At 67.5% G+C, this 224,743-nt stretch carries 206 protein-coding genes, 2 tRNA genes and 2 pseudogenes (1 of these 210 running past the window's edge); 102 read left to right on the plus strand and 108 right to left on the minus strand.

Annotated elements, in window-relative coordinates:
* Positions 1-238 carry the beginning of a MipA/OmpV family protein gene (locus STARVERO_RS08530; RefSeq protein ID WP_244616674.1) on the minus strand. 542 nt of this gene lie to the left of the window's left edge, so 238 of the gene's 780 nt are visible here — the first part of the coding sequence; it begins with the start codon at positions 236-238; its stop codon lies off the left edge, out of view.
* Between the two features lie 273 nt (positions 239-511).
* On the opposite strand from STARVERO_RS08530, the gene STARVERO_RS08535 reads away from it, so the two are divergent.
* From STARVERO_RS08535 to STARVERO_RS08545, 3 genes are read left to right on the plus strand one after another with little or no spacing between them, the layout of a single operon-like run.
* Entirely contained in the window at positions 512-1,030 is a 519-nt protein-coding gene (locus tag STARVERO_RS08535) for a SixA phosphatase family protein (RefSeq protein WP_159598541.1), read from the plus strand.
* 2 nt (positions 1,031-1,032) lie between these two features.
* Positions 1,033-2,496: a YcjX family GTP-binding protein gene (locus STARVERO_RS08540; RefSeq protein ID WP_159598542.1), complete on the plus strand. Its 1,464-nt coding sequence runs from the start codon at positions 1,033-1,035 to the stop codon at positions 2,494-2,496.
* Positions 2,497-2,502: 6 nt separating this feature from the next.
* Positions 2,503-3,525 (plus strand): YcjF family protein, encoded by a 1,023-nt coding sequence (locus STARVERO_RS08545; protein ID WP_159598543.1) that lies wholly within the window; start codon positions 2,503-2,505, stop codon positions 3,523-3,525.
* 9 nt (positions 3,526-3,534) lie between these two features.
* Here STARVERO_RS08545 and STARVERO_RS08550 read toward each other — a convergent pair whose 3' ends face one another.
* Positions 3,535-3,855, minus strand: coding sequence for a 2Fe-2S iron-sulfur cluster-binding protein (locus tag STARVERO_RS08550; RefSeq protein WP_144342413.1), 321 nt, complete (start codon positions 3,853-3,855; stop codon positions 3,535-3,537).
* 396 nt (positions 3,856-4,251) lie between these two features.
* Between STARVERO_RS08550 and STARVERO_RS08555 the strand changes: the two genes are divergently transcribed.
* A complete protein-coding gene (locus tag STARVERO_RS08555; RefSeq protein WP_159598544.1) occupies positions 4,252-10,461 on the plus strand; it encodes an apolipoprotein A-IV repeat region-like domain-containing protein in 6,210 nt (2,069 codons plus the stop codon).
* A gap of 575 nt (positions 10,462-11,036) precedes the next feature.
* Here the strand turns inward: STARVERO_RS08555 and STARVERO_RS08560 are convergent.
* From STARVERO_RS08560 to pncB, 7 genes are all read right to left on the minus strand, one after another.
* The gene (locus STARVERO_RS08560; protein WP_159598545.1) at positions 11,037-14,210 is read right to left on the minus strand and encodes an efflux RND transporter permease subunit; all 3,174 of its coding nucleotides are present in this window, start codon (positions 14,208-14,210) and stop codon (positions 11,037-11,039) included.
* A 16-nt stretch (positions 14,211-14,226) separates the two neighbouring features.
* Positions 14,227-15,480 (minus strand): efflux RND transporter periplasmic adaptor subunit, encoded by a 1,254-nt coding sequence (locus STARVERO_RS08565; protein ID WP_159598546.1) that lies wholly within the window; start codon positions 15,478-15,480, stop codon positions 14,227-14,229.
* A gap of 153 nt (positions 15,481-15,633) precedes the next feature.
* Positions 15,634-17,169, minus strand: coding sequence for a murein biosynthesis integral membrane protein MurJ (gene murJ, locus STARVERO_RS08570; protein WP_159598547.1), 1,536 nt, complete (start codon positions 17,167-17,169; stop codon positions 15,634-15,636).
* Between the two features lie 102 nt (positions 17,170-17,271).
* Positions 17,272-18,426 (minus strand): DegT/DnrJ/EryC1/StrS family aminotransferase, encoded by a 1,155-nt coding sequence (locus tag STARVERO_RS08575; RefSeq protein ID WP_159598548.1) that lies wholly within the window; start codon positions 18,424-18,426, stop codon positions 17,272-17,274.
* Between the two features lie 10 nt (positions 18,427-18,436).
* Positions 18,437-19,429, minus strand: a complete 993-nt coding sequence (locus STARVERO_RS08580; protein WP_159598549.1) for a Gfo/Idh/MocA family protein — start codon at positions 19,427-19,429, stop codon at positions 18,437-18,439.
* Between the two features lie 125 nt (positions 19,430-19,554).
* Entirely contained in the window at positions 19,555-20,865 is a 1,311-nt protein-coding gene (locus STARVERO_RS08585) for an SH3 domain-containing protein (protein WP_159598550.1), read from the minus strand.
* A gap of 391 nt (positions 20,866-21,256) precedes the next feature.
* On the minus strand, positions 21,257-22,549 hold the full coding sequence (gene pncB, locus STARVERO_RS08590; protein WP_144342406.1) for a nicotinate phosphoribosyltransferase: 1,293 nt from the start codon (positions 22,547-22,549) through the stop codon (positions 21,257-21,259).
* A gap of 238 nt (positions 22,550-22,787) precedes the next feature.
* Here pncB and STARVERO_RS08595 point away from each other — a divergent pair, with 238 nt between their 5' ends.
* Positions 22,788-23,885, plus strand: coding sequence for an alkene reductase (locus STARVERO_RS08595; RefSeq protein WP_159598551.1), 1,098 nt, complete (start codon positions 22,788-22,790; stop codon positions 23,883-23,885).
* A 12-nt stretch (positions 23,886-23,897) separates the two neighbouring features.
* On the opposite strand, the gene STARVERO_RS08600 is transcribed toward STARVERO_RS08595, so the two are convergent.
* From STARVERO_RS08600 to STARVERO_RS08635, 8 genes are all read right to left on the minus strand, one after another.
* A complete protein-coding gene (locus tag STARVERO_RS08600; protein WP_244616676.1) occupies positions 23,898-24,377 on the minus strand; it encodes an HXXEE domain-containing protein in 480 nt (159 codons plus the stop codon).
* Positions 24,378-24,426: 49 nt separating this feature from the next.
* The gene (locus STARVERO_RS08605) at positions 24,427-25,320 is read right to left on the minus strand and encodes a transglutaminase family protein (protein ID WP_144342404.1); all 894 of its coding nucleotides are present in this window, start codon (positions 25,318-25,320) and stop codon (positions 24,427-24,429) included.
* A gap of 75 nt (positions 25,321-25,395) precedes the next feature.
* Positions 25,396-25,686: a hypothetical protein gene (locus STARVERO_RS08610; protein WP_159598552.1), complete on the minus strand. Its 291-nt coding sequence runs from the start codon at positions 25,684-25,686 to the stop codon at positions 25,396-25,398.
* 79 nt (positions 25,687-25,765) lie between these two features.
* Positions 25,766-25,993 carry a hypothetical protein gene (locus tag STARVERO_RS08615; RefSeq protein ID WP_244616677.1) on the minus strand — a complete coding sequence of 76 codons (228 nt, stop codon included), beginning with the start codon at positions 25,991-25,993 and terminating at the stop codon, positions 25,766-25,768.
* A 124-nt stretch (positions 25,994-26,117) separates the two neighbouring features.
* Positions 26,118-26,193, minus strand: a tRNA-Lys gene (locus tag STARVERO_RS08620).
* A gap of 91 nt (positions 26,194-26,284) precedes the next feature.
* Positions 26,285-27,784, minus strand: coding sequence for a tripartite tricarboxylate transporter permease (locus tag STARVERO_RS08625; RefSeq protein WP_159598553.1), 1,500 nt, complete (start codon positions 27,782-27,784; stop codon positions 26,285-26,287).
* 15 nt (positions 27,785-27,799) lie between these two features.
* Positions 27,800-28,282 (minus strand): tripartite tricarboxylate transporter TctB family protein, encoded by a 483-nt coding sequence (locus tag STARVERO_RS08630; RefSeq protein ID WP_159598554.1) that lies wholly within the window; start codon positions 28,280-28,282, stop codon positions 27,800-27,802.
* Between the two features lie 90 nt (positions 28,283-28,372).
* A complete protein-coding gene (locus STARVERO_RS08635; protein ID WP_159598555.1) occupies positions 28,373-29,359 on the minus strand; it encodes a tripartite tricarboxylate transporter substrate binding protein BugD in 987 nt (328 codons plus the stop codon).
* Positions 29,360-29,586: 227 nt separating this feature from the next.
* Between STARVERO_RS08635 and pabB the strand changes: the two genes are divergently transcribed.
* From pabB to STARVERO_RS08655, 4 genes are all read left to right on the plus strand, one after another.
* The gene (gene pabB / locus STARVERO_RS08640; RefSeq protein WP_159598556.1) at positions 29,587-31,017 is read left to right on the plus strand and encodes an aminodeoxychorismate synthase component I; all 1,431 of its coding nucleotides are present in this window, start codon (positions 29,587-29,589) and stop codon (positions 31,015-31,017) included.
* Positions 31,014-31,598 carry an anthranilate synthase component II gene (locus tag STARVERO_RS08645; protein WP_159598557.1) on the plus strand — a complete coding sequence of 195 codons (585 nt, stop codon included), beginning with the start codon at positions 31,014-31,016 and terminating at the stop codon, positions 31,596-31,598. Before pabB ends, STARVERO_RS08645 begins: the two co-directional genes overlap by 4 nt.
* The gene (locus STARVERO_RS08650) at positions 31,595-32,392 is read left to right on the plus strand and encodes an aminotransferase class IV (protein ID WP_159598558.1); all 798 of its coding nucleotides are present in this window, start codon (positions 31,595-31,597) and stop codon (positions 32,390-32,392) included. The genes STARVERO_RS08645 and STARVERO_RS08650 overlap by 4 nt, the downstream gene beginning before the upstream one ends.
* Positions 32,393-32,585: 193 nt before the next feature.
* Positions 32,586-34,421, plus strand: a complete 1,836-nt coding sequence (locus STARVERO_RS08655; RefSeq protein WP_159598559.1) for a DUF6600 domain-containing protein — start codon at positions 32,586-32,588, stop codon at positions 34,419-34,421.
* A gap of 66 nt (positions 34,422-34,487) precedes the next feature.
* Here the strand turns inward: STARVERO_RS08655 and STARVERO_RS08660 are convergent, their stop codons facing one another.
* From STARVERO_RS08660 to STARVERO_RS08670, 3 genes are all read right to left on the minus strand, one after another.
* Positions 34,488-36,041, minus strand: coding sequence for a 2-isopropylmalate synthase (locus STARVERO_RS08660; RefSeq protein WP_159598560.1), 1,554 nt, complete (start codon positions 36,039-36,041; stop codon positions 34,488-34,490).
* A 342-nt stretch (positions 36,042-36,383) separates the two neighbouring features.
* Positions 36,384-37,955 carry a DHA2 family efflux MFS transporter permease subunit gene (locus tag STARVERO_RS08665; protein ID WP_144342395.1) on the minus strand — a complete coding sequence of 524 codons (1,572 nt, stop codon included), beginning with the start codon at positions 37,953-37,955 and terminating at the stop codon, positions 36,384-36,386.
* 15 nt (positions 37,956-37,970) lie between these two features.
* Complete coding sequence (locus STARVERO_RS08670; protein ID WP_159598561.1) at positions 37,971-39,143, minus strand: HlyD family secretion protein; 1,173 nt, start codon at positions 39,141-39,143, stop codon at positions 37,971-37,973.
* A 129-nt stretch (positions 39,144-39,272) separates the two neighbouring features.
* On the opposite strand from STARVERO_RS08670, the gene STARVERO_RS08675 reads away from it, so the two are divergent.
* Positions 39,273-39,926 (plus strand): TetR/AcrR family transcriptional regulator, encoded by a 654-nt coding sequence (locus STARVERO_RS08675; protein WP_144342393.1) that lies wholly within the window; start codon positions 39,273-39,275, stop codon positions 39,924-39,926.
* A gap of 30 nt (positions 39,927-39,956) precedes the next feature.
* On the opposite strand, the gene STARVERO_RS08680 is transcribed toward STARVERO_RS08675, so the two are convergent.
* The 3 genes from STARVERO_RS08680 to STARVERO_RS08690 form a co-directional block, all read right to left on the minus strand.
* Positions 39,957-41,174 carry an SAM-dependent methyltransferase gene (locus STARVERO_RS08680; protein WP_159598562.1) on the minus strand — a complete coding sequence of 406 codons (1,218 nt, stop codon included), beginning with the start codon at positions 41,172-41,174 and terminating at the stop codon, positions 39,957-39,959.
* Between the two features lie 101 nt (positions 41,175-41,275).
* A complete protein-coding gene (locus STARVERO_RS08685; protein ID WP_159598563.1) occupies positions 41,276-42,658 on the minus strand; it encodes a malonyl-CoA decarboxylase in 1,383 nt (460 codons plus the stop codon).
* Between the two features lie 93 nt (positions 42,659-42,751).
* Complete coding sequence (locus tag STARVERO_RS08690) at positions 42,752-44,092, minus strand: Nramp family divalent metal transporter (protein ID WP_159598564.1); 1,341 nt, start codon at positions 44,090-44,092, stop codon at positions 42,752-42,754.
* Between the two features lie 156 nt (positions 44,093-44,248).
* On the opposite strand from STARVERO_RS08690, the gene STARVERO_RS08695 reads away from it, so the two are divergent.
* From STARVERO_RS08695 to STARVERO_RS08705, 3 genes are all read left to right on the plus strand, one after another.
* Positions 44,249-45,001, plus strand: a complete 753-nt coding sequence (locus tag STARVERO_RS08695; RefSeq protein WP_159598565.1) for a DUF3750 domain-containing protein — start codon at positions 44,249-44,251, stop codon at positions 44,999-45,001.
* Positions 45,002-45,099: 98 nt separating this feature from the next.
* Entirely contained in the window at positions 45,100-45,921 is an 822-nt protein-coding gene (locus STARVERO_RS08700) for a lytic murein transglycosylase (protein ID WP_159598566.1), read from the plus strand.
* 109 nt (positions 45,922-46,030) lie between these two features.
* The gene (locus STARVERO_RS08705; RefSeq protein WP_159598567.1) at positions 46,031-47,647 is read left to right on the plus strand and encodes a GMC family oxidoreductase; all 1,617 of its coding nucleotides are present in this window, start codon (positions 46,031-46,033) and stop codon (positions 47,645-47,647) included.
* A gap of 36 nt (positions 47,648-47,683) precedes the next feature.
* On the opposite strand, the gene mepA is transcribed toward STARVERO_RS08705, so the two are convergent.
* Positions 47,684-48,580 carry a penicillin-insensitive murein endopeptidase gene (gene mepA, locus STARVERO_RS08710; RefSeq protein WP_159598568.1) on the minus strand — a complete coding sequence of 299 codons (897 nt, stop codon included), beginning with the start codon at positions 48,578-48,580 and terminating at the stop codon, positions 47,684-47,686.
* 22 nt (positions 48,581-48,602) lie between these two features.
* The gene (locus tag STARVERO_RS08715; RefSeq protein ID WP_159598569.1) at positions 48,603-49,631 is read right to left on the minus strand and encodes a L,D-transpeptidase; all 1,029 of its coding nucleotides are present in this window, start codon (positions 49,629-49,631) and stop codon (positions 48,603-48,605) included.
* 221 nt (positions 49,632-49,852) lie between these two features.
* On the opposite strand from STARVERO_RS08715, the gene STARVERO_RS08720 reads away from it, so the two are divergent.
* Positions 49,853-50,236, plus strand: a complete 384-nt coding sequence (locus STARVERO_RS08720) for a PRC-barrel domain-containing protein (RefSeq protein ID WP_144342384.1) — start codon at positions 49,853-49,855, stop codon at positions 50,234-50,236.
* Between the two features lie 78 nt (positions 50,237-50,314).
* Here STARVERO_RS08720 and STARVERO_RS08725 read toward each other — a convergent pair whose 3' ends face one another.
* Together STARVERO_RS08725 and lepA are read right to left on the minus strand one after the other, a co-directional pair.
* Entirely contained in the window at positions 50,315-50,512 is a 198-nt protein-coding gene (locus tag STARVERO_RS08725; RefSeq protein WP_144342383.1) for a YegP family protein, read from the minus strand.
* Positions 50,513-50,631: 119 nt separating this feature from the next.
* On the minus strand, positions 50,632-52,437 hold the full coding sequence (gene lepA / locus STARVERO_RS08730; RefSeq protein ID WP_144342382.1) for a translation elongation factor 4: 1,806 nt from the start codon (positions 52,435-52,437) through the stop codon (positions 50,632-50,634).
* Positions 52,438-52,550: 113 nt separating this feature from the next.
* On the opposite strand from lepA, the gene STARVERO_RS08735 reads away from it, so the two are divergent.
* Entirely contained in the window at positions 52,551-53,186 is a 636-nt protein-coding gene (locus STARVERO_RS08735) for an MBL fold metallo-hydrolase (RefSeq protein WP_159598570.1), read from the plus strand.
* A gap of 108 nt (positions 53,187-53,294) precedes the next feature.
* Positions 53,295-54,131 carry an MBL fold metallo-hydrolase gene (locus STARVERO_RS08740; RefSeq protein ID WP_159598571.1) on the plus strand — a complete coding sequence of 279 codons (837 nt, stop codon included), beginning with the start codon at positions 53,295-53,297 and terminating at the stop codon, positions 54,129-54,131.
* Positions 54,132-54,143: 12 nt separating this feature from the next.
* Here the strand turns inward: STARVERO_RS08740 and STARVERO_RS08745 are convergent, their stop codons facing one another.
* The 9 genes from STARVERO_RS08745 to STARVERO_RS08785 all read right to left on the minus strand — a co-directional run bounded on the left by STARVERO_RS08745 (position 54,144) and on the right by STARVERO_RS08785 (position 63,222).
* The gene (locus STARVERO_RS08745; RefSeq protein WP_159598572.1) at positions 54,144-55,439 is read right to left on the minus strand and encodes an amidohydrolase family protein; all 1,296 of its coding nucleotides are present in this window, start codon (positions 55,437-55,439) and stop codon (positions 54,144-54,146) included.
* A 13-nt stretch (positions 55,440-55,452) separates the two neighbouring features.
* On the minus strand, positions 55,453-56,397 hold the full coding sequence (locus STARVERO_RS08750; protein ID WP_144342378.1) for an ABC transporter permease: 945 nt from the start codon (positions 56,395-56,397) through the stop codon (positions 55,453-55,455).
* Positions 56,397-57,464, minus strand: a complete 1,068-nt coding sequence (locus tag STARVERO_RS08755; protein WP_159598573.1) for an ABC transporter permease — start codon at positions 57,462-57,464, stop codon at positions 56,397-56,399. Before STARVERO_RS08755 ends, STARVERO_RS08750 begins: the two co-directional genes overlap by 1 nt.
* Positions 57,461-59,008: an ABC transporter ATP-binding protein gene (locus STARVERO_RS08760; RefSeq protein ID WP_159598574.1), complete on the minus strand. Its 1,548-nt coding sequence runs from the start codon at positions 59,006-59,008 to the stop codon at positions 57,461-57,463. The genes STARVERO_RS08755 and STARVERO_RS08760 overlap by 4 nt, the downstream gene beginning before the upstream one ends.
* 126 nt (positions 59,009-59,134) lie before the next feature.
* The gene (locus tag STARVERO_RS08765; protein ID WP_144342375.1) at positions 59,135-60,172 is read right to left on the minus strand and encodes a BMP family protein; all 1,038 of its coding nucleotides are present in this window, start codon (positions 60,170-60,172) and stop codon (positions 59,135-59,137) included.
* Between the two features lie 107 nt (positions 60,173-60,279).
* Positions 60,280-61,014 (minus strand): NUDIX hydrolase, encoded by a 735-nt coding sequence (locus STARVERO_RS08770; RefSeq protein ID WP_244616679.1) that lies wholly within the window; start codon positions 61,012-61,014, stop codon positions 60,280-60,282.
* Between the two features lie 52 nt (positions 61,015-61,066).
* A complete protein-coding gene (locus tag STARVERO_RS08775) occupies positions 61,067-61,963 on the minus strand; it encodes a PhzF family phenazine biosynthesis protein (protein WP_159598575.1) in 897 nt (298 codons plus the stop codon).
* 5 nt (positions 61,964-61,968) lie between these two features.
* Positions 61,969-62,817: a pyridoxal kinase PdxY gene (pdxY, locus tag STARVERO_RS08780; RefSeq protein WP_144342373.1), complete on the minus strand. Its 849-nt coding sequence runs from the start codon at positions 62,815-62,817 to the stop codon at positions 61,969-61,971.
* Positions 62,818-63,012: 195 nt separating this feature from the next.
* Positions 63,013-63,222: a hypothetical protein gene (locus tag STARVERO_RS08785; protein ID WP_159598576.1), complete on the minus strand. Its 210-nt coding sequence runs from the start codon at positions 63,220-63,222 to the stop codon at positions 63,013-63,015.
* Between the two features lie 164 nt (positions 63,223-63,386).
* Between STARVERO_RS08785 and STARVERO_RS08790 the strand changes: the two genes are divergently transcribed.
* Together STARVERO_RS08790 and STARVERO_RS08795 are read left to right on the plus strand one after the other, a co-directional pair.
* Positions 63,387-64,670 carry an amidase gene (locus STARVERO_RS08790; RefSeq protein ID WP_159598577.1) on the plus strand — a complete coding sequence of 428 codons (1,284 nt, stop codon included), beginning with the start codon at positions 63,387-63,389 and terminating at the stop codon, positions 64,668-64,670.
* 79 nt (positions 64,671-64,749) lie between these two features.
* Positions 64,750-65,754 (plus strand): aliphatic sulfonate ABC transporter substrate-binding protein, encoded by a 1,005-nt coding sequence (locus STARVERO_RS08795; protein WP_159598578.1) that lies wholly within the window; start codon positions 64,750-64,752, stop codon positions 65,752-65,754.
* Between the two features lie 52 nt (positions 65,755-65,806).
* Here STARVERO_RS08795 and STARVERO_RS08800 read toward each other — a convergent pair whose 3' ends face one another.
* The 5 genes and pseudogenes from STARVERO_RS08800 to STARVERO_RS08820 form a co-directional block, all read right to left on the minus strand.
* A complete protein-coding gene (locus STARVERO_RS08800) occupies positions 65,807-66,616 on the minus strand; it encodes an LssY C-terminal domain-containing protein (RefSeq protein ID WP_159598579.1) in 810 nt (269 codons plus the stop codon).
* A 5-nt stretch (positions 66,617-66,621) separates the two neighbouring features.
* Positions 66,622-70,356, minus strand: coding sequence for a methionine synthase (gene metH / locus STARVERO_RS08805; protein WP_159598580.1), 3,735 nt, complete (start codon positions 70,354-70,356; stop codon positions 66,622-66,624).
* 10 nt (positions 70,357-70,366) lie between these two features.
* Positions 70,367-70,737: pseudogene (locus STARVERO_RS08810) on the minus strand (endonuclease domain-containing protein).
* A gap of 65 nt (positions 70,738-70,802) precedes the next feature.
* Positions 70,803-71,732 carry a methylenetetrahydrofolate reductase [NAD(P)H] gene (gene metF, locus STARVERO_RS08815; RefSeq protein ID WP_159598581.1) on the minus strand — a complete coding sequence of 310 codons (930 nt, stop codon included), beginning with the start codon at positions 71,730-71,732 and terminating at the stop codon, positions 70,803-70,805.
* The gene (locus tag STARVERO_RS08820) at positions 71,732-72,730 is read right to left on the minus strand and encodes an ArsR/SmtB family transcription factor (RefSeq protein WP_159598582.1); all 999 of its coding nucleotides are present in this window, start codon (positions 72,728-72,730) and stop codon (positions 71,732-71,734) included. The genes metF and STARVERO_RS08820 overlap by 1 nt, the downstream gene beginning before the upstream one ends.
* A gap of 114 nt (positions 72,731-72,844) precedes the next feature.
* Between STARVERO_RS08820 and tsaA the strand changes: the two genes are divergently transcribed.
* The gene (gene tsaA, locus STARVERO_RS08825; protein ID WP_159598583.1) at positions 72,845-73,381 is read left to right on the plus strand and encodes a tRNA (N6-threonylcarbamoyladenosine(37)-N6)-methyltransferase TrmO; all 537 of its coding nucleotides are present in this window, start codon (positions 72,845-72,847) and stop codon (positions 73,379-73,381) included.
* Between the two features lie 185 nt (positions 73,382-73,566).
* A complete protein-coding gene (locus STARVERO_RS08830; RefSeq protein ID WP_159598584.1) occupies positions 73,567-74,712 on the plus strand; it encodes a L,D-transpeptidase in 1,146 nt (381 codons plus the stop codon).
* 10 nt (positions 74,713-74,722) lie between these two features.
* On the opposite strand, the gene STARVERO_RS08835 is transcribed toward STARVERO_RS08830, so the two are convergent.
* Positions 74,723-75,346, minus strand: a complete 624-nt coding sequence (locus tag STARVERO_RS08835; protein WP_159598585.1) for an MOSC domain-containing protein — start codon at positions 75,344-75,346, stop codon at positions 74,723-74,725.
* 161 nt (positions 75,347-75,507) lie between these two features.
* Here STARVERO_RS08835 and STARVERO_RS08840 point away from each other — a divergent pair, with 161 nt between their 5' ends.
* From STARVERO_RS08840 to STARVERO_RS08860, 5 genes are all read left to right on the plus strand, one after another.
* Positions 75,508-76,086, plus strand: a complete 579-nt coding sequence (locus STARVERO_RS08840; RefSeq protein WP_159598586.1) for an HdeD family acid-resistance protein — start codon at positions 75,508-75,510, stop codon at positions 76,084-76,086.
* A gap of 10 nt (positions 76,087-76,096) precedes the next feature.
* Positions 76,097-77,350 carry an OpgC family protein gene (locus STARVERO_RS08845; RefSeq protein WP_200837734.1) on the plus strand — a complete coding sequence of 418 codons (1,254 nt, stop codon included), beginning with the start codon at positions 76,097-76,099 and terminating at the stop codon, positions 77,348-77,350.
* 2 nt (positions 77,351-77,352) lie between these two features.
* Positions 77,353-78,129 (plus strand): SGNH/GDSL hydrolase family protein, encoded by a 777-nt coding sequence (locus tag STARVERO_RS08850; RefSeq protein WP_244616681.1) that lies wholly within the window; start codon positions 77,353-77,355, stop codon positions 78,127-78,129.
* Between the two features lies 1 nt (position 78,130).
* A complete protein-coding gene (locus STARVERO_RS08855; protein WP_159598587.1) occupies positions 78,131-79,015 on the plus strand; it encodes an SGNH/GDSL hydrolase family protein in 885 nt (294 codons plus the stop codon).
* 229 nt (positions 79,016-79,244) lie between these two features.
* Positions 79,245-79,628 carry a pore-forming ESAT-6 family protein gene (locus tag STARVERO_RS08860; RefSeq protein WP_200837736.1) on the plus strand — a complete coding sequence of 128 codons (384 nt, stop codon included), beginning with the start codon at positions 79,245-79,247 and terminating at the stop codon, positions 79,626-79,628.
* Between the two features lie 191 nt (positions 79,629-79,819).
* Here STARVERO_RS08860 and STARVERO_RS08865 read toward each other — a convergent pair whose 3' ends face one another.
* The gene (locus tag STARVERO_RS08865) at positions 79,820-80,104 is read right to left on the minus strand and encodes a hypothetical protein (protein ID WP_144342362.1); all 285 of its coding nucleotides are present in this window, start codon (positions 80,102-80,104) and stop codon (positions 79,820-79,822) included.
* 132 nt (positions 80,105-80,236) lie between these two features.
* On the opposite strand from STARVERO_RS08865, the gene prmB reads away from it, so the two are divergent.
* A complete protein-coding gene (prmB, locus tag STARVERO_RS08870; RefSeq protein WP_159598588.1) occupies positions 80,237-81,211 on the plus strand; it encodes a 50S ribosomal protein L3 N(5)-glutamine methyltransferase in 975 nt (324 codons plus the stop codon).
* A 34-nt stretch (positions 81,212-81,245) separates the two neighbouring features.
* Here the strand turns inward: prmB and STARVERO_RS08875 are convergent, their stop codons facing one another.
* The gene (locus tag STARVERO_RS08875; RefSeq protein WP_422802135.1) at positions 81,246-82,460 is read right to left on the minus strand and encodes a lytic murein transglycosylase; all 1,215 of its coding nucleotides are present in this window, start codon (positions 82,458-82,460) and stop codon (positions 81,246-81,248) included.
* A gap of 150 nt (positions 82,461-82,610) precedes the next feature.
* On the opposite strand from STARVERO_RS08875, the gene STARVERO_RS08880 reads away from it, so the two are divergent.
* Entirely contained in the window at positions 82,611-83,678 is a 1,068-nt protein-coding gene (locus tag STARVERO_RS08880) for a patatin-like phospholipase family protein (protein WP_159598590.1), read from the plus strand.
* Between the two features lie 7 nt (positions 83,679-83,685).
* Here STARVERO_RS08880 and tam read toward each other — a convergent pair whose 3' ends face one another.
* Both tam and ettA read right to left on the minus strand, forming a co-directional pair.
* Positions 83,686-84,462 (minus strand): trans-aconitate 2-methyltransferase, encoded by a 777-nt coding sequence (gene tam / locus STARVERO_RS08885; RefSeq protein ID WP_159598591.1) that lies wholly within the window; start codon positions 84,460-84,462, stop codon positions 83,686-83,688.
* Positions 84,463-84,626: 164 nt separating this feature from the next.
* Positions 84,627-86,282, minus strand: coding sequence for an energy-dependent translational throttle protein EttA (gene ettA, locus STARVERO_RS08890; RefSeq protein WP_159598592.1), 1,656 nt, complete (start codon positions 86,280-86,282; stop codon positions 84,627-84,629).
* A gap of 291 nt (positions 86,283-86,573) precedes the next feature.
* On the opposite strand from ettA, the gene STARVERO_RS08895 reads away from it, so the two are divergent.
* The 4 genes from STARVERO_RS08895 to STARVERO_RS08910 all read left to right on the plus strand — a co-directional run bounded on the left by STARVERO_RS08895 (position 86,574) and on the right by STARVERO_RS08910 (position 91,693).
* Complete coding sequence (locus STARVERO_RS08895; RefSeq protein WP_159598593.1) at positions 86,574-87,563, plus strand: GGDEF domain-containing protein; 990 nt, start codon at positions 86,574-86,576, stop codon at positions 87,561-87,563.
* A 184-nt stretch (positions 87,564-87,747) separates the two neighbouring features.
* The gene (otsB, locus tag STARVERO_RS08900; protein ID WP_159598594.1) at positions 87,748-88,494 is read left to right on the plus strand and encodes a trehalose-phosphatase; all 747 of its coding nucleotides are present in this window, start codon (positions 87,748-87,750) and stop codon (positions 88,492-88,494) included.
* Entirely contained in the window at positions 88,491-90,287 is a 1,797-nt protein-coding gene (locus STARVERO_RS08905) for a glycoside hydrolase family 15 protein (RefSeq protein WP_144342354.1), read from the plus strand. The genes otsB and STARVERO_RS08905 overlap by 4 nt, the downstream gene beginning before the upstream one ends.
* Positions 90,272-91,693 carry an alpha,alpha-trehalose-phosphate synthase (UDP-forming) gene (locus STARVERO_RS08910; protein WP_159601683.1) on the plus strand — a complete coding sequence of 474 codons (1,422 nt, stop codon included), beginning with the start codon at positions 90,272-90,274 and terminating at the stop codon, positions 91,691-91,693. Before STARVERO_RS08905 ends, STARVERO_RS08910 begins: the two co-directional genes overlap by 16 nt.
* A gap of 15 nt (positions 91,694-91,708) precedes the next feature.
* Here the strand turns inward: STARVERO_RS08910 and STARVERO_RS08915 are convergent, their stop codons facing one another.
* Positions 91,709-92,581 carry an aldose 1-epimerase family protein gene (locus tag STARVERO_RS08915; protein WP_244616683.1) on the minus strand — a complete coding sequence of 291 codons (873 nt, stop codon included), beginning with the start codon at positions 92,579-92,581 and terminating at the stop codon, positions 91,709-91,711.
* Between the two features lie 125 nt (positions 92,582-92,706).
* Between STARVERO_RS08915 and STARVERO_RS08920 the strand changes: the two genes are divergently transcribed.
* Both STARVERO_RS08920 and STARVERO_RS08925 read left to right on the plus strand, forming a co-directional pair.
* Positions 92,707-94,095: an MFS transporter gene (locus STARVERO_RS08920; RefSeq protein WP_159598595.1), complete on the plus strand. Its 1,389-nt coding sequence runs from the start codon at positions 92,707-92,709 to the stop codon at positions 94,093-94,095.
* 53 nt (positions 94,096-94,148) lie between these two features.
* Positions 94,149-94,328, plus strand: coding sequence for a DUF1328 family protein (locus STARVERO_RS08925; protein ID WP_159598596.1), 180 nt, complete (start codon positions 94,149-94,151; stop codon positions 94,326-94,328).
* A 10-nt stretch (positions 94,329-94,338) separates the two neighbouring features.
* Here STARVERO_RS08925 and STARVERO_RS08930 read toward each other — a convergent pair whose 3' ends face one another.
* Positions 94,339-95,016, minus strand: coding sequence for a superoxide dismutase (locus tag STARVERO_RS08930; RefSeq protein WP_159598597.1), 678 nt, complete (start codon positions 95,014-95,016; stop codon positions 94,339-94,341).
* Positions 95,017-95,160: 144 nt separating this feature from the next.
* On the opposite strand from STARVERO_RS08930, the gene STARVERO_RS23670 reads away from it, so the two are divergent.
* Positions 95,161-95,292: a hypothetical protein gene (locus tag STARVERO_RS23670; protein WP_272482968.1), complete on the plus strand. Its 132-nt coding sequence runs from the start codon at positions 95,161-95,163 to the stop codon at positions 95,290-95,292.
* A 99-nt stretch (positions 95,293-95,391) separates the two neighbouring features.
* On the opposite strand, the gene rpoD is transcribed toward STARVERO_RS23670, so the two are convergent.
* From rpoD to STARVERO_RS08955, 5 genes are all read right to left on the minus strand, one after another.
* Positions 95,392-97,389: an RNA polymerase sigma factor RpoD gene (gene rpoD, locus STARVERO_RS08935; RefSeq protein ID WP_144342349.1), complete on the minus strand. Its 1,998-nt coding sequence runs from the start codon at positions 97,387-97,389 to the stop codon at positions 95,392-95,394.
* Positions 97,390-97,564: 175 nt separating this feature from the next.
* On the minus strand, positions 97,565-99,493 hold the full coding sequence (dnaG, locus tag STARVERO_RS08940; protein WP_159598598.1) for a DNA primase: 1,929 nt from the start codon (positions 99,491-99,493) through the stop codon (positions 97,565-97,567).
* A gap of 135 nt (positions 99,494-99,628) precedes the next feature.
* Complete coding sequence (locus tag STARVERO_RS08945) at positions 99,629-99,931, minus strand: AzlD family protein (RefSeq protein WP_159598599.1); 303 nt, start codon at positions 99,929-99,931, stop codon at positions 99,629-99,631.
* Positions 99,928-100,653, minus strand: coding sequence for an AzlC family ABC transporter permease (locus STARVERO_RS08950; protein WP_159598600.1), 726 nt, complete (start codon positions 100,651-100,653; stop codon positions 99,928-99,930). Before STARVERO_RS08950 ends, STARVERO_RS08945 begins: the two co-directional genes overlap by 4 nt.
* 82 nt (positions 100,654-100,735) lie before the next feature.
* Positions 100,736-101,194, minus strand: coding sequence for a GatB/YqeY domain-containing protein (locus STARVERO_RS08955; RefSeq protein ID WP_144342345.1), 459 nt, complete (start codon positions 101,192-101,194; stop codon positions 100,736-100,738).
* A 222-nt stretch (positions 101,195-101,416) separates the two neighbouring features.
* On the opposite strand from STARVERO_RS08955, the gene carA reads away from it, so the two are divergent.
* The 4 genes from carA (at position 101,417) to STARVERO_RS08975 (ending at position 107,970) form a co-directional block, all read left to right on the plus strand.
* Complete coding sequence (gene carA / locus STARVERO_RS08960; RefSeq protein WP_159598601.1) at positions 101,417-102,619, plus strand: glutamine-hydrolyzing carbamoyl-phosphate synthase small subunit; 1,203 nt, start codon at positions 101,417-101,419, stop codon at positions 102,617-102,619.
* A gap of 306 nt (positions 102,620-102,925) precedes the next feature.
* On the plus strand, positions 102,926-106,261 hold the full coding sequence (gene carB, locus STARVERO_RS08965) for a carbamoyl-phosphate synthase large subunit (protein ID WP_159598602.1): 3,336 nt from the start codon (positions 102,926-102,928) through the stop codon (positions 106,259-106,261).
* Between the two features lie 136 nt (positions 106,262-106,397).
* Entirely contained in the window at positions 106,398-106,871 is a 474-nt protein-coding gene (gene greA / locus STARVERO_RS08970) for a transcription elongation factor GreA (protein WP_144342342.1), read from the plus strand.
* A gap of 22 nt (positions 106,872-106,893) precedes the next feature.
* Positions 106,894-107,970 (plus strand): glycosyltransferase family 4 protein, encoded by a 1,077-nt coding sequence (locus tag STARVERO_RS08975; protein ID WP_159598603.1) that lies wholly within the window; start codon positions 106,894-106,896, stop codon positions 107,968-107,970.
* On the opposite strand, the gene STARVERO_RS08980 is transcribed toward STARVERO_RS08975, so the two are convergent.
* Genes STARVERO_RS08980 through STARVERO_RS08995 form a run of 4 tightly spaced genes read right to left on the minus strand, consistent with a single transcriptional unit; the run spans position 107,943 to position 111,033 of the window.
* On the minus strand, positions 107,943-109,025 hold the full coding sequence (locus STARVERO_RS08980) for an ELM1/GtrOC1 family putative glycosyltransferase (RefSeq protein ID WP_159598604.1): 1,083 nt from the start codon (positions 109,023-109,025) through the stop codon (positions 107,943-107,945). The genes STARVERO_RS08975 and STARVERO_RS08980 overlap by 28 nt on opposite strands.
* Entirely contained in the window at positions 109,022-109,660 is a 639-nt protein-coding gene (locus STARVERO_RS08985; protein ID WP_159598605.1) for a methyltransferase domain-containing protein, read from the minus strand. Before STARVERO_RS08985 ends, STARVERO_RS08980 begins: the two co-directional genes overlap by 4 nt.
* A 3-nt stretch (positions 109,661-109,663) precedes the next feature.
* The gene (locus STARVERO_RS08990) at positions 109,664-110,560 is read right to left on the minus strand and encodes a glycosyltransferase family 8 protein (RefSeq protein ID WP_159598606.1); all 897 of its coding nucleotides are present in this window, start codon (positions 110,558-110,560) and stop codon (positions 109,664-109,666) included.
* Positions 110,557-111,033 (minus strand): Lrp/AsnC family transcriptional regulator, encoded by a 477-nt coding sequence (locus tag STARVERO_RS08995; RefSeq protein ID WP_144342337.1) that lies wholly within the window; start codon positions 111,031-111,033, stop codon positions 110,557-110,559. Before STARVERO_RS08995 ends, STARVERO_RS08990 begins: the two co-directional genes overlap by 4 nt.
* Positions 111,034-111,293: 260 nt before the next feature.
* Here STARVERO_RS08995 and trxB point away from each other — a divergent pair, with 260 nt between their 5' ends.
* Positions 111,294-112,277 carry a thioredoxin-disulfide reductase gene (gene trxB / locus STARVERO_RS09000; protein ID WP_144342336.1) on the plus strand — a complete coding sequence of 328 codons (984 nt, stop codon included), beginning with the start codon at positions 111,294-111,296 and terminating at the stop codon, positions 112,275-112,277.
* Positions 112,278-112,337: 60 nt separating this feature from the next.
* Positions 112,338-113,231, plus strand: coding sequence for a LysR family transcriptional regulator (locus STARVERO_RS09005; protein ID WP_200837753.1), 894 nt, complete (start codon positions 112,338-112,340; stop codon positions 113,229-113,231).
* Between the two features lie 6 nt (positions 113,232-113,237).
* On the opposite strand, the gene STARVERO_RS09010 is transcribed toward STARVERO_RS09005, so the two are convergent.
* From STARVERO_RS09010 to STARVERO_RS09025, 4 genes are all read right to left on the minus strand, one after another.
* A complete protein-coding gene (locus STARVERO_RS09010; RefSeq protein ID WP_159598608.1) occupies positions 113,238-113,747 on the minus strand; it encodes a DUF2380 domain-containing protein in 510 nt (169 codons plus the stop codon).
* Positions 113,748-114,116: 369 nt separating this feature from the next.
* A complete protein-coding gene (gene msrP, locus STARVERO_RS09015) occupies positions 114,117-115,100 on the minus strand; it encodes a protein-methionine-sulfoxide reductase catalytic subunit MsrP (RefSeq protein WP_159598609.1) in 984 nt (327 codons plus the stop codon).
* A gap of 162 nt (positions 115,101-115,262) precedes the next feature.
* Positions 115,263-115,754, minus strand: coding sequence for a DUF992 domain-containing protein (locus STARVERO_RS09020; RefSeq protein ID WP_244616685.1), 492 nt, complete (start codon positions 115,752-115,754; stop codon positions 115,263-115,265).
* Between the two features lie 110 nt (positions 115,755-115,864).
* On the minus strand, positions 115,865-117,067 hold the full coding sequence (locus STARVERO_RS09025) for a pyridoxal phosphate-dependent aminotransferase (protein ID WP_159598610.1): 1,203 nt from the start codon (positions 117,065-117,067) through the stop codon (positions 115,865-115,867).
* Positions 117,068-117,212: 145 nt separating this feature from the next.
* Here STARVERO_RS09025 and STARVERO_RS09030 point away from each other — a divergent pair, with 145 nt between their 5' ends.
* The 3 genes from STARVERO_RS09030 (at position 117,213) to STARVERO_RS09040 (ending at position 119,562) form a co-directional block, all read left to right on the plus strand.
* Positions 117,213-117,854: a glutathione S-transferase family protein gene (locus STARVERO_RS09030; protein ID WP_159598611.1), complete on the plus strand. Its 642-nt coding sequence runs from the start codon at positions 117,213-117,215 to the stop codon at positions 117,852-117,854.
* A gap of 127 nt (positions 117,855-117,981) precedes the next feature.
* Positions 117,982-118,293: a hypothetical protein gene (locus STARVERO_RS09035; protein ID WP_159598612.1), complete on the plus strand. Its 312-nt coding sequence runs from the start codon at positions 117,982-117,984 to the stop codon at positions 118,291-118,293.
* Between the two features lie 81 nt (positions 118,294-118,374).
* A complete protein-coding gene (locus tag STARVERO_RS09040; protein WP_159598613.1) occupies positions 118,375-119,562 on the plus strand; it encodes a PQQ-dependent sugar dehydrogenase in 1,188 nt (395 codons plus the stop codon).
* On the opposite strand, the gene STARVERO_RS09045 is transcribed toward STARVERO_RS09040, so the two are convergent.
* From STARVERO_RS09045 to STARVERO_RS09055, 3 genes are all read right to left on the minus strand, one after another.
* Positions 119,563-119,925, minus strand: coding sequence for a DMT family protein (locus STARVERO_RS09045; RefSeq protein WP_144342328.1), 363 nt, complete (start codon positions 119,923-119,925; stop codon positions 119,563-119,565).
* 109 nt (positions 119,926-120,034) lie between these two features.
* On the minus strand, positions 120,035-120,718 hold the full coding sequence (locus tag STARVERO_RS09050; RefSeq protein WP_144342327.1) for a Fe2+-dependent dioxygenase: 684 nt from the start codon (positions 120,716-120,718) through the stop codon (positions 120,035-120,037).
* An 88-nt stretch (positions 120,719-120,806) separates the two neighbouring features.
* Positions 120,807-123,050 (minus strand): TonB-dependent receptor, encoded by a 2,244-nt coding sequence (locus STARVERO_RS09055; protein WP_244616687.1) that lies wholly within the window; start codon positions 123,048-123,050, stop codon positions 120,807-120,809.
* 367 nt (positions 123,051-123,417) lie between these two features.
* On the opposite strand from STARVERO_RS09055, the gene STARVERO_RS09060 reads away from it, so the two are divergent.
* Positions 123,418-124,380, plus strand: coding sequence for a tetratricopeptide repeat protein (locus STARVERO_RS09060; RefSeq protein WP_244616689.1), 963 nt, complete (start codon positions 123,418-123,420; stop codon positions 124,378-124,380).
* A 34-nt stretch (positions 124,381-124,414) separates the two neighbouring features.
* Here STARVERO_RS09060 and STARVERO_RS09065 read toward each other — a convergent pair whose 3' ends face one another.
* Positions 124,415-124,789, minus strand: coding sequence for a hypothetical protein (locus tag STARVERO_RS09065; protein ID WP_244616692.1), 375 nt, complete (start codon positions 124,787-124,789; stop codon positions 124,415-124,417).
* A 201-nt stretch (positions 124,790-124,990) separates the two neighbouring features.
* Here STARVERO_RS09065 and STARVERO_RS09070 point away from each other — a divergent pair, with 201 nt between their 5' ends.
* Positions 124,991-125,953 carry a diacylglycerol/lipid kinase family protein gene (locus STARVERO_RS09070; protein ID WP_159598614.1) on the plus strand — a complete coding sequence of 321 codons (963 nt, stop codon included), beginning with the start codon at positions 124,991-124,993 and terminating at the stop codon, positions 125,951-125,953.
* Here the strand turns inward: STARVERO_RS09070 and STARVERO_RS09075 are convergent.
* Positions 125,928-126,653, minus strand: a complete 726-nt coding sequence (locus STARVERO_RS09075) for an SIMPL domain-containing protein (RefSeq protein ID WP_159598615.1) — start codon at positions 126,651-126,653, stop codon at positions 125,928-125,930. The two genes, STARVERO_RS09070 and STARVERO_RS09075, sit on opposite strands and share 26 nt — an antisense overlap.
* A gap of 187 nt (positions 126,654-126,840) precedes the next feature.
* Here STARVERO_RS09075 and STARVERO_RS09080 point away from each other — a divergent pair.
* A tRNA-Ile gene (locus tag STARVERO_RS09080) sits at positions 126,841-126,916 on the plus strand.
* A gap of 200 nt (positions 126,917-127,116) precedes the next feature.
* Here the strand turns inward: STARVERO_RS09080 and STARVERO_RS23835 are convergent.
* From STARVERO_RS23835 to drt3a, 5 genes and pseudogenes are all read right to left on the minus strand, one after another.
* Positions 127,117-128,061, minus strand: a pseudogene (locus STARVERO_RS23835) (site-specific integrase); the annotation flags it as partial.
* Positions 128,062-128,732: 671 nt separating this feature from the next.
* Positions 128,733-128,960: a hypothetical protein gene (locus STARVERO_RS09090; protein WP_159598616.1), complete on the minus strand. Its 228-nt coding sequence runs from the start codon at positions 128,958-128,960 to the stop codon at positions 128,733-128,735.
* Entirely contained in the window at positions 128,957-129,394 is a 438-nt protein-coding gene (locus STARVERO_RS09095; RefSeq protein WP_159598617.1) for a hypothetical protein, read from the minus strand. Before STARVERO_RS09095 ends, STARVERO_RS09090 begins: the two co-directional genes overlap by 4 nt.
* Positions 129,395-129,888: 494 nt before the next feature.
* Entirely contained in the window at positions 129,889-131,961 is a 2,073-nt protein-coding gene (gene drt3b, locus STARVERO_RS09100; protein ID WP_159598618.1) for an antiviral reverse transcriptase Drt3b, read from the minus strand.
* Positions 131,948-133,288: an antiviral reverse transcriptase Drt3a gene (gene drt3a, locus STARVERO_RS09105; RefSeq protein WP_159598619.1), complete on the minus strand. Its 1,341-nt coding sequence runs from the start codon at positions 133,286-133,288 to the stop codon at positions 131,948-131,950. The genes drt3b and drt3a overlap by 14 nt, the downstream gene beginning before the upstream one ends.
* 223 nt (positions 133,289-133,511) lie before the next feature.
* Here drt3a and STARVERO_RS09110 point away from each other — a divergent pair, with 223 nt between their 5' ends.
* Positions 133,512-134,372, plus strand: coding sequence for a DUF4238 domain-containing protein (locus STARVERO_RS09110; RefSeq protein ID WP_159598620.1), 861 nt, complete (start codon positions 133,512-133,514; stop codon positions 134,370-134,372).
* A gap of 95 nt (positions 134,373-134,467) precedes the next feature.
* Here STARVERO_RS09110 and STARVERO_RS09115 read toward each other — a convergent pair whose 3' ends face one another.
* The 13 genes from STARVERO_RS09115 to STARVERO_RS09175 all read right to left on the minus strand — a co-directional run bounded on the left by STARVERO_RS09115 (position 134,468) and on the right by STARVERO_RS09175 (position 143,834).
* Positions 134,468-134,827, minus strand: a complete 360-nt coding sequence (locus STARVERO_RS09115) for a hypothetical protein (RefSeq protein ID WP_159598621.1) — start codon at positions 134,825-134,827, stop codon at positions 134,468-134,470.
* The gene (locus tag STARVERO_RS09120; protein WP_159598622.1) at positions 134,824-135,780 is read right to left on the minus strand and encodes a hypothetical protein; all 957 of its coding nucleotides are present in this window, start codon (positions 135,778-135,780) and stop codon (positions 134,824-134,826) included. The genes STARVERO_RS09115 and STARVERO_RS09120 overlap by 4 nt, the downstream gene beginning before the upstream one ends.
* Positions 135,780-137,381, minus strand: coding sequence for a terminase large subunit (locus tag STARVERO_RS09125; RefSeq protein WP_159598623.1), 1,602 nt, complete (start codon positions 137,379-137,381; stop codon positions 135,780-135,782). The genes STARVERO_RS09120 and STARVERO_RS09125 overlap by 1 nt, the downstream gene beginning before the upstream one ends.
* 2 nt (positions 137,382-137,383) lie before the next feature.
* The gene (locus STARVERO_RS09130; protein ID WP_244616695.1) at positions 137,384-137,770 is read right to left on the minus strand and encodes a phage terminase small subunit P27 family; all 387 of its coding nucleotides are present in this window, start codon (positions 137,768-137,770) and stop codon (positions 137,384-137,386) included.
* A gap of 23 nt (positions 137,771-137,793) precedes the next feature.
* Positions 137,794-138,069 (minus strand): HNH endonuclease signature motif containing protein, encoded by a 276-nt coding sequence (locus STARVERO_RS09135; RefSeq protein WP_308677215.1) that lies wholly within the window; start codon positions 138,067-138,069, stop codon positions 137,794-137,796.
* An 84-nt stretch (positions 138,070-138,153) separates the two neighbouring features.
* A complete protein-coding gene (locus tag STARVERO_RS09140) occupies positions 138,154-138,759 on the minus strand; it encodes a head-tail connector protein (protein WP_159598626.1) in 606 nt (201 codons plus the stop codon).
* Positions 138,760-138,960: 201 nt separating this feature from the next.
* Positions 138,961-139,389 (minus strand): hypothetical protein, encoded by a 429-nt coding sequence (locus tag STARVERO_RS09145; RefSeq protein WP_159598627.1) that lies wholly within the window; start codon positions 139,387-139,389, stop codon positions 138,961-138,963.
* A gap of 42 nt (positions 139,390-139,431) precedes the next feature.
* Positions 139,432-140,640 (minus strand): phage major capsid protein, encoded by a 1,209-nt coding sequence (locus STARVERO_RS09150; RefSeq protein ID WP_159598628.1) that lies wholly within the window; start codon positions 140,638-140,640, stop codon positions 139,432-139,434.
* A gap of 2 nt (positions 140,641-140,642) precedes the next feature.
* On the minus strand, positions 140,643-141,146 hold the full coding sequence (locus tag STARVERO_RS09155; RefSeq protein WP_159598629.1) for an HK97 family phage prohead protease: 504 nt from the start codon (positions 141,144-141,146) through the stop codon (positions 140,643-140,645).
* Positions 141,146-141,379 carry a hypothetical protein gene (locus STARVERO_RS09160; protein WP_159598630.1) on the minus strand — a complete coding sequence of 78 codons (234 nt, stop codon included), beginning with the start codon at positions 141,377-141,379 and terminating at the stop codon, positions 141,146-141,148. Before STARVERO_RS09160 ends, STARVERO_RS09155 begins: the two co-directional genes overlap by 1 nt.
* Entirely contained in the window at positions 141,379-142,560 is a 1,182-nt protein-coding gene (locus tag STARVERO_RS09165; RefSeq protein ID WP_159598631.1) for a phage portal protein, read from the minus strand. Before STARVERO_RS09165 ends, STARVERO_RS09160 begins: the two co-directional genes overlap by 1 nt.
* A 117-nt stretch (positions 142,561-142,677) precedes the next feature.
* A complete protein-coding gene (locus STARVERO_RS09170) occupies positions 142,678-143,007 on the minus strand; it encodes a hypothetical protein (protein WP_159598632.1) in 330 nt (109 codons plus the stop codon).
* Positions 143,008-143,057: 50 nt separating this feature from the next.
* A complete protein-coding gene (locus tag STARVERO_RS09175) occupies positions 143,058-143,834 on the minus strand; it encodes a hypothetical protein (protein WP_159598633.1) in 777 nt (258 codons plus the stop codon).
* A gap of 439 nt (positions 143,835-144,273) precedes the next feature.
* Here STARVERO_RS09175 and STARVERO_RS09180 point away from each other — a divergent pair, with 439 nt between their 5' ends.
* From STARVERO_RS09180 to STARVERO_RS09210, 7 genes are all read left to right on the plus strand, one after another.
* Positions 144,274-144,564, plus strand: coding sequence for a hypothetical protein (locus STARVERO_RS09180; RefSeq protein WP_159598634.1), 291 nt, complete (start codon positions 144,274-144,276; stop codon positions 144,562-144,564).
* A 135-nt stretch (positions 144,565-144,699) separates the two neighbouring features.
* On the plus strand, positions 144,700-145,320 hold the full coding sequence (locus tag STARVERO_RS09185) for a LemA family protein (RefSeq protein WP_159598635.1): 621 nt from the start codon (positions 144,700-144,702) through the stop codon (positions 145,318-145,320).
* Between the two features lie 19 nt (positions 145,321-145,339).
* Positions 145,340-146,194 carry a TPM domain-containing protein gene (locus STARVERO_RS09190; RefSeq protein WP_159598636.1) on the plus strand — a complete coding sequence of 285 codons (855 nt, stop codon included), beginning with the start codon at positions 145,340-145,342 and terminating at the stop codon, positions 146,192-146,194.
* Positions 146,194-146,823 carry a TPM domain-containing protein gene (locus STARVERO_RS09195; RefSeq protein WP_159598637.1) on the plus strand — a complete coding sequence of 210 codons (630 nt, stop codon included), beginning with the start codon at positions 146,194-146,196 and terminating at the stop codon, positions 146,821-146,823. The genes STARVERO_RS09190 and STARVERO_RS09195 overlap by 1 nt, the downstream gene beginning before the upstream one ends.
* 77 nt (positions 146,824-146,900) lie before the next feature.
* Positions 146,901-148,733 carry a dihydroxy-acid dehydratase gene (ilvD, locus tag STARVERO_RS09200; RefSeq protein WP_159598638.1) on the plus strand — a complete coding sequence of 611 codons (1,833 nt, stop codon included), beginning with the start codon at positions 146,901-146,903 and terminating at the stop codon, positions 148,731-148,733.
* A 79-nt stretch (positions 148,734-148,812) separates the two neighbouring features.
* Positions 148,813-149,115: an alkylphosphonate utilization protein gene (locus tag STARVERO_RS09205; RefSeq protein ID WP_144342316.1), complete on the plus strand. Its 303-nt coding sequence runs from the start codon at positions 148,813-148,815 to the stop codon at positions 149,113-149,115.
* Between the two features lie 211 nt (positions 149,116-149,326).
* The gene (locus STARVERO_RS09210; protein WP_159598639.1) at positions 149,327-151,399 is read left to right on the plus strand and encodes an ATP-dependent helicase; all 2,073 of its coding nucleotides are present in this window, start codon (positions 149,327-149,329) and stop codon (positions 151,397-151,399) included.
* Positions 151,400-151,423: 24 nt separating this feature from the next.
* Here the strand turns inward: STARVERO_RS09210 and STARVERO_RS09215 are convergent, their stop codons facing one another.
* Entirely contained in the window at positions 151,424-151,651 is a 228-nt protein-coding gene (locus STARVERO_RS09215) for a helix-turn-helix domain-containing protein (RefSeq protein WP_144342314.1), read from the minus strand.
* Between the two features lie 95 nt (positions 151,652-151,746).
* On the opposite strand from STARVERO_RS09215, the gene STARVERO_RS09220 reads away from it, so the two are divergent.
* From STARVERO_RS09220 to mnhG, 6 genes are read left to right on the plus strand one after another with little or no spacing between them, the layout of a single operon-like run.
* Positions 151,747-154,656, plus strand: coding sequence for a monovalent cation/H+ antiporter subunit A (locus tag STARVERO_RS09220; protein WP_144342313.1), 2,910 nt, complete (start codon positions 151,747-151,749; stop codon positions 154,654-154,656).
* Positions 154,656-154,997, plus strand: coding sequence for a Na+/H+ antiporter subunit C (locus tag STARVERO_RS09225; protein WP_144342806.1), 342 nt, complete (start codon positions 154,656-154,658; stop codon positions 154,995-154,997). Before STARVERO_RS09220 ends, STARVERO_RS09225 begins: the two co-directional genes overlap by 1 nt.
* Positions 154,998-154,999: 2 nt before the next feature.
* On the plus strand, positions 155,000-156,643 hold the full coding sequence (locus tag STARVERO_RS09230; protein ID WP_418655048.1) for a monovalent cation/H+ antiporter subunit D: 1,644 nt from the start codon (positions 155,000-155,002) through the stop codon (positions 156,641-156,643).
* Complete coding sequence (locus tag STARVERO_RS09235; protein ID WP_144342311.1) at positions 156,640-157,137, plus strand: Na+/H+ antiporter subunit E; 498 nt, start codon at positions 156,640-156,642, stop codon at positions 157,135-157,137. Before STARVERO_RS09230 ends, STARVERO_RS09235 begins: the two co-directional genes overlap by 4 nt.
* Positions 157,134-157,415 (plus strand): K+/H+ antiporter subunit F, encoded by a 282-nt coding sequence (locus tag STARVERO_RS09240; RefSeq protein WP_159598640.1) that lies wholly within the window; start codon positions 157,134-157,136, stop codon positions 157,413-157,415. The genes STARVERO_RS09235 and STARVERO_RS09240 overlap by 4 nt, the downstream gene beginning before the upstream one ends.
* A complete protein-coding gene (mnhG, locus tag STARVERO_RS09245) occupies positions 157,412-157,774 on the plus strand; it encodes a monovalent cation/H(+) antiporter subunit G (protein ID WP_144342309.1) in 363 nt (120 codons plus the stop codon). The genes STARVERO_RS09240 and mnhG overlap by 4 nt, the downstream gene beginning before the upstream one ends.
* Positions 157,775-157,873: 99 nt before the next feature.
* Here the strand turns inward: mnhG and STARVERO_RS09250 are convergent, their stop codons facing one another.
* Positions 157,874-159,721 carry a sigma-54-dependent Fis family transcriptional regulator gene (locus STARVERO_RS09250; RefSeq protein WP_144342308.1) on the minus strand — a complete coding sequence of 616 codons (1,848 nt, stop codon included), beginning with the start codon at positions 159,719-159,721 and terminating at the stop codon, positions 157,874-157,876.
* A 238-nt stretch (positions 159,722-159,959) separates the two neighbouring features.
* Here STARVERO_RS09250 and adh point away from each other — a divergent pair, with 238 nt between their 5' ends.
* The 3 genes from adh (at position 159,960) to STARVERO_RS09265 (ending at position 163,193) form a co-directional block, all read left to right on the plus strand.
* Entirely contained in the window at positions 159,960-161,477 is a 1,518-nt protein-coding gene (adh, locus tag STARVERO_RS09255; RefSeq protein WP_144342307.1) for an aldehyde dehydrogenase, read from the plus strand.
* A gap of 114 nt (positions 161,478-161,591) precedes the next feature.
* The gene (adhP, locus tag STARVERO_RS09260) at positions 161,592-162,620 is read left to right on the plus strand and encodes an alcohol dehydrogenase AdhP (RefSeq protein WP_159598641.1); all 1,029 of its coding nucleotides are present in this window, start codon (positions 161,592-161,594) and stop codon (positions 162,618-162,620) included.
* Positions 162,621-162,773: 153 nt separating this feature from the next.
* Complete coding sequence (locus STARVERO_RS09265; protein WP_159598642.1) at positions 162,774-163,193, plus strand: DUF779 domain-containing protein; 420 nt, start codon at positions 162,774-162,776, stop codon at positions 163,191-163,193.
* Positions 163,194-163,277: 84 nt separating this feature from the next.
* Here STARVERO_RS09265 and STARVERO_RS09270 read toward each other — a convergent pair whose 3' ends face one another.
* From STARVERO_RS09270 to STARVERO_RS09280, 3 genes are all read right to left on the minus strand, one after another.
* On the minus strand, positions 163,278-163,613 hold the full coding sequence (locus tag STARVERO_RS09270) for a hypothetical protein (protein WP_144342304.1): 336 nt from the start codon (positions 163,611-163,613) through the stop codon (positions 163,278-163,280).
* Between the two features lie 249 nt (positions 163,614-163,862).
* The gene (locus tag STARVERO_RS09275; protein WP_144342303.1) at positions 163,863-164,792 is read right to left on the minus strand and encodes a response regulator transcription factor; all 930 of its coding nucleotides are present in this window, start codon (positions 164,790-164,792) and stop codon (positions 163,863-163,865) included.
* Positions 164,782-168,171, minus strand: a complete 3,390-nt coding sequence (locus STARVERO_RS09280) for a hybrid sensor histidine kinase/response regulator (RefSeq protein WP_159598643.1) — start codon at positions 168,169-168,171, stop codon at positions 164,782-164,784. The genes STARVERO_RS09275 and STARVERO_RS09280 overlap by 11 nt, the downstream gene beginning before the upstream one ends.
* A 487-nt stretch (positions 168,172-168,658) precedes the next feature.
* Here STARVERO_RS09280 and urtA point away from each other — a divergent pair, with 487 nt between their 5' ends.
* The 7 genes from urtA (at position 168,659) to STARVERO_RS09315 (ending at position 175,507) form a co-directional block, all read left to right on the plus strand.
* Entirely contained in the window at positions 168,659-169,939 is a 1,281-nt protein-coding gene (gene urtA / locus STARVERO_RS09285; protein WP_144342301.1) for an urea ABC transporter substrate-binding protein, read from the plus strand.
* A gap of 97 nt (positions 169,940-170,036) precedes the next feature.
* Positions 170,037-170,963, plus strand: coding sequence for an urea ABC transporter permease subunit UrtB (gene urtB, locus STARVERO_RS09290; RefSeq protein ID WP_144342300.1), 927 nt, complete (start codon positions 170,037-170,039; stop codon positions 170,961-170,963).
* 10 nt (positions 170,964-170,973) lie between these two features.
* The gene (urtC, locus tag STARVERO_RS09295; protein ID WP_159598644.1) at positions 170,974-172,182 is read left to right on the plus strand and encodes an urea ABC transporter permease subunit UrtC; all 1,209 of its coding nucleotides are present in this window, start codon (positions 170,974-170,976) and stop codon (positions 172,180-172,182) included.
* Positions 172,183-172,196: 14 nt separating this feature from the next.
* Complete coding sequence (gene urtD / locus STARVERO_RS09300) at positions 172,197-172,964, plus strand: urea ABC transporter ATP-binding protein UrtD (protein WP_144342298.1); 768 nt, start codon at positions 172,197-172,199, stop codon at positions 172,962-172,964.
* Positions 172,965-172,974: 10 nt separating this feature from the next.
* Complete coding sequence (gene urtE, locus STARVERO_RS09305) at positions 172,975-173,664, plus strand: urea ABC transporter ATP-binding subunit UrtE (RefSeq protein WP_144342297.1); 690 nt, start codon at positions 172,975-172,977, stop codon at positions 173,662-173,664.
* A 71-nt stretch (positions 173,665-173,735) separates the two neighbouring features.
* Positions 173,736-174,974 carry a formamidase gene (fmdA, locus tag STARVERO_RS09310; protein WP_159598645.1) on the plus strand — a complete coding sequence of 413 codons (1,239 nt, stop codon included), beginning with the start codon at positions 173,736-173,738 and terminating at the stop codon, positions 174,972-174,974.
* A 167-nt stretch (positions 174,975-175,141) separates the two neighbouring features.
* Entirely contained in the window at positions 175,142-175,507 is a 366-nt protein-coding gene (locus STARVERO_RS09315) for an FmdB family zinc ribbon protein (RefSeq protein WP_144342295.1), read from the plus strand.
* A 42-nt stretch (positions 175,508-175,549) separates the two neighbouring features.
* Here the strand turns inward: STARVERO_RS09315 and ggt are convergent, their stop codons facing one another.
* Entirely contained in the window at positions 175,550-177,289 is a 1,740-nt protein-coding gene (ggt, locus tag STARVERO_RS09320) for a gamma-glutamyltransferase (RefSeq protein WP_159601691.1), read from the minus strand.
* A gap of 405 nt (positions 177,290-177,694) precedes the next feature.
* On the opposite strand from ggt, the gene STARVERO_RS09325 reads away from it, so the two are divergent.
* Together STARVERO_RS09325 and STARVERO_RS09330 are read left to right on the plus strand one after the other, a co-directional pair.
* A complete protein-coding gene (locus tag STARVERO_RS09325) occupies positions 177,695-178,168 on the plus strand; it encodes a YaiI/YqxD family protein (RefSeq protein WP_159598646.1) in 474 nt (157 codons plus the stop codon).
* 25 nt (positions 178,169-178,193) lie between these two features.
* Positions 178,194-178,952 carry a 3-keto-5-aminohexanoate cleavage protein gene (locus STARVERO_RS09330; RefSeq protein ID WP_159598647.1) on the plus strand — a complete coding sequence of 253 codons (759 nt, stop codon included), beginning with the start codon at positions 178,194-178,196 and terminating at the stop codon, positions 178,950-178,952.
* 41 nt (positions 178,953-178,993) lie between these two features.
* Here the strand turns inward: STARVERO_RS09330 and STARVERO_RS09335 are convergent, their stop codons facing one another.
* Both STARVERO_RS09335 and ppc read right to left on the minus strand, forming a co-directional pair.
* Positions 178,994-179,626, minus strand: coding sequence for an FMN-binding negative transcriptional regulator (locus STARVERO_RS09335; RefSeq protein WP_159598648.1), 633 nt, complete (start codon positions 179,624-179,626; stop codon positions 178,994-178,996).
* A 513-nt stretch (positions 179,627-180,139) separates the two neighbouring features.
* Complete coding sequence (gene ppc / locus STARVERO_RS09340; protein ID WP_144342291.1) at positions 180,140-182,932, minus strand: phosphoenolpyruvate carboxylase; 2,793 nt, start codon at positions 182,930-182,932, stop codon at positions 180,140-180,142.
* A 377-nt stretch (positions 182,933-183,309) separates the two neighbouring features.
* On the opposite strand from ppc, the gene STARVERO_RS09345 reads away from it, so the two are divergent.
* Together STARVERO_RS09345 and STARVERO_RS09350 are read left to right on the plus strand one after the other, a co-directional pair.
* Positions 183,310-183,495: a hypothetical protein gene (locus STARVERO_RS09345; RefSeq protein WP_159598649.1), complete on the plus strand. Its 186-nt coding sequence runs from the start codon at positions 183,310-183,312 to the stop codon at positions 183,493-183,495.
* 242 nt (positions 183,496-183,737) lie between these two features.
* Positions 183,738-184,748, plus strand: coding sequence for a Tim44 domain-containing protein (locus STARVERO_RS09350; RefSeq protein ID WP_144342289.1), 1,011 nt, complete (start codon positions 183,738-183,740; stop codon positions 184,746-184,748).
* A 55-nt stretch (positions 184,749-184,803) separates the two neighbouring features.
* Here the strand turns inward: STARVERO_RS09350 and STARVERO_RS09355 are convergent, their stop codons facing one another.
* Complete coding sequence (locus STARVERO_RS09355; protein ID WP_144342288.1) at positions 184,804-185,193, minus strand: DUF805 domain-containing protein; 390 nt, start codon at positions 185,191-185,193, stop codon at positions 184,804-184,806.
* 108 nt (positions 185,194-185,301) lie between these two features.
* Positions 185,302-187,893 carry an excinuclease ABC subunit UvrB gene (uvrB, locus tag STARVERO_RS09360; protein WP_159598650.1) on the minus strand — a complete coding sequence of 864 codons (2,592 nt, stop codon included), beginning with the start codon at positions 187,891-187,893 and terminating at the stop codon, positions 185,302-185,304.
* A 271-nt stretch (positions 187,894-188,164) separates the two neighbouring features.
* Between uvrB and STARVERO_RS09365 the strand changes: the two genes are divergently transcribed.
* From STARVERO_RS09365 to STARVERO_RS09395, 7 genes are all read left to right on the plus strand, one after another.
* Positions 188,165-188,668 carry a peptidoglycan-binding domain-containing protein gene (locus STARVERO_RS09365; protein WP_144342286.1) on the plus strand — a complete coding sequence of 168 codons (504 nt, stop codon included), beginning with the start codon at positions 188,165-188,167 and terminating at the stop codon, positions 188,666-188,668.
* Positions 188,669-188,736: 68 nt separating this feature from the next.
* Complete coding sequence (locus STARVERO_RS09370; protein ID WP_144342285.1) at positions 188,737-189,090, plus strand: cupin domain-containing protein; 354 nt, start codon at positions 188,737-188,739, stop codon at positions 189,088-189,090.
* Between the two features lie 105 nt (positions 189,091-189,195).
* A complete protein-coding gene (locus STARVERO_RS09375; RefSeq protein WP_144342284.1) occupies positions 189,196-189,753 on the plus strand; it encodes a hypothetical protein in 558 nt (185 codons plus the stop codon).
* Positions 189,750-190,433 (plus strand): ribonuclease T2 family protein, encoded by a 684-nt coding sequence (locus STARVERO_RS09380; protein WP_244616696.1) that lies wholly within the window; start codon positions 189,750-189,752, stop codon positions 190,431-190,433. The genes STARVERO_RS09375 and STARVERO_RS09380 overlap by 4 nt, the downstream gene beginning before the upstream one ends.
* A 7-nt stretch (positions 190,434-190,440) precedes the next feature.
* Entirely contained in the window at positions 190,441-191,316 is an 876-nt protein-coding gene (locus tag STARVERO_RS09385; protein ID WP_159598652.1) for a 23S rRNA (adenine(2030)-N(6))-methyltransferase RlmJ, read from the plus strand.
* Between the two features lie 100 nt (positions 191,317-191,416).
* Positions 191,417-191,632 (plus strand): cold-shock protein, encoded by a 216-nt coding sequence (locus STARVERO_RS09390; protein WP_144342281.1) that lies wholly within the window; start codon positions 191,417-191,419, stop codon positions 191,630-191,632.
* 100 nt (positions 191,633-191,732) lie between these two features.
* A complete protein-coding gene (locus STARVERO_RS09395; protein WP_159598653.1) occupies positions 191,733-192,341 on the plus strand; it encodes a glutathione S-transferase family protein in 609 nt (202 codons plus the stop codon).
* Positions 192,342-192,453: 112 nt separating this feature from the next.
* Here STARVERO_RS09395 and STARVERO_RS09400 read toward each other — a convergent pair whose 3' ends face one another.
* Together STARVERO_RS09400 and STARVERO_RS09405 are read right to left on the minus strand one after the other, a co-directional pair.
* On the minus strand, positions 192,454-193,098 hold the full coding sequence (locus STARVERO_RS09400) for an outer membrane protein (protein WP_144342279.1): 645 nt from the start codon (positions 193,096-193,098) through the stop codon (positions 192,454-192,456).
* Between the two features lie 411 nt (positions 193,099-193,509).
* Positions 193,510-194,124 (minus strand): outer membrane protein, encoded by a 615-nt coding sequence (locus STARVERO_RS09405; RefSeq protein ID WP_144342278.1) that lies wholly within the window; start codon positions 194,122-194,124, stop codon positions 193,510-193,512.
* Positions 194,125-194,457: 333 nt separating this feature from the next.
* Here STARVERO_RS09405 and STARVERO_RS09410 point away from each other — a divergent pair, with 333 nt between their 5' ends.
* Positions 194,458-195,297, plus strand: a complete 840-nt coding sequence (locus STARVERO_RS09410; RefSeq protein WP_244616698.1) for an SDR family oxidoreductase — start codon at positions 194,458-194,460, stop codon at positions 195,295-195,297.
* Here STARVERO_RS09410 and STARVERO_RS09415 read toward each other — a convergent pair.
* Together STARVERO_RS09415 and STARVERO_RS09420 are read right to left on the minus strand one after the other, a co-directional pair.
* Positions 195,294-196,232, minus strand: a complete 939-nt coding sequence (locus STARVERO_RS09415) for a DMT family transporter (protein WP_159598654.1) — start codon at positions 196,230-196,232, stop codon at positions 195,294-195,296. The two genes, STARVERO_RS09410 and STARVERO_RS09415, sit on opposite strands and share 4 nt — an antisense overlap.
* A 109-nt stretch (positions 196,233-196,341) precedes the next feature.
* Positions 196,342-197,169 carry an FkbM family methyltransferase gene (locus STARVERO_RS09420; RefSeq protein ID WP_159598655.1) on the minus strand — a complete coding sequence of 276 codons (828 nt, stop codon included), beginning with the start codon at positions 197,167-197,169 and terminating at the stop codon, positions 196,342-196,344.
* A gap of 119 nt (positions 197,170-197,288) precedes the next feature.
* Here STARVERO_RS09420 and uvrC point away from each other — a divergent pair, with 119 nt between their 5' ends.
* The 4 genes from uvrC (at position 197,289) to STARVERO_RS09440 (ending at position 201,002) form a co-directional block, all read left to right on the plus strand.
* Positions 197,289-199,496, plus strand: coding sequence for an excinuclease ABC subunit UvrC (gene uvrC, locus STARVERO_RS09425; protein WP_159598656.1), 2,208 nt, complete (start codon positions 197,289-197,291; stop codon positions 199,494-199,496).
* Positions 199,497-199,639: 143 nt separating this feature from the next.
* Positions 199,640-200,281, plus strand: coding sequence for a CDP-diacylglycerol--glycerol-3-phosphate 3-phosphatidyltransferase (pgsA, locus tag STARVERO_RS09430; protein ID WP_418655044.1), 642 nt, complete (start codon positions 199,640-199,642; stop codon positions 200,279-200,281).
* Positions 200,278-200,529, plus strand: coding sequence for a molybdopterin converting factor subunit 1 (gene moaD, locus STARVERO_RS09435; protein WP_144342274.1), 252 nt, complete (start codon positions 200,278-200,280; stop codon positions 200,527-200,529). Before pgsA ends, moaD begins: the two co-directional genes overlap by 4 nt.
* Positions 200,530-200,543: 14 nt before the next feature.
* Positions 200,544-201,002, plus strand: a complete 459-nt coding sequence (locus tag STARVERO_RS09440) for a molybdenum cofactor biosynthesis protein MoaE (protein WP_159598657.1) — start codon at positions 200,544-200,546, stop codon at positions 201,000-201,002.
* Between the two features lie 192 nt (positions 201,003-201,194).
* Here the strand turns inward: STARVERO_RS09440 and STARVERO_RS09445 are convergent, their stop codons facing one another.
* The gene (locus STARVERO_RS09445; protein WP_159598658.1) at positions 201,195-202,085 is read right to left on the minus strand and encodes a branched-chain amino acid aminotransferase; all 891 of its coding nucleotides are present in this window, start codon (positions 202,083-202,085) and stop codon (positions 201,195-201,197) included.
* A gap of 248 nt (positions 202,086-202,333) precedes the next feature.
* Between STARVERO_RS09445 and STARVERO_RS09450 the strand changes: the two genes are divergently transcribed.
* The 3 genes from STARVERO_RS09450 to STARVERO_RS09460 all read left to right on the plus strand — a co-directional run bounded on the left by STARVERO_RS09450 (position 202,334) and on the right by STARVERO_RS09460 (position 205,084).
* Positions 202,334-202,930 carry a MarR family winged helix-turn-helix transcriptional regulator gene (locus STARVERO_RS09450; RefSeq protein ID WP_159598659.1) on the plus strand — a complete coding sequence of 199 codons (597 nt, stop codon included), beginning with the start codon at positions 202,334-202,336 and terminating at the stop codon, positions 202,928-202,930.
* A 64-nt stretch (positions 202,931-202,994) separates the two neighbouring features.
* Positions 202,995-203,684 carry a response regulator gene (locus tag STARVERO_RS09455; RefSeq protein WP_418655043.1) on the plus strand — a complete coding sequence of 230 codons (690 nt, stop codon included), beginning with the start codon at positions 202,995-202,997 and terminating at the stop codon, positions 203,682-203,684.
* On the plus strand, positions 203,681-205,084 hold the full coding sequence (locus STARVERO_RS09460) for an ATP-binding protein (RefSeq protein WP_144342269.1): 1,404 nt from the start codon (positions 203,681-203,683) through the stop codon (positions 205,082-205,084). The genes STARVERO_RS09455 and STARVERO_RS09460 overlap by 4 nt, the downstream gene beginning before the upstream one ends.
* 67 nt (positions 205,085-205,151) lie before the next feature.
* Here STARVERO_RS09460 and STARVERO_RS09465 read toward each other — a convergent pair whose 3' ends face one another.
* The 5 genes from STARVERO_RS09465 to STARVERO_RS09485 all read right to left on the minus strand — a co-directional run bounded on the left by STARVERO_RS09465 (position 205,152) and on the right by STARVERO_RS09485 (position 208,423).
* Complete coding sequence (locus STARVERO_RS09465) at positions 205,152-205,505, minus strand: tRNA-binding protein (protein WP_144342268.1); 354 nt, start codon at positions 205,503-205,505, stop codon at positions 205,152-205,154.
* A 15-nt stretch (positions 205,506-205,520) separates the two neighbouring features.
* On the minus strand, positions 205,521-206,228 hold the full coding sequence (locus tag STARVERO_RS09470; protein WP_244616700.1) for a TetR/AcrR family transcriptional regulator: 708 nt from the start codon (positions 206,226-206,228) through the stop codon (positions 205,521-205,523).
* A gap of 142 nt (positions 206,229-206,370) precedes the next feature.
* Positions 206,371-207,195 (minus strand): pyrroline-5-carboxylate reductase, encoded by an 825-nt coding sequence (gene proC / locus STARVERO_RS09475; RefSeq protein ID WP_159598660.1) that lies wholly within the window; start codon positions 207,193-207,195, stop codon positions 206,371-206,373.
* Between the two features lie 194 nt (positions 207,196-207,389).
* Positions 207,390-207,887 carry a type III secretion system chaperone family protein gene (locus tag STARVERO_RS09480; protein WP_144342266.1) on the minus strand — a complete coding sequence of 166 codons (498 nt, stop codon included), beginning with the start codon at positions 207,885-207,887 and terminating at the stop codon, positions 207,390-207,392.
* Positions 207,888-208,135: 248 nt separating this feature from the next.
* Positions 208,136-208,423, minus strand: coding sequence for an accessory factor UbiK family protein (locus STARVERO_RS09485; RefSeq protein ID WP_144342265.1), 288 nt, complete (start codon positions 208,421-208,423; stop codon positions 208,136-208,138).
* Between the two features lie 351 nt (positions 208,424-208,774).
* On the opposite strand from STARVERO_RS09485, the gene lgt reads away from it, so the two are divergent.
* The 11 genes from lgt to STARVERO_RS09540 all read left to right on the plus strand — a co-directional run bounded on the left by lgt (position 208,775) and on the right by STARVERO_RS09540 (position 218,487).
* Positions 208,775-209,626: a prolipoprotein diacylglyceryl transferase gene (lgt, locus tag STARVERO_RS09490; protein WP_159598661.1), complete on the plus strand. Its 852-nt coding sequence runs from the start codon at positions 208,775-208,777 to the stop codon at positions 209,624-209,626.
* A 10-nt stretch (positions 209,627-209,636) separates the two neighbouring features.
* Positions 209,637-210,764, plus strand: coding sequence for a class I SAM-dependent methyltransferase (locus tag STARVERO_RS09495; protein WP_159598662.1), 1,128 nt, complete (start codon positions 209,637-209,639; stop codon positions 210,762-210,764).
* A complete protein-coding gene (gene pgeF / locus STARVERO_RS09500) occupies positions 210,761-211,522 on the plus strand; it encodes a peptidoglycan editing factor PgeF (RefSeq protein ID WP_159598663.1) in 762 nt (253 codons plus the stop codon). Before STARVERO_RS09495 ends, pgeF begins: the two co-directional genes overlap by 4 nt.
* A gap of 199 nt (positions 211,523-211,721) precedes the next feature.
* On the plus strand, positions 211,722-212,438 hold the full coding sequence (locus STARVERO_RS09505; RefSeq protein ID WP_159598664.1) for a hypothetical protein: 717 nt from the start codon (positions 211,722-211,724) through the stop codon (positions 212,436-212,438).
* Positions 212,439-212,620: 182 nt separating this feature from the next.
* Positions 212,621-213,574, plus strand: coding sequence for a ribose-phosphate pyrophosphokinase (locus STARVERO_RS09510; protein WP_144342260.1), 954 nt, complete (start codon positions 212,621-212,623; stop codon positions 213,572-213,574).
* A 134-nt stretch (positions 213,575-213,708) separates the two neighbouring features.
* Entirely contained in the window at positions 213,709-214,554 is an 846-nt protein-coding gene (locus STARVERO_RS09515) for a hypothetical protein (RefSeq protein ID WP_159598665.1), read from the plus strand.
* Between the two features lie 171 nt (positions 214,555-214,725).
* Positions 214,726-215,364, plus strand: a complete 639-nt coding sequence (locus STARVERO_RS09520) for a 50S ribosomal protein L25/general stress protein Ctc (RefSeq protein ID WP_144342258.1) — start codon at positions 214,726-214,728, stop codon at positions 215,362-215,364.
* A gap of 162 nt (positions 215,365-215,526) precedes the next feature.
* Positions 215,527-216,156, plus strand: a complete 630-nt coding sequence (gene pth, locus STARVERO_RS09525) for an aminoacyl-tRNA hydrolase (RefSeq protein WP_159598666.1) — start codon at positions 215,527-215,529, stop codon at positions 216,154-216,156.
* An 82-nt stretch (positions 216,157-216,238) separates the two neighbouring features.
* Complete coding sequence (gene ychF / locus STARVERO_RS09530) at positions 216,239-217,336, plus strand: redox-regulated ATPase YchF (RefSeq protein WP_159601695.1); 1,098 nt, start codon at positions 216,239-216,241, stop codon at positions 217,334-217,336.
* 206 nt (positions 217,337-217,542) lie between these two features.
* Complete coding sequence (locus STARVERO_RS09535) at positions 217,543-218,001, plus strand: MaoC family dehydratase (RefSeq protein WP_144342256.1); 459 nt, start codon at positions 217,543-217,545, stop codon at positions 217,999-218,001.
* Between the two features lie 9 nt (positions 218,002-218,010).
* On the plus strand, positions 218,011-218,487 hold the full coding sequence (locus STARVERO_RS09540; RefSeq protein ID WP_144342255.1) for a MaoC family dehydratase: 477 nt from the start codon (positions 218,011-218,013) through the stop codon (positions 218,485-218,487).
* Positions 218,488-218,568: 81 nt separating this feature from the next.
* On the opposite strand, the gene STARVERO_RS23770 is transcribed toward STARVERO_RS09540, so the two are convergent.
* The 3 genes from STARVERO_RS23770 to petA are packed head-to-tail and all read right to left on the minus strand — an operon-like array spanning position 218,569 to position 221,316.
* Positions 218,569-219,420: a cytochrome c1 gene (locus STARVERO_RS23770; protein WP_144342253.1), complete on the minus strand. Its 852-nt coding sequence runs from the start codon at positions 219,418-219,420 to the stop codon at positions 218,569-218,571.
* Between the two features lie 10 nt (positions 219,421-219,430).
* Entirely contained in the window at positions 219,431-220,705 is a 1,275-nt protein-coding gene (locus STARVERO_RS23775) for a cytochrome b (protein ID WP_144342252.1), read from the minus strand.
* A 23-nt stretch (positions 220,706-220,728) separates the two neighbouring features.
* The gene (petA, locus tag STARVERO_RS09555) at positions 220,729-221,316 is read right to left on the minus strand and encodes a ubiquinol-cytochrome c reductase iron-sulfur subunit (RefSeq protein ID WP_186291878.1); all 588 of its coding nucleotides are present in this window, start codon (positions 221,314-221,316) and stop codon (positions 220,729-220,731) included.
* A gap of 261 nt (positions 221,317-221,577) precedes the next feature.
* On the opposite strand from petA, the gene STARVERO_RS09560 reads away from it, so the two are divergent.
* The gene (locus STARVERO_RS09560; protein ID WP_159598667.1) at positions 221,578-222,039 is read left to right on the plus strand and encodes a tRNA (cytidine(34)-2'-O)-methyltransferase; all 462 of its coding nucleotides are present in this window, start codon (positions 221,578-221,580) and stop codon (positions 222,037-222,039) included.
* Positions 222,040-222,042: 3 nt separating this feature from the next.
* Here STARVERO_RS09560 and STARVERO_RS09565 read toward each other — a convergent pair whose 3' ends face one another.
* Positions 222,043-223,902, minus strand: coding sequence for an ABC transporter ATP-binding protein (locus tag STARVERO_RS09565; protein ID WP_159598668.1), 1,860 nt, complete (start codon positions 223,900-223,902; stop codon positions 222,043-222,045).
* A 72-nt stretch (positions 223,903-223,974) separates the two neighbouring features.
* Here STARVERO_RS09565 and STARVERO_RS09570 point away from each other — a divergent pair, with 72 nt between their 5' ends.
* On the plus strand, positions 223,975-224,670 hold the full coding sequence (locus STARVERO_RS09570) for a VIT1/CCC1 transporter family protein (protein WP_159598669.1): 696 nt from the start codon (positions 223,975-223,977) through the stop codon (positions 224,668-224,670).
* Positions 224,671-224,743 lie beyond the last annotated feature (73 nt).

Genomic DNA, 224,743 nt, shown 5'->3' on the forward strand with positions numbered 1-224,743 from the left:
TGCCGACGACGCCCGCCTCGAACACGCCGGTATCGAACAGCGCGATGCTGGGATTGTCGTTGAAGCTGGTGAAGCGGCTGAGCTGGTCGGCGCGGCTGATGCTGATCAGCGGCCGGAAGCCGAACTCGTAATCGTCCGAACCCGCCCATTCCGGCTGGGCCAGCACATAGCCGCCGAGCGTCAGGGTCCACTGGCGATCAGCCGCCTCGGCCTTCGCGTAGGAGGGGTCGGTATACACGTCGGCTGCCTGAGCCAACGAGGCCGAAAGCCCCATCGCGCCCGCGACAACCACAACACCCGCCCAGCCGATCGCTCGCATCGCCACTATCCCGTGAGTTACGCTACTTCCTTACAGCACCATAAGACGCCTGTGGTTGCTGAAAAGTCACTTAACGTCAAACGAGTCACATAGACGGCTTATCGTGCCCAGCACGCGACACGCCACCGGCTCGCGTCCCCAGCCATCGTACCTATATGCTCGGGACCACAGCCACCGGACCCGCCGCACGCCATGCTCCGCCTGCTCCTGCTCCGCCACGCCAAATCCGCCTGGCCCGATGGCGTGCCAGACATCGAACGCCCCCTCGCCCCGCGTGGCATTCGCGGCGCGAAGGCCATCGGCGCCTATATGGCCGAACAGGGCCTGCTTCCCGCGCGGGCGCTCGTCTCGCCGGCGCGGCGAACGATTGAGACCTGGGAGATCGCCACCGGCGCCTGGCCGGTGACGATTCCTCCCGTCTATGAGCACGGGATCTACGAAGCGCCGGCCGAACGGCTGATGCAGATCGTGCGGGCGGAGGAAAACGCCTCGCCGCTGATGCTGGTGGGGCACAATCCCGGCATGGAGGAATTCGCCGCGCAGCTTCTCAAGCGCGACCAGCGCGCCAAGGTGCTGCCGAAATACCCCACGGGCACGCTCGCGGTGATCGACGTTCCCGTCGAGCGCTGGGCGGATCTGCGCGCCGGCAAGGGCACGCTGGAACGCTTCGTCACCCCGCGCGCCCTCGGGGTGGAGAAGGACAAGGAGTAGCCGTGGCGTCCCGCTTCGACTGGCTGATCGACGAGGCGCGCCTGACCGCGCAGACGCTGCTCGACCGCGCCGAGGAACTCGCCAGCCCGACGCTGCGGCTCGGCATCACCGGCCTGTCGCGCGCCGGCAAGACGGTTTTCACCACCGCCCTGATCCACGCGCTGATGCGCGGCGGGCGGCTGCCGGTCTTCCGCGCCATGCATGAGGGGCGGATCGCCGGGGCGCGGCTGGAACCCCAGCCGGACGACGGCGTGCCGCGCTTCGACTATGAAAGCCATGTCGCGACGCTGGTCGACGACCGCCGCTGGCCGGAATCCACCCGGCGCATCAGCGAGCTGCGCCTCGCCGTCGACTACGCCCCCGCGCGCGGGGGCCGGCGGACCCTCACCCTCGACATCGTCGACTATCCCGGCGAATGGCTGCTCGACCTGCCGCTGCTGGACCAGACCTATGCGGAATTCTCCGCGAAGAGCCTGTCCCTCGCCCGCGCACCGGCACGCCGGCCGCTGGCCGGCCCGTTTCTGGCGGCGCTGGAAGCCTCGAACCCGGCGGGCACGGCGGACGAGCCGGAAGCCCGGCGGATCGCCGCCCTGTTCACCGATTATCTCGCCGCCTGCCGCGCCGAGACCGTGTCGATGAGCCTGCTGCCGCCCGGCCGCTTCCTGATGCCGGGCGACCTCGAAGGCTCGCCCGCGCTCACCTTCGCGCCGCTCGACCTGCCCGAGGGAGCGGAAGCACCGTCCGGCTCGCTGCACGCCATGATGGAGCGGCGCTTCGAGGCGTATAAGGAGCGGGTCGTCCGCCCCTTCTTCCGCGACCACTTCGCCCGGCTCGACCGGCAGATCGTGCTGATCGACGTGCTCTCTGCCCTCAATGCTGGCCCGGCGGCGCTGGCCGATCTGGAAGCCGCGCTCGACGGCATCCTCACCGCCTTCCGCATCGGCCGGAACTCATGGCTTTCCGCCCTGTTCCGCCACCGCATCGGCAAGGTGCTGTTCGCCGCCACCAAGGCCGACCATCTCCACCACACCAGCCACGACCCGCTGGAGGCGATCCTGCGCCGCCTCGTCGAGCGGGCGCTGGCGCGGGCGGAGGGCGCGGGGGCCGAGATCGACGTGGTGGCCCTGGCCGCCGTGCGGGCGACGCGCGAGGCGATGGTGAAGCGCGGGCGGGCGCATCTGCCGGCCATCGTCGGCGTGCCGGAGGCCGGCCAGCACGACGCCGACGAATTCGACGGGCTGGCGGAGGCCGCCGTCTTCCCCGGCGACCTGCCGGAGAACCCGTCGGCGCTGTTCGATCCGGCGCTCGGCTTCAACGGCCTGTCGGATGCTTCGGGCGGCGATTTCCGCTTCCTGCGCTTCCGTCCCCCGGTGGTGGAGCGTAACGCGGAGGGTCTCGCTTTGCCCATGCCCCATATACGTCTCGATCGCGCGCTGGAATTTCTCCTCGGCGACCGGTTGAAATAGGACACCATGAGCGACCGCACCCCTCGCCGCCCGCAGGCCTTCCGTCTCGACGACCCCAGCGTCGTCGTGGCCGGAGAGGATCGCCCCGCACCGCGCGGTGCGGTCGTGGTGACGCCGGCCCCGCCGTCCGAGGCGGTCGAGGACGTCGTGGTGCTGCCGCCCGCCCCGCCGAAGACCTCGCGCTGGGGCACGCTGTTCTGGACCGGCCTCGGCGGACTGGTGAGCCTCGGCGTCGGGCTGGCCGTCACCCGGCTGATCGAGGACCTGTTCACCCGCGCCGACTGGCTCGGCTATGTCGGCCTCGCCTTCGCCGCCGCGCTGGCGCTGGCCTGCCTTGCCATCCTCGCCCGCGAGGTGTTCGGCTTGATGCGGCTGCGCACGCTCAACCATCTGCGCGAGCAGGCGGCCACGGCACTGGCGAAGGACGACCGCCGGCTCGCCGAGACGGTGACGAAGGAACTGCTCGCCATTGCCGACGCATCGCCCCGCCTGTTCCGAGCCCGCACCGAGCTTGCCGGCCATCTCGACGCGATCATCGACGGCGCCGACCTGATCAGGCTCACCGAGCGCCAGCTCATGGCGCCGCTCGACGCGGAGGCGACGCAGCTCGTCTCCGATGCCGCCAAGCGGGTGTCGGTCGTCACCGCGGTCTCGCCGCGCGCGGCGGTCGACCTGATCTTCGTGCTGCTGACCGCGCTCGGCCTCGTGCGCCGGCTCGCCCTGCTCTATGGCGGGCGGCCCGGCACGCTGGGCATGGTGCGGCTGTTCCGGCAAGTGCTGGCGCATCTCGCCGTCACCGGCGGCATGGCGGCCGGTGACTCGCTGATCCAGCAGGTGGTGGGACAGGGGCTGGCCGCCCGCCTCTCCGCCCGGCTGGGCGAAGGCGTGGTGAACGGGCTGCTCACCGCCCGGCTGGGCCTCGCCGCCATCGAGGTGACGCGCCCGCTGCCCTTCGCCGCCCTGCCCGCGCCGGCGCTGAAGGACGTGGCCTCCGGCCTCATCGGCCGCGACGAGACGAAGGAGCCCTGAGCGGCCCGCTCAGCCCTGATGCTCGGGCGTGCGCACGATCAGCCCGTCGAGCGCCTCGGTGATCTTGATCTGGCACGACAGGCGCGAATTGGGCTGCACGTCGGACGCGAAGTCGAGCATGTCCTCTTCCATCGGTCCCGGCTCTCCCGTCGCAGCCTGCCATGCTTCGTCCACATAGACGTGACAAGTCGCACAGGCACAGGCGCCGCCGCACTCGGCATCGATTCCCGGCACGCCGTTGCGGATGGCGGCTTCCATCACGGTGGAGCCGACCGGAGCTTCCACGGCGCGCTCGGTGCCGGTGGGGTCTATGAAGGTGATCTTGGGCATGGATGCGGTTTCGACGGTCTTGAAGGATTACAAGGAGGGCCGCTCTAGATAGCCCTCGCCGCCATGGAATGCCAGCGGTGCCGGCACCCCCCGGCGGAAAGGAATCAACCGGGCCGGCGGCCGCTCCCGGACAGACAGATGCGGGATTGCAATGTCCTATGTGAATCAAACGTTTCCGAGCATGGTGAACAGGCCGTTAACGATAACTGCAACACCGCCATTAACCCCAGTTCCATTTTTATTGGTCAAGAGCGTAGGATAAAGGTGCGGGGAACTGGCATTCCTCTCGTCAAGTGCCATGCTTTTCACGGCAGACGGGAGTGTCAGAACTCCGCGAAACCCCGGCCCGACGGCGTAAGCCGGTCGGAGTAGCGTACGGACCGGAGGCAGGCGCCTATGTCGACGAATACGAAGAAGGTTCATCAGGATCCCGCGGAGGTCGCACTGTCGGCCATCGAGGAGGCACTGAACCTCGACCTGACGACGGACGACGGGCACGCCGCGCCAGACGACACATCGCACGCAGAGGACGGACTGCCGCCGCCCCGCGAGCCGGAAGGCCCCCGCATCGAGAGCCGCGGCGGCGCCGGGGAGGAAGGCGAGAGCGACGTCTCCCTGTATCTCAGCGAACTCGACCTTCTCGACGACGACCACGCCCCGGCCGCAAGCCCCGAGGAAACGGCGACGCTTGCCGACGACTTCGATCTCTCCACCGCCGACTATGAAGAGGCATCCGAGCTTTCCGGGACGGGTGTCGAGCCGACCTTCGAGCTGACCCCGGAAGAGCTGTCCACGCAGGATTTCGCCGTGGAAACCGCCGACGATGGTTTCTCGACGCCGGAGGAGCTTCCCGCGAGCGAATTCGCGCCGGAGGAATTCGCCGCCGGCGCCTCCGAGGCGCAGGCTCCGGAAACCGAAGTGGACGCGTACGCGCCGCGCGCATCGGCGACGCCGGAATTCTCCGTGCGGGATTTCGCCGCGCATGACGACTTCGCCGCGCGCGACGACGAGCCGGCGGAGATCGCCGCCCCCGCCATCGAGCCGGTCCTGGTCGCCACTGCGGCTGGAGCCGCGGCGACGGCGGCCCTGCCGCGCGTCGACGCCCCGCGTGCCGACATCTCCACGACCGAGGGCCCCTCGGGCCGCCGCGCCGCCAATGACGACCGGCAGAGCATCGGACAGCTTCTCTCGGCGCTGCAGCGCCGTCCCTCCAATGCGCCCTACATCGTGGCCGGCCTCGCCTCGCTCGCCTGGCTCGGCGCTGGCGCCGCCCTGCTCTATTCGCAGTTCGGCGGCGCGGAAGGCGGCCTGAACGCGCTGCTGGCCTCGCCGACCTTCCTTGCCAGCGCCGCGGCGCTTGTCATTCCCCCGGTCTTCTTCTTCGTGCTGGCCGCCATGGTGCGCCGCATGCAGGAGATGCGCATCGTCGCCCGCTCCATGGCGCAGGTCGCCATCCGCCTCGCCGAACCGGCTCCGGCGCCGGTCGTCGTGCAGGCGCCCGCCCCGGCCCCGGTGGCCCCCGCCGCGCCCGTGCCGCTTTCCGGTGAGGCGCTGGCGCAGCTTGCCGATTTCGAGCAGTCGGTAACCCGCGCGAGCGAGACCGAAGCCTTCGTGCGCAGCGAGATCGCCGCGCTCGCGCAGGCCTATGACGACAACAACCGGCGCATGCATCAGCTGGTGGAGCGCCTGCAGGTCGAGCGCGAGGCGATCCTCACGCAAACCGAGCACATCCGCGAGACCATCGCCGCCTCCCACTACGCCTTCGCGCAGGAAGTGAGCGGCGTCAGCGACCGCCTCAGCGAGAACGTGATGTTCGCCGCCGACCGGGTGGCGACGACGCTTTCCGACCGTGGCGAGCACATCACCCTGGCGCTCGGCCGCGTCGGCGACACCATCATCGAGGCGCTGTCCGAGAAGGGCGGCGACCTGATCAACCGCCTCCAGGCCACCGGCTCCGAGGTGAACACCAACCTTTCCGACGCCAGCGAGCACCTGATTTCCACGCTGTCGGCGCAGACCGACGACATCAGCCAGCGCCTGTCCGGCGTCACCTCGAACCTGACCGACACGCTCGCGACCCGCACGGACGAGATCAGCCGCCAGCTCACCGGCGCCACCGAGAACCTCACCGACACGCTCACCTCGCGTACGGAAGAGATCAGCCAGCGCCTATCCGGCGTCACCTCGAACCTGAGCGACACGCTCACGGTCCGCACGGACGAGATCAGCCGCCAGCTCACCGGCGTCACCGAGAACCTCACCGACACGCTGGCCAACCGTACCGACGAGATCGGCGACCGGCTGCTGCGCACCGCCTCCGAGCTCTCGCAGGTGGTCAACCAGCGCACCGAGGAGATGGGCGAAAAGCTCGCCGCCACCACCTACAACCTCAGCTCAACGCTGGCGGCACGCTCCGACGAGATCACCGACGCGCTGGTCAACACCGGCACCCGTCTGGCCGACGAGATCGCCATCCGCGCCAGCGAGGTGAACCAGACCCTCAAGAGCACTGGCGACGCGCTGGTGCTCGACCTCTCGGTGCGCGGCGGCGACGTCGTGCGCAAGCTGGAGGAGACCGGCAGCCGGGTCGCCGACACCATCACCGTGCGCGGCGACGACCTCGCCGACCGCATCGCCGATACCGGCAACCGCATCTACGACGCCGTCGCCGTACGCGGCGCCGAGCTGGAGCGCCTGCTGGGCGAGACCGGCCAGCGTGTCGTACACGAGCTGTCGCAGGCCGGCACCGGCATCCACGACGCCCTCGCCGACGCGGCCAGCCGCGTGGCGCAGGACATCGACTATCGCGGCCACACCCTCTCCCAGCAGCTCGTGCAGGTCGGTTCCGAGACCGCGCAGAACCTGGTGGCGAACGGCACCCGCGTGACCGATCAGTTCCGCGCCGCCGCCGACCTTCTCGCCACCGACCTCGTCTCGCGCGGCGACAGTTTCCGCGAGCAGCTCGAGCAGCAGATGCGCGGCATCGAGGATCTCGTCAGCGTGCGCGGCGGCGAGATCGCCGACCGCATCGCCGGCGACAGCGCCGTGCTCGGACGCCAGATCATGGACGGCGTGCGCCAGTTCGACAGCGTGCTGCAAACGCACGGCGTCGACATGGTCCAGCGCATCGCCGACCGCGTCGAGGCGGTCACCCGCGCCATCGACACCAACCTGTCCGGCTTCGACGAGCAGGTTTCGGCCAAGGCCGAGCAGGTCGCGGCCTCGCTCGACATGCGCATCGCCAACATCGAGGGCGTCCTCGACCGCGGCGTGGAAGGGATCAACGAGACGCTCGGCGGGCGCACCGTCGAGTTCGCGCAGACCCTGTCGGAGGGCGCGCGTCAGGCCAACGAGGCGATGAGCCACTCGCTGGAGATGCTCAGCGGCTTCTTCGACGAGCGCGCCGGCGCCGTCACCGAGCAGCTCTCCCAGCACATCGAGCAGGCCGACCGCACCATCGCCGCCCGGGCGCAGGAGATCGCCACCACGCTCGACGACCGCGTGGGTCGCTTCGAGGAGACGATCGTCAGCCGCATCGACAACGTGGCGACCTCCGTCGAGGTGCGCGGCGCCGCCATGGCCGACCTGCTCGGCCAGCGCATCGGTGCCGTTGCCGGCCAGCTCCGCAACGACGCGAGCGAGATCGAGGGCAGCCTCACCACGCTCGTCGACAATGTCAGCCGGGCACTGGTGGACCGCGCCAGCGAGGTCACCTCGCTGTTCGACACCCGCACCGAGGAGATCACCCGCCTCGTCTCCGAGCGCGGCAACGGCCTGCTCTCGGCGCTCGAGGACCGCAGCATCGGCATCACGAGCGAGATCGCCCGCGCCAGCACCGAGCTGCTCTCGGCCATCGACGACCATCGCGACAGCCTCGTGCAGGCGCTCGACACCACCCGCAGCGGCGCGGTGACCGACATCATGCGCGCCAGCGAGGACCTGCTGACCACGCTGGAATCGCGCTCGGAAGCCATCGTCTCGGCCTTCGAGACCGCGACCTCCGGCCGCGCCGACCAACTCATGCAGATGAGCGGCGAAGTCGTCAGCTCGCTGCAGACCATCAGCAACGAGGTCACCTCCTCGCTCCAGGCCATCGGCGGCGAGGTCACGACCTCCCTGCACGCGGTCGGCGGCGACGTGAACTCCTCGCTGCAGCAGATCACCAGCGAGGTGTCGTCCTCGCTGCAGGCCATCGGCGGACAGGTCACGCAGGAGATCGCCCGCGCCGGCGACACGCTGCTCACCGAGTTCGACGGCCGCGGCGCCCAGCTCGTCGACAGCGCCCGCCAGGCCACCGAACTGGCGGCGACCGAGCTGTCGCGCATCGTCGAGGAATTCGACGGTCGCGGCTCCCGGATCGTCGAGACCGCCCGCGAGGCCACTGGCATCGCCGCCGGCGAAATGTCCCGCCTCGTCGAGGAGTTCGACGGGCGCGGTGCGCAGCTCGTCGAGAGCGCCCGTCAGGCTACCGGCATCGCCGCCAGCGAGATCGCCCGCCTCGCCGAGGAATTCGACGGACGCGGCGCCCAGCTCGTCGACAGCGCCCGCCAGGCCACCGGCGTCGCTTCCGAGGAGATCGCGCGTCTCACCGAGGAGTTCGACGGCCGTGGCGTCCAGCTCGTCGAGAGCGCCCGTCAGGCCACCGGCGTCGCCGCCGAGGAGATCGCGCGTCTCGCCGAGGAATTCGACGGACGCGGCGCCCAGCTCGTCGACAGCGCCCGTCAAGCTACCGGCATCGCGGCCAGCGAGCTGTCCCGCCTCGCCGAGGAATTCGACGGTCGCGGCGCCCAGCTCGTCGACAGCGCCCGCCAGGCCACCGGCGTCGCGACGAACGAGTTCGCCCGCCTCGCCGACGAGTTCACGGCGGCTCTGGAAGGCGGCGGCAGCGGCCTGATCACCGCGATCGCGCAGAGTGGCCGTTCGGCCGTGGCCGAGATCGCCGCGACCAACGAAGCCCTGCAGGGCGACGTGGCGGGCCTGCTGGAACGGCTGGGCGACGTCAACGTCCAGCTGCAGGACGTGCTCGCCAGCTCGGTCACCAACCTCTCGGCCATCGAGAGCACGATCTCCGAGCGCCTCGACCTCTTCCGCACCACCGTTACCAATGTGGAAGAAGCCAGCCAGCACGCCTCCACCCGCATGGACGAGCAGATCCGCGACCTGCGCTCGGTCTCGACCGAGGTTCTGCAGGACGTGGCCAAGCTCAGCCAGGCGTTCGGCGAACAGGCCGGCATCATCACCAACGTCGCGACCGCCCTCGGCTCCGCGCATGAGAACCTCGACGACACCCTGGGTGGCCGTCACGAGGCGCTGATCGCGCTCGCCGAGCAGGTGAACACGCGCACCGCCGACCTCGACACCCGGCTCGCGCAGTACACCAGCACGCTGGAGGGCACCTTCAGCCGCGCCGAGAAGCGCGTCGCGGAGATCTCCAAGTCGATCCTCGACACGGCGAGCAACTCGACCGAGACCGTGCTGCGCCAGCAGGAGGAGATCCGCACCAAGACCGAACGCGAGCGCGAGCGCACCACGGCGTCGCTGCACGAGACCTACGAGCAGGCCGTGCGCGAGGTGGAGACCCTCATGCGGCAGGCCAATCAGGGCTTCGCCGGCGCGGCGCAGGCGCTGCGCTCCTCCGTCACCGACATCCAGCGCCTGCTGGAGACGACGCGCGAGGAACTCAAGCGCGGCATCATGGAGCTGCCGGAGGAGACGGAGGCCAACGCCTCGGCCATGCGCCGCACCGTCGCCGAGCAGATCAAGGCCCTGGCCGAGCTCAACGAGATCGTCTCGCGCCACGGTCGCACGCTCGACGTCGACACCGGCACGCGGATGCGGACGGCGACCCCGATCGCGGCGGCTCCTGCCGCCGTCGCGGCCGCTCCGATTGCGCCGACCGCCCCGGCCCCGGTTCCCCGCGCCGCGGCTCCCCGCAGCGAGCCGAGCCGGCCGGTGTCCACCGGCAGCGCCAAGGCTTACAACGAGCCCCAGCGCTCCAGCGGCAATGGCGGCAACGGCAATGGCGGCACCCCTGCCCCGCGTCGTCCCCAGCCGCCCGCGCCCGAGCGCGGCGCCGCTGGCAATGCGGCCGGTGCCGCCGGCGGCGCCGGCGCGGAAAAGGGCGGCTGGCTCTCCGAGCTGCTGGCCCGCGCTTCCGACGGCGATACCCCGCCGACCGGCGCGCCCGCGAACCCGCCCCTGCGCAACGCCCAGCCGCGTGGCTACGACAACCGCGCGAGCCAGCCGGAGCGCCCGGTGCACCACACCATCGAGTCGCTCGACTCGCTCTCGGTCGACATCGCCCGCATGATCGACCACGAGGCGGCCGTGGACCTGTGGGAGCGCTACAAGAAGGGTGAGCGCAACGTCTTCACCCGGCGCCTGTACACCATGCAGGGTCAGCAGACCTTCGAGGAAATCCGCCGCAAGTACCGGCGCGACCTTGAGTTCCGCGACACGGTGGATCGCTACATCGCCGAGTTCGAGCGGCTGCTGGAACAGGTCTCCCGCGACGATCGCGGACAGGCGATGACCAAGACCTATCTGACCTCGGATACGGGCAAGGTCTACACCCTCCTTGCCCACGCCGCCGGCCGCTTCGACTGAGCGGCGCGGCAAGCCTCGGAGCAAGCTCCGAAAATCGAAAGCCCCCGCCTCGCGCGGGGGCTTTTGTTTTGGGTGGAGATGGCCGGGCCTCGGCTGCGGAAGTCGTCGCGGCGCCCGCCTTGCCCCTACGGCAGAGCCTCATCCCGAGATCCCCGCGAAGCCGGGGCTCAAAGACTCTTCGTGCGGGCCCGTACCTGGAGGCTGGCTCACCGTCGCAGGGAAAGCGACCAAACTCCCTCTCTCCGGCGGGGGAAGAGAGTTGGGGTTGGGGTTGGATGAAGGGTCTCGTCCACTCTGCATCCTGTCTCCCCACGGACCCGCGAAGCCCTCCTCGGTCTCGTGCGCAGGCCACCTCTCCTTCTTCCGGGAGGGTAATGGCGGCACTTCATCCCGGTGCGCGGAGAGAGGGGTACCTTGGAGCTCCTCTGGTTCACGTCCCGGGATCCCACCTGAGGGTGAAGATGCGCCATGGCCGGAGCGGCGGAATCGCCCCCCAAGCCGACTGCAGACCGCCCAAAGAAAAACCCCGCCGGAACGCGGCGGGGTTGATCCAGTCTCGAAACGGCGGACGCGCCTCAGTGCGAAGCTGCGGCGGCCTCTTCCTTGCGGGCCCGGCGGCGCTCGCCGAAGCCGGCGAGCCAACGGCAGACCACGTAGAAGGTCGGCGTGAACAGCAGACCGAAGAAGGTCACGCCGATCATGCCCGAGAACACCGCCGTGCCGAGCGCCTGACGCAGCTCCGCGCCGGCGCCGCGCGCGATCACCAGCGGCACGACGCCGAGGATGAAGGCGAGCGAAGTCATGATGATCGGCCGCAGGCGCAGCTGGGCGGCGTGGGTCGCGGCGGTGAAGCGATCCTCGCCGCGGTCCTCCAGCTGCTTGGCGAACTCCACGATCAGGATCGCGTTCTTGGCCGCGAGGCCGATGAGCACGATGAAGCCGACCTGACTGAGGATGTTGTTGTCCTGCCCGCGTAGCTGGATGCCGAACACCGCCGCGATCAGACACATCGGAACGATGAGGATGACCGCCAGCGGCAGCGTCAGGCTTTCATACTGCGCCGCCAGCACCAGGAACACGAACACCACGCCGAGCGCGAAGGCGAAGATCGCCGTGTTGCCCGCCCGAACCTGCTGGTAGGCCAGCGCCGTCCATTCATAGGCGAAGCCGTCCGGCAGCGTCTCGGCGGCGAGCTGCTGCAGCTTCTGGATCGCCTGCCCCTGCGAGGTGCCGGGCATGGTGTCGCCGTCGAGTTCCGCCGCCGGATACAGGTTGTAGCGCGGCACGCGGTAGGGGCCGGAAATGTCCCGCACCGTGGTGAAGGAACCGAGCGGCACCGTCTGGCCGGCAGCGTTCTTCACCCGCAGCCGCAACAGGTCCTCCGGCGTCAGGCGATAGGGCGCGTCGGCCTGCGCCTGCACGCGGTAGGTACGGCCGAACAGGTTGAAGTCGTTGACGTAGGACGAGCCGATGAAGGTCTGCAGCGTCGCGAAGACATCGGCCATGTTGACGCCGAGCAGCTGCGCCTTGGTCCGGTCGATGTCGAGGAAGAGCTGCGGCGTCGAGGTCTCGAACAGCGAATAGACCTGCTTGAGACCCGGCGTCTGGTTGGCGCGCCCCATCATCGCGTAGACCGCGCCCTGCAAGGCGCCATAGCCGCGTCCGCCGCGATCCTCGATCATCATGCGGTAACCGCCCGCATTGCCGATGCCGTTCACGGGCGGCGGCATGACGACGATCATCTGCGCTTCCTCGATACCCGCGAGCTTGCCGAACAGCTTGCCCTGGATGGCCGCCGCCGACTGGTCCGGGAATTTGGCACGCTCGGCAGCGGGGCCGAGAATGACGAACATGGCGCCAGCGTTCGGCGCGTTGGTGAAGGTCGCGCCGGAGAAGCCGACGATGTTCACCACATGGGCGACACCCGGCGTCGCCAGCACTTCCTTCGCCGCCTTGGTCATCACCGCGTTGGTGCGCGCCAGCGAGGCGCCACCCGGCAGCTGCGAGGCGACGATGAGGTAGCCACGGTCCTGCGCCGGGATGAAGCCCTGCGGGGTCGTGCGGAACAGCTGGAAGCCGCCGGCGAGGATGGCGACATAGACCAGCAGCACCACCACGGCGATACGCACCAGCCGGCCGGTCAGCCAGCCATAGCCGCGCGAGACACCGTCGAAGCCCTTGTTGAAATAATGGAAGAAGCCGGTGATCGGCCGGGCGTACCACGCCGGCTTGTAATCCTCGCCCTTGTGCGGCCTCAGCAGCAGCGCGCACATGGCGGGCGACAGCGTCAGCGACACCAGCAGCGAGATCAGCGTCGAGCCGGCGATCGTCAGCGCGAACTGGCGGTAGAACTCGCCGGAGATGCCGGTGATGAAGGCCGAGGGAATGAACACCGAGGCCAGCACCAGCGAGATCGCCACCAGCGCGCCACCCACCTCGTCCATGGTCTTGTAGGCCGCGTCACGCGGGCTGAGGCCGGTGGAGATGTTGTGCTCCACGCTCTCCACCACGACGATGGCGTCGTCCACCACGATGCCGATGGCCAGCACGAGGCCGAACAGCGACAGGTTGTTCAGCGAGAAGCCGAACAGGCTCATGATGAAGAAGGTGCCGATCAGCGAGACCGGGATGGCGAGAATGGGGATGATCGCCGCCCGCCAGGTCTGGAGGAACAGGATCACCACGATCACGACGAGGATGATGGCCTCGATGATCGTGTCCTCCACCGCGCGCACCGACTCGGCGATGAACTGGGTGGGGTTGTAGGCGGTGGAATAGGCGATGCCAGCAGGGAAACCCTTGGCGATCTCGCGGATCTCGCGCTCGATCGCCTCGCCCGTCGCCAGCGCGTTGGAGCCCGGAAGCTGGAAGATGCCGAGCGCCACCGAAGGCTTGGAGTCGAAATAGGAGATCGAGGAGTTGTCCTGTCCCTCGATGTCGATGCGCGCGACATCGCGCAGGCGCACCACGGCGTTGCCGGTCTCGCGCACGACGATGTTGCCGAATTCCTCCGGCGTCGAGAGACGGCCGAGGGTACGCACCGCCACCTGGAAGGCCAGCTGGTCCGGCACCGGCGGCGCGTTCAGCACGCCGGAGGCGACCTGAAGGTTCTGCGCCTGCAGCGCGGCGGTGACGTCCGTCGCTGTCAGGTTCAGCGCCTGCAGCTTCATCGGGTCGAGCCACACCTGCATGGCGTAGTCGCGCGAGCCGAACACGGTGATCGAGCCCACGCCCGGAACGCGCTGGAGCTGATCCTTGATCTGCAGGTTGGCGTAGTTGGAGATGAACAGCGAGTCGCGCGTGTCATCCGGCGAGAACAGGCTCACCACCATCAGGATGTCGGGCGAGGACTTCGCCACCGTCACGCCGATCTGCTGCACTTCCTGCGGCAGGCGCGGCGTCGCCGTGGCGACGCGGTTCTGCACCTGCACCTGGGCGATATCGAGATTGGTGCCGATGTCGAAGGTGACGGCGATGGAGAAACGTCCGTCCGCCGTCGAGTTGGAGGAGATATAGAGCATCCCCTCCACGCCGTTGATCTGCTGCTCGATGGGCGCGACCACGGTGTCGGCGACCGTCTCGGCGCTGGCGCCGGGATATTGGCCGGTGACGTTGACCACCGGCGGAGCGATCTCGGGATACTGCGCGACCGGCAGCGAGATATAGGCGACCGCGCCAAGGATCATCACCACGATGGAAACCACCGAGGCAAAGATGGGGCGATCGATGAAGAAGTGAGAGAACCTCATGATGCCGGCTCCCTGCTCAGTTGGCCGGGGTCTTGGCGGGTGCGGTCTTCTCGTCCGGGGCCTTCTCGGCCGCTCCTGCAGCGGGCGCTGTGGCCGCGCCGGCCGGCGGAGCCTGTTCGAGCTTCGCCACCACCTGCGCGCCCGGGCGGATGCGCATCAGCCCGTTGATCACCACGAGATCGTCCTTGCCGAGGCCGCTGGCGATGACCCGCTGGCCGTCATAGACGCGCCCCAGCGTGACGTACTTCATCTTCGGCGCCTGCGGCTGGTCGCCGGGCTCCATCACATAGACGAACTTGCGGGTCTGTTCCGTGCCTATGGCGACGTCGGGAACCAGCAGCGTCTCGTAGGGAGCCGAGGACGGCACCTCGATGCGGCCGAACATGCCGGGCGTGAACACGCCGTCGGGATTGGCGAACGAGGCACGACCACGGATCGTGCCGGTCTCCTCGCTGATGCGGTTGTCCACGAAGTCCAGGGAGCCTTCGTGCGGGAAGCCCTTCTCGTCGATGAGCTCCAGACGGACCGGAATGGACTCGTCCTTGTCGCCCATCGCCTTGGCCAGACGCACATAGCGCAGATAGGACGCCTCGTCGTAGGTGAACTCGAAATAGATTGGGTCCAGCGAGACGATGGTGGCGAGCAGCGTGTTGGTGTTGGCACCGCCCGCGCCGCCGGTGACGAGGTTGCCCACCGACACCTTGCGGTCGCCGATGCGCCCGGTCACCGGGGAACGCAGATCGGTGAATTCGAGATCGAGCTGGGCCGAATGCAGCGCCGCCTCGGCGGCGGCGACGCTCGCCCGCGCGGTGCGTTCGACCTGCAAGCGCTGGTCGAAGGTCTGCTTGGAAATGGCCGTCGAGGTCTTGTCCTCGATCAGGGTCTGGGCGCGCTGCAGATCCGACTGGGCAAAATCGAGCTCCGCCTGGGCGCGCTCAAGATTCGCCTTCGCCTGGTCGACCGCCACCTGGAAGGGGCGCTTGTCGACCGTGAACAGCAGGTCGCCCTGCTTCACCAGCTGGCCGTCGGTGAAGGCCACCTTCTCCAGATAGCCGGAAACGCGGGCATAGACGTTGACCAGATCGACCGCGGCAAAGCGGCCGACATATTCGTCATGGTCGGTGATCATGCGCGTGGTCGGCTTGGCGACCGTGACGCTCGGCGGCGGCGGAGCCGCCTGCTGGCCCTGATTCTGGTCGGAGCAGCCAGCCAGGGTAAGTGCAGCGAGCGTGAACGCGGCAATGGAAAGACGCGGGAACGCGTTATTCATGCATCCGTCTCCGAGTAGGCCTCAACGGCTTCAGGTCTTCCGCCCAAAGTCATGCGACACGGCCCGGCCCGCCTCGGGATCGCTGGCGCCCAAGGCCACTAGCACAATTTTGTTGCACTGCGTAAGCGATAAAAAATTTCGGAACGTTGCCTTTCAGGGCCGTCCGCGCAGCAGGCTGCGCAGATAGCGCGGCCCCAGCAGAACGAGGACGAGGCCGGCATAAACCGCCCCGCCCGCCACCACGCACAAGGCCAGCAGCGCCTCGTCGCGGCCATGCGCGAAGCTCGCGACGAGCGGGGTGCCGAAGACGGCGCTCATCCACAGCACGGCCGCGAGCGCGGCGCAGATGAGGGCCAGCTTGGGCAGGCTGCGCAGGAGCTGCGCGTCCCCGCATTCATAGCCCCGCCACCGCGCCAGCACGGCCAGCACGATCACCGTGATCCAGCCGCCGACCGAGGTCGCGAAGGCAAGGCCGACCTGCGCGAACTGGTCCATCAGCAGGATCTTGAGCAGGATGTTGATGACCGCCGCACCCAGCGTCGCCATCACCGGCGTGCGGGTGTCGCCGCGCGCGTAGAAGGGTGACATGAAGGCCCGCGTCACCACGAAGGGAGCCAGCCCGATGCCGTAAGCGGCGAGCGTCGCTCCCGCCGCCGCCGCCGCCTCGCCGGTGAAGGCGCCGCGCAGGAACAGCCCGCGCATGATGATCTCGGGAATCACCAGCGCCGCAGCGAGGAAGGGCAGCACCAGCAGGAGGGTCAGCTCGATCGCCCGCGACTGCGCATGGCGCGCGCCGTCGAAATCCTCCGCGGCGATGCGTCGCGACATTTCCGGCAGCAGCACGATGCCGGCGGCGATCCCCACCACCCCGATCGGCAACTGGTTGATTCGATCGGCGTAGAACAGCGCCGCCACCGCTCCCTGCGGCAGGAAGGAAGCGATGATGGTGTCGGCGAAGATAGCGAGCTGCACGCCCGCCGAACCGATGATCGCCGGGCCGAGGGCAATGAGGAAGGCCCGCATCTCCGGATCGAGCTTCGGTCGTCCGAAGCGCAGGCCGAGTCCGTGGCGCTCCGCATCGAAGACCAGTAGGCCGAGCTGCAGGAAGCCGGAGATCAGCACGCCCCACGCCGCCGCGTGCCCGGCGGTGGGAAACAGGCCGGCGACGCTGAGCGTGCCCACCATCGCCACGTTGAGCAGGATCGAGGCGGCGGCGGCGGCCCAGAAGCGGTCATTGGCGTTCAGCACGCCGCCGACCAGCGTCACCACGGCGATGAGGCCGAGATAGGGGAAGGTGATGCGAGTGAAATCGACGGTCAGCCCGAAGCGCTCGGGATCGTCGGAAAGCCCCGGCGCCAGCGTCGCCACCACCCAGTCCGTCGCCATGAGCGCGAGTGCCAGTATGGCGAGCTGCACCAGCACGACGGCGGTGAGGATGCCGTCGGCGAAGCGCTTGGCGCGCGCGTCGCCCTCCACCGTCTTCACCCGCGCATAGGCGGGAATGAAGGCGGTGTTGAACGCGCCTTCCGCGAAGATGGAACGGAAATGATTGGGCAGCCGGAAGGCGATGTAGAAGGCATCCGCCAGCGGTCCGGCGCCGAGCACCGCCGCCATCACGATGTCGCGCACGAAGCCCGTCAGGCGCGAGAGCAGCGTCCAGCCGCCGACGGTGAAGATGCTGCGTATCATGAGATCGCCAAGGCCGCGGACACGGTGAGCGGAATCAGGCTCGGGCAGGAAGGCTAGCCTCCCTGCCCCCGCCTCGCCAGTCCGGTGCGACGGTCGCGGCCGTCAGGCCCCGAGCGCCCGCCGCACCGCCGCGATGACGCGGTCCTGGCTCGCCTCGTCGAGATAGGCGTGCATGGGCAGGCTGATGACCTCGCCCGCAAGGCGCTCGCAGACCGGCAGGCCATTGCCGGCACTCGGATATTCGGCGTAGGCGGGCTGGCGGTGCATCGGGATGCGGTAATAGACGGCGGTCGGCACGCCTTCCTTCTGGAGGGCGGCGGCGAGGCCGTCGCGCACGCCGTGCGGCAGGCGGATCGTGTACTGCGCCCAGACGGAGGTCGCACGCGGATCGAGCGTCGGCACGATGCAGACGTCCTTCAGCGCGGCGTTGTAACGCTCGGCCGCGCGCTGGCGGGCAGCGATCTCGTCCTCGAAAATCGTGATTTTTTCCAGAAGGATAGCCGCCTGCATGGTATCGAGGCGACCGGTCATGCCGATGCGCACATTCTCGTACTTGTCGACGCCCTGGCCATGCTCGCGCACGCTCTTGAGCACCGGCACGAGGTCATCGTCATCCGTGAACACCGCACCGCCATCGCCGAAGCAGCCGAGGGGCTTCGCCGGGAAAAAGCTCGTGGCGGTCGCGTCGCCGAAGGAGCCGGTACGCCTGCCGTTCCAGGTCGCGCCGAAGCCCTGGGCGGTGTCGCACAGCACCTTGAGGCCGTTCGCCGTCGCGATCGCGCCAATGGCGTCCATATCGGCCGGCTGGCCGAAGAGATCGACCGGGATGACGACCTTCGGCGTCAGCCCCTTCGCCTTCGCCACCTTGATCCCGGCTTCAAGGCTCGCCGGATCGATGTTGAAGGTGTCCTCGAGCACGTCGACGAAAACCGGCGTCGCACCGACCCACGGCACCACCTCGGCGGTGGCGCAGAAGGTGAAGGCCGGACAGAACACCGCATCGCCCGGCTTCACGCCCCAGGCCATGAGGATCATGGCGAGCGCGTCGGTGCCGCTGGCGCAGGCCACCGCATGCTTCGCACCAGCAAAGGCCGCCAGCTTCTGCTCCAGCTCGACGACCTCGGGGCCGTTGACGAAGCGGCAGTGATCGAGCACCCGCTTCACCGCCTCGTCGATGCGCGTACCGAGCCGGGCACGCTGCGCCGCGACGTCGATGAAGGGGATCGGCGCCAGGTCGGTCTTCACATGCGAGTTCATCGTGTTCCTCTCAGCCGGCGGCGCGGGCGCGCAGCGGCGCCGGCACGGCGGACGATGTTTCAAGGCTTTCCAGGCAGCGCATCGCAGTGGCGATGGCCGCCACGCCGTCCTCGCCGGTGACGGCGGGCACGGCGCCCCGCACGGCTTCGAGGAAGCGCGTCAGTTCGAGACGCAGCGGCTCCGCGTAGGCGACCGGCAGATGGCGCATCGAGTAGCTGCCATCCGGCTTGTAGTCGAAATACTCGGTGACCTGCCGGGTCAGCAGATCGCCGATGACGTACTTCTTGCCCGTCGCGACGTGCACGGTGCGCGCCTTGAACGGGGTGAGCCAGTTCGTGTTGATATGCGCGAGCACGCCATTGGCGGTACGGAACTGCAGCAGCGCGATATCCTCGCGCTCGGCCACCGCCGCCTTCACCTGCGGCTGCACCTCGGTGATGTGCGAGCCGGTGAAATGGCAGATCAGGTCGATGTCGTGCACGGCGAGGTCGATCACCACGCCGACATTCGACATGCGCGGGGGGAACGGCCCGACGCGGGTGATGCCGATGGAGAGGATCTCCTCGCCGCGGATCGCGGCCTTCACCGATTCAACCGCCGGATTGAAGCGTTCGACATGGCCGACCATCAGCGCCACGCCCTTGGCCTTGGCGGCGGCGACGATGGCCTCGGCCTCGGCAACGCTCGGCGCGATCGGCTTTTCCACCAGCACGTGCTTGCCAGCGGCAATCGCCGCGAGGGAGATGTCATGGTGCAGATGGGTCGGTGCCGCGATCACCACAGCGTCCACGCCGCGCTCGACCAGTTCGTCGAGGCTGGCGAAGGCAGCGCAGCCGAGCAGCGCGGCGACCTTCTCACGCTGGCTCTGGGAGGGATCGGCAATACCGACCAGCTCGGCGCCGGGAAGATCGGTGAGCACGCGGGCATGGTTGTAACCCATGATGCCGACGCCGACGACGCCGACGCGAACGGGCGTGTCCGCCCCGCTCGGGCCCAGAACCATTCGTATGTTCCTTCAGTCCAAATCGTTGGCGCGGGTCTAACACGCGCCCCAAAGCGTGGCGAGACGAGGGGAATCGCAAAGCCGCTGCAAGAGCTTCAACAATTGCTTCAACGTATTACCGCCCCCTAGGGCGTGGCCGCGTCCGCATCGCCCGGCTTGTTCGCCCGCGCCGAGGTGCCGGCATCGACGAAACGCTTGTAGATGAAGCCGCGCTTGCCCTCGGCGATGACCTCGCACCAGCCGTGGCAGGCGACGAGCTGCACCTTCTGCCCGGCGGTGAGGTTGCCGACCGCAGCCGCGCCGTTCCGGGGGGCCGCGCGCATCGTCACCGCCGTGCGAATCGTGGCGCCGCCGACCGGCTGGCCGCCGAATCCCGGCTGTGATTCGGCCTCGTCCGCCGCTTCTTCCGTGTCCGCCGCAGCCGGCTCGGGCTCGGTCGAGGCGAGCACCGGACGCGCCGGGGCGCGAGGCGGCAGCGGCGCCTCCTTCGGCATCGCGACCGCCTGGGCAGGAGCTGCATCGGCGGGCGCGGGATCGGCAGCCTGGAAGCCTGAGGCCGCGACCGGCGCCGCAAAGGCGGTCACCCCGGCCAGCGGAGGCGTGGCGGTGGCATCGAAGGGCGGCGCGGTATCGCGCAGCACCGGGGGCAGCGCATCGGCGACCGAGGTCGGCGCGACATCGGCCGGCCGATCGGCACCCGCCTCGGGCGTCGCGGCCGCGTGGGCCGGTTCGGGAGACGGAACAGCGGCGACGGCGACGGGCATGGCGGTCGATGGCGCGACGCTGGCGATAGCGGCGTTGCCGATCACTTCCGGCGCGACGCTCGCCTCCTCGCGGGCGGCGAGCGATTGCAACACCACCGCACCACCGCCGACCACCGCCATGAAGACGGCCAGCACGCCCAGGCGCTGCCAGGTAATAACGTCGGTGGAGGCACTGCGCTTGCGTTTCGGCTCGGGCTCACCGGTGGCACGGGCCGAAGTGCCGAAGCCCCGCCGACGCGGCTTGCCGGCATCCGCCGAGGCCGCACCGTCGGATTTCGACGCCGGCGTCGCCGGCGCGCGCTTGGCGAGCATGTCGCTGACGTCGCCCAGGGAGGCCAGCCGCTCGCGCACTTCCTCATAGGAACGCGGAGCCGGCGTTTCACCGGCGGGCCGCAGCGGGGCGCCGGGAGCCGAGCGCGCGGAAGCCGAAGAGACGGATGCCACCGGGGAACCGGCCGGCGCGGCCGGCGCGTCAGCCGCCGGGCTCGGCGTCGCCGCCACTACCGCCGGGATGGGCCTCGGGCCCGAGACGGCCGGACGCACGGAAGGCAGCGGCGCAGCGTCGTCACGCGCCGCCTTCTCCTGCTCAAGGGAGTTGAGGATCGCCCGGAAGTCGCTGACGAGCGATGAGGAGAGCCCGGTTCCGCGCGGCTCTTGCGATGACGATGACATGGCGCGGGAGACTCTAGGCTACGGGACGGAAACAACGAACCGGCGAGAGAGTCACCGGGAAAGCGTCGGCATCGGCTCGGGACGTACACCGGCAGCATCCGGAGATACTGGCGGCCGGGACGTTGGCGCGGTGCTCAACACTTCGCATGCGTTGCTTCCAGTCCGTTCGGGCCACCATCCCCCGAAAGGAACGTGCGGCCGAGTTCCGTAACCCGTCTTCGAATGCGACGGGCGACACACTACCGACACTTAGCCACTTGATGCAAGAAAGTCACAGGCCGGAAGAATCCTTATGAACAAGGATTGCGGCAACTCTTGGCCACGGGGTGCGACAGGTTGTGCCGATTTAACGGAGTACCTACAAGGACTTGGCCCCAAACCCCGCCGAACGTCAGACGAGGACGGGCCGCGCCGGCTGCTCGGCAGTATCAAAAATTCTTCGATAACGAGCGATTTCCTCGGGCGGTCCCATCGCCTTGGTGGGGTTATCGGAGAGTTTCACCGTCGGCCGCCCGTCCGCCGAGATGACCTTGCAGACGATGGAGATGGGATCGAGTCGGCCTTCCCACGCGAAGCCGCGGAAATCGTTGGTAAGCAGCGTTCCCCAGCCGAAGCCCATCCGCATGCGGCCGCGGAAGTGGCGGTAGATGCGCTCGATGGCCTCCACGTCCAGCGCGTCGGAGAAGATGGCGAGCTTCTGCGTGGGGTCCTGCCCGCGCGAGCGCCACCAGCGGATAGCCTCCTCGCCGCCTTCGATCGGGTCCTTGCTGTCGATGCGGATGCCGGTCCAGCCGGCCACCCAGTCCGGCGCGCGATCGAGGAAGCTGGTGGTGCCGAAGGTGTCGGGCAGAAGCACGAGCAGATTGCCCTCATAGTCCTTCTGCCAGTCGGCGAGCACCTGATAGGGAGATTCCGCCAGCTCCGCGTCCGTATCGGCCAGCGCCGCGTAGACCATGGGCAGCTCATGGGCGTTGGTGCCGGTGGCCTCCACCTCCCGGCGCATCGCGATGAGGCAGTTGGAGGTGCCGAGGAAACGCTCGCCCAGCCCTTCCATCACCGCCTGCACGCACCAGTCCTGCCAGAGGAAACCATGCCGGCGGCGGGTGCCGAAATCGGCGACGCTGGCGCCGCCCAGCGCCTTGAGCCGCTCCACCTTCTCCCACACCCGCGTCATGGCACGAGCATAGAGAACCTGAAGCTCGAAGCGCCCCATGGAGCGCAGCACCGCGCGCGAGCGCAGCTCGTTGATGATGGCGAGCGCCGGGATCTCCCACATGGTGGTCTCGATCCACGGCCCCTCGAAGGTCAGCTCGTACTGACCCTCGCGCTTTTCGAGGTGGTAGGCGGGGAAGCGGAAATTCTCGAACCAGGCGATGAAGTCCGGCGAGAACATCTGGCGCTTGCCATAGAACATGTTGCCGCGCAGCCAGGTGGACTCGCCGCGCGTGAGCGAGAGCGTACGCACATGGTCGAGCTGCTCGCGCAGTTCCCCCTCGTCGACGAAATCGGCGATGCGCACGCTCTGGGTGCGGTTGATGATGCCGAAGGTCACGCGGGTATGGAAATGCCGGCGATAGATCGTCTGCGCCATCAGGAGTTTGTAGAAGTCCGTGTCCAGCACGGAGCGCACGATCGGGTCGATCTTCCAAGTGTGATTGTAGACGCGCGTCGCGATGTCGATCATGCGGAAGGCCCCGTTTGCCGGCCTCCCCTTCTAGCGAATGAGGTACGCGCTTCCTAGCGCCGGGCCTGCCGCCGCCGGCGCGCAGGGCGACGGGATGTATCTTTTTCATATGTAAGCAAATGAATATTCATGCAGCTGTTGCAGGGCTGCCACGCCACGCCCGCATCTCTCAATACCGCAGGGGCAATGCTTAAGTGACCAACGAAGACATCCCTCCTTTCATGGACAGGACATTCCAATGACCACCACGCCGTCCCTGTTCGACAGCTACCGCCTCGGCGACGTCACGCTGTCGAACCGCATCGTCATGGCGCCGCTGACCCGCAACCGCGCGAGCGCCGGCCTCGTCCCCTCCCCGCTCGCCGTCGACTATTACGGCCAGCGCGCCTCCGCCGGCCTGATCATCACCGAGGCGACGCAGATCTCCGCCACCGCCCAGGGCTACCAGGATACGCCGGGCCTCTTCACCGAGGCGCAGGTCGAGGGCTGGAAGCGCGTCACCGACGCCGTCCACGCCAAGGGTGGGCATATCTTCGTGCAGCTCTGGCATGTCGGCCGCGTGTCGCACCGCTCGCTGCAGCCCGGCGGCGCGGCGCCCCTCGCTCCCTCGGCGGTGCGGGCCAACACCAAGACCTACGTCAATAACGGCTTCGCCGATGTCGACGAGCCCCGCGCGCTGACGCTGGAGGAAATCCCCGGCATCGTCGACGACTTCCGCAAGGCGGCGGCGAACGCGGTCCGCGCCGGCTTCGATGGCGTGGAGATCCACGGCGCCAACGGCTACCTCGTCGACCAGTTCCTGCGCGACGGCGCCAACAAGCGCACCGACGCCTATGGCGGCTCGATCGAGAACCGCACGCGCTTCCTGAAGGAGGTGCTGGGGGCCACCGTCGGCGAGATCGGGGCCAAGCGCACCGGAATCCGGCTGTCGCCGGTCACGCCCGCCAACGACCTGGCGGACAGCGATCCGCAGCCGCTGTTCAACCATGTTCTGGACGTGGTGGAGAGCCTGCACCCGGTCTATGTCCACATGATCGAGGGTGCCACGGGCGGTCCGCGCGACATCGCCCCGGACTTCGACTTCGAGGCGCTGCGCAAGCGCTTCAGCGGCACCTGGATGGTCAATAACGGCTACGACAAGGCGATGGCCGAGCAGGTGGTCGCCAGCGGCAAGGCGGACCTCGTCGCCTTCGGCAAGGCGTTCATCTCCTCGCCGGACGCGGTGGAGCGCCTGCGCCGGGGCGTCGCCTTCAACGAGCTCGACCGCGACCACCTCTATGGTGGCGGCGCCAAGGGCTACACCGACTACCCGACGCTGGAGAGCGTCGGCGCCTGACCGGTACCGACCTCAGGGGGCCTGCCGGAAATACGGCCGCCCCCTGAGGCGCAGCATCGCGACCGGATAGGCCATCAACAGCGCGCCGCCGACGAGGGAGCCGAGCAGCATGCCAGTGGTGAGCAGCCCCTCGGCGGCGGCGGCGCAATAGGTGCCGATCGCCACCGGGTAGAACAGCACGACGGCGGTGAAGGTGCCGGGCGAGAAGCGTCCGCGCGTGAAGATCATCGGCAGCGCGTGGAAGAAGGTCGCGTTGATCAGCATCAGCGCGGCGAAGACCAGCGGCGCGATGGGGAGCAGCCGTGCCATCTCGGCCTGCGCGAAGCCGAGCACGATCACCGCCGCGTTGGTGACGTAGAAATCAGCCCATTCGACCGGAAGGCCGATGACGGCGCGCGCCCAGTCGCGCCAGTCGAAGGAGAACTCTTCCATGATGTGCAGCGTGTAGGCGAGCAGGCCAAGCCACGCCCACGTCTCGAAACCGATCGACATCGCACCCTTCCCCCTGAAGCCCGGCGGAAAGATGCTAGATCGGGCACCGCTAGGCCGCCAGCGGCGCGGGCGCGACGGCACGCACCGATACTTCCACGGTCATGCCGAGATAATCGCCGACATTGCCGGTGAAGCCGCCGGCGACCGGCACCGCCTGGCTCGGATCGCGCGTCACCGCCACACGGATGAGATTGTCGGCCGCGATGGTGCCGTTGGTCGGGTCGAACTCGATCCAGCCGGCACCCGGCAGATAGATATCGGCCCAGGCATGGGTGGCGCCGGCGCCGACGACGGACTGAGCATCGCCGTCCAGTGCCGGGTCGTAGAGATAGCCGGTGACGAAGCGGGCTCCGAAGCCGAGCGCACGCGCCGCCTCGATCAGCAGCAGGGCGAAGTCGCGGCAGGAGCCGGTGCCGAGCTTCAGCGTCTCCAGCGGAGCCTGCGTCCCCTCCTCGTGCCGAAGATTGTAGGCGAAGCCGCGATGAATGCCGTTGTTGAGGTCCGTCAGCAGCGCCATCGTGTCGGTCGGCCGCGAGGCCACGAAGCCCTTGGCCCACGCTTCCAGCTCGCCGTTCGCATCGGGATAGTGGCAGTCCAGCATGCGGCCCAGATCGATCCTGTCGTCGGAGGAATAGACGAACGGATATTCCTTGGCGCTCTCCTCGAGTTCGAAATTGAGCCCGCCGAGGCCGTAGCGTTCGAGGGTCAGCACGCTCTCGATCTTCAGCTCGTTCGACGGCTCGACGAAATCCACCACGGTGACGGAATTGCCGAACACATCGTGCAGCCAGCGCACATTGCCGTGCGGCCAGAGCGAGAGCTCGGCGCTGACCAGCCGCAGATCATGGCTGTCGCGCGGGCGCAGCATCAGCCGGTGGGGCTGGAAGACGACGGGATTGGCATAGTTGTACTGAGTGACGTGGCGGACGGTCAGAGTCGGCATGAGGCGGTTCCAGAAGCGGCCATGGGGACGGTCGGGGAGACCGGGATTCGTCGCGACGCCGCCCGGACCGGAACGTCAGCGGGCGCAGAGCCGGCCGAGGACGAAGCCCAGCATGCCGACAGTGACGAGCGCGCGGAAGGAATATTTGCGCTCGAGTCGAACAAGGCCCTCGTCGACGAGAGCGGAGCCGAGAGAAGCCCGCACCGCCGCGCCACCACTCGCGCGCGCCGGACGCGAGACGACCCGCCCCATCCGCTTCACCGGGTTCCGGGAGGGGCCGGCGGCCGTCCTTGGAGCGGATGCGCGCTCGGTCGATGCCGGTTCTTCGCCGGGGCTGCCGTCGATTCCGTTGCCGTTCTTAGCCATCGCTGCGCCTTTCGCTGTTGCTGCGTCCCGCGATTCAACGCGCCAGACGGCATTTTGTTCGGCAGGCGGCGGTTGCGGCCTACAGGCGGCCGGAGAGAAAGGCGAGCATTTCCATCGGACCGCGCGCATTGAACAGCTTCACCCGCCGGCCGCCGCACATGTCGCAGCGCAGCCGCGGCGCGGGTTCGCCGGGCGTCTGCGCGGTGAGCATGCCCGCATCCGCATGACCGAGCGCCGAGCGGCGCCCGCAGCGCGGGCAATGGGCGCAGATGAGGGAGGTGCGGTCGATGATGGCGGAATCCTCCATGGCGGGGCGCCGCGATTCGATGATAGGTGCGCGCCGGGGCGCTGACCAATCAAGCTGCGGTGTCGTGAAGCAGTTGCCCCGATTTCTCGGAGGAGCCGGTCTGGAGGTTCCACACTGGAAAGTATGGTGGGCGCACTAGGGCTCGAACCTAGGACCCGCTGATTAAGAGTCAGCTGCTCTACCAACTGAGCTATGCGCCCAGACCGGAGCTCGCGGGGCGAAACCGTCGCGAGCGGGGCGTCATGTAGCAAAGGGATTCGGGCCTGTCCATAGCCGACAGGCCCGTCATCCTCATTCTTTGAAAGCCTCCTCGCGCTTCCTGCGCACGGAGGGCAGCAGCACGACGATCAGCGCGATCGCCGCCAGGGCCAGCATCGTCGCGGAGATCGGCCGGGTGACGAACACCAGCGGGTCGCCGCGCGAGATCAGCATGGCGCGGCGCAGATATTCCTCCAGCATCGGCCCGATGATGAAGCCGAGCAGCAGCGGCGCCGGCTCGCAGTCGAGCTTCACCAGCACGTAGCCGACCACCCCGAACAGGGCCATGGCGAAGACGTCGATGGCGTTGTTGTTCACGCTGTAGACGCCGATGCAGCAGAAGCCGACGATGAGCGGGAAGAGGATGTGGTAGGGCACGGTGAGCAGCCGCACCCACATGCCGATCAGCGGCAGGTTGAGCACCACCAGCATCAGATTGCCGATCCACATCGAGGCGATGATGCCCCAGAAGAGATTCGGCTGCTCGTTCACCACGTTCGGGCCGGGCACGATGCCCTGGATGATGAGCGCGCCGATCATCAGCGCCATCACCGGGTTGGACGGGATGCCGAGGGTGAGCATCGGGATGAAGGAGGTCTGCGCGCCGGCGTTGTTGGCGCTTTCCGGCGCTGCCACCGCCTCGATCGCGCCCTTGCCGAATTCCTCGGGATGGCGGGAGATCTTCTTCTCGATCGAATAGGCGGCGAAGGAGGACAGGATCGCGCCGCCGCCCGGAAGGATGCCGAGAAACGAGCCGAGGAAGGTGCCCCGCAGGATCGGCCCGATGATTCGCTTGATGTCCTCGCGCGAGAGCAGCAAGCCCTTCACCTTCTGCACCATGACGGTGCGGGTGTGCTCGTCCTCCAGATTGCGCACGATCTCGCCGATGCCGAACACGCCCATGGCCAGCGCCACGAACTCGATGCCGTCGGCCAGCTCCAGCATGTCGAAGGTGAAGCGCGGCGTGCCGGTGTAGACGTCCTGCCCGGACAGGCCGAGCAGGATGCCCAGCACCACCATCGCCAGCGCCTTGATGACCGATCCCGAGGCCAGCGCCACCGAGGCCACGAGACCCAGCACCATCAGCGCGAAATATTCCGGCGGGCCGAACTTCAGCGCGAGGTCCGCGAGCGGCGGGGCGAAGACGGCGAGCAGGAAGGTGGCCACCGAACCGGCGAAGAACGAGCCCAGCGCCGCCGTGGCGAGCGCCGCCCCGGCCCGGCCGCGGCGCGCCATCTGGTAGCCGTCGATGGCGGTGACGACGGACGAACTCTCGCCCGGCAGGTTGATCAGGATCGCCGTGGTCGAGCCGCCATACTGCGCGCCGTAGTAGATGCCGGAGAGCATGATCAGCGCCGAGACCGGCGGCAGGCCGAAGGTGATCGGCAGCAGCATGGCGATGGTCGGCACCGGGCCGAGGCCGGGCAGCACGCCGATGAGAGTGCCCAGAAGCACGCCGATGAAGCAGTAGAAGATGTTCTGGAAGGTGACGGCGACGGAGAAGCCGAGGGCGAGGTTATCGAAGATTTCCAACGGTCCGGCTCCCGATCAGTAGCCGCCGAGCCAGGGGCCGAGCATGGGAAGGGGAAGGCCGAGGCCCTTGATGAACACCGCCCAGGAGAAGGCGACCATGACGGCCGCCGAGATCAGCCCGGTGACGATGTGGAAACGCTGGCTGGCCAGCGCCGAGATGAACACCGCCAGCCCCATGGACGGCCCGAGGCCGAGCGGGCGGATGCCGAGGCCGAAGATCACGACGGCGAGCGTCACCAGCGCCAGCGCCTGCCACGGCCAGTTGCGGAAGCGGATTCCATTGTCGTCCGGGTCGGCGGGAACGGTCAGGCCGGAGAGAAGGACGACCAGGCCGAGAAAGGCGAGCAGGCCCGCGAGGATCATCGGGAAATAGCCGGGCCCCATGCGGATGGCGCGGCCCATCGGCAGTTCCATGGCCTGCCAGGCGAAGAACGCCGCCAGCGCGATGAGCAGAAGACCGCTGGCGACCTCCTTCGGACTTTTGACGAAGCGCGTCATGCCATTTTCCCGGGATGTTGAATGCAGGACCCCGCCCGCCGGCCGGCGGCGAGCCGGCGTGACGGGCGGGGCTGTCTTATGGATGGAACGTCAGTCGGCGAAGACGCCGGCCTGCTCGATCACCGGCTTCCACTTGGCCACCTCGGCCTGCAGGAACTGCTTGTGCACTTCCGGCGTGGCGCGTTCGAGGGCCACCGGCTCGGTACCGAGGTCGGCGAAGCGCGCGATGACCTTCGGATCCTGCAGGGCGGTCTTGAGGGCGTCGTTGAGCTTGGTGACGACTTCCGGCGGCGTGCCCTTGGGCGCGTACATGCCGTGCCAGACCGCAACCTCGAAGCCGGGAAGGCCGACCTCCTGGAAGGTCGGCAGGTCGGACAGCGACTTGACGCGCTGCTTGGTGGTGACGGCATAGGCCTTCACCTTGCCGGCCTTGATCTGGCCGGTGGTGTTGGTGGTCTGGTCGCACATCAGGTCGATCTGGCCGCCGACGAGGTCGTTCATCGCCGGGCCGGTGCCCTGATAGGGCACGGTGGTCATCTGGGCGCCAAGCGCCGACATGAACAGCATGCCGCACAGATGCGAGGCGGAGCCGACGCCGGCATTGCCGTAGATCACCCCGTCCTTGTTCTGCTTCACGAAAGCGATCAGCTCGGCGGCGTCCTTCGGGGCGAGGTCGGGCTTGGCGATCATCGTCATCGGCACGTCGGTGACGAGGCCGACCTCCTCGAAGTCGGTCAGCACATTGTAGGGCAGCTTGCGATAGAGGGTGGCGGCGGTCGCCTGGCCGATATGGTGCAGCAGCACGGTGTAGCCGTCCGGGGCGGCCTTCGCGACCTGGCCGGCGCCGCGGGTGCCGCCCGCGCCGCCGACATTCTCCACCACCACCTGCTGGCCGAGCGTGCGCGACATGGATTCGGCGACGAGGCGCGCCACCGTGTCGGTGGGGCCGCCGGCCGAGAAGGGCACGACCATGGTGACCGGACGATTGGGGAAATCCTGCGCCTTGGCCGCAGAGAAAGGCAGTACCGCGAGCGCCAGCGCCGCGACGGCGGCAGCTGCCCCCTTGAAGTTTTTCATGCGTCCCTCCCGAGACTTCTTGACCGCGTTTCAGGCCATGGGCGTCGCCTTTTCGGGCCACGCCTTTGTTTATGCCGCCTAGGCCACCATCGGCATGACTGACCGTCAAGTGGCTCTTTGGCCTAGAAACGCGGGTTCCGGCCTCATTTCACCCGCCGGGCGCATCGTCTCGCGGCTTCCGGGGCCGGGCCCTAGGAAGCGGGGCCGGCACGTTCCATATTCCGTGCATGATTCAGGAGCCGCCTCCCCTCGTCGTCGAGATCGCCTGGCAGGACCCCTGGCGGGCGGCGCGCCGTCTTGCCCGGCGGGACGGTGCGCCCGTTCCGGGCCTGACCTTCCTCGACAGCGCGATGCGCCATCCGCTGCTGGGCCGGTGGTCCTACGTCATGGCGGAGCCCTTCGGCCGCTTCTGCGTCGAGGCCGGCGTGCCGCGATGGGACGGCGTGCGGGAGGCGGGGACGCCAGTCGAGGCGCTGAGGGCACGGCTGCACGCCTATGCCCAGCCCCGCCTTCCGGGTGAAGCCGGCTTCCAGGCCGGCGCGGCAGGCTACATCGCCTATGAGGCGGGGCGGCTGTTCGACCGTTTCCCAACGACCGCGCCGGAACCGGGCGAAGGCCCGGAGATCGACCTCGGCTTCTACGATCTCGTCGTCGCCTTCGACGTGGTGGCGGAGCGCGCCTTCATCGTCTCGACCGGCTGGCCAGAAACCGAGCCGGCCCGGCGCGCCCGCCGCGCCCGCGAGCGCCTCGCCGAGGCGGCGGAACGCCTCGCGGCGCCGGAAGTCCCGCTCGGCGCCGCGATCATTGCCGGCGACTGGCGCTCCAATTTCGATGCCGAGCGCTACAAGGCGGCCGTGGCGCAGGTGATCGCCTACATACGCGCCGGCGACATCTTCCAGGCGAACTTCACCCAGCGCTTCGAGGCCGGAATCGGCGAGGCGATCGATCCGCTGGCGCTCTACGACCAGTTGCGCCGCGCCAACCCCGCCACCTTCGCGGCGCTGATCGCCAATGAAGACCGCATCATCGCCTCCTCCTCCCCCGAGCGCTTCGTGAAGCTCGTGGACGGCGAGGTGGAGACGCGCCCGATCAAGGGCACGGTGCCGCGCTCGGTGGAGCCGACGCTGGACGCCTTCCGCGGCCGCGAGCTGACCGCCAGCGAGAAGGACCGCGCCGAAAACGTGATGATCGTCGACCTGCTGCGCAACGATCTCTCGCGCGTGTGCCGGCCGGGCACGGTGAAGGTTCCGCGCCTGTGCGGGCTGGAGACCTATGCCAACGTCCACCACCTCGTCTCGGTCGTCACCGGGACGCTGAAAGAAGGGCACGACGGGCTCGACCTGATGGCGGCGTCGTTCCCCGGCGGCTCGATCACCGGTGCGCCGAAGATCCGCGCCATGGAGATCATCCACGAGCTGGAGCAGCAGCCGCGCGGCGTCTATTGCGGCTCCATCGGCTATATCGGCTTCGACGGCACGATGGACTTCAACATCGCCATCCGCACCGTGACGGTGGAGAAGGGCCGGAAGGGTTTCACCGCCAGCTTCGGCGTCGGCGGCGGCATCACGACCCTCTCCGACCCGGCCGCCGAGCATGCGGAGAGCCTGACCAAGGCCGAACGCCTGTTCCGCGCTTTCCAGCCGGAGGCCGCACCATGATCCTGCTGATCGACAATTACGACAGCTTCGTCTTCAACGTCGCACGCTACCTCACCGAACTCGGCGAAGAGGTGGAGGTCCGGCGCAACGACGCACTGGATATCGCGGCCATCGAACGCCTGAGGCCCCAAGCGCTGGTGATCTCCCCCGGGCCCTGCTCGCCCAACGAGGCGGGCGTCTCGCTCGATACCGTGCGGGCGCTGTCGGGCCGGCTGCCGATCCTCGGGATCTGTCTTGGGCACCAGTGCATCGGCCAGGCCTTCGGCGGCCGGGTGGTACGGGCGAAGGAGCCGATGCACGGGCGCGCCTCGCAGGTGCGCCATGCCGGGACGGACGTTTTCGAGGGACTGCCCTCCCCGTTCCCCGCCGGCCGCTACCATTCGCTGGCGGTCGAGCTGGACGAAGGCACGCCGTTGATCGCCACCGCCTGGAGCGAGGACGGCGAGATCATGGGCCTCGCCCATCGCACCCACCCGACCTACGGCGTGCAGTTCCACCCGGAATCCGTACTCACCGGCCATGGCTACGACCTGCTGGCGAATTTCCTGAAGCTGGCGCGAACCCGGGAGCGCGCCGCGTGACCGCGACGATCAGCGTCGAGGATCGCGGTTTCACGCTCGGCGACGGCGTGTTCGACACCGCCGTGGCGCTGAACGGCATCGTCCTGGAGCGGGAGCGCCATGTCGGCCGGCTGCTGGCCGCCGCGCACAGCCTCGGCATCGCGGCTCTGCGCGCCCGTGTCGAGGCCGCCATCGACGATGCCGTAACGCCCGAGCCGGCCATCGTGCGCACCACGGTGACGCGCGGGAGCGCCGCGCGCGGCCTCTGGCCGGCGAGCACGGGCGAGCCGACCCTCGTCGTCACCACCTCCCCCTGGAGCCCGGCGCTGCTCGGCCAGCCGGCCCGGCTCGTCACCGCGACGGGGCGGCGCAACGAATTCTCACCCACCGCCAACCTGAAGACGCTCGGCTATCTCGACCACATCCTCGCGGCGCGGGAGGCGGCGGCGGCCGGGGTGGACGATGCGCTGATCCTGAACACGCAGGGCCGCGTCGCCTGCACGACCATCGCCAATGTCTTCGCGCTGACGGGTGGGACGCTGCGCACGCCGCCGCTGTCGGAGGGGTGCCTGCCGGGCATCATGCGGGCGCGAGTGATGGAGATCGCGCCGGAACTCGGGCTGGCGGTCGAGGAACGCGGGCTGGCGCCCGGCGACCTGAAAGGCGCGGATGCGGTGTTCCTGACCAACAGTGTGCGCTTCCTGCGCCCCGCGACCGAACTCGACGGCGCCCTATTGGCCACCGCCAGTTGCGAAGCGTTTGCCGCGCTGCGGCATGATTTGCTTGCAGAAGTTGGCATTGAGGAAAAATTGTGACGGCGATTGACTTACAAAACGCGCCACAACAAGAAAGAACAGCTTCGACAAAATAGCAAAACATAGTTTTGCCACGATCGACAACCGACCGTTCATGCCCGGTTAATTTTCAATCTGTCACACGTATATTTGAAACCATTCCGCTGGGAGGGCGTTCGACACGCATCTTCCCGGTTCAGCGCATGAGGTTTGCATGTTCCGTCTCGCGCGTCCGCTACTCGCCACCGGTCTCGTCGCAGGTCTTCTGGCCACCGCCACCGGTGCCGTTCTCCCGGCAGCCGCCCAGAGCGAACCGCTGCGGCTCGCCCAGGCCGGGCCACCGCTCGACCGCGCGCCTATGGACGTGAACGTGTTCTACGACCAGCTCGGCGCCTATGGCTCGTGGGTGGAACATCCCGATTACCAGTACGTCTTCATCCCCGCCAATGTCGGCCCGGGCTGGCGCCCCTATCAGGAAGGCCGGTGGATCTGGACGGACCAGTACGGCTGGTACTGGGAATCCTATGAGCCCTTCGGCTGGGCCGCCTACCATTACGGACGCTGGGGCTACGACCCCGGCTATGGCTGGTTCTGGGTGCCGGGCGACACCTGGGCGCCGGCCTGGGTGACCTGGCGCCGCGGCGGCGGGCGCACCGGCTGGGCGCCGGTCGGGCCGGACCGCCCGGGCTACGCGGTCGGGCGCCCCGCCTATTACGCACCGCCCGTGGCCGAGAGCTGGGTCTTCGTAGAGGACCGCTACATGGCCGAGCAGGACCTTGCGGTCTATGTGGCGCCCATCCCACAGATCAGCGTCTATCTGCAGGATGCGCCGGACTATTACGAACCGCGCTGGGACGACGGCTACTACGTCAACCGCGGCTTCGGGCTCGACGTCTATGACGCACCGATCCGTGATCGCCTCTATACGCGCGAGGTCGTCTATGTCGATCGCTACGACGACATCTTCTACGACGACCGCGACGAGCGGCTCGGCATCTATGCCCCCCGGCTCGCCTTCGGCGACCGCTTCGTCCCGCCGCCGCGCTTCGACCGCGACATCGCCCCCGACCGCCGCGCGCTGATCCATCAATATGTGCGCGACGACCAGAACCTGCCGGGCGTGTTCGCGCCCTCGGCGGCGCTGCTGGGCGCGATCGACGCGAACCGCCGGCGGGAACTGCGCCAGGAGCGCTTCCGCGATCCCAACCGCTTCCGCCAGCAGGTCGAGCAGATCGAGCGCGAACGCGCCGACCAGCTCCGCGATCTGCGGCAGCAGGCGGCGACACGGAACGACCTGCTGGAACAGCAGCGCCGGCAGGCGGTGGAACAGCGCCGGCAGCAGTTCGAGCGCGTCCGCGCCGAGCAGCGCGCACGGGCCGAGCGGGTGAACACCCGCCCCGGCGGACAGCCCGGCATGCCGGGCGTGCGGCCGGGCCAGCGTCCCGACGACATGCGCGCCAACCAGCAACAGCTTGAGCGTCAGCGCGCGCAGCAGCAGCAACTGCGCCAGCAGCAGGGCCAGCAGGAGCGTGTGCGCCAGCAGCAGCTTCAGCAGCAGCGCGCGGCGGAGCAGGAGCGTGCCCGCCAGCAGCAGATGCAGCAGCAACGCAATGTCCAGCAGGAGCGCGCCATTCAGCAGCAGCAGATGCGCCAGCAGGCCCAGCAGCAGCGCGCCGTGGAACAGCAGCGTGCCCGTCAGCAGCAGATGCAGCAGCAACGCAATGTCCAGCAGGAACGGGCCGTTCAGCAGCAGCAGATGCGCCAGCAGGCCCAGCAGCAGCGTGCCGTGGAACAGCAGCGTGCCCGCCAGCAGCAAATGCAGCAGCAGCGCAATGTCCAGCAGGAACGGGCCGTTCAGCAGCAGCAGATGCGCCAACAAGCCCAACAGCAGCGCGCCCAGCAACAGCAGATACTGATGCAGCAACGCGCCGCCCAGCAACAGCAGCGCGCGCAGCAGCAACGGCCTCCCCAGCAGCGGCCGCAGGGCAATCCTCAGGGCCGGCCGGGCGATCCGCGTGACCCGCGGTGGATGCAGCCGGGCATGCAATGATCCCACAAAGAAAGAACCCCGGCCCTCACAGGCCGGGGTTCTTCATTTCCGCCATATGCGCGGCGGCTATTCCGCCGCCGGCTGGGCCTGGGCGTTCATGCTGTTGCGCTTGGTCTGCAGCTTGTTGAGCGCGATGATGTAGGCCTGCGCCGAGGCGACCAGCGTGTCCGGGTCGGAACCGCGCCCGGTCACCGCCTTGTCGCCGTCTTCCAGACGCACCGACACTTCCGCCTGCGCATCCGTGCCCTCGGTCACGGCGTGCACCTGGTAGAGCGCCAGCTTGGCCGTGTGCGGCACGATGGCCTGGATGCAATTGAACACCGCATCCACCGGGCCATTGCCTTCGCACTCCTCGGTGACGAGATGGCCGTCGACCTTCATCTTCATGGTCGCGCGCTGGGGGCCGTGGCTGCCGGCGATCACGCTGAGCGAAACCAGCTTCATGCGATCATGCGCGGCGGCGATCTCCTGATCGACCAGCGCCTCGATATCCTCGTCGTAGACCACCTTCTTGCGGTCGGCGAGGTCCTTGAAGCGCGAGAAGGCGTCGTTCAGGGCGTTCTCGCCCAACTCGTAGCCCAGCGCCTTCAGCTTGTCGCGGAAAGCGGCGCGGCCGGAATGCTTGCCCATCACCAGCGAGGTCTTGGAGACGCCGACGCTGTCGGGGGTCATGATCTCGTAGGTGGTGTTGTTCTTGAGCATGCCGTCCTGATGGATGCCGCTCTCATGGGCGAAGGCGTTCCGGCCGACGATGGCCTTATTGTACTGCACCGGGAAGCTCGTGACCGCCGAGACCAGCTTGGAGGCGCGGGTCAGCATGGTGGCGTCGATGCCGGTCTCGTAGGGCAGCACGTCGCGACGGACGTTGATCGCCATGACGATCTCTTCCAGCGCCGCGTTGCCGGCCCGCTCGCCAATGCCGTTGATGGTGCACTCGATCTGCCGGGCACCGCCGGCGACGCCCGCCAGCGAGTTCGCCACCGCCATACCGAGATCATTGTGGCAATGGGTGGAGAACACCGCCTTGTCGGCATCCGGCACGCGCTCGCGCACGGTGCGGAACATCGCCTCATATTCCGACGGCGTGGTATAACCGACCGTATCGGGCAGGTTGATGGTCGTAGCGCCCGCCTTGATCGCCGCCTCGACGCAGCGGCACAGGAAGTCGATCTCGGTACGGGTGGCGTCCTCGGCCGACCACTCGACATTGTCGACATGCCCACGCGCACGGGCGACGGACGCCGCCACCATCTCCAGCACCGTCTCCGGCGACTTCTGGAGCTTGTACTTCATATGCACGGGCGAGGTGGAGATGAAGGTATGGATGCGCGGCCGGCGGGCATGGCGCACCGCCTCGGCACAGCGATCAATATCGGCGAAGGCGGCACGCGACAGGCCGGCGATCACCGCGTTCTTGGTGCGGCGGGAGATTTCGGCGACCGACTCGAAATCGCCATTGGAGGCGATGGGGAAGCCGGCCTCGATGATGTCGACGCCCATGGTGTCGAGCAACTCGGCGACTTCCAGCTTCTCTTCCAGCGTCATCGACGCGCCGGGGCACTGCTCGCCATCGCGCAGGGTGGTGTCGAAGATGACGACGCGGTTCTTGTCGGTGGACATGCTCAGGCTTCCTTCTGGTCTCCGGGCGCCAGGTGCCGCAAAGGGGCATCGTCCGGCGCAAATCTGGCTATTCGGCGGATGGTGGAGGCGTCGTCCCCTGAGCGCCCAGGCTTGAAGCCCGGCCGGCCCTCAGGGGCGGCTAAGAAGAAGGAGACCGGACGCAAGGAGAGCCTTCCCGGGAATCCGCAGGGCGGCCGGGTTCGCGGAATAGCGGCGGACGGACGCAGGCGTCACGGCTCGGCTCTCGCGAGGTTGCTCTAACTTTCCGCTGTTTAGCCGACCGACGGCCCGACGGCAAGCATGACGATCGGCGAGGACCGTGCCCCACTCCCCGCCGCGGGCTCAGTGCCCGCCGCCGGCACCCTTGTTGACCGGGCGGCGCAGCAAGGGCGAGGCGAAGAGCAGCGCCACGAAGAGAACAGTCAGCACCAGAAAGACGTCGGAGAAGGCCATCACCTCGGCCTGGATGCGCACCTGCCCCGCCATCTTCTTCAGCGCCGCCGCGTCGGCATCGGAGCCGAGCATCGAAAGCGAGCGCGTCATCGCGTCGAGCCGTTCGACCGCGACCGCGCTCGCCCACTGCACGTTCTCGTGCAGGCGCGCCAGATGGAGGTCCCAGCGGTCGTTCAGCACCGTGTTGATCAACGCGAGACCGACCGCGCCGCCGAGATTGCGCATGAGGTTGAACAGGCCGGAGGCGTTCTTGAGCTGGGCCGGCGGCAGCGTGCCGAGCGAGATGTTGTTGATCGGGATCATGGCCATCATGATCCCCACCCCGCGCAGGATCTGCGGCCAGAGCAGCTCCCAGAAATCCCAGTCCTTGGTGAGGCCCGTGACCTGCCACGTGCCCAGCGCGAAGGCGCCGAAGCCGAAGGCGATCATCACGCGCGGATCGACCTTCCCCATCAGCCGCCCGGCGATGGGGGCGCAGAGGAACATGGCGAGACCGGACACGAACATCGTCTCGCCGATCATCAGTGCCGAATAGCCGCGCACCCGGGCGAGGTAGAGCGGGTAGAGATAGGTCAGCCCGTAGAGGCCGATGCCGACCACGAAGCTGAAGGCCGAGCCGACGGAGAAATTCCGGTTGGCGAAAGCGCGGAGGTCCACGACCGGCTCGCGCGCCATGAGCACCCGCGCGAAGAAGGCGACCGCCGAGACGGTGCCGACAATGGCGAAGAAGGAGATCGCCTCGTCCTCGAACCAGTCATTCGTCGGCCCCTCCTCCAGCACGAATTCGAGGCTGCCAAGGAAGCCTGCCATGAACAGCAGGCCCCACCAGTCGAAACGGTCGAGCAGGGCAAGGTCGGGCTCGTCGAAGTCGACCAGCGTTGCCGTGGCGATGATGACGAAGATGCCCGGCACGATGTTCACCAGGAACAGCCAGTGCCAGGAGAACAGGTCCGTGAGATAGCCGCCGATGGTCGGGCCGATGGTCGGCGCGAGCGTCGCCACGAGACCGATGAGCGGAGCGACGATCGGCTGCTTCTCGCGCGGGAAGATGGAATAGGCCGCCGCGAAGACGGTCGGGATCATGCCACCGCCGAGGAAGCCCTGCAGGGCACGGTAGACAATCATTTGGTTGATCGACGTCGCCGTCGCGCACATGAAGCTCATGAGCGTGAAGCCGGCCGCCGAAGCGACGAACAGCCACCGCGTCGACAGCGCCCGCGACAGGAATCCCGAAAGCGGGATCATCACCACCTCGGCGATGAGGTAGCTGGTCTGCACCCAGGAGATCTCGTCCGAACTGGCGGCAAGGCCGGCCTGGATCTCGGCGAGCGAAGCCGAGACGATCTGGATGTCCAGGATTGCCATGAACATGCCGAACACCATGCACAGGAAGGCGAACATGCGCCGCCCCTCGGTGGAGGCGGCGCGCGGCGCGGTTCCCATGGTGGCGGTGTCGGACATGGCGGACGCCCTTCGTCAGCCGCCGGTGCGGGTATCGACGGTGGCGATCACCGACATGCCGGGACGCAGCTCCGCCCTGTCGCGGGCTTCCTCATCGAGCTCGATTCGCACGGGCACGCGCTGGACGATCTTGGTGAAGTTGCCGGTGGCGTTCTCCGGCGGCAGCAGGCTGAACACCGAGCCGGACGCCGGCGCGACGCTGGTCACGCGGCCGTGGAACTCCTCGTCGGGATAGGCGTCCACCTCGACATTCACCGCCTGGCCGGGCCGCAGCTTGCCGAGCTGCGTCTCCTTGAAGTTGGCGTCGACATAGACCCTCGTGATCGGCACCAGCGCCACCAGCCGCGTGCCCGGCTGGACGAGCTGGCCAACCTGCACGGCGCGATTGCCGACGATGCCGTCGAACGGCGCCTTCACCACGGTGAAGTCGAGATCGCGCTGCGACTGGTCGCGCGCGGTGCGGTATTCCTCCAGCAGGCGCGCCGCCTCGGTACGCTGGGCTTCCAGCACCGAGACATTGGCTTCGGCCGAAGCGACAGCCGCCTTGGCGGCATCCACGGCCGCCTGCGCCTTGTCCCGGTCGGCCCGGGCATTGTCGAGAGTCGCCTTGCTGGAGAATTGCGACTTCACCAGCTCGGACTGGCGGTCGAACTCGCGCTGGGCGCGGTCGAGCTCCGCCTCGTCGGACACACGCTGCGCCTTCGCCTGATCGACGCTGGCCCGCGCCGCCTCGATCTGCTGGCCATAGCGATCGATCGTCGCCTGCTGGGTGGCGATCTTCCCGTCGGCCGCGCGCAGGGCGAGTGCGTAGTCGCCATCATCGATGCGGGCGATGACGTCTCCGGCCCTGACCGGCTGGTTGGTCTCCACGTCGACGCTGACGATATGCCCGCTCACCTTGGCGGCGAGCACGGACGTGTCGGCGCCGACATAGGCGTCGTCGGTGGAGACGAGGAAGCGTCCTACCCTCCACCAGTCGAGGCCGTAATAGCCGCCTCCTGCCACAGCCACCGCGAGGATGGCTCCGAACAGGAAGCCGCGGCGCCGGGGCTTGGCGGGCGCCGGCGCATCCACAGGGTCCGCCGGAGCCTCCGCGCCAGACCGGCGCACGGTGATCGGCACCGGCTCATTGCCGCGCGGGCGCTCGGTTTCGGCGCCTTCCTGCCTCTTCGCTTCGGCTCGAGCCATAATCTAACCTTCCGCAACGGAAACTAAACCGTTCAGTTCGATTTGGTCTTTACATATCAAACTAAACAGTTTAGTCAATACCTTTGACAAAGACGGCCGGAGAGCCCTAAGCAGGGTCCGGAGGACAGCATGAGCAGCATCGATACGGAGATCGTCGGCACCCCACCCCGCACCGAGGCGGAATCCGCCAAGCGCCGGGACATCATCGACGGCGCGCGCCGCGTCTTCTTCGACAAGGGCTTCGACGGCGCCAGCATGGACGAAGTGGCCAAGACGGCCGGCGTGTCCAAGGCGACGATCTACGTCTATTTCAGCAGCAAGGAAGAGCTCTTCGAGGCGCTCGTGCGCAATGACCGCGCCCGCTCGGCCGAGCACCTGTTCGAGGTGGACGACTCCATCGAGGACGTCGGGAGCCTGCTGCGGCGCATCGGCCTGTCCTTCATGACGATGATGATCCAGCCCGACCACATCCGCCTGATCCGCATGGTGATCGGCATCGCGGAGAAATTTCCGCGCATCGGCCAGATCTTCTACGACGCCGGCCCCTGCCATGGCGGGCGTCGCCTCGCCGACCTGCTGCGCCAGCAGGCGGACCTTGGACGGCTGAAGCTCGACGACGATCTGGCGGCCGCCTACCTGTTTCTCAACATGTGCCAGGGCCCGCATGTGAAGGGCCTGCTGTTCGGCGACAAGGCCAAGCCGACGCAGGAGCAGATCGAGGAAACCGTCGACCTCGCCGTGCGCGTCTTCCTCGCCACCTACGGCGCGCGCCCCAACGCCTGAACGGCGCAGGCGGGCAAGGGCTAGGGCCGATCAGCGCGCGGCCAGCGCGCGCTCTTCGTCGACGATGAAGTCGCGGATCACCGGCACGTCGTCGCGCTCGTTCGAGAGCAAAAGCTGGTAGACCATGTTCGAGCCGTGCAGGAAGCCGAGCTCGACGGCGGCGAGATAGAACTCCCACATCCGCGCGAAGCGCTCGCCCATCATCGCCACCACTTCCGGCCGCTTCGCCTCGAAATTCAGCCGCCAGTGGCGGATGGTCCAGTAATAGTGCAGCCGCAGGATCTCGCAGTCACCGGTCCACAGGCCGACGCGCTCCAGCGAAGCGAACACCTCCGACATGGCCGGCACGTAGCCGCCGGGGAAGATGTACTTGCGGATGAAGGGGCCCGTCGTGCCGGGCGGCGACATGCGCCCGATAGCATGGATCATCGCAAAGCCGCCGGGCGCCAGCAGCCGCTTGATGGTGTTGAAGTAGTCGTCGAAATGATTGACGCCGACATGCTCCATCATGCCGACGGAGACGACGCGGTCGAAGGTACCGGTGAGCTCGCGATAGTCGCGTTCGAAGAAGGTGATGCGATCGGCGACGCCCGCGGCCTGGGCGCGCTTCCGGGATTCCGCCAGTTGCTCGGTCGCGACGTTGATCGCCGTGACCTCGACGCCGAGCTTCGCGAGATAGATGGCGAGCGCGCCCCAGCCCGAGCCGATCTCGGCGACCCGCATGCCCGGCTCCAGCTTCAGCTTGGCCGCGATGTGACGCAGCTTGGCCTCCTGCGCCTCCTCCAGCGAGGCATCGGGAGTCGGAAAATAGGCGCAGGAATAGATCATTCGCGAGTCCAGCCACAGGGCGTAGAACTCGGGCGGATGATCGTAATGGCTCTGGGCGTTCGTTGCGGCGCGCCCGAGCGGGTTGGACTGGTGCCAGCGCTTCAGCGCCCGCCAGCCGCGGCGCAGCGCCTGCTGCACCGGGTGCGAGGCGAGGCCCCGGCGGTTGATCGAGAAGAGATAGAGGAAATCGTAGACGGTCGAGCCGTCCTCGAAGGTCAGCCGGCCATCCATATAGGCCTCGGCCGCCACCAGCTCGGGATTGAGGAACAGCTCGCGGTCGAGCTTGTCGTCATGGAGGCGCATGACGACTTCCGGGCCGTCCTCGCCGCTGCCGAAATAGACGCGCGAGCCGCTCGGCTCGATGACGACGAGCCGGCCCTTGTGGACGAAGCGCTTCAGCAGATGGGGAAGAAAACGCATCAAACGCTCCGCTCGTCCAGCCGGGATACCTACCGGGCATCGGCCACAAGCCCGGCCGCCCTGTCAAGCGCGCGGCGTCCCACCCGACCGGATCGCGACCGCTAGCCGGTCGCCTCCCGCACGGCGGGCAGCTTCTGCTGGCTGTCCGCGCGCAGCATCTTGCGCACCTGCGGCGCGGCGACGATGGTGCCGCGGTCGAAGAACGCCTCGTGGTTCTTCTCGATGTCTTCCAGCACGTAGCGGTAGTTCACCATCAGCCCGGCCGCCTGCTTCATGCCGCGCGGCGAGAGGTCGCCGAAGGCGTTGATGCGCTCCAGCCGCGCGCCATTGCCGAGATGAAAGCGCGCCACCGGATCGAGCGGCTTGCCCTTGGGGCTGCGGGCGACGAGGAAGTAATAGGCCGCGAGCGCCTCGACGACGGGGCGCAGAGCGGCGCGGGCCCCCTCCTCCGGCACGCCCGTCCGGCCCAGCGCCTCCAGAGCGGCGCGATCCTCCGCCGTGACGGCGAGGGAGGCCGAGTTGGCGAGTTCTCCATCGAGCCAGGCGCGGAAGCCGGGCACGGGCGAGAGCGTCACGAAGGTGCGCAGGGCGGGAAACTCGCGGGAGATCTCCTCCACCACCTGCTTGATGAGGAAATTGCCGAAGCTGACGCCGCCGAGACCCTTCTGGCAGTTCGAGATGGAGTAGAACACCGCCACCTTCGCCGTCTTTGGATCGAGCGGGGTTCGCTTCGTCTCGAGGATCGGCGCGATGGCGTCGGGCACCTCACGGGTCAGCGCCACTTCCACGAAAATCAGCGGCTCGTCGACCAGGGCCGGGTGGAAGAAGGCGTAGCAGCGCCGGTCCGGGCTGTCGACGCGGGCACGCAGGTCGTTCCAGTCGCTGATCTCGTGCACCGCCTCGTAGCGGATGATCTTTTCAAGCACGTTGGCGGGCGTCGACCAGTCGATCCGGCGCAGCACGAGGAACCCCCGATTGAACCAGGAAGCAAGGAGATGGGTAAAGTCGCGGTCGACCTCGGCGAGATCGGGGCGGCGCGTGAGGCTGTCGAGCAGATCGGCCCGCATCGCCACCAGCAGGCCGGTGGCGCCGGGGGCGAGGTTGAGGCGGCGGATCAACTCCTGGCGGCGCGGCTCGCTGGCGGCGTGCAGCTCGGCCACCGTGCGCGCGCCCGGGGACGCCGCGTGGGCGGCGATGGCCCTGTCCAGACGGAGAGAATCCGGCCCGAAGGCGACGGCCAGCGTCTCGAAGAAGGCCACGCGCTCGCCGGTCTTGAGGCCGCGATAGGCAACGAGGATCTCCTGCGCCAGTGCAACGCCGGACGCCTCCCCCTGGCCCGACAGCAGCCGTTCGCACAGCTCCGCGACATGCGCGGCGCGCACCGCCCCGGCGGGCCGACGTTCGCGCCCGAGGTCGAGCAGGGCACGGCCGCGCTCGGCTATGGTGCCGAGCAGATCGCCGAAGAAGCTGGTTCCGCTGTCCATGGTCGCCCCTCATCCTGCCGCGCCCGGGATGAATGAGACCCCGAGCGGATGAAGCGTGCAAGACGGACGATGGTCTGCTGCTCGCGCCGGCGGTCAAGCGCCGGTGATGAAATCGAAGATCAGCTTCACGTTGAGCGAGATGATCAGCGCGGCGGCAAGTACGGCGAGCACGGTCTGCCAGATCGGCGCGACGAAGGTGCCCATCTTGCGCTTGTCGGCCGTGAACATGATCAGCGGCACAATGGCAAAGGGCAATTGCAGGCTGAGGATGACCTGGCTGAAGATCAGCAGCGAGCCGGCGCCGCGCTCGCCATAGGCGATGGTCACCGCCGCCGCCGGCACGATGGCGATGGCGCGGGTGATCAGCCGGCGCAGCCACGGCGCGAGGCGGATGTTGAGGAAGCCCTCCATCACCGCCTGACCCGCGATCGTCGCCGTCACCGTCGAATTGATGCCGCAGCACAAAAGCGCGATGGCGAACAAAGTCGGCGCCATGGCGCTGCCGAGCAGCGGGTTGAGCAGCTCGTGCGCCTTGCCAAGGTCAGCGACCTCGCCGGTGCCGCCGGCATGGAAGGTCGAGGCGGCGAGGATGAGGATCGAGGCATTGATGGTGAGGGCGAACATCAGCGCCAGCGTCGAATCCCACGTCGCCAGCCTGATCGCCTCGCGCTTGCCCTGCGTGGTGCCATCGTGCCGGCGGGTCTGCACGATGGCGGAGTGCAGGTAGAGATTGTGCGGCATCACGGTGGCGCCGAGGATGCCCAGCGCGAGATAGAGCATGTCGGGATTGCTGACGATCTCGGTGGTCGGTGCGAAGCCGCGGATCACGGCGCCCCAGTCGGGGTCGGCCAACGCGATCTGGATGCCGAAGCAGGCGGCGATGACCGCCAGCAGGGCGACGACCAGCGCCTCGACGAAGCGGAAGCCGAGATTCTGCAGCCACAGGATGAGGAACACGTCGAGCGCGGTGACGACGACGCCGATCTCCAGCGGAATGCCGAAGAGCAGGTTGAGGCCGATGGCGGTGCCGATAACCTCGGCAAGGTCGGTGGCGCAGATCGCCGCCTCGGCCAGCAACCAGAGAACAAATCCGACGGGGCGCGGAAAGGCGTCGCGGCAGGCCTGGGCGAGATCGCGGCCGGAGGCCACGCCCAGCCGCGAGCACAGCGCCTGCAAGAGGATCGCGATCATGTTCGACAGCAGCGCCACGACCAGAAGGCCGTAGCCGAAGCGCGAACCACCCGCGAGCGAGGTCGCCCAGTTGCCGGGGTCCATATAGCCCGTGGCGACCAGATAGCCCGGCCCCATGAAGGCGAAGAACCGCCAAATGCCCGACTTCTTCGGCACGGCGATGCTGCCATGCACCTCCGAAAGCGAGGGATCTCCACGCTCCCGGCGCCATCCCGCACTTTCCGCCTGCAACTTGTCGAGCATTATGGGTATCCGCTATTGCGAATGAGTTGCAATATAAATGGCGCACCGCACAACGACTGTCAACGGAGCGCGAAGCCGCGGCAAGCGGCGGACACATTTTCGCGTGCGAGCTCGCAAAGCCTTGTGCGAAGTCGATTTCCGCGCACATTCGGGCGAATGCTGCGCGCCGTCCGTCTTACCCGCCTCGCCCTTCTGGGCTTCGTCCTGCTCTTCGCCCTGCCGCTCGGCGCACATGCGCTCGTGCAGTGGCAGCAGGTCGACTGGACGCACAACTGGCGCAATGCCGACTGGTCGAGCACCGGCACGCTGCCCCTCGCCGCCGAGCACAGGCCGGCCATGGTGCGCATCTACGCCGCCCGCGTCGGCCGCTGGCGCAGCATCTTCGCGGTTCATAGCTGGATCGTGTTCAAGGAAGCTGGCGCCGACGCCTATGAGCGCTACGACAAGGTCGGCTGGGGTCGGCCGATCCGCCACAACGGCTACCCGGCCGACGGGCGCTGGTACGGCAACGCACCGGAAGTGGTGTTCGAGGCGACGGGCGAGGAAGCGGAACGGCTCATCCCGAAGCTGCAGGCGGCCATCGCCTCCTACCCCTACGCCGAGGCCGGCGACTACGACGTCTGGCCGGGGCCAAACTCCAACAGCTTCGTCGCCTATGTGCTCTCCCGGGTGCCGGAGATGGCGGTCGCCCTCCCCCCGACCGCCATCGGCAAGGATTATCCGGTGAACGGCGAGTGGATCGGCCTCGCCCCTTCCCGCACCGGCGTGCGCATCACGCTGGACGGTTATGCCGGGCTGACGCTGGCCTGGGTAGAAGGGGTCGAGATCAACATCCTCGGCGCGATCGCCGGGCTCGATCTGCGGCACCCCGGCATCAAGCTTCCGGGCTTCGGGCGCATCGGCCTCTGAAAAAGGGGCCTTGAAAGAAGATTGACGTCGTCCGGATACCAGCCATTCATGTCCATGAACCATGCTGGGGCAAAGCTGGCCTTAACGGGGGATTGGCGATGATCGGACGCATCTTCAGGCATCTGCGGCGCGGCGGGCTCGCCCTCGCCCTTCTGGCGCCCTTCGCGGCGGCACCGGCGCTGGCGGCACCCTGCGGCGATACCGGCGCGGGCTTCGATGCCTGGCTGCGCGATTTCCGACAGGCGGCGGCCGCGCAGGGCATCTCGCCCGGCGCGCTGCGGGCGCTGGACGGGCTGAGCTACGACACCAGGGTGATCAGCCTCGACCGCAACCAGAAGCACTTCAAGCAGAGCTTCGAGCAATTCGTCGCCAACCGCGTCGGCGCGGGTCGCATTTCCAAGGGCAAGGCGATGCTGCGCCAGCACGCCGCCCTGCTCGCGCGCATCGAGCAGCGATTCGGCGTGCCCGGGCCGATCCTCATCGCCATCTGGGGCATGGAAACCGATTTCGGCGTGAACCAGGGCAAGATGCCGGTGTTCCGCTCGCTGGCAACGCTGGCCTATGACTGCCGCCGCTCCGGCTTCTTCACCGGCCAGCTTCTGGACGCGCTGCGCATCGTCCAGCGCGGCGATCTCTCGGTGGGCGAAATGCGCGGCGCCTGGGCCGGCGAACTCGGCCAGACCCAGTTCATGCCGACCTCCTATGTGCGCTTCGCCGTCGACTTCGATGGCAACGGCCATGCCGACCTGATCCGCAGCGTGCCGGACGTGCTCGCCTCCACCGCCAACTACCTGCGCGGCTATGGCTGGAGCGGCCGCTCCTGGGAGAACGGCGCGAACATGGGTGCGCTGCGCGGATGGAACAAAGCCGAGGTCTATGCCCGCAGCATCGCCTATTTCGCCACCAAGCTGACGCAGTAAGGCGCGCCGCTTACCGGGCTTTGCGAACAGCCCGTGTGCGCGCTTTCGCATTGCCCGGCGTCGACCGACCCGGCAGGTTGCGCTCCAAACCGCAAGGAGGAGCCACGCCATGCCGAACGATGCCGAGACCTATGACTATATCGTCGTGGGAGCCGGTTCGGCGGGCTGCGTGCTGGCCAACCGGCTTTCCGCCGACCCGAGGAACCGCGTGCTGGTTCTGGAAGCCGGCGGGCGCGACAACTGGATCTGGTTCCACATCCCGGTCGGCTACCTCTTCGCCATCGGCAATCCGCGCGCCGACTGGTGCTACAAGACCGAGGCCGAGGCGGGGCTGAACGGGCGGGCGCTCAACTACCCGCGCGGCAAGACCATCGGCGGCTCCTCGGCCATCAACGCCATGATCTACATGCGCGGACAGGCGGCCGATTACGACCACTGGCGCCAGCTCGGCCTTTCCGGCTGGGGCTGGGACGACGTGCTGCCGGTCTTCAAGAGCCATGAGGATCATTATCTCGGCGCCGCCGAGTTCCACGGCGGCGGCGGCGAATGGCGGGTCGAGGCGCCGCGCCTCACCTGGAAGCTGCTCGACACGGTTCGGGACGCGGCGCGGCAGGCCGGCATCCCGTCAATCCCGGATTTCAACACCGGCGACAATGAGGGCTCGTCCTATTTCCAGGTGAACCAGAAGCGGGGCTTCCGCTGGAGCGCCGCGCGCGGCTTTCTGAAACCGGTGCTGTCCCGCCCCAACCTGAAGCTGGAAACCGGCTGCCGCACCGAGCGGGTGCTGATCGAGAACGGGCGTGCGGTCGGCGTCGCCTACCGGCAGGACGGCCTCACCCGCGTCGCCCGCGCGCGGGGCGAGGTGGTGCTCGCCGCCGGGGCCATCAACTCCCCTCACCTGCTGAAGCTCTCCGGCATCGGACCCGGCGCGGAACTGGCGCAGCACGGAATTCCGGTGGTGCTGGACAAGCCGGGCGTCGGCGCCAACCTGCAGGACCACCTGCAGCTGCGGATGATCTACAAGGTCTCCGGTGTGCCCACGCTGAACGAGCAGTATCACTCGCTGTTCGGGCGGGCGAAGATGGGGCTCGACTTCGCCCTGTTCCAGCGCGGGCCGCTGACCATGGCTCCCTCACAACTCGGCATCTTCACCTGCTCACGCGCGGAGAAGGAGCGCGCGGACCTCGAATTCCACGTCCAGCCGCTCTCGCTCGGCAAGTTCAGCGAGCCGCTGCACAAATTCCCCGCCTTCACCATGAGCGTGTGCAACCTGCGCCCGACGAGCCGTGGCAGCCTCACGCTGGCGAGCGCGGACAGCGCGGCCGCCCCGCGCATCCAGCCCAACTACCTGTCCACCGAGGAGGATCGGCGTGTGGCTGCCGACAGCATCCGCGTCGGCCGCCGCATCGTCGCCCAGCCGGCGCTGGCCCCCTTCGCGCCCGACGAGTTCCTGCCCGGCGCGGGCATCGACGACAGCGAGGAAGCGCTGGCGCGCGCGGCGGGTGACATCGGTACCACCATCTTCCATCCCGTGGGCACGGCGAAGATGGGCATTTCCTCCGATCCAGCGGCGGTGGTGGATGAGCGGCTGCGGGTGTTCGGGATTGCCGGGCTGCGCGTGGCGGACGCCTCGATCATGCCGACCATCGTCTCCGGCAATACCAACTCACCGACCATCATGATCGCCGAGAAGGCGGCCGGGATGATCCTCGCCGACGCGCGCTGAGGCATCGGCGAAGGGTGGGCGACGCGTGGCGCCCGCTCACGGCGCCAGCACGACCTGCTTGCAAGCTTCCGGCAGCTCCTTCACCAGCATCGGCGGCTTGGGCTTGGGCGGTTCCTTCGGCGGTTTGGGATGCAGATTCGCATCGGAGAACCACCAGTCGAGCTCGCTACCACAGCCCTCGCCCGGCACGACCGGATCCTGCGCCCGGCAGTCCGGGCTGCCGGCGGGGCACGAGATGCGCACATGCATGTGGTAGTCATGCCCCCAATAGGGCCGCACCTTCTGTAGCCAGGAACGGTCGCCCGTCGCGTCGCGGCACAGCGCCTTCTTGATGGCGGCGTTGACCAGCACGCGCTCCACCTCGGCATCCTGCGCCGCCGTCTTGATGACGGCGACCAGCGACGGCGTCCACACCTTGCTGTCGACGTCGAGCCGGTCTGGTCGCACGATCATGGTGGCGGAGACCTTCTCGCGCTCGTCGCGGGAGAATTCGCGCGTCGGCATCGGGGTGAGCCAGATGTCGGCATCGAGGCCGATCTGGTGCGAGGCGTGGCCGGTCAGCATCGGACCGCCGCGCGGCTGCGCCATGTCACCGACCAGGATGCCCGGCCATTTCGAGATACCTGGCACCTTGGCCGAGAAACGCTCGAGGAAGGCGACAAGGTTCGGGTGGCCCCAGTTGCGGTTGCGCGACAGGCGCATGGCCTGCCACGTCTTGCCGTTGACGGGCAGCGCCTCGGCGCCGGCCAGGCAGCCCTTCGAATAGAAGCCGATGGCACGTGCCTCGAACGGGGCGGCATCCCGCGCCGCGCCGAAGACCTGCTTGGCCGGCTTGTTGTCGATGTTCGCCGCGCGGTCCTGCTGGGCCGAGGCGGCGCCAGCGGCGAGGAGCCCCAGCCCCACCAGAGCCGCCCGCACGATGTGCCTTCCCATCTCTGATTTCATGAGCGCGCCCTCAGCTCACGACCTGCGAGAGGATGACGAAGTTCTTCGGCGAGCGCGTGTCGGGCGTCGCGGAAAGCTCGGTGACGAACAGCGTCGAGCCCGGCACCAGCAGCTTGGCGAGCTGCTGGTTGGCCGCCGGCGCCACGGTGATGCGGTCGATGGCACTGGCCGACTTGCCGCCGGTGGCGCCGTTGCCCTCGAAGGACAGGGCCGTCCACGACACTTCGCCGCCAACATTCTTCAGCACGTAGACCACGTTGCCGAGCGGGGTGTGCGGATCGCGAATGGTGACCGGCGAGGTGAAGACGACGGCGCCGTCCTTGATCACGGTGAGCTGCTTGTCCGCCCCGCTGATGATCATCGCCACCGCATCCTGCATCGGATCGGGTGCCGCGGCCGTGTCCGGTGTGCCGTTCGGGTTCTTCGGATCATCCTTGCGGATCGCCGCGGTGGCATCCGCCGGCAGGACGAGGCCGGGATGGAGCACGTCGACCGGCTGGGAATGCGAGTCGGCGATGATCACCGGTGTCCCGTAATGGGTGATGCCGAACAGCAGCTTGGCGAAGGCGAGCGGCAGGTGCACGCAGCCATGCGAGGACGGGTAGCCGGGCAGCCCGCCCGCGTGCAGCGCCACGCCGGACCAGGTGAGGCGCTCGGTGAAGGGCATCGACGCGCCGTCATAGATAGAGGAATGGTGCGTCGCATCCTTCTGCAGGATCGTGAACACGCCCACCGGCGTCGAGAAGCCCGCCTTGCCGGTCGAGCAGGTGGAAACGCCGACGCGCACGCCGTTGCGGTAGACGTAACAGCGCTGGTCGGGCAGCGACACGATAACGGCGACGAACCCCTCCGGCGCCCGTTCGGGATACCAGACATACTGGCCGGGCTTCAGCTCATCGACGGCGGTGACGTCGGCGTCCTGCGCCGCCACTGGCCAACCGCCCAGCACGAATGCCGTCGCGGCACCGGCAAGCCGCAGCACGTTGCGGCGGTCCGTGGCGAAAGGCTTCGCGTCGCGCGCTCCGGGCTTGCCGTTCATCACTTGATTCTCCCTCGATCGTCGACGCGACGATATCGGCGCGAGACCTCGCACGCCACCCGCCGCGTCCCGACCTGTAAAGCCGCCTGCCGGGCGCTGCGCCAGCATGTTTCGGCGCCGCTTTGCCCGAAGAGCGACAATAGAGACGACCGTTTTGGGGAACCTCGTCCGTAACGCCGCGTTTCTCCACCGAACAGTGTGAGTAGAGAGGGACGGACACGATGCAGAGCACTCAGCACAATCTCGAAGCGCGCGAGACGCGAACCCTGATCGGCAGCGACAAGGTGGAAGGCACCGCCGTCTACCGCCCGAACGGCGACCGCATCGGCGCCATCGAGCGGGTGATGATCGACAAGCTGAGCGGGCAGACCGCCTATGCGGTCATGAGCTTCGGCGGCTTTCTGGGCTTCGGCGGGGACTACTACCCACTGCCCTGGTCGCTGCTGAAATATGATGAGGGACTCGATGGCTACGTCGTCGACATCACCGACGAACAGCTCCAGGGTGCACCGCGGCACGCCAGCGCCGACGAAAGCGCCTGGAAGGATCCCGAGTGGGATCGCAAGGTCAATGAATACTACCATGTGCCGCCCTACATGCTCTGACGAGCCGTAGCGGACAGCACCAAAGGCCGGGCGCAAGCCCGGCCTGTTCACCTGAGAAAAAACCTGCCCCGGCCGGGATCAGGCCTTCTTTTCGTCCTTCGGCAGCTCGACGACGTTCGCTTCCGGAACGTTCTTCTTCAGCGACTCGATGGAGCTCAGGGCCGACGACTTCGCCTTGTAGCTCTCGGACGAGAACATGATCTCGCCGTTCGAGGCACGGAAGCGGAAGCGGAACCCGCCAGCCTTGTCCTCGTAGACTTCGAACTTGTACGACATGCGATTTGCCTCCCGTCGCGCCCTGCGACTGGCCCGATGGGAGCACAATTACCGCTGATTCGGAAGGCCCGGCTACCACCGGGCGCCGGAAGCGGCACAGATGCCCGAGGTACGCGGCCTCAGTCGTCGACCTTCAGCGCGGCGATGAAGGCCTCCTGGGGAATCTCCACCTTGCCGAACTGGCGCATCTTCTTCTTGCCTTCCTTCTGCTTCTCCAGAAGCTTGCGCTTGCGGGTGATGTCGCCGCCATAGCACTTGGCGGTCACGTCCTTGCGCAGCGCGCGGATGGTCTCGCGAGCGATGATCTTGGCGCCGATGGCCGCCTGGATCGGGATCTGGAACAGATGCTGCGGGATCAGGTCCTTCAGCTTCTCGCACATGGCGCGGCCGCGATATTCGGCGCGGGTGCGGTGCACCAGCATGGACAGTGCGTCGACCGGCTCGGCGTTGACCAGGATCGACATCTTCACGAGGTCGCCGGGGCGATACTCGGTGATCTGGTAGTCGAACGAGGCATAGCCCTTCGAGATCGACTTCAGCCGATCATAGAAGTCGAACACTACCTCGTTCAGCGGCAGGTCATAGGTGACCATGGCGCGCGAGCCGACATAGGTGAGCTCGATCTGGTTGCCGCGCCGGTCCTGACAGAGCTTGAGCACCGCACCGAGATATTCGTCCGGCGTCAGGATGGTGGCACGGATCCACGGCTCGCGGATTTCCTTGATCTTCACCACGTCCGGCATATCGGCTGGGTTGTGCAGCTCAAGCACCGTGCCGTCGTTCATCTCGATCTCGTAGATCACCGACGGGGCGGTGGCGATGAGGTCGAGATTGAACTCGCGCTCCAGCCGCTCCTGGATGATCTCGAGGTGCAGCAGCCCGAGGAAGCCGCAGCGGAAACCGAAGCCGAGCGCCGCCGACGTCTCCATCTCGAAGGAGAAGGAGGCATCGTTGAGGCGCAGCTTGCCCATCGCGGCGCGCAGATCCTCGAAGTCGGCGGCATCGACCGGGAACAGGCCGCAGAACACCACCGGCTGCGCCGGCTTGAAGCCCGGCAGCGCCGCCGAGGTCGGGCGCTTTTCCTCGGTGATGGTATCGCCGACGCGGGTGTCCGCGACTTCCTTGATCGAGCCGGTGAGGAAGCCGATCTCGCCCGGCCCCAGCTCGGTCATCGCCACCATCTTCGGCGTGAACACGCCGACGCGGTCGATGTCGTAAACGGCACCCGAGCCCATCATCTTGATGCGCTGGCCCTTCTTCAGCACGCCGTCGACGATGCGCACGAGCACGACGACGCCGAGATAGACGTCGTACCAGCTGTCGACCAACAGCGCCTTCAGCGGCGCCTCGCGGTCTCCCTTGGGCGGCGGCAGGCGGGTGACGATCGCTTCCAGCACGTCGGGGATGCCGAGGCCGGTCTTGGCGGAGATGAGCACCGCGTCGGAGGCGTCGAGGCCGATCACGTCCTCGATCTGCGCCTTCACCTTGTCCGGCTCGGCGGCCGGCAGGTCCACCTTGTTGAGGACCGGGACGATCTCGTGGTTGTTGTCGATGGCCTGGTAGACGTTCGCCAGCGTCTGCGCCTCGACACCCTGCGAGGCGTCCACGACCAGCAGCGAGCCCTCGACGGCGGCGAGCGAGCGGTTCACCTCATAGGCGAAGTCGACATGGCCGGGCGTGTCGATGAGGTTGAGGACGTAATCCCTGCCGTCCTTCGCCTTGTAGGACAGCCGCACGGTCTGCGCCTTGATGGTGATGCCGCGCTCGCGCTCGATATCCATGTTGTCGAGCACCTGCTCGGACATCTCACGCTCCGACAGCCCGCCCGTGATCTGGATCAGGCGGTCGGCGAGGGTCGACTTCCCGTGGTCGATGTGGGCGACGATGGAGAAGTTGCGGATGTTGTCGATGGGCTCGGTGCTCATGGGGCGCGGGATAGCATTGGCGCCAAGGCACTACAAGGAGGAGACCCCTCTCCGCTCCTTGCGCGCGGGCATGCAATCGACCACATTCCGCCCGCCATTCCCGAGGAACCGTCATGCCCGAACTGAAGGTCGCCGTCGTACCCGTCACGCCGTTCCAGCAGAACTGCTCGATCGTCTGGGACGAAACCACCAAGCGGGGTGCGGTGATCGATCCGGGCGGCGACCTGCCGCGCATCCTCGCGGCGCTGGAGGAACTGGAGGTCAACGCGGAGAAGATCGTGCTGACCCACGGCCATATCGACCACGCCGCCGGCGCTGCGGAACTGGCGGAAACGCTGAAGATTCCGGTCGAAGGGCCGCATGAGGGCGACAAGTTCCTGCTCGACAACCTCCCCGCCGATGGCGTGCGCACCGGCATCCCCGGCCGCGCCGTGACGCCCGGCCGCTGGCTGGACGAGGGCGACACGGTCGATATCGGCGGCGTGCCGTTCGAGGTGCTGCACGTGCCCGGACACACGCCGGGCCATATCGTCCTGGTGAACTGTGACAATCGACTGGCCATCGTCGGCGATACGCTGTTCCAGCGTTCCGTCGGCCGCACGGATTTTCCCTATGGTGATGGCCCGCTTCTGATCCGGGGCATCAAGGAGAAGATCCTGCCGCTCGGGGACGCCTTCACCGTCCTGCCCGGGCACGGCAACGCCACGAACATCGCCCTGGAGAAGCGGACCAACCCCTTCCTGCGTTGACAGGCGACGGCGCGGGCAGCGGCGCGGGGTAGCGCGCCACGAAACTGTTACTCGCACGGTATCGCCGCACAGCCGATGATGACGGGAATCCCTAGCCGGAGTCCCGTCATGACGCGTGTCGCGACCGTGTGCCTCCTCGCCCTGGCGTCTCTTGCCGCCTGCCTTGCCGCATCCGCGCCCGCCCGCGCCCAGCAGGCCGAGCGCTGCCCCAAGCTCGTCGCCAGCAGCCCGTTCCTCCAGCCCCTCGGGCCGCGGGCCCTGCCCGCCGCCTATCTGGAGCCGCGGCAGGTCAGCCTCGCCTATATCGGCCACTCCACCTTCCTGATCGAGACGGCGGGGGGCGTTACCGTGACGACCGACTACAACGACTATGTGCGCCCCGACGTCGTGCCGCGCGTCGCCACGATGAACCGCGCCCACTCGACGCATTACTCGCTCAACCCCGATCCGGGGATCGAATATGTGCTGAAGGGCTGGCGCGAGGATCGCGACCCCGTGCGCTACGACCTGGAGGTCGGTGACCTCTGGATCGGCAACCTGCCGACCAACATCCGCGACATGCAAGGCGGCACGATCCGCAACGGCAATTCGATCTTCATCTTCCGCGCGGCGGACATCTGCATCGCCCATCTCGGCCATCTGCACCATACGCTGACGGTGGACGACCTCGCCGTTCTCGGCCGCATCGACGTGGTGCTGGCGCCGGTCGACGGCAGCTACACGCTGGACGTCGACGGCATGATCGAGGTGCTGAAGGCGCTGGAGGCGCCGGTGGTGATCCCGATGCACTATTTCAACGAGAGCACGCTCAACCGCTTCCTCGACCGCCTCGCCGGCAGCCAGTACGCGGTCGAGCGGCGGGAGAGCCCGCAGGTCGTGTTCTCGCGCGAGACGCTGCCCGCCAAGCCGACGGTGATCGTGCTGCCGGCGAGCCGCTACCAGTAGCCGGCAACCCGATCAGTTCGCGGACGGCGGCGCGTAGGCGGCCGGGTCCACCAGCGCCGGGCGCCCCGGCAGGTCGAGCGCGGAGACGCGCGGCGTCCCCTCGGCGATGACACGCCCGCGGCGCACCACGAACAGCCGTGCCGCCTTCAGTCGGATCGCCTCGATGGGGTCGGCCGCCTGGAGCACGACGAAATCGGCGTTGCAGCCGGGGGCGACGCCATAGCCTTCCAGCCCCATGATGCGGGCGGGATTGGTCGTTACCGCCTCGAAGCACCACGCCATCGCCTCGCGCGAGGTCATCTGGCCGACATGCAGCGCCATGTGCGCGACCTCCAGCATGTCGCCGGAACCGAGCGAGTACCACGGGTCCATCACGCAGTCGTGCCCGAAGGCGACGTTCACGCCGGCGGTGCGCAGCTCCGGCACGCGGGTCTGGCCGCGGCGCTTGGGATAGGTGTCGTGCCGGCCCTGCAGCGTGATGTTGATCAGCGGGTTGGCGATGGCGTGCACGCCCGCCTCGGCGATCAGCGGGATCAGCTTCGAGACGTAGTAGTTGTCCATGGAATGCATGGACGTGAGGTGAGAGCCGGCCACGCGGCCCTGCAGGCCCAGCCGCTGCGTCTCATAGGCCAGCGCCTCGATATGGCGCGAGAGTGGGTCGTCGGTCTCGTCGCAATGGATGTCGACGCGCAGGCCGCGCGCGGCGGCGATCTCGCACAGCGTCTTCAGCGAGGCGGCGCCGTCCGCCATGGTGCGCTCGAAATGCGGGATGCCGCCGACGACGTCGACGCCCATGTCGAGCGCACGCTCCAGATTTCGCGCCGCCGAGGGCGAGCGATAATAGCCGTCCTGCGGGAAGGCGACGAGTTGAAGGTCGATGTAGTCCTTCACCTTTTCACGCACGTCGAGCAGCGCTTCCACGGCAAGCAGCCGGTCGTCGCACACATCGACATGCGAGCGGATGGCGAGCAGGCCCTGGCTGACGGCGAGGTCGCAATAGCGCAGCGCCCGCTCGATCACCGCCTCATGCGTCAGCAGCGGCTTCAGCTCGCCCCACAGCGCGATGCCTTCGAGCAGAGTGCCGGAGGTGTTGAGTCGCGGCAGGCCGAGCGAAAGCGTCGCATCCATGTGGAAATGCACGTCGACGAAGGGCGGCGAGACCAGTCGCCCGCCGGCATCGATCACCTGCCCCGCCTCGGCCTCGATGCCGGGCTCGATCGCGACGATGCGGCCATCCGCGCAGGCGATGTCGACGGCCGACCGCCCGTCGGGCAGGCGGGCGTTCTTCACAAGCAGGTCGAAACTCATCGTGGATCCAGACTCACCGTTGGCCCTTGAAGTAGGGCTTCATCAGAGCGCGGGGATAGTCGGCCCGGCGGGCGACCAGCACAAGCGCCGCGATGGAGACGATATAGGGCAGCATCAGGAAGATCTGGCTCGGCACGACGCCGCCGGCGATGGTCTGGATGCGCAGCTGGTAGGCATCGAGCGCCCCGAACAGAAGCGCGCCGAGCAGCGCCTTGCCCGGCCGCCAGGAAGCAAAGACGGTGAGCGCGATGCAGACCCAGCCGCGCCCGTTGATCATGCCGAAATAGAAGGCGTTGAAGGCCGAGAGCGTGAGAAACGCCCCGCCCAGCGCCATCAGCGCCGATCCCGCCATCACCGCGCCGATGCGCAGCGCGACGACGGACAGGCCCTGCGCCTCCACCGCCTCGGGATTGTCGCCCACCGCCCGCAGCGCGAGCCCCAGCGGGGTGCGGGCCAGCACCACCGCGACGACGCCGACGCACAGGAAGGCGAAGACGGTGAAGGCCGTCTGCTGGCCGAGGATCGGGCCGATGAACGGCAAATCGCCGAGGAGCGGCAGGTCGAGCGGCGCGAAGGGCTCGATGCGGGGCGGCGTCGCCACATTCGGGAAGGCGACGCGATAGCCGAAATAGGCGACCGACGTGGCAAGCAGCGTCACCCCGATGCCGGTGACGTGCTGCGACAGGCCCAGCGGCACCGTGAGCACGCCATGGATCAGCCCGAACAGCGCGCCGGTGAATGCCGCCACCGCGACGCCGCCCCAGAGCGGCAGGCCCAGATAGACGGCGAGCCAGCCGGACATGGCACCGGCGACGAAGATGCCTTCGATCCCGAGGTTGAGCACGCCGGCCCGCTCGCAGAGCAGCGCGCCGAGCACGCCGAAAATCAGCGGCGTGGCGATGCGCAGGGTGGCGGCCCAGAAATTCGCCTGGGTGAAGATGTCGAGGGCTTCCAGCATCAGGCGGGCTCCCGGCGGACGAAGACAATGCGGAAACGGGCCAGCAGGCCGCCCACCAGCACGCTGAGGAGAGAGAAAGCCACCACGAGATCGGCCAGGTAGTTCGATACGCCGATGGCCCGGCTCATCGAATCCGCCCCGACGAAGACGCCGGCGATGAAGATGGCCGAGGGAACGACGCCGAGCGGCGAGAGATTGGCGAGCGTCGCCACCACGATGCCCGCATAGCCGAAGCCGGGCGACAGGTCGGCGGTGAGATAGCCCTTGAGCCCGGCCACCTCGCTCGCCCCGGCGAGGCCCGCGAGACCACCCGAGAGGATGCCGACCAGCGCCATCGCCTTGCCGACCGGCAGCCCGGCATAGCGGGCGGCGCGGGCATTCTCGCCGACCGCGCGGATGCGGAAGCCCCATACGGTGCGCGAGATGAAGACGTGCAGCAGCACGGCGGCGACGACCGCCAGCACGAGTCCCCAGTGAAGGCGTAGCCCCGTCACCAGCTTCGGCAACGTCGCCTCGTCCAGCACGGGAGCCGACTGCGGCCAGCCCAGCGCCATCTCGTCCTTGACCGGCCCTTCCAGCATCATTTGCACGAAAAGCAGGACGATGAAGTTCATTAGCAAGGTGACGACCACCTCGTCGGCGCCGAAGCGGGTTTTGAACAGCACCGGCACCAGCAGCAACGCCGCGCCGGCTGCCGCCGCACCGAGGAGCACCAGCGGCACCAGCACATAGGAGGGCGCCTCGACCAGCCCCGCGCCGAGCACCACGGTGGCGAGCGCCCCGGCATAGAGCTGGCCCTCGGCGCCGATGTTCCAGAGCTTCGCCCGGAAGGCGACGGCGGCGGCGAGGCCGGTGAAAATGAGCGGCGTGGCGCGCGTCAGCGTCTCCGCCAGCGCGAAGCCGTCGCCGGCCGCGCCCCGCGCCATCAGCGCGAAGGCGGTGAACACCGGCGCGCCGGACAGCGCCAGCGGGATGGCGGTGAGCAGCAGTGCCACGAGGCCCGCGCCGACCGACACGGCAACGGTGAGCCAGACCGGCGTGCGCTCGCGGGGAACGAAGCGGATCATGCAGCCTCCCCGGCGGTATGGCCCGCCATCATCAGGCCGACGGTGCGGACATCCAGGCTGGCGGCCTCCATGGCCGGCGAGAGATGGCCGGCATGGACCACGGCGATGCGGTCGGACAGCGCGAACAATTCGTCGAGATCCTCGGAAATGAGCAGTATGGCGGCTCCGCGCGCCCGGGCGGCGATGAGGCGTCGGTGGACATCGGTCGTTGCGCCGATGTCGAGCCCGCGCGTGGGCTGGTGCGCAAGGACGAGCCTCGGCTCGCCCTCCAGCGCCCGGGCCAGCACCACCTTCTGCATGTTGCCGCCGGAGAGCGCGCGGATCGCGGCATCCGGACCGGGGCAGCGCACGTCATAGGCGCGGATCATCTCTGTGGCGCGGGCCCGGATATCGCTACGGCGAATGAAGCCGCCGCACTGGTTCTCGGGATCGCCGATGCTCTCCAGCACGTAGTTCTCGGCCACCGAGAGGGCACCGATGGTGCCGTCACGATGCCGGTCCTCTGGAATGCGGCCGACATGGGCCGCGACCCGCCCGGCGGGATCGGCCGATGTGAGCCGCTGCCCGTCGAGGGTCACCTCGCCGGCGCGGGCGGCCGCGAGGCCGGCGACGAGCCCGGCAAGCGCCCCCTGCCCGTTGCCGGAGACGCCGGCGATGCCGACGATCTCGCCGGCGCACACGTCGAGGCTGGCATTCTCCAGACGGTCGCGCTGGCCGGGATTGCCGGTGCTGACCTCCTTCAGGCTCAGCACCGGCGCGCCGGGCGTGGAGGGCGGACGCTCGCGCTGGGGAATGGCACGGCCGACCATCAGTTCAGCCAGCGTGGCACGGTCCGCGCCGGCGGTCGGCCGGTCTGCCACCTTGGCACCGCCGCGCAGCACCGCCACGCGCTCGCACAGGGCCAGCACCTCGTGCAGCTTGTGGCTGATGAAGATGACGGCGAGCCCCTTCGCGGCCAGCTTGCGCACCGTCGCCACGAGACCGTCCGCCTCCTGCGGGGTCAGAACGGCGGTCGGCTCGTCGAGGATCAGCACGCGCACGTCGCGGTAGAGCGCCTTGAGGATCTCGATGCGCTGCTGCTCGCCGACCGACAGGCGTGCCACCGGCACGTCGAGATCGACGGCGAGGCCGCTCTCGGCGACCAGCCGCGCGATCTTGGCCCGTGCCTCGCGGCGCCCCAACCCGAAACTCCACAGAGACTGCGTGCCCAGCACGATGTTCTCGAAGCCGGTAAGGTTCTCGGCGAGGGCGAAGTGCTGGTGCACCATGCCGATGCCCGCCGCCAGCGCCATCTCGGCGGACCCGCCCGGCAGCGGCGCGAGCCGGCCGGCCTCATCAGCGATGTGAATGGCGCCCTCATCGGCCACGTAATGACCGAACAGGATGCTCATCAGCGTGGTCTTGCCGGCACCGTTCTCGCCGAGCAGAGCCACGATCTCGCCGGCCCGTATGTCGAGGTCGATATGGTCGTTCGCCGTCAGCGGCCCGAAGCGCTTGGTGATGCCGGACAGCGAGAGGACAAGGGGACGTGGATCAGGGTGCATGGAGGGGATCCATATGAACAGACCGCCATGGCCGGGTTTCTCCCGGCCATCCACGTCCTCATCGGCCAAGGCGTGGATCCCCGGCACAAGCCCGAGGATGACGTCGCTTCGGAAAAGCGCCGTTCCTTACATCGTCGACTTGGGCTCGGCGTCGTTGACGTTGACGCGGAAGAGGCCGTCCTTGATTTCCTTTTCCTTGAGCAGGACGAGCTCGATCACCTCCGGCGACACCACCTTCGGGTCCAGCGGCGCAAGGCTGGCGCCGCCCTCGGCCATGTAGCTGTAGGGTCCGTAATCGGCGGCAGCGAAGGTGCCTTCCGTGACTTCCTTGATCGCCTTGTCGATGGTCGGCTCCATCTGCCACAGCGCCGAGGCGATCACGGTGCCGGGGTACTGGCTGGAGGTGTCGATGACATTGCCGACCGCCTTCACGCCGCGCTCCTTGGCGGCATCGGACACGCCGAAGCGCTCGGCGTAGAGAATGTCCGCGCCCTTGTCGATCTGGGCGAAGGCGGCCTCCTTGGCCTTGGGCGGATCGTACCAGGAGTTGATGAAGGTGACGATGAACTTCACGTTTGGGTTCACCGACTGCGCGCCTTCCATGAAGGCCTGCATCAGGCGGTTCACCTCCGGGATGGCGTAGCCGCCGACGAGGCCGATAACGTTCGACTTGGTCGTCTTGCCAGCCACCATGCCGGTAAGGAAGGACGGCTCGTGGATGAAATTGTCGAACACGGAGAAGTTCGGCTTGGTCGGTCCGAAGGACGAGCCCATGAGATAGGCGGTGTTGGGGTAGTCCGCCGCCACCTTGCGCGCCGGGCGCTCGACCGCGAACACCTCGCCCACCACGAGGTCCGCGCCCTCCTGCGAGTACTGGCGCATCACGCGCTCATAATCGGTGTTGGCGACGTTCTCGGAGAATTTGTAGGTGATGTCGCCGCGCGCCTCGGCGGCCTTCAGCGCCTTGTGGATGCGCGAGACCCATTGCTGCTCCACCGGCACGGTGTAGATGGCCGCGACCTTGATCGGCTTGGCCTTCGGGGCAGCCAAGGCCTCGCCGCCGAGGGTGGCAAGCGCCGCGGCCCCGGCGCCCAGCGCCAGCATCTGCCGCCGGTCCAGCATGGTTGAGGAAAAAAGCGGCAGGTTTCGAGACGACTTGCGCATTTTTGAAGACCTTCCTCGAGCAAAGGTGACGGCCCACTGCCTTGCGGGCTCCTTGATGCAGACTTATGCGAACGGCATGCCATTTTCGAACTGATTGGTCCGAAAATTCACACCCGCGTTCCCTCCCGTTCCCAGACCGCGGCCAGATAGGTGCGCAGGAAGACGGGCACGGCCTCCGGCACATCCGCCGGGCCGCGCACGATGATCACCTCGTCGATCTCGGGACGCTGCTCGCGGGCGATGAAGGCGCGGATCCGCGCGGCCACCGCATCGGCCGGCTCGCGGGCAACGATCTGGCGCATCAGCGAGATGCGTCGCGCATCGACGAGCGCGGTCCAGCCCGCCGTAAGCGCAACGTCAGAGGCGGGAGTACCCGTCTCCTCGCCAAATTCGCGCAGAAGGCTGCCTTCGAGATCGACGCGGCCATCGGCCGTCACATCGGAAAGGTCCGGCGTCCCGGCAGCGAAATAGACCCGGCCCGCATTGGCCGTCCACGGCGCCATGCGCGCCATGACGAAGGCGCCGTCCGCGCCGCGCAGCGCGCCCATGGCGAAGCCGTTGCGCAGCCTTGAATGGGAGGCCGGCGCGCCCAGCAGCCACAAGAGCGCGGCGTAGTCGCACTCGGAGTAGCGCCCGATGAGCGCATCGCCCTCGAAGCGGTGCTCGGCGAGGATCAGCACCCGCCCGTTCCACAGCGCCGGATTGGCCTTGAGGCGCTCGGCATAGAGGGCGTCGATGCCGGCGCGCTCCTCGGCCGAGAAAGCATGGGGCGCGGGCGTGACGCCCATCTCCACGCGGTCGATCTCGACGACCGCCGGCACGAGATCCCGCGCCAGGTTCACGCGCCCACCGCCGGCCGGCGCGTCGGCCGCTTCTCGTCAGACATGGCCTTCCTCACACATGGAGCACCCCCTCCGAGAGGATCACCGCGCCACCGCCGATGGTGACGGCGGAGAGCCCGCCATCCGCCACCTGCAGGCCGAGGCGCACGAGGCTCGGCCGCCCCATCTCGACACCCTGCAGGATGTCGAAGGCGTGGAAGCCATCGCCCGGCTTCTCTCCGGCGAGCAGCACGGCCGCCAGCGAGGCGGCGGCGGAGCCGGTCGCCGGATCCTCGTCGATGCCCATATTGGCGGCAAACATGCGGGCGCGGAAGTCACCCTCCCCGTCCTCGTCGCGGCAGAAGACGTAGATCGAATCCGCCCCGCCCCCGAAGGTCGAGATCAGCCGCGCCGCGCTCGGGCTGATGCGGGCGAGCGCCGAGCGCGAGGCCAGCGGCACGCAGACGAAGGGCACGCCCGCCGAGGCGACCACCGGGCGGTAGTCGTCGAAGCCGATGTCGAAGGTGTCGAGACCCAGCGCCTGGGCGCAGTCCTCGCGGCTCATCGGCTCGGCGTCGATGATCTCGGGGATGCGCGGCACGGTGAAGGTGGCGCTGCCGGAACGCTCGCGCTTCACCGTGACGTGGCAGGTCACCGGGCCGACATTCTCCTCCAGCACGAAATCCGTCGAGGTCTCCACCCCGTCGCGGATGGCGAGCAGCACCGCCGCGCCGACGGTCGGATGTCCGGCGAAGGGCAACTCGTGATTGATGGTGAAGATGCGCAGCCGGGCGCGGTTCTCCTCCTCCTGCGGCTTCAGGACGAAGACCGTCTCGGAGAGGTTGAACTCGCGGGCGATGGCCTGCATGTGGTTGCCGTCGAGCCCTTCCGTATCGAGCACGACGGCGAGCGGATTGCCGGACAGGGCCCGGTCGGTGAAGACGTCGAGGACGACGAAGCGGCGTGCCATGGCGGTCAGATCTTCTCCGGCGTGAAGATGCGGGACGGCGTGACGAATTCATCCTGGGCCGCGACGGTCAGGATCTCGCGCGATCCCGCCGCCGCCGTCCGGGCCAGCAGGCCATAGGCCGAGGACGCGGCCTTCGACAATGCCTCGGCGGTGGAATGCGTGGCCTTCCAGTGCACGAAGAACAGCGCCGCGATGGCATCGCCGGCGCCGTTGACGGAAATGTCGAGCTTCGGCGTGCGCACCCGGAAGCGCCCGTCAGGGCCGGACGCCATCAGGTCGATGGAGTCGGGCGGCGTATCCTCGGTGTGCAGGCTGGTGACCATGATCACCCGCGGCCCCTTGGCATGCACCGCGTCGCAGGCCGCCACCGCATCGGCGAGGGTCGCCGTGGAGCGCCCGGAGAGATAGTCGAGCTCGAACTGGTTGGGCGTGATGAGATCGGCGGCCGGCACCGCGCGGTCGCGCATGAACTCGGGTATGCCCGGCCGCACGAAGACGCCGCGGCCGACATCGCCAATGACCGGATCGCAGCAATAATGCGCGGCCGCGTTGGCCGCCTTCACCCGGCCGACGGCATCGAGAATGGCATCGCCGATCTCCGCCGAGCCCATGTAGCCGGAGAGCACGCCGTCGCAGCGCGGCAGCACGTTGCGGTCTTCCATGCCGCCGACCAGCTCGCGGATCAGCTCCGCGCCGAAGACCTCGCCGCGCCAGGCGCCATAGCCCGTGTGGTTGGAAAACTGGACGGTGTGGATGCCCCATACCTCGTGACCGAGCCGCTGAATCGGAAACATGGCCGAGGCATTGCCCACGTGCCCATAGGCCACCCAGGACTGGATCGACAGGATGTTCATGCGAATACGCCCCAACCCGTTGAGAACGATCCGCGCTTAGCGCCCCGAAGGCAAGCGCTCAAACGAAATTACGCGCTGCCGGCCATAAGCGTTTTCGATGGGCCCCAAAGGCGGGACCGCAGGAGGCAGGACCGTGCGCCGTCGCCATGGCGACGGGACCGGCCAACCGGGAACGGCGAGCCGAAGCGGCGGACCTTACCGCTCGCTGTCCGTCTCTCCGCTTCCCGCCGCGCCGCCCAGACCCTTCATCTCGTCGGTCTCGGCCACGCGCGGCCAGTGGTAGACGCCCTCGGAAGGATCATGCGCCTTGATCAGTATGGCGTGGAGGTTCCCCCAATAGCTCGGCCGCGGCGAGGCCATCAGCTTGCGGGCCAGCTCGGCGGAACAGGTCAGGGTGATCTGCATCGGCGTCACCTCGCGAATATCGGCACCCGACAAGCTAGTGCACGCGGCATGCCAGATGTTCCGAATCGCGCGGCAAATGTCGCTGCCGCACGCCGGATGGGCTTCGACCGCGCTCCCCGCGTACCGCTTGCCTCCCGCGCGGCCCCATGCCACAGCCATGGGCCATGACCGAGATGCTCTCCGCCGCCGCCCTCGCCCAGGCTGTCCGCGCCGGACACCTGTCCCCCGCCGATATCGCCGAACGCTGCGCCGAGACCATCCGCGCCCGCGAGGACGAGGTCCGTGCCTTCGCCAGCCTCGACCTCGACGGGCTGCTGGCCGCCGCGCGCAAGACCGGTCCGGGTGGCGTCCCCCTCGCGAAAACCGTGCTGGCCGGCCTTCCGGTGGGCGTGAAGGACATTCTCGACACGGTGGATTTCCCGACCGAACGCGGCTCGAAGCTCTATGCCGGCTACCGCCCGGCCACGGACGCCGCCATCGTGCGCATGACCGCGCGGGCGGGCGGCCTCGTCGCCGGCAAGACGGTGACGACCGAATTCGCCTTCATGCAGCCCAGCGCGACGCGCAACCCGCGCCGGACCACCCACTCGCCGGGTGGCTCCTCGGCCGGCTCGGCGGCGGCGGTGGCGGCCGGCATGCTGCCGATCACCATCGGCACCCAGACCGGCGGCTCCATCATCCGTCCCGCCTCCTATTGCGGCGTCACCGGCTACAAGCCCTCGTTCAAGCTGCTGCCGGTGCTCGGGCTGAAGCCCTTCTCCTGGTCGCTCGACACGATCGGCCTGTTCGGCGCCCATGTCGCCGATATCGCCTTCGCGGCGGGCGCCCTTACGGGGCGCGACTTCGCGCTCGACGGTGAGATCGCAGCACCACGCATCGCGCTGGTGAAGACCCCGCGCGCGCATCTCGCCGCCGAGGACGCCCACGCGGCGCTCGAGTCCGCCGCCCATGCCGCCGCGCGGGCGGGCGCCCATGTCACGGCCATCGACCTGCCAGAAGCGGTCGAAGCCGGTGACGGCGCCCAGGCCGTCGTGCAGGGCTTCGAAGCCGCTCTCGCTTTCGCCGACGAATGGGACCGCCACCGCGACCAGCTTTCGCCGACTCTCTCGACCTATCTCGAAGGCGCCGCGCGCATCACGCCGGAACAGTACGACGCCGCGCGGCGGGTCGCCCGGCGGTCGCGTCATGCGCTGGCCGACCTGTTCGCCGATTACGACACGCTGCTGACCTTCTCCGTCACCGGCGAGGCCCCGGAAGGGCTCGGCTCCACGGGATCGCCGGCCTTCAACCGGCTGTGGACGCTGAGCGGCGCGCCCTGCGTGAACGTCGTCGGCCTGACCGGCGCCACCGGCCTGCCCATCGGCGTGCAGGTCGTCGGGCGCTTCGGGCGCGACCGGCAGGCACTGGAAGTCGCGCAGTTCCTCGAACGGGCCATCGCCGCGAACTGAGAGAGGGGACCCGGAAATTTGGAGGTGGAGAGACGTTCGCATTCAGTATATAAAAAACGTATATTAAGTGGAGATACTGATGACGAACCCCTTTCCGCGTTCTCTCTCCCGCCGCGCGCTGCTCGGCCTCGCCGCCGGCGCCGCCGCGAGCGCCGGCCTTCTGACCCATCTCCGGCGGGCGGCCGCCCAGGTATCTGACACGGCGCCCGACACGGTGCGCATCGGCTATCAGCGCTCCTCCACCCTCGTCGCCCTGCTGAAGGCGAATGGCGAGCTGGAGAAGGCGCTGGAGCCGCTCGGCGTGAAGGTGACCTGGCACGAATTCACCAGCGGCCTGCCGCTGCTGGAGGCGCTGAACCTCGGCAAGATCGACCTCAGCGCCGACGTCGCCGACACGGTGCCTGTCTTCGCCCAGGCGGCCGGCGCCAAGCTGGTGTTCTTCGCCGAGGAAGCGCCCTCGCCCTCCGCCCAGGCCATTCTCGTGCCGGAAGGCTCCAAGATCGCCAGCGTCGCCGATCTGAAGGGCAGGAAGGTTGCCGTCACCAAGGGCGCCGGCAGCCACTACCTGCTGCTGGCCGCGCTGGCCAAGGCGGGCCTCGCCTTCAAGGACATCGACCCCGCCTATCTGACCCCGGCGGACGGGCGCGCCGCCTTCGTCGGCGGCAATGTCGACGCCTGGGTGGCCTGGGACCCCTTCCTCGCCACCACGCAGGCCCAATCCAAGGCCCGCATCCTCGCGGATGGCTCGAACGGGCTGGCCAGCTACAAGCGCTACTATCTCGGCTCCGAGGATTTCACCCGCAACGGGGGCAAGGTCGTCGCCGTGCTGTTCGACCAGCTCAAGGCCAAGGGCGACTGGGTGAAGGCGAACCCGAAGGAAGCCGCCGCCCAGCTCGCCAGCCTGTGGAACATCAACGCCGCGGCGGTCGAGGTGGCGAACGGCCGGCGCAGCTACAAGGTCGGCGCCGTCACCAAGGACGGCCTCGCCGAGCAGCAGAAGATCGCCGACGCCTTCCTGAAGGAGGGGCTGCTGCCCAAGGCCGTCGACACCGGCGCGGTCAGCATCTGGCAGCCGGCCGGCTGACGCGGCACCGCGACGGGACGAGGAGGGCCGGCCGCTCGCGCGCCGGCCCTTTTCATTGCGGGCCGACGAGACCGGCGATCTGGCCCCAGAGCGCGTCCTTGAAGCCGACCGCCGCCGGCGGGGCGAGGACGGCCGGCGGATCGGGGTTCCTCCGCCCGTCCGGCATCAGCCGGGCGAACCAGATCTCGCCGTCCGTGTAGTAGGGATCGCCGCCGCCGTTGCGGCCGAACAGGGTCGGGCCGAGGCCCGTCACCTGATAGACCGTCTGCACCATCCCGGCCGCCTTGAGATCGTCGATCAGCAGGTCGCGCACCGCATCGACATCGGGGCCGATATGGTGGGTGACGGCGCCGGTGTAATGGCTGAGGCCGACGCCCCGGTCGTAGGTCGCCGAGCCGAGCCAGACCGGCGCGCCCTCCTCGCCCCTGTCGAGCACCTTCCAGAAGCGCACATGGTCGCGCCGGTCGGCGCTGCGCCCAAGCTCCTTCTCGAAGGCGAGGTCCTCGACGCGCCCGTCATAGTAGAGCGGGCTCACCGGCGCCTGCGGATCGGGACGGTTCAGCAGCACCGAACCGATGATGGCGATGCTGGACTTCAGCGTCACCGGATCGGCCGGCATCCAGCCCGCGGCGACCATGGCGCGGATGACATCCTCCCGCGTGCCGACCAGGCCGACATCGATGGGATCGCCCGGGATGCCCTGCCTGGTCTGCGTGACCATCGGCATGTGCCGGATGCCGGGCTGGCGCTCGTGATGCGTCCACAGGCGCGGCAGCAGCACATAGGCGAGCGCCGCCCAGACCAGCAGGACGGCGAGCCCCCATTTCAGGACCCGCCTCGCACGGCCTTCCACCCCGCCCATCGCCGCTACTCGGCCGCGACCGACTTGGTGCTGAGCGGGTCGTAGTTGAGCACCGGGGCGAGCCAGCGTTCGGCCTCCTCGACGCTCATGCCCTTGCGCGCGGCATAGTCCTCGACCTGATCGCGCTCGATCCGCCCTACACCGAAATAGGAAGCGTCGGGGTGAGCGAAGTAGAGGCCGGAGACGGCGGCGCCCGGCCACATGGCGAAGCTCTCCGTCAACTCGACTCCGATCTTAGAAGTCGCGTCGAGAAGCTTGAAAAGAATCGCCTTTTCCGTGTGATCGGGCTGCGCCGGATAACCCGGCGCGGGACGGATGCCGCGATAGTTTTCTTGAATCAGATTCTCATTATCAAGGACTTCATCCGGTGCATAAGCCCAGAATTCGCGGCGCACGCGCTCATGCATGCGTTCCGCGAACGCCTCGGCAAGACGGTCCGCCAAGGCCTTGAGAAGAATCGCGGAATAGTCGTCATGCGCCGCCTTGAAGGCGTCCGAGCGCTCCTGCTCGCCGAAGCCGGTGGTCACGCAGAAGCCGCCGACGTAATCGGCCACGGCGGTACTCGCCGGGGCGACGAAATCGGCGAGCGCCAGATTGTGGCGCCCCTCCCGCTTGGCCATCTGCTGGCGCAGCGTGTGCAGCGTCGCGCGTTCGTCGGCGCGGGTCTCGTCGGTGTAGAGCACGATGTCGTCGCCCACCGTGTTGGCCGGCCAGAAGCCGATCACGGCGCGGGCGGTGAGCCACTTCTCGGCGACGATCCGCTCCAGCATCTTGCGCGCATCGTCATAGAGCGCGCGGGCGGCGGGACCGATCTTCTCGTCGTCGAGGATGCGCGGGAACTGCCCGGCAAGCTCCCAGGACTGGAAGAACGGCGTCCAGTCGATATAGGGCACCAGTTCGCCGAGGTCGTATTCCTCGAACACGCGCGTGCCGAGGAAGGTGGGCACCGGCGCCCGGTAAGCGCCGAAGTCCAGCGCCAGCCGGTTGGCGCGCGCCTCCTCCAGCTTCACCCGCACCTTGTTGCGGTCGCTCTTGGCATGGGCGTCCGCCAGCTTGGCGTATTCGGCGCGGATGTTGGCCACGTAGTCCGGCCGGGTGTTGTCGTTGAGCAGGCTCGACACCACGCCCACCGCGCGGCTGGCATCGGTGACATAGACCGCCTGCCCGCGCACATATTGCGGGGCGATCTTCACCGCCGTGTGGACGCGCGAGGTCGTGGCGCCGCCGATCAGCAGCGGCACCTCGAAGCCCTCGCGCTCCATCTCGGAGGCGACGTGCACCATCTCGTCCAGCGACGGCGTGATGAGGCCGGAGAGGCCGATCACGTCTACCTTCTCGGCGCGTGCCGTCTCCAGGATCTTGGCGGTCGGCACCATCACGCCGAGGTCGATCACCTCGTAATTGTTGCACTGGAGCACGACGCCGACGATGTTCTTGCCGATGTCGTGCACGTCGCCCTTCACCGTCGCCATCAGGATCTTACCGGCGCTGGCGGCGTCGGTCAGGCCGAGCTCCTGCTTCTCGATCTCCATGAAGGGCATGAGATAGGCCACCGCCTGCTTCATCACGCGGGCGGACTTCACCACCTGCGGCAGGAACATCTTGCCGGCGCCGAACAGATCGCCGACCACGTTCATGCCGGCCATCAGCGGGCCTTCGATGACGTGCAGCGGGCGGGCAACGGACTGGCGCGCCTCCTCGGTGTCGGCCTCGACATAGTCGGTGATGCCGTTGATCAGCGCATGCTCCAGCCGCTTCTCGACCGTCCAAGTGCGCCAGGTGAGATCGGCTTCCTTCTTCTCGCGGCCGCCACCCTTGAAGCGCTCGGCCAGCGCCAGCAGGCGCTCGGTCGAGTCCTCGCGGCGGTTGAGCACCACGTCCTCGCAGGCCTCGCGCAGCTCTGGCTCGATCTCGCTGTAGGGCGCGAGCTGGCCGGCATTGACGATGCCCATGTCCATGCCCGCGTGGATCGCGTGATAGAGGAACACGGCGTGCATCGCCTCGCGCACCGGCTCGTTGCCGCGGAACGAGAAGGAGAGGTTCGACACGCCGCCGGAGATGTGGGCGTGCGGCAGTTGCTGGCGGATCGCCCGCGTCGCCTCGATGAAGGCGACGCCATAGCCCGCATGCTCCTCGATGCCGGTCGCCACCGCGAAGATGTTCGGATCGAAAATGATGTCCTCGGGGGGAAAGCCGACCTCGTCGACGAGGATGCGGTAGGCCCGCGAGCAGATCTCCACCTTGCGCTCATAGGTGTCGGCCTGGCCCTTCTCGTCGAAGGCCATGACGACGACCGCGGCGCCATAGGCGCGCACGAGGCGGGCATGGTGCCTGAACGCCTCCTCGCCCTCCTTCATGGAGATCGAGTTGACGATGCCCTTGCCCTGAATGCACTTCAGCCCGGCCTCGATGACGCTCCACTTGGAACTGTCGACCATGACCGGCACGCGGGCGATGTCCGGCTCGGCGGCGAGCAGGTTGAGGAAGGTCACCATCGCCTTCTCGGAATCGAGCAGGCCCTCGTCCATGTTGACGTCGATGACCTGTGCGCCGTTCTCCACCTGATCGCGGGCGACGGCCAGCGCGGCGGTGTAGTCGCCATTGGTGATGAGCTTGCGGAAGCGCGCCGAGCCGGTGACGTTGGTGCGCTCGCCGACGTTCACGAACGGGATCTGCGGCGTCAGCTCGAAGGGCTCGAGGCCCGACAGGCGCAGGAGCGGCTCGATCTCGGGGATGTCGCGCGGCGCATGCGGCGCCACCGCCTCGGCAATGGCGCGGATATGGTCCGGCGTCGTGCCGCAGCAGCCGCCGACGACGTTCACCAGCCCCGAAGCAGCGAACTCGCCGACCAGCCTGGCCATCGCCGCCGGGCTCTCGTCATAGAGGCCGAATTCGTTGGGCAGGCCGGCATTGGGGTAGGCGCAGACGAAGGTGTCCGAGATGCGCGACAGCGCGTCGATATGGGCGCGCATCTCCTTGGCGCCGAGCGCGCAGTTCAGCCCGATGGAGAAAGGCTGGGCGTGCCGCACCGAGTTCCAGAACGCCTCGGGCGTCTGGCCCGAGAGCGTGCGCCCGGACAGATCGGTGATGGTGCCGGAGATCATCACCGGCAGCCGGATGCCGCGCTCCTCGAACAGCCGCTCGATGGCGAAGATCGCCGCCTTGGCGTTCAGCGTGTCGAAGATGGTCTCGATCAGCAGGATGTCCGAGCCGCCATCGATCAGCGCGCCGGCCTGCTCGCCATAGGCGACGGCAAGCTCGTCGAAGCTCGTCGCGCGGAAGCCGGGATCGTTGACATCCGGCGAGATCGAGGCAGTGCGGTTGGTCGGGCCGATGGCGCCGGCGACGAAGCGGCGGCGGCCGTCCTGCGCCTCAGCTAGCTTCGCGGCTTCCTTGGCGAGCCGCGCGCCCTCGAAATTGAGCTCGTAGACAAGGCTCTCCATGCCGTAATCGGCCATGGCGATGGTGGTGCCGGAGAAGGTGTTGGTCTCGACGATGTCCGCGCCCGCGGTGAAGTAGGCGAGATGGATGTCGCGCACCGCGTCGGGCTTCGTCAGGTTCAGCAGGTCGTTATTGCCCTTGAGGTCGCGGCTCCACGCCTTGAACCGCTCGCCGCGATAGCCGGCCTCGTCCAGCTTGAGCTGCTGGATCATCGTGCCCATGGCGCCGTCGAGCACGAGGATGCGCTCGGAAGCGGCCGTGCGAAGGGCGGCAAGGGTGTCGGCATGCGTCTCAGACATGAAGCGGCTCCTACTCCCTCTCCCCGGCGGGGAGAGGGTGGGGGTGAGGGGCCTCCGCGGACAGGACTTCCAGGATCCGCGACAGAACGCCCTCGATATTGTCGTTCACTTCGTTATTCCAGAACCGGATGACGAAATAGCCACTGGCTTCGATCACCCGGGTCCGTTCGGCGTCGGTCTCGGCGGCATGCTGGCCGCCGTCGGGTTCGATCACCAGCTTGGCGCCGGAGCAGGGAAGTCGACCGTGAAGCGATCGACCGGCACCTGCCGCCGGAACTTCCAACCATCGAGCTGCCGGTTGCGAAGACGCGACCAGAGGAGCTTTTCGACCTCGGTCTGATCACGTCGCAGACGTCTGGCTCTCTGAATCCGGTCGTTCAAAACCCCTCACCCGGCCCCGCGGGCCGACCTCTTCCCGACGGGGAGAGGTTAAGACGCCGCTCTCCTCACGCCGCCGCCTGACCGTTGCTCTGCCCAGCACTCTCCTGCGGCGGGCGGATGCCCAGCAGGTGGCACACGGCGTAGACGAGGTCGGCGCGGTTGAGCGTATAGAAATGGAACTCGGTGACGCCGCGATCAACGAGGTCGAAGACCTGCTCGGCGGCCACCGCCGCGGCGATCAGCTTGCGGGTCTCGGGGTCGTTGTCGAGCCCCTCGAAGCGCGAGGTCAGCCACGAGGGAACGTAGGTCCCCGTCTTCTCCGCGAAGTTCCTCGCCTGCTTGAAGTTCGACACCGGCAGAATGCCGGGCACCACCGGCACGTCGATGCCGCGCGCCCGTACCTTGTCGAGATAGGCGAAATAGAGGTCGTTGTCGAAGAAGCACTGGGTGATGGCGCGCGTCGCCCCCGCCTCGACCTTGGCGGCGAGGATGTCGAGATCGGTGTCGAAGGACGGGCTCTCCGGGTGCTTCTCGGGATAGGCCGAGACCGACACCTCGAAATTGGCGATGCGGCGGATGCCGTCGACGAGATCGGCCGTCGTCCGATAGCCCTCCGGGTGCGGCTCATAAGCCTGCCCGACCCCACCCGGCGGATCGCCGCGCAGCGCCACGATATGGCGCACGCCGGCATCCCAATAGCCGCGCACCACCTCGTCCACCTCCGCCTTCGTGGCGGAGACGCAGGTGAGATGCGCCGCCGGCGCGAGCCGGGTCTCCTTGACGATGCGCTCGACCGTGGTGTGGGTGCGCTCGCGCGTCGAGCCGCCCGCCCCGTAGGTCACCGAGACGAATTTCGGCGCCAGCGGCGCGAGCCGGGTGATGGAGTTCCAGAGCGTCGCCTCCATTTCCGGCGTCTTCGGCGGAAAGAACTCGAACGACACCGAAATGGGCCGCCCGCCGGCACGGCGGCTGCGGCGCTCGACATCCGACGACATCAGGCGACCTCCTGGGTCTGTTGGGCTTCTGCCATCACGACGCGCGGGTCGCGGGCGAGCCAGAGCGAAACGGTGAGCTTGCCGTCGCCCTGGGGGGCGAGCAGGCGGTGGGACTGGAGGGAAAGACCGGCCTGGGTGAGCCAGCTCTCCATGATCTCCGGCGCGAAGCCGAGGCGGCGATGGGCGTGCTGCTCGCGCAGGAATTCGAGATCGTGCGGGTCGAAGTCGACGACGAGCAAGCGCCCGCCCGGCCGCAGCACCCGGGCCGCCTCCTTGATCGCGCGCGGGGCGTCTTCGAGGAAGTGCAGCACCTGATGGATGATCACCACGTCGAAAGCGTCGCGCGGCAGGGCGAGATTGTAGATGTCGCCCTGCCGGACGGTCGCGTTGCGCACGCCGGCCCGCTCCAGATTGGCGCGGGCGACGGCGAGCATGTCGGCGGAGAGGTCGATGCCGACGCCCCGCTCCATCTCGTCGGCGAAGAGTTCGAGAATGCGGCCCGTGCCGGTGCCGAGATCGAGCAGGCTGCCGATGCGCTGGCCGGAAAGCGCGGCCTTTATCGCCGCCTCGACCTGCGCCTCCGGCGCGTGCAGGCGGCGAATGGCGTCCCATTCATGGGCGTGAGCGCGGAAATAGTCCTGCGCCTGCGCCGCGCGGGCGGCGCGCACCGCGTCCAGCCGCTCGCGGTCGCGCAGGAGGATATCGTCGTCCGGCGCCATCAGCTCCAGCAGCGCGTCGGTCAGCGCCGCGCCGGGCGTGTCGACCGCACGTCGATAGAACACCCAGCTCGCCTCGCGGAAGCGCTCCACCAGCCCGGCCTCGGCCAGCAGCTTGAGGTGGCGCGAGATTCGCGGCTGCGACTGGCCCAGAATCTCGGTAAGCTCGGAAACGGTCAGCTCGCCCTCGCCGATCAGCGCCAGAAGACGCAGGCGCGTGTCTTCGCCGGCCGCCTTGAGGCCGTCGAGCAAAAGCGCGAATCCCAGCGGGGAACCGGACACGTGACCTCCCGAAAAAAGATATAAAGATATCTTTATGTCTTATCTCACGATGATGCAAGAGGGTCCGGACGGATGCGCCCCGACGGCGACGATGACGGACCGGAAAGGCCGCCCATGACGACGCATGACCGCGACAGCGTGGACGGAACGACCGGCTTCGGCATCCGGCCGGGCGAGGTTGCGGTGGAACTGCCGGCCGTGCCGGACGCCGGCCTCCATTTCATCGGACGCATCCGCACGCCCTGGAAGAGCCGCGCCGAGTGCCCGAAGAACGCCCGCGAGTCGGAAGCGGTGTGCACGGTCGAGGTCGCGCCCGCCTTCCAGCCCGCACTCATGGGCCTCGAAGGCACCACGCATCTCTGGCTGCTCTATTTCATGGACAAGGCGCCGCGCGACCTCGTGGTGCAGGTGCCGAGGCAGTACGGCCAGGGGCGCGGCACCTTCGCCCTGCGCAGCCCGGCCCGGCCGAACCCGATCGCGCTGAGCGCGGTGAGGCTGCTGGGCATATCGGAAGGAAAACTCTCGGTCATCGGGCTCGACTGCCTCGACGGCACGCCGCTGATCGACATCAAGCCCTACTTCGCCTCCACCGACTGCTTCCCCGACGCCGTCGTCGGCTGGCACCGCGAGCGCGGATCGGCCGAAACCTGACAGCGGGCGCAGGTTTCCGTTAAAGCATGTGTGACATGAATGCATCGGCCATGCACCGCACGCATGTCAGGGCTCACGGAGCCCGTTCCCGTCCCAGTCTGGTCTTGAACCTGCCTTGATCCTGCGTCATTCCGTGACGACACATTGAGGGACATTTCGGTCCCGGCAGATTCCCTTAAGGCTTGATGATGGTCGTTCGCCTCGGTTTCGCTCCCGCTGTCGCCTTCTCGGTCCTCGCCTCCATCGGCACCGCCAGCGCGCAGTACTATCCCTCCGAAGGACAGAATGCGGCGGCGCCGGATCAGTCCGCCTATGAGGCCTCCACGGGCAGCCGCGCGGTCGAGGACGTCGAGGTCCCCGCCGCCTACGACCCGTACGGCTCGTCCCAGACCCAGGCCGCGCCGCAGGCGAACACCTATGGCTCGACGCCTCCCGGCGTGCGCGATCCCTACGCCCAGCAGCAGCCGGCGAGCGTGCCCGGTACGGCCGCGAACGGCAACATTCCCCCGGGCGTGGCGCCGATCGCCAACGCGCCCTATAGCGACCCGAACCAGCAGCCGGCCGGCTATCCGCCGGGTGCCTATTCCGGCCAGCCGCCCGCGGGCATGGCCTCGCCCTATGGCGACAGCGCCGCCGCGCAGACCCACGGCCAGCCGGCGCAAGGCCAGCCCGCCGCTTCCGCGCCGCCGCAGAACCTCGGCAACAACTACGGTGCCAACGGTTCCAGCGTCGCCATGCTGCCGCCGGAAGACCAGCCGGAAACCGGCCCGCGCAAGGAACTTCCCGAGCACCTGAAGCACCAGGTCGTCGACTACGTGACGAAGGAAGCTCCCGGCACCCTCATCATCGATACGCCGAACACCTACCTCTATTACGTGCTGCCCGGCGGCAAGGCCGAGCGCTACGGCATCGGCGTGGGCCGCGAGGGCTTCACCTGGGCGGGCTCGGAGAAGATCAGCCGCAAGGCGGAATGGCCGGACTGGCGTCCGCCGTCGGAGATGATCGAGCGTCAGCCCTACCTGCCGCGCTTCATGGCCGGCGGCCCCGGCAACCCGATGGGCGCGCGCGCGCTCTACCTCGGCGGCACGATCTACCGCATCCACGGCACCAACCAGCCTTCGACCATCGGCCAGTTCATGTCCTCGGGCTGCATCCGCATGCTGAACGAAGACGTCGAGGGTCTCTACGACAAGGTGAAGGTCGGCACGAAGGTCGTGGTGCTGCCCGGCAATACGCCGACCGCCGCCTCGGCCGCGCCGGCGACCACTGGCTCGGTGCCGAACGCCACCGCCGCCATGCCGGTCGCCGATACCGGCGTCGCCGTCCGCTGAGCGGCCCGGCCTAGCACGTCCAGAGCCGCTGCTCGGGCACGCGCACATCGATCCCGGTGCCGGCGAGCAGATCGCCGGCCCGCTCGACCCAGGCGACGAGGCCGCGCAGCCCCTTCGCCGCCCGCACGAAGGCGAGGTCCAGTTCCTCCTGAGAGGGGAAATGGTCGCCGACCGCCCGGCCCGCATGGCGGCAGGGTGCATTCTCGCCCTCCACCGCCAGCGCCGCGCCACCCGCAAAATGCAGGCGCGTGCCCGGCGGCAGCCGCGTCAGTCGCGATACGCCCTCGATCACCAGATTGGCGCCGATCCATTCGGGACGTACTTCCGGCACGCCGAGACGGCGGGCGATCTCGGCGAGTTCGTCCGGCGCGACGATGGACAGCTGGCGCGCATTGCGGATGGGCGTGCCGCGCGGATACCACGGCACACGCGAATCCGCCGGCCGGGCGTGGCCCGCATGACGATCACCCGGCACGCCCTCGAGCGTGACGGAAAGAGAGGGCACCGCGCGGGTTTCGAACCCCGCGCCGTCGGCGATCAAGGTGCCGGCAAGCCGCGCCTCGAAACGCTGCGGAGGAAGCGGAACCGGCTCCCCGAACAGATCGGCGCCCGGCGAATTGGAAGGAACTGTCATAAAATGGCCCCGGCCAACCTGAATCGCGATATTCCCTGACTACAGGAGAACGGCGCATCCTTATACGATGTGCCGCTCGTCACAGGACGAGTCGCTGGGACTGCGGGGGCTGGAAGTCGTTACCGTGCAGCCGGCGTAGCGAGCAAGGTGAGGATCGAACCATGTCTCTTTCTTCGGATTCCCCGACGCCGACCCCCGGCGGCCTCGTTGCCGGACAACTCTCCGAGCTGCGCGCCAAATGGGGCTGGTTCGTCGCCCTCGGCCTGCTGATGATCATTGCCGGCGCCATCGCGCTGGGCAATCTGGTGCTGAGCACCGTGGTCTCGGTGCTCTATATCGGCGTGATGATGGCCATCTCCGGTGGCGCCCAGATCATCCACTCCTTCCAGGTGAAAACCTGGGGCGCCTTCGCCTTCTGGCTGCTCGACGGCCTGCTCTTCCTCGCCGCCGGCATCGTCGCCATCGTGGTGCCGATGGTCGCCGCCGAGATGCTGACCCTGCTGCTCGGCGTCTCGCTGATCGTCGGCGGCGTGTTCCGCCTCATCGCCGCCTTCAAGCTGCGCCCGGCCGAGGGCTGGGGCTGGATCGCCTTTTCGGCCGTCATCGCCGTCCTGCTCGGCATCGAGATCATCGCCGGCTGGCCGGTCAGCGGCCTGTGGGTGCTCGGGCTGCTGCTCGGCATCGACCTGATCTTCAACGGGGTCGCGGTGCTCTTCCTCGGCTTCGGCCTGAAGAAGTGAGCCGGGCGCGGTGAGTTCGCCTGCCGCCGTCGAGGCGGTCCATTCCGCGGGGCCGACCGGAAGGCCGGTCCCGCCCGAGCCGCAGACCTCCCCGGAAGCGCAGGCCGCGCCCGACAGGCAGCCGCCCCCCGCCGCCTCCGGCCGGGACCTGCGGCTCGACCTGTTCCGCGGGCTGGCGCTGTGGTTCATCTTCCTGAACCACATCCCGAACAATGTGGTGAACTGGATCACCAACCGGAACTTCGGCTTTTCCGACGCCACCGAGATCTTCGTCTTCATCTCCGGCTACACCGCCGCCATGGTCTATGGGCGGCAGATCGACACCAGCGGCACGATCGTCACCTCCGCACGCATCCTGCGGCGGGCGTGGCAGCTCTACGTGGCCTTCATCTTCCTGTTCGTCATCTATCTCGCCGAGATCTCCTACGTCGTCGGCAGCTTCTCCAACCCGCTCTATGCGGAGGAGATGGGCGCACTGCAGTTCCTCGCCGAGCCGGACGTGGCGCTGGTCGAGGCGCTGCTGCTGAAGTTCCGCCCGGCCAACATGGACGTGCTGCCGCTCTACATCGTGCTGCTCGCCACCTTCCCGCCGCTCCTGTGTGCGCTGAAATGGCGGCCGGACGCGACGCTGGCGGCCTCGCTGCTGCTGTGGCTCGCGGCCAATCACTGGGGCTTCAACCTGCCGGCCTATCCCGAAGACCGCATGTGGTTCTTCAACCCCTTCGCCTGGCAGTTCCTGTTCGTGTTCGGCGGCTGGTGCGGCCTCGGCGGCAGCGACCGGCTGGGCGGGCTGGTGCAGTCCCCGGTCATACTCGTGCTGGCGGTGATCTACCTGCTGGTCTCGCTCGTCGTGGTGATCAGCTGGTGGTGGCCCCCGCTCGAAGGGCTGGTGCCCGAGACGATCGGCGAGATCATCTACCCGATCAGCAAGACGGATCTCTCGCCGCTGCGGCTGCTGCACTTCCTGGCGCTGGCCGTCGTCGTGGTGCGGCTGATCCCCGTCGCTTCGCCGATGCTGCGCTGGCACCTGCTGCGGCCGATGATCCGCACCGGCCAGCATTCGCTCGAGGTTTTCTGCTTCGGCGTGTTCCTTTCCTTCGCCGCCCACTTCGTTCTCAACGAGGTCGACAGCTCGCTGACCATGCAACTTGTGCTAAGCGTGGCAGGCATCTCCTTAATGGTAGGTCTCTCTTACCTATTGTCGTGGTATGCTCGCGTTGAGCGCGATATTGCGGTGCGGAAGATGGCGGATCGGTCCGGTTGATCGTGAAACGCTGGATTGCAGGTATCATTCTCGGGACGGCCCTCGCCTCGGGGGGCGGCATCGCCGCCCATGCCGAGACGGCGAAGGTGTGCGCCGCGCCTTCCGCGCTGACTCGCGCCGGCTTCCCGCTGCCGCGCCTCGCACGCTCGCTGGAGAAGAAGACCCCCACCACCATCCTGGTGGTGAACAGCGCCACCAACGTGAAGAAGATCGCCAAGCCCGGCGCCGAGAAGGACGCCACGCCGCGCAGCTTCCCGAGCTACATCGAGGAAACGCTGCGCGCGCGCTACCCGGATGGCGGCGTCGTCGTGACCACGCACAACCAGCCGCGCGCCACCGCCGAATCGATCCTCGCCGACCTGCCCGCGGCGCTGGCGCAGACCAAGCCGGCGCTGATGATCTGGCAGACCGGCACCTACGACACCATCCTCGGCGCCGACACCTCCGCCTTCTCGGACGCGGTGAACACCGGCATCGGCTACGCGCATCAGGCGGGCGCCGACGTGATCGTGGTGAGCCCGCAATACAGCCCCCGCACGGCCTTCGCCTTCGACGTCGCCCCCTACAACATCGCCCTGCGCTGGGCGGCGCGCTCCAGCGGGGTACCCTTCTTCGACCGCTACAGCGTCATGCGGTTCTGGGAGAACGAGGGCATCTTCGATTTCGACAGCGCCCGCCCCTCTCCCTCGCTCTTCGAGGACGTCCATCGCTGCATCGGCCGGCTTCTGGTCGGCATGATCGTCGACGGCGTCGAGATGCGCACCCTCGGTTCCCGCTGACATGCGCCTCCCCACGCGACACCTGCCTCTCCTCCTTGCCGCGGCCCTGGGGTTGGCGGCGCTGCCTGCCTCCGCGCAGAACCTGCTGCCGCCGGCGAAGAGCCTGATCCCGGCCACCTGCCCCTCCCCGAAGGCGCAGGACAAGCTGAGCGTGCCGCTGGCGCGCACGGCGGCGCGGCTGCGGGCCGGCGAGCCCGTCACCATCGTCGCCATCGGCTCCTCCTCCACCGCCGGCGCGGGCGCGACCTCGCGGGACGCCGCCTATCCCAGCCGGCTGCAGGCCATGCTGCGCGAGCGCTTTCCCGATACCGACATCAAGGTGGTCAATCGCGGCATCAACGGCCAGGACGCGCCGGAAATGCTGGCGCGGTTCGACAAGGACGTCGCCGCCGCCAGGCCGACGCTGGTGATCTGGCAGTCCGGCGTGAACGCGCTGTTCCGCACCGACGGCCTCGCCACCGCCGAGAAGCTGCTGCGCGAGGCGATTGCCCGCGTGCGCGCGCTCGACGCCGACCTCGTGCTGGTCGATCCGCAATACGCCCCGCGCGTGCTCGCCGACGCCGATATCGGTCCGATGATCCGGCTGATCGACACCATCGCCGCCGAGGAAGGCGTGGGCGTCTATCACCGCTTCGCGCTCATGCGCGACTGGCACGAGAAGGCCGGCATGGCCTTCGATTCCTTCCTCTGGAAGGACAGCTTCCACATGAACGACTGGGGCTACAACTGCTTCGCCCGCGAGCTCAGCCGCGCCGTCATCGCCAATATCGAGGCGCAGCAGCGTTCGGCGGACATCGCCCCATCGCCGAAGAGCCGGTCGAAAACGACGCCGGCGGCGGCCGCCGCCACAGCGGGAACGCCGCTCGCCCCGACGGCAACGCCGTAGTCCGCAAGCAGCCGCGTCCGGGATAGGACTTCATCGGCTCGATCGCGGCGCTGCGACAACCTCCGGCGCCGACCGTCCACCTTCTGGATTGGCACCGCCCCTCGCCGAGCCCCCGGATCGCGCGATGGAAAAAGTTAGCCGGCATATGGCAGCTTCAGATTGCAGAAGCGGGGCAACGGCATATAAGTACTTGTACGCATGATCGGTTTCATGCGCATGGGAGAAAGCGTTGTTTTACAAGTATCTGGCGACCACGCTCGCCACTGTCGCCCTCGGCACCACCATCGTTTCCGCGCAGACGCCTCCTTCGGCCGACGACGCCGTCGCCATGGCCAAGAACCAGCTGGGCATTCTGGAGTACTGCAAGGGCAAGGGATATGTCGACGCGGCGACCGTCGACATCCAGACGCGGCTGATGGGCATGCTTCCTCCCGCGACGGACGCTTCGAAGGTCGAGGCGGCCTATCAGAAGGGCAAGAACGGCACGGTGTCGTCCATGGGGCAGGAAGTGAACCTCGCCGATGTGGCGAAGGCCCAGAGCACCGCCGAGGAAGCGATGTGCAAGCAGATCGGCGCCGCGGTGAATCAGGCCGCAGCCATGCTTCCGAAGTAACGACGACGCCGGGAGAAGGCAGCGAAACAACCTCCTGTCTTCAAATGGCATGACGGAAATGGGCCGGCCGCCTCGCGGCCGGCCATCAGGCTACCAATTCCAATCCCCACTTCGCGCTCGTCGCCTCGCGCACGCGCTGCCGCTCGATGCCGAGTTGCCGGATTTTCGGCTCTGCCCCTTTCCCGGAAGGGTCAGTCGCCGCCCTTGCCGGAGAAGGCGCCGCCGAAACGCTTCATCACCGCCTCGCGTGCGGCGAGCACGCGGCGTTCGTAATCCTCGGCCATCGGCTCGGTGAGCACGCTCTCCAGCCCGGCGAGCAGCGCCCAGAGGGCGGGGATCTCCGCCTCGTCCTCGATGAAGTCGACCAGCGCCTCGCCGTCGGCATCGTCCACCGTGCGGGAGAGGAACTCGAACAGCACGACCGCCACCGAGCGGTCGATGACCAGGGTGATTTCGTCGTTCGCCGCTTCGGCCATGCGTCATTTCCCATTCGCTGACTGTCCCCATCCTATCGATCCACGACGCGCCGATGACAAGCGGGGAACACCCGCCGGCTTGCTTTCGATGGCGCGTCGTGCTGTCGCTTGCACCGAGACAGGGAGGACGACATGGCGGCTGCGGACGAACTGGGCACGGTGCGCGACTTCGTGCGCTATGCGGTAAGCCGCTTCAACGCGGCCGAACTCACCTTTGGCCACGGCACCACGACGGCGCTCGACGAGGCCGCCTTCATCGTACTGGAATCACTGCATCTTCCGGTCGACGACCTCGCGCCGTGGCTCGACGCCCGGCTGACCCTCGAGGAGCGCACCCATCTCGCCGCGCTGATCGACCGGCGCTGCACCACGCGCCAGCCCGCGGCCTATCTGCTCGGGCGCACCTATATTCGGGGCGTGCCGTTCCGTTCCGACAGCCGGGCGATCGTGCCGCGCTCCTTCATCGGCGAGCTGCTGGCGGGGGAACTGTTCGGCGGCGAGGGTTTCGCGCTGGTGCCGGAGCCGGAGAACGTCGGCCGGGTGCTCGACCTGTGCACCGGCTCGGGATGCCTCGCCATCCTCGCCGCCATGATCTTCCCCAATGCCTGCGTGGATGCGGTCGACCTCTCACCGGATGCGCTGGCGCTCGCCGCCGAGAACGTCGCCGAGCACGAGATGGGCGAGCGCGTGCGGCTTCTGCAGGGCGACCTCTTCGCGCCGGTGGCCGGCGAGATCTACGACCTCATCATCACCAACCCGCCCTATGTCGACGCGGAGGCGATGGCGGACCTGCCGGAGGAATACCGGCACGAACCGAGCCTCGCCTTTGCCGGTGGCCCGGACGGCCTCGACATTGTGCGCCGCATCCTCGCCGAGGCGCCCCGGCACCTCAGCGCGCAGGGCGGGCTGATCTGCGAGATCGGCACCGGCCGGGAGATACTGGAAGCGGAATATCCCAACCTGCCCTTCCTCTGGCTCGACACGGAGGAGAGCGAGGGCGAGGTGTTCTGGCTCACCGCCGCCGACCTCAACGGCACGGCCACCCTCGCCAGCGCCGCGGACAGCGGCGCCAGCGATATCCGGGTGATCAGCCGCATGCCGCGGTGAGGCGTGGCCCGGGCTCGTCCAAGGACCGCAGGCGTCACCCGCCGCGACGCATGTGCTCCAGCACCTGCGCGTCCGGCCAGCAGTCCAGCGGCAGGCCGTTGGCCTTCTGGTAGGCGCCGAGCGCGGCCCTCGTCTTCATGCCGGCCTTGCCGTCGATCTTCTCGGCGTAATAGCCCTCTCGCGTCAGCACCTTCTGCATGAACTCGAGGTCGCGCGTCTTCACCAGCGCGATGTCCTTCCAGCCCTGCGCGAAGGGCTTGTCGTCCTCGATGCGGTCGGCGAGATGGCCGACATAGAGCACGTAGAGGTCCGCGAAGTTGTAGGCCTTCAGCACGAAGTAATTGGCCGGCGTGAGGAAGGCGGGACCGAAGGGCCCGGCGGGCATGATGATCGACGCCTTGTCCTTCATCGCCGAGGGCGGCACGCGCCGCCCATCCGCGATCTTCACGCCACGCTTGAGCCAGTCGCCGATGGTCAGCGTCACGTCGGGCTCGGCCTGCGTGCAGTCGAAGCCGGCGGGCACGGCGATCTCATAGGCCCAGCGCTTGCCCGGCTGCCAGCCCTTCTCCCGCAGCAGGCTCGCCGTGGCGGCCAGCGCCTCGGGCACCGAGGTCCAGATATTGGCGGTGCCGTCGCCGTCGAGGTCGACGCCATAGGTCAGATAGCCGGTCGGCAGGAACTGGGTGAGCCCCATCGCCCCGGCCCACGAACTCTTCATCTGCGCGCGGGTGACATGCCCCTCGTCGAGGATCTTCAGCGCGGCGAGGAACTCGGGCTGGAAATCGTCCTTGCGGCGGCCGACATAGGCCTGCGTCGCCAGCACGCGGAGCGCGTCATGGTTGAGCTTCGCGCCGCCGAAGGCGGTCTCGCGCGCCCAGATGGCGAGCAGCACCGAGCCCGGCACCCCGAACTGCTGCTCGATCACCTTGAGCTCCGCCGCATACTGGCCGGCAAGCTTGCGCCCGCGCGCCGCGTAGTTGCCGATGGCCTTGTCGGAGACATAGGCGGCCGGCGTCTGCACGAACTCGGCCTGCCCGTCCGGCTTCCTCGGCTTGCCGGGAATGGCGAGGTCGGGAAGCGAATAGTCCGGCTCCAGCCCGCGCGTCTCCCGTTCGAAGGTGGCGCGGGAAATGCCCATGGCCTGCGCCGCCGGCCATTGCGCGGCGAGCCAGCGGTCGAAGCCGGCGTCGGCGCGGGCGGGCGCGCTCGTGGTCGCGCTCATGGCAAGGAAAAGTAGGCCCGTCAGCATGCGTCGCATGATCCTGACATAGCGGAAAGGGCGGACAATGAGAACCGCCGCGCCCATGCCCCACGCCACTTGTGTTTTTCCGCCGGCTACGGAGGATGCAGCTATCGGCCCCGCCCCTCTTGCCCCGCCCCTCCTGCCCAGAGTGCCGCCATGCTTCGACGTCGCGACCTCATCGCCGCCGGCTCCACCGCCCTCCTCGCCGCCTCCGTCATCCGTGTGCAGGCCCAGCAGCCGGCAACGCCGCCGGGCACGGCGGATGGCGGGGCGGCCCCATGGGATGACGGCCTCGCCCACCCCGTTCCCTATCAGCCCGCGCCGGGCGCGGGAAAGGAGCGCGGCCTCGTGCTCGGCGGCGGCGGCATCTATCTCGCCTCATGGATGGCGGGCTACATGCAGGCGCTGAAATCCAAGGGCGTCGATCTCGCCACCGCCGACGTCATCGTCGGCACCTCCGCCGGCTCGCTGATCGGCGCCATGCTCACCAGCGGCCATCTCTGGCGCTTCGGCGTGGAGCTCGACATCTTCACCGAGTTTCCGAAGATCTTCACCCTGATCGTGCCGACCATGGCGCCGAATGCCAGCCAGATACGCGCCCGTCACATTGCCGACACCGCCGTGGCGGCCGACCCGGCGACCATCCAGGCGATCGGGCGCGGCGCGATGGCGGCCCGCAACACCGATGGACCAAGCGACTATTTCAACGCGGTGAAGCGGGTGATCGGCGTGGAGAAATGGCCCTCCCCCAAGCTGCACACCACGGCGAACGACTGCTACACCGGCGAGCGCATCGTGGTTTCCGCCGACGATGGCATCGAGGTGAACCATGCCTGCGCGGCGAGTTCGTCGCTGCCGGGCTCGATGGGCCCGACCTGGCTGAAGAACCGCCTGTGCATGGATGGTGGTATCTGCCAGACGAGCACCCACTCCGATGTGGTGGCAGGCGTGAAGAAGGCGCTCATCATCTCGCTGACCGATGGCGGCGCCGACGCGTCCAAGATCGGCCTGCGCACTTCCAGCCTGCCGAACACGCTGCAGCAGGAAGTGAGCGACCTGAAGGCGCAGGGCACCGAGGTGATACTGAAGGTGGTGGGGCTTATGCCCGGCACCACCCGCGTCGACAGCCTCATGGACCCGAAATGGATCGGCCCCTGCCTGAAGAACGGCAATGAGCGCGGGCTGGCGGATATCGAAGAGATGAAGGCCTTCTGGGGCGCCTGAGGCGCCGCTACCGTACCGCGACGATGAACAGGCGCGGGAAGCGCAGCAGGACCTTGCCGTCGAACCGCTCGGGATAGGCTTTAGCTACCCGGGCGATGTAGTCGGCGAGGAAACCGGCGCGCTCCTCCTCGGAAAGCGGCGAGAGGAAGGTGCGCAGCCCCGTCGACTTGAACCATTCCGCGATCGCCGCCGCGCCGTCGAGCGGGTGGTTGTAGAGCGTGTGCCAGATGTCGAGCCGCCGCGCGAACGGCTTCAGCCGCTCGTAATATTCGGCCGGCGTCGGCAGCACGTCGCGCTGCGCCGCGCCGATCTTCGCCGCCCACGGGCCGCTGGCGGCGGTCTCGCCCATCAGGCGATGCGAGGGCTCGTTCACATTGTCCGGCATCTGGACCGCCAGCACGCCACCTTCCGGCAGGGCGCGCAGGAGACGCTCCAGGACAGCGAGATGGTCGGGCACCCACTGGAACACGGCATTGCCAAACAGCACGTCGGTGCCTTCGGCCGGCGCCCAGTTCGAGATATCGGCCTGCTCGAAGCGGGCGGCCGGGAGGCGCGCCGTGGCCTGAGCCACCATGTTCGGCGAGGAATCGATGCCGGTCACCTCGGCCTGCGGCCAGCGCTCGACGAGAAGCTCGGTGGAGTTGCCCGGCCCGCAGCCGATATCGACGACGCGCCGGGGACGGGCGAGCGGCACCTGCGCGAGCAGATCGCGCGGCGGGCGCGTGCGCTCGTCCTCGAACTTCAGATAGAGCTTGGGATTCCAGTCCTCGGCAGCGCTGCGCATGGTCGTCCCCGGATCGAGCGGGCGCGACCATGCCGCATCCGCGCTCCCGCGCCAAGTGCGCAACGAAGAAGCGCCGCCAAAGCGAAAAGCCGGCGCGGATCACTCCGGCCGGCTTCCCGGATCGCAGGGGTCGTTCCCGGGACCGTTCCCCGGGGCCGTTCCCGTCAGCGGGTGAGCTTCTTGTGCTTCATCCGGTGCGGGATGATGGCGTCGACGCCGAGGCGGCGCTTCTTGTCTTCCTCGTAGTCGTGGAAGTTGCCCTCGAACCACTCCACGTGGCTGTCGTCCTCATAGGCGAGGATGTGGGTGGCGATGCGGTCGAGGAAGAAGCGGTCATGCGAGATGATGACCGCGCAGCCGGCATAGTCCTCCAGCGCCTCTTCCAGCGCGCGCAGCGTCTCGACGTCGAGGTCGTTGGTCGGCTCGTCGAGAAGCAGCACGTTGGCGCCCTGCTGGAGGATACGGGCGAGATGCACGCGGTTGCGCTCACCGCCCGAGAGCATGCCGACCTTCTTCTGCTGGTCGCCGCCCTTGAAATTGAAGGCGCCGCAATAGGCGCGCGAATTGATCTCGCGCTTGCCGAGATAGAGCACCTCGTTGCCGCCGGAGATTTCCTCCCAGACGGTCTTCCTGTCATCCAGCGCGTCGCGGTTCTGGTCGACATAGCCGAGCTTGACGCTCTCGCCGATGGTGATGGTGCCGGCGTCGGGCTTTTCCTGCCCGGCGATCATGCGGAACAGCGTAGTCTTGCCGGCGCCGTTCGGCCCGATGACGCCGACGATGCCGCCCGGCGGCAGCTTGAACGACAGATTGTCGATCAGCAGATTGTCGCCATAGCCCTTGGACAGGCCCTCGAAGGCGATGACGTTGTTGCCGAGGCGCTCGGCCACGGGGATGACGATCTGCGCGGTGGTGGGCGCCTTCTCGGAGGCCTTCTTGACGAGCTCGTCGTAGCGCTGGATGCGGGCCTTGTTCTTGGCCTGGCGCGCCTTCGGGGACGCCGCGATCCATTCCTGCTCGGAGGCGAGCGCGCGCTGGCGCGCCTCGTCCTCGCGGTTCTCCTGCTGCATGCGCTTGGTCTTCTGCGTCAGCCAGGAGGAGTAGTTGCCCTCGTAGGGGATGCCGCGGCCGCGGTCGAGCTCGAGGATCCAGCCGGTCACGTTGTCGAGGAAGTAGCGGTCATGGGTGACGATGAGGATCGCGCCCGGATAGTTGCGCAGGTGCCCTTCCAGCCAGTTGGTGGTCTCGGCGTCGAGATGGTTGGTCGGCTCGTCGAGCAGCAGAAGCTCGGGCTGCGAGAGCAGCAGCTGGCACAGCGCGACGCGACGACGCTCGCCGCCCGAGAGCTTCGAGACGTCCGAGCCCTCCTCCGGGCAGCCCAGTGCGTCCATCGCCTGGTCGATCTTGCTGTCGAGGTCCCACAGGCCCTGGCCTTCGATCTCGTCCTGGAGCGCGGTCATCTCGTCCGCGGTCTCGTCGGAATAGTTCATGGCGAGTTCGTTGTAGCGGTCGAGGATCGCCTTCTGCTTGGCGACGCCGAGCATCACGTTCTCGCGCACCGACAAAGTGGGGTCGAGCTGCGGCTCCTGCGGCAGGTAGCCGACGCGCGCGCCTTCCGCGACCCAGGCCTCGCCGGTGAAATCCTTGTCGAGGCCGGCCATGATCTTGAGCAGCGTCGACTTGCCCGAGCCGTTGGGGCCGAGAATGCCGATCTTGGCGTCCGGGTAGAAGGAGAGATGGATGTTCTCCAGCACCTTCTTGCCGCCCGGATAGGCCTTGGTCATGCCGTGCATGTGGTAGACGTACTGATAGGAAGCCATGTCCAGTTCCTGCGCTTGCGCGTGGGGGGCGCGCGTCGCGGCTACGCCGACGATCGGGCCTTGGGTGCCGGGTGAAAGGGTTGCGCGCTATGTAAACCGCGCTTCCCCGAGCGGCAAGGCCGGAAGGGGCCAGGGCAAGGCCTGCACTATCCTGCCGAAGTTCGGCCGGATCACTTGTCACGCCATTGCACCATTCGGGTAGCTACGTATTGTCATAGGTCAAATCACGCCGGGCCGTTGCCGGGCATGGTGCCGAACGCCGTCCCCCGCCCCTACGCCCGGCCCGTTCGCATGTTGTCGCATATTCCCGCGGAAGACCTCCGCGAACTGTATTTCAACTTCCCGGTGGCGACCTGCCTCGTCGGCCGCGACGGGCGCTACATCGCGGCGAACCGCGCATATGCCGAGCTGATCCACGCCCCGCTCGCGACCATGATGGGCAAGCATATCGCCGAGCTGTGCGGGGACATCGTCCACGCGCATGTGGTCCGCGATTTCGCGACCTTCGATGCGGGCGAGTCCGTTCCCAATCACGAACTGGCATTCTTCGGGCGCTTCTACGTGGTCGCGGTTCGGCCCATGCGCGACAAGGGCGCGCCGCGCGTCGAAGCCCTGTGCATCGCCCTCACCGACATCACAGAACAGAAAGCGCTGGAAAGCCGGCTGGAACTCGCCAACCGGCAGCTCAGCGAAGCGAACCGCCAGCTCACCGAAGCGGCGCGCACCGATGCGCTCAGCGGCCTGTGGAACCGGCACGCGCTGGAGGAGATGCTCGCACGCGAGATCGGCCGCTGCCGACGGGAGCGGGCCGCGCTTTCGGTGCTGATGATCGATATCGATCACTTCAAGAAATACAATGACGGCTACGGCCATCCGGCCGGCGACGGCGCCCTACGCGCCGTCAGCCACGCCATGGCCGGCGTGCTGAAGCGCCCGGGCGACATCGTGGCACGCTATGGCGGCGAGGAATTCCTCGTGGTGCTGCCGACGACCGACGCCTCCGGCGCCCTGAGAGTCGCCGGCGATGTCCGGGATGCCATCGCCGCGCTCGCCATCGCGCATGAGGCCAGCGCCTCCGGACGCCTCACCGTGAGCATCGGCGTGGCGAACCTCAGCGCACCCGCACGTACCGCGACCATCGCCGATATCCGCGCCACGCTTATCGACGGTGCGGATCAGGCGCTTTACGCGGTCAAGGTCGACGGCGGAGACGGTATCCGGCTCCACACCCCCGACCAGAGCGTCCTCGACCGTCGGGACGGCGCTGCGGCCCCCGCCTGAGAGACGCCGCCAACGCGCCCGCGCAAATTTTTCGATGCGGTATTGGAACGCCACCCGCCGTCATGCGTTGGAGGCATGCCAGCGCCGGCAAAGAGGCGCGAGGATACGTTGTTACCTCATGGATCGGAGGCCCAGCGGGTATAGGGGCAGTATGGCGCCAGCACGAACCTCATCAGGAAACGGCATGCACCCTTACCCCGAATCGGACTGGGCATTGTTCCTCGATATCGACGGCACGCTGATCGAACATGCCGACCATCCCGAGGGCATCACCATCCCCGAGGATCTCCCCGACCTCCTGACCCGGCTGCAGCTCACGCTCGGCGGAGCGGTGGCGCTGGTCTCCGGCCGCACCATTGACTGGATGGACCGGCGCTTCGCCCCGGCGCGCCTCCCCGCCTCCGGCCAGCATGGCGCGGAGATTCGCCTGGCCCCCGACGCTCCCGCCGTACCGATCCCGATTCCGCGCTGGCGCCACCCGCTAGAGGAAGCGCTGGATCGTGAGCTCGCCACCTGGCCCGGCACCTATATCGAGCACAAGCCCTTGTCGCTGGCGGTGCACTTCCGCGCCGTCCCGCAATTCGGCGACGCCATCATGCAGAAGGTGATCGACGTCGGGACCGGCCTCGGGGACGGCGTCGAGTTCCTCAAGGGGCGGTTCGTCATCGAGGTCCGGCAGGGCGGGCACGACAAGGGCAGCGCGGTCGAGCAGTTCATGCGGAGCACGCTCTTCACCGGGCGCCGGCCTGTCTTCCTCGGCGACGACGTGACCGACGAGGACGGCTTCCGGGCGGCCCGGCAGGCGGGCGGCCTCGCCGTTGCGGTGGGTCCGCGCCCGACGCAGCAGGCCGACCACCGGCTGGCGACGCCGAGCGAGGTGCGCGACTGGCTGAACCGACTTCCCGAAGCGCTGGAGAGCGTCACCCCGTGAGTTCCAATCTGAACCTCGCCGCGATCGGCAACGGCACCATCGCCGCCCTGATCGACCGCAATGGACGTGTCGCGTGGTGCTGCTGGCCGCGCATCGACGGAGACCCGGTCTTTTCCTCGCTGCTCGGCGGCGAGGAGCCGCAGGCGGGATTCTTCGACGTACTGCTCGACGGGCAGGTCAAGGCGACGCGGCGCTACCAGCGCAACACCGCCATCATCGAGACGATCCTCGAAAACGATCAGGGCGCGCAACTGCGGATCACCGACTTCGCGCCGCGCTTCAAGCTCTACGACCGCATCTACCGTCCGGCGACGCTGGTGCGGCGCATCGAGCCGATAAGCGGCACCTGCCGGGTCACGATACGCCTGCGCCCGCATTCCAACTGGGGCGAGCAGCGACCGGAGCCGGTGCGCGGCTCCAATCACATGCGCTTCGCGAGCGACGACTTCACCCTGCGCGCCACCACCGACCTTCCCATCGTCTACGTGATGGAGGAACGCCCCTTCGTGCTCGGCAAGGCGGCGACCATCGTGCTGGGGCCGGACGAGCCCTTCCCGTCCAGCCTCGCCGACACCACCCGCGGCTTCGAGGAGAAGACCCGCGACTACTGGCACGACTGGGTGCGCTACCTCTCCGTGCCGTTCGAATGGCAGGACGCGGTGATCCGCGCCGCCATCTCGCTCAAGCTGTGCGCCTATGAGGAAACCGGCGGCATCGTCGCCGCGCTCACGACGTCGGTGCCCGAGGCGCCTCACTCGATCCGCAACTGGGACTACCGCCACTGCTGGCTGCGCGACTCCTACTTCACCGTGCGCGCGCTGAACCTGCTCGGCGCCACGCGGACGATGGAAGACTACATCCGCTACCTGACCACGGTGATCGCCTCCGAACCCTCGGGGAGGCTCGCGCCGGTCTATTCCATCGTGCCGGGAACCCCGCTGGAGGAGCGCTTCGCTCCCGCCCTGCCCGGCTTCAGCGGCATGGGGCCCGTGCGGGTCGGCAACCAGGCCGCCGAGCAGGTGCAGAACGACGGCTACGGCCATGTCGTGCTGGCCGCCGCGCAGACCTTCTTCGACGACCGGCTGCCGAACCGTGGCGACCGGGCGCTGTTCAACCTGCTGGAAGGGGTCGGGGCACGGGCGGTGGAATTCGCCTTCGAGCCGGATGCCGGCTTGTGGGAACTGCGCGGCAAGCGGCGGGTGCACACCTTCTCCGCGGTGATGAGCTGGGCCGCCTGCGACCGGCTCGCCCGCATCGCCCGGGTACTGGACCTGCCCGAGCGCGCCACCTTCTGGACCGACCACGCCAACGAGATCCGCGCCCGGATCCTTGCCTTCGCGTGGGACGAGAAGCTCGGCAGCTTCGTCGACGCGCAGGAGGAAGGCCAGCTCGACGCCAGCCTGCTGCTGCTCGCCGAGCTCGGCTTCGTGCGCCCGGACGACCCGCGCTACGTGGCGACGGTGGAGACCGTCGGACGCGAGCTGAAACGCAACGGCTACCTGATGCGCTACGCGGGCGAAGATGATTTCGGCCTGCCGGAAACTTCCTTCACCATCTGCTCGTTCTGGTACGCGGGAGCGCTCGACCTGATCGGCCGCCGCGACGAGGCCCGCGAGATGTTCACGAGCCTGCTCGCCCGGCGCAACGAGGCCGGGCTGCTCTCCGAGGACATCGACAACCAGACGCTCGAACTGTGGGGGAACATCCCGCAGACCTATTCGATGGTCGGCCTGATCGACACGGCCATGCGTCTGTCCAAGACATGGGAGGAAGCGTTCTGGCGAGGCTCGTAGTCGTATCGAACCGCGTGGCGTCGCCCAAGGAGCGGGCGGCCAAGGCGGGAGGACTGGCCGTCGCGCTGCGCGAGGCGCTCGGTACGCGCGGCGGCCTGTGGTTCGGCTGGAGCGGAGAGACCCAGCCGAACCCGTCGGATACGCCGAAGGTCTTCCGCTCGGGGCGCGTGACCTATGCGCTGCTCACGCTCGACCCGGAAGACCAGCGCGCCCATTATGCGGGCTATGCCAACGGCACGCTGTGGCCGCTGTGCCATTACCGGCTCGGCCTCCTGAGCTTCCGCCGCGCGGACTGGGAGGGCTACCGGCGGGTGAACGAGCACTTCGCCCGCGCGCTGCTGCCGCTGCTGCAGCCCGACGACATCATCTGGGTCCACGACTACCACTTCATCCCGCTGGCGGCCGAGCTGCGCAAGCGCGGCTTCGAGGGGCGGATCGGCTATTTCCATCACATTCCCTGGCCGACGCCGGACGTGTTCCTCAGTTTGCCCTCCCATGCCGCGCTGGTGCAGGACCTCTCGCAATACGACCTCGTGGGGCTGCAGACCGAAGACGATGTGCGGGCGCTGCTGACCTACATCTCGTCGGAAGCGCGGGGCTGGATCGCACCGGGCGGCGTGGTGGGCCTGCGCGAACGGCGCTTCCGCGTCGCCGCCTTTCCCATCGGCATCGACGCGACGGCCTTCGTCCGCGACGCCAAGGCGTCGGTCGGCAGCGACGAGGAACGCCGTCTCCACGAGAGCCTCGCCGGCCGCGCGCTGGCGGTCGGCGTGGACCGGCTCGACTATTCCAAGGGCCTGCCCGGCAAGTTCGCCGCCTTTGGCGAGTTGCTCAGCCGCTATCCGCAGCACCGCTCCACGGTCACGATGATGCAGATCGCGCCTGTCTCGCGCGGCGAGGTGGCCGAATATCGCGCGCTGCGCCGCGAGCTGGAGGAACTGGCCGGCGCCATCAACGGCGAATATGCCGAGTTCGACTGGGTACCGCTGCGCTACCTGAACCGGCCGTTCCAGCGCGCCACCCTCGCCGCCATCTACCGCACCGCTCGGCTGGGGCTGGTGACGCCCCTGCGCGACGGGATGAACCTCGTCGCCAAGGAATATATCGCCGCCCAGAATCCCGAGGACCCGGGCGTGCTCGTCCTCTCCCGCTTCGCCGGCGCGGCGGACGAGCTTACCGGCGCGATACTGGTCAATCCCTACGACATCGAGGGCATGGCCGACGCGATGAACGCCGCGCTCCTGATGCCGCTCGACGAACGCCGGGAACGCTGGCAGGTCAACATGGCGAAGGTGGAGGGAAACACCATCCACGATTGGTGCGAGCGCTTCATCCACGAATTGTCGGGCGCTATCGACCATCTGGACAACCCGCCCAAGCGTGCGAAACGCCCCCGCCGGGGATAGGAATCCCGCCGACGGCTAGCGGCCGACGTCGGGCAGCCAGCGCACCGCCATGGCGAAGCTCCTGGAGGTGCCCGGCTCGATCAGCGACAGGCCGGGCTTCCGGGTGAACTCGGCCGGCGCATCCTCCGGCGAGGCGTAGCCGGACCAGGGCTCGATGCACAGGAAGGGCGCGCCGGGCTTCGACCATAGGCCGAGCTGCGGCATGCCGGGGAAGGCCACTTCCAGCCCCGGTTCGCCCGGAACGCCGAAACGCACGTGGTGCGAGCGCGGCGCGAGGAAGATCAGCGCATCGCGCGCGAACATGGCGTCATCCGGCTCCACCACCGCATCCACCGCCGGGTTCGGCTCGGCGGCGGCCGAGAGAAGGCCGCCGACGGGACGATGGATCGGGTCGACCTCGGCCTTCTCGAAGATCAGCCGATGGTCGGCACGGGTGCCGCCATAGGGCAGCGGCCAGCGGAAGGCCGGGTGGAAGCCGAAACTCGCCGGAAGCGGCACCGCCCCCGGATTGCTCACCACCGCCTCGATGGTCAGCGTCGCCTCGACCAGCGTGTAGGTGACCGCCAACTCGAAATCGAAGGGATACTGCTTGCGGGTTTCTTCGTCGGCGTGGAGGGCGAAGCGCGCCGACGAGCTGGTGCGCTCCTCCAGCGTGAAAACCCGCCGACGGGCGAAGCCGTGCTGCGCCATCGGGTAGATGACGCCCCCATGCACGAGCTGGTCATTGGGCAGGCGGCCGACGATGGGAAAGAGCAGCGGTGCGCGGCCCGTCCAGAAGGCGGCATCGCCGTTCCAGAGCAGGTCGTGCCCCTGCTTGTCGACGAGCCGCACCATCTCGGCGCCAAGCGGCGCGATCTCCACGTCCAGATAGCCGGATTTCAGTCGCACCGCCGCCTCAACCATACCAATCACCGTCTCGACATCGCCCAAGATCAAGGTTAACCGAATCCTTGTGGATTCGAGATTCCACAGCCCCGCCTCGCCCCCGCAGCTTCTGGCCGTCCGGTGCCATCATGTCCCAGACTCTCGGCCCTGTCGCCGCGCTCCTGCTGGGCGTCTTCTTTCTTGTAACCGGGAGCGGCCTTCAGAACACGCTGCTGCCGTTGCGCGGCGCCTTCGAAGGCTTCAGCGCCATCAATCTCGGCATATTGGGGTCGAGCTACTACCTCGGGTTCGTGGTCGGCTGTCTGGTGGTGCCGCATCTGGTGCGCCGTTCCGGGCACATCCGCGCCTTCGCCGCGCTGACCTCCGGCGTGGTGGCGACCATGGTCGCCCACCCGCTGTTCATCGACCCCTATTTCTGGTTCGCGCTGCGCACCGTCACCGGCTTCTGCTTCGCCGGCCTCTATCTCGTCATCGAGAGCTGGCTCAACGACCGCGCCACCAACCAGACGCGCGGCTTCGTGATGAGCGCCTACGTCATGGTCGACTACGCGGCGCTGACCGCCGGCCAGATGATGATCACGCTCTATCCGGTGCGCAGCTTCGAGCTGTTCGCGCTCGCCGCCATCCTGTTCTCGCTGGCGACGCTGCCGGTGGCGATCACCAGCAGCGGGCAGCCGGCACCGATCGAAACGGCGCGCATCCGGCTGCTGCGCCTGTTCCGCGCGGCGCCGGTGGCCATGGTCGGCTGCTTCGTCATCGGGCTGACCAATGGCTCGCTATGGAGCCTTGGGCCGATCTTCGGCATCGGGCGCGGCCTGACGGCGGACGGCGCCGCCACCTTCATGAGCGCCGTGGTCGTGGCCGGCGCGCTGGCGCAATGGCCCATCGGCTTCCTGTCCGACCGCATGGACCGGCGGCGCATTCTCGCCGCGCTGCTGGTCGGCGCGATGCTCGCCAGCCTCACCCTCGGCGCGATGGAATTCGGGCTTCTGGGCCTCAGCGCGCTCGGCCTGTTCTACGGCGCGCTGGCCCTGCCGGCCTATTCGCTCGCCGCCGCCCATGCCTATGACCGCACGCCGGCCTCCGACGCGGTGGAAACCGCGGCGGGGCTGCTGCTGCTCTACGGCATCGGGTCGGTGGTCGGGCCCGCCCTCGCCTCCTTCGGCATGCAGCACTACGGGCCCGGCGCGCTTTTCTTCTTCAATGCCGGTGCCTACACGCTGCTGCTGCTGTTCGTGGTCTGGCGGGTGAGCATGCGCGAGCCCGCGCGCAAGCCCGACGTGGCGGCGGAGCCGATGAGCGAGCCGATCGCCTCCACCCCGACGGGCACCGTGCCGCGCCCGGAGAGCGAGCCTCCGCGCCGGCGCTGGCCCTGGCTCCGCGCGAAAAAAACACCCAAGCGGGCTCCGACGTCTTCAGCCAAGCCCCAGGCCAGGCCATCGGCCAGCCGGGAGGAATCGTCACGGACCGCCGATACGTTTCCGGCCGAGCAGGACGGGCGCTCCGACGGCGCCTGACGCCGCTGGCGGGCGCCGCGAGCGATCCACGTCGCGCAGCGAGAAGGTGACGCATGCTGAAATACGCGGTGATTTTCCTCATCATCTCGCTCGCGGCCGGCGCGGTCGGCCTCACCAACGTGTCGAGCCTCGCACGCACCATCTCGATGGTGCTGTTCGGCCTGTTCTTCCTCGGCTTCCTGCTGCTGATCGGTCTCGCCATGATGGTCGATCACGCCATGCAGGTGCCCTGAGGGAGACGCCTCAGGCGCCGAGCCGCTCGCCGACTGCCGACCAGTTGACCCGCTCGTCCAGCACCGCCTGGATATGGGCGGGCCGCCGGTTCTCCCAGTCGAGATAGTAGGCGTGCTCCCACACGTCGATGCCGAGCAGCGGGCGCATCTTCTCGGCGATGGGATTGCCGGCATCCTTCAGCCCGACCACCGCGAGCGTGTCGCCATCCTCGACGAGCCAGACCCAGCCGGACCCGAAGACGCCGCTACCGACCTCGACGACCTGCTTCTTCAGCGCGTCGATGCCGCCGAAATCACGCTCGGCCGCCTGCACCAGCGCCGGAGGCGGCTCGGCGGGGCCATCGGTGAATTGCTGCCAATAGAAATTGTGGTTCCAGGCCTGGCCGGCATTGTTGAAGATGGCGGCCTCCTTCTCGTCAGCGGCGCGCCGGATGGCCGCCTCCAGATCGAGATCGGCATAGGGCGTGCCGGCCGTGAGCGCGTTCAGCTTGTCGAAGTAGCCCTTGTGATGCTTGCCATAGTGCAGGCCGACCGTGCGCGCCGAGATGGTTGGCGCCAACGCGCTCTCGTCATAGGGCAGAGGCGGCTGAACGAACGGCGCGGCCGCGCGCGCGATGTGCGGGCGGGCGAAGGTCGAGGCCGCCAGCGCGGCACCGGACGCGGCCAAAAGGGTGCGGCGGTTCAGCATGGGATGCTCCTTGTGCGAAGCCAGCCCCTGCGAGCCAACCGCAGCTCGCCGAAATCGTTCCCCCGCGCGAGGAAGACACAGATTGATCTACCGCAAGGCCGGCACCATCTCGAGGACTAGGCTTCCTGCATCAAGGAGGATGCCATGCCCACCGAAACCGTCATTTTCCTCGCCTTTATCGTGATCGCCTTCGGCTGCTTCGCCGCGACGCTGGCTTATGTGGATTCGTCCACCAAGCAGGCCCGTCGCCAGCATCACCCGATCCCGGGTGAATGAAGCGCCCGGCACCCTCGCCGAAGCGCCCATCGAAACGAAAAAGGCCGCGCAGTGCGCGGCCTTTTTGATTGAGCGGGCGGAGCCCGGTATCGCCGGAGCTCAGTTGTCGAGGAAGGAGCGCAGCTTGCGGCTCCGCGAAGGGTGCTTGAGCTTGCGCAGCGCCTTCGCCTCGATCTGACGGATACGCTCGCGCGTGACCGAGAACTGCTGCCCGACTTCTTCCAGCGTGTGGTCGGTGTTCATGCCGATGCCGAAACGCATGCGCAGCACGCGTTCTTCGCGCGGGGTCAACGACGCGAGGACACGCGTCGTCGTTTCGCGAAGATTGCTCTGGATCGCCGCGTCGATCGGCAGGATGGCGTTCTTGTCCTCGATGAAGTCGCCGAGGTGGCTGTCTTCCTCGTCGCCGATCGGCGTTTCGAGCGAGATCGGCTCCTTGGCGATCTTGAGGACCTTGCGGACCTTCTCCAGCGGCATGCCGAGCTTCTCGGCCAGTTCCTCCGGGGTCGGCTCGCGGCCGATCTCGTGCAGCATCTGGCGCGAGGTGCGCACGATCTTGTTGATCGTCTCGATCATGTGCACGGGGATGCGGATGGTCCTTGCCTGATCCGCGATGCTGCGGGTGATCGCCTGCCGGATCCACCAGGTCGCATAGGTCGAGAACTTGTAGCCGCGCCGGTACTCGAACTTGTCGACCGCCTTCATCAGGCCGATGTTGCCTTCCTGGATGAGGTCCAGGAACTGCAGGCCGCGGTTCGTGTACTTCTTGGCGATGGAGATGACGAGGCGCAGGTTCGCCTCCACCATTTCCTTCTTCGCCTGCCGGGCTTCCTTCTCGCCCTTCTGCACCATCTGGACGATCTTGCGGAATTCCTGGATCTCCAGCCCGGTCTCGGTGGCCAGGGCATGGATTTCCGAACGCAGGTCCTTGATGCCGTCGAGTTCCTGCCCGACGAAGCCCTTCCAGCCGCGCGAGGTGAGGTTCTTCACCCGGCTGATCCACTTCGGGTCGAGCTCGGAGCCCTGATACTGCTTGAGGAAGTCCTCGCGCGCCACGCCGAAGCTTTCGGCAAGGCGCATCAGGCGGCCCTCGAGCGACACGAGGCGCTTGTTGATGTCGTAGAGCTGCTCGACGAGGTTGTCGATGCGCGCCTGATTGAGCGACAGCGACTTCACGTCGCCGATCAGCTGGTCCTTCAGGGTCTTGTACTTGCGGTCCTGCGACGGCGAGAGGCTCTCGTTGCGGAGCTTGGACTCGACGTTCTGGTCCTGCAGGCGACGCAGCTTCTTGTAGGCGTCCGCGATGTTGTCGAAGGTCTCGAGGACCTTCGGCTTGATCTCGGCTTCCATCGCCGCGAGCGACAGGGAGTTCTCCATGTCGTCATCGTCGTCGGCCGCGATGCTCTCGCCGATGGTCGGCTCGCTCTCCTCGTCGCCGTCGGGCGCCAGCGAGCCGCCCTCGACGATGGGGCCGTTCTTCGCCTCGGGACCGGCATAGGTCGCCTCGAGATCGATGATGTCGCGGAGAAGGACCTTCCCCTCGACCAGCTCGTCGCGCCAGATGATGATGGCCTGGAAGGTCAGCGGGCTCTCGCAGAGCCCGGCGATCATCGCCTCGCGACCGGCCTCGATGCGCTTGGCGATGGCGATTTCGCCCTCGCGCGAGAGCAGCTCGACCGAACCCATCTCGCGCAGATACATGCGCACGGGGTCATCGGTGCGCTCGCCCGGCTCCGACTTGGTTTCCGAACGGATGACGGCCCGCGGGCTCGCCTCGGCCAGTTCGCCGCCGGACTCTTCCTCGTCCTCGGCCGGCTCGGCGCCCTCTTCGGCTTCCGCCTCGGCTTCGGCCTCCTCAGCCTCGACGACATTGATGCCCATTTCGTTGAGCATCGCGTAGATGTCCTCGATCTGGTCCGAGGTGTTCTGGTCCGAGGGGAGAACCTCGTTCAGCTCGTCATAGGTGACATAGCCCCGCTTCTTGGCGAGCTTGATCATCTTCCGGACGGCGGCGTCCGAAAGGTCGAGCAACGGGCTATCCGGGGTGTCGCCATCCTTCTCGGGGGCTTCCGTCGCTTCCGCTGCCTGCTTCGCCATGCGTGTGCTCCTCAAGCGCCGTGCGGTGCCCCGCCCCCGGCGTGCGACGGGGGCCTTGCGGTCCCGTCCTGTCGATCGTTCAACCCCGCTTCTCCCGCCGGCGGTCGAGAGACGCAAACAGGGCTACACGCACCACGCACGGGGGACGCGCGCGGGCGGGCAGCCCAAGGGACCTCTACATCGACCGCGCCGGGCGACCCGACGCGGCGCCGAACCCCTCTACCAAAGCTTCGGTTCCGTCAAGTGCCGCGAGCTGTCTTTGTACGTCGAGAAAGCGCGCCCAGTTCATGTCGGTGGGCTCCTCGGCAAGGCGTTTCTCGGCTTCTTTCAGATCCTTAGATAGGGCATGGCCGCGCCGGTGCAAGACCAGACGCTGGTGCCACCATAGTTCGACATCCGAGCGCGCCGCGTCCGCGAAGGCCGGCCAGTCGTGCCGCGCGATGGCGGAACGGGCGAGGCGCGCGGCAAGCGGCGCGTGGCCCTGCGATTCCAGGCGCGCCGCGAGCTTGACGGCATCGTCCGTGTCCCCGTCCATATGAGCGTCGAGCAGCGCGCGGCGCAATTCCGCCGCCTCCCGGTTCTGCAGCGGCAGGTCCGCGAGTTCCTCGGCGCACTGGTCCAGAAGCCAGGGATGATTGATGACCGCGAACAGGAGCAGAGCTTCGTTGCGCGGCATCTCCGCCGCCGCGCCGCGCACCAGCGCCGAGCGACGCATTGCCTCACCCGCCGCAGCGCCGGGCATGGGCCGCCCGTTGGGACGGCGCCCACCCCGGTTCTGGAAGCGGCCCTGATATTCGCCCGCCCCCCGGCGCGGGTTGTCGCCCGGCACCATCGCCGGCGAGAACAGGCGCCGGAAGCGGTCCATCAGTTCGCCGCGATAATGCTTGCGCACCGTCTCGTCGCCGATGACGCGCACGATCTCGCCGATGCGCGCCTCCAGCGCCGCCCGGCGCTCGGGCGTGTCGACGCTGGCGCTTTCCATCTCGCGCGACCACAGGACATCCGCCAGCGGGCGGGCCTGCGCCAACACGCCATCCACCGCCTCGCGCCCGCCGGAGCGGACGAGGTCGTCCGGGTCCTGCCCCTCCGGGAGCATGCCGAAGGACAGGCTCACGCCGGGCTTAAGATGCGGCAGGGCCAGATCGATGGCGCGATAGGCGGCGCGCCGCCCGGCCTTGTCGCCGTCGAACAGCAGGATCGGCTCGGGCGCCATCTTCCACAGCAGCGCCAGTTGCTCCTCGGTCAACGCCGTCCCGAGGGGGGCGACCGCGCCGGCAAAACCCGCCTCGACCAGCGCGATGACGTCGACATAGCCCTCGGCGGCGATCACCGGCGCGCCGTTATGCGCGGCGGCGCGGGCATTGAAGCCGTTGTAGAGCAGCGAGCCCTTGTGGAAGAGCGGGGTCTCCGGCGAGTTGAGGTATTTGGCCGGCACGTCCTTCTCCAGCGCCCGGCCGCCGAAGGCGACGACCCGGCCGCGCAGGTCGGTGATGGGAAACATCACGCGGTCGCGGAAGCGGTCATAAGGCAGCGCCACGTCCTCGGCGGAGATCAGCAGCCCCGCCTCGACCATGTCCTCGACCGGAACACCCTTGGAGCCCAGCGCCTCCTTCAGCGCGAAACGCTCGGGCAGCGCGTAGCCGAGGCGGAAGCGCCCCTGCGTTGCCGGACCAAGGCCGCGATCGGCGAGATAGCCGCGCCCCTTGGCGCCGGCACGGCTCTGCAGCACCGCCTCGAAATATCTGGCGGCCAGTTCCATCACCTCATGCAGCGTCTTGCGCCGGGTCTCGCGCTGCTCCTCCTCGCGCGACTGCACCGGCATGGGCAGGCCGGCCATGCCGGCGAGCCGTTCCACCGCCTCGGGAAAGGGCAGGCCCTCGACCTCCATCAGGAAGTCGAACTGGTCGCCATGCTTGCCCGAGGAGAAGCAGTGGTAGAAGCCCTTCTGGTCATTGACGTAGAAGGATGGCGTCTTCTCGGGATTGAAGGGCGACAGCCCCCGCCATTCCCGCCCCTGCTTCTTCAGCTGCACGCGCTTGCCCACCACCTCCGACACCGGGAGGCGGGCACGGATCTCGTCGAGGAACGAGGGCGGAAAGCGCATGGGAGGACGAGTCTCACCGAGAGGTCGGACAAGCATCATAGCAGGCCGGCGGAGCACCGCCGCGCCGGAAGAGGTCGGGATGGCGGGATTTCTGCCCGGGACGGGTGATCATCCCCGCTGTCCCCAGCCGTCAGCTCACCCCATATAGGTGCGCCAGAGCGCCGCGGCGAGAATGCCGAGCGCGATCGCCGGCAGGGCCTTGCGCAGCACCAGCGTGCCCACGACCGCCACCGCCACGGCGACATAGGCCGCCGCGCCGCCGCGCACCGTCGCCGGCACGACGATCGCCACCAGCACCGATCCCGCGAGATAGCGCAGGAACGCCTCCACACGGGCGGACATCGGAACGAAGCCGACGAGGAAGATGCCACCGGCGCGCGTCGCATAGGTGATGAGCGTCATGGCGAAGATGATGAGCAGCGCGTCGACAGTGCTCATGGCCGCGTCATCTCGTCGCGCACGAGGCCGGCGATGCCGCCGGCGAGCCCGCCTGCCAGTACATGCCAGTTGGGCGGCAGGAACCAGACCGCCCCCATGGCGGCGAGGCCCGCCACCAGCCAGGGCAGGTCGTCGATCCGGCCACGCCGCAGGCCCACCAGCGTCGTGGCGAAGAAGGTCACGAGCACGAGGTCGAGGGCGTAGGTCTTCACGTCGTCGAGCGTGAGTCCGCCGGCCACCGCACCGATGACGCTCGCCGTCACCCAGGTCAGCCACATCAGGGCACCGGCTCCAACGAGATAGCCGAGGTCGCGTTCGCCCCGCCGCTCGGCGGCGATCAGCGCCGCCCAGTTGAGATCGCTGAGCAGCGTCATCGAGCCATAGACCTTCCAGGCCGGCAGGCCGCGGCACAGCGCCCGGAGGGAGGCGCCGAGCAGGATGTGCCGCGCATTGATGGCGAAGGTCGCGACCAGCAGCGGCAGCCAGGGGATCGGCTTCGTCCACAGATCCAGCGCCGCGAACTGCGAGGCGCCGGCGAAGACCAGCGCACTCATCAGCGCCGCGATCCAGCCTTCGAGCCCGTGGCCGCGCGCGGCGATGCCAAAGGCGACGCCGAAGACGAAGACCGGCGGCAGCACGGCGAGGATCGCCCTCGCCCCGCGCCAGCAGCCTGCCCAGGTGAGCGCGGCCCCGTGCGGGGATGGTTCAGCGGCAGGCGGCATGGCGAGAACGCGACGTTGGGCGCGGGTTGGAGAGGGCCCGGGGAAGACGGCGTGATGGAACGGTTGACTTGCAGCCGGCGGATCAGCCCGCCGTCAGCAGCGCCTTCACCGTGCCGCTCGCCTTGCCGAAATCCATGACACCCATGTAGCGCTCCTTCAGGGCGGCCATGGTGCGGCCCATATCCTTGAGGCCGTGGGCGTCGATCTCGGCGATCACCGCCGCGATCGCGGCCTGCGATTCGGCTTCCGTCATCTGCTGCGGCAGGAAGGACTGGATGACCGCGATCTCCTCGCGCTCCTGAGTCGCGAGGTCGACACGGCCGGCCTCCTCGTAGACCTTCGCCGATTCCTCGCGCTGCTTGATCATCTTGGCCAGCAGCCCGAGCAGTTCGTCGTCGGAGAGCGGGTCCTTGCCATGGCCGCGCGCCTCGATATCGCGATCCTTGATCGCGGCATTGACGAGGCGCAGCGTGCCGAGGCGCCGCTTGTCCTGCGCCTTCATGGCGTCTTTGAGCGAATTGTTGATCTCGTCGCGCAACACGTTCGTTATGCCTTCCTGCAATTCGCGAGGCCGCGCGCCGGAATTCTCGCTTTCCGGTCCGCACCGCTGCTCGCGATCCTGTGGTTGTCCGCCCCTGCCCCACGCGCCGCGCCCCTATCCGGCGCAGCCATCCGCAATTCGAGGCCCAGATACGCAGCGTGAGGCTGGCATCCGGCGCGGCAACCGACTAATTAGGGCACACAACGACAGGGAACAAGATCAATGAACGGTAGCGCTGAGCCGCACTCCGGCGACGACGTGTGGGCCGAGCCCCTCCCGACCGCCCTTCTCGTGCTGGCCGACGGAACGGTGCTGGAGGGCTTCGGCCTCGGCGCCACGGGCCACGCGGTCGGCGAGGTCTGCTTCAACACGGCGATGACCGGCTATCAGGAGGTGCTGACCGACCCCTCCTATGCCGGGCAGATCATCACCTTCACCTTCCCGCATATCGGCAATGTCGGCACCAACGAGGAAGACATCGAGACCGTCTCGATGGCCGGCGCCTCGGGCGTGCGCGGCGTGGTGCTGCATTCGGCGATCACCGATCCCTCGAACTACCGCGCTACCCGCCATTTCGACCAGTGGCTCAAGGCACGCGGCATCGTCGCCATCTCCGGCATCGATACCCGCGCGCTCACCGCGCTGATCCGCGACGGCGGCATGCCCAATGCGGTGATCGCCCATTCCCCGGACGGCACGTTCGACCTTCCCGCGCTGAAGAAGGAAGCCGCGCAGTGGCCCGGCCTCGTCGGCATGGACCTGGTGCCGATGGTCACCAGCAGTCAGCGCTTCACCTGGGACGAGACGCCCTGGACCTGGCCGGAAGGCTACGGCCACCAGAAGGCGCCGGCGCACCACGTCGTCGCCGTCGACTACGGCATCAAGCGCAACATCCTGCGCCTGCTCGCCCGCGCCGGCTGCAAGGTGACGGTCGTTCCCGCCACCACCTCGGCGGAGGAGATCCTCGCCCTCAATCCCGACGGCGTGTTCCTCTCCAACGGCCCCGGCGACCCGGCGGCGACGGGCGAATATGCCGTGCCGGTGATCCGCGAGATCATCGACCGCGGCGTGCCGACCTTCGGCATCTGCCTCGGCCACCAGATGATCAGCCTCGCGGTGGGCGGGCGCACGGTGAAGATGCATCAGGGCCATCACGGCGCGAACCATCCGGTCAAGGACATGACCACCGGCAAGGTCGAGATCACCTCGATGAACCATGGCTTCGCGGTTGACCGCGACAGCCTGCCGGCCACCGCCACCGAGACCCATGTCTCGCTGTTCGACGGCTCCAACGCCGGTATCGCGCTGACCGACAAGCCGGTGTTTTCGGTGCAGTACCACCCCGAGGCCAGCCCCGGCCCGCAGGACAGCCATTATCTCTTCGACCGCTTCGTCGAGATGATCGCGAAGAAAAAGGCCGCCTAGGCGCCAGCGCGCCGACAGTCCCTTGGCAAAGCCCTCCCGGCTGCGATCGGAAATGTTCGCGCTCGCGCCCGGCGGCGGGCCGACCGTCAACAACGGTTCGACGCGGCTGTCCGTCCGGGGCAAAGGGGTCATGTCGGCAACGCGGGCCTGTGCCCTTCCCCCTCGGGGGAATCTAGGTTAAGGGAAGCCCCCAATTGCGGGGGCTCCCCTCGCCCAGAAAGTTCAATCCGGGTCCGCCCAAGGACGCGTTGCACAGCGCGTCCTTTTTCGTGCGCCCGGACAAATGCGCGAGCCGCACGGGATCCGATGCCGAAACGCACAGATATCTCCACCATCCTCATCATCGGCGCCGGCCCTATCGTTATCGGCCAGGCCTGCGAGTTCGATTATTCCGGCACCCAGGCGTGCAAGACGCTCAAGGCCGAGGGCTACCGGGTGGTCCTCGTCAATTCCAATCCGGCGACGATCATGACCGATCCCGATCTCGCCGATGCCACCTATATCGAACCCATCACCCCGGAAATCGTCGCCAAGATCATCGCCCGGGAACGCCACGCGATCCCCGGCGGCTTCGCGCTGCTGCCGACCATGGGCGGCCAGACCGCGCTGAACTGCGCGCTGTCGCTGCGCAAGATGGGCGTGCTGGACGAGTATGACGTCGAGATGATCGGCGCCACCGCCGAGGCCATCGACAAGGCCGAGGACCGCGAGCTGTTCCGCGACGCGATGACCAAGATCGGCCTCGACACACCGCGCTCGCGCCAGATCAAGACGCTGCCGCAGGCCCTGGAGGCGCTGGAGGAAGTCGGCCTGCCGGCGATCATCCGCCCGTCCTTCACCATGGGCGGCCTGGGCGGCGGCATTGCCTACAACAAGTCCGAGTACATCGAGATCATCGAGCGCGGCATCGACGCCTCGCCCACCAACGAGGTGCTGGTCGAGGAAAGCGTGCTCGGCTGGAAGGAGTACGAGATGGAGGTCGTCCGCGACAAGGCGGACAACTGCATCATCGTCTGCTCCATCGAGAACATCGACCCGATGGGCGTCCATACGGGCGATTCCATCACCGTGGCTCCCGCGCTGACGCTGACCGACAAGGAATATCAGCGCATGCGCGACGCCTCGCTCGCCGTGCTGCGCGAGATCGGCGTCGAGACCGGCGGTTCCAACGTGCAGTTCGCGATCGACCCGGAGACGGGCCGCATGATCGTGATCGAGATGAACCCGCGCGTCTCGCGCTCCTCGGCTCTGGCCTCGAAGGCGACGGGCTTCCCCATCGCCAAGGTCGCCGCGCGCCTTGCCGTCGGCTACACGCTGGACGAGATCGCCAACGACATCACCGGCGGCGCCACCCCGGCCTCGTTCGAGCCGACCATCGACTACGTCGTCACCAAGATCCCGCGCTTCGCCTTCGAGAAGTTCCCCGGCTCCGAGCCGATCCTCACCACCTCGATGAAATCGGTGGGCGAGGCGATGGCGATCGGCCGTACCTTCCAGGAATCCCTGCAGAAGGCGCTGCGCTCGCTGGAGACCGGCCTCACCGGCCTCGACGAGATCGAGATCGAGGGTCTGGGTCTCGGCGACGACAAGAACGCCATCCGCGCCGCCATCGGCACGCCGACGCCCGACCGCCTGCTCAAGGTGGCGCAGGCCATGCGCCTCGGCCTCGACGACGAGGCGATCCACGCCGGCTGCAAGATCGACCCCTGGTTCCTCGAACAGATCCGCGAGATCGTCGAGACGGAAGCCAAGGTGCGCGCGCACGGCCTGCCGAAGACCGCCGGCGCCTTCCGCAAGCTGAAGGCGATGGGCTTCTCGGATTCGCGCCTCGCCGGCCTCGCCCGGCTGCACGAGGCGGAAGTCTCGGCCCAGCGCCGCGCGCTCGACGTGCGCCCGGTCTACAAGCGCATCGACACCTGCGCGGCCGAATTCGCCGCGCCGACCGCCTACATGTATTCGTCCTACGAGACGCCCTTCGCCGGCACGCCCGCCGATGAATCGCGCCCTTCCGACCGGAAGAAGGTGGCGATCCTCGGCGGCGGACCGAACCGCATCGGCCAGGGCATCGAGTTCGACTATTGCTGCTGCCATGCCGCCTTCGCGCTGAAGGATGCCGGGTACGAGACCATCATGGTCAACTGCAACCCGGAGACGGTCTCCACCGACTACGACACCTCGGACCGGCTCTATTTCGAGCCGCTGACCGCCGAGGACGTGATCGAGATACTCGACCGCGAGCGCGCCAACGGCACGCTGCACGGCGTCATCGTGCAGTTCGGCGGGCAGACACCGCTCAAGCTCGCCCGCGCGCTGGAAGAGGCGGAAATCCCGATCCTCGGCACCTCGCCCGAAGCGATCGACCTCGCCGAGGACCGCGACCGCTTCAAGACGCTGCTGGACAAGCTCAAGCTGCGCCAGCCGGCGAACGGCATCGCCTATTCGGTCGAGCAGGCCCGTCTCGTCACCGCCGACCTCGGCTATCCCCTGGTCGTGCGCCCCTCCTACGTGCTGGGCGGGCGGGCGATGCAGATCATCCATGAGGAAAGCCAGCTCGGCGACTACCTGCTGGGCACCCTGCCCGGGCTGGTGCCGAACGACATCAAGGCGCGCTACCCCAACGACAAGACCGGCCAGATCAACACGCTGCTGGGCAAGAACCCGCTGCTGTTCGACCGCTATCTCTCGGATGCCATCGAGGTCGATGTCGACTGCCTCTCCGACGGCAAGGACACCTTCATCTGCGGGATCATGGAGCACATCGAGGAAGCCGGCATCCATTCGGGTGATTCGGCCTGCTCGCTGCCGCCCTACTCGCTCAAGCCGGAAACCATCGCCGAGCTGGAGGCGCAGACCCGCAAAATGGCGCTGGCGCTCGGCGTCGGTGGCCTGATGAACGTCCAGTACGCCATCAAGGACGGCACGATCTACGTGCTGGAGGTCAATCCGCGCGCCTCGCGCACGGTGCCCTTCGTCGCCAAGGTGGTCGGCCAGCCCTTCGCCAAGATCGCCGCCCGCGTCATGGCGGGCGAGGATCTCGCTTCGTTCAAGCTCACCCCCTTCGCGGGCGACCATGTGGCGGTGAAGGAAGCGGTGTTCCCCTTCGCGCGCTTCCCCGGTGTCGACACGGTGCTCGGCCCGGAGATGCGCTCGACCGGCGAGGTGATGGGGCTCGACAGCTCCTTCCCCGTCGCCTTCGCCAAGAGCCAGCTCGGCGGCGGCACCAAGGTGCCGACCTCGGGCACGGTGTTCGTCTCGGTGCGCGACGACGACAAGTCGCGCATCCTCGACGCGGCGCGGCTTTTGGTCTCGCTCGGCTTCAAGGTGATCGCCACCTCCGGCACCCAGCGTTTCCTGGCCGAGCACGACGTGCCCAGCGCCAAGATCAACAAGGTACTGGAAGGCCGTCCGCATATCGTCGACGCGATCAAGAACGGCGAGGTGCAGCTCGTCTTCAACACGACTGAGGGCGCGCAAGCGCTGGCCGATTCCCGGTCGCTGCGCCGCGCCGCCCTCTTGCACAAAGTGCCGTATTACACCACGCTATCAGGTGCCATAGCGGCGGCGCGGGGGATCAAGGCCTATATCGGCGGCGATCTGGAAGTGCGTGCCCTGCAGGACTACTTCAACTCCGGCCGGTTCTGATGGCGCCTTCGCGGCGCAGACAAACCGCCGCGAACGACGGAAATAGAAAGCCCGCGCGGGTGGTTCATCGAGGGCCCACGGCCCGATGAACCCCCGCGGGGGCTTCGTTTGCTTTTGGGAGGTCAAGAAAAGACCAATGGAAAAGATTCCGATGACCGCTGGCGGCCATGCCGCCCTGGAGAGCGAGCTCAAGCAGCGCCAGCAGGTCGAGCGCCCGCGCATCATCGAGGCCATTTCCGAGGCCCGCGCCCACGGCGACCTGTCCGAGAACGCCGAGTACCATGCCGCCAAGGAGCAGCAGGCGCTCAACGAGGGTCGCATCGCCGACCTCGAGGACAAGCTCTCGCGCGCGGAGATCATCGACGTCGCCAAGCTCACCGGCGACATCGTCAAGTTCGGCGCCACCGTGACCCTCATCGACGAGGACACGGAAGAGGAGAAGAGCTGGCAGATCGTCGGCGACATGGAAGCCGACGCGAAGGCCGGCCGCATCTCCATCTCCTCGCCGCTGGCGCGCGCGCTCATCGGCAAGAAGCTCGGCACCTCCGTGGAAGTGGTCACGCCCAAGGGCGCCCGCTCCTACGAGATCGCCGGCGTCCGCTTCGCCTGAACGGAACGCATCGGACGTACACATGACGGAGAAGACGGCGGTTGATCCGGCACGGCTCGAAGTCGTGGCGCCGAATTTCAAGCGCCGCCTTTCCGGTGTGACCTCGACGCTGGAACGTGTCGTTCCCTACCAGGCCCGGGATGTCGGCATCGCCGCTCTCGGGCCGCGTCTCGCCCCCGGCGTGCCGCGCATCGGTTTTCTCGATCTGCGCCGTCTCTGGCGCCGTCCCGCATCCCGACGCACGCGCATCTGGCACGCCCGGCGCAATGTCGAGATGCTGGCCGGCGTCGTGCTGCGCGACGTATTGCGCATGCCGCTCACGCTGGTCTTCACCTCCGCCTCGCAGCGCTGGCACACGCGGTGGAGCCGCTTCCTCATTTCCCGCATGGACGCGGTCATCGCCACCTCGGCGAAGACGGCCTCCTATCTCCAGCGCCCTTCCACCGTGATCCACCACGGTATCGACACCGGCACCTTCGTGCCCGCCCCCGACAAGGCGCAGGCCCGCAAGGCGGTGGGGCTGCCGGAAGACCTGAAGATGGTCGGCTGCTTCGGCCGCATCCGCGCGCAGAAAGGCACGGATGTCTTCGTGGATGCGCTGATCCGCATCCTGCCGGACCATCCCGGCTGGGGCGGCGTGGTTTTGGGCCGCGCCACCGGCGCGCACACCGCCTTCTTCGCCGAGCAACGCGAGAAGGTGGAGAAGGCCGGCCTTGCCGACCGTATCCTGTTCCCCGGCGAGGTCGCGACCTCCGATATCGCGCCCTGGTATCGCGCGCTCGACCTCTATGTGGCCCCGCAGCGCTGGGAAGGCTTCGGCGTTACCCCGCTGGAGGCGATGGCTTCCGGCGTGCCGGTGGTGGCGACCATGGTCGGCGCCTTCGAGGAGTTGGTCGTCGAGGGCAAGACCGGCACCATGATTCCTCCGGGGGACGTCGAGGCGATGGCCGGGGCGGTCGAGGCTTTCATGCAGCTCGACGAAGCCGGCCGCGCGACGCGCGCCGAGGCCTCTCGCCGCCACATCCTCGAATCGCACTCGATCGAGGTGGAAGCGAAGCGGATCAATGCCGTCTATGACGAGGTCTGGGCGACCCGCTGAGCCGAGGCCTCTGCTTCCGGCACCGTCAGCCCCAGCACCGGGGCGATGATGGCGGCGAGTTCGCCCCGCACATCCGTGGCGGGAGGCGCCAGCTTCACCAGCGTTCTCGCGAACTGCTCGGCGGTGACCGTGCCGAGCGGCAGGATGGCGAGGCTTTCCGCTTCCGCCGGCCCTGCCCAGCTCTTCGCCGCCCAGGCCGAGATCGCCTCGCTGGCGTAACCATCATGAACCTTGGCCGAGCGCAGGCCGATGACCGGCCGGCCGGCGGTCAGCCCCTCGGCCAGCATGCTCATGGAATCTTCCGTCACCGCCACCGCATCCGCCCCGAACAGCGACCGCACCGAGCCGGGGCCGGCGTTGCGGTAGTCGATGAACTCGGCCAGCACGCCTTCCTTGTCGAGCGCGGCGATCTGCGCGCCGACCTCGTCCGGCGTGCGGCGCGAGGTGGAGACGCGCCAGCGCACGCCGTACTCCTTCGCCACCTCCCGCACGAGCCGGACCAGCGCGTCCCACTCGCCGGAGGGCCATTCCTTACGATAGGCGGTGCCGCCGACCAGCAGGGCGATCTCGGCGCCCTTGAGATCGGCCGGCGTGCCGAGGCGGCGCGGCGGCGCGTAATCGGCGGGATCGACGACGGAGGGAATGAGCGCCCAGGCCGAACGCGGGTTGCCGGCCGCGCGCGGCGAGGCGACGACCATCAGGCTCACCTCGCGCGTGTCATAGCCGCCGATGCCGCCCGAATAGAGGAAGGGCACGCCGCCGAAGACCCGGCTGATGAGGATGCCGGCCGCAATCGTTGGACGACCGGAACCGATGATGACGTCCGGCTTCTCCAGACGGTCCGCCTCGATACCGTACATGGCCCGCAGCCAGTAGCGCGCGTCCTTGCCATAGCGGCGCATGATGAACTTGCGCACGTCGTCATGCGCGAACCAGCTCGGGCGGATGTCGAGCCGCGTCACCTCGATGGGCGCCAGCCGCCCGACCGCCAGCGCGACACCTTCCGCCTGATTGAAATGCCCCGGCTTCTTGTCGCGCAGGACGAGCAGCTTCACCGGGAAGCTCCCCGCGGCTTCGCCCCGAACAGCTTGCGCTGCGCCGAGCGGGTGAGCTTCTGGGCGCGGTAGATGGCCCGCTCGCGCGCCCGCACGGCGAGGCCGGTCAGTCCCCCCACCTCGCCGTCCCAGGTCTTGAAGGCCACGCGGGCGCGGCGGTGGATCGGCATCTGGCGGATGTTCGGGAAATGGGGCTTGAGCCGCGCCAGCCACCACTCGGCGCCATGCTGCGAGACATGGGCGTTGCGCCCGTCCGAAAGCAGCATCTTGGCCGGCCCGGTATCGATGACGAACAGCGCATGGCCGGCGCTCGCCGCGATGGAGGCGAGCACGGTATCGATCTCCTCGTCGGGGATGTGCTCCATCACATCGACATTGACGGCCAGCTCCACCCGCTTGCCCGGCAGCGTCGAGATTTCCGGGATGGCCGGATCGTAGCGATGGATCTCGGGGATGCCCGCCTTGGCCGCGATGAGGAAGGCGAGATTGCTCTGGCCGCAGCCGAAATCGATCAGCGAGGCGGGCTTGAGCGCCAGGATGTGCGGCAGCATGTCGGCCAGCGCATGGCGCGCGGTGGCGCCGTAGCGGTGGCGCGAATGCAGCTTCGCGTATTCGTCGACCAAGCTGTATTCCATTCCCTAGGCTCCGAGAACGCGCCGCTTGAGCTTGCCAAAGAACCGCCGCAGCCGGCGCGCCCGCTTCTCCACCTTGCGCCCGAACTTGGTCTTCAAGGGGACGGAAGCGAAGGGCGTGCGAGCGCGATGCTCGAAATAGAGATCGCGCGCCGGATGGTTGCAATCGGTGTAATTGGGCTTCACCTGCCCGATGAAGTGAACGATGCGGGCTTCGCGCCAGATCGACGGGTCGTCCGTGTAGACGCCCTTTTCCAGCCGGCGATGCAGGTTCCAGCTCTCGTCCAGCGGCAGCCACGCCCCGCGCAGCGCCCCGTTGAGCGCGTCCTGGTCCATCATCGGCAGGGTCGGCCGCGAGTTGATGAACTCGATGGTCCGCTCGGTCACCCGCTCGGCGCGCCATTTCTCCAGATCGATCAGCAGCACGCCGCTGTTGAAGTAGCGCATCTCGTCGGGCAGGCCGATGTCGCGGTTGCGCTTGATGTGGCGCTCGGGAACCTGCCGGGCGATGTCGTCCACCGCCGCCAGCGCGAAGCCGTCCATCGGCAGGCTGGCGAGCGGGGCGAGCGAGGCGTTCACCAGCGTGTCGCAGTCGATGTAGAACAGCCGGCCGGTGGCCTCGCTCAGGCTCAGCGGCATCAGGATGCGCGCATAGGCGGTGCGCGAGAGGTGATGGTTCACCGGCCGGGCCGCGAAGTGCCGGACCATCTCGTCCGTCATGTCGACGAAGACGATGTTGGGCAGGCCGTAGCTGGCCCGCAGCCGCTCCTTGTCGGCATCCGAGACGCCGTCGCAGAACACGTAGACCGCCTCGAAGTCGCCCGCCGCCTTGTCGGCGAGCGAGGCGAGCATGACGCCGGTCAGTTCGACATAGGCCGTGTCGGTCGCGGTGGCGACGATCAAGGGGCGTCCCCTTCCATCGGCACCACGGCGACGTCCTTGGTCTGCTTCAGCGTCAGCGCGGTCTTCACGTTGCGCACGTTCGGCGCACCCGTCAGCTCCAGCACGAAATTCTGGAAAGTCCGCAGGTCCGGCGCGACGCAGAGCAGGATGAAGTCGGTCTCGCCGGAGAGCATCCAGCAGGCGCGCACCAGCGGCCAGCGCTCGACCTGCTCGGCAAAGGCGGAGAGGTCCGCCTCGGCCTGGCTGACGAGATGAACCATGGCGAAGGCCATCAGATCGAAGCCGAGCTTCTTCTCGTCGAGCAGGGCGCGATAGCCCTTGATGATGCCCTCTTCTTCGAGCGCGCGGACGCGGCGCAGGCAGGGAGGGGCGGAAATGCCGACGCGCTGGGACAGCTCCACATTGGTGATGCGGCCGTCGCCCTGAAGCTCGCGCAGAATGTTCCAGTCGATCGCGTCGATACGGCGAACCACGCGGCGCCTCCGGTTGCGGCGGCCGAGACGGCGCGCCTGTCGGCCGCGAAGATAGTGGAGCGGCCGGGCAGAGCAATTATCTTGCGCGCTTGTCCCGCGCAATCTTCCTTATGGAAAACTAATGGATAGGAGCGCCCCGCCTTGCGGCGGGTCGGGTCAGCCCCTACATTTTCGCATGGCTGACCCGGGCGCCCCTTGCGGCGGACGCATGTGTCATCCATGTGGCCTTTCCCCGTGCCTCAACCCCAAGCGAGCTTTCCATGTCGCCGGCGCCCTCGTCCAGTCAGGCCAATCACGTCAAGGTCCTCATCATCGGCTCCGGCCCCGCGGGCTATACCGCCGCGGTCTACGCCGCGCGGGCGATGCTTGAGCCGGTGCTGATCCAGGGCATCCAGCCGGGCGGGCAGCTCACCATCACCACCGACGTGGAAAATTATCCCGGCTTCGCCGATCCGATCCAGGGCCCGTGGCTCATGGAGCAGATGCAGGCGCAGGCCGAGAAGATGGGCACGCGCATCGTCAACGACCTCGTGACCCGCCTCGACCTGTCGAGCCGCCCCTTCCGCGCCGAGACCGACTCCGGCACGGTGTGGATCGCCGAGACCGTCATACTCGCCACCGGCGCGCAGGCGCGCTGGCTGGAGCTCGATTCCGAGCAGGCCTATCGCGGCCACGGCGTCTCCGCCTGCGCCACCTGCGACGGCTTCTTCTATCGCGGCAAGGAAGTGATCGTGGTCGGCGGCGGCAACACCGCGGTCGAAGAGGCCCTGTTCCTCACCAACTTCGCCTCGAAGGTCACAGTCGTGCACCGCCGCGACAGCTTCCGCGCCGAGCGCATCCTGCAGGAGCGGCTCTTCGCCCATCCCAAGGTGGAGGTGGTGTGGAACGCCGCCATCCACGAGGTGAAGGGCGAGCATGAGCCCACCCGCGTCACCGGCGTGGTGCTGAAGGACGTCGCCACCGGCGCCTACGCCGAGCGCACGGCCGACGGCGTGTTCATTGCCATCGGCCATGCGCCGGCCACCGAGCTGGTGCAGGACCAGCTCAAGCTCAAGCCCAGCGGCTATGTCTGGACCGCCCCCCACTCCACCCAGACCTCGGTAGAGGGCGTGTTCGCGGCCGGCGACGTCGCGGACGACACGTTCCGCCAGGCGGTGACGGCGGCGGGCATGGGCTGCATGGCCGCGCTGGAGGCCGAACGCTTCCTCGCGGCGCGCGAAACGCTCGCGCACGCCGCCGAGTGAGACCGCGAGTGACAACAGGGCCCCTGACGCATGGACAATAAGGCCAACCGGGCACGTGACATGGACTGGGACAAGCTCAAGGTCTTTCACGTCGCCGCCGAAGCCGGCTCCTTCACCCATGCGGGCGAAGCTCTCGGGCTGTCGCAGTCGGCGGTCAGCCGGCAGGTTTCCGCGCTGGAGCAGGAACTCAACATCCCGCTGTTCCACCGCCACGCACGCGGCCTGATCCTGACCGAGCAGGGCGACCTGCTCTACCGGACCGCCCACGAAGTGTTCATGAAGCTGGAGGCGGCGCGCGCCAAGCTGACAGATAGCCGCGAGAAGCCGAACGGCGAGCTGCGCGTGACCACCACCATGGGTCTGGGCACCCATTGGCTCACCGCGCGCATTGGCGAGTTCCTCGAACTCTATCCCGACATCCGCATCACGCTGATCCTCACCGACGACGAACTCGATCTCGCCATGCGCGAGGCCGACGTCGCCATCCGCCTGCGCCAGCCGGTGCAACCGGACCTGATCCAGCGCAAACTGTTCACGGTGCACTTCCACGCCTTCGCCTCGGCGGAGTATCTGAAGCGCAACGGCCACCCGCGCACGCTGGACGAGCTCGACAAGCACCGCATCATCCTGCTCGGCGGCCCGATCCCCTCCTATTTCCAGGGCCTGAACTGGCTGGAGCGCGCCGGGCTGGAGGACGGGCAGGAAAGCCGCGTGCCGGCCCTCTCGGTCAACAACGTGCTGGGCCTGAAGCGCGCCGTGGAGCGCGGCGTCGGCATCGGCATCGTGCCCGACTACCTGCTGGAGGATTCCGCGACGCTGGTGCAGCTCTTCCAGGAGCGCCCGACGCCGACGCTGGAGGCCTATTTCGTCTACCCGCAGGAAATGCGCTCCGTGGCGCGCATCCAGGTGTTCCGCGACTTCCTCGTCGCCAAGGCGCAGCGCTGGAGCTTCTGAGCGCCTTCAACGCGCGGCGAGCCGGCCGATGACCTCGCGGGCGGCGTAATCGCCGGCGTGGCGCCAGCCCTCGTCGTTGTCGCCGCGGAAACTGAGCAGCCGCTCCAGCACCAGCTTGCCGGAAGCGACATCCAGCACCGCCACGCGCATGGAGAGCACGAGCGTGCTCATCTTGTGCACGCTGCCGACCACGACATAGGCGGCACCGGCCTCGCGGGCCCGCTGGCGCAGCGCTTCCACACCCTCCCCGTCGAGACGGCAGGCGCCTTCGCAGGCGAGTGACAGGCTCTCCAGCTGGTCGTCACGGCCGATATCGGCCCGCAGAGCCTGGGTGAGCTCCAGACGGCGCGCCTCATGCTCGGCCCTCTGGTCCTTCGCCTCGCCGGACGAATCGGTGAAGCCGATATCGGCGATGGCCACCAGCGTGGATGCCGGCGTCGCCACAGCCACCGACAGGCCCAGCACGAGACCGCCGAGCGCCGCCGAGAGACGGAGTGCAAAGTCGCCTGTCGGCATGAACGGCTCCTCCGGCGGGAATGGAGAGGCGATGCGGCGAGGGGCAGATTAGGCCCCAAAGGACCGGTTTCCAACGCCTCGCGGCGACTCGCCCTCTGCACGCGGCCGCTTATTTCGCGGGCAGTGTCGGCCACATGACAAGCTGGATGCAATAACGCATGCCTGCCATGCAGGCATAATTTATTGCAAGCTGCCCGATCTTTGACCATATCAGAGGGCGACGCCGATGCGTTTTCGTTTCGGCTGTTCCCCTCTGGAAGGTTCGCCGCTTCGGCGGCGAAAACTTAAGCCGGATCCTTTTGGATCCGGCTTTTTTCTTGTCCGCGAGTCGCGGCAGGCTGGCGCGCGCGGCGCGCCTGCGGCAGCCGTTCACATAAACAGCTTCTCGCCGCTCAGCCCGGCATAGAGCCCGGCGACCTGCTCGCCATAGCCGTTGTAAATGAGGGTCGGGCGCCGCTCGCCGGTGCCGATGTCGCGCTCGCTCGCCTGGCTCCAGCGCGGATGCGACACGGCGGGGTTCACATTGGCCCAGAAGCCGTATTCGCGCCCCTGCACCTGCTCCCACAGCCCCACGGGCCGTTCCTCGACGAAGGAGACGCGCACGATCGATTTCACCGACTTGAAGCCGTACTTCCACGGCACGGCGAGGCGCAACGGCGCGCCATACTGGTTCGGCGCCGGCTTGCCGTAGACGCCGGTGACGAGGAAGGCGAGTTCGTTGGTCGCTTCCGCCATGGTGAGGCCGTCGATATAGGGCCAGGGATAGATGAAGCGGTTCTGTCCCGGCGCCACCGACGGGTTCACGAAGGTCTCGAAGCGCACATATTTCGCCCCCGACAGCGGCTGCGCCCAAGCCACGAAGTCCTTCAGCGGAAAGCCCGTCCACGGCACCGCCATGGACCACGCCTCGACGCAGCGGTGGCGGTAGAGGCGCTCTTCCAGCGCCATGGCGCGGATGATGTCGTCGATGCCGACCTCGCGCGGCTTCTCCACCAGCCCGTCGATCTTCACCGTCCACGGACGGCGCGGCATGCGCTCGGCGATGTCCGCGACCTGGTAGTTCCGCCGGTCGGAGCCGAACTCGTAGAAATTGTTGTAGTTGCCGGAGACCTCTTCCGGGGTGATGGGATGATCCAGCGTGTAGGACGGATTGCGCTTGGCCGGATAGAGGTCGCGCGTCGGATCGGTCGCCGGGTCGCCGGCCGCCGGCGCGGCTTCGGCGCCGTCGGAAAGGCCGGCGGCCGCCAGCAGGCCGATGCCGGCTCCGAGCAGATGGCGGCGCGAGAGATAGACGGATTCGGGCGTGGCGGCGCTTTCCGGCAATGCCCATGAAGGCCGGCGGCGGATCAGCATGGCGGTCTCCCTCGGTCGATTGCCGGGAAGATACGCCGTTCAGACGCCGCGCGCTCAGGAGCGCCCATCAACTCGTCGTGCGGATTTACGAAAAAGCCCGGCGGGGGACCGCCGGGCCTGGACGTTCATATCGGGAAGACGGGCGCCACACGACGCCGCCGCTCAGCGGGAGGTCAGGCGCAGGTCGCCGACGCCGAGCGCGACGTTCACGCCGGTCTGGCCCTCGACGCTGAGGGGCTGCAGCGCGATCGTGTTGCGCGAGCCGCCGACGAGCACGTTGCCGGCCACGCCCAGGCCGAGGGCGACGCTGCCGGAGACGCCGGCATAGGTGCCGTCGAGATCGCCCGAGCGCACGCCGCGCGACGGGGCCAGCACCGTCCACACCAGCGCGTTGCGGCCGGTCACGCCGAGATCGACACCCCAGCGGCGGATCGAGCCCTCATAGGGGTAGCTGCGCCCGCGCGTGCTGCGGAACACGCAGTCCAGCGTGCGCTTGGAGCCGATGATGAAGCTCACCGACTTGGAACCGCGGCACTCGAGCACGCCGGCCTCCACGCGCTTGCCCTGCGCCGAGGCCGGCACGGCAAAGAGGCTGCCGACGCCGGCAGCGAGCGCGGCGGCGATGAGGCCACGCGACATTACGGTACGGATCATTCTGTCTCTCCCTGGAGAAGACGCGCGACCGGCTGGGGACCGGCGCCGTGCCGCCGAAGGCGGCTATCCGGCCGGGGCGCGTCGCCCGGCCGGACAAAGTCATTTTTACCTCAGCGCAGCGAGCCGCAGAAGCGCTGGATACGCAGGCATGCCTCCTCAAGATCCTTGGTCGAGGTGGCATAGGAAATGCGGAACGCCGGGCCGAGACCGAACGCCGACCCATGCACCACGGCAACGCCTTCGGCCTCCAGAAGTTCGCTGGCGAAGGTTTCGTCGGTGTCGATCACCTTGCCCGCCGGGGTGCTCTTGCCGATCAGCCCGGCGCAGGACGGGTAGACGTAGAACGCCCCCTCCGGCTTCGGGCAGGTCAGCCCCGCCGTCTGGTTCAGCATGGACACCACGAGGTCGCGGCGCTCCTTGAACACCTTGTTGTTCGCGGCGATGAAGTCCTGCGAACCGTTCAGCGCCTCGACCGCCGCCCACTGGGCGATGGAGTTGGGGTTCGAGGTGGACTGCGACTGCAGCGTGCCGATGGCCTTGATCAGCGCCTCCGGGCCCGCGGCATAGCCGATGCGCCAGCCGGTCATGCAATAGGCCTTGGAGACGCCGTTCATGGTCAGCGTGCGGTCGTACAGCGCGGGTTCGACCTGCGCCGGGGTGACGAACTCGAAGTCGTCATAGACGAGGTGCTCATACATGTCGTCGGTGAGGATCCACACATGCGGATGCTTCACCAGCACGTCGGTGAGCGCCTTCATCTCGGCGCGGGTATAGGCGGCGCCGGTCGGGTTCGACGGCGAGTTGAAGATCAGCCACTTGGTCTTCGGCGTGATCGCCGCTTCCAGAGCCGCCGGCTGGAGCTTGAAGTTATCCTCCAGCTTCGTCTCGACCGGCACCGGGGTGCCGCCGGCGAACTGCACGATGTCCGGGTAGCTGACCCAGTACGGCGCCGGGATGACCACCTCGTCGCCGGCGTCGACGGTCGCCACCAGCGCGTTGAACAGCACCTGCTTGCCGCCGGTGCCGACCGTGACCTGGCTCGGCTTGTAGGTGAGGCCGTTCTCGCGCTTGAACTTGGCGACGATCGCCGCCTTCAGCTCGGGGATGCCGTCCACCGCGGTATAGCGCGTCTGGCCATCGCGGATCGCCTTGATGGCGGCTTCCTTGATGTTGTCCGGCGTCTCGAAATCGGGCTCGCCGGCCGCCAGCGCGATCACGTCGCGACCGGCCGCTTTCAACTCCCGCGCCTTGTTCGAAATGGCGATGGTCTGGGAAGGATTGATGCGCTTCAGGGCGGCGGATATCAGGCTCATGGCCGAGCTCCCTTGAGGATGTTTTGCGCGCGACAACTAGTCGAGCCCTTGCGCCCCGGCAAGCGATTCCCTACCTGCGGTCGGGTTCCATGCTGCGTTATCCTGCCGCTGCGCCTTTTTTGTCGTCCATGCTGGAGTTTGCCGCGTGCTCAAGGTCTATGCGATGCAGAGCTCGGGCAACTGCTACAAGGTGCGGCTGCTGCTCGCCAAGCTCGGCGCCCCCTTCGAACTGATCGATGTCGACCTGCTGCGCGGCGAGAACCGCACCCCCGACTTCCTGATGAAAAATCCGGAAGGCCGGGTGCCGCTGCTGGAGCTGCCGGGCGGGCGCTACCTGCCCGAATCGAACGCCATCATGTTCTTCCTTGCCGACGGGTCGCCGCTGCTGCCGGACGAGCCGCTGGCACGGGCGGAGGTGCTGCGCTGGATGTTCTTCGAGCAGCACAGCCACGAGCCCTCCATCGGCGCCGCCCGCTTCTGGCTCAAGCTGGTGAAGGGCGGACGGGAGCTGCGCACCCACGACATCGACCGCTGGATGGAGGAAGGCTACGCCGTTCTCGGCGTTATGGAGCGCCATCTTTCCCGCCGGCCCTTCTTCGTCGACGGCACGCTGACCATCGCCGACATCGCCCTCTACGCCCATACCCATGTGGCGGAAGAAGGCGACTTCGATCTGCGCACCTTTCCCGCGGTGCGCGCGTGGCTCGACCGCGTTGCCGCGCTGCCTTCCCATGTCGGCATGGACTGGCGCCCGGCTGCCGGCGAGCAACTCGTTAACATCGCTTAAGTATTTGCCCTGAAATAGCCGCGAAATGGCACCGGGTCGCGCAAAGTGGCGTCGAAGCCGAGCCGTGTTCCCGGTCAAGATTACCTCCATCGACGGGCCGTCGCCGTCGATCGGAGGAAGTCTCGCCATGTCGCAGCAGCGCACCGCCGGGCACGTCGCGCCCCGCCACACCGCCCACCGCCGGCTCCGCCGCGCGGCGATGGAAGCCGGCGTCGTGCTCTCGCTCACCTTCGCGATCGTCGCCGTGCTCTGCATGTTCGGCCTGCAGCGCGCCTCCGCGCTCGAAATCGTCCACGGCTCGGTCTCCGACGACCGTATCGCCGTCGGCGCCATCCTGCTGTCCGCCTTCGTCGGCCTGTGCGGCCTCACCACCTTCATGCTGCGCCACACGTTGCAGTCCGCTCATGAGGACCACGCGCCGCGTCACCGCCAGGGCTGACCGGCGCCGTTTACCGCTCCGCCGCGTCTCACGGCTTGTTCAGCCGACTGATGTTGGCAGCATCGCCGGCGTGCTCTAACCATGCGCTCCGGAGTCGAACCACGGAGCGCCGCCTTGAGCCCCCTCGCCCGCCTCCTGCCGGCAATCGCCCTCTCCGGTCTGCTGACCGCCGGCGCCATCGCGCAGGAGCCGGTACGCATTCCCTCCTCTGCTGGCCCCCTCAGCGTCGAGACCGTCGCCTCCGGCCTTGAAAACCCGTGGGGCCTCGCCTTCCTGCCGGACGGGCGCATGCTGGTGACGGAACGCCCCGGCCGGATCCGCATCGTCAGCCGCAGCGGCACCGTCTCGGCACCGGTGAAAGGTGTGCCGCCGGTCTATTCCTCCGGTCAGGGTGGCCTGCTGGACATCGTTCCCGCGCCCGACTTCGCCAGCAGCCGGCTAGTCTATTTCTCCTATGCCGAACCGCGCGAGGGCGCCTCCGGCACCAGCGTCGCACGGGCCCGACTCGTCGAGGACGGCGGCGATGCGCGGCTGGACGGGGTCGAGGTGATCTTCCGCCAGCAGCCGGCCGCGACCGGCAGCAACCATTTCGGCTCGCGCCTCGTCTTCGCCGGCGACGGCACGCTCTTCGTCACCCTTGGCGACCGCTATTCGCTGCGCGATCAGGCGCAGCAACTCTCCAGCCATATCGGCAAGATCGTCCGCATCGGCGCGGACGGATCGGTGCCCGGCGACAATCCGTTCCGCGACCGGGGCAGTGCGCGGCCGGAGATCTGGAGCTACGGCCACCGCAACGTGCAAGGCGCCGCGCTCGATCCCGCCACCGGCCGGCTCTGGACCATCGAGCACGGCGCGCGCGGCGGCGACGAACTCAACCATCCCGAAGCCGGCAAGAACTACGGCTGGCCGGTCATCACCTATGGCCGGGACTACAGCGGCGCAAAGATCGGCGAAGGCACCGCCAAGGACGGCATGGAGCAGCCGGTAAAGTACTGGGACCCTTCCTTCGCGCCGTCCGGCCTCGCCTTCTACAACGGCAATCTTCTGCCGGCGTGGAAGGGCGACCTGTTCGCGGGTGGTCTTTCGGGCACGCGGCTGGTCCGCCTGCGCCTCGATCCGGCGCGCGAGAAGGTCGTCGACGAAGAGGTGCTGCTGACCGATCTCGGCGAGCGCATCCGCGATGTCCGGCAGGGGCCCGACGACGCCCTGTGGCTGCTTACCGACGATCCCGGCGAAGGTCGCCTGCTGCGCCTCGGCCCCGCCGACTGATCACCACTTCTGGAAGATGAAGAAGGCGCCGAGCGCGATCAGCGCGAAGCCGATCAGGTGGTTCCAGGCGAAGGGCTCCTTCAGCCACAGCACCGAGAAGCCGGCAAAGACCACGAGGGTGATGACCTCCTGGATGGTCTTGAGCTCGACCGTCGAATAGACCGCCGAGCCGTAGCGGTTAGCCGGCACGGCGAGGCAGTACTCGAAGAAGGCAATGCCCCAGCTCGCGAGGATGGCGATGAGCAGCGGGGCCGATTTGTGCTTGAGATGCCCGTACCAGGCGAACGTCATGAACACGTTCGAGGCGAAGAGCAGCAGGATCGGGGTGACCGAAGGCGGCAGAAGTGTCGAGAGGGCGGGCATCGGGTTATGGGTCCGGTGAGGAATCGCCACCGAGCATCGCCGCCGGCCGGCTCGCGTCAATGGCGCGCCGGCCTTTTCGGCGTGCCCTACGCGACGCGGCCCTCAGCGCTCACAGCTCGGCCCAGTGCCGCAGCAGGTTGTGATAGACGTTGGCCAGCTGCAGCACGGCCGGATCCTCGTCCGGCAGCTTGGTGCGCGTGCCGATGATGGCGCGGTCGAGATCGTAGAGCATGGCGCGGCGCTCCTGATCCTTGATCATCGACTGCGACCAGAAGAACGAGCCCCAGCGGCTGCCCCGGGTGATCTCGTTGACGCTGTGCAGGCTGGAAGCCGGATAGACCACCGCGTGCCCCGCCGGCAGCTTCACCTCGTGCACGCCGTAGGTGTCCTCGATGACCAGCTCGCCGCCGTCATAGTCCTCGGGCTCGGTGAGGAAGATCGTAGTCGATACGTCCGCGCGCATCCGCATGCCGGTGCCGGGAATGGCCCGGATCGAGCCGTCGACATGGGCGCCGAACTTCATGCCGACGTCGTAGCGGTTGAACATCGGCGGCAGGACGCGCAGCGGCATCACCGCCGAATTGAAGACCGGGTTGCGCCCCAGCGCGCGCAGCACGATGTCGCCGAGATCCGCCGCCTCCTTGGACTCCACCGGTATCTGCAGGTTCAGCTTGGTCCGGGCCGCCTGCTGGCCGGCGGTCACGCGCCCGTCCACCCATGGCGAGGATTCCAGCACGCGGCGGCAATGGGCGACTTCCTCGCGCGTCAGGATATCGGGAATCTGGATCAGCATCGGTCGGGGTCCGGAAATGAAAAGAGGGGGAAAGCCGGTGGTTCCGGCTCTCCCCCAGATGTGACGGTCAATCGGATCGGGAGGAGCCTCAGAAAGTGGCCCCGACGGTCAGGACGAAGGTACGTCCCGCAGCCGGCACCGCACGGTTGCCCCAGCCCGCCGAGTAGTTCAGCTCGTCGGTCAGGTTGTAGGCGTTCAGCGCGACGCGGTAGTTCTCGTATTCGTAGGACACCAGAGCATCGAGCGAGAAGGTCTCGGGGATGATCGCGGTGTTGGCGCTGTTGGTGTAGTACTGGTCGGCATAGGTGACGCCCGCACCAACCAGCAGCTTGCCGGGAACGGTGGTCAGCCAGTCCTTCGTCAGCTCATAGGTCGTCCAGAGCGTGAAGTTGTTCTGCGAGACGAAAGGCACCTCGTTGCCGATATAGGACGCGGTGGTCGAGGTCTGGATCTCGCTGTCGTAGTAGGCGTAGGCGGCCTGGATCGTCCATGCCGGCGTGATGTTGCCGGTCAGGCCGAGCTCGACGCCCTGCACGCGCTGGTTCTCGCCGGTCTCCACCGTGTCGCCGGTCACCGGGTCGGTGTAGAAGGCGTTGCTCTTGTCGACGCGGAACAGCGAGCCGGTGAAGCCGAGGCGGCCATCGAGCAGCGCGACCTTGAAGCCGGCTTCATAGGTCTCGTTCTTCTCGGGCTCGAGGTTGTTCTGGGTCGGGTTGACGACGGTGATGTCGTTGGTCGGGAACATGCCCTGCGGCGAGAACGAACGCGCCCAGGAGACGTAGTAGGTCTGGTTGTCGGTCGGCTCCCAGATCACGCTCGCCTTCGGGCTCCAGAAGTTGGTGCTGGAGTCGGCGTAGGTCCAGCTGTTGCTGCCGTTGGCGCAGCTCGAACCGACGCACCAGAAGCTGTAATCCGAGGAGTAGTTGTCGTAGCGCACGCCACCCAGGATCGAGAGCTGGTCGGTCAGCCAGATGCGGTCGCTGACGAACGCGCCGAAGTCGGTGGCGCTCGATTCGCGCTGGCCGTTATTGCCGAACGGGTTCGGATAGAGGAAGTAGCCCGTCGTGTTGGCGTAGATCGGGTTGTAGATCGTCGACGTGCCCTTGGAGCCGTTCACCGAGATCAGCGTACGCTCGTCGTCGACGAAGTACATGTCGATGCCGGCTACCAGTTCATGGCGCAGGAAGCCGGTGTTGAACTTGGCGATCGCGGTCGTGATGTTCTGGCCGCTCCAGCTCGTCTGGTCGAAGCCCGGATTGCCGCCGCCGAAGGAGATCGCCGGATTGCCGCCGTTGAAGAACTGGCCCGTGCAGCTCGCCTCATAGGCCGCTTCCGACGTGGTGCTGCTGCCGCAGCCTGGCACGGTCGTGGCGAAGTCGCGGGTGTAATAGCCGATCCGCGAGTCGTTGGTGATGGTCAGCCAGTCGTTCACCTCCCGCTTGTAGTTGGCGGTGAACATATTGGTCTCGGTCTTGTCGCGGTCGGTGACCTTTCCATAGAAGGTCGAGCGCGGCACGCCCCATTCCGTCACCGGCTTGCCGAGCGAGCCGAAGCGCGCCACGTCGCCGAAGCCGGGGGTGACGACCGGAACGCCGTAGTCCGGCGTGCGCTCGCCGTTCTGGTACAGGTAGTTCAGGTGCAGGGTCTGGTCGGTGCCGAGACCGAAGCCGACATCCGCCATCAGGCCGTAGCGGTTCGACTCGACATGATCGCGGTCGGCGATGTCCTGCTCGTTGACCATGCCGACGATGCGCACGGCCGTCGTCGCGTCGAGCTGCTTGTTGAAGTCGAAGACGCCGCGATAGAGCGGACCGGTGCCGAACTGGCCCTCGAAGTCGTACTTGTCACCGATATGCGCCTGCTTGAGCGTGGAGTTGATCACGCCGCCCGTGGTGCCGGCACCGAAGCTCTCGGAGGACGGCCCCTTGAAGACCTCGACGCTCTCATAGGCGAAGCTGTCGCGCACATAGACGCCGAAATCGCGCAGGCCGTTGATGTAGATGTCGCCCTTGGCCTGGAAGCCGCGGATACGGAACTGGTCGCCGTTCATGCCACCGCCGCCCTCGCCGATGCCGACGGTGACGCCCGGAACGTTGCGCAGAGCCTGCTCGAGCGTCGTGACGCCCTGCTCCTGCATGACTTCCTGAGTGATGACCTGAACGGTCTGGGGCGTGTCCTGGACAGTGCCGGGCAGACGCGAAAGCCCGGTGTTCGCTTCGAGCGTATTGGCAGGAGAACCCTCGCCTTCCACCGTGACCGTCGGCAGTTCCTCGCTGGAGGCCGGCGCGGCCGCCTGCTGCGCCACGGCGCCGAACATCGGGAATGCCGACATGGTAACGGCAAGACCAGCCGTTACGGCTGCATTTGGTGTAGTATCGCGAAGCGTCTTCAATGTCTTCATCGGACCCCAACCCCTTATTGGCTTCTTTATGGGGCTATTAGACGCGATTCTAACCCGCTTCAAACATTATGTTTTTTATCTGTTCCAACCTCGACCTTCTATAGCAATTCAAAATCACAGTTTTTAATTATTAAAAACTAAGAGTTCGTAGGACGTATTGCCGATAAACTGGCCGATACCTTATGTGACACAACGATATCAGGCCCATTGCCTTTGTCTGGCAGGGGGCGGTGGCAAGGCGAAGAATGGCGGCGGGCCCATGCGCGAGGCGTGGATTTCCTACACAGAGCTCCAGCGAATGGGTCCGGATGTGTTGCGCGCGCGCATCAGTGAGCGGCCCGAGGAAGCCGCCCGCTGGGTGGAGGCGGCGGCACTGAACGGACTGGTGAACGCCCAGATCGCCTGGGGCCAGATGCTGGTGGATGGTCACGGTGTGCTGGCCAACCCGGCGGCGGGCCTTCGCTGGTTCCGTGTCGCCGCGAGCGCCGGCAGCATGGACGGCGTCAACATGGTGGGGCGCTGCCACGAATTGGGCTGGGGCACGGCCCCCGATGCCGCCGAGGCGGCGCGTCACTATCACCAGGCCGCCGAAGCGGGACATGGCTGGGCACAGTTCAACCTGGCCACCCTGCTGCTCGACGGCCGCGGCGTGCCCCCGGACCGGCGCGAGGCGCGGGTCTGGTACATGCGCTCCGCCTGGGGCGGCAACGCCAAGGCGATGACCATGCTCGGCCGCTTCGTCGAACATGGCTGGGATCGTCCGGCTCGTCCGGCGGCGGCCCTGCGCTGGTATCGGCGCGGCGCCGAAGGCGAGGACTACCGTGGCCAGTTCGACTATGCGCGGCTGCTTCTGGAGCTTACCGGTCGGCTCGACTTCGCACTACCGTGGTTCGCCCGGTCCATCGCCAACGGCGTTCCGGCCTTCTGTCGCAATGTCGGCGCCGCCCTGCGCGAGGCACCGCAGCCGGAACTGCGCCGGCTCGCGCTTCGAGCCCTCGAACGAGCCGCCAGCGAAGGCGGCGAGGCGAGTGACCTGCGTGCCTATGCGGCGGCGCTGGCCGCAGGCCTCGGCGGCCTTTCCGATCCGGCCTCCGCCGCCCGACAATTCGAGCAGGCTCGCGATGCCGAGCTGGCGTCACGAGCCGAGCCTGCGACGTCAACGTCGAGCACGGAGCAGCGGCCGCGACGCTCCCGCACCCTGCTCGCCCGGCTGCGGGCCCACTTCAACTCACGGACAGCGGCGCCCCGCCACCCCACCTAGATACCCTCCATCGAGCACAGGGGCAGCCGCCCCCTCAGGCCCGGCTGTTGGCCCAGGCGCGGATCTCCCCCACCAGATGGCGGAAATCCCAGAACGCCGCCGCCAGCAGCGCACCCGGCACAAGGGCCGCGACGAGGGCCCAGCCCTGCGACCAGTCGATGGGACCGCGCGCGAAGTCATAAGCGGTGTAGGCGCCGAACAGCGTCACCACGGCGGCGATACCGAAATAGGCGACGCGATCCAGCCTGATGACGACGAGCGCAATGAGCGCCGCCACCGCGATGCCGATCAGTGCCGCCCACACCCAGCCGAGCGAGAGCAGGGTCGCCGCCCAGCGGCCGGCGCTGAAGGAGATGAACGTCAGCGCCGCCAGCACCAGAAAGCCGGCCCGCAGACGAAGGATCGACACGCCACCTGCCATAACCGCATCTCCGCTGCCGGCGCCCCGGCGATACCGATTCAGTGGCGCATCCCCACGGCCGACGCAATCGAGCCGCCCCATCCACCGGGAAGGAAATCTACACCTACCGCTCGCTCACCTCACTAAGCTCTTCGCAGTGCCGCAATCACGCGGGAATATCTCTCTCCCCTCGCCGATTCCGGTCTCTCCATGCACCATGTCCTGGTTCTTCTGAACGCCCGCGCGGGCACCCTGCTCGACCACAACGCCGAGGAGGTACGCCGGCTCGTGGAGAAAGGGCTGGGGAGCGACGGGCGGAAGGTGGAAGTCCGTCTGCTGGGCGGAAAGGAGCTCCTGCGCGCCATTCGCAGCTCCGGCCAGGGGCAGCACGACACGGTGATCGTCGGCGGTGGCGACGGCACCGTGAGCCTCGCTGCGCGCAGCCTCCAGCAGTCGGGCAAGGTGCTCGGCATCCTGCCGCTCGGCACCCTGAACCTGCTCGCCCGCGACATCGGCATGCCCACCGGCGACCTCTCCGCCGCCATCGCCGCGCTGGACGAGGCCGAAGCCGCCGAAGTCGATCTGGGAACGCTCAACGGGCGGACGTTCCACACCATTTCCGGCATGGGCTTCTTCAGCCAGATGGCGCGCGCCCGCGAGACGGTGCGGCGGCGCAAGCTCTGGCGCTTCCTGGCGGTGGCGCTCGCGGCGGCCTATGCCCTGCGCCGCACCGGCCGCTTCGACCTCGACGTGACGGTGGACGGCATCTCTCACAGTTACCGGGCCTTCGCCGCGCTCATCTCGGTCAACCGCTTCACCGGGCCGGGCTGGCGGCGCGAGCATCTCGACGAGGGTCTCCTCGAACTTCACGTGGCCGAGGATCGCGGCGGCCTGGCGCTGCTCAAGGCGGGCGCCGACATGGTGACCGACAACTGGCGCGGGAATCCCGGCATCGTCACCCTGACCGGGCACCGGATCACGCTCGACCGGCCGAACCGCGACCGCAGCTGGGTCTCGACCGACGGCGAGCTCGGCCGCGAGAGGATGCCGCTCGACTATCGGATCCTTCCGCGCGGGCTGAAGCTGCTGGTACCGCGCGGAAGGAAGGCTCCGGCCGCGTCCGACGCGGCCGGCTGGCGCAGGCCGCTCAGCGCGGCTCGATCTCATAGGTGATGGAGACGCCGGCGCGGACCTCGGTTTCGCCGGCTTCCACCGGCACCGAATCCTCCTTCATCATCATCGCCGGCGCCGACATCATGCGCGGCATCGGCCGCGGCCCGCCCTCGCCGGAAATCGACACGACGCGCACGATGCGCACCCCGCTCGCCTCGGCGATGATCTCCGCCTGATGACGGGCGTCCTTCACCGCGGCGGCGCGGGCGGCGTCCGTCAGCTTGCCCGGCTCGGAAATGTCGAAGGCGATGCCGCCGATCTGGTTGGCGCCCTTGGTCACCAGTTCGTCCAGCAGGTTGCCCAGCTTGGCGAGATCACGCACCCGCACGGTGACGTTGTTGCTGACCTGATAGCCGGTGATGCGCGGCGCCTCGCTGCTGTCCTTCTTCGGCGGCGCGTATTGCGGCTGGACCGAGAAGCCCGAGGTGAACACGTCGCGCCCTTCCACGCCGGCCGCCTTGATCGCGGCGATCATCTGCGCGACGGCGGAGGAATTGGCGTCGAGCGCCTCGCGCGCCGTCTTGCCCTCGCTCACCACGCCGGAAGAGAGAGTCGCCATGTCGGGCGCAGCGCTCGCCTTGCCCTCGCCGGAGACGGTGAGGACCGGGCGCCGGGGGCCGGTGGAGAGGTCCTGCGCGGCGAGCGGCGTCAGGGTCGCGACGAGCGCGACGGCGCACAGGGAGGCGCGGATCAGCTTCATGTCTTCTTTCCTCGAACCAGCCGCATGACGAAACGGCACCGGCGCAGACCACTTCGGGAAGGCGGCGGTATTGCGGCGAGGCTGTATCGCACACGCCGGCGTGGACGGCGATGGCTGGCCGGTTGGCGAGCGCACGGCCATTTGCTAGTTTCCGCCGCCCGCCGACGCTCGCCCTGCGCCGCCGGAAGGGCCTGTAGCTCAATGGTTAGAGCCGGCCGCTCATAACGGTCTGGTTGCAGGTTCGAGTCCTGCCGGGCCCACCAATTCCTCGGATCGGCTTTGATCTTCCATCGATTTTTGCCCGTTTCGTCCCATCAACGGTTTTGGCGCCTGAAAGTGGGACATTCTTCCGGGCCATCAGCGCATCAAGCCGGGCGAACGCGTTGCTCGCCATGAGCTTCTTCTGTGCCTTGCGAACGTAGATTTCGGCGGTCTCCAGCTTCGACCAGCCGAAGACGGCGCACAGCTCGGAAGCCGTCGCGCCGCTCTCAGCCAGGATCGTCGCCGCCGCCTTGCGCACCCCGTGCGCCGAGCAGTGTGGCAGCCCAGCCTCATTGCACCAGTCGCGCATCCGGTTGCCGAAACTCTCCTTGGTGTACGGGCGCCCATGGGCGGAGACGATGAAGGAACGCTCGCCCGTTGGCGTGGCATCGATGATGGCCCGCAGCTCCGGCCGCACCGGAATCTCGATCCGCACCGGCCGGCGCCGACGGTTCTTTTCTTGAACGAAAGAGAAGAAGCCTTCGACCACATGTTGCGGCCCCAGCGCGTAGACATCGCCCCGGCGCCCGCCCGTGTGCAGAAGCAGCGCGAGCGCCAGGCGCGCCGGCGAGCCGATCGGATGCGTCTTTTCGAACTGGCGTACCTCGTCGACGGTCCATGCGTGGAAGCCTTCGCTCGAGGTGTTGATCTTCCCGATGCCCATCGCCGGATTCGCCGCGATCAGCTTCTCCAAGACGCACCAGGCGAAGAAGGCCTTGAGGTACTTCACCAGCTTGTCGGCCGAGCCTGGCTTATCGCGCCGCTTGTCTCGGCTCTTTTCGATGTCCTCGCGCCGGAACGCCGCCAGCGGCAGCGGACCGGCAATCGCCGCATAGCGGTTGAGCACACTGCGCTTGTCATTCTGCGTCGCCAGCTCATAGCCGCGAAACAGGGGCGAGGCGTAGTAGCGTGTCAGTGCGTACTGGAAGCTGCCCTCTGCGACGCGCTGGAGCTTCGGGCGTGTCGGTTCTTCGACGCCGCGGATGGCGCGGTGGTACTCCGCCATAAATGGCTCGGATGCCGTACCGTCGTCATTGAGGCGGGTCTTCATCCGATATTTCTTTCGACCCGGCACCCGAACGTACCACCGATCATTCCCACGGCGATCCGTGTCCTTCACCAGGTAGCGCAGCTTCACCGGAGCCATCAAAGCACCATGTCGTCGAGGGGATTGTGGGTCAGGACCCCGTCGCGTAGCGCCAGCCAATGCTCGCGAATCTGCTCCGTATCCCACAGCATCAACCCATCGACTTTACGTCCTTTGGGCATCCGCCCGTCGGCAACCCATTTGTCGAAGGTCGATGGGGACACACTCAGGCTTGCCGCCGCTTCGTCGCGCCTTAGCGCAAAGCGGGGCAAGGTCTGTTCCCTGAGCGATCGCGCCGTCACGCCTTAGCCCTACGAGCGCGCTTGTAAGCCTCTAAGTCTTCACGTGTGATTTCGAACCGCGAAGTCTTCCCCCCTGCGCACCCCTTGTAGAGGGGAAGCTGGCCTTTCAGCCGGTGAAACGTGGAGAGGGACCAGCCCAGCTCGTGCGCGATCGCTTTCGCAGAGCGAATAGTTTCTTCAGTGATGTGGGTAGTCATTCAAAGAGACTTTCCGCGTCTCTGCCCTTTCGGGCCCCCAAATCCCTTGAGGATGAAGCGCCGGGTTGGTCCCAGCTGACGAGGCCTCCACCATGGTCATCACAGGGGGCGCTTATAGAACATACAAGGAACACAAGATGACGCTACATTGCAAGGGAACGTAGCGACGCAAGAAATCGCCGCTGTGGAAAACTCAGGGTCTGCCGAAATATCGGCAGACCCTGATCCACCGTTAGGACACCTGTCGGGCCTGCGCCACATAGGCCTCAGCGAGCGCAACGACCGCCGTTATCAGCGCGAAGCGTTCCTCGGAGAACGGTATGCCCCTGATCTGGCAATAACCGAACACCAGAACGAAGACGATGCCAATGCCCCTCGCTGCGCGCAGATAAGCTTGGGTCTGTCTGCCGAGCAGCGCCGAGATCAGCGGCTCACAAATCGTCGTCATGAGCCGTTTCATATCCGCTCCCACTCCAGATCGTCGTCGCCGCCTCGCGACCAGGCTATTTGTGAGAGAGTAAGAGAATCGGCTTCCGGTGCGGCAAGGCTCGGCTCGAAGTCGGCAGTATCATGTTCCGCGTCGTTGCCGTCTTCGATGTCGTCAGGGCCACTCCGGAAAAAGCCCCTGCCGAACGTCTCCAGAGCTGTCTGCTCGAGGGAGTCGTCATCCTCCGCGTCTTCATACGGAAGTGCCCAAGGAAGCGCGACGTGAAAACCCGGCTCCAGGAAACTGGCATCAAGCTCGTCGCCACTGGGTTCTAGATCGGGATCGCCGTCTAGCGCGTCCAGCGCCGCTAGGGCGCGATCTATGATGTCGGCGAGCTCGCGCCGCGCTGAACGGCGATCGGGCGTCTGAGAGGGCCCCAGGCCGCCGAAGTTGCTATCGAGGTACATATGGTTGGCTCACGGATATGACCGGCTTCTCAGGGCCGGGGGTCTCCCCATATCTGGGGACACCCACGCCAGCGACGGGCTGGCACCGGGAGTCTGAGAACACGCCCGTGAGAACGTGCGCCGCGGCCTTCACCCGAAGGCTCTTGTATAGCCGCGGCACTCCCGGCATAGTGAGCCGGTCGCAGCCCACGGCAATGGGCGCGTTACGGTTTCGGTGCTCCTTCGGCCGGCAAGCCAAGAGCGCACCTATCACGGATGAGGTGCCAACCCGAGCAAGGGTCCACCTCGGGAGTTCTCAGGCTCCACCCGATAAGCTGCGCTAGTTCGCTCCCTCCGGCAAGAGGGGACGCGAACGCGAATTCGACTCGGAGCAAGCATCGGTATGACGGCCCGCTCCTACCGTCATTTTACCCGACACTCGATGGATACAAGTCCCGAGACGGCGCTTGTGTGTGGGCTGCCAACAGCCATTTGGATAGAGCGGGGCGCCGCATTCAATATACCTCCCGGCTCCGCTTTGCGTCCAGTTCCTTGGCGAGATCGAATTTGTCGCCCCAAGCGGTGAACCAATGATCATTTGCTCCCTGAATGGCGGCCAGTTCGATAGCATTAAAGCCAAAGATCGCACCTGCGCTGATCTTGGTGGTTGAGGAAACGTAGGGGCAAACTATCAAATCAAGCATCAGCATCAGCGCCTCTGCGTCATTAGGGCAATGCGCCTTGACGTACTCCAGTTTTGATAGCGCTTGAGCTTCGATGAATGCACGCAGCTTATTATACCGCAGCTTCGATTTCATGTACGATAGGAGTACCGTAATTGAGAAATGATTTAAAAATTCACTACGCCGGTAATCACCGCTGGCTTGATCTATCTCTATCAAGAAATGCTTCGCAATTGCCTGCTCCGGAAGCCAGTACTCCCTTCCTATTTGCGATAATGCGATCAACAAATAAAGACTCTCAACTTCTCTATGCGCATTCATTTTATTCTTGTCCAACATTTGAACGACATTATCGTGCACAAACTTAAATAACAAATGCCTCAATTCGTGCGAAAAGCTACGTCCAATTATAAACACGACCGACATCGAAATCATTCGACACATACGTATCGTATGATTGACCTTAGGGCTAGCCGAGTAGGCGAAGAATGCGAACTCTAGGAGTGACACCAAAGCGTACACAGAGCGACGTCGATCGGGCTCACTTTTGTCGCTAGATGAATACATCTTCACAATCTTATCGATCTTTGTTTCTATAATGGCAAAAGTATAATTCAGCAGATCTCCATATTCGACACCTGACTCCTTAATAATCATTTTGTAACGAATTATCAGACGATTTGAATTCAGAGCGCACTTGAAGCGCCTCACCACCTCCACCGGATCGCTCTCAGTTATCTCTTCGTCGACAGAGGGGTCGATTTCACTGTTAAGAAGCGTAGAAATTCGTTCCTTGGCAATAGTTATTTCGGTTATTATTGGCTTCGGATATGATTTAACTTTGGCTGAATTGATAGATAGCTTCTTTGATTTGAGAACAACCTGCAATTCCTCAATGACTCTCAGTTCTGTTGAGGGGTCATTGAAAAAGACAAAATAGTCATCTACATAACGAAAGATTTCGTAATCGATCTTGTGAACTAACTTTGCATTATCGCGAAGGCAACGCTCAAGCTCCACATCAATAGACTGGAGTATGATCTCGGCAAAAATGCGGGAAAATTCCGGACCGATAACTATTCCGTTTGTTTCACTTTGATTCAGCCGTTGCATTACGCTGTCGAATCGTCCAGCAAACGTTCGAGTTGATTGATCTAAATGAAACTTGGTCTGGCCTTTTCCGAGAACGGCCCAAGGTAGCGAGTGCGTATAAATACTATCAAAGCATTTACTTACGTCAACCTGAGCCATAGCATTGTATTTTTTCTCACACCGATGGTATTTATAGGATTCAAAAAAACGGTGGATGTTTCGATATTCCCGGTACACAAAGTACGAACCTAACTGCTCGTATTCGTTCTCTTCCTCCTCGACGCCAGCGGGAATATTCTCAAGCTTCTGCTCATGAATCTTATCTTTGAAGTATGCAAATCGAGATACTGACACAGGATGGCGAATCGAGAAGGAGCTCAGGGAGGCGTAATGAATGATGAGCGCGTTATAGTGGGCGTAGAAGTTCGCTACCTCCACCTGATTTCTCGGGTGAACCACGCTCAAAGTTCGACCGTCAAGTTTGTGTGCCACACGAAAGTTGAACGGGATCGTGCTCATCCGGCATTCGGCGATGGAGACACTTCGTCGTGTTATGGCTCCTCCCCACTCCGTAGCCTGTTCTGTTGCAAGCACCGCGGTTTTGGGCAATCCAAACAGCAAACTCATTGTGCAATCGAGCGCCGCCCCTCCGTCCTTCCACCGCAGGCGGCCATCTTCGATCTCAACACGGTGATCTCTCAGGAAGGCAAAAAATCCTCGGTTCGAGAATGTCGGCGGCACCTCGAAGGGCAGCATGTCGGTCAAGACGGAACGCTGCCGGCGGTGTGTCAGTGAAACGCTACGCTTCGACATGTTTCCACGCCCTCACGATCACTGCGAGTTCCCTCGAACTAAGGTTATAGAAGCGTCGCTCTAAAAACCCCCTTTTAAATCCGAACGCCTTTAGTCGTGCGCGTAATTTTGGTCGCTTTATAGCTTTGATATTGGATTTTAGGAGAGAGTCGAGCATCTCATACTGAGAAAAGTCAGTAACAATAGGATTGTTATAATATATACCGGTAGCCGCTACCGACTTGCTGTTCTTGAGACGTGTATTTCCCGTAAGAAACTTAACCCGCGCGACAATCTCACGAAAAGCTGTCCTGGGATGGACGGAGTTTGTAAAGTTGTATGCAGAAAATGCAGCTGCCAGGCGGAGTTTCAGTTTCTCGATCTTTGTGTCGCTGGGAGCAATCCGGACAGTATTGATTGTCGCGATGTATGAGTACCCGAGATAGTCGAACTTGATCGAATTTCCGTTGGCAAGGTCGAGCTCTGTCGTCTTGGCAGCGTTGGCCGCAAGTCCATGCGTGATCAGAATCTGAGATAGTTGGTCTTTGTAGCTTCCTAAGGCCTTACCGGAAGGAGGTCTCGCAAAGGCAGCAAAAATATCATCGACGTAGCGACAGTACAGAACGACGCCGGAGATGTCCTTTACCGCGCGATCAACCGGTCGCAGAAAAAGTTCCGAGAGGTATGCACTGATACCCACACCACGCGGAATGCCGGTAGAGTTGCCACTGAGTTCAAAGTAGGCATCAAATATCTGCCGAATGAAGCGTTTCGATGATGAACTCAGAAGCTGATCTTCATCAAGTTTTGCATAGAGACGCTTGCGGTCGATGCTTTCATAGAAGTTTGAAATGTCTGTTCGTACGATTTCGAATGGAAATCCCGAACCGACCGTGTCCCGGACCTTGCAAGCGAGATCATGTCGGCTCGATTGCTTAACGTTATAGATGCGGTGAATGTTGCGCTGAAGTTGTTTAACCACAAAGAATGTCTCAGGAGAGCCATCAATGCAGTATATGGGCTTTCCTTTCGGCCCAGGCGCTGACTTGAGCGTAATCTTGAAGCCGGGGGAAGCAACGGCGGCACTAAGCTTGTCCATCTCCGCGTCAATGGCCTTGGACTTATCCTGCTTGAATTCCCGAAGTTCCAATTTCAGTGCAGATTCGCCGGCTTCAAAGGCCGCCTGGGGCATGGTCGTCTTCTTTTTGCGCCACGCTCGGATCTCAGCGACTTTATCATGTACGGCCTGCGTCTTTGGATCTAGATGTGGAAAGAAGCGTCCGGCGACGTCCACGCCCTTTCGGTTCTCGGTGTCAAACACCCGCCGAAAATTCTCGGCGGTGAACATTTGATCCAGCAAAGCTCCCCCTTTTGGCGCTTAGCCCCACGACCGGTTGTATGCGCCTGCTAACCCAATCTGCCACGATGGATCGCATTTCGGCTAGTACTTCGGTATGGATTTTGAGTTGTTGCTTGCGGCGTGCGAATCAGGCGGCGTGCAATCTTCTTCGGCGTTCCAGTGGTAAGCCTCCTGGAGAAACGGGGACGCAAACAACGAGTAATGGAAGCCTGTGGCCGGTACACCTCCCAAGAAGCACCATTATGTGCCGCGGATGCTACTCAGACGGTTCGCCGATAACGACGGGCGTTTCTATCACTTCAGTCGGCACCAGCCGGAGGTTTGCCACAGGCATTTCTCGAACGTGTTTTATCAGAATCATCTTTACGCACTGCCACCAGTCGATGGTGCGCGGGATCTCTCCGTCGAGCGGCAGCTTGCGCATATCGAGGACGTCGTGTCGCCGATTCTGGACCGCCTTGAGCCTCCATTGCTCGGCGGCTTTCGCCCTGACTTGGCCCGGATTGAACGAGAGGCGCTTTGTCTATTCCTCTATGAGCAGTGGCGGCGTGTTCCCGACTTTCACGACGAGATTATGCCAGAAGAACGCAGTCGTGCCGTGCTGGAAAAGGCCATATCGGATTTCGAGATAGCGCACCGGCCGCTGACCGCTGATGAACGGAAGGGATACCTGGGACGAGATGCCTTGCGGGAGATACGGCAACGGGTGAGAGTTCAGTCGTTGGCGGCTGCTAGCCGTCGCGTAATCGAAATAATTAACAGCAAAGGCCTCTGGTTCGCCTTAACGCCGGCCCGGAAATCATTCTTAATTTCCAGCTATCCCGTCGTTAAAATTGTGCCGTCGGGCATAGAAAACGAGCTTCATAACCCGCAAGTGGAGCTGTGGCTCCCAATTCATCCACGAATCATGATGATATTTGCCGGCGCAGAGGGAGGGGGAGTCGTTACACTATTGGAGAAGCAGGTGCGTGACTATAATTTAGTGGTTGCGCGTAGAAGTGGCGAGTTCGCGTCCTTGTCGAAAGACTTAGTAGCTTCAATAGCTAGAACGTGCGGGCGATCCTCGCTCTGAGGATAGATCCCTCAACTCAGATCCTTGACGCCCGTGTGGAATGGGCATTTGCGACAGATCGATCGACGAGGTAGGGCAGGTCGCCTTGATGAGACCTATCCTCTGACCTGCATGTCGATCCGCACCAATTCGCCCCCGAGGTGTATCGGCGCAGCGGCGATGACCGATCGCGTGCGACCGGCAGCGATGATCTGGTCGCCGGCGCGGGGCACGTCCACCATGCTATCCGGCCAGCCGGCCACCGCGATCTCCGTCGGCCCCAGCACGACTTGGCTGTCCCCTTGGGTGATGCCGCCCAGCAGTTCATCCGGACGATAGCCACGTAGCGTGATCCTGACGTCGACGTCGAAGTTCGTCTTCGTGGTGCCAACCCAGGTTGACCGTCGCAGGACGGCGTCCTGTCCATGCAGGGCGAGCTGGCGGTTGAGCGCCGCGATGGCAGCGGCGGGCGTCATTTGGCGCCCTCTCGCTCGCTAGCGAGCGGTAGCGTCTGCGAGGTCTGCTCGCAGAGGAATGCGGCCTTGGCCGCCTTGGTGGCGAAGGGATTGCACACGGGCGAGCAATAGGAGCGCTTGTCGCTCGGATAGGGCGGGTAGAAAATCGTGCTGCACGTCAGGCATTGCAGCGCCGGCCGGCTCTTGATCCGCATGGTACCGGCGCATTCGCGCGAGCAGTACCGCGACACGCCCTTGCCGCCGGTGTTCTTGGGCTTGAACACCGCGCCGCAGTGCAGGCATTCGCGCTCCTGCCACTTGCGGCGAGAGTCGGCGAAGCATGATCTTGAGCAATAATTTCGGCGTTCGTCTCTTGTTGCGAAAAAGGAGCCGCACTGCTCGCAGTTTCGAGACCGAAGCCTTTCCGTTTCCGCCGATCGCGCCGCACTGAATGCCAGGTAGTCCGCAATCGACATCCGACGATGCTCTTTGCGACGCAATTCGGCTGCCGCCATGCTCGCACAGCTGTCGCAGCAATATTTGACCGCCTTGCCATTCCTCTCGCCACGATCAATCGGGATGGGCTTGCCGCAGCGGCGGAAGGCGCAGAAGCCTTTCGACGTATCGGTGTCGGCGAACTCGGGTTGCCCCTGCCACCACGTCGGACGGACCGCGCCGATCTGCGCAAGGGCCGCCGCCACGACCTCAACCGCAGTGTGATCGGCATCCGGCCATCTCCAGCCTTCCAGACAAAGAGAGCTGCGGACGCCGTTGCGGCAGGCGCCTTCAAACGCAAACCGCGTCGGCTCGCCCTGCTTCAAAATGCCGGCGATATCGCTGACCAGCTCATCGAACCGGATGCGGTTCAGCTTCCGGGGCTTGGTCTTGCTCGCTTTCTTCTGCCGCTCCCGAAAGTCGTCCCAAGCGGTCGCAATGCGAAGGCGGCGCCGAGTTTCTGGCGTGATCTGAAGCATCACAGCACCATCAATTCCGGCGACCACTCGTCGCTGTCGTAGATGCTGGCGCCGGCTTCTGCGCTGGCGCGGCTGACCGCCATGGCGCAGGCGACCGCGCCGTCGATCCGGTCGCGACTCTTGCCCTTGTGGAACATGCGGTTGCCGGCGCTGTCGGTGTGAACGGCGATGTTGTCGAAGCACCAGCGCAGGACCGGATGCCCGCCATGGGCGAGCTGGCGGCCGACAATGGCGCGCTCCAGCTCCTTGACTGCCGGCGCCATGGTGACCCAGCCCTGGCGCATCTCGACGGCCGGCAGCCCATCCTCAGCTAAGTTGTTGAGCATGTTGCGGGCGAGGTGCGGATCGAATGCGATCTCCTGAACCGCGAAGCGATCGCAAAGGCCGCGGATGGTGTCTTCCACCGTGCGGAAGTCGACCACGTTGCCGGGCGTCGGGGTGATGAAGCCCTGATCTGCCCAGGAGGGGTACGGCACGCCGTCGCGATCGGCGCGGATGCGCAGGTTCTGCTCCGGGCAGAAGAACCACGGATGCACGAGGTAGCCGCCGCGCTCGTCGCGCCAGGCGGCGACGACGGCGGTGAGATCGTGATTGGAGGAGAGGTCGACGCCGAGCCAGCACGGCTCGCCGGCGAGCAGCTCGAGGTCCACCTCGCCAGCACCGGCGTCGTACACCTCCATGTCGACGAACGGATCGGCGGAGTGATCAAGCCAGATATTGAGGTTGAGCTGGCGGAAGGCCTCGCGATCGCCGATGCGGCGCTGGCCCTCGCGGGCGAGCTGGCGCAGGCCCTCGAGGTCGGGATAGCCATGGGCGAGGCCCGGATTCACCCGGTGCCACACGTCTTCATCGGTCCAGTCGCAATCCCGCTCGGCTTCGAAGAGGATCGGCAGGATCGAGGGATCGTCGACCTCGCCACGGGCGACCTTGCGGGCATCCTCCACGATGTCCCAGGCGACGTTCTCCTGCCCCCGGCCGGCGGTGGTGGCGACGATGAGGAGCGAGCCCTTCTGCTTGACGAGGCCCGAGCGCAGCACGTCCCACAGGTCGCGCTTGGGCCAGGCGTGCAGCTCGTCGGCGAGCACGAAGGCGGGCGTGCGGCCGTGCTGGGTGCCGGCATCCGCCGAGATCGCCTCGTAGAAGGATCCATCGCGCGGGAAGGTCAGGCGGTTGCGGTAGTCGACGACGCGGGTGTTCGCCGCCGCCTGAGGCACGGTGCGCACGATGCCGAGCGCCTCGGCATAGGCGAGACGCGCCTGCTTGCGGTCGGCGGCCGCCGATATCACCTCGCCGCCCGGCACCCGCTCCGGCCCGATCGTATGCAGCAGCGCCAGCGCGGCGGCGAGCGAGGTCTTGCGGTTGCCACGCGGCAGCAGCAGCACCACGGTCTTGACGATGCGGGTGCCGTCGGCGTGGCGCGGGCCATAGATCGCCCGCACGATCCGCTCCTGCCAGGGATCAAGCTGGAACGGCTTGCCGGGAAGCGGGCTCTTGGGGTGCTTGAGCTTGCCAAGCCAGCGCACGGCGCGCTCGCCGCGCCCCATGGGATCGGCGATCTCGCTGCCATCGAAGATCCATTCGGGGAACGTCGAGCGCGCCATGGTCAATCGCCCATGCCGAACAGGTCGTCTTGCCCGTCGTCGGCTGCATCGCGGGCGGCGGGCCGGGAGCGACTGACGGGAGTGAGCCCCAGCTCGCCGGCAAGAAGGCGCGCCTGCGTCATGGCGGCATCACGGATCGCAACGGCAGGATGCTTCTTCGGGCCGGTCTTCGTGCTGACGATCATGCCTTCGCGGGCAATGATGCGGGACGCCTCCGCGACCTGGCCGATGGAAACGCAGTAGCTGGTGAAGGTCGCGATGTCGGCTGCGGTGAGCGTCCGCCGCTCTTCGATCAGGATCGGGGCGACCCGATTCCATTCCTCGCGGGCATCGGTATCAAGCCACGCCGGCGGATCGAGCTGGCCGCGAACGGGCGAGGATCCCGCCACCACAAGATATGGCTTCCTCCCTCTCACGAGCCGGTCCTTAAGCCGCGCTTTTCCTGTGCCTGCTTCCAGCGGCTATGACAGGAGGTGCAGAGCGGCTGCCAGTTGGAGCGCGACCAGAACAGCCGCTGATCCCCCTTGTGCGGGATGATGTGGTCGACGACCGATGCCGGCGCGCTGCAGCCGGGCCGGGCGCAGTGCGGATTGAGCTTCAGGAACGCCGCGCGTTCCTTCTCCCACTTGCTGTCATAGCCGCGCTCGCGCGCCGGCACGCGACGCTGCTCATAGGCCGCCTTGCGCATGCGCTCACAGGGGCAGCGCTCGCCCGAGGCGATCCGATGGCCGCAGCCGCAGATTCGAGGCGCGCGTACCGGCATCGCCCGACCTCACGCGAAGCCCGGCAGCCGGTACGGCGCCAGGAGGTCGGTGACATCGGCCGACAGCGAAGCCGGCAGGCCGTAGGAGAAGGATCCCACGCCGTCGACATCCTCGCTGCGCACCGTCTGGTCACGCCCGCGCGCGTGCCAGGCGTTACGCACGGCAAGGATCGCCGCCCGCTCGATATCGGGTGGAAGATCACGCCCCTCGTCGCCGGGCAGGAGGAAGCCGGCGGCGTAGTCGACGAGGATCCGGCCGGGCGACCACACCGAGCGCGCGCCGGACGCGGTGAGCCGATACAGCATGCCGGTCTCGGCTTCCGCCTCATAGAGTGCGGGCGCCAGCGAGCCGGCTTCGGTGGTGACGGAGGTGATCGCCGCCAGCGGGAACCGCGAGAGCAGCAGCGTGCCCGCCGGCTCAGTGAGGTGGACGGTCTCGCGCAGACCCTCGCGGGCGAACACGCGCCCGCACCAGCTCTCGATCGCCCGGCTCGCCTGGCCGATCAGCCCGCCGAGATAGGCGTCAGCGGCGTCATCGGTGACCTCGAGCTCGAGCTTCACGGCGTCGAGCGTGGTCAAGTCGCGTTTGGCGGCCGGCGTGATGACGGTGAGCATGAATGTTCCTCGGAAGAGAGGGCGGACGCAGCCTCGCGCTGCGCCCGCCGATGAGCCCTTGGCCGGGAAAGGAGACCGGCTGGTGCTCGCGACCTTCGCCACCTTGACCCTCCCGAAATCGGCCGGGCGCCTCAGGGAGGTGGCGTTTCCGTTGTTGGGCAGGCCGCTACGTGCCCTCATACGGGGCGCGCCCGGAGCCGATCAGGCCACCGGGCGCTCGCGCGCGTGGCCCTTGATGACGGTGGCGGCGAGCGGCGTCGCCGTGCCGTGGGTGCCGGAGAAGTCGGCGAGCAGTTTGATGAAGCGCCGATTGCCGACATAGCCGACGCGGGTCACGCTCGGATCGGGGTGCGCCGCCTTCAGCGCCAGCACGATGCCGGAGGTGACGCCGGCGACGCCCTGCACATCAGCGTCCGTCACCGGCTCATAGGTGGCATCGTCGTCGCTGTGCGAGAGCTTGAACTCGACCTTGTTCGTGCCGTTGAAGCTGATGCCGCCGGCGCCGACATGGATCGCCAGCATGGCGGAATCGAAGCCCTTGAGATCGATCGCCGCCGGGGTGTTGTCGGCGTCATAGGCCGCCGGCGCGATGACCGAGGCGACGGCGGTATTCGAGATGATGTCGCGCATGGATGAACCTCCGCAGAGCGCGTGACGGGGAAGCGGCGGCCTTTAGGAGGTCGCCATCTTGAGCTTGCGCAGCGCCCGGGCCTGCACCACGCCGGCGCCGGTACGGCGGGTGGCATGGATGCGGGTGATGCCGTCGGTGGCGCGGATGTACGGGTTGACGAAGATCGACAGCGCCAGGCGGTCGACGATCCGGTAGGCGGTGGCGAAGTCGCCGAACAGGATCGGGAATTTGCCGGAGGTCGCGTCGGGCAGGTCGACCGCTTCCACGACGGGCCGCCCCAGCAGCATTTCCGGCTGGCCGGCCTGATAGCTCGGCTGCCACAGATAGACGCCCGTGTTGCCGTCCTTCAGGGTGCGGACCTTGGCGAGCGTGCCGCCATTCATCAGCCAGGTGCCGCGGGAGCGGTACGCCGCGGGCAGCGCGTACATCAGCGCGATGAGCTGGTCTGCGGAGAGGTTCGTCGCGTGGCCGTTCAGCGTCTCGGCGATGCCCGTGGCGGAGAGCAGGCCTTCCGGCTCCAGCACGCCGTTGCCGGAGACGAAGGCGAGGCCTTCCTTCTGGCCGAAATCCTCGGCAAGCGAGAGGCGGATTTCCGCCTCGGCCGTGCCGCCGCTGTCGGCCAAGAGCTGGTTGCTCACGTCGACGAAGGTGTTGACCTCGCGGATCGGGATTTCCACCTGGCCGAAGCTCGGCTCGCTGCCCTCCTGAGGCTGCGTCTCGCCCTTCCACTTGGCGTTGGTGATGCCGGTGCGCTTGGGATAGCTCACCGCCGGCGCCGTGGTGGTGCGCACGGTGGCGAGCGTGCGGATCGGCGAAAACTCGACGAGGTCACGGATGAACTCGCCCGACATCTCGGTCGGCGCCAGATAGCCGCCCTGCGTGTCCGACGAGACGGTGAGCACCTTGAGCTCGGCTTCCGGCGCGCGATCGCCCTGGCGCAGATAGGCGGCGAAGGCCTTCTGCTCGGTGCTGGGCTCGCCCTCGGTCTCGCCGTTGCCGTTCGGGCGGTTGCCCTTGGCCTCCAGCTTGTCGAGCCGCTCGGTGAGCTTGGACACCGGATCGTCCTTCGGCTCGGGCGTGGTGCCCTTGCCCTCCAGCGCGGCGATGCGATCGCCCAGCGACTTCTGGCCGTCGGTAACGGTCTTGGTGAGGGCGTCGAGCGCCTTGGTGACGACCTCGCTGGGATCGTCATTGTCGCCCTTCAGCTCAACCGCGCCGGGCGCCAGCACGTGCAGGCAGGTATGCTTCATCGTCAGCTTCCTCGAATGGCCGCTTCCGCGCGCCGGATGGATTCGGCGAGGGCGAAGGCCCCCGCCGCGGACTTGGCGGAAGTGACCTTCGCGCCGGGGTGCATGGGCGCGCTCACCAGCGACACCTCGAAAAGCTCAAGCGCCTTGATCGTCCGGCCGCCGCCGCTGCGGGCCGCCGCCTTGCGGGTGACGAAGCCGATGGACAGGCCGCGCACAGCGCCGGCCTTCACCAGCGCCCGCACCTCGCGAGCACGGGCCACCTCGTCGACGAGCAGCCGGCCGGCGACGTGCAGGCCGTCCGCCTTCTCCTCCACCCGGTCCCAGGCCCCGACCGGATCGTTGAGGTCATGGCCGAACAGCATGGGCAGCGGCAGCTTGAGGCCCTTGAAGGCGCCGGGTTCGATCCAGTCGCCGATGCGATCGGGCGCGCCGAACTTCCAGGCGAGGCCGGAGATCGCCCCGCTCTCGTCCGCCAGCACCTTGGTCTCGAAGAAGGCGCGTTCCATCAGAGCGCCTTTCGCAGCAAGTCGATGGTGCGAACCCCGTCGCTGCCCCATTCCGAAAGCGCTTCACAGGCGGCGTCGTAGGAGGGACCGTCCCACACGCCAAAACACCGGCCGCCCTCGTCGACGTAGTCCACGAAGTACCAAGCCTTGCCGGATCGGGAGGGATCGGAGCTCTCTGTGATGACGCCCCCACGAAGCTCGGCGTAGGGGTGCAGCGGAACGACGTTGTCCATCAATCTTCCTCGCGGCGGGCCGGCCCGGTCGTGCGGGTGGTGACGGTGACGTTGGGATTGGCGTATTCCTCGCCGCCGGCGCGCGGCGGCAGGTCGAGCCAGTCGCGGCCCTCGTTGGGGTTCAGCACCCGCGCCGAGATGAGCGAAGAGATCGCGGTCGCCCGCTCGGTGAGGGCGGCGCGGGTGAGATCGTCGCGATCGAACAGGATCCGGTACTCGCGCCGCTCTTCCGACGTGAACAGCGCCCGGCGCAGGGCGCCCTCGAGCGCGCGCAGCCAAGGCTCCAGCGAGTAGGTCAGGAACTCCTTGCCCATCTGCTCGGAGTTGGACCAGGTGGCACGGTCCAGCTCGTAGAGCATGGACGGCGGCACGCGGAAGGCGCGGGCGATCTCGATGATCTGGAACTTGCGCATCTCGAGGAACTGAGCGTCCGTCGACTTCAGCGTGAGCTGCGTGTACTCGGCACCGCCTTCCACGATCGCCGTGCCGCCGGACTTGCCGCCGCCATGGGCGAGCTGCCAGGCCTCACGGATGCGCTTCAGGGCGTCCGGTGAGGTGCGGTCCTTCAGCGCCAGCACGCCCGACGGCCGCGCGCCGTCGCGGAACAGCCGGCCGGCATGGCCCTCCATCAGCTTGGCGACGCCTATGGCATCCGCGGCGAGGGACAGCGGGCAGCGGGCGAAGGGTGAGCGCAGGTGCACCACGTCGTCCGCCGAGACCGGCACATTGTTGATGCGATAGCTCGGCTCAAGCCGGCCGTCGCCGGAATAGTCGACCGTGAAGTGCGCCGGCTCATAGCGCACCAGCTCGATTGTGCGCCCATCCACCTTGTTCGCCAGCGCCAGCGCGCCCTTGTCGCTGATCAGCGCGGCGGCGACCATGTCGCGGATGAACTCGAAACGCGACGTCCAGTCGTTTGGGCGATCGGCGAGCAGCCGCGCCGCAGGATGTTCTGGCGCCTCGGCTTCCGTGCCGCCTATCCGGTGCATGACCTTCAGCTCGAGGCAAGCCGCGGGTTCCGAGATCAGCCGGATCGCCGACTGCGCTGCCGGCACAGTCAATGCCTGAGCCGCACCAACGGACAGGCCGGAGGGCGGCGTGCCGAGCAGCGCTTGCAGCTCCGAATCCGGCGCCGCTAGGCTCTTCGTCGTCCTGAACCATCCTGAGAGCCGCTGAAGCACGTCTGACCTCGACTAACCTACTGATAAATAGTAAAAAACCCTATTTAGCCTCTATCTCGCACGGTGGACCCCAAGCGGTCCGGCGCCCCTGGCGCAAAGTTGCGAACCACCCCCCGGTCATGCCGCCGCCTCGTCGTCGTCGCGCTCGCCGCTGGCGATGCGCATGCGATCCAGCGCACTCGCGCCGGGCGGGCGAAGCGTCGGCAGGCTGCGACCGCGATAGCGGCCCAGCGGTTGACCGGGAGGCGAACCGAAGATGAGCGCGGCCACTGGCTCGCGGCCGATCTCGGCGCGGCAGAACCGGCACCATTGCTGCCAGGCCAGCGTGCCGGCCTCGACGAAGGTCCAGCTGTCATCCGGCGTGCCGAACACAGCGCGGCGCGCCAGCTCGGCGTGCAGCGAAGCGGTCGGACGATCCGAGGCGCGGATAACGGCGTGATGATGCATAGATGATTCTATGCGCTCGCCGCGATCACTCGAACAGATGCCTGTTTCTCTCAGTTACTATCACATCGTGATATGTCATCATCTCGCAGGCCAGTGGCATCTCCGCTTGGATGACGAGCCAAGGTAACAGAATATTGGGCTACGTCTCCTCCCACCAAGTCACGACCTCTTAGGGTCCTCTCTGTGCTCTTCGTGGGGCTCAGATTTTTGACTTGTGCAGAGGATTTGGACCCTATCGGCCGATGCGCTGTTGGCCCGCGCTTGAGCCACGCACGCCATTCCGGCGACACGATCTCCACCACGTTGGGCAGATGCTTTCGGCCGCGCTGCGGACGATGCATGACCCGGATCAGCCCAAGCCGTCGCGCCTCGTGCAGCGCGTTCTGCACCGAGGTCCGGCACACGCCTGCCAGCGCGGCCATCTGGTCAATGGGCAGCTCGCATGTGCCGTGGTGCTTCACCTCGCCGGCGACGATCGCCAGGACGGCGCTCTCGCTCTCGGTGAAGCAGCTGGCCAGCGCGGCTGGCATAGGTGCGGACCGGGCAAGTCCGCGTCGCCGGCGCCGTGCCACCTCCCGATCGGGTGCCGCCTGCCGGCGTCGCGGCTTGAACCGGCTCAGATTGACGGGCGCCGACGCCTGGCGCGGTCCCTCGGCAGGCTTGCGCCTGGCGCTGGCGAGAATAGCCAGCCCGTTGGCATCGTCGTCCGACAAGGCGCCCGCCAGATTCTGCCGCCAGATTGCCGCGGTCAGGCGGTCCAGCTCGGCGCCCCCGTTCGCCTGACCAATGGCGACGCGAAAGGTCTCCACGACGACAACCGCGCTCATCGGTCCCGCCCCACGGCCGTCATGGCAGCCTTCAATGTGGCGAAGGTGCCGAGCGCCTCGCCATCGGCGTCCAAGGCGCGGAAGCCGCCGGCGAGGCTCTCGACAGAGCCGAGGCGCTCCCGCCCGTCATAAACGGCGCCGCAGGGCCGCGTCGCAGCTCGCGAAAGTGGGACGCGGTCGGTTGTATCTGTACCGGAAACGTTATGTTCTTCTTTTGTCCCGACCGAACCTAAGCCATTGTCACTTTTTGCGACGGGTCGGCCTGCCGGGCCCACCAAATCCGCCGATTGTCCCTCGCCGTCCAAGGTCTCCTGGCCCTGCGCCCTTTCTTATCGACCGATGGGATTGGCGGCGAATGAGGTGTAGACCTAGATACAGGATGCTCAGGTTGCCGGTACGCCGGCGAAAGGCGCGAGCCTGTCGGGTTGCGAGGCTGAACATGCGGACCGCCCTGTTGTCGATTCCCCTGCTCCTCGCCGCGGCGCCGGCGCTCGCGCAGACGCTGCCCAACTCGCTTACCATGAGCTGCGCCGCCACGCGGGCGCTGGTGCAGAAGAACGGCCAGGCCGTGATCGCCACGGGGCCGAACATCTATGAGCTGTTCGTCGTCAACGTCAGCTACTGCCTGCCGTCGCAGACGACGCGGCCGGCTTGGGTCAAGACCGCCGACGAGGCTCAATGCCTTGTCGGCCGGCGCTGCGTGGACCGGCAGATCCGTATCCGGCGCTAGCCGGCGGGCTCCGCCGCGCAGCGCCCGCGCGGGCAATCCGGCCTGCTCCCGACCTTCCCCATGGCCTGTGTCGGACACGCGGCCTATAAGGTATCCGGCGCCGCACAGGAGCGGCGTCGAGCTTGGGGCACCCACATGTCGAATTCTCTCGTCCTCGCTGGCGCCGGACGCCGCCTCGCCGCCATCCTGTTCCTCGCCGTGGCCTCGCTCGGCCTCGCCGGCTGCGGGGTCAACACCATTCCCACCCAGGAAGAGAAGGCGAAGGCCGCCTGGAGCGAGGTGCTGAACCAGTACCAGCGCCGTGCCGAGCTGATCCCCAACCTCGTCGAGACGGTGAAGGGCTACGCCCAGCAGGAGAAGGACGTGCTGACCCAGGTGACGGAGGCCCGCGCCAACGCCACCTCCATCAAGGTCGACGCCTCCACCATCACCGACCCCGAGCAGTTCAAGCAGTTCCAGAACGCGCAGGCCCAGCTCTCCAGCGCGCTCGGCCGGCTGATCGCCGTCTCGGAAGCCTATCCGGACCTGAAGTCGAACCAGAACTTCCTCGCCCTGCAGGCGCAGATCGAGGGCACCGAAAACCGCATCGCCGTGGCGCGGCGCGACTACATCGAGGCGGTGCGCGTCTACAACACCGAGCTGCGCACCTTCCCCGGCATCATCTGGGCCTCGACGCTCTACCGCGGCAACAAGCCGATGGAGACCTTCACCATCTCCGATGAGCAGATGAAGGTGCCGCAGGTGAAGTTCAACTGACACCTCGCTGAGCAGCGCCATGCTCGCCCGTACCGTCCGGTCCCAGGCCGCATCCCTCGCCGCGCCCTTTGCCGCGCGCGCGTTCGCCGTCGCGCTGGTCCTGCTCGCCCTCGTGCTGGCCGGCACGGCGCGGGCGGAGCTTCCCTTCCCGCCCCTCAGCGGACGGGTGGTCGATGCGGCCGGCATTCTCGATGCCGGTCAGCGCGCCGCGCTGGAAGCCAAGCTGGCGGCACAGGAGGGCAAGACGACGGACCAGTTCGTCGTCGCCACCGTCCCCTCGCTCGACGGCATCGAGATCGAGGACTATGCCAACCAGCTCTTCCGCCACTGGCAGCTCGGCCAGACCGACAAGGACAACGGCGCGCTGCTGCTGGTTGCGCCAAACGAGCGCAAGGTGCGCATCGAGGTCGGCTACGGCCTCGAAGGCATCCTGCCCGACGCCGTGGCCAGCACCATCATCCGCACCGCTATCATCCCGGCCTTCCGTTCCGGCGATTTCGCCGGCGGCATCGACAAGGGGACGGATGCCGTTCTCGAAGTCCTCAATCTCGACCCCGCCGAGGCCGAAGCGCGGGCGCGACAGGCGGAAGAACCGGCCCTCACCTTCGACGACTGGGTGTTCCTGCTGTTCGGGATCGCGATGTTCCTGTTCTGGCTCTATGTCCTCTATCACCAGATCCGCTACGGCCGCTCGCGCCGGGTGGGGCGCGGCCGCAATGCCGCTGCCGCCGGCGGCGTGTCGAACTGGGAATGGAACGACCGCCCCACGCGCGGCGGCTGGTCCGGTGGAGGCGGCTGGTCGGGCGGTGGAGGCGGCGGCTTCTCGGGTGGCGGCGGCTCTTCCGGCGGCGGCGGGGCTTCGGGGAGCTGGTGATGGGCACGACCAACGAGAACGTCCTCACCGCGGCGCAGCAGGCGGCGCTCGCCGAGGCCATAACCCGCGCGGAGGCCGGAACGGCAGGTGAGATTCAGGTGGTGGTCTCCAGCCGGCCGCTGATCGATCATCCCTTCTATGCGCTGATGTGGGCGGCGGTGATCGCGCTGGTGCTGCCCTGGCCGGTCGCCCTGCTCCTGCAGGTCGACGTACCGGAGCTGCTGGCGCTGCAGGCCAGCGTCTTCATCCTGCTGGGTTCCCTGCTCGCCTTCACCCCGCTGCGCCATTTCTGCGTTCCGCGCGCCGTATTGCGGGCCGCCGCGCGGGGCACGGCCGTCGACCACTTCCTCAGCCTCGGCATCCACCAGACCGAGGGACGCACGGGCGTGCTGATCTTCGTCGCCCTGCCCGATCACCGGGTCGAGGTGGTGGCCGACGACACGATCCATGCCCGCGTCGGTCCTTCGGCGTGGACGGATGTATGCACCCGCGTTCTCACTGGCGCGCGCGAGGGGCGGCTGGCCGAAGGGCTGGAGGACGCCATCGCCGAAGCCGGCCGGCTGCTCGCCCGGCACGCCCCGCCCGACACTCACAAGGACGAGCTGCCCAACCGCATCGTGGTGCTGTGATCCGCTTCGCGGGGGTAAATGGTTGCGCATGCGCGGACCCGGGCGCATAAGCGCCCCAAGAAGATTGGAGGAATTCCATGCCCGCCTATCGTTCCCGTACCACGACCCACGGCCGCAACATGGCCGGCGCGCGCGGCCTGTGGCGCGCCACTGGCATGAAGGATGGAGACTTCGGCAAGCCGATCATTGCCGTGGTCAATTCCTTCACGCAGTTCGTGCCGGGGCATGTCCACCTCAAGGATCTCGGCCAGCTGGTGGCGCGCGAGATCGAGGCGGCGGGCGGCGTGGCCAAGGAATTCAACACCATCGCGGTGGATGACGGCATCGCCATGGGCCATGACGGCATGCTCTATTCGCTGCCGTCCCGCGAGCTCATCGCCGACAGCGTGGAATACATGGTCAACGCGCACTGCGCCGACGCCATGGTCTGCATCTCCAATTGCGACAAGATCACTCCCGGCATGCTGATGGCATCGCTGCGCCTCAACATCCCGACCGTGTTCGTCTCCGGCGGCCCGATGGAGGCCGGCAAGGTGGTGCTCGGCGGCAAGCAGAAGGCGCTCGACCTCGTCGACGCCATGGTCGCCGCCGCCGACGACCGCGTCTCGGAAGAAGACGTGCAGGTGATCGAGCGCTCGGCGTGCCCGACCTGCGGCTCCTGCTCGGGCATGTTCACCGCCAATTCGATGAACTGCCTCACCGAGGCGCTCGGCCTCTCCCTGCCCGGCAACGGCTCGACGCTGGCCACGCATTCCGACCGCAAGCGCCTCTTCGTCGAGGCCGGCCACACGGTTGTCGACCTCGCCCGCCGCTATTACGAGCAGGACGACGCCAGCGTCCTGCCGCGCTCGATCGCCACCTTCGCGGCCTTCGAGAACGCGATGACGCTGGACATCGCCATGGGCGGCTCGACCAATACGGTGCTGCACCTGCTCGCCGCCGCGCATGAGGGCGAGGTGCCCTTCACCATGGCCGACATCGACCGGCTGTCGCGCCGCGTGCCGGTGCTGTGCAAGGTCGCTCCCGCCGTGCCGGATGTGCATGTCGAGGACGTCCACCATGCCGGCGGCATCATGGGCATCCTCGGCGAGCTCGACCGCGCCGGGTTGCTCGACACCTCCGTCGGCAGCATCCATGCGCCCTCGCTCGCCGTGGCGCTGGAGCACTGGGATGTGAAGCGCAACGCCAGCGAGGCGGTGCACGAATTCTACCGCGCCGCGCCCGGCGGCGTGCCGACCCAGGTCGCCTTCAGCCAGTCCGCCCGCTACGACGATGTCGACCTCGACCGGCAGAAGGGCGTCATCCGCGACTACGAGCACGCCTTCTCCAAGGATGGTGGCCTCGCCGTGCTCTACGGCAACCTCGCCGAGGACGGCTGCATCGTGAAGACGGCGGGCGTGGACGAGTCCATCCTCAAGTTCACCGGCACCGCCACCGTGTTCGAGAGCCAGGACGATGCCGTCTCCGGCATCCTCGGCAACCGGGTGAAGCCGGGCCAGATCGTGCTCATCCGCTATGAGGGCCCGCGCGGCGGGCCGGGCATGCAGGAGATGCTCTACCCGACGAGCTACCTGAAGTCGAAGGGGCTGGGCAAAGCCTGCGCGCTCATCACCGACGGGCGCTTCTCTGGCGGCTCCTCGGGCCTGTCCATCGGCCATGTCTCGCCGGAAGCCGCCGAGGGCGGCACCATCGGGCTGGTGCGCGAGGGCGATGTGATCGAGATCGACATCCCCAACCGCCGCATCCATCTCGCGGTGGACGACGCCGAGCTCGCCGCCCGTCGCGAGGAGCAGGAGGCGAAGGGCTGGAAGCCTGCCGCCCCACGCAAGCGCAATGTCACCACCGCGCTCAAGGCCTATGCCGCGCTCGCCACCAGCGCCGCCAAGGGCGCGGTCCGGCAGGTGCCGTGACACCGTGACGTCCAACGGGCGGGGCCGCGTGCCCCGCCCATCCGTCGGCTGAACCGACCCGACACTGAAGGAGGCGAAGATGGCCGACGACAATGATGCCTATGTCTATGACGAAGCTACCGGCGAATGGCGCCCGGCCTCCGAGATGCTGGCGGCGCAGGCCGGCACAGTCGAGGTCCGCGATGCCTCCGGCAACCCGCTGGCGGACGGCGATTCCGTCGTCCTCATCAAGGACCTGAAGGTGAAGGGCGCCGGCCAGACGCTCAAGCAGGGCACCGTCATCAAGACGATCCGCCTCACCGACAACCCGGACGAGATCGACTGCCGCTACGAAGGCATCAAGGGCCTCGTCCTGCGCACGGAGTTCGTGCGCAAGCGCTGAGGCGAACTGCGCACGGCGCGGACCTCCATCCCGCCGTCATCTCCCGGGCTCGCCCCGGGGATCTACGACTTCTTCAACACCCAAAGACGTGGATGGCCGGGTCAAGCCCGGCCATGACGATGCTTGAAGCCGCCGGGCCGCTCCCGGTTGCGAACAAAACGCGAAACGTGCTCACTGGCCTCCCGTCCGGTCGCCAGAGATTCGCCTTCCGATGCAGCCCGCCGCCTATCTCGACAAGCTGAACCCGCAGCAGCGGCGGGCGGTCGAGCACGGCGTCAGCGGCCCCGGCGACATCGCCGGCGGGCCGCTGCTTGTGATCGCCGGCGCGGGATCGGGCAAGACCAGCACGCTCGCCCACCGCGTCGCCCATCTCATCGTCAACGGCGCCGACCCGCGCCGCATCCTGCTGCTCACCTTCTCACGCCGCGCGGCTGCGGAAATGACCCGCCGCGTCGAGCGCATCGCCCGGCAGGTGCTCGGCACCGATGCGCAGGCGCTGATCGAGGGGCTGAACTGGGCCGGCACGTTCCACGGCATCGGCGCGCGCCTGCTGCGCGACCATGCCGCGCAGATCGGCCTCGATCCGAGCTTCACCATTCACGACCGCGAGGACAGCGCCGACCTCGTCAACCTCATCCGCCACGAGCTCGGTTTCTCGAAGACGGAGAAGCGTTTCCCGGCCAAGGGCACGCTCATCGCCATCTATTCGCGGGCGGTGAACGCCGAGCAGCCGCTGGAAGAGGTGATCGGGCGCGCCTTTCCGTGGTGTGCGGGCTGGAACGCCGAGCTGAAGGCGCTGTTCTCCGCCTATGTCGAGGCCAAGCAGCGCCAGAACGTGCTCGATTACGACGACCTGCTGCTCTACTGGGCGCAGATGATGACCGAGCCGGCCCTCGCCGCCGCCGTCTCCGGCCGCTTCGATCACGTCCTGATCGACGAATATCAGGACACCAACAAGCTCCAGGCCTCCATCCTCACCGGACTGAAGCCGGACGGGCGCGGCCTGACGGTTGTCGGCGACGACGCGCAGTCGATCTATTCCTTTCGTGCCGCGACGGTGCGCAACATCCTCGATTTTCCCGGGCATTTCTCGCCCCGCGCCGACACCATCATGCTGGAGCAGAACTACCGTTCCACCCAGCCCATCCTCGCCGCCGCCAACGCGGTGATCGACTTCGCCAGCGAGCGCTACGCCAAGAACCTGTGGTCGGATCGCGCATCCGGCGAGCGGCCCCTTCTCGTCAATGTGCGCGACGAGATCGAGCAGGCGAATTTCGTCGCCACCCGCGTGCTGGAGAACCGCGAGGAAGGCATCGCGCTGAAATCACAGGCCGTGCTGTTCCGCGCCGCCCATCACAGCGGGCCGCTCGAGGTGGAGCTGACCCGGCGCAACATTCCCTTCGTGAAGTTCGGCGGGCTGAAGTTCCTCGATTCCGCGCATGTGAAGGACGTGCTCGCCGTCCTGCGCTTTTCCGAAAACCCGCGTGATCGCGTGGCCGGCTTCCGCGTGCTGCGCCTGCTCTCCGGCCTGGGCCCGGCCACGGCCGGGCGCATCCTCGATCAGGTGAACGAAGCCGGTGCGCTGCTGCCGGCGCTTGAAGCCGTCACCCCGCCGCCCCGCACCGCCGAGGAATGGCCGCCCTTCCTTGCCATGCTGGCGGAGCTGAACACGAAGTCAGCCGGCTGGCCGGGGGAGATGGACGTCGTGCGGCAATGGTACGAGCCGCATCTTGACCGCCTCCACGAGGACGCCGCGAGCCGGCAGGCCGATCTCGTCCAGCTCGCTCAGATCGCCGGCGGCTACGCCTCGCGCGAGCGTTTCCTCACCGAGCTGACCCTCGATCCGCCGGACGCCACCAGCGCCGAGGCCGGCCCGCCGCATCTCGACGAGGACTATCTCATCCTCTCCACCATCCATTCCGCCAAGGGGCAGGAATGGAAGTCGGTCTTCGTCCTGAACGCGGTGGATGGCTGCATTCCCATCGACCTCGGCGTCGGCACGCGCGAGGAGATCGAGGAGGAACGGCGGCTACTCTATGTCGCCATGACGCGCGCCAAGGACAGCCTGCACCTTGTGCTGCCGCAGCGCTTCTTCACCCACGGGCAGGCGGCGCGGGGAGACCGGCACGTCTACGCCGCGCGCACCCGCTTCATCCCGCCCACCATCCTCAATCGCTTCGCCGCGACGAGCTGGCCGCCCGCCCAGCCCGTCGCGCCCGGCGTGCAGGCGGCGGAAACGGCGCGGATCGACATCGGCGCCCGCATGCGCGCCATGTGGAAATAGGAAGGGAAGGCGGCGGAAGGCCCGTCAGCGGATGCGTACGCCCGGACCGTGCTCGCCGGGCGGAAGCAGCATCACACCGGCTTCCTGCAGCGTGCGGATGAGCAGCGATTCCGTGCCGCGATGCAGCACGTGGCGGTGCCGCTCGAAGTCGCGGATGGTGCTTCGGGAAACGCCGGCGCGGACAGCCAGATGCTCCTGCGTCCAGTCGAGCAGCCCGCGTGCGGCGCGGCATTGTTCGGGCGCCAATTCCATCGTTTCTGCCTTGCGTGAAGACACCCAAATCAACCATAATGGGCGAAATCACGCAAGACTCCGAGGTTTCGCCCACAGGGAGGCCCCCGCTACCTATGTCCGATGGCACGCTTCTCCTCGTCGCGCTGGTCCTGCCCTTCCTGGGCAGCCTGCTCGCGGGGTTCCTGCCGACCCATGCGCGCAACGCCGCGGCGGTTCTGGCCGGAAGTGTGTCGCTGGTCGGCGTCGCCATCATCGTATGGCTCTACGCCGCGGTAGCCGATGACGGTCCGGTGCGGCTCTGGCTCGCCTGGCTGCCCATGCTGGGGCTGGATTTCACCCTGCGGCTGGACGGCCTCGCCTGGCTGTTCGCCATCCTCATCTTCGGCATCGGCGCGCTAGTGGTGCTCTATGCGCGCTACTACATGTCGCCCGAAGATCCGGTGCCGCGCTTCTTCTCCTTCCTGCTCGCCTTCATGGGCTCGATGGTCGGGGTCGTGGTGTCCGGCAACATGGTGCAGCTCGTCTTCTTCTGGGAGCTGACCAGCCTCTTCTCCTTCCTGCTCATCGGCTATTGGCACCACACGACGGCGGCCCGCGACGGCGCGCGCATGGCGCTCATCGTCACGGCCAGCGGCGGCCTGTGCCTGCTGGTCGGCGTGCTGCTGCTCGGCCGCATCGTCGGCAGCTACGATGTCGACCAGATCCTCGCCTCGGGCGACCTGCTGCGCGACAGCAGCCTCTATGTGCCGGCGCTGGTGCTGATCCTGCTCGGCGCCTTCACCAAGAGCGCGCAGTTCCCGTTCCATTTCTGGCTGCCGCACGCCATGGCAGCGCCGACGCCGGTCTCCGCCTATCTGCACTCCGCCACCATGGTGAAGGCGGGCATCTTCCTGCTCATGCGGCTCTGGCCGGTGATGGCGGGCACGGACGCGTGGTTCTACATCGTCGTGCCGGCCGGGCTCATCACGCTGCTGCTCGGTGCCTTCGCCGCCATCTTCCAGCAGGACCTCAAGGGCCTGCTCGCCTATTCCACCATCAGCCATCTCGGGCTGATCACGCTGCTGCTTGGCCTCGGCAGCCCGCTGGCGGCGGTGGCGGCGATCTTCCACACGCTGAACCACGCCATCTTCAAGGCGTCGCTGTTCATGGCGGCCGGCATCATCGACCACGAGACCGGCACGCGCGACCTGCGCAAGCTGAGCGGCCTCTACCGCTACATGCCCTTCACCGCGACGCTCGCCATGGTGGCCGCCGCGGCGATGGCGGGTGTACCGCTGCTCAACGGCTTCATCTCCAAGGAGATGTTCTTCGCCGAGGCGGTGGCCGACCACACCGGATCGCTGCTCGACGACAGCCTGCCCTATTGGGCGACGCTCGCGGGCGTGTTCAGCGTCACCTATTCGCTGCGCTTCATCCTCGGCGTGTTCTTCGGCCCGCCGCCGGTCGGCCTTCCGCACCGGCCGCACGAGCCGGCGCACTGGATGCGCTTTCCCATCGAGCTCCTGGTGCTGATCTGCCTGCTGATCGGCATCGTGCCGGGGCTGACGGTCGGCCCGGTCCTCGCCACCGCCGTTCAGGGACTGCTCAACGCCACGGCCCCCTATTACAGCCTCGCGCTCTGGCACGGCTTCACCCTGCCGCTGCTGATGAGCTTCATCGCGCTGGCGGGCGGCGTCGTGCTTTACGCGGCGCTGCGCCGCTATCTCGACAGCGGCATCGAGGGACCGCCGGTACTGCGCGAGCTCAAGGGCCAGCGCATCTTCGAGAAGGTTCTGGTCACGCTCTCCTGGCAGTGGGCGCGCGCGGCGGAAGCCGCGCTCGGGACGCGGCGCCTGCAGCCGCAGATGCGCATCGTGGTGGGTCTGGCGGTGGTGGCCGCGCTCGCCCCCTTCCTTGCGGGAGGGGCGGTGGGCACCGGCACCCTGCCGGGAACGCCCGTCGCCCCCGCCTTCGCCCTGCTCTGGGCGGTCGGCATCGCCTGCGCGCTGAGCGCCGCCTATCAGGCCAAGTACCACCGCTTCGCGGCGCTGGTGCTGGTCGGCGGCTCGGGTCTCGTGACCGTCATCACCTTCATCTGGCTTTCCGCGCCGGATCTCGCCGTCACCCAGCTCCTGGTCGAGATCGTCACCACGGTGCTGCTGCTGCTCGGCCTGCGCTGGCTGCCCAAGCGCATCGAGAACGTCTACCCGAACCGCCCGCCGCTGAAGGTGCTGATCCGCCGCTACGCGGATTTCACCATTGCCTGTTCGCTCGGCGGCCTGATGGCCTTCCTGTCCTACTGCCTGATGACCCGCCCGCTGCCGGAAAGCGTGTCGCGCTTCTTCGTCGAGCGTGCCTATTCGGAAGGCGGCGGCCGCAATATCGTCAACGTCATCCTGGTCGACTTCCGCGGCTTCGACACGATGGGCGAAATCGTCGTGCTCTGCCTCGCCGCGCTCACCGTCTTCGCCCTGCTGCGCCGCTTCCGCCCGGCGCCGGAAAGCATCGAGAGCCCCGAACAGCAGCGCATCCAGAATGCCTATGACGAGGCCGCACCGGATCGCCGGCCCGGCGACACCGCCACCGACGACATGCTCATCCCGCGCCTCATCATGCACTGGCTCTTCCCGGTCATCGCGGTGCTGGCGGTCTACCTGTTCATGCGCGGCCACGACCTGCCAGGCGGCGGTTTCGCCGCCGGCATCACGCTCTCCATCGCCTTCGTGGTGCAGTACATGGCGAGCGGCACGCGGTGGGTGGAAGACCATCTGCGCGTGCTGCCGCTGCGCTGGATGGGCCTCGGCCTGCTCACCTCCGCCGCGACGGGCGTCGGCTCCTGGTGGTTCGGCTACCCCTTCCTCACCTCGCATTTCCAGTATGTCGAGCTGCCCTTCATCGGGAAGATGCCGACCGCTTCCGCGCTGCTGTTCGACCTCGGCGTCTTCCTGCTGGTCGTCGGCGCCACGGTGCTGATCCTCATCGCCCTCGCCCACCAGTCGCTGCGCAGCAGCCGGGCCGCCCAGGCGGCGGAAGGGGGCGAATGATGGAAATGATCCTGTCCATCGGCATCGGCGTCTTCGCCGCCTCCGGCGTGTGGCTCATCCTGCGCCCGCGCACCTATCAGGTGATCATCGGCCTGTCGCTGATCTCCTATGCGGTGAACCTGTTCATCTTCAGCATGGGCCGGGTGCGCATCGACGCGCCGCCGATCCTGCAGCCGGACGTGCCGGGCGACCCGGCCGCCCTCGCCGATCCCATCCCGCAGGCGCTCGTGCTCACCGCCATCGTCATCGGTTTCGCCATGACGGCGCTGTTCCTCGTCGTGCTGCTCGCCGCGCGCGGGCGTACCGGCACCGACCATGTCGACGGACGGGAGCCGGAATGACGATGCCCGCCGTCGAACACCTCGCCATCCTGCCCATCCTGCTGCCGCTGGCGGTGGGCGCCTTCATGCTGCTGTTCGACGAGCGCCGGCGTCTGTTCAAGATGTCGCTGAGCCTGGCCACGGTGCTCGCCCTGCTCGCCGTCGCGATCACCCTGTTCGTCATGGTGAACACGCCGAGCGACGAGCGCTGGTCGACGATGTTCGTCTACCCGCTCGGCAACTGGCCCCCGCCCTTCGGCATCGTCCTGGTGGTCGATCGGCTCGCCGCGCTGATGCTGCTGCTCACCGCCGTGCTGGGCAGCGCGACGCTGCTTTTCGCCATGGCGCGCTGGCACAATGCGGGACCACGCTTCTACACGCTGTTCCTGCTGCTGCTCATGGGGCTTAACGGCGCCTTCCTCACCGGCGACCTGTTCAACCTCTTCGTCTTCTTCGAGATCCTGCTCGCCGCCTCCTACGGGCTGGTGCTGCATGGCTCGGGCACCGCCCGTGTGCGGGCGGGCCTGCATTACATCCCGATCAATCTCATCGCCTCCTCGCTCTTCCTGATCGGCGTAAGCCTGATCTACGGCGTCACCGGCACCCTCAACATGGCCGATCTCAGCCGTGTGGTACCGACGCTGGCGCCCCAGTCGCGGGTCTTGATGGAGGCGGGCGCGGCCGTGCTCGGCATTGCCTTCCTCGTGAAGGCCGGCATGTGGCCGCTCAGCTTCTGGCTGCCGACCACCTATGCCGCCGCCTGCGCACCGGTCGCGGCCATGTTCGCCATCATGACCAAGGTCGGCATCTACGTGATCATGCGCCTGTTCCTGCTGTGCTTCGGCGACGAGGCAGGCGCATCGGAGGATTTCGGGGGCCTCTGGCTCTATTATGGCGGCATGGCCACCATCGCCTTCGGCGGCATCGGCGTGCTCGCCTCACAGTCGATGCAACGCCTTGGCGGCTATGCGGTGCTCGTGTCGTCCGGCACGCTGCTGGCGGCCATCGGCACCGGCAACAGCGCGGTGATTTCCGGCGCCCTCTATTATCTGGCGACCTCCACCTTGGCGATCAGCGCCTATTTCCTGCTGGTCGAGCTGATCGAACGCGGCCAGGCCGCCGGTGCCGACGTGCTGGCCGTGACGCTGGAGATCTTCGGCGATCCCGAGGAGGACATCGCGGACGAGGACGAGGAGGTCGGCGTCGCCATCCCGGCCACCATCGCGGTGCTGGGCGGCGCCTTCGTCGCCTGCACGGCACTGCTCGCCGGCCTGCCGCCGCTGTCGGGCTTCATCGCCAAGTTCGCCATGCTCTCGGCCGTGATGAACGAGGCCGGCGATATCGACGCAGCGCATTGGGCCTTCGTCGCGCTGGTGGTGGCCTCCGGCCTCGCCACGCTGATTGCCATGACGCGCAACGGCATCCGCACGCTGTGGATGCCGGCGGAGAACGAGATCCCCCGTGTGCGGGCCATCGAGGCGATCCCCATCGGAGCCCTGCTCTTCCTGTGCGCCACCATGACGGTGATGGGCGGACCGACGATGCGCTACATGGAATCGACGGCGCAGATCCTTTACTGGCCGAGCGAATATGCCCGCGAGGTGCTTGGCACCAAGCCGGCCGGTGCCGCGCCCGCCGGGCAGCCCGCCACGGGAGGCGCGCCATGACCGCCCTCAAGCGCGTCCTGCCCTACCCCCTGCTCTTCCTCGCCCTGCTGGCGATGTGGCTGCTGTTGATGCAGAGCCTGTCGCCCGGCCAGATTCTGCTCGGCACCATCGTCGCCTTCGGCGGCTGCTGGCTGATGGTGGCGCTCGATCCGCCGCCGACCGGGCTGCGCCGGCCGGTGGCGGCGATGCGCCTTGCCGGACGGGTCTTCGTCGACGTGTTCCGCTCGAACGTCGCGGTCGGCAGCATCATCCTCGGCAGCGACGAGCGGCGCACCCATGCCGGCTTCATGAGCCTGCGGCTCGATCTTACGAACCGCTACGGCCTTGCTATCCTCGCCATCGTGATGACCTGCACGCCGGGCACCCAGTGGGTGCATTACGATCCGGCAAGCCGCGTCCTGATGCTGCACGTGCTCGACCTCGTCGACGAGAAGCAGTGGGCGCGCATCATCAAGCAGCGCTACGAGTCCCTGCTGATGGAGATCTTCGAATGAGCGCGATGATCCTCGGCTGGTCGATCACGGCGGCACAGGTGCTGCTGGCCTTCGCCATGGCGTTCGCGGCGCTGCGCTTCATCCGCGGCCCGCGTGCCCAGGACCGCATCATCGGCCTCGACACCTTCTATGTGAACGCCATGCTGATGCTGCTCACGCTCGGCATCCGCAGCGGCACGACTCTCTATTTCGAGGCAGCGCTGATCATCGGCCTGCTCGGCTTCGTCGGCACGGTAGCCCTCGCCAAGTTCCTCATGCGTGGCGAGGTGATCGAATGAGCGAGGCACCCGACCTGCCGCTCTGGGCGGCGCTGCTGGTCTCTTTCTTCATCGTCGTCGGGGCGCTCGTCACGCTCATCGGCTCCATCGGCCTGTGGCGGCTGCCGGATTTCTACGCGCGCCTGCACGCGCCCTCGCTCGGCGCCACGCTCGGCACCGGGTCGATCCTCATCGGCTCGATGATCTGCTTTTCCGTGCTGCAGAGCCGGCCGCTGGTGCACGAAGTGCTCATAGCCCTCTTCGTCACCATCACCACGCCGGTGACGCTGATGCTGCTCGCCCGCGCCTCGGTCTATCGCGACCGGATCGAGGGAAACCCCGGCCCGCCCGAGCAGGACCCCGAGCCGACCGAGCTCTGAATGGCGGCGGCAACCGCGCCTTCAGCAGCCTGACCGCCTCAGTGGCACGGATCATCATCGGCCAACGGCTCATCCCGCACGGTTCCGCTCGCGCGCGCCTCAGGCGTGGAACAAGCGGCGGTACAGGGTCGAACGGTTGATGCCGAGCTTGCGCGCCGCCTGAGAGACATTGCCCCCGCAGGCATCGAGCGCGCGCCGCATCGCTTCCACGGTCAGCGCATCCAGCGTCGCCTCCGCCGGTACGGACAGGGCCGGCGCGGCGACGATGTCGGGCGGCAGCATCGCCTCCTCCACCGGCAGGAAGGGCTCAGCCAGCGCCGCCAGCGCCCGGAGCGTGCCGGCCAGCTGGCGAAAATTGCCCGGCCAGCCATAGGCGGCAAGGCGCGCCTCGCATCCTTCCGCCAGCGTCAGCCGCTCGTCATCGACGAGACGGCGCCATAGCGCGCGCACGATGCCGCCCCGATCTTCCATGGCACGCAGCGGCGGCAGTTCCACCGTGTAATGGGCGATGCGGAAATACAGATCCTGGCGGAAGCTGCCGGCCTCCACCAGCGCCCGCAAGTCACGATGGGTGGCACAGACGAGCGCGAAATCGACCTTCACCGGCTTGCCGCCGCCAAGCGGGGCGACTTCCCGCTCCTGCAGCACCCGCAGCAGGCGGGACTGCAGCGACAGAGGCATGTCGCCGATCTCGTCAAGGAACAGGACGCCACCATCGGCCTCGCGCAGCAGGCCCCGCCGGCCGGAACGCCGCGCCCCGGTGAAGGCCCCCTCCTCATAGCCGAACAGCTCGGACTCGATCAGCGTCTCGGGAATCGCCGCGCAGTTCACGGCGACGAAAGGCCCCTCGGCGCGCGCGCTCAGCCGATGCACCTCCCGCGCCGCCAGCTCCTTCCCGGTGCCGGTTTCGCCGCGGATCAGCACCGGAACGTCCGCCGCCACCATGCGCACCGCGCGGGCCAGCGCCTCGCGTTCGGCCGCCCCGAGCAGAGGCCCCTCCACGCGCCGGAGCGGACGCGGCGCCGGGACGACGGTCTGCCGTATCGCCGGTCCCGCGTCGAACCGCGCATAGAGTGCGCTGCCGTCCGCCCCGCGCAGCGCATGCGCCTCGCCATCCGGGCGCGGCAGATGGTCCAGCAGTTCTCCCGCCTGCCTCTCGCCGAGCGCCGACCAGTCGGCGCCGACGAGGCCGAGGCCGGTGCGGTTCGCCGCCACCAGCCGGTCGTCCTCGAACACCAGCACGCCCTCGCGCGCCGTGCCGAGCAGCGCCCGGTCGGACTGGAGGCGCAGGATGCGGCGCCCGGCGAAATCCTCGTCGAAGAAGCGGTGCTCGATCTGCGCCACCGCCATGCGCACCAGCCCCAGGGCGTGCCGATGGTCCACCGCCGCCGGACCGGACAGGTCGAGCGCGCCCACCGTCTGGCCGTAGGGGTCGAGGATCGGCGCCGCCGAACAGCTCAATATGCCGTGCGGGTCGTAATAGTGTTCGCCGCCGTGAACGGCGATGGGCCGTCCCTCCACCAGCGCCGTGCCGACCGCGTTGGTGCCGGTCGAACTCTCCCCCCACAACACGCCGGGGCGCAGCGCCACCTGCGCCGCCCGCGCGGCGAAATCGGCGTTGCCGAGCGCGTCGAGGATCAGCCCCTCCGCATCCGTGAGCACAACCACGCAGCCGGTCTGCATGGCGTCGGCATAAAGGCTCTCGATCTCCGGGCGGCACAGCCGGCGCAGCCTCTCGTGCCGCTCGGCGATGGCGCGGAGCTCGTGCGCGGTCAAGGGCTCCAGACGCGGCAGGGCGGCGCTGTCGAGCCCCTGATCGGCGCAACGCTGCCAGGAGCGCAGGATCGGTTCCGATACCAGCGCGTTCAGCGGCCGCTCGGGCCGGCCGTGCTGGAAGAACTGCTTGCGCGCCGCGAGTACGGCGCGAGGCGAGACCTCGTAGCGCATGCGATCCTCCCGGAGTGTTGCAAAATGCCACACATGTCGCAGGTCTTGTTGTTCTTTCCGACAGTTTCTACCAAGTTTTCCGGCCGCGTCCATCGGCTTCATCTTCAAGCCGCCGCGAGTACAGGGGCAATCCAAACAATTTCAATATTTTCCCGTGCCGCAACGACGATTTTGTGCATTGCCGCATAAGCATGGCACGCCCGGTGCAATCTTGAGACTCCCAGCCTGGGAGGATCATATGAACAAACCAGAAATCGCCATCACCAAGCAGTCGCCGTTCAAGGCCCGTTACGGGAACTTCATCGGCGGCAAGTTCGTCGAGCCGGTCGCCGGCCGCTATTTCGACAACACCTCGCCGATCACCGGCGGGAAGATCTGCGAAGTCGCCCGCTCCGACAAGGACGATATCGAGAAGGCGCTCGACGCCGCCCACGCCGCCAAGGACGCCTGGGGCAAGACCTCGGCCGCCGAACGCGCGCTGATCCTCAACAAGATCGCCGACCGCATGGAGGAGAACCTCGACCTCCTCGCTTTGGCCGAGACCTGGGACAATGGCAAGCCGATCCGCGAGACGACGGCCGCCGACATGCCGCTCGCCATCGACCATTTCCGCTATTTCGCCGGCGCCGTGCGTGCGCAGGAAGGCGGTATCAGCGAGATCGACCACGACACCATCGCCTATCACTTCCATGAGCCTCTGGGCGTGGTCGGCCAGATCATCCCGTGGAACTTCCCCGTCCTGATGGCGGTGTGGAAGCTGGCCCCGGCGCTCGCCGCCGGCAACTGCGTGGTGCTGAAGCCGGCGGAACAGACCCCCGCGAGCATCCTCGTGCTGGTCGAGCTCATCGCCGACCTGCTGCCGCCGGGCGTGCTCAACGTCGTCAACGGCTTCGGCCTCGAAGCGGGCAAGCCGCTCGCCTCCTCGCCGCGCATCGCCAAGATCGCCTTCACCGGCGAGACGACGACGGGCCGGCTGATCATGCAGTATGCCAGCCAGAACCTCATCCCCGTCACGCTGGAGCTGGGCGGCAAGTCGCCGAACATCTTCTTCAAGGACGTGGTGGCCGAGGACGACGACTTCTTCGACAAGGCGATCGAAGGCTTCGTCATGTTCGCGCTCAACCAGGGCGAGGTCTGCACCTGCCCGAGCCGCGCCCTGATCCAGGAGAGCATCTATGATCGCTTCATGGAAAAGGCGCTGAAGCGCGTCGAGGCCATCGTGCAGGGCTCGCCGCTCGACCCGGCGACGATGATCGGCGCCCAGGCCTCCTCCGAGCAGCTCGACAAGATCCTGTCCTACATCGACATCGGCAAGCAGGAGGGCGCCCAGGTGCTCACCGGCGGCGAGCGCAACACTTTCGGCGGCGACCTTGCCGGCGGCTACTACGTGAAGCCGACCGTGTTCAAGGGCACCAACAAGATGCGCATCTTCCAGGAGGAGATCTTCGGGCCGGTCGTGTCCGTGACCACCTTCAAGGATGATGACGACGCGCTCTCCATCGCCAACGACACGCTTTACGGCCTCGGCGCCGGCGTGTGGACCCGCGACGGCAACCGCGCCTACCGCTTCGGCCGCGCCATCCAGGCGGGCCGCGTGTGGACGAACTGCTACCACGCTTATCCCGCCCACGCGGCCTTCGGCGGCTACAAGCAGTCCGGTATCGGCCGCGAGAACCACAAGATGATGCTCGACCACTACCAGCAGACCAAGAACATGCTGGTCAGCTACAGCCCGAAGAAGCTCGGCTTCTTCTGAGCCGCCGACATCGCGATGTGACACGATACCCGGCGGGACGGACCAGCCTCCGTCCCGCCGTTTTCATGTTCGGCCGGCGCATCCGGCGTCGGCGAAGCGGAGGTGAGAAGACACATGACCAAGACCATGAAGGCCGCTGTGGTGCGTGAATTCGGCAAGCCCCTCGTCATCGAGGATGTGCCGGTCCCCGAGCCCGGCCCGGGCGAGATCCAGGTCCGGATCCAGGCTTCCGGCGTCTGCCACACCGACCTGCACGCCGCCGAAGGCGACTGGCCGGTGAAGCCGAACCCTCCCTTCATCCCCGGTCATGAGGGCGTGGGCTACGTCTCCGGCGTCGGCCGTGGCGTCAAGCATGTGAAGGAAGGCGACCGCGTCGGCGTGCCGTGGCTCTACACCGCCTGCGGCCACTGCGCCCACTGCCTCGGTGGCTGGGAGACGCTGTGCGAGGAGCAGAAGAACACCGGCTACTCGGTCAATGGCGGCTTTGCCGACTACGTCATCGCCGATCCCAACTATGTCGGGCACCTGCCCGCCAATGTCGGCTTCGTCGAGATCGCCCCGGTACTGTGCGCCGGCGTCACGGTCTACAAGGGCCTGAAGATGACCGACACCAAGCCCGGCGACTGGGTGGTGATCTCCGGCGTCGGCGGGCTCGGCCACATGGCGGTGCAGTATGCCAGGGCCATGGGCCTCAACGTGGCGGCGGTCGACGTCGCCGAGGACAAGCTCGATCTCGCCCGCAAGCTCGGCGCCAGCGTCACCGTCAATGTGCGCGAGCAGGATCCGGTCGCGGTGCTGAAGAAGGAAATCGGCGGCGCCCATGGCGTGCTCGTCACCGCCGTCTCGCCCAAGGCCTTCGAGCAGGCGCTCGGCATGATGCGCCGTGGCGGCACGCTGGTGGCGAACGGGCTGCCGCCCGGCGCCTTCGAGCTGCCGATCTTCGACATGGTGCTGAACGGCACCACGGTGCGCGGCTCCATCGTCGGCACGCGGCTGGACCTGCAGGAGTCGCTCGACTTCGCTGCCGACGGCAAGGTTCAGGCTACCGTCGAGCGGAGCAAGCTCGAAGACATCAACGACATCTTCGCGCGCATGCATGCCGGCAAGATCGACGGCCGCATCGTGCTCGACATCGCCGCCTGACCGGCGGAACGAAAGCGTGCCGCGCCTTCCGGCCTTGATCACCGGGACGGCGCGGCACATCTTCGCAAGCACAAGGCCGCATCAGAACGGCCCAACCGCCATATGCTGAAACGCCGGGATACCCGGCGGCGCGGCGCCTCCCGGGAGGACACCATGACCGACGTCATCACGGCCGATCCCCGCGCTGCCATCGGCACCGTTCCCCGTGTTCTCGCGACCGACGCGGCGCTGAAGCTGATCGCCACGCTCACCGCCGATTACGGCCCGCTGCTGTTCCATCAGTCCGGCGGCTGCTGCGACGGCTCCTCGCCCATGTGCTACCCGCAGGGCGACTACATCGTCGGCGATCGAGACGTGCGGATGGGCGAGATCGGCGGCGCGCCGTTCTACATGAGCCCGTCGCAGTTCGATTACTGGAAGCACACCCAGCTGATCATCGATGTCGTGCCAGGACGCGGCGGCATGTTCAGCCTCGAGAACGGGCGCGACGTGCGGTTTCTCACCCGCTCTCGTCTCTTCACCGATGACGAGCTCGATCGGCTCGTCCCGACCGGCGAGGGCCCGGCGGACTGAGCGTCAAAACGGAAACCGCCACCCGCGGTCAGGCGGATGGCGGTTTATCGTTCATCGATGGGTCCCGTCGGCGACGGGCACATGTCACTGGCAGAGCAGAATGTCCTGCTCGCGCACGAGCCGGTAGCTGTCGGACAGCTTGGCCACGAAGCGCACATCACCGCTGCTGTTGAAGCAATAGTCGACGAAGCGCCCGTCGCCCCAGCTGATGCGCACCGCCCTGGGGTTGTAGCAGAGGTTCTGCAGTTCGAGCCGGCCAGCTGAGGCGCCGATCTCCACAATGCAGGTGCGGTCGACTGCCCCCTGCAGATCGCTGCCTGCCCAGCGCGGCTGCGCAACGGCCAGGCTGCCCAGCAAAACAGTCCCCGCCAGGAGGCCAGCACACCCCACCAGAACACGTTTCCGAATCGTCATCTTCATTCCCCCGTCTGACGCGGATTGGCGGGGGAATTTAGACTCCGTTACCCATAAAGCAAGAAATTTGAAATTTTTTCATATCTTTTTGATGTCACTTTCAAAATATTATTATCTTGTCATGAATTGCGCGCGCCTCAGCCCCGGTACTGGTTTCCGGATATGGGCACGACGCGCGCCACGACATGACGAAGGGTGGCGTGATCCACGGACCACGCCACCCTTCGCTCACGTGACGTTCTATGAAGGGTTGGGCTATTTCGAGGTGAGCGCCGTCACCGCCAGCGCGGTCGCGGCCGCGCGGTTCTCCACGCCGATCTTGGCGTAAACCTGCTCCAGATGCTTGTTCACCGTGCGCGGTGAGAGGCCGAGGATCTCGCCGATGTCGCGGTTCGCCTTGCCCCGTGCCAGCCACATCAGGACCTCCGCCTCACGCACGGTAAGGTTGAGCTTGGCTTTCAGCACCTGCTCGGGCGACAGCCCCTCGTCCTCGACGATGCGCAGCAGCAGTTCCTCGGGGCCGATCTGGCCGACATAGGAGAGCTTGAGCCGGCGCGGCGTGCCCTCCACCGGGAGCTCGATGGTATCCGGCGCCGAGACGGCCTCGCCCTTGCGCCCCTCCAGCCAGCGCTGCACAGGCTCCGGCAGCACCAGGCTGTCGCCGGGCGGCGAGACGGTGATCGAGGTCAGCAGCGCCGTCGCCTGCGGCGTCGACCACAACACCTTCCCCTCGCGCGTCGCGGAGAGCAGGTAGCGGCCCGCCGCGTCGAGCGCCGCCCGGGCACTGTGGGTCTGGCGCGCATTGGCGAGATGCACCCGGATGCGGGCGATCAGCTCGTCCGGCGAGATCGGCTTCGTCACATAGTCGACGCCGCCCGCCTCCAGCCCCTTCACGATCTGTTCGGTCTCCGACAGGCCGGTCATGAAGATCACCGGCACATGGGCGACCGACTTGTTGCGCTTCAGCAGGCGGCAGGTCTCGAAGCCGTCCATGCCGGGCATGACCGCGTCCATCAGGATCACGTCCGGGGTGATGCGCTCGACGAGAGCGAGGGCGTTGGCCCCCTCCACCGCGACCAGTACCGTGGCGCCGGCCGCCTCCAGCGCATCGGTGAGGAGACTGAGGGTCTCCGGCGAATCGTCCACCACGAGGACGATGTCTCGGCGCTCCACGCTATGCATCATTGCTGCGCAACGCCTCCAGGACAGCCATGTATTGTTTCAGGTCGAAGGTTTCCATCAGGTCGCGCATGTGCGAGACGAACGCCTTGTTGTCGGGCGAGGCGCCCTCGATCTCGGTCAGCTTGGCCTGGATTCCGCGCACATAGCCGATCTCGCCGAGCTTCACGAGATCGTCGATATGGACGCCCGAGGGCGCGCGCAGGGCACCCGCCGGCACCGCCTCCTCCACCGCCCGCGCCACGAGTTCCGCCTCGCCGACCCATTCGAGATCGAGCAGCGCCGCCATCTTCTCCAGCAGCGTGCGCAGATGCACCGGCTTCACCAGATGGTCGTCATGCTGGGCAAGCCCGTCGCCGTGGATTTCCCCGGCATTGGCGGAGATCATGATGATGCGCAACTTGGCGAAACCCTCGTCGCGCAACTGTCGCGCGACCTCCCAGCCACTAAGCCCCGGCATCGAAATGTCGAGCAGCAAAAGATCGGGGGTCCATTCGCGGACCATGTCGAGCGCCTGTATCCCATCGGTAGCGGCGAGCACGGTGAAACCGAGCGGAACGAGCAGTTCATGCATCAGGTCGCGATGGGCGGCATCGTCGTCGGCGACCAGCACGGTGCGGCGCGGGCCGGTGTAGCCGGCGATGTTGCGGTGCTGGATCGGGCCGAGGCGGGAGGGGTTGGTCACCTCCGACAGCATCATCTTCACGCGGAAGATGCTCCCCTCGCCAGGCGTTGAGGACAGAGAGATTTCCCCGCCCATGATCTCGGTGAGCAGCTTGGTGATGGTCAACCCGAGACCGATGCCGGCGGTCGAATAGGTGCCCGCCCGCTCACCCCGTTCGAAGGGCTCGAAGATGCGCTTGTGGTCCGCCGCCGGAATGCCGATGCCGCTGTCTTCGATCTCGAATTCGGCCACCTGGCTCTTGTAGCCAACGCGTAGCGCTACCCGTCCGCTACTGGTGAACTTGATCGCATTGGATAGCAGGTTGATGAGGATCTGCCGCAGACGCTTTTCGTCGGTATAGACCACCGCCGGCAGCCGCTCGGGCCGCACATAGACGAAGTCGATGCCCTTGGCGGTCGCCTGAAGGCGGAACATGTCGACGAGCTGGTCGAGGAAGTCGCCGATGCGCACCTCGTCGCGGGTGAGGTGCAGCCGCCCGGCCTCGATCTTGGAGATGTCCAGCAGCCCGTCGATGAGGCCGGACAAGTGTTCGGCGGAGCGGCGCACCACGCGGATGGCGTCGCGGCGGTGGGGTGGGATGGAAGTGTCGCGCTCCAGTAGCTGGGCGTAGCCGAGGATAGCGTTGAGTGGCGTGCGCAGCTCGTGGCTGATGCCGACGACGTAGCGGCTCTTGGCGAGGTTCGCCGCCTCGGCCGCCTCCTTCGCCTTCTGCAGCTTGGCGTCGGTGCGCTTGTGCGCCTCGATCTCGCGCATCAGCAGCGCGGTCTGACGGTTGCTCTCCTCCTGCGCGACGCGCCGGCTCTCCTGCGCCAGCACGAACAGCCAGGCGGCAACGCCGGCGATGATGAGCAGGATGAAGTAGAGCGTGAACAGCACGCTGCCGACCGCCTCGCGCTCGGCCGCCGGTGCGAAGGTCGCCTGGAAATAGATGACGCCCAATATGCCGCCGATCACCAGCGCCAGCAGTGAGAGCACGCCGATGTAATGGCCGATGCGCGAATTGATCTGCGCCACCATCCAGGTCGGCAGGGTGGCGCGCAGGGCCGCCAGTATCTGGTCGGGAAAGCGCGCATCCTCCTTGCAGCGGTCATGGCAGCGCGCGTCGAGCGAGCAGCACAGCGAGCAGATCGGCCCGGCATAGACCGGACAATGCGCCATGTCCTCCGGCTCGAACTTGTGCTCGCAGATGCAGCACTTGAGCGTGTGGCGACTGTCCCAGTTCTTGTTGGTGCGCCGGGCGATGTAGTAGCGGCCCTGCGTGGCGAAGGCGATGCCCGCCGCCGCCACGAAGGACACGCCCAGCGCCACGAAGGGGGCGAACACCTTCACCGTCGGCCCGAAGAAGCCGGAAAAGGCGATGACGCCGATCAGCGTGCCCGCCAGCACCGCGCCGACGCCGACCGGGTTGATGTCGTAGAGATGCGCCCGCTTGAACTCGATGCCCGGCGGACTCCAGCCCATCGGCTTGTTGACCACGAGGTCCGCCACCAGCGCCGCCACCCAGGCCACCGCGACGATGGCGTAAAGGCCGAGGATCTGCTCCAGCACCTTGTAGATGCCGAGCGCCATCAGCATCAGCGCGATGGTGACGTTGAACACCAGCCAGACCACCCGGCCGGGGTGGCTGTGGGTGAGCCGGGAGAAGAAGTTCGACCAGGCGATCGAGCCCGCATAGGAGTTCGTCACGTTGATCTTGAGCTGGGCGAGGATGACGAAGACGCCGGTGAAGGCCAGCGCCACCTCCGGGGTGAACACCGTCCTGAACGCCAGCAGGTACATCTGGGTCGGCTCGGCCGCGTGCAGGAAAGGCACGCCCTGCGTGAGCGCGAAATAGGCGAGGAAGGAGCCGGCCAGCATCTTGATGCCGCCGGGGATAATCCAGCCCGGCCCGGCGCTCAGCAACGCCACCCACCACAGCACGTTGCGCGCCGTCTCGCTGCGCCCGGGCGCGCGGCGCGGCAGGAAGCGCAGGAAGTCCACCTGCTCGCCGATCTGCGCCACCAGCGCGAAGACCACCGTGGTGGCGGCCCCGAACAGCACGAAGTCGAAGGAGCCGTCCGGCGCGCCGTAGCGGCCGGTATAGGACACCCAGCCGGCGAGCGGATCGTCCTTGAGCGCGAAGATGAAGACGAAGGGGATGAGGTTCAGCAGCAGCCAGACCGGCTGGGTCCAGAGCTGGAAGCGGCTGATGAAGGTGATGCCGTGCGTCACCAGCGGGATCACCACCAGCGCGCTGATGAAATAGCCGACCATCAGCGGCACGCCGAAGCACATCTCCAGCGCCAGCGCCATGATCGCCGCCTCGATGGCGAAGAACAGGTAGGTGAAGGAGGCGTAGATCAGCGAGGTAACGGTGGAGCCGATATAACCGAAGCCGGCGCCCCGGGTCAGCAGGTCGATATCGACGCCGAACTTGGCGGCGTAATAGCTGATCGGCAGGCCGGCGGCGAAGATGATGGCGCACACGACGAGAATCGCCGCCACCGCGTTCTGGAAGCCGTAGGCCAGCGTGATGGCCCCGCCGATGGCCTCCAGCGCCAGGAAGGACACCGCCCCCAGCGCAGTGTTGGCCACCCGCAGCGCCGACCAGCGGCGCGCGCTCTTGGCGGTGAAGCGCAGCGCATAGTCTTCCAGCGTCTCGTTGACGACCCACTGGTTGTAACGGCGTCGAACGCGAACGATCTTTTGTTCCGCCGCCATAGGGTTCCGCCTCGCCGAGCCGACGCCTGACATGCTTTCGCGCTTACCCTCCCGGGGCACTTTCTGGTTTTCGCTGCACCGACGGCCCCGTCCCCGCGGCGCCTCGGCGTGCATCAAGCACAAATCGTTCCAGTCAAGTCGACCGCGCACCGAACGGGCCAAACGACACGAAACGGTTCTTGTATAAGTTCGGGCGTTTGCGTGCCGACGATGAAAAAATGCCCAGATGAGCGCAATTCGGGCAGCGGACGTCCATCGGCAACACCGGCATACCAAAGTAATTATTTTCCGCGCGCGCGCGAAAACATACGCGGGAAGCGCGCACACGCGCCTCCCATCCTACGACGTCACTGTGTAGGAGCGCCCCCGAAACCCCTATACGTCAATCGACGTATTGCTGCATCGCGTCATCGCCGACCACGATCCTGACAATGCAAGCACATCGCTAAGCTTGTTGAGGCCACGTCAAACCCGTGGAGGGGATCGCATGTCTTCGAATAACGATAATTCTCATAAATTTTCCAGCACGCGCCGCAAGCTTCTGATGGGAATGGCGGCGCTTCCGGCGGCGCCTCTTCTGGCATCTTCCGGCCTGTTCTCCTCGCCCGCCTTCGCCCAGGCGCTCGCGACGTCGGCCGTGAACACCACCGGCCTCGCTGTCACCGACACGGACGTCACGGTTGGCATCCTGCATTCCGTCACCGGCACCATGGCCATTTCGGAAACCGGCTCGGTGCAGGCCGAGAAGCTCGCCATCGACCAGATCAACAAGTCGGGTGGCGTACTCGGCCGTCAGATCAAGTACATTCAGGAAGACGGCGCGTCCGACTGGCCGACCTTCGCCGAAAAGGCCAAGAAGCTGCTCGTCAACGACAAGGTCGCTGCCGTGTTCGGCTGCTGGACCTCGGCCTCGCGCAAGGCGGTTCTGCCGGTGTTCGAGCAGTATAACGGCATTCTCTATTACCCGACCTTCTATGAGGGCCTCGAACAGTCCAAGAACGTCATCTACACCGGCCAGGAAGCAACCCAGCAGATCCTCGCCGGTCTCGACTGGGTCAACAAGGAGAAGGGCGCCAAGAGCTTCTATCTGATCGGCTCGGACTACATCTGGCCGCGCACCTCGATGAAGATCGCGCGCAAGCACATCGAAAACAAGCTGGGTGGCAAGGTCGTGGGCGAGGAATACTTCCCGCTCGGCCACACCCAGTTCAACTCGGTGATCAACAAGATCAAGCTGACCAAGCCGGACGTGATCTACGCCGCGGTCGTCGGCGGCTCGAACGTCGCGTTCTATAAGCAGTTGAAGGCCGCCGGCATCGACCTCTCCAAGCAGAACCTGCTGACCATATCGGTGACCGAGGACGAGATCGACGGCATCGGCGGCGAGAACATCGCTGGCGCCTACTCCTCGATGAAGTACTTCCAGTCTCTCGACAACCCGAACAACAAGGAATTCGTCGCCGAATTCAAGAAGATGTGGGGCGACAAGACGGTGATCGGCGACGTCACCCAGGCTGCCTATCTCGGCCCCTGGCTGTGGAAAGCCGCGGTGGAGAAGGCCAAGTCCTTCGACGTGGACAAGGTTGCCGAAGCATCGGTGGATGTCGAGTTCGCCAAGGCGCCGGAAGGTTACGTCAAGATCCACCCGAACCATCACCTGTGGTCCAAGGCCCGTATCGGCCAGGCCCAGGCCGACGGCCAGTTCAAGCTGGTTCACGAGACCGCCGACCTCATCGAGCCCGATCCGTTCCCGAAGGGCTACCAGTGATCGCCTGAAGCTCCCACCCGGAGAGGGCTCGCCCTCTCCGGGGCTCTTTCCGTTGACGGAGACCGCGCCGCACGCGCGCACGCCGGGGGATTCCTGAATGTTTGCCGAATATTCGCTGAGCGAACTCAGCTCCATCTTCCTGATGCAAGGCTTCGCCGGCCTTATCCTGTTTTCGGTCTTCGTGCTCATGGCGCTGGGTCTGGCCATCATCTTCGGCCAGATGGGCGTCATCAACATGGCGCACGGCGAGTTCATGATCCTCGGCGCCTATGTCACCTATTTCACATCTCAGTTCTTTCTGAATTATATTCCCGCCCTGTTCGGCATCTACTTCTTCATCGCGATGATATTGGCCTTCTTCGCCTCCGGAGCGCTCGGAATGGCGGTGGAATGGCTGATGATCCGGCGCCTCTACAAGCGCCCGCTCGACACTCTGCTCGCCACCTGGGGCCTCAGCCTCATTCTCCAGCAGGTCTATCGCTCCGTTTTCGGCCCCCGCGAGGTCGGCGTCGAGCTGCCGGGCTGGATGATGGGATCGCTGCCCGTCACCGACGTGGTCGAGGTGCAGATCAACGGCCTGTTCGTCATGGGCCTCACCATCGCCATCACCGTCGCCGTGGCCCTGCTGATGTACAAGTCGGCCTGGGGCAAGCAGGTCCGCGCCGTGGTGCAGAACCGCGTCATGGCCGGCGCCGTCGGCATCAATACCGAGAAGGTGGACCGCTACACCTTCGGCCTCGGCTGCGGCATCGCCGGCGTCGCCGGCTCGGCCTTCACCATGATCGGATCGACCGGCCCGACCTCCGGCCAGCTCTACATCGTCGACACCTTCCTGGTCGTCGTCTTCGGCGGCGCGCAGAGCCTGCTCGGCACCATCGCCTCCGCCTTCACCATCTCGCAGGCCCAGTCGACCCTGGAGTTCTTCCTCTCCGGCTCGATGGCCAAGGTCCTCACGCTGCTCGGCGTGGTCATCATCCTGATGCTGCGGCCCCAGGGCCTGTTCGTCATCAAGGTCCGTCGCTGAGGAGGCGCACATGAGCAAATCATCCGGCCGCACCTTCTTCCTGCGACCTCAGGATATCATCGGCATCATCGTCCTGGCCGTCATCCTCGTCGTCGTCCTGCCGCTGGCGCTGGACAATTTCCGCCTGCAGTTCGTCGGCAAGTACCTCACCTACGCCTTCGTGGCGCTCGGCCTCGTGCTGTGCTGGGGCTATGCCGGCATTCTCTCGCTCGGCCAGGGCGTGTTCTTCGGGCTCGGCGGCTACTGCATGGCGATGTTCCTCAAGCTGGAAGCCTCCAGCGTGGAGAACACCAAGATCCAGACCACGCCGGGCATTCCGGACTTCATGGACTGGAACCAGATCACCGCGCTGCCCTGGTTCTGGGAGCCGTTCCACAATCTCGGCTTCACCGTTCTCGCGGTGATCCTGGTGCCGGCCCTCTTCGCCTTCATCGTCGGCTTCGCCATGTTCAAGCGGCGCGTGGGCGGCGTGTACTTCGCCATCATCACCCAGGCGCTCGCCGCGATCATGACCATCCTGATCATCGGCCAGCAGGGCTATACCGGCGGCATCAACGGCATCACCGACCTGCGCACGCTGAACGGCTGGGACATCCGCACCGACAGCGCCAAGACGGTCCTCTACTTCGTCTGCGTCGGCCTGCTGCTGGCCTGCATCCTCGTCGCCTATTTCGTGAAGTCCTCGAAGCTCGGCCGCATCCTCGTCGCCATGCGCGACAAGGAGGACCGGGTGCGCTTCTCCGGCTACGACGTCGCCAGCTTCAAGGTGTTCGTGTTCTGCCTCGCGGCGTCCCTGTCGGCCATCGGCGGGGCGATGTTCACGCTGCAGGTCGGCTTCATGTCGCCCTCCTTCGTCGGCATCGTGCCCTCCATCGAGATGGTCATCTACACCGCCGTCGGCGGGCGCCTGTCCATCCTCGGGGCCGTCTACGGCACGCTGCTGGTGAACTGGGCCAAGACCTCCTTCTCGGAGAGCTTCCCGGAACTCTGGCTGTTCGGCCTCGGCGGCTTGTTCATCGCCGTGGTGCTGGCCTTCCCGAACGGCATCGCCGGCCTGTGGCAGACCTACGTCGCCCCGCATCTCGGCCCGCTGTTCGGCGGCGCCGCCAAGCGCACGGCGACGCCTCCCGCCGCCACGCCGCCGGCCGCCACTCCGCCCACTCCGACGCCTCCCGCCGCGCCGCCCTCCGGGACGGCCGCCCCCGCCGCCGCCGAGTGAGAGGAGCCGGTGCCATGAACACCTCTGTCATCACCGATGCCATGAACAAGGACTTCGTCCTGGCGGTTGAAGGGCTGACCGTCTCCTTCGACGGCTTCAAGGCGGTCAACGACCTGTCCTTCTATGTCGACGAGAACGAGATCCGCGTAATCATCGGCCCCAACGGCGCCGGCAAGACGACGGTGCTCGATCTCATCTGCGGCCGCACCAAGGCGACCACCGGCTCGATCCGCTTCAAGGACCGCGAGCTGACGAAGATGAAGGAGCACGAGATCGTGCGCGCCGGCGTCGGGCGCAAGTTCCAGAACCCGTCGATCTACGAGGACCTGACCGTCTTCGAGAACCTGGAAATCTCCTACCCCAAGGGCCGCTCGGTGCCGGGCGCCCTCACCTTCCGCCGCGACGCCGCGGTGAAGGAGCGGGTGCAGGAGATCGCCGAGACCATCTTCCTCGCCGACCAGCTCGACCAGCGCGCCGAATATCTCTCGCACGGCCAGAAGCAGTGGCTGGAGATCGGCATGCTGCTCATCCAGGACCCGGAACTCCTCATGCTCGACGAGCCGGTTGCCGGCATGAGCGTGTCCGAGCGCAAGAAGACCGCCGAACTGCTCAACACCATCATCAAGAACCGCTCGGTGATCGTGATCGAGCACGACATGAAGTTCGTCGAGGACATCGCCCACAAAGTCACGGTGCTGCACCAGGGCAAGATCCTGTCGGAAGGCTCGATGGCCAAGGTCCAGGCGGACCCCAAGGTCATCGAAGTCTATCTCGGCCATTGAGGAGGCGAGGATGCTGAACGTTTCGAACCTCCACGTCTCCTACGGCGAGAGCGAGGTCCTGCACGGGCTGAACTTCAACGTCGCGCCCAACGAGATCATCGCCATCATGGGCCGCAACGGCATGGGCAAGACCACGCTCATGAAGTCGCTCATGGGCATCGTTCCGACCAAGAGCGGCTCGGTCTCGGTCGGCCCGACCGACATCACCCGGCTCAAGAGCTATGAGCGCGTCGCCAACGGCGTCGCCTATGTGCCGCAGGGCCGCATGATCTTCTCCACCATGACGGTGCAGGAGAACATCGAGACCGGCCTCATCCCGCGCGGCGAGAGCAAGGTGCCGCCGGACATCTACGAGCTGTTCCCGGTGCTGCTGGAGATGAAGGGCCGGCGCGGCGGCAACCTCTCCGGCGGCCAGCAGCAGCAGCTCGCCATCGCCCGCGCCCTCGCCACCGCGCCCAAGGTGCTGCTGCTCGACGAGCCGACCGAAGGCATCCAGCCCTCGATCATCCGCGAGATGGCGCGCACGCTGAAGCGCATCCGCGACGAGCGGGGCCTGTCCATCGTGGTCTCCGAGCAGGTGCTCTCCTTCGCCCTCGACATCGCCGACCGCGTGCTCGTCATCGAGAACGGCGAGATCGTGCACGAGAACCAGCGCGCCGACGTCGACGAGGCGAAGGTCGCCCGGTTCCTGTCCGTCTGAGACCCGGGTCCGGCCCCTGGGCCGGCCCCTTCCGACCTACCGCATGCAGCCCAAGGGGAACGGAGTTCGCCATGCCTGAGACACTGATTTCGGTCGACCTGTCCAAGCCGGCCACCGAGAACGAATATCTGCACAATCGCTGGCACCCGGACATTCCGATCGCCACCTGGGTCGAGCCCGGTGCCGACTTCATCGTCGAGACCGTGGACTGGACGGGCGGCGCCATCGCCAACAACGATTCCGCCGACGACATCCGCGACGTCGATCTGTCGACGGTGCACTATCTCTCCGGCCCCATCGGCGTGAAGGGCGCCAAGCCGGGCGACCTGCTGGTGGTCGACATCCTCGACGCCGGCACGCTGAAGGGCCACGAGTGGGGCTTCAACGGCTTCTTCTCGAAGAAGAACGGCGGCGGCTTCCTCACCGACCACTTCCCGCTCGCGCAGAAGTCGATCTGGCACTACGAGGGCATGTTCACCCGCTCGCGCCACGTGCCGGGCGTCGGCTTCGCCGGCCTCATCCATCCCGGCCTGATCGGTACCCTGCCCTCGCAGAAGCTGCTCGACACCTGGAACGCGCGCGAGCAGGCGCTGATCGACACCAACCCGACCCGCGTGCCCCCGCTGGCCAACCCGCCGGCGCCGAAGACCGCGCATCTGGGCAAGCTCGCCAAGGGCTCGGACGCCTATTCCAAGGTTGCCGCCGAAGGCGCCCGCACGGTTCCCCCGCGCGAGCATGGCGGCAATTGCGACATCAAGGACCTGTCGCGCGGCTCGAAGATCTACTTCCCCGTCTATGTCGACGGCGCCGGCCTCTCCATGGGCGACATGCACTTCTCCCAGGGCGACGGCGAGATCACCTTCTGCGGCGCCATCGAGATGTTCGGCGCGTGGCTGCACATCAAGGTCGACCTGATCAAGGACGGCATGGCGCTGTACGGGATCAAGAACCCGATCTTCAAGCCGTCGCCGATCACCCCGAACTACAAGGACTACCTGATCTTCGAGGGCATCTCGGTCGACGAGGAAGGCAAGCAGTACTATCTCGACGCCAACGTCGCCTATCGTCAGGCGTGCCTCAACGCCATCGAATACCTGAAGAAGTTCGGCTATTCGGGCGCGCAGGCGCACTCCATCCTCGGCGTCGCGCCGGTGCAGGGCCATCTCTCGGGCGTGGTCGACATTCCCAATTCCTGCGCCACGCTGTGGCTGCCCACCGAGATCTTCGACTTCGACATCAAGCCTTCGGCTGCCGGCCCGACCAAGTTCATCGATGGCTCGGTCGACATGCCGATCTCGCCGGACCTTTGACCCCCGCTTGAGTCCGGCCCGCGGGGCGACGCTTGCGTCGCCCCGCATCCTTCCCTGCTGAGAATTTGGCGACGCCAAGCGTCGCCCCGCATTCTTCCTTCTGAGGTTTGGCGACGCTCGCGTCGCCCCGCACTTTCCCCGTCGTGGAAACGCCCAAGGAAACGCTCATGCCCGTCTATGAATATCAGTGCGACACGTGCGGCGATTTCACCGAGCTGCGGCCGATGAGCGAGTATCAGGACCCTCAGCCCTGTCCGGATTGCGGCGCGATGGCACCGCGCGTGATGCTGACCGCGCCGCACTTCTCCTCCATGTCGCGCGAACGCAGGGTCGCCCACGCGACCAACGAGCAGTCGAGCCACGCGCCGATGAGCGTCGACGCCTACAAGGCCAAGCAGGAGCGCGCCAGGCACGCCTCCGGCTGCTCCTGCTGCTCCGGCATGAAGAGCCGCACGAAGAAGAACCGCACCGCCACCACCGCTTCCGGCGCCAAGAGCTTCCCCTCGGCCCGGCCGTGGATGATCAGCCACTGACGAACCGGGCGCCGGCCGCACCTCGACACGCCCGCGCGGGCCTCACTCCCCGATCGCCACGCCCTCGCGACGCGGATCGGCCGCGCCCACCAGCCCGTCCGGCGTGATCGCCACCGCCTGCACGCCGGACGTCATCGGGGCGATCGTCACCGGGAAGCCCAGTTCCCGCAGCCCCGGCTCCAGCGCCTGCGCCGCGCTGCCCTGCTCGATCTCCACCGCATCGAAGCGCGCCAGCACGTTCGGCGCGGCGATGGCGTCCGGCAGGCTCAGGCCCCAGTCGAGATGGGCGATCAGCGTCTTGGCGACATAGCCGATGATCTGGCTGCCGCCGGGCGAGCCCAGCGCCAGCACCGGCCGGCCTTCCCGCAGAACAATGGTCGGCGTCATGGACGAGCGCGGCCGCTTGCCCGGCTCCACCCGGTTGGCGACCGGCACGCCGTCGCGCTGCGAGCGGAAGGAGAAATCGGTCAGCTCGTTGTTGAGCAGGAAGCCGCCGACCATCAGCCGCGAGCCGAAGCCGGCCTCGATGGTCGAGGTCATGGAGACCACGTTGCCGTCCGCATCCACGATGGTGATCTGCGTGGTCGAGGGCAGCTCCGGCGCCGCCCCGTCGGCCCGCGGCCCGGCCATGGCGTGGTCCCATTTCGGGGTGCCCGGCGCGACCTCCGGCAGCGCGTCGTCGCCGGCCAGCAGCCTCGCGCGGGCGCCGAGATAATCCCGCGCCAGCAGGCCGCCGGTCGGCATCGGCACGTAGTCCTCGTCGGCCATGTAGCGCTCACGGTCGGCGAAGGCGAGGCGCGAGGCGTCGGCGATCAGCCGCCACGCCTCCGGCGAGCTCGGGCCCAATGCCTTGAGATCATAGGATTCCAGCATGCCGAGGATCTGCCCGAGCGTGAGCCCGCCCGAGCTCGGCGGGCCCATGCCGCACACGTCGAGCCCGCGATAGGCGCCGCAGACGGGCGGGCGCTCCTTCACCCGATATTCGCGCAGGTCGCCCGGCGACAGAAGGCCGGGACTGGCGGCCTCGCGGACCGCGCGCACGATCTCCTGCGCCAGCGGGCCGCCATAGAAGGCATCGGCGCCGTACTGGCCGAGCAGCCGCAGCGTGCGCGCATAGGCCGGGTTCCTCAGCCGCGTGCCGGCCGCGAGGGGCGCGCCGTCGGCATCAAGGAAATAGGCGCGGGCCGCGGGATCGCTCCGCAGGGTCTCGACATCGCCGGCGATCAGGGAAGCCAGACGCGGGGAGACGTCGAACCCTTCCTCGGCAAGGCGGATGGCCGGACGGAAGAGCTGGCCCCAGGCGATCTTTCCATAGCGCCGGTGCACGGTCTCGATGAGGCGCGGCGTGCCGGGCGTGCCGACCGAGCGCCCGCCGACCACGGCCTGCAGGAAGGCGAGCGGCTCGCCCCTGTCGTCCTGGAACAGCGTCGGCGTCGCCGCGCGCGGCGCCGTCTCGCGCCCGTCGAAGGTGGTGAGCCGCCTCGCCGCCGCGTCCCAGTAGACGAGGAAGGCGCCGCCACCGAGGCCGGACGACTGCGGCTCGACGAGGCCGAGGACGAGCTGCGTCGCGACCATCGCGTCGATGGCGTTGCCGCCCGCCCGCAACGCCGCCGCGCCGGCCTGCGCGGCCAGCGGGTTGGCCGCCGTCACCATCCAGCTCCGGCCGGTCGCCGTCTTCTGCCCGGCGAGGACGGGCGAGGCCGCCTCCGGCGCCGGCGCGTCGGAGGCCTGCTGCGCGCGCAGCGGCAGGACGGAGAGCAGCAGGACCGCCGGCGCCGCCATGACGGCGCGCTGCCACCGGGCCCGTTCCCGCCAGGTCCGTTCCTGTCGCATGGCGTTTCCTCTCCTCATGGGCGCACACCCGAGATTGCCGGTCGTAACGCGAAGTGAACAGCGGATTCGCCTCCCGCATCGCAATGAACGCGTGACGAATGCGCGAATCGGTCTAATCTCCAATTGTCGTCAACAATCGAAAGGAGGTGATCCAGTGTCTGATCGTCTTGATCTGCGGTCGTCGGTATCCGTGACCTGGACACTTGCCTCTTGCGAGGTCCGTGCCGCGTGATGCGACACTTCGCGCTGCCTTTCTAGGCAGTTACCGGGCCGGGCCGCGGTCTGACATGGGAAGGGCTGCTCGCGAGGGCAGCCCTTCTTGCTTGGTGCCGCCACAACCGAACACGGAATACTTTGCCGAAGCCGATCCTCATCTATATCGACGCCGATGCCTGCCCGGTGAAGGATGAGACCTACCGCGTCGCCTCCCGCCACCGGATCAAGGTCTTCCTCGTCGCCAACAGCTACATCGCCGTCCCGCGCGACGCCGAGGTCGAGCGCGTCATCGTGCCGGCCGGGCTCGACGTGGCGGATGACTGGATCGCCGAGCGGGTGGAAGAGGGCGACCTCGTCGTCACCGCCGACGTGCCGCTGGCGGCGCGCGTGGTGGCGAAGGGCGCGGAGGCCATCGGCCCGACCGGCAAGCCCTTCACCGCCTCCTCCATCGGCATGCAGCTCGCCACCCGCAACCTGATGCAGGACCTGCGCGACGCCGGCGAGATCACCCGCGGTCCCCGCCCCTTTTCGCCGCGCGATCGCTCGGAATTTCTCCAGGCGCTGGAACGCGCCGTGCAGCGTCTGAAACGGAAAGGCTTTCTCGCGGGTTGATGTCGGGCAGAACAGGAGACCGCCAATGCTGCAAGCCTGCCTGAACGGCTCCCGGACACGTGAATTCCATCCCCAGACACCCCTCACCCCCGCCCAGCTCGCGGCGGATGCGGCGGCCGTCGTCGCGGCCGGCGCCACCGAGCTGCACCTGCATCCGCGCGACGCGCTGGGCGCCGAGACGCTCGATCCGGCCAGCGTCGCGGCCGCACTCGAGGCGATCCGCGCCCGCGTGCCGGACACGCCGATCGGCCTCTCCACCCATGCCGGCATCGTGTCGGGCGATCTCGGCCGGCTGGAGGCGGTGAGGCGCTGGACGGTGCTGCCGGACTACGTCTCGGTGAACCTGATCGAGGCGGACGCGCCGGAGATGATCGCGCTCGCCCTGTCGCGCGGCATCGGCGTGGAAGCCGGTCTGTGGTCGCAAGCCGACGCCGAGCGCTTCGTGAAGCTCGACGAGGCCCGGCGCTGCCTGCGCATCCTCATCGAGATCAACGAGCAGGACGAGGCGGAGGGGCTGGCGGTCGCCGCCGCCATCCGCACCGTGCTGGCCCGCGCCAGCCTCGATGTCCCGGTCCTCCAGCATGGCTACGAGGCCACCGTCTGGCCGCTCTATCAGGACGCCCTGATGCGCGAGCTGGACGGCCGCATCGGACTGGAAGACGGCAAGCACCTGCCGGACGGCCAGGAAGCAGCGGACAACGCCGCCCTCATCAAGGCCGCCCTGCGCCTTGCCCGCGTGCCGCCCAACCTGCCGCCGGAGGCGACGCCGCCGATCACCGGGTGATCGCTCTCCCGCGTGTGCCGATCGTCTTCGCTCGCACCGCGTCAGTCGCGCTGGGTGGGGATCATCCCGGCCACCTGCCGCTCGGTCGGGCGTTCGCTCCCGGCCAGCCCCGCCGCCACGCCGGCGCGGTCGGCTTCCGAGCGGTTCTGGCTCATCTTGCGCTTGCCCTCGATGCGGGAAATCGGCAGCCGCACGCCGACAATGCCTTTCAGTTGCGCGGCGATGAAGGCTTCCGGCGCGTCGCCCACCACCCAGGGCAGGGCCCGCGCCTGCTCGTGAAGCTCGGTCAGCCGGGTCACGGCACCAAGCAGCCGGGCCGGATCGTCGAAGAACTCCGCCGGGCCATAGGCGTGCACGGCCTCATAGTTCCAGGTCGGCACGACCTTGCCGTGCTCGGTCTTGGCCGCGTACCAGCTCGGCGTGATGTAGGCGTCCACACCGGAAAACAGCACGAGCGCCTCGCCGACGACAGGGGTGCGCCACTGCGCATTCGCCTTGGCAAGATGTCCGTAGAGCACCCCATGCTCCCCCTCGCTTTCGTCGAGGAACAGCGGCAGGGGCGTCGCCATCAGCCCGTCGGCCGTGGCGGTGACGAGCGTCGCCAGCCGGGTCTCGCGCATGATCCGGCGCAGGATGGCGGGGTCGTCTTCGCGAAAGGCGGGGGGCGTATACATGGCGGACCCGGAAAGAGACGGCGGAAGCGTGGTGCGACGTGCAGCATAATCCAACGCCGGCGCCGGGGAACAGCAGTCCTGCCCCGCGCGCGGCCTTCCCGGCGGCGGCACGAGCTCGGCTTCCTCTTCCGCAAGCAACAGCGTGGAGCGGGCGATTTCATCCTGCACCACGGGGAGAAGGGGACGGGCGACAGCGACAGCTTTTTCGAGAAGCTCGGTCGAGATCGATTATGCTCATAGGCCGGCTTCGGCGAAAGTCCGGCACCGCCGGCGTCATCCCGGAGTTGCCGTCAGGCAATATCCGGAATCGTCTTCCGTTCTCTATCGTCAAACGATCCCGGCTCTCCGGCTCCACCACGGTCCGGGAGCACGGCGCAGCAAAGCAACGTCATGGCCGGGCTTGGCCCGGCCATCCACGTCTTCACCGCCAAAGGCGTGGATACCCGGCACAAGGCCGGGCATGACGGTGATCCTGTCGGAAAGCCGGGACGATGCAGGACGCCGCTCGCCCCCTCACCCGCTGTTCCGCAGCCCGGCCGAGATGCCATTGATCGTGAGCTGGATGCCCTGCAGCACCTTCTCGTCGGTGTCGTTCGCCCGGTACTTGCGCAGCAGCCCGACCTGCACGTGGTTGAGCGGATCGATATAGGGGAAGCGCGCGCGGATCGAGCGGTCGAGCAGCGGATTGGAGCCGAGAAGCCCCGGCTGCTCGGAGATCGTCAGCAGGGCGTCGATCGATGCGTGATGCTCGGCGCGGATGCGCCCGAAGATGCTCTCGCGCAGCTCCGCATCCTCCACCAGCGCGGCATAGCGCGAGGCGATGGCGATGGAACTCTTGGAAAGCACCATGTCCATGTTGGAGAGCTGGGTGCGGAAGAACGGCCACTCCCGGTACATCTCCTGAAGCAGCGGCAGCCCATCCGGGTGGCGCTGCAGCCAGGACTGGATCGCCGTGCCGAAGCCGTACCAGCCCGGCAGCATCAGCCGGCACTGCGCCCAGGAGAACACCCACGGGATCGCCCGCAGATCCTCGATCCGCCGCGTCTTCTTGCGCGAGGCCGGACGCGAGCCGATGTTCAGGGTCGCGATCTCGTTGATGACGGTCGATTCCCAGAAGTAGTCCTCGAAGCGCGGGGTTTCGTAGACCAACGCCCGATAGGCACGGAACGCCGCCTCCGACAGCTCCTCCATGACGGTGAGGTACTCCTCGCGCGGCGCCTTCGCGTCGCCGGAGAGCAGCGTCGCCTCCATGGTCGCGGCGGTGAGGATTTCGAGGTTGCCGCGCCCGACCGCCGGGTTGGAGTACTTGGACGAGATGATCTCGCCCTGCTCGGTGACGCGGATCTGCCCCTGCACCGCCCCGCCCGGCTGGGCGAGGATGGCGTCGTAGCTCGGCCCGCCGCCGCGGCCGACAGAGCCGCCGCGGCCGTGGAACAGCCGCAGCCGCACGCCGTGGCGCTTGAACACCTCGATCAGCTCGATCTCGGCCTTGTAGAGTTCCCAGCCGGAGGTGACGAAGCCGCCGTCCTTGTTGCTGTCCGAATAGCCGAGCATCACCTCCTGCACGCCGCCGCGGCTGTCCACCAGCTTGCGGTATTCCGGCAGGCGGAACATCTGCTCCATCACCTTCGCGGCGTTGCGCAAATCCTCGATGGTCTCGAACAGCGGCACGATGTTCACCGCCGCCGTGCCGGCGGGATCGACGAGGCCGACCTCCTTGAGCAGCAGCGCCAGCTCCAGCATGTCCGAGACCCCTTCGGCCTTGGAGATGATGCAGGTCTGGATCGCCTCGCGGCCGTAGATCTCGTGGATGCGCGCGCAGGTGCGCAGCATGGCGAGCTCACCCACCGTCTCGTCGGAATAGGCGACGAAGGGCGAGGTGAGCGGGCGGGCGGTGGTGAGTTCGCGCAGCAGCAGTGCCACGCGCGTGCCCTCGGGCAGGCCCTTGTAGTTGGTGCCGGGCGCGGCGACCTCGAACAGCTCGGCGACGCAGCGCTCGTGCACGTCGGAATTCTGGCGCGAATCCAGCACCGCCAGATGGAAGCCGAAGCAGTCCACCGCCCGGCGCAGCGCCCGCAGCTTGCCGTGCGCGACGGCGGCCGACTTGTGGGCCCGCAGCGAATTGTCGATGACGTCGAGATCGGCCCGCAGTTCGGCGGCGGAGGCATAGGCGACCGCCGCCGGCTTCTCGGTGATGCCGACGAGATCGGCCACCTCCAGCCGGAAGGCGGTGGCGCGCAGTCGATCGGCGATGGCGCTGGCGGCGAGGCGGTAGGGCTCGTTGCGCCGGTGCGGAGAGAGGTCGGGCGAGGCATCGACGAGCGCCAGCAATTCGTCCGACACCTTCACGCGGATGGTGCTGATCGACAGCTCGCCGCCGAGCGCGTCCAGCTCCTCCAGATAGAAGCGCACCGCCTGCGCGCTCTGCATGCGCAGCGTCTCGCGGGTGACGTCGGCGGTGACGAAGGGATTGCCGTCGCGGTCGCCGCCGATCCAGCTGCCGATGCGCAGGAAGGAGGCGATCTCCGGCCCCTCGCGCGTCCCGCCCTCCATGGCGGCGAGCCGGTCCTCCAGCGCCGCGTAGAGCGTCGGGAGCTGGCGCAGGAAGGTGTAGTCGTAATAGGCGAGGCCGTTCGCCACCTCGTCCAGTACGGTCAGCTTAGTCTTGCGCAGCAGATTGGTCTGCCACAGCGTCAGCACCCGCCGGCGCAGCTCGTCGGCGGCAAGCTCCTGCTCTTCCGGCGTCGGATCGAGGCGGGCGCGGTCGGCCAGAAGCTCGGCGATCCTCATCTCGTGCGTCAGGGTGGAGCGGCGGCGCACCTCGGTCGGATGCGCGGTGAGCACCGGGCTCGCCAGCGCCGTCGCGAAAAAGCTGCGCAGCCCGGCCGGGGAAATGCCGGCCTCCTGGGCACGCCCCAGCGCCCGCGCCACCGTGCCGGGCCCCGGCGCCCGCCCGCCCATCGCCGCCGCGCGCATGCGGCGAATGACGTTCTGGTCCTCCGCGATGTTGGCGAGATGGGAGAAATAGGAGAAGGCGCGCACAATGCTGATCGTCTGGTCGGCGCCGAGATCGCTCAGTATCGCCTCGAGCTCGTGGCGCGCGCCCTCGTCTTCCTCGCGGTGGAAGCGGGTGGAAACGCGGCGGATATGCTCGACCAGCTCGTAGATCGGCTCGCCTTCCTGGTCGCGCAGCGTGTCGCCGAGAACGCGGCCGAGCATGCGGATGTCCTCGCGCAGCGACAGGTCGAGATCGCCATCGGCTTCGAGCTCGGCATCGGGCAAGGCGATGGTCAGGGCAACGGACATGGCGACACTCCTTTAGTCGTAGGCACTACTTAGCAATTAGCATGCCGCCGATGACACCCATGCCGTGCGCTTTATCCCCGACCGACCATGGGCGGAGCCGCCTTTTGCGCCCATGCGCCCGGCCCCGGCGCGTCATATCCTGCCGAGCAGGTGAGGCCGCCGCGCCACAGCCCCCGAAAATCTCAGCAATTGCCCCAAGGTCGCCCCGATTGTGAACGAAATGCCCGCCAGCATGAACGGCGTGCTCAGGGAAGATTCAGAGTTACGGGTTCATAACCATAGACACGCGGCATCGTCCCTGAACGGTACCGATGAGGAACGGCCGGAAGGCCGGTTTCGACCGAACGACGCGTATGCGTAACAGGAAGGACTTTGAAATGGCTACCGTCATGAACCGCAGCGAGGTTCAGACCCCCGCCGCCCAGCGTCAAACCCGTGGTGCGTTCGCCAATCCCGCCACCGTCGCCGCCCTGCGTCCCGCCGAAGCCGGCGAGAAGAAGGGCCAGAGCGCCAACGCCCCGGTCGGCTCCATCGCCGCCATCGAGTCTCAGCTCGGCTTCTGAGGTTCCGACCGCCGGTCCATCCGCCGGCGCGCCCTTCGCGCGACGCTGCCCGCGCCGCGCCTCACGGGATTGTGTGTCCCGTCGAAACCGCCCGCCGCGCCTTTTCCTCAAGCGCTGCGGCAGGCCGCTGTCCGGCGCGGCATTTTTCGGGGTGGCATTCTCCCCGCCTCTCCCCATATGGATGACGTTGCGGCACGTCGAACGAGGCGGGTCGCGCGAAACGATCCAGAGAGGCTCTTCCATTGCGATCCCTGCGTCCGCGTCCCGCTGCCCTTCGCGTCGTGCTCGGCGCGCTGTTCCTCGCCGTCGGCGTGCTTGTCGCCACTGACTTCGCGGAGGCCCGCGCCGGCCGCGGCATGAGCTTCGGCAGCCGAGGCTCGCGCACCTGGTCCACCCCGGCCCCCACGCCGACCGCCCCCTCCGCCCAGCCGATGCAGCGCTCGGCCACGCCGCAGAACCAGCTCGGCGCGCCGGCCACCCGCGCGCCCGGCGCCCAGCCCGGCGGTTTCTTCAACCGCGGCGGCTTCATGGGCGGGCTGATGGGCGGCCTGCTCGGCGCCGGCATCTTCGGCCTGCTGATGGGCTCCGGCTTCTTCTCCGGCCTCGGCAGCCTTTCCGGCCTGCTCGGCCTGCTCCTGCAGATCGCGCTGATCTTCATCGTCGTGCGTCTGGTCATGGGCTGGCTGCGCTCACGCAACCAGCCGTCCTATGCCGGCGGCGGACGCCCCGACCCGATGGCGCGCGACGCGCTGAACGGCGGCGGCATGGCGAGCGGTGCGGCGGGCGGCAATGGCGCGAGCGGCGCGGCAGCGCCCCGCGCCGGCTTCGACACCGGCCCGCGCGGCCGGCCGCTCCAGCTCGAGGGCTCCGACTTCGACAGCTTCGAGCGCCTGCTCGGCGAGGTGCAGGGCGCCTATGGCCGCGGCGACCGCGAGACGCTGTTCCGCCTGCTGACGCCGGAAATGGCCGGCTATATGGGCGAAGAACTCGACGAACTCGACCGCGAGGGCCTGGAGAACCGCGTCACCGACGTGAAGCTCCTGCAGGGCGACCTCTCGGAAGCCTGGTCGGAAGGCAGCAGCGAATACGCCACCGTCGCCATGCGCTACGAGCTGAAGGACGTCACCCTCGACAAGGCCACCGGCCGCGTCGTGCTGGGCGATCCCGACCGCAAGGAGCAGGCCGTCGAGTTCTGGACCTTCGTCCGTACGCCCGGCGGCGAATGGAAGCTCACCGCGATCCAGCAGGGCTGAGTACGCTCACATTGAAAACGGAAAGGGCGGCACGAGCCGCCCTTTTTTGTTGCCGTCAGGTCGCCAGCGGGTCCGGCCCGAAACGGTTGGGACCTTCGGTGCCCTTGAACATGAACCAGAAGAAGATGACCAGGCCGCCAATGCCGGTCAGGCCGATCAGCAGCCACCAGCCTGTGCGGTCCATGTCGTGGAAGCGCCGTGCAGCCACGGCAAGCGTGGGAATGGTGAGCGCGAGGCCGACCAGCGTGGTGATCGGCGTGAACAGCCGGGCATCGCCATACTGGTAGATCGCGTATTCGCCGAAGATCGCGAAATCGATCAGCCCCGTCACCCAGTTGACGATGACGAGGAACACCGCCCACCACCAGTACTCGGAACGCGGGGCGCGGCCGGCGAAGGTGGCGTATTTCCCGAGGACGCTCGAAATCGATTCAGTGATGGACATGACTTCCCCCCACCCGGATTCGGGCGGGAGGAAGTGGACGCTCCGTCACCGGAGCTGTCAATTCGCCCCCTCGCCGGCATTGGCGGGGCGGGGCGCCGACCAGCAACCTTACCGCTTCGGCGCGCGACGCCCGCCCTTGCGATGGCCCTTGGTCATCGGATCGGGACGCTCCGGCCGGGTCCAGCCTTCCGCTCCGAGCGGCTCCGTGCGGTCGGTGCCGGGGCCCATGTCGTCGAGCGAGGGCCGGACGATGCGCGACGCGGAACCGGACGTCTCATCGGCATCGTAGCGCGCCTGCGCCTCGTCGGCCCGCGCCTCGTGGCCGGAGGAGACATGGCCCGGCGAGGAACGCCGCCCTGCCTTTCCGCCCGCGCCGCCCTTCTTCTCGGGAAGGTTCGCGGCGCGCCCGTATTTGCGCTCGCCCTTGTAGCCTCCGGTGCGGTCGTCGACGCTCTCCTGCCGCGCCAGCGGATCGTCGGAGAGGACGAGCTCGGTCGCCTGCAGGCGCTTGATCTCGTCGCGCAGCCTTGCCGCCTGCTCGAAGTCGAGGTCGGCGGCGGCGGCGCGCATGCGCTTCTCGAGATCCGCGATCACCGCCGCGAGGTTGTGGCCGTAGGTGGCGCCCTCCTCCGCGAGGCCGGCATCGACCGTGACATGATCACGCTCATAGACGCTTTCGAGAATGTCGCCGATCGCCTTGCGCACGCTCTCCGGCGTGATGCCGTGCTCGACATTCCACGCCACCTGCTTGGTGCGGCGGCGCTCGGTCTCCGCCATCGCCCGCTCCATGGAGCCGGTGATGGTGTCGGCATAGAGCAGCACCCGCCCATCGACGTTGCGCGCGGCGCGGCCGATGGTCTGCACCAGCGAGGTCTCCGAACGCAGGAAGCCTTCCTTGTCGGCGTCGAGAATGGCGACCAGCCCGCATTCCGGGATGTCGAGGCCCTCGCGCAGCAGGTTGATGCCGATCAGCACGTCGAAGGCGCCGAGGCGCAGGTCGCGGATGATCTCGATGCGCTCGATAGTGTCGATGTCCGAGTGCATGTAGCGCACGCGGATGCCGTTCTCGTGGAGATACTCGGTCAGGTCCTCGGCCATGCGCTTGGTGAGGGTTGTCACCAGCGTGCGGTAGCCCTTCGCCGCCGTCTGCCGCACCTCGCCCAAGAGGTCGTCGACCTGCGTGCGGGCCGGGCGCACCTCGACCGGCGGATCGACGAGGCCGGTCGGGCGGATCACCTGCTCGACGAAGACGCCGCCGGTCTGCTCCATCTCCCATTTGCCGGGCGTGGCGGAGACATGCACCGTCTGCGGGCGCATTGCCTCCCATTCCTCGAAGCGCAGCGGCCGGTTGTCCATGCAGCTCGGCAGGCGGAAGCCGTATTCCGCCAGCGTCGCCTTGCGGCGGAAGTCGCCGCGGTACATGGCGCCGATCTGCGGCACGGTGACGTGGCTCTCGTCGCAGAAGATCAAGGCGTTGTCCGGCACATATTCGAACAGCGTCGGCGGCGGCTCGCCCGGCAGGCGGCCGGTGAGCCAGCGCGAATAGTTCTCGATGCCGGCGCAGCTTCCCGTCGCCTCCATCATTTCGAGATCGAAGGTGCAGCGCTGCTCCAGCCGCTGCGCCTCCAGCAGGCGGCCCATCGCGTTGAGCTCGTCGAGCCGGTGCTTCAGCTCGGCCTTGATGCCGTGGATCGCCTGGATCAGCGTCGGGCGCGGCGTCACATAGTGCGAGTTCGCGTAGAGCTTGACGAATTTCAGCTCCTGCGACTTCTGCCCGGTGAGCGGATCGAACTCCTGGATGCTCTCCACCTCGTCGCCGAACAGCGAGACGCGCCACGCGCGGTCCTCGTAGTGGGCCGGGAAGATCTCGATCACATCTCCGCGCACGCGGAACGTGCCGCGGCCGAAATCGCCCTGCGTGCGCTTGTACTGAAGCGCCACGAGGTCGGCGAGGAGCTGGCGCTGGTCGATACGCTCGCCCACCTCGATCTTGAAGGTCATCGAGGCGTAGGTCTCGACCGAGCCGATACCGTAGATGCAGGACACCGAGGCGACGATGATGACGTCGTCGCGCTCCAGCAGCGAGCGCGTCGCCGAGTGGCGCATGCGGTCGATCTGCTCGTTGATCGACGATTCCTTCTCGATGAAGGTGTCGGTGCGCGGAACGTAGGCCTCCGGCTGGTAGTAGTCGTAGTAGGAGACGAAATACTCGACCGCGTTGTCCGGGAAGAAGCTCTTGAACTCGCCATAGAGCTGCGCCGCCAGCGTCTTGTTCGGCGCCAGCACGAGCGCCGGGCGTTGCAGCCGCTGGATGACGTTGGCCATGGTGAAGGTCTTGCCCGAGCCGGTGACGCCGAGCAGCACCTGATCGCGCTCGCCCTGCTCCGCCGCCGCGACGAGCTCCTCGATGGCCTGCGGCTGGTCGCCGTTCGGCGTGTAGTCCGACTTCAGCACGAACTTGACGCCGCCTTCGGACTTCTCCGGCCGCGCCGGGCGGTGGGGCACCCACACCTGCCCGTCGACCTCCGGGCGCCCGCTCTCGATCAGCGCCGACAGGGCGGCGACGGTGGCGGAGGCGCCCGAGGTCGGCGCCACGCCGAGCTTCTCGGCAAGGGCGGGATCGAGCGTGGAGACTTGCGCGGGCTCGAAGGCGCGCTGGGAGCGCTCGGAAAACCCGCCGGGACGTGCTGCTTTGGCCATGCGCGGAATATGGGGGCAGAATCGGTTCGCGCAAAGGCGCCACGCACGGGCTCGCAAGCCTTCGCTGCCACCCGCTGCCGCCGCGCCGCTCCGAATCCACCGCCGTGGCCCGCCGGCGGTAGCGGCGTGCTGCGTTGGACAAAGGGAGCCCGCCACCGATCTTTCATTTTCCTGTCGGCCAAGCTGTGCTCTGTTCCACGATGACGGGCGCTGTGCCCGTGGATCCGTTGCGGTACGGGTGGGCGTCCCGCGCAGTTGGAGAGACCTGACAATGTCGATTCTGAAAAAGGGACTGGCCGGCGCGCCGGTGAAGATCCTTCAGGAAAAGCTCGGCGTTCCCGCTGACGGGCAGTTCGGCCCGAAGACCGAGGAAGCGCTGAAGGCCTACCAGAAGGAGCACGGCCTTTCGGTCGACGGCATCGCCGGCCCCGACACCTTCGCGGCCCTCGGCCTGTACGAGCTGATTCTCCTCAAGGTCGGCACCTCCGGCGAGTCGGTGAAGAAGCTGCAGACCGCGCTCGGCATCGCCGCCGACGGCAAGTTCGGCGCCGGCACCGCCAAGGCGGTCAAGGACTATCAGGCCGCCAACGGCCTCGATGCCGACGGCTTCGCCGGCCCCGCCACCCTCGCCAAGCTCGCCCTGTTCAAGGAGCTTACCCCCGACGTCGTCTCCAAGGCCGAGCTGACGCCCGGCAGCGGGCCGGTGGAAGCCTCCGCCGCGGGCGAAGCGCCCGCCAAGAGCATCTGGGGCACCATCAAGGGCTTCTTCTCCTGAACCCTCCGCGAGGCCGCCGGGCGCGCTGCGTGCCCCGGCGGCCTCGCCCTCATCCCGCGTGACCCGCCATGTCGTTCCTGCTCCGCTTCGATCCTTCCGCCCTCGGCGCTCCCGAGGAGACCGAACCGCTGCCCGAGCGCATCGTCTCCGGCGCGCCGCGTCACCTCACCTGGAATTTCGAGACCCTGCCGGACGGCGCGCTGTTCGCCGGCATATGGGAATCCTCGCCCGGCGCCTGGCGGGTGGACTATGAGGAATGGGAGTTCTGCTCGATCACCGAGGGCGTCTCCATCCTGCATGAGGACGGCGAGGCGCCGGTGACGTTGAAGGCGGGCGACAATTTCGTCATCCGGCCCGGCTTCAAGGGCATCTGGGAAGTCGTCGAGACGACGCGCAAGCTCTACGTCATCCGCCTCATCTGAGCGGCGGGAGGCGGTGCCGGAATCCGGCGGGGTGTGGCCTCGCCGTCATTGACCCGGCGCCGGGGCCGACGCATCTTCGCCGGCACAAGGTTGGGGAGACGCGCAATGCGAGCCGAAGGTAAGGGTGCAACGGGCCTGTTCAAGCGGGCCATCTCCGGTCTCGCCGCCGTCGGCATGCTGGCCGTCTCGCTCGGCGGCGCGGAAGCCGCGAACTTCTTCGAGAAGAACTTCTGGCTCTCCGGCCCGAACTACAGCGGCGTCGTGCCGGCCTGCGACACGCCGGCGGCGCTGTCGCGCATCCAGCGCCACTTCGCCACCACCGAATCGCGCTTCTGGGATTCGACCCTGCAGATCGAAAGCTTCGACCACATCCGCGAGGTCGCCTTCCGTCCGTGGGGCGAGCAGTACATGCCCCGCCGCTACTGCTCGGCGGATGTCGTCATTTCCGGCAACACCGCCACCGATGGCCAGTATTCGGGCGGCCAGTATGTCGGCGGCAAGATCGGCGGCGTGAAGGCGGTGCACGGCAAGCGCCACCGCATCTACTATTCGCTGATCGAGGATGGCGGCTTCCTCGGCTTCTCCTGGGGCGTCGAATGGTGCGTCGACGGCCTCGACCGCTCCTGGACCTACGCCCCGAACTGCCGGATGGCCCAGCCGTGAAGCTGCTTTTCGCGGCGCGGCTGCTGCTGGCCGCGCTGATTCTCGGGGCGGCGTTCGGCGCCACGCCCTCCCTCGCCCAGCAGAAGGGCGAGCCGGGCCGCTTCGACTACTACGTGCTCACCCTCTCCTGGTCGCCGACCTATTGCGAGGCGATGGGCGAGCGCGCCGAGCCGGCACAATGCTCGCGGGTGCGCCCCTTCGCCTTCGTCGTGCACGGCCTGTGGCCGCAATTCACGCGCGGCTGGCCGGAATCCTGCGTCAACCCGGCGCCCTACGTGCCCGAGCCGGTGCTGCGCGACGTGCTCGACATCATGCCGAGCCGCCGCCTCGTACTGCATGAATGGCGCAAGCACGGCACCTGCTCCGGGCTTTCCGCCACCGGCTATTTCGACACGGTGCGCCGCGCTTACGACAAGGTGACGATTCCCGCCCCCTTCCACCGCCTCGACGACTACCGCATGGTCTCGCCCGGCGAGGTGGAAGCCGCCTTCCGCGCCGCCAATCCGGGCCTCGCACCGGACATGATGTCGGTGGAATGCGACAAGCGCCGCCTCACCGAGGTGCGCATCTGCATGAACCGGCAACTCGGCTTCACCTCCTGCCCGGAGGTGGACCGTCGCGCCTGCCGCGCGACCAGCGTCGTGATGCCGCCCGTGCGCGAGAGCGGCCGGGGCTGGTAGAGCCGCCATGAACTACCGTCACGCCTTCCATGCCGGCAATTTCGCCGATGTCGTCAAGCATGTCGTGCTGGCGCGTGTCCTTGCCTATCTCGGACGCAAGGATGCCGCGTTCCGCGTCATCGACACCCATGCCGGGGCGGGGCTCTACGACCTCACCGGCGACGAGGCCCGGCGCACCGGGGAGTGGGAAGGCGGTATCGGCGCGGTGCTGCGGGCGCCCCTCGCCCCGGCGATCCGCGACCTGCTCGGTCCCTGGCTCGATGCCGTGCGCGCGGTCAATCCGGCGGCGGCCGACGACGAGGCGCTCGCGCGCGATCTGCGCCACTATCCGGGCTCGCCGTTGATCGCGCAGGCGCTGACCCGCCCGCAGGACCGGCTGCTGTTCTGCGAGACGCAGCCCGGCGTGCGGGCGGCGCTCACCGAGTCGGTCGGCCGCGACGGCCGCGCCAAGGTGCTGCCGACGGACGCCTGGCAGGCGTTGCATGCCTATCTGCCGCCCAGGGAGCGGCGCGGACTTGTGCTGGTCGACCCGCCCTTCGAGGAGGCGGGCGAGTTCCACCGGATGGCGCAGGGCCTCTTCGAGGCACACCGGCGCTGGTCCACCGGCATCTTCGCGCTCTGGTACCCGATCAAGGACGTGCGCGCCGTCGATGCCTTCCGTCGGGACATCGAGCGGGCCGGCATTCCCAAGACGCTCAGCATCCAGTTCGACCTGCGCACGGTGCGCCAGGCCGACACGATGACCGGCTGCGGCATGATCGTGGTGAACCCGCCCTTCACCCTCGCCGAGGAACTGCGGACCATCCTCGGCGCGCTCGCGCCCGCGCTTTCCACCGACGGCACCGGGCGGGTGCGGGTCGGCTGGCTCACGCCGGAACGCTGAAACGGCGCCCGCCGTCATCATCCGGCATCGGTCTTGCTTTACAATCGCCAGCGAAGGAACCGGCGGATGGTGCGGCCATCCGAGGGTAAGGAGCAGGCGTATGGCAACGACCGGTACCGTCAAGTTCTTCAACACCGAGAAGGGTTACGGCTTCATTCGCCCCGATGACGGCGGGCGCGACGTGTTCGTGCATGTCTCGGCGGTTACCCGCTCGGGGCTCGGCACGCTCGCCGAGGGCCAGCGGGTGAGCTTCGAGGTCGAGCCGGACAAGCGCGGCAAGGGCCCCAAGGCCATCGACCTCCAGCCGGCCGACTGATAAGCCTGCCGCGAAGCCGGGCGCTCCGTCCCGGCCGGGCGGGCCGTCGCGGGCACGAATGCCGGCGGGGCGATATCGCCCCAGAAGGTCTCGTGCCGCGATGAAGCTGCGTTCTTCCCCCGCCTCCCCCTTCGGTCGCAAGGTCAAGATCGGCGCCGTTCTGTGCGGCGTGCATCTCGATGTCGTGCCGGCCGATACCAGCAACCCGGCCGATACGCTGCGCGAACAGAATCCTCTCGGGAAGATCCCTGTGCTGCTGCGCGAGGAAGGCGGCCCGATCTACGATTCCCGCGTCATCCTCGACTATCTCGACACGATCGCCGGCGGCGGGGTCATCATTCCCGCCGGCGTGGAGCCGCGCTTTGCCGCGCTGACGATGCAGGCCCTGGCCGACGGCATCATGGATGCCGCCCTGCTGCAGGTCTACGAGGCCCGGTTCCGGCCGGAAGAAGGGCGCAGCGCCACCTGGATCGACAATCAGGCGGGCAAGGTCGCGCGCGGGCTTGCCGCCTTCGAGGCTTCGCCCCCGCCGGCCGGCGGCGTCACCGGCGCGGCGCATGTCGGCGAGATCGCGCTGGCCTGCGCGCTCGGTTATCTCGACCTGCGCTTCGCCGGAAGCTGGCGGGCCGACCACCCCGCGCTCGTCGAATGGCTGGACGGCTTTGCGGCGCGCGTGCCTGCTTTCGAGGCAACCCGCCCGCAGGGCTGAACGTCCGGGCGGCGGCGCGGCGGAACGGCGGCGATGATCGGACCAAAGAAAAAGGGCCCCGACCACATGGATCGGAGCCCTTGTCCAGGCACGGGAACCGTTCAGGCAGGCATCAGAATTTGTAGTTGATACCAGCGCGGACGACGTTCGCGGTCAGGCCGCTCTTGTCGCCGATGCTGTTGTAGTAGTCCTCGCCGAGATCCATGTAGAGGTACTCGGCCTTGACGGTCCAGTTGTTGGTGAAGGCGTACTCGACGCCGCCGCCGACCGTCCAGCCCACCGCCGTCTTGTCGGAGGTGAGGCCCAGCACGGAGTCCTTGACCTCGTTGTGACCCCAGGCGAGACCGCCGGTCACGTAAGGCAGCACGTTGCCGAAGGCGTAGCCGAGACGGGCGCGCACGGTGCCGAAATAGTCCATCTTGGACGAATAGCCGAAGCGCTCGTCCTTGATGTCCGAACCTTGGAAGTCAGCCTCGGCGCCCAGAACGACGTTGTTGTCGAACTGGTAGTTCACGCCGATCTGGCCACCACCGAGGAACCCATCCGGATCCAGGCCGAGCACGTCGGCGCCCGCTTCGCCGGAACCCCAAGCGTAACCGGCGTTGGCACCGAGATAAAAGCCCGTCCAGGTGAAGACCGGCTCGGCGATCACCGGCGGGGCCTTCGTCGGATAAGGCTGCGCGATGTCGGCGGCGAAAGCCGGGACCGCGGCCAGGAGGGCGACAGCGGCGACGCCCGAGCTGATGATCTTCTTCATAGGGGTACTCTCCGAAAGAACCTGCGAACAGGAACGCAACTCAGTTCGCAGGGTGAAGTAGAGTGCCACATGGGCATGTCGAGGGCCGGAATGGGGCGTATTCGTCACAATTCGCTTCCACACACCACCACGATGATTACCCGCTTCCCGCGCAAACGCCCGCGAATCCTTGTTCTATGGAGGTAATCGCGTCGTTCACGGATCCGTGTACTACGCACCAATTTCGCCACGATCGAAAACACATCCGCGAATGCTGTGGCGCAAAGGTCACAAAATCCGGTTCGACTTCCCTTACGCCAGCACCGGAACGCAACCGGCCGCGCCCGTTCCCCTCGCGGGACGGACGCGGCCGGGCAAGCCGCAGAAAGGAGGAAGCGGGCCGGAACAGCCTTCCGGTCCGCTTCGCAAGGCTCAGAAGCGGTAGTTCACGCCCGCGCGGACGATATTGGTGGTCATGCCCACGTCGCGACGACCGCCGAAGGTCGCGTAGTTCTCTTCGCCGAGGTCGACATAGAGATACTCGCCCTTCACGCTCCAGTTGTTGTCGATGGCGTATTCGGCACCGGCGCCGACCGTCCAGCCAATGTGGTTCTTGTCGTTGGACAGGCCGATGACCTCGTAGGTGCCGCGGCCATAGGCGAGACCGCCGGTGCCGTAGAGCAGGAACTGGTCGACGGCGAAGCCGAGGCGCGCGCGCAGCGTGCCGAAATAGTCGAGCGTGAACACCGAGCTCGACACGTCGGCGTACTGGATGTCGGTCTCGACGCCGAGCACCAGCGGACCGGCGCCCTGCCAGTTGTAGCCGGCCTGCAGGCCGCCGATGAAGCCGTCAATGTCCGGCGAGAAGTCCGCCTCGCCCCAGCCGTAACCGGCATTGGCGCCGATGTAGAAACCGGTCCAGGTGAAGACCGGCGCGGGCGCATAGGCGGCGGGAGCGGCAGGCGCACGATATCCGAGGTCGGCGGCCGCGGCCGGCGCGGCCAGCAGGGCGGCCATGCCAAGGCCCGCAAGGATGTTCTTCTTCATAGTCGTCTCCTAAATCACGTCCGGGCGGCGCATGGCGCGCAGGCGCTTTCCTCGCCCGTGATAAGGGTGACGCTCCCATAAATGTATGAGCGGAATCTTAGGCGTTCTGGAAAGGATGCATTATGCTTAAAGGACGGTTTACCGTGTTCTGTATGCGTTAATACGTTTCATCGGACGCCCTAAAGCGCAGCGAGACCCGATATCGACATTGACATTTCTAGCCAATTCAGAATTTTTTGGTGAATAGTCCGTTAAGGACCGGTACCCTGTTCGCAGGAAGAGGCGAACGGCCGTCCCTGCGTACCGCCTTCCGCGCATATCACGGCTGCGGAGATGGACGACCTCGCCTTCGCGGCGCATGAAGACGGCATGAACGGCAACGCCCCCTCCCCCGCTTCGTCCGCCCCGGCATCGGGCTCCGCCCGCCGCCCCGTCGCCCTCGTCACCGGAGGCGCGGTGCGCATCGGCCGCGCCATCACGTTGCGCCTCGCGGCGGAAGGCCATGACGTCGCCATTCATGTGCGCCGGCCCGGCCCCGAGGCGGAGGCCACCCGCTCGGCGGCGGAGGCGCTTGGCGCGCGGGCGGCCATCATCCCGGCCGAGCTTGCCGATGCCGACGCCGTGCAGGGCGTTGTCCCGGCGGCCGTCGCGGCGCTCGGGCCGCTCGACCTGCTCGTGAACAATGCGTCGGAGTTTCACAACGACGCCGTCGGCGATCTGGAGCCGGATCTGTGGGACCGGCATTTCGCCGTCAATCTGCGCGCGCCGGTCTTCCTCGCCGAAGCCTTCGCCGAGCAGCTGGTGGAGGGCGCCCATGGCGCGGTGGTCAACATCATCGACCAGCGCGTGCTGAAGCCGGCCCCGGCCTGCTTCTCCTACAGCCTCACCAAGTCCGCGCTGTGGACAGCGACGCGCATGCTCGCCCAGTCGCTGGCGCCACGGGTGCGGGTCAACGGCGTCGGCCCCGGCCCGACGCTCGCCAATGCGCGGCAGAGGCCGGGCGACTTCGCGCGCCAGTCTTCCTCGGTCCTGCTGGGGCGCGGCCCCACGCCGGAGGAGATCGCCGAGGCCGTCTTCTTCCTCGCGCGCACGCCGAGCATCACCGGACAGATGATCGCCGTCGACGGCGGCCAGCATCTCGCCTGGCGGACGCCGGATATCGAGGCGGACTAGCCGCGCCGCCGGCTGTCGCTGAAGGTGAACCAGCCGATGCTGACCATCACCAGCGCGGCGCCGGCCAGCTCGGTCGGGCTCGCGCTCTCGCCCAGGACGAGCGCGGCGAGCACCATCGTCGCCACCGGGCTCACCGTGCTGATCATGGAATTCGCCTGCGCCGAGATGCGCTTCAGCGCGGCGTTCATGAAGAAGCTCGGCAGCACCGTGGCGCCGATGGCGATCATCACCGCCAGCGCGAAGCCATGCGACGAGACGTGCAGCGCCTCCAGCGGCCGCACCATCACGAACTGCGCCAGCGAGACGAGCGAGGCGGAGATCATGGCGATGCAGGTGAACAGCGCCGAGCCGATGTTCTTCAGCAACTGGCGGGCCATGAGCTGGTAGAGCGCGAAGCTGATCGCCGCCAGGCCGACGAAGAACGTGCCGTTCACCGTGGGCCCGCTGTCGGTCGAGAAATGCTCGGCGAAGATCAGCGCCAGCCCGCCATAGGCCACCGCGAAGGCCCACAGCGCCTTCATGCGGATCGGCTGGCCGAACAGCAGCGCGCCGAACAGCACCACGAACAACGGATAGGTGTAGAGGATCAGCCGCTCGAACGAGGCGGAGATGTATTGCAGGCCGAGGAAGTCCGCATAGCTGGAGAACCAGTAGCCCAGCGCGCCGACGAACACCGACTGCACCACCACCTTCGCCGCCGGCAACGCCTCTCCCTTCGCGCGCATGCGCATGAGCGCCAGCCCGCCGATGACGAGATAGAAAGGCAGCGACAGCGCCATGCGCAGCGCCAGCAGCGTCTCGGGATCGATCCCCTCCGCATAGGCGAGCTTGATGATGATGCCCTTGGAGGCGAACAGGATCGCCCCCGCGGCGCCGAGCGCGTAGCCGGTCAGGGGAAGGGCGGGACGTGGAGCGACATCGGCGGCGTTGGACATGGCCACCCTCCAATAGCGCCGTTCGTCCGCGCGCGCACCGGGCCGGTGCGCATGCCTGTCTCCCGCCATGCGCGGCGCCACCTGCCGGCAGTTCGGAAGGGAAAGTGCCTCAGCCGCGCAGCAGGGTCCGGCCGGGCCGCCAGCCGGCGAGCCGCGCGTTCACCTCGGGCCGCACCGTGAAGACGAAATTGTTCACATAGACATAGGGCGCGCGGGCGCCCGAACCGTCCTCGTTCAGCGCGTCGAGACGCTGATGCACGGACGGGTCGAAAGTCTCGACCGGATGCATCCCGTCCGCCTGCGCGAAGAAGCCGGCATAACCGTGCGGCGCCAGCAATGCGCGCACCGAGGCAAGCGCGCCGGCCCGGTGGCGCTCCTCCGCCTCCACCAGCAGCGTCGGCCGGGACGCCGCGAGCACGCGCTGCGCGCCTTCCAGCACCCGTGCCTCGTGCCCTTCGACGTCGAGCTTGATAAAGTCGACCGGACCATCGAGACAGTCGTCGAGCCGGCGGCGCGGCACGGCGACGTCCTGCGTCACGCCGCCATCATGGGCGAGCCCGCCATCCAGCGTGGCGAGCGCCGCCTGATTGTGCGGAATGTGCAGCACCGCCTCGCCCTCGCCGTCGCTCAGCGCGCAGGCCGAAAGCGTCAGCCGCCCGTCCGCCACAGCCCGCCGGAAGCGGTAGCCGAGCACGCGCACCATCTCCGGATTCGGCTCGAAGGCCGCCACCCGGACGCCGAGGCGCAGCAGCCAGTAGGTGAAGAGCCCGCGATTGGCGCCGATGTCGCAGGCGAAGTCCCCGCGCCCGACCAGCAGCGGCAGCAGGTTGAGCTCGCTCGCCGGATTGGAGGCGGCGAGCCAGTCCGCCGGAATGCTGGCCAGCGCAAACAGCCGCGGCAGGCGCGCGGCGGCGCCCGTCTTCAGTGATCCGAGCACGACGGCGCCTCCCCCGCGCGGTCTGCGACCCGCAAAAATTTACCGGCGTTCTAGCATGGCGGCCGTTCCCTGTAAGCCCGCCCCTGTTCGCAGCGGCCGGGAATCCGTATCTAGGGGGCATGATCGCCCGACCGAACCGAGACGCTCCCGACATCGAGGCCGACGACAACGATGTCGCCGAGATGGAGGATGAGCAGGCCCTTCTGCCCGAGGAAGCCGAGGAGGCCGAGCCCGCGCCGGGCTCCGTCGCCATGGGCCGTGCCGCCATCCAGCGCGCCATCAAGCACGCGCCGAACGGGCCGGGCGTCTACCGCATGATCGGGCCGGACGGCGGCGTGCTCTATGTCGGCAAGGCCAAGAGCATCAAGCGCCGCATCGTCGCCTATACCCGTCCGGCGGGGCTGACCGCGCGCATCATGCGCATGGTGGCGGCCACCGCCGAGATGGAATTCGTCTCCACCGGCACGGAGACCGAGGCGCTGCTGCTCGAGGCCAACCTCATCAAGCAGCTTCGGCCGCGCTTCAACGTGCTGCTGCGCGACGACAAGTCGTTTCCCTACATCCTCATCACCCGCGACCACGTCTCGCCGCAGATCACCAAGCATCGCGGCGCGCGCTCGCGACCGGGCGATTATTACGGCCCCTTCGCCTCGGTCTGGGCGGTCAACCGCACGATCAACGCGCTGCAGAAGGCCTTCCTCGTGCGCTCCTGCTCCGACAGCTTCTACGAGGCACGCACCCGCCCCTGCCTGCTGTTCCAGATCAAGCGCTGCTCCGGCCCCTGCACCGGCGAGATCAGCCACACCGACTATGCCGTGCTGGTGAACGAGGCGCGCGACTTTCTCTCCGGCCGCAGCAAGGCGGTGAAGGAGCAGCTCGCCCACGAGATGGAGCAGGCCGCCGAGGAGCTGGAGTTCGAGCGCGCCGCCGCCCTGCGCGACCGCCTCGCGGCGCTTTCCGCCGTGCAGGGCACGCAGGGCATCAACCCGCGCTCGGTGGAGGAAGCGGACGTCTTTGCCATCCATCAGGAAGGCGGAGCGACCTGCGTGCAGGTGTTCTTCTTCCGCACCGGCCAGAACTGGGGCAACCACGCGCTCTACCCGCGCGCCGACCGGGCGCTGGGCCCGGCGGAGGTGCTGGAGGCCTTCCTCGCCCAGTTCTACGAGGACAAGCCCTGCCCGCGCCTCATCCTGCTCAGCCACGACATCGCCGAGCGCGAACTGCTGGAGGAAGCGCTGGCGACCCGCGCCGGCCACCGGGTGGAGATCGCCGTGCCCCGGCGCGGCGAGAAGCGCGAACTGGTCGAGCACGCGCTGCAGAACGCGCGCGAAGCGCTCGGCCGCAAGCTCGCCGAAAGCGCCAGCCAGGCGCGGCTGCTGGAGGAGCTCGCCCGCGCCTTCCACCTGCCGGCGCCGCCGAAGCGCATCGAGGTCTACGACAACAGCCACATCATGGGCACCAACGCCGTGGGCGGCATGATCGTGGCGGGACCGGAAGGCTTCGCCAAGAGCCAGTACCGCAAGTTCAACATCCGCTCGACCGACCTCACGCCAGGCGACGATTACGGCATGATGCGGGAGGTGCTGACCCGCCGCTTCTCGAGACTGCTGAAGGAAGCGCCGCGGGACATCTCACCTCGCCCCCCGGGGGAGGCAACTCCCTCTCCCCGCGGGGGAGAGGGCCGGGGTGAGGGGGAGCCCGTGCCGGACCTTGTGAGCGCCTCCCCCCTCACCGACCCGCTTCGCGGGCCACCTCTCCAGTCGGAATCGGATGTGTCCGACTTCGACACCCAGAGTCAGGAACCCGGCAACAGCCGGATTCCGAGCGGGGAGAGGGAAGCCGACGATGCCCCGCCCGACGCCACCTCCTCCGCCTGGCCGGACCTCCTGCTCATCGACGGGGGACCTGGCCAGCTCAAGGCCACGCGGGAAACCCTCGCCGCCCTCGGCGTCACCGACGTGCCGATGGTCGGCGTCGCCAAGGGACCCGACCGCGATGCCGGCCGCGAGACCTTTTACGTCGAGGGCCGCGAGCCGTTCCGGCTGGAGCCGCGCGACCCGGTGCTCTATTTCGTGCAGCGCCTGCGCGACGAGGCGCATCGCTTCGCCATCGGCTCCCATCGCGCCCGGCGCAAGAAGGACATCACGCAGGGCGGCCTGCAGGAGATCCCCGGTATCGGCCCGACCCGCAAGCGGGCGCTGCTGCATCATTTCGGCACGCTGAAGGCCATCGAGCGCGCCTCGCTCGCCGATCTCGAAGGCGTGCCCGGCGTGAACGCGGCGACCGCCCGGGCGGTCTATGATTTCTTCCATTCGAAGCCGGCATGAGGGCCCCGGAGCGGCCATCGTCACGCAACGGCCACAGCCGCTCCCCACCCTGTCGCCGTCCCCGCCGCCGGAACATCGTCGCGCGATGCGATTGACGTTACCGGCCAGCGTGTTTACCTGCCTGTGATGGGAGCCGGCGAACCATGGTCGATGTCACTACCAGCCAGCAGACGGTACGGGAGCCGGGCAAGGTGAAGCGTGGCCACGCCCTGTCGCTGCCCAACCTCCTCACCTACGGCCGCTGCGTGGCGGTGCCGCTGGTCGCGGCCTGCCTGTTCTGGTCCGACATACTGGCCGGCGGGCTGTGGCTGCGCTGGGTGGCGCTCGGCCTCTACACCGTCGCCGCCATCACTGACTTCTTCGATGGCTACCTCGCCCGCGCCTGGCAGCAGCAATCGGCCATCGGGCGCATGCTCGATCCCATCGCGGACAAGCTGCTGGTCTCGACCTCGCTGCTGATGCTGGCCTCGGACGGCACCATTCGCGGCTGGTCGCTCTGGGCCGCCGTCGTGATCCTCTGCCGCGAGATCCTGGTCTCCGGCCTGCGCGAATTCCTCGCCGAGCTGCGGGTCAGCGTCCCCGTCACCCGCCTCGCCAAGTGGAAGACCACGGCGCAGCTCGTCGCGGTCGGCGTGCTGCTCGCCGGCCCGGCCGCCGACAAGCTGGTGCCGGGCATCACCTTTGTCGGCCTCGTGCTGCTCTGGGTCGCCGCGCTTCTCACCCTATATACGGGGTGGGACTATTTCCGGGCCGGCGCGCGGCACCTGATCGAGGACGAGAGTTGAAGATTCTCTATTTCGCCTGGGTGCGGGAGCGCATCGGGCTTGAAGCCGAGGAGATCGCCCTGCCGGAGGGCGTGTCCACCGTGGCCGATCTCGCCGCCTTCCTGAAGACGCGCGGCGAAGGCTATGCCCACGCCTTCGAGAATCCGCGCGTCGTGCGCGCCGCGCTCGACCGCCGCCATGCCCGGCCCGACACGCCGCTCGGCGCGGCCCGCGAGATCGCCTTCTTCCCGCCCATGACGGGCGGCTGACAAGGGAGGGTGGCATGTTCACCGTCCGCATCCAGTCCGAGGATTTCGACCCCGCCGCCGAAAGCGCGGCCCTGACGCGCGGGCGTACCGACGTCGGCGCCGTCGTCACCTTCACCGGGCTCTGCCGCGCGCAGGACGCGCCGGGCGGCGCGCCGCTGATCGCGCTGACGCTGGAGCACTATCCCGGCATGGCGGAAGAGGAGATCGGCCGCCTGATCGAGGAGGCCCGGGCGCGCTGGCCGCTGCTCGGCGCCACCGTCATCCATCGCTTCGGGCGGATGGAGCCGGGCGACAACATCGTGCTCGTCGTCACCACCTCCGCCCATCGCGGCGCCGCCTTCGAGGCCGCCGAGTTCCTGATGGACTGGCTGAAAACCCACGCCCCCTTCTGGAAGCTGGAAGAGCGCGCGGACGAGAACAGCTGGGTTCCCGCCAAGGACAGCGACGACGAGGCGGCGGATCGGTGGGGGTGAGTTCCCTCGCCCGAGGTCGTCATCCGAAGCATCGTCGTGGCCCGAGCATGGTCATGGCCGGAGCATGGTCATGGCCGGGCGTGGCCCGGCCATCCACGACTTTCATTTTGAGAGGCGCTGCACGCCCGAAAACGTGAATGCCCGGCACAAGGCCGGGCATGACGTCGCTAGTATGTCAGCCGACGAACGACCTCAGGCCGCCGCCGCCTTCTTCGGCTGCACTTCGGCCATGTAGTCCTCGAACAGGGTCTTCGTCACCGGGCCGGGCTGGAAGTGCTGGCCGGCGATCTCGGAGACCGGCGTCACCTCGGCGGCGGTGCCGGTGATGAAGCACTCGTCGAAGCTCGGTAGTTCCTCCGGCATGATCGCCCGCTCCTGCACCTCGTAACCGCGGCGCTTGGCGAGCTGGATCACCGTCTGGCGCGTGATGCCGTTGAGGAAGGCATCGGCATCCGGCGTATGGATCACGCCGTCCTTCACGAAGAAGATGTTCGCGCCGGTGCACTCGGCCACGCGGCCGCGCCAGTCCAGCATGAGCGCGTCGGCATAGCCCTCGCGCTCGGCGGCGTGCTTGGAGATGGTGCAGATCATGTACAGACCCGCCGCCTTCGAGGTCGAAGGCGCGGTCGCCGGGTCGGGACGGCGGTACTTCGCCATGCCGATGCGGATGCCCTTCAGCCGCTGCGCCGGATCGAAATAGCTCGGCCATTCCCAGGCGGCGACGGCGAGGTGGATCTGGTTGTTCTGCGCCGAGACGCCCATCATGTCCGAGCCGCGCCAGGCGACCGGGCGCAGATAGGCGTCCTTGAACTTCTGGCGCACCAGAACCTCGCGGCATGCCGCGTTGATCTCGTCCTCGCTGAAGGGAATCTCGAAGTCGAGCAGCCGGGCGCTCTCCTTCAGGCGTGCCGTGTGCTCGTCGAGCTTGAAAATCTCGCCGCCATAGGCGCGCTCGCCTTCGAATACGCAGCTACCATAGTGCAGCCCGTGGGTCAGCACATGGACCTTGGCATCGGACCACGGCACGAAGGCACCGTCGTACCAGATCCAGCCGCTGCGTTTGTCGAAAGGTTCGCTAGCCATGGTAAGTCTCCCAAACAGACGGCCGGCGCGCCATGGTTGGCGCCGGCGCCTCACTTGTTCCTTCGACATTATGGCCTCGGCCCATCCTGCGGAGCGCTTCTTTGCTTCGCGGCCGAAGTCCCGTTATCGTTCGCCGCCCGGAGGAGCGGGCGGGAATGATCCTGTTCCGAGGCGGATCGGCCGGCGCGCCGAACGATCCTTTCGTTGAACGGGACATCTGGGTAACGATCATAACGAAAAAAGTCAACATGGCTGACATAAATGTCTCGATGACGCAGCGCTCCGCCAAGAGCGAGACCAAGGGCGAATCCGCTGCCACCGCGCGCCCCGCGAGTGGTGCCGAGGGCGAGCGGATGCTCGACCTGATCGAGCTTTTGTTCTTTGCCTACAGGAACTTCGTCAGCGACCCCGATGAGATCCTGCAGGGCTTCGGCTTCGGTCGCGCGCATCACCGGGTGCTGCATTTCGTAAATCGCCACCCTGGTATGCGCGTCACGGACCTCCTCGACATTCTGCGCATCACCAAGCAGAGCCTCGGCCGCGTGCTGCGCGAGCTGGTGGACCAGGGCTTCATCGACAGCCGCGCCGGCGCCTCGGACCGGCGCCAGCGGTTGCTCTACCTCACGCCGAAGGGCGAGGCGCTCAGCCGCGACTTCGTCGCCATCCAGTCCGACCGCGTCCGGCGGGCGCTGGAGGAGAGCGGCCCGGATTCGCGCGAGATCGTCCGCCGCTTTCTTGTCGCCATGATCGACCCGGAAGATCGCGGCTCGACCGAGAAGCTGATCGCCCGCGCCGACCAGGCGACGGAGGCGCGCAGCGCGGCCCGTGCCCGCTCGGCCGGCTGACGGGGGCATTCCCATGCTCGACGCCAACGCCACACCCGCCGGGAAAGCAGGAACGAGCCGGCCCATGCCCGCCGACGACGCCTTCCACCTTCTTATCGTCGACGACGACCGCCGCATTCGCGACCTGCTGTCCCGCTTCCTCAGCGAGCACGGCTACCGCGTCACCACGGCGGAATCAGCGGCGGACGCGCGGGCGCGGCTCGCCGGCCTGACCTTCGACCTGCTCATCCTCGACGTGATGATGCCTGGCGAGAGCGGTTTCGACCTCGCGCGCTCGGTGCGCGAGAACTCCTCCGTGCCGATCCTCATGCTGACTGCCCGCTCCGACACCGGCGACCGCATCGAGGGGTTGGAGATCGGCGCCGACGACTATCTCGCCAAGCCGTTCGAGCCGCGCGAGCTGCTCCTGCGCATCGGCAACATCATCAAGCGCGCGGCGCCTCCCCCGGCACAGGCCATCGAATCCGTCCGCTTCGGGCCGTTCGTCTTCCACCTTTCCCGCGGAGAGCTGACCCGCGACGGCGAGCCGGTGCGCCTCACCGACCGCGAGCGCGACATGCTGCGCGTGCTCGGCGAGAAGCCGGGCGATACCGTGCCGCGTCAGGACCTCGTCGCGCCCGGCGTGGCCGCCGGAGACCGCGCGGTGGACGTGCAGGTCAACCGCCTTCGCCGCAAGATCGAGCGCGATCCCGCCAATCCCGCCTATGTCCAGACCGTGCGGGGTGTCGGCTACCGGCTGGTCGTGGCGCCTTGAGCGTGCTCGAGACCGATATGGTCGGTGCCGCCCGCGAGCGGCTGCGGCTCACCCAGAAGCGCATGCGCGAGAACAATGCCCGCTTCGGCGCCTGGTTCAACCGGGTCATGCCGAAGGGCCTGTTTGCCCGCTCGCTCATCATCATCATCACGCCGATGGTGATCCTGCAGTCGGTGCTCGCCTTCGTCTTCATGGAGCGGCACTACAACACGGTCACCCGCCGCCTCTCGGCCGCCGTGTCGCAGGACATCACCGCGCTGGTCGATCTGTCGGCCGTCTTCCCCGCCCCGGCCGATCAGGAGACGATCAAGCGCATCGCACAGAACACGATGGGGCTCACGCTCGACTTCCTGCCGGACGAGCGCCTGCCGCCGCCGGGACCAAAGCCGTTCTTCTCCGTCCTCGATTCCGCCTTCACCGGCGAACTCGGAAAGCGTCTGCGGCGGCCGTTCTGGACCGACACGGTCGGCAATTCCAACCTCATCGAGGTGCGGGTGCAGCTCGATGGCGGGGTGTTGCGTGTCTTCGCCCGCCGCAGCCAGGCCTACCTCTCGAACTCGCACATTTTCCTCGTCTGGATGGTCGGCACCTCGCTGGTGCTGCTCACCGTCGCCATCCTGTTCCTGCGCAACCAGATCAAGCCGATCGAGGCTCTGGCCGATGCCGCCATCGCCTTCGGCAAGGGGCGCGACGTCGCCGGCTTCCGCCCACGCGGCGCGCGTGAGGTGCGCGGGGCGGCGCTCGCCTTCCTGGAGATGAAGCGGCGCATCGAGCGGCAGATCGAGCAGCGCACCACCATGCTTGCGGGCGTCTCGCACGACATGCGCACCATCCTCACCCGCTTCAAGCTGGAGCTGGCGCTGATCGGGGACACGCCGGACACCGAGGCGCTGCGCAAGGATGTCGACGAGCTGCAGAGCATGCTGGAGGCCTATCTCGCCTTCGCCCGCGACGACACCGGGGAGACTCCGGTGCTGGCCGATGTCGGCAAGCTGATCGACGACGCCCGCTTCAATGCGGAACGCCGCGGCGCCAAGGTCGGCGCCAGCTTCACCGGCGACCCGATGGTGATGATCCGGCTCGACGCCTTTCGCCGCTGCCTCGCCAATCTGGTCGGCAATGCCGGCCGCCACGGCGCCCGCATAGAGATCGCCGGCACCCGCGACGAGCGCTGGCTCACCGTCACCGTCGACGACGACGGGCCAGGCATCCCGGCCGAGCGGCGCGAGGACGTGTTCCGCCCCTTCGTCCGCCTCGACGATGCGCGCAATCAGGACGCCGGCGGCTCCGGCCTCGGCCTCACCATCGCCCGCGACGCCGCCCGCTCGCATGGCGGCGACGTGGTCCTCGGCGAAAGCCCGCTCGGCGGTCTGCGGGCGACCGTGCGCATCCCGGTCTGACCGCGGCGTTTCTCCTAAATCTAGGATCGGCGCCGCACGTCGTGCAGCTTGTCCGGGATACCGCCACTCAGAACAGCCGCGCGCCGTTCGGCACCTCGCGGTCGGGCTGGAACAGTACCACCGCCCCGTCCTCGTCCGGGAAGCCGAGGGTCAGCACCTCGGAGATCGCCGGCCCGATCTGGCGCGGCGGGAAATTCACCACCGCCGCCACCTGACGGCCGACGAGGTCCTCCGGCGCATAGTGCACGGTGACCTGCGCCGTGGATTTCCGGCAGCCGATATGCGGACCGAAATCGATCACCAGCTTGACCGCTGGCTTGCGGGCCTCCGGGAAAGGCTCGGCCTGAATGATCGTGCCGGCCCGGATGTCCACCTTGAGGAAATCGGCAATCGAAATCTGTTCGAGCGGCGCAAGGCTCAAAGGACGCTCCTCACTCTAAATTCCCTCTCCCGCCGCCACCGGCTCGTCCGGCGGCGCATGCTTCTTTTCCCCGTGGCGTGCGCGGCCGCGCCGGCCGCAGGTGGCGAGGCTCACCGCGCCCTCCACCAGCCCGAGCACCCGCTCGCCCCGGGCGAGTTCACGATCCAGCGCCGCCATGGTGCGGGCAAGGCCCGGATCGTCGTCGCGCAGATAGGTCTGCAGCACGCGGGCGAAGACGAGCGCCAGCCCCTGCGCGCGCACCGCCCCCTTCAACCCGGCGGTGTCGATCTTCGCCGCCGCCAGCATCCATTGCTGCGAGCGCACGGCGAGCCGGTTCAGGGCCAGCGCGAAGAAGGGATTGCGCCGCGCCGATTCCGCCAGCGAGCGCACCGCCGCCTTGTGCGGACCCAGCACGTCGAGCCGGCGCATCAGCACATCGAACAACCGGTCGCGCGCCGGCTCGCCGTCCATGTCGTCGCCGGACGTCGCCAGCACCTGCCGGTCGGTGTCGCGGGTGAAGCCGACGAGCATGTCGAAGGTCGAGCCGAAGGAGGCGCGCAGCTCGGCGAGCGAAAGGCCCGCCCGGTCCGCCACCTCGCCGAGGCTGATCCGCTCGAAGGGCTTCTGCGCCAGCAGCGCCAGGAAACTGTCGAGAATGGCCGCGCGAGGGTCGGCGGCCCCCTTGGCGGCAGGCGTCGCCTTCGTTCCGGGAGAGCGTGCCATGGTGACCTCCTGTCCTGAACGTCGCCCCTTCAACTTAAGGCGCGAGGACGGCGAGGAGAAGGCCACACCGCCCTCTCCCCTGCCTTGCGGCAGCGCAATCGTGCCCTCGCCGGCGCAATTTTCCGGGAGATCCGGCCTTCCGTCAGCCGGCAAGCTCGCGCGAGCGCCGCGCCGCCGCGTCCACCGCCTCGGCGAGCAGCGGGCCGAAGCCCTTCGCCTCGTCCATCAGCACGGCCAGCGCCGCCGCCGTCGTGCCGTTCGGCGAGGTCACGTTCTTGCGAAGCTGTGCGGGGTCGATGCCGGTCTGCACCATCAGCTCGCCCGCTCCCGCCACGGTCGCGCGCGCCAGCCGGTCCGCCATGTCGGCGGGCAGGCCCGCCTTCGCACCGGCGGCGGCGAGCGCCTCGGCGAGCAGGAACACATAGGCCGGGCCGGAGCCGGAAACGGCGGTGGCGACGTCGATCAGCGCCTCGTCCTCCACCCACTCCACCCCGCCGGTGGCGCGCAGCAGCGCATCGGCGATGCTCATCTGCTCCGGCGTCACCGCCGGGTTCGGTACGGCGACGGTGACGCCGCGCCCGATCGCCGCCGGCGTGTTGGGAATGGAGCGCACCACCGCGGTGCCCGGTGCGAAGGCGGCTTCGAGAAAGGCGAGCGTGCGACCGGCCATCACCGAGACGATCAGCGTCCCGGGGCCGGCGAGCGGGGCGACCTTCGCCAGCACGTCGGGCGCCACCTGCGGCTTCACCGCCAGCAGCATGACGGCCGGAACGCCGCCGTTCAGCGGGTTCAGGGCCACGCCCCGCGCCTCGATCATGGCGGCGACCTCGGGCGGCGGGCCGGGGTCGATCACCGCCGCACGTGCCGGATCGAGCCCGAGGCCGATCCAGCCCTCCAGCATGGCGCCGCCCATCTTGCCGGCGCCGACGAGCAGCACCCGGCCGGGAATATCGGAAAGTATGGCCATGATCGCGATCCCCATTCCTGCCCCGGCGACGCCCGTGGCGCGCCGTCATGCCCGGCCTTGTGCCGGGCCCCGGCGCCTTTGGCAATGGGAATCAAGGATAGGCCGGCGCCGTGCCTACGGGCCTGCCGAAGCGTCCGGCGGGCCGCCTCGAAACACGCCGGCCGGGAAGCATTGGCGTCCCGGCCGCCCGCCGCTCACGCCTCGCCGACGGTCTCGAACAGCGTGGCGTCCATCGCCTCCCGGGCCGACTTGCCGGCCCAGACGACGAACTGGAAGGCGGGGAAGTAGCGTTCCACCGCCTCGATGGCACATTCCATCAGCACCTCGCACTGGCGGTCGGTCGCTTCCGCGCCGGCCAGCAGTAGGGCATGGCGGAACATGATCACGCCTTCCTTCGACCAGAGGTCGAAATGGCCGACCCACATCTGCTCGTTGATCAGCGAAAGCAGGCGCAGCACCTCGGTCTTGCGTTTCTCCGGCACCTTGAGGTCGAAGGCGCAGGCGATATGCAGTGCCTCCACCTCGTCCATCCACTGGAAGGAAACGTGGCAGTCGGTCCAGCGGCCTTCCAGCGAGATGGTGATCTCGTCCTCGGCCGAACGCTCGAACGACCATTCGTTGAGCGCGGCCATGCGCTCGACGAGATCGAGCGGATTGAGGCGGCTGTCCGTTTCGAAATCGGTATAGGTCATGCTCGACCTCGCGAGGGTGGACGCGGAGGGGGTCGAACGCAATCAACGCGGCGGTTTATCCGTCAACCCGTTCGAGAATCGAACGAATCACCGTTTCTCCGACTATATCGCGCTGAATCCGTACCTCACTACGACCGTTGGATCAGGACCCGCGGAAAAGGCGGGTTCATGACAAAGTTGTCGGGGGATTCGCCCCACCCCCGCAAGCGCGGAAGCGATGCGTCCACAGGGTGTCGGTCCGGGAAAGATCAGCCCAGCGAATCCGGCGGATCGATCGTCGCCTCGAGCTTGGACTCCTTGGCCTCGAGCGCGGCGATGCGGGCGGCCAGCCGCTCGTTCTCCTCGCGGGCGGCGGCGGCGAGTTCCTTTACCGTCTCGAATTCCTCGCGGGTCACGACGTCGAGCTCGCGCAGAAGGCGCTCGGCCTGCGCGCGCATCACGGTCTCCGCCTCGCGGCGCACGCCCGTGGCCATGCCGGCGGCGTCGTTCATCAGCCGGGCGAAATCATCGAAGATTCGGCTGGTGGTCTGGGTCATGGTCATCTCCCGACGTGGGGCCCCTTTCCGCGGATGAACGCCATCGGAGGGCAGAGGGCTCCAAACTCAACGAATTGGAACGTTTCCCGGCCGGTCAGGCGGCGTCTCGAACGGGAAAAGCTCCGGGCCGGTATAATGCCGTGCCTTTGCGAGAAGAATGGGGCCGCGTGCTGCGGTGCGCAAGAGGCAGGCAAACAGGCAAGTTCCGGCAGGTCGCCATGCGCGGTGGTAACGGTCGGTACACCATAAGGCGCTAGGAGTGACCCGCCTTGATGCTGTCACCTCGGGCGGGCAAGAGCAGCGCCGCGCCGCCGTCCGTTCCGCCACCCGCCCAAAACCACCCGATCCGCCATGCCCATGCTCGCCCCGCCGCTGTTCGCCCTGCCCTTCCCCAGCATCGATCCGGTACTGATCGAACTCGGGCCGTTCGCGATCCGCTGGTACGCACTCGCCTATATCGCCGGCCTGCTGTTCGGCTGGTGGATGGCCAAGAAGCTGTGTTCCAGCCCGGCGCTGTGGGGCGGACGCGCGCCGATCCTGCCGGAGGAATTCGACGACGCGGTGGTGTGGATCGCGCTCGGCGTCATCCTCGGCGGGCGCATCGGCTACGTGCTGTTCTACAACCTGCCCTATTACGCGGCGAACCCGTTCGAGGCCTTCACCCTCTGGCATGGCGGCATGGCCTTCCATGGCGGCTTCCTCGGCTCCATCCTCGCCATGTACCTGTTCTGCCGCCGGCGCGGGCTGCCCTTCGTCTCGATGCTCGACATCGCCGCGACCGTGGTGCCGGTCGGCCTGTTCCTCGGCCGCCTCGCCAATTTCATCAATGGCGAGCTCTGGGGCCGTGCCTCCGACGTGCCGTGGGCTTTCGTCTTTCCCCATGGCGGGCCGGAACCGCGCCATCCCAGCCAGCTCTACGAGGCCGGTCTCGAAGGCGTGGCGATCTTCACCATCCTGCTGCTCGCCGTACGCGCCGGCGCGCTGGCACGGCCGGGCATGGTCGCCGGCCTGTTCGTCTTCCTCTATGGCTGCGCGCGCATCTTCGTGGAGTTCTTCCGCGAGCCCGACGCCCAGCTCGGCTATCTCTATGGCGGCTGGCTCACCATGGGCATGGTGCTCTCGCTGCCGATGCTGGCACTGGGTAGCTGGCTGATGCTGCGCGCCCGCCGGCGCCCGGCGCTCGGCGCCGACGTTCCGGCATGAAGGCGCCCGCATGACCCCGCTGGCCGAAGCCATAGCGCGGCGGATCGCGGAAGGCGGCCCGATGACGGTCGCCGACTATATGGAGCAGTGCCTGTTCCATCCCACGCTCGGCTACTACACGACGCATGAGCCCTTCGGCGCCGCCGGTGATTTCGTCACCGCGCCGGAGATCAGCCAGATGTTCGGCGAACTGCTCGGCCTGTGGGCGGCCGACACATGGATGCGCCTCGGCACCCCCGCCTCCTTCGTCCTCGCCGAGCTCGGCCCCGGCCGCGGCACGATGATGGCGGACGCGCTGCGCGCCGCGCGGGTCGTTCCCGGCTTCCTCCGGGCCGCGCACGTGGTGCTGGTGGAGGCCTCGCCGCGGCTGCGGGACAAGCAGGCGGAGAAGCTGAACGGCCAGAGCGCGGAATGGGTTGGCTCAGTCGAGGAGCTGCCTGCCGGCCCGCTCATCCTGCTCGCCAACGAGTTCTTCGACGCCCTGCCGATCCGCCAGTTCGTCCGCACGCCGGAAGGCATCGCCGAGCGGATGGTGGGCCTGGGCGAGGATGGCGCGCTCGTCTTCGGCCTGCGTCCCGGCGCCCGGCTCGACGCCCATGCCGAGGCGCGGCTGCGCGCGGCCCCGTCCGGCGCACTGCTGGAGATTTGCCCCGCCGGCCTCGCCATCGCGGAGAAGCTCGGCGCCCGCCTCGCGGCGACCGGCGGCGCCGCGCTCTTCATCGACTACGGCCATCGCGGCGAGCGGGAGCCGGCCGGCGGCTTCGGAGACACGCTGCAGGCGCTGCGCGCCCACGCCTATGACGATGTGCTCGCCCATCCCGGCGAGGCAGACCTCACCGCCCATGTCGACTTCGCCGCCCTCGCCCACGCCGCTGCCGCGGCCGGCGCCCGTGCCTTCGGGCCCATCGGTCAGGGCGCGCTGCTGGAACGGCTCGGCCTCGATGCCCGCGCCGAGCGGCTGAAGCGCGACGCCGACGCCTCCACCCGCGCAACCATCGACGCGGCGCGCGCGCGTCTCGCGGGAACCGGCGCGGCGGAGATGGGCACCCTCTTCAAGGCACTCGCTCTGGTGCATCCTGAACTCGACAGCATCGCCGGATTCGCGCCGGACGAGGAATTTCCGAGGACACCCGCATGAAGGTCGAATCTGCCGCGCTCAAGGCCCTTCCCGGCATCCGCCATGCCTTCTTCACCCGCGAGGGCGGCGTCTCGGAAGGCATCTATGCCGGGCTCAACGGCGGCACCGGCTCGCGCGACGACCCGGCGCGCGTGGCGGAAAACCGCGCCCGCATGGCCGGGGCGCTCGGCGTGCCGGCCGGGCACCTGCTCACCGCCTGGCAGATCCACTCGCCGGATTGCGTGGTCGTCGACCGGCCGTGGGCCGAACGCCCCAAGGCCGATGCCGTCGCCACCGCGACGCCCGGCATCGCCGCCGCCGTCTCCATCGCCGATTGCGGCCCGGTGCTGTTCGCCGATCCCGAGGCCCGCGTCGTCGGTGCCGCCCATGCGGGCTGGAAGGGCGCGGTCGGCGGCGTGCTGGAGGGCACTCTCGCCCGGATGGAGGAGCTCGGGGCCCGGCGCGCGCGCATCGTCGCCGCCATCGGGCCGCTGATCCGGCAGGAGAGCTACGAGGTCGGGCCGGAATTCGTGGAGAACCTTACCGCGCTGGATGCCGTCAATGCCCGCTTTCTGGCGCCCTCGCCCCGGGCCGGCCACGCGATGTTCGACCTGCCCGGCTACATCGCCGCCCGCCTTGCCGGGCTCGGCGTCGGCACCATCGACGACCTCGGGCTGAACACCTATGCGGACGAGGCGCGGTTCTACAGCTACCGCCGCTCCACCCACCGCAACGAGACCGACTACGGCCGGCTGGTCGCCGCGATCACCCTCGTCTGACGCAAGATCGGCGGGCGGGCGTCGCCCGGCGCCGGGGGCATTTGCCGAACCTTTTCGTGTTAACGCTAATGAAGTCTGAACGGCGCCCCCTCTGGACCTAATCGTTAATTGGTCTTAACCATTGCCCGTCCGTCGGCGACGGTCGCGACTCCGCTTCGGGGAGATACGCGCCGCGACCGGCTCACAGGGATGGGTGCTTATGACCGAGCGACTTCGCCGCCCGCGGGGCCGGCACCTGCCGACGATCGCGGCCCTGCTCGCCGCCCTCGCCCTTGGTGCCTGCCAGACCGACGGCAATAAGCCGGTCGCGACCAATTCCGTCGCCACTCCTAATTCCATCGCCTCTTCCAAGCCTGTCGCCGCCAAGGTTCCGGCCGGAACCAAGGCCATCGCCTTCGAATCCATCGACGGCCCGCCCGAGCCGGTGTTCGACCGCCTCGTCGCCAATCTCTCCAGCGAAGCCACCGCCCGCCAGATGCCCATCGTCTCGCGCGAGGGGCAGGCGGCCTATCGCGTGCGCGGCTACCTCGCCGCCAGCGTCGAGAACGGCAAGGGCGAGGTCGACTGGGCCTGGGACGTGTTCGACGCCGATCGCGACCGCGTCATGCGCATCTCTGGCGTGGAGAAGGTCGGGCCCGGCAAGGACGTCTGGAACAAGCTCGACGATGCCATGCTTCAGCGCATCGCTGCGCAGAGCATCGACGAGATCGCCACCCGCCTCAACGGCGGCACGCCGAGCAGCGCTCCGGCCGCCGCCGCGCGCCAGCCCGATCCCGCCGACGCCCCGCCGGTGCGCGAGGATGACGGCCCGGCGGTCGCCGATGCGGCCGCTGCGGAGGAACCGGGCGAGGCCGTGGCCGAGGCGCCAGCGACCGGCGCCCCTGCCAACGCGCTGACCTTCGCCGCCCATCCCTGAGACCGTGGGTTGAGCCTGGCGCCGGTAAGCCGCTGCCGGTGAGACCTGACGGCAACGCATAGGGACAAGGCGCTCCACGCGCGGTCTCGCCGCTTTACAGCGCGGGCCGGCCCGCCTATCAGGGCTGCGCGACGGTTGTAAGACGGTCGGGCGGAAGAATTACGGCTGGGAGCGCGCCGGAAATGTCTCACAAGAACGGTTCGATCAAACTCGTCGCGGGCAACGCAAACCGGCCGCTGGCGGAGGCGATCGGAGCGTACCTCCAGACGCCGATGACCAAGGCGGTGGTCCGCCGTTTCGCGGACATGGAGATCTTCGTCGAGATCCAGGAGAACGTGCGCGGCAAGGACGTCTTCGTCCTCCAGTCCACCTCCTTCCCGACCAACGACCACCTGATGGAGCTGCTCATCATCACCGATGCGCTGCGCCGCTCCTCCGCCCGCCGCATCACCGCCGTCATCCCCTATTTCGGCTATGCCAGGCAGGACCGCCGCTCCTCCGGCCGTACGCCGATCTCCGCCAAGCTGGTCGCCAACCTCATCACCCATGCCGGCGCCGACCGCGTGCTCACCGTCGACCTGCATGCCGGGCAGATCCAGGGCTTCTTCGACATCCCGACCGACAACCTGTTCTCCGCCCCGGTGATGGTCGCCGACATCAAGTCCCGCTTCGATCTCTCCAACATCACCGTGGTCTCGCCGGACGTCGGCGGCGTGGTGCGCGCCCGCGCGCTGGCCAAGCGCATCGACGCCCAGCTCGCCATCGTCGACAAGCGCCGCGAGCGGCCGGGCGAGAGCGAGGTGATGAACGTCATCGGCGACGTCGAGGGCCGCCGCTGCATCCTCGTCGACGACATCATCGATTCCGGCGGCACGCTGGTGAATGCGGCCGATGCCCTGCTCGCGCGCGGCGCCACCGAGGTTCACGCCTACATCACCCATGGCGTGCTGTCCGGCGGCGCGGTTTCGCGCGTCACCGCCTCCAACCTCAAGGAGCTGGTGATCACCGACTCGATCCAGCCGACCGAGGCGGTGCGCGTGGCGCGCAACATCCGCGTCGTCTCCATCGCCAGCCTGCTCGCCGAAGCCATCGGCCGCACGGCGCACGAGGAAAGCGTCTCCAGCCTCTTCGACTGAGCGCCCCGCCCGCCGACCTCGCATGGCGGCCATGCCTTTCCGGACGACCTCAAGCCGCACTTTTGTGCGCTGCGCCATCATCGTTCCACAGTTCGGCCTCAGACTACCGGCTCACGTATGAACCGGACGACGCCATGACGCGCATGACCACGCGCCGCTCACGTGCGCTCATCGCCAGCGCCACCTTCATCGCCCTCGCCGTCCCGGCCGTCGCCCAGTCGAACGGCTCGCTGCCCGGCTATGCCTCCAATCCGTGGAGCGGCATCTCCGTTCTCGTCACCCCACCGGAAGAGACGGACGAGGCCGGCACCTCGCCCTACGAGGCCGCCCATCACGCCGCCGACGAAGCCCCCGCCACGGGCGCGCCGGCCGAGCCGCCGGCGCAGGTCGAACCCTTCGACCCCGATGCGGAGATGGCCGTGGCGCCGTCGCTGTGGGACTCGATTGAACTCGGCCTCGGTCGCCCGGTGGAGGCCGAGGAGAAGGACGAGCCGCCGCTCTGGCTCGTGCCCGGCCCCGCGCCCGAGACGAAGCGCGCCAAGCTGCCGACCAATGTCGAGGTGAAGCAGGGCGCCGCGAGCCTCTCCGTCTCCTCCTCGGCCAGCGCCACCGCGCCGGTATCGGGCCTGCTCAACAAGACCACCACCAGCGGCAGCGGCGAGATCAAGGGGCGGGTCGGCCTCCAGCAGGACAATCTGAGCGTCTACAGCACCGGCACCCTCGGCGCCTCCGCCGATGGCCGCTCCGCCTCGCTCTACGACAATCTCTCCGTCGGCAGCAGCTATCATATGCCGCTCGGCGCCCGTGACGAGAAGCTCGGCGCCACGGTCGAGGTGAACAGCGGCCAGACCGTCACCACCGGCGTGGAACTGCGCGCGCCTTCCGGCTCCTATGAGCGCTTCATTTCACTCCAGCGCTCGATCAGCCCGGATTCGGACCCCAGCGGCACCGTCAAGGCCGGCGTGCTCGGCAAGTTCTGAGCGCCGGGCGCGCAGCCGAACATTGCCCTGCAAGGCTTTTGCTGCTATGAGCCCGCCCGGCCCCGGCCTTTCCGCACCCCTGGAGGCGCGCCGCGGCCACAACCGGACCAAGCCTGAAGGAACGGGCCGCGCGAGCGGCCTTCTCCTTTTGCAACCATGTAAGGACAAGCCATGACCGCCATCAAGGAACTGAAGGCGCAGGCGCGCACGAAGGTCGGCAAGGGGGCCGCTCGTGCAGAACGCCGCGCCGGCCGCGTGCCCGCCGTCATCTACGGCGACGGCAAGGCGCCCGTCGGTATCACTCTGGACCACATCGAGATCAACAAGATCATCTATGCGGGCCACTTCCTCACCACGCTGTTCAGCGTCGACGTCGATGGCCAGAAGCACCGCGTGATTCCGCGCGACTACCAGCTCGACCCGGTAAAGGACTTCCCGCTGCATGTCGACTTCCTGCGCGTCGCCGTCGGCGCGACCCTTTCGGTCGACGTGCCCGTGCACTTCCTGAACGCCGAGACCGCCCCCGCGCTCAAGCAGGGCGGCACGCTGAACATCGTCAGCCACACCGTCTCGCTGAACGTTCCGGCGGACGCCATTCCGGAAGCCATCGAGGTCGACCTGACCAAGTACGGCTTCGGCGACTCGATCCACCTCTCGGCGATCAAGCTGCCGGCGGGCGTGACCTGGGCCGGCCATGGTGACGACACCCTCGCCACCATCGTCGCCCCGTCGGGTCTGAAGGACGCGGAGGCCGACGAGGCTGCCGCGACCGCCGCTGCCGCCGCCGCGACGGAAGCCCCCAAGGCGTGATGTTCTGCGGGCGCGGTCGGCTTTCGAGCCTGATCGCGCCGGGCATCTGACCGCGCCGGGCGCCCCGGCGCCCGGCCGGCCCTGCGATGAGAGCCGGAAGCCCGCTTCCGGCTCTTGCCGTTTCGGCGCCCGCCATGGTGGCGCCAGATGAGGAGACGCGCGGTGTTGCTCTTCACCGGGCTCGGCAATCCCGGGCCGAAATATGCCGGCAACCGGCACAATATCGGCTTCATGGCGGTGGACGCGATCGCCCGCCGGCATCGTTTCTCGCCGTGGCGCCGGCGCTTCCAGGGCGCGGCTTGCGAGGGCGAGATCGAGGGCGTGAAGGTGCTCGCCCTGCTGCCCGAGACCTACATGAACGAATCCGGCCGAGCGGTCGCCGAGGCGCAGCGCTTCTACAAGATCGAGCTGCGCGACGTGTTCGTCTTCCATGACGAGCTCGACCTGCCCCCGGCCAAGGTCCGCTACAAGGTCGGCGGCGGCAATGCCGGGCACAACGGCCTGCGCTCCATCACCGCCCATTGCGGCAACGACTACGCCCGCATCCGCCTCGGCATCGGCCATCCCGGCGACAAGGCGCTGGTGCACAACTACGTGCTCAGCGACTTCGCCAAGGCCGAGCGCGGCTGGGTGGATGCGGTGTGCGACGGTTGCGCCGATCTCGCCGGCCTCCTCGCCGCCCACCGGCTCGACGAGTTCCAGAACCGGCTGCACCTCTTCATGGAGGCGCAGGGCTTCGGCGCGCCGGAGAAGCCCGCCGGCAACAAGTCCCCCGCCAGCCGCCCCGGCTGATCCCAGCCGTTCACGCTTGCACTCGCCCGCCGTCTTGCCTAACCACGGCGGCAACCATCCCTTCTCGACCGAGCATCGCACCATGGGCTTCAAATGCGGCATCGTCGGCCTGCCGAACGTCGGCAAGTCGACCCTCTTCAACGCGCTGACGCAGACGGCGGCGGCGCAGGCGGCGAACTATCCGTTCTGCACCATCGAGCCGAATGTCGGCGACGTCGCCGTGCCCGATCCGCGGCTGGAGACGCTGGCGCAGATCGCCGGCTCGCAGCAGATCATCCCGACCCGCCTCACCTTCGTCGACATCGCCGGCCTGGTGCGCGGCGCCTCGAAGGGCGAGGGCCTCGGCAACCAGTTCCTCGCCAACATCCGCGAATGCGACGCCATCGCCCATGTGGTGCGCTGCTTCGAGGATGGCGACATCACCCATGTCGACGGCAAGATCGCCCCGCTCGCCGACATCGAGACCATCGAGACCGAGCTGATGCTCGCCGATCTCGAAAGCCTCGAGAAGCGCGCCCCGGCGCTGGAGAAGAAGGCAAAGGGCGGTGACAAGGAATCAAAGGAGCTGTTCGACCTCATCAGCCGCTCGCTGGTGCTGCTGCGCGAGGGCAAGCCTGCCCGCCTCGTCGAGGTGAAGCCCGAGGAGGAGAAGCCCTTCCGCATGCTCGGCCTGCTCTCCTCCAAGCCGGTGCTCTATGTCTGCAACGTCGAGGAGGCCTCGGCCAAGGACGGCAACGCCCTTTCCGCGCAGGTCTTCGAGCAGGCGGCGAAGGAAGGCGCCAAGGCGGTCGTCGTCTCCGCCAAGATCGAGAGCGAGATCGCCGTGCTGCCCCCCGAGGAGCAGAAGGAATATCTTGAGGCCATCGATCTCGACGAGCCCGGCCTCAACCGCGTCATCCGCGCCGGCTACGAGCTGCTGAAGCTCGTGACCTACTTCACCGTCGGCCCGAAGGAAGCCCGCGCCTGGACCATCACCGCCGGCACCAAGGCGCCGGGCGCGGCGGGCGTCATCCATACCGATTTCGAGAAGGGCTTCATCCGCGCCGAGACCATCGCCTTCGACGACTACGTCAAGGGCAAGGGCGAGGCCGGCGCGCGCGATGCCGGCCGGCTGCGGCTGGAAGGCAAGGAATACATCGTCGCCGACGGCGACGTGCTGCACTTCCGCTTCGCCAACTGAAGACACGGGCGGACACGGGCGAACCTGCCGTCCGCCCGCTCCCATGAGAGGGGCTGGCCCTCCGGATTCACCCCTCGAAGCCCCCCTCTCGCCGCGGCATCGGCCCGCCAGGGCTTGACCGCCGGGGAAACGTCGCCTGTCATTCTGCCTGAAACAAGCAGGCGGACGGGCAGCCGGCAGGCCGCCGCAGGCCGGGGTGAGCGTGCATGTGGTTCTGGGAGGACTTTCAGGAAGGCCATGTGGCGAGCTGCGGCCGCTATGTGGTCGGGCGCGAGGAGATCATAGCCTTCGCCCGCGAGTACGATCCGCTGCCGATCCATCTGGACGATGCCGCCGCCGAGGCGACCCGGCTCGGCGGCCTCTCCGCCTCCGGCTGGCATTTGTGCTGCATCCTGATGCGGCTGGCCGACGACGGCTTCCTGCTCAACAGCGACGGCCTCGGCTCGCCCGGCGTGGACGAGGTGCGCTTCCTGCGCCCCGTGCACCCCGGCACCGTGCTGAGCCTGCGCCGCGAGGTGCTGGAGACGCGCTCCTCGAAAAGCCGGCCGGAGACCGGCCTCGTGAAATTCCGCTTCGAGCTGCTGGATACGGACGGCAACGTCATGATGGACCTCGTCGGGACCGTCATGTTCGGCCGGCGCAATCCCGGCTTCCGGCCGATCTGAGGGCGCGCCATGCTGTTCTTCGAGGACATCGAGATCGGCGAGATCACGCGACTGGGCTCGCACACATTCACCGAGGCGGAGATCGTCGCCTTCGCGCGCGCCTGGGATCCGCAGCCCTTCCATCTCGACCCCCTGGCGGGCGCCCGCACGCCCTTCGGCAGCCTCGTGGCCTCGGGCTGGCAGACGGTCGCCATCGCCGCCAAGCTGCGCGCCCAAGCCTGCGCGCACCTGCACGAGACGCTCCGGCGCGAGGGGAAGAAGGTGCCGCGCATAGGCCCCTCTCCCGGCTTCAGGAACCTGCGCTGGCTGCGCCCGGTCCGCGCCGGCGACACCCTCACCTTCGAGAGCGAGGTGACGGCCAAGAAAGGCAGCGCCAGCCGCCCGGAATGGGGGCTCGTCTTCACCCACGAAACCGGCCTCGACCCGGCCGGCACGCTGGTCTTCGAGCTGACCAACTGCATCTTCGTCGAGCGGCTGGAGGCGTGAGGGAGGGAACGCCCTCGGCCCCCCAAACGAAAAGGGCCCCTCACGGGGCCCTTCGCGGTTCGTCGATCGAAGCCGTCGCGCTCAGTGCTCGACGCTCTTCCACACCTTCTTCTTGGTGAAGTAGAGCAAGCCCGCGAAGATGATCAGGAAGATCATCACCTGGAAGCCGACGCGCTTGCGCGTCTCGAGGTGCGGCTCGGCGAGCCACATCATGAAGGCGGTGACGTCGCGCGAATACTGGTCGACCGTCTGCGGCGTACCGTCGGTGTAGGTCACCTGATCGTCCGAGATCGGCTGCGGCATCTTGATGGCGTGGCCGGGGAAGAACGCGTTGTAATGCGCGCCTTCCGGCAGGTTGAAGCCCTCCGGCGGCTCCTTGTAGCCGTTCAGCAGGGCGTGGATGTAGTCCGGCCCCTGCTCCTGATACTGGCGCACGATGTCGATCAGGAAGCCGGGGAAGCCCACCTCATAGGTGCGCGCCTTGGCCAGCGTCGAGAAGTCCGGCGGGAAAGCGCCGCCGTTCGAGGCGCGCGCCGCCTGCTCGTTCGGGAAGGGCGAGGGCCAGCGGTCCGACAGGCGGCCGGGACGGTCGAACATGTCGCCGGCGTCGTTCGGCCCGTCCTGGACCTGATAGCCCTCGGCCACGGCCTTGACCTGCGCCTCGCTGAATTCCGGTCCGCCCGGCTGGGCGAGGTTGCGGAACGCCAACAGGTGCGCGGAGTGGCAGGAGGCGCAGACTTCCTTGAACACCTGGAAGCCGCGCTGGACCTGCGCCCGGTCGAACTTGCCGAACGGGCCGGCGAAGCTCCAGTCCTCGCGCGAGGGCTTGGGGGCGCCCTCGGCGGCGAGCGCCGGGACGGCGAGCCCGATGACCAGCGAGGCCACGGCGAGCGGACGGAGAAGGGAGGAACGGAAGGACATGGTGTTGCTCATGATGTTCCGCTCAACCCTTGGTCTGCGGCGCCGAGACGCCCGCGGAGGCGGGAGCCGCGCCCTTGTTCTTGCCCAGCACGGCCTCGGTGATGGAGGCCGGGATGGCCTTCGGCTTCTCGAACAGGCCGAGCAGCGGAAGGATGATCAGGAAGTGCGCGAAGTAGTAGATCGTCAGGATACGGCCGGCGATCACGTAACCGCCCTCCGCCGGCTTGGAACCGAGCCAGCCGAGGCCGATGCACACCGCCACCCAGATCCAGAAGAACTGCTTGTAGAGCGGGCGATAGGCCGCCGAGCGCACCTTGGAGGTGTCGAGCCACGGCACGAAGAACAGCACGATGATCGCGCCGAACATCGTCAGCACGCCGCCGAGCTTGTCCGGCACCGCGCGCAGCATCGCGTAGAACGGCAGGTAGTACCATTCGGGCACGATGTGGGCCGGCGTCACCAGCGGGTTGGCCGGGATGTAGTTGTCGGCGTGGCCGAGATAGTTCGGGATGTAGAACAGGAACCACGCGAAGAAGATCAGGAAGCACACCATCCCGAACCCGTCCTTGATGGTCGCGTAGGGCGTGAAGGGCACGGTGTCCTTCTCACTCTTCGGTTCGACGCCGGTCGGGTTGTTCTGGCCGACGACGTGCAGCGCCCAGACGTGCAGGACGACGACGCCCGCGATCATGAAGGGCAGCAGGTAGTGCAGCGAGAAGAAGCGGTTGAGCGTCGGGTTGTCGACCGCGAAGCCGCCCCACAGCCACTCGACGATGGTCGGGCCGACCACCGGGAAGGCCGAGAACAGGTTGGTGATGACGGTGGCGCCCCAGAAGCTCATCTGGCCCCACGGCAGCACGTAGCCCATGAAGGCGGTGGCCATCATCAGCAGGTAGATGATGCAGCCGAGGATCCACAGCACCTCGCGCGGGGCCTTGTAGGACCCGTAATAGAGGCCGCGGAACATGTGGATGTACACCGCGATGAAGAACATCGAGGCGCCGTTGGCGTGGATGTAGCGGATCAGCCAGCCCCAGCTGACGTCACGCATGATGTGCTCGACCGAGTCGAACGCCAGCGTCACATGCGGCGTGTAGTGCATGACCAGCACCACGCCCGACACGATCTGGCAGACCAGCATCAGCGACAGGATGCCGCCGAAGGTCCACCAGTAGTTCAGGTTGCGCGGCGTCGGGTAAGCGACGAAGGAGGAATGGATCAGGCCGACCAGCGGCAGCCGGCTCTCGAACCACTTGAGCGCCGGATTCTTCGGCTCGAACGTGGAGTGTCCGCTCATCTGTCAGTATCCCTGAACGCCGGTCAGCCGATGGAGATCTTCGTGTCGGACACGAAATGGTAGGGCGGGATCGCCAGGTTTTCCGGCGCCGGTCCACGGCGCACGCGGCCGGCCGAATCGTATTCAGAGCCGTGGCAGGGGCAGAACCAGCCGTCATATTCGCCCATGTGGCCGATCGGCACGCAGCCCAGATGCGTGCAGATGCCGATGACCACCAGCCACTTCTCGTGGCCCTCGCCTTCGGCGGCGCGGTTCTCGTCGGTCGCCAGCGCGTCAAGCGGCAGATTGGCGTTGCGCGCCACCGGATCGAGCAGGACCGAAATCTCGGTCGCCTTCGACTTGGCGATGTCGTCGGGGGTGCGGTTCCACACGAAGACCGGCTTGCCGCGCCACTTCACCGTGATCATCTGACCCTCGGCGACCTGCGACAGATCCACCTCGGTCGACGACAGCGCGAGCACCGACGCGTCGGGCTGAAGCTGGGAAACGAAGGGCCAGACCAGCGCCGCGGCACCTATGCCGCCCATGGCTCCGGTCGCCAGATAGAGGAAGTCGCGGCGCGTGGTTCCCGCCGTCTCGGTTGATGCCACGATGGTTTCCTTTCCCCTCATGCCCTGACCGCTGCCCCGACACGCCTGCGTCGGCCCGAAATTCGAGCGCCCCGCGCGAAACAGGCGTGCGAACGCAAGGCCGCGGTCGACCCTACCTTCGAGTGCCTCTAATTGCATTCGAACCGTCCCTTGTCCAGATGAACGCAGTGCGGCAGTCCGTCCTGCCCCCGGCTGTCCACCTCCCCGGCATGCGGCTCCGGTCGCCGCCGGCGCGCCCATCGGCTAGGGAAGGATCGAAGCCCCGGACGAGGAACGGATCGGATGCCCCTGGCGCTCGCGCTCTACGAGCCGGACATCGCGCAGAACGCGGGCACGCTGGCGCGCGCCAGCGCCTGCCTCGGCGTCGGCCTGCACATCATCGAGCCGGCCGGCTTCCCGGTCGGCGACGCCGGCTTCCGGCGCGCCGGCATGGATTATCTCGACCGGGCCGCGATCACGCGCCACGCGAGCTTCGCCGCCTTCGAGGCCTGGCGCCGGGAGGAAGGCCGCCGGCTGGTCCTCTGCACCACGCGCGGCGCCAGCCCCTATACCCGCTTCGCCTTCGCTCCGGAGGACATACTGCTGCTCGGCCGCGAGAGCGCCGGCGTTCCCGAGGCGGTGCACGGATCGGCGGACGCGCGAATCGTCATCCCCCTCGCGGAAGGAACGCGCTCCCTCAACGTCGCCCTCGCCGGCGCGATGATTCTCGGCGAGGCCCTGCGGCAGACGGGCGGGTTCGCCTGATCTCTACTCCGCCGCCGCCGGTTCGTCGGCGTCGATGAAGCCGCCGGACTGGCGGTGCCACAGCCGGGCGTAGAGCCCGCCCTTGGCGACCAGCTCGGCGTGGGTGCCGCTCTCCACGACCCGCCCGTGCTCCATCACCACCAGCCGGTCCATGCGGGCGATGGTGGAGAGGCGATGGGCGATGGCGATCACCGTCTTGCCGGTCATCAGCGTGTCGAGATTGGCCTGGATCGCCGCCTCGACCTCCGAATCGAGCGCCGAGGTGGCCTCGTCCAGCACCAGGATCGGCGCGTCCTTCAGCAGCACGCGGGCGATGGCGATGCGTTGGCGCTGGCCGCCGGAGAGCTTCACACCGCGCTCGCCGACATGCGCCTCCAGCCCGACGCGGCCCTGCGGGTCGGTCAGCGTGGCGATGAAATCGGTGGCGTGGGCGCGCCGCGCCGCCTCCCAGATCGCCGCCTCGTCGGCGTCGGGCTGGCCGTAGCGGATGTTGTCGCGCACCGAACGGTGCATCAGCGAGGTGTCCTGCGTGACGACGCCGATCTTCGCGCGCAGCGTCTCCTGCGCCACGGTGGAGACGTCCTGCCCGTCGATCAGCACGCGCCCGCCCTCGGGGTCGTAGAAGCGCAGCAGCAGGCTCATCAGCGTCGACTTGCCCGCGCCCGAGGGGCCGACGAGGCCCACCCGCTCGCCCGGCCGGATGGTGAGGTTCAGGTGATCGATCACCCCCGAGCCGCGCCCGTAGTGGAAGCTGACATCGTGGAAGCGGATCTCGCCCTGCCGCACGCTCAGCGCCGGAGCGTTCGGGCGGTCGGTCACGGTGTGCGGGCGCGCGATGGTGAGGATCGCCTCCTGCACCGTGCCGACGTTCTCGAACACGCCCGTCACCACCCACATGATCCAGCCGGACATGTTGGTGATGCGGATGGCGAGGCCGGTGGAGAGCGCGATGGCGCCCAGATTGATCGCCTCGATCGACCACAGCCAGATGCCAAGCCCGCCGACGCCGCCGAGCATCAGGCTGTTCAGCATGCTCACGGTCAGCGCCATGCGGGTGATCTGGCGCTGCTGCTCCTTGAAGTCAGCATTGTGCTGCGCCATCGCCTCGCCGACGAAGGAATCCTCGCGGTCGCCATGGGCGAACAGCTTCACCGTCATCATGTTGGTGTAGCTGTCGACCACGCGGCCGGAGAGCATGGAGTTGCTCTCGGAGGTCTTCTTGGAGAGCAGCCGCACGGTCGGCACGAAGCGCGTCAGCGCGAAGATGTAGAACACGATCCACGCCACGATCGGCACCGCGAGCCGCCAGTCCGCCTCCGCGAACAGCACCACCGCGCTCACCGCATAGACGGTGACGTACCAGAGCGCGTCGATCACCTCGACCACGGAGCCGCGCAGCGCCGGCCCGGCCTGCAGCACGCGCGTGGCGATGCGCCCGGCGAAATCGCTCTGGAAATAGCCGAGCGACTGCCGCACCACCCAGCGATAGGACTGCCAGCGGATCAGGCTGCCGAAATTGGCGGTGATGGACTGGCGCACCAGCAGGTCGTGCAGCGCCTGCGAGGCCGGGCGCGCGATCACCACGACGAAGGCCATCCACAGCAGCAGGCCGCCATGATCTGCGAAGATCGACACCGGGCTGGAGGATTGCAGCAGATCGACGATCTGCCCGATATAGCGGAACAGCGACACCTCGACGATGGCGACGATGAAGGCGGCGCCCAGCGCCGCCAGGAAGACCCAGCCGCTCTGCCGCACGAAGTGCCAGTAGAACGTCATGAGTCCTTCCGGCGGCCGCGTTATGGGTACGGGCCGGAACGGATCGACGAGCTTCTCGAAGGAGGCGAAGATGCGTGAGATCATGATACCTGCGCTTGTGCCCCGACGTTGCGGCGCCAGTGTGTCAGGACAGCACGGAATCTAGGGAGAATTTCGATGCGGCCACGCCATGCCGAAAACCATTTCGTCGGCCGCGCCGGCTGGCTGCGCGCCGCCGTGCTCGGCGCCAATGACGGCATCCTGTCCACGGCGAGCCTGATCGTCGGCGTCGCGGCGGCGAATGCCGACCGGAGTGCAGTGCTGCTGGCCGGCATCGCCGGGCTGGTCGCCGGCGCCATGTCGATGGCGGCGGGCGAATATGTCTCGGTCTCCTCGCAGGCGGACACCGAGCGCGCCGACCTCGCCCGCGAGACCGCCGAACTCGCCGCGGATCCCGCCTTCGAGCATGAGGAACTGGCGCAGATCTACGAGGAGCGCGGTCTCGATCCCGCCCTGGCCAGCGAGGTCGCCCGCCAGCTGATGGCGAAGAACGCGCTGGAAACCCATGCGCGCGACGAACTCGGCATCACCGAGATCACCACCGCCCGCCCGGTGCAGGCGGCGCTGGCCTCGGCGGCGAGCTTCGCCATCGGCGCCGCCCTGCCCCTCGCCACCGTGCTGGTCGCGCCCGCCGGCAGCCTGCCGGTCGCCGTCTCCGGCGCCTCGCTGGTCTTCCTCGCCGTTCTTGGCGTGGCGGGCGCGAAAGCCGGCGGCGCCGACGCACGAAAGGCGGCCATCCGCGTTACCTTCTGGGGCGCTCTCGCCATGGCGGCGACCGCCGCCATCGGCGTGCTGTCCGGCCAGGTGGTGTGAACGTCCTGTAACGGGTCCTGAGAATCCCGGACTTCCGGCCACCGGCCGGAGCGGCTAGAAGCACGGCGCGCCA

The sequence above is a fragment of the Starkeya nomas genome, from assembly GCF_902703545.1.
GTDB lineage: Bacteria > Pseudomonadota > Alphaproteobacteria > Rhizobiales > Xanthobacteraceae > Ancylobacter > Ancylobacter moscoviensis.

Excerpts from the sequence above, each read along its gene's own strand:
- STARVERO_RS08535 (WP_159598541.1), top strand. The coding sequence starts at position 512 with ATGCTCCGCCTGCTCCTGCTCCGCCACGCCAAATCCGCCTGGCCCGAT.
- STARVERO_RS08545 (WP_159598543.1), top strand. The coding sequence starts at position 2,503 with ATGAGCGACCGCACCCCTCGCCGCCCGCAGGCCTTCCGTCTCGACGAC.
- STARVERO_RS08550 (WP_144342413.1), bottom strand. The coding sequence starts at position 3,855 with ATGCCCAAGATCACCTTCATAGACCCCACCGGCACCGAGCGCGCCGTG.
- STARVERO_RS08555 (WP_159598544.1), top strand. The coding sequence starts at position 4,252 with ATGTCGACGAATACGAAGAAGGTTCATCAGGATCCCGCGGAGGTCGCA.
- STARVERO_RS08560 (WP_159598545.1), bottom strand. The coding sequence starts at position 14,210 with ATGAGGTTCTCTCACTTCTTCATCGATCGCCCCATCTTTGCCTCGGTG.
- STARVERO_RS08565 (WP_159598546.1), bottom strand. The coding sequence starts at position 15,480 with ATGAATAACGCGTTCCCGCGTCTTTCCATTGCCGCGTTCACGCTCGCT.
- murJ (WP_159598547.1), bottom strand. The coding sequence starts at position 17,169 with ATGATACGCAGCATCTTCACCGTCGGCGGCTGGACGCTGCTCTCGCGC.
- STARVERO_RS08575 (WP_159598548.1), bottom strand. The coding sequence starts at position 18,426 with ATGAACTCGCATGTGAAGACCGACCTGGCGCCGATCCCCTTCATCGAC.
- STARVERO_RS08580 (WP_159598549.1), bottom strand. The coding sequence starts at position 19,429 with ATGGTTCTGGGCCCGAGCGGGGCGGACACGCCCGTTCGCGTCGGCGTC.
- STARVERO_RS08585 (WP_159598550.1), bottom strand. The coding sequence starts at position 20,865 with ATGTCATCGTCATCGCAAGAGCCGCGCGGAACCGGGCTCTCCTCATCG.
- pncB (WP_144342406.1), bottom strand. The coding sequence starts at position 22,549 with ATGATCGACATCGCGACGCGCGTCTACAATCACACTTGGAAGATCGAC.
- STARVERO_RS08595 (WP_159598551.1), top strand. The coding sequence starts at position 22,788 with ATGACCACCACGCCGTCCCTGTTCGACAGCTACCGCCTCGGCGACGTC.
- STARVERO_RS08600 (WP_244616676.1), bottom strand. The coding sequence starts at position 24,377 with ATGTCGATCGGTTTCGAGACGTGGGCGTGGCTTGGCCTGCTCGCCTAC.
- STARVERO_RS08605 (WP_144342404.1), bottom strand. The coding sequence starts at position 25,320 with ATGCCGACTCTGACCGTCCGCCACGTCACTCAGTACAACTATGCCAAT.
- STARVERO_RS08610 (WP_159598552.1), bottom strand. The coding sequence starts at position 25,686 with ATGGCTAAGAACGGCAACGGAATCGACGGCAGCCCCGGCGAAGAACCG.
- STARVERO_RS08615 (WP_244616677.1), bottom strand. The coding sequence starts at position 25,993 with ATGGAGGATTCCGCCATCATCGACCGCACCTCCCTCATCTGCGCCCAT.
- STARVERO_RS08630 (WP_159598554.1), bottom strand. The coding sequence starts at position 28,282 with ATGACGCGCTTCGTCAAAAGTCCGAAGGAGGTCGCCAGCGGTCTTCTG.
- STARVERO_RS08635 (WP_159598555.1), bottom strand. The coding sequence starts at position 29,359 with ATGAAAAACTTCAAGGGGGCAGCTGCCGCCGTCGCGGCGCTGGCGCTC.
- pabB (WP_159598556.1), top strand. The coding sequence starts at position 29,587 with ATGATTCAGGAGCCGCCTCCCCTCGTCGTCGAGATCGCCTGGCAGGAC.
- STARVERO_RS08645 (WP_159598557.1), top strand. The coding sequence starts at position 31,014 with ATGATCCTGCTGATCGACAATTACGACAGCTTCGTCTTCAACGTCGCA.
- STARVERO_RS08655 (WP_159598559.1), top strand. The coding sequence starts at position 32,586 with ATGTTCCGTCTCGCGCGTCCGCTACTCGCCACCGGTCTCGTCGCAGGT.
- STARVERO_RS08660 (WP_159598560.1), bottom strand. The coding sequence starts at position 36,041 with ATGTCCACCGACAAGAACCGCGTCGTCATCTTCGACACCACCCTGCGC.
- STARVERO_RS08665 (WP_144342395.1), bottom strand. The coding sequence starts at position 37,955 with ATGTCCGACACCGCCACCATGGGAACCGCGCCGCGCGCCGCCTCCACC.
- STARVERO_RS08670 (WP_159598561.1), bottom strand. The coding sequence starts at position 39,143 with ATGGCTCGAGCCGAAGCGAAGAGGCAGGAAGGCGCCGAAACCGAGCGC.
- STARVERO_RS08675 (WP_144342393.1), top strand. The coding sequence starts at position 39,273 with ATGAGCAGCATCGATACGGAGATCGTCGGCACCCCACCCCGCACCGAG.
- STARVERO_RS08680 (WP_159598562.1), bottom strand. The coding sequence starts at position 41,174 with ATGCGTTTTCTTCCCCATCTGCTGAAGCGCTTCGTCCACAAGGGCCGG.
- STARVERO_RS08685 (WP_159598563.1), bottom strand. The coding sequence starts at position 42,658 with ATGGACAGCGGAACCAGCTTCTTCGGCGATCTGCTCGGCACCATAGCC.
- STARVERO_RS08690 (WP_159598564.1), bottom strand. The coding sequence starts at position 44,092 with ATGCTCGACAAGTTGCAGGCGGAAAGTGCGGGATGGCGCCGGGAGCGT.
- STARVERO_RS08695 (WP_159598565.1), top strand. The coding sequence starts at position 44,249 with ATGCTGCGCGCCGTCCGTCTTACCCGCCTCGCCCTTCTGGGCTTCGTC.
- STARVERO_RS08700 (WP_159598566.1), top strand. The coding sequence starts at position 45,100 with ATGATCGGACGCATCTTCAGGCATCTGCGGCGCGGCGGGCTCGCCCTC.
- STARVERO_RS08705 (WP_159598567.1), top strand. The coding sequence starts at position 46,031 with ATGCCGAACGATGCCGAGACCTATGACTATATCGTCGTGGGAGCCGGT.
- mepA (WP_159598568.1), bottom strand. The coding sequence starts at position 48,580 with ATGGGAAGGCACATCGTGCGGGCGGCTCTGGTGGGGCTGGGGCTCCTC.
- STARVERO_RS08715 (WP_159598569.1), bottom strand. The coding sequence starts at position 49,631 with ATGAACGGCAAGCCCGGAGCGCGCGACGCGAAGCCTTTCGCCACGGAC.
- STARVERO_RS08720 (WP_144342384.1), top strand. The coding sequence starts at position 49,853 with ATGCAGAGCACTCAGCACAATCTCGAAGCGCGCGAGACGCGAACCCTG.
- STARVERO_RS08725 (WP_144342383.1), bottom strand. The coding sequence starts at position 50,512 with ATGTCGTACAAGTTCGAAGTCTACGAGGACAAGGCTGGCGGGTTCCGC.
- lepA (WP_144342382.1), bottom strand. The coding sequence starts at position 52,437 with ATGAGCACCGAGCCCATCGACAACATCCGCAACTTCTCCATCGTCGCC.
- STARVERO_RS08735 (WP_159598570.1), top strand. The coding sequence starts at position 52,551 with ATGCCCGAACTGAAGGTCGCCGTCGTACCCGTCACGCCGTTCCAGCAG.
- STARVERO_RS08740 (WP_159598571.1), top strand. The coding sequence starts at position 53,295 with ATGACGCGTGTCGCGACCGTGTGCCTCCTCGCCCTGGCGTCTCTTGCC.
- STARVERO_RS08745 (WP_159598572.1), bottom strand. The coding sequence starts at position 55,439 with ATGAGTTTCGACCTGCTTGTGAAGAACGCCCGCCTGCCCGACGGGCGG.
- STARVERO_RS08750 (WP_144342378.1), bottom strand. The coding sequence starts at position 56,397 with ATGCTGGAAGCCCTCGACATCTTCACCCAGGCGAATTTCTGGGCCGCC.
- STARVERO_RS08755 (WP_159598573.1), bottom strand. The coding sequence starts at position 57,464 with ATGATCCGCTTCGTTCCCCGCGAGCGCACGCCGGTCTGGCTCACCGTT.
- STARVERO_RS08760 (WP_159598574.1), bottom strand. The coding sequence starts at position 59,008 with ATGCACCCTGATCCACGTCCCCTTGTCCTCTCGCTGTCCGGCATCACC.
- STARVERO_RS08765 (WP_144342375.1), bottom strand. The coding sequence starts at position 60,172 with ATGCGCAAGTCGTCTCGAAACCTGCCGCTTTTTTCCTCAACCATGCTG.
- STARVERO_RS08775 (WP_159598575.1), bottom strand. The coding sequence starts at position 61,963 with ATGGCACGCCGCTTCGTCGTCCTCGACGTCTTCACCGACCGGGCCCTG.
- pdxY (WP_144342373.1), bottom strand. The coding sequence starts at position 62,817 with ATGAACATCCTGTCGATCCAGTCCTGGGTGGCCTATGGGCACGTGGGC.
- STARVERO_RS08785 (WP_159598576.1), bottom strand. The coding sequence starts at position 63,222 with ATGCAGATCACCCTGACCTGTTCCGCCGAGCTGGCCCGCAAGCTGATG.
- STARVERO_RS08790 (WP_159598577.1), top strand. The coding sequence starts at position 63,387 with ATGACCGAGATGCTCTCCGCCGCCGCCCTCGCCCAGGCTGTCCGCGCC.
- STARVERO_RS08795 (WP_159598578.1), top strand. The coding sequence starts at position 64,750 with ATGACGAACCCCTTTCCGCGTTCTCTCTCCCGCCGCGCGCTGCTCGGC.
- STARVERO_RS08800 (WP_159598579.1), bottom strand. The coding sequence starts at position 66,616 with ATGGGCGGGGTGGAAGGCCGTGCGAGGCGGGTCCTGAAATGGGGGCTC.
- metH (WP_159598580.1), bottom strand. The coding sequence starts at position 70,356 with ATGTCTGAGACGCATGCCGACACCCTTGCCGCCCTTCGCACGGCCGCT.
- metF (WP_159598581.1), bottom strand. The coding sequence starts at position 71,732 with ATGTCGTCGGATGTCGAGCGCCGCAGCCGCCGTGCCGGCGGGCGGCCC.
- tsaA (WP_159598583.1), top strand. The coding sequence starts at position 72,845 with ATGACGACGCATGACCGCGACAGCGTGGACGGAACGACCGGCTTCGGC.
- STARVERO_RS08830 (WP_159598584.1), top strand. The coding sequence starts at position 73,567 with ATGATGGTCGTTCGCCTCGGTTTCGCTCCCGCTGTCGCCTTCTCGGTC.
- STARVERO_RS08835 (WP_159598585.1), bottom strand. The coding sequence starts at position 75,346 with ATGACAGTTCCTTCCAATTCGCCGGGCGCCGATCTGTTCGGGGAGCCG.
- STARVERO_RS08840 (WP_159598586.1), top strand. The coding sequence starts at position 75,508 with ATGTCTCTTTCTTCGGATTCCCCGACGCCGACCCCCGGCGGCCTCGTT.
- STARVERO_RS08855 (WP_159598587.1), top strand. The coding sequence starts at position 78,131 with ATGCGCCTCCCCACGCGACACCTGCCTCTCCTCCTTGCCGCGGCCCTG.
- STARVERO_RS08865 (WP_144342362.1), bottom strand. The coding sequence starts at position 80,104 with ATGGCCGAAGCGGCGAACGACGAAATCACCCTGGTCATCGACCGCTCG.
- prmB (WP_159598588.1), top strand. The coding sequence starts at position 80,237 with ATGGCGGCTGCGGACGAACTGGGCACGGTGCGCGACTTCGTGCGCTAT.
- STARVERO_RS08875 (WP_422802135.1), bottom strand. The coding sequence starts at position 82,460 with ATGCTGACGGGCCTACTTTTCCTTGCCATGAGCGCGACCACGAGCGCG.
- STARVERO_RS08880 (WP_159598590.1), top strand. The coding sequence starts at position 82,611 with ATGCTTCGACGTCGCGACCTCATCGCCGCCGGCTCCACCGCCCTCCTC.
- tam (WP_159598591.1), bottom strand. The coding sequence starts at position 84,462 with ATGCGCAGCGCTGCCGAGGACTGGAATCCCAAGCTCTATCTGAAGTTC.
- ettA (WP_159598592.1), bottom strand. The coding sequence starts at position 86,282 with ATGGCTTCCTATCAGTACGTCTACCACATGCACGGCATGACCAAGGCC.
- STARVERO_RS08895 (WP_159598593.1), top strand. The coding sequence starts at position 86,574 with ATGTTGTCGCATATTCCCGCGGAAGACCTCCGCGAACTGTATTTCAAC.
- otsB (WP_159598594.1), top strand. The coding sequence starts at position 87,748 with ATGCACCCTTACCCCGAATCGGACTGGGCATTGTTCCTCGATATCGAC.
- STARVERO_RS08920 (WP_159598595.1), top strand. The coding sequence starts at position 92,707 with ATGTCCCAGACTCTCGGCCCTGTCGCCGCGCTCCTGCTGGGCGTCTTC.
- STARVERO_RS08925 (WP_159598596.1), top strand. The coding sequence starts at position 94,149 with ATGCTGAAATACGCGGTGATTTTCCTCATCATCTCGCTCGCGGCCGGC.
- STARVERO_RS08930 (WP_159598597.1), bottom strand. The coding sequence starts at position 95,016 with ATGCTGAACCGCCGCACCCTTTTGGCCGCGTCCGGTGCCGCGCTGGCG.
- STARVERO_RS23670 (WP_272482968.1), top strand. The coding sequence starts at position 95,161 with ATGCCCACCGAAACCGTCATTTTCCTCGCCTTTATCGTGATCGCCTTC.
- rpoD (WP_144342349.1), bottom strand. The coding sequence starts at position 97,389 with ATGGCGAAGCAGGCAGCGGAAGCGACGGAAGCCCCCGAGAAGGATGGC.
- dnaG (WP_159598598.1), bottom strand. The coding sequence starts at position 99,493 with ATGCGCTTTCCGCCCTCGTTCCTCGACGAGATCCGTGCCCGCCTCCCG.
- STARVERO_RS08945 (WP_159598599.1), bottom strand. The coding sequence starts at position 99,931 with ATGAGCACTGTCGACGCGCTGCTCATCATCTTCGCCATGACGCTCATC.
- STARVERO_RS08950 (WP_159598600.1), bottom strand. The coding sequence starts at position 100,653 with ATGCCGCCTGCCGCTGAACCATCCCCGCACGGGGCCGCGCTCACCTGG.
- carA (WP_159598601.1), top strand. The coding sequence starts at position 101,417 with ATGAACGGTAGCGCTGAGCCGCACTCCGGCGACGACGTGTGGGCCGAG.
- carB (WP_159598602.1), top strand. The coding sequence starts at position 102,926 with ATGCCGAAACGCACAGATATCTCCACCATCCTCATCATCGGCGCCGGC.
- greA (WP_144342342.1), top strand. The coding sequence starts at position 106,398 with ATGGAAAAGATTCCGATGACCGCTGGCGGCCATGCCGCCCTGGAGAGC.
- STARVERO_RS08975 (WP_159598603.1), top strand. The coding sequence starts at position 106,894 with ATGACGGAGAAGACGGCGGTTGATCCGGCACGGCTCGAAGTCGTGGCG.
- STARVERO_RS08985 (WP_159598605.1), bottom strand. The coding sequence starts at position 109,660 with ATGGAATACAGCTTGGTCGACGAATACGCGAAGCTGCATTCGCGCCAC.
- trxB (WP_144342336.1), top strand. The coding sequence starts at position 111,294 with ATGTCGCCGGCGCCCTCGTCCAGTCAGGCCAATCACGTCAAGGTCCTC.
- STARVERO_RS09005 (WP_200837753.1), top strand. The coding sequence starts at position 112,338 with ATGGACTGGGACAAGCTCAAGGTCTTTCACGTCGCCGCCGAAGCCGGC.
- STARVERO_RS09010 (WP_159598608.1), bottom strand. The coding sequence starts at position 113,747 with ATGCCGACAGGCGACTTTGCACTCCGTCTCTCGGCGGCGCTCGGCGGT.
- msrP (WP_159598609.1), bottom strand. The coding sequence starts at position 115,100 with ATGCTGATCCGCCGCCGGCCTTCATGGGCATTGCCGGAAAGCGCCGCC.
- STARVERO_RS09020 (WP_244616685.1), bottom strand. The coding sequence starts at position 115,754 with ATGATCCGTACCGTAATGTCGCGTGGCCTCATCGCCGCCGCGCTCGCT.
- STARVERO_RS09025 (WP_159598610.1), bottom strand. The coding sequence starts at position 117,067 with ATGAGCCTGATATCCGCCGCCCTGAAGCGCATCAATCCTTCCCAGACC.
- STARVERO_RS09035 (WP_159598612.1), top strand. The coding sequence starts at position 117,982 with ATGTCGCAGCAGCGCACCGCCGGGCACGTCGCGCCCCGCCACACCGCC.
- STARVERO_RS09040 (WP_159598613.1), top strand. The coding sequence starts at position 118,375 with ATGCGCTCCGGAGTCGAACCACGGAGCGCCGCCTTGAGCCCCCTCGCC.
- STARVERO_RS09045 (WP_144342328.1), bottom strand. The coding sequence starts at position 119,925 with ATGCCCGCCCTCTCGACACTTCTGCCGCCTTCGGTCACCCCGATCCTG.
- STARVERO_RS09050 (WP_144342327.1), bottom strand. The coding sequence starts at position 120,718 with ATGCTGATCCAGATTCCCGATATCCTGACGCGCGAGGAAGTCGCCCAT.
- STARVERO_RS09055 (WP_244616687.1), bottom strand. The coding sequence starts at position 123,050 with ATGTCGGCATTCCCGATGTTCGGCGCCGTGGCGCAGCAGGCGGCCGCG.
- STARVERO_RS09060 (WP_244616689.1), top strand. The coding sequence starts at position 123,418 with ATGGGTCCGGATGTGTTGCGCGCGCGCATCAGTGAGCGGCCCGAGGAA.
- STARVERO_RS09070 (WP_159598614.1), top strand. The coding sequence starts at position 124,991 with ATGCACCATGTCCTGGTTCTTCTGAACGCCCGCGCGGGCACCCTGCTC.
- STARVERO_RS09075 (WP_159598615.1), bottom strand. The coding sequence starts at position 126,653 with ATGAAGCTGATCCGCGCCTCCCTGTGCGCCGTCGCGCTCGTCGCGACC.
- STARVERO_RS09090 (WP_159598616.1), bottom strand. The coding sequence starts at position 128,960 with ATGAAACGGCTCATGACGACGATTTGTGAGCCGCTGATCTCGGCGCTG.
- STARVERO_RS09095 (WP_159598617.1), bottom strand. The coding sequence starts at position 129,394 with ATGTACCTCGATAGCAACTTCGGCGGCCTGGGGCCCTCTCAGACGCCC.
- drt3b (WP_159598618.1), bottom strand. The coding sequence starts at position 131,961 with ATGTCGAAGCGTAGCGTTTCACTGACACACCGCCGGCAGCGTTCCGTC.
- drt3a (WP_159598619.1), bottom strand. The coding sequence starts at position 133,288 with ATGTTCACCGCCGAGAATTTTCGGCGGGTGTTTGACACCGAGAACCGA.
- STARVERO_RS09115 (WP_159598621.1), bottom strand. The coding sequence starts at position 134,827 with ATGACGCCCGCCGCTGCCATCGCGGCGCTCAACCGCCAGCTCGCCCTG.
- STARVERO_RS09120 (WP_159598622.1), bottom strand. The coding sequence starts at position 135,780 with ATGCTTCAGATCACGCCAGAAACTCGGCGCCGCCTTCGCATTGCGACC.
- STARVERO_RS09125 (WP_159598623.1), bottom strand. The coding sequence starts at position 137,381 with ATGGCGCGCTCGACGTTCCCCGAATGGATCTTCGATGGCAGCGAGATC.
- STARVERO_RS09135 (WP_308677215.1), bottom strand. The coding sequence starts at position 138,069 with ATGCGCAAGGCGGCCTATGAGCAGCGTCGCGTGCCGGCGCGCGAGCGC.
- STARVERO_RS09140 (WP_159598626.1), bottom strand. The coding sequence starts at position 138,759 with ATGCTCACCGTCATCACGCCGGCCGCCAAACGCGACTTGACCACGCTC.
- STARVERO_RS09145 (WP_159598627.1), bottom strand. The coding sequence starts at position 139,389 with ATGCGCGACATCATCTCGAATACCGCCGTCGCCTCGGTCATCGCGCCG.
- STARVERO_RS09150 (WP_159598628.1), bottom strand. The coding sequence starts at position 140,640 with ATGAAGCATACCTGCCTGCACGTGCTGGCGCCCGGCGCGGTTGAGCTG.
- STARVERO_RS09155 (WP_159598629.1), bottom strand. The coding sequence starts at position 141,146 with ATGGAACGCGCCTTCTTCGAGACCAAGGTGCTGGCGGACGAGAGCGGG.
- STARVERO_RS09160 (WP_159598630.1), bottom strand. The coding sequence starts at position 141,379 with ATGGACAACGTCGTTCCGCTGCACCCCTACGCCGAGCTTCGTGGGGGC.
- STARVERO_RS09170 (WP_159598632.1), bottom strand. The coding sequence starts at position 143,007 with ATGCATCATCACGCCGTTATCCGCGCCTCGGATCGTCCGACCGCTTCG.
- STARVERO_RS09175 (WP_159598633.1), bottom strand. The coding sequence starts at position 143,834 with ATGAGCGCGGTTGTCGTCGTGGAGACCTTTCGCGTCGCCATTGGTCAG.
- STARVERO_RS09180 (WP_159598634.1), top strand. The coding sequence starts at position 144,274 with ATGCGGACCGCCCTGTTGTCGATTCCCCTGCTCCTCGCCGCGGCGCCG.
- STARVERO_RS09185 (WP_159598635.1), top strand. The coding sequence starts at position 144,700 with ATGTCGAATTCTCTCGTCCTCGCTGGCGCCGGACGCCGCCTCGCCGCC.
- STARVERO_RS09190 (WP_159598636.1), top strand. The coding sequence starts at position 145,340 with ATGCTCGCCCGTACCGTCCGGTCCCAGGCCGCATCCCTCGCCGCGCCC.
- STARVERO_RS09195 (WP_159598637.1), top strand. The coding sequence starts at position 146,194 with ATGGGCACGACCAACGAGAACGTCCTCACCGCGGCGCAGCAGGCGGCG.
- ilvD (WP_159598638.1), top strand. The coding sequence starts at position 146,901 with ATGCCCGCCTATCGTTCCCGTACCACGACCCACGGCCGCAACATGGCC.
- STARVERO_RS09205 (WP_144342316.1), top strand. The coding sequence starts at position 148,813 with ATGGCCGACGACAATGATGCCTATGTCTATGACGAAGCTACCGGCGAA.
- STARVERO_RS09210 (WP_159598639.1), top strand. The coding sequence starts at position 149,327 with ATGCAGCCCGCCGCCTATCTCGACAAGCTGAACCCGCAGCAGCGGCGG.
- STARVERO_RS09215 (WP_144342314.1), bottom strand. The coding sequence starts at position 151,651 with ATGGAATTGGCGCCCGAACAATGCCGCGCCGCACGCGGGCTGCTCGAC.
- STARVERO_RS09220 (WP_144342313.1), top strand. The coding sequence starts at position 151,747 with ATGTCCGATGGCACGCTTCTCCTCGTCGCGCTGGTCCTGCCCTTCCTG.
- STARVERO_RS09225 (WP_144342806.1), top strand. The coding sequence starts at position 154,656 with ATGGAAATGATCCTGTCCATCGGCATCGGCGTCTTCGCCGCCTCCGGC.
- STARVERO_RS09230 (WP_418655048.1), top strand. The coding sequence starts at position 155,000 with ATGCCCGCCGTCGAACACCTCGCCATCCTGCCCATCCTGCTGCCGCTG.
- STARVERO_RS09235 (WP_144342311.1), top strand. The coding sequence starts at position 156,640 with ATGACCGCCCTCAAGCGCGTCCTGCCCTACCCCCTGCTCTTCCTCGCC.
- STARVERO_RS09240 (WP_159598640.1), top strand. The coding sequence starts at position 157,134 with ATGAGCGCGATGATCCTCGGCTGGTCGATCACGGCGGCACAGGTGCTG.
- mnhG (WP_144342309.1), top strand. The coding sequence starts at position 157,412 with ATGAGCGAGGCACCCGACCTGCCGCTCTGGGCGGCGCTGCTGGTCTCT.
- STARVERO_RS09250 (WP_144342308.1), bottom strand. The coding sequence starts at position 159,721 with ATGCGCTACGAGGTCTCGCCTCGCGCCGTACTCGCGGCGCGCAAGCAG.
- adh (WP_144342307.1), top strand. The coding sequence starts at position 159,960 with ATGAACAAACCAGAAATCGCCATCACCAAGCAGTCGCCGTTCAAGGCC.
- adhP (WP_159598641.1), top strand. The coding sequence starts at position 161,592 with ATGACCAAGACCATGAAGGCCGCTGTGGTGCGTGAATTCGGCAAGCCC.
- STARVERO_RS09265 (WP_159598642.1), top strand. The coding sequence starts at position 162,774 with ATGACCGACGTCATCACGGCCGATCCCCGCGCTGCCATCGGCACCGTT.
- STARVERO_RS09270 (WP_144342304.1), bottom strand. The coding sequence starts at position 163,613 with ATGAAGATGACGATTCGGAAACGTGTTCTGGTGGGGTGTGCTGGCCTC.
- STARVERO_RS09275 (WP_144342303.1), bottom strand. The coding sequence starts at position 164,792 with ATGATGCATAGCGTGGAGCGCCGAGACATCGTCCTCGTGGTGGACGAT.
- STARVERO_RS09280 (WP_159598643.1), bottom strand. The coding sequence starts at position 168,171 with ATGGCGGCGGAACAAAAGATCGTTCGCGTTCGACGCCGTTACAACCAG.
- urtA (WP_144342301.1), top strand. The coding sequence starts at position 168,659 with ATGTCTTCGAATAACGATAATTCTCATAAATTTTCCAGCACGCGCCGC.
- urtB (WP_144342300.1), top strand. The coding sequence starts at position 170,037 with ATGTTTGCCGAATATTCGCTGAGCGAACTCAGCTCCATCTTCCTGATG.
- urtC (WP_159598644.1), top strand. The coding sequence starts at position 170,974 with ATGAGCAAATCATCCGGCCGCACCTTCTTCCTGCGACCTCAGGATATC.
- urtD (WP_144342298.1), top strand. The coding sequence starts at position 172,197 with ATGAACACCTCTGTCATCACCGATGCCATGAACAAGGACTTCGTCCTG.
- urtE (WP_144342297.1), top strand. The coding sequence starts at position 172,975 with ATGCTGAACGTTTCGAACCTCCACGTCTCCTACGGCGAGAGCGAGGTC.
- fmdA (WP_159598645.1), top strand. The coding sequence starts at position 173,736 with ATGCCTGAGACACTGATTTCGGTCGACCTGTCCAAGCCGGCCACCGAG.
- STARVERO_RS09315 (WP_144342295.1), top strand. The coding sequence starts at position 175,142 with ATGCCCGTCTATGAATATCAGTGCGACACGTGCGGCGATTTCACCGAG.
- ggt (WP_159601691.1), bottom strand. The coding sequence starts at position 177,289 with ATGGCGGCGCCGGCGGTCCTGCTGCTCTCCGTCCTGCCGCTGCGCGCG.
- STARVERO_RS09330 (WP_159598647.1), top strand. The coding sequence starts at position 178,194 with ATGCTGCAAGCCTGCCTGAACGGCTCCCGGACACGTGAATTCCATCCC.
- STARVERO_RS09335 (WP_159598648.1), bottom strand. The coding sequence starts at position 179,626 with ATGTATACGCCCCCCGCCTTTCGCGAAGACGACCCCGCCATCCTGCGC.
- ppc (WP_144342291.1), bottom strand. The coding sequence starts at position 182,932 with ATGTCCGTTGCCCTGACCATCGCCTTGCCCGATGCCGAGCTCGAAGCC.
- STARVERO_RS09345 (WP_159598649.1), top strand. The coding sequence starts at position 183,310 with ATGGCTACCGTCATGAACCGCAGCGAGGTTCAGACCCCCGCCGCCCAG.
- STARVERO_RS09355 (WP_144342288.1), bottom strand. The coding sequence starts at position 185,193 with ATGTCCATCACTGAATCGATTTCGAGCGTCCTCGGGAAATACGCCACC.
- uvrB (WP_159598650.1), bottom strand. The coding sequence starts at position 187,893 with ATGGCCAAAGCAGCACGTCCCGGCGGGTTTTCCGAGCGCTCCCAGCGC.
- STARVERO_RS09365 (WP_144342286.1), top strand. The coding sequence starts at position 188,165 with ATGTCGATTCTGAAAAAGGGACTGGCCGGCGCGCCGGTGAAGATCCTT.
- STARVERO_RS09370 (WP_144342285.1), top strand. The coding sequence starts at position 188,737 with ATGTCGTTCCTGCTCCGCTTCGATCCTTCCGCCCTCGGCGCTCCCGAG.
- STARVERO_RS09375 (WP_144342284.1), top strand. The coding sequence starts at position 189,196 with ATGCGAGCCGAAGGTAAGGGTGCAACGGGCCTGTTCAAGCGGGCCATC.
- STARVERO_RS09385 (WP_159598652.1), top strand. The coding sequence starts at position 190,441 with ATGAACTACCGTCACGCCTTCCATGCCGGCAATTTCGCCGATGTCGTC.
- STARVERO_RS09390 (WP_144342281.1), top strand. The coding sequence starts at position 191,417 with ATGGCAACGACCGGTACCGTCAAGTTCTTCAACACCGAGAAGGGTTAC.
- STARVERO_RS09395 (WP_159598653.1), top strand. The coding sequence starts at position 191,733 with ATGAAGCTGCGTTCTTCCCCCGCCTCCCCCTTCGGTCGCAAGGTCAAG.
- STARVERO_RS09400 (WP_144342279.1), bottom strand. The coding sequence starts at position 193,098 with ATGAAGAAGATCATCAGCTCGGGCGTCGCCGCTGTCGCCCTCCTGGCC.
- STARVERO_RS09405 (WP_144342278.1), bottom strand. The coding sequence starts at position 194,124 with ATGAAGAAGAACATCCTTGCGGGCCTTGGCATGGCCGCCCTGCTGGCC.
- STARVERO_RS09410 (WP_244616698.1), top strand. The coding sequence starts at position 194,458 with ATGGACGACCTCGCCTTCGCGGCGCATGAAGACGGCATGAACGGCAAC.
- STARVERO_RS09415 (WP_159598654.1), bottom strand. The coding sequence starts at position 196,232 with ATGTCCAACGCCGCCGATGTCGCTCCACGTCCCGCCCTTCCCCTGACC.
- uvrC (WP_159598656.1), top strand. The coding sequence starts at position 197,289 with ATGATCGCCCGACCGAACCGAGACGCTCCCGACATCGAGGCCGACGAC.
- pgsA (WP_418655044.1), top strand. The coding sequence starts at position 199,640 with ATGGTCGATGTCACTACCAGCCAGCAGACGGTACGGGAGCCGGGCAAG.
- STARVERO_RS09440 (WP_159598657.1), top strand. The coding sequence starts at position 200,544 with ATGTTCACCGTCCGCATCCAGTCCGAGGATTTCGACCCCGCCGCCGAA.
- STARVERO_RS09445 (WP_159598658.1), bottom strand. The coding sequence starts at position 202,085 with ATGGCTAGCGAACCTTTCGACAAACGCAGCGGCTGGATCTGGTACGAC.
- STARVERO_RS09450 (WP_159598659.1), top strand. The coding sequence starts at position 202,334 with ATGGCTGACATAAATGTCTCGATGACGCAGCGCTCCGCCAAGAGCGAG.
- STARVERO_RS09455 (WP_418655043.1), top strand. The coding sequence starts at position 202,995 with ATGCCCGCCGACGACGCCTTCCACCTTCTTATCGTCGACGACGACCGC.
- STARVERO_RS09470 (WP_244616700.1), bottom strand. The coding sequence starts at position 206,228 with ATGGCACGCTCTCCCGGAACGAAGGCGACGCCTGCCGCCAAGGGGGCC.
- proC (WP_159598660.1), bottom strand. The coding sequence starts at position 207,195 with ATGGCCATACTTTCCGATATTCCCGGCCGGGTGCTGCTCGTCGGCGCC.
- STARVERO_RS09480 (WP_144342266.1), bottom strand. The coding sequence starts at position 207,887 with ATGACCTATACCGATTTCGAAACGGACAGCCGCCTCAATCCGCTCGAT.
- STARVERO_RS09485 (WP_144342265.1), bottom strand. The coding sequence starts at position 208,423 with ATGACCCAGACCACCAGCCGAATCTTCGATGATTTCGCCCGGCTGATG.
- lgt (WP_159598661.1), top strand. The coding sequence starts at position 208,775 with ATGCCCATGCTCGCCCCGCCGCTGTTCGCCCTGCCCTTCCCCAGCATC.
- STARVERO_RS09495 (WP_159598662.1), top strand. The coding sequence starts at position 209,637 with ATGACCCCGCTGGCCGAAGCCATAGCGCGGCGGATCGCGGAAGGCGGC.
- pgeF (WP_159598663.1), top strand. The coding sequence starts at position 210,761 with ATGAAGGTCGAATCTGCCGCGCTCAAGGCCCTTCCCGGCATCCGCCAT.
- STARVERO_RS09505 (WP_159598664.1), top strand. The coding sequence starts at position 211,722 with ATGACCGAGCGACTTCGCCGCCCGCGGGGCCGGCACCTGCCGACGATC.
- STARVERO_RS09510 (WP_144342260.1), top strand. The coding sequence starts at position 212,621 with ATGTCTCACAAGAACGGTTCGATCAAACTCGTCGCGGGCAACGCAAAC.
- STARVERO_RS09515 (WP_159598665.1), top strand. The coding sequence starts at position 213,709 with ATGACGCGCATGACCACGCGCCGCTCACGTGCGCTCATCGCCAGCGCC.
- STARVERO_RS09520 (WP_144342258.1), top strand. The coding sequence starts at position 214,726 with ATGACCGCCATCAAGGAACTGAAGGCGCAGGCGCGCACGAAGGTCGGC.
- ychF (WP_159601695.1), top strand. The coding sequence starts at position 216,239 with ATGGGCTTCAAATGCGGCATCGTCGGCCTGCCGAACGTCGGCAAGTCG.
- STARVERO_RS09535 (WP_144342256.1), top strand. The coding sequence starts at position 217,543 with ATGTGGTTCTGGGAGGACTTTCAGGAAGGCCATGTGGCGAGCTGCGGC.
- STARVERO_RS09540 (WP_144342255.1), top strand. The coding sequence starts at position 218,011 with ATGCTGTTCTTCGAGGACATCGAGATCGGCGAGATCACGCGACTGGGC.
- STARVERO_RS23770 (WP_144342253.1), bottom strand. The coding sequence starts at position 219,420 with ATGAGCAACACCATGTCCTTCCGTTCCTCCCTTCTCCGTCCGCTCGCC.
- STARVERO_RS23775 (WP_144342252.1), bottom strand. The coding sequence starts at position 220,705 with ATGAGCGGACACTCCACGTTCGAGCCGAAGAATCCGGCGCTCAAGTGG.
- petA (WP_186291878.1), bottom strand. The coding sequence starts at position 221,316 with ATGAGGGGAAAGGAAACCATCGTGGCATCAACCGAGACGGCGGGAACC.
- STARVERO_RS09560 (WP_159598667.1), top strand. The coding sequence starts at position 221,578 with ATGCCCCTGGCGCTCGCGCTCTACGAGCCGGACATCGCGCAGAACGCG.
- STARVERO_RS09565 (WP_159598668.1), bottom strand. The coding sequence starts at position 223,902 with ATGATCTCACGCATCTTCGCCTCCTTCGAGAAGCTCGTCGATCCGTTC.
- STARVERO_RS09570 (WP_159598669.1), top strand. The coding sequence starts at position 223,975 with ATGCGGCCACGCCATGCCGAAAACCATTTCGTCGGCCGCGCCGGCTGG.